This window comes from Paenibacillus sp. G2S3 (assembly GCF_030123105.1).
GTDB lineage: Bacteria > Bacillota > Bacilli > Paenibacillales > Paenibacillaceae > Paenibacillus_AQ.
In genome coordinates, this window is sequence record NZ_CP126095.1 from 1,038,084 (window position 1) to 1,268,769 (window position 230,686).

Sequence of the window (230,686 nt, forward strand, 5' to 3'; positions counted from 1 at the left end):
TATTTTGTCGCTGATGCTAATCGGTGCTGCACTTGGACTCGGTCTTGGTATTATGTTTGACAACCGCCATTTAGCAAAAAGCTTCGGGATTGGCGGTGTAATCTCAGGGTTGTTTGCAGGGCTTATTTTGGAATTTGGACTTAGCGGACACAATTTTACTGACGGACTTATTCGCCTCCTAGCTGTTCTTATATTGGCTGCAATCATCTCATTATTTACAGGCGTCATTCCGGTAGGAGAAGGACGTATTTACCGTAATAGAAGAAACAATACAACTCCTACTCCACCGTCAGAAAGCTTTCCTGATCGACGGAGAAATCGGAACAGCAAAGGATTCTAGTAGTTGAAAGGGGCTTACAGTAATGAGGTACGCCGAGGATAATGCTTCCGCTCTCGTAATAACGGATGTGACATCTCAAGTGGATGACCGGTTCTGTACGCTGAGATGGCGCTGGCCGGACGGTGTGCAGGCGGTGTACATCCACAAGACCTCCGCAGAAGAGGCTTCCAGGGGAACCGGGGATATTCCACCGGTCGGAATGAAGCTCTACACTCGTGAGGAATATAAATCTAACAATGGATACCGTGACCGATTGGATGAGATCGGCCTAGTCTCCTATACCATATTTGCTCGCCTTGCTGAGAACGGAGAGACTTTGCTGGTGAAGCAAAGTAACGGTGCCAACCATGTGGTGGTCAGTGCAGGCAAAGCCAGAATCTATTATTCCATTCAACAAAAAAGAGGGTTATTTGGAAAACAAAAGACCGTACATATGGCGATTACGGCAGAAGTTCCAGTGGCTCGAGATGTCCTCTGTTATGTCAAGAAACGGGGAGGACATCCGGCAGGGAAAGAGGATGGTATTCTCTTTCCCTTCGTACAGGATTTCGCCCCTGGACGCAACGTACTCCCGCCGATTGAGATCGGCAAGGAGGATTTTGTACGCATCTTTTTCACCGATGGTCCTAAGTATGGACTTTATTACGAGTTGGTGCCGGAGTAAGGTCAGTCTACGCGTGCAAGCGAGTGTTGGGCATTGCCTGTTCATAGCAAGATACGCAGATACAACTTTTGGGAGGATGAGTAGATGTCTTTTTTTAGCCGTTTTATGAAAAAGAATCAGCCGGAGCCAAGGCCACTTTTTTACGATATCGTGTGCCCTTATTGCTTCACCAAATTCTCTCCGGAGGATGTGGTCTTTCGGGCTATGCATAGCCGAGAGGACGATGAGAATTACGCGCTGGGCGAGGATGATGCCTTAAATAAATACCGTGAGCGCTTTGGGCTCGATACGGTGGATGACATAGAAGCGATCATTAATCCGGCGGATATACCGGAAGAATACCATCATTATACCGATCATGTGTTAACAGGGCTTACGGATCGTTATGGAGTGCTCACACGCAGACGGCTTTGTCCATCCTGCCATAACGAGCTGCCTGTGACTGCAGGTAAGGTTCCTAGCAACATTATCTCGATTATCGGAGCTTCCCAAGTCGGGAAGTCAGTGTACATGACTGCGCTGATTCACACCTTGCAGCATACGACAGCAGGTCATTTTGATGCTGCCTGTATGCCACTTAATGCGGAAATTAGCCGTAAGTTCCGTACGCTGTATGAAGAACCGCTTTTTGAGCGCGGGGATCTGCTGGCCTCTACACAAAAGGAAAAAATGCAGGAGCCGTTTATTTTTCAATTTGTCTTTAAGGATGAAGAGAAGCCGCCACTGACGCTTGTGTTCTTCGATGTAGCGGGTGAGGGCATGGTGGATCAAGATTATCTGGGACTGCACGGTCAGCATATCAAGAACTCTGCCGGTATTCTGTTTATGGTCGATCCGCTGCAAATCCGTTCAATCCGTGAGAAGATTCATATTAACATTGGCGATCGTCCGGGGGAATGGGTTTCGCAATATGACGAGCCACGTGATGTTGTACTGACGATGTTCGGTGATTTTATCGCCTATCAGGAAAAGAGCAAAACTGACATTCCAACAGCAGTCGTTCTTGCGAAAAGTGATATGCTGCATTCGCTGAAGGATGAGGATGGCGATTACATCAAGTCCAACAGCAATGTATTCAATAACTATGTTCATCGTAAAACGCTAAATATGGACGAGTTCCACAATATCGACGGAGAAATCCGCAGATTTATTGGCAAGGTGGACAGACCTTTTAAAGATACAATGGATGTGTACTTCTCGAATACGGGCTATTTTGCGGTATCTGCGTTGGGCAGTAACCCTCTGAATCAGAAGATTGAGGGTGTAGTCAGCCCTATTCGCGTAGACGAGCCGTTTATTTGGCTGCTGCATAAGCTGAAGTATATTGAGGGGAGCGACGGCCCGTGAATGTTTTCTCAGGGTCTAAGATCGCCCAACAAATGTACACCCGCGAACGCCGCGGATTGTTTCGTTCCACAGAAGGCTTTGATACAGTAGCGAAATCGGACAGTCTGGACAATAATTTTATCAAAAAAACACTGCATCCCTTCTGCCTCTACGATGCTCCAGCAGAGCTGGCTGCCCGTGGGGAGAAGGATGAGTCTCTATATCCTAGTTCGCTGCACCTGTTCCATGCAGAGAATGGCGACACCGTGATTGGGATGAGTAGTTATCAAGCGACTGATTTTACGGGCCAGCGCAGCGCCTTTTTTGCACATAACTTTGTAGTTCCAGCCTCACGTTCAGAGGAAATCATTCATAGCTACGGGGACTTTCTTCATGCTGATTTCGCAAAAAGTTATGAAGGAGAGCTGGGCGGAACCTTGCCGGAGCTGTCTGCTATTCCGGTTATACGTACAGATCGTCGCCCTGATCCTATAGCGGGCTTACGCTTGTTAGGGATTAATGAAGGGATATTTAAGGCATTGCTGCAGGCGGTAATGCTCTCTGTGGCAGGTAAGAAAAAAATCTATATCGCTCTAAATGTACCGATCACGGAGCTGTCTGCACGTGCGGTGGAGCTTACAGAGATTTTATATAGTGTGCTGCCGTATGAATTCCGCCGTAGATTAGGCGTGATTACGTATGCTAATGAACCGCAAAGCCGTAAATATATACATCTTAGCTTTGTGGAAAAAGGCTCACTCCGTCCCGGTGATCGCAGCATCGAGAAGGATTTCACATTCGATTTGGTTTCAGGACGGATGGGGAATGTAGATTTTGGTGAGTCTCGCCAGCCTTATGCTGATCTGGTTTGGAAGCTGATGCTTTTGAATCCAGGGGATCTCGACGATTTCGTGAGTTTTGCCGATCAGATCCTGCGTGGAGAAAGTCCTGAGCATAAACTATCGCCAGCTTTCTATAATCAGTTAGCCGTATTTTATGAGATTGAGCAGGGAAATGAGCATTTATATACGGAGAACAAGAGCGCGGTGCTGAGTGGATTGCTCTCTTATCTTAAAGCGGAGGGTGCTATTCATTCCAGGATCCGACTGAATGATATTTTCTTGGAGCGGTTCGACCGAGAATTTGATTTAGTTCGGCAAAGGAATGTCCCGGAGCCTGCTATTATGGAGTGCTTTAAGGATTATTTTGTGCTCAAGGGTCATAATTACAAAGTCAGAATCGTCGATTATTTCATTAATGGAATGCTTCATAGCGTGGAAGCGGGACGCAAAGATGTTCTCAATGCAGCATACGGTATCATTGAGAGTAATGATGAGCTAAGCGCTACTTTTTTTCAAAGGGTAATGTCTGAATCGTATTTCCGCAAGCAGCTATTAGAGCCTTATATGGAGTCAAGACTTGTTGCTGCATCTAAATCTGTGGACATTCTGAGTTTTGTACTTCATTGGGGTCGGTTTCTGCCGGCTGCGTTAGAGCAACCCTTTGCTCAGGATGCAGTAAGAGATTACTTGCTAGAAAAGCTACAACTGGAGACTGATCCGGTTGCTGCGGTAGCTGAAATTCATGGCATTGTAGATAAAGCGGAAAAAGATCGACGTAGAGGGACAAGCGTTTCTCCAAAAGTAATCTCGCTCATGCTGGAGCTTGCAGCATCTGCTGACAGATTCCTGCTGAACCGGCTATCCCTTACTGAAATGACGCAGGAAGACTTACTAGAGGTTGTTTTCTTACGTTATGGCAATGTCGTGGATTGGCAACCGCCACTAGATAGAATTAGCAAGCAGAAAGAAAATGCACTCCGCGCTGCTTATCGCTGGTTTGGTGAAGAGAAGCCGAATGAAGAGATTTTTGCAGGCTTGTCTCCTAAGGAATTGGACGATGTACAGCTGCTCGGTCGCCGTTTACTAAAGGAAGCTCGAGTGCTAGAGCCGTTTGAACGTCTTCCTCTAGCCTTCTACTACACCAGTGAGCGTGAGAGTGGTCCGCTGGATTATGACGCATTACTGGAGTTAGTTAAGTATAAAGCGGGTACCGATAAGGATGTTATCTATCGATTCTTTGCATGGTCCCAAGGGAATTCTTTATTTGCGATATCCAATAAAAAGCTTTATCCGGGTTACCGCCGGGCGATTCTGAAGTATTTCCAGAGCAGTGACCGCGAAGCCTTCAAGAATCGTGATTTCCGCAAAAGCTATGTCGCTACCGCTCGGCCTGCTCTACAAAATGTCTATAATGAAGCTCGCTCCCAGCTCGCTTCCCCGCTGGCGCGCTGGATCAGCCGCAGTCGATTTCGACTCCTGATCTCCGGTTCCATTACTGGTATTCTGGTGATTATTGCAATTATCGTATTCAGTATGCTACGTCCGGAAGATCATAAGACGGCCCTGCCTGGGACAACCCCTGAGCCGACACCTGTTCAGAGTCCAGGTAGTATGCTTCCTCCGGCTTCCGTTTACCTGAAGGATCTAGCTACAGAAGAAGATAAAGGAAGCAGTGTATTGGTGTTTACGTTTGCCAAAGCGGATGATTGTGTGCAATTTAATCCGACGGAAATTAGTCTGATGACTTCATCCAATGTGGTGGATAAGAGCTTTAAGGTCACTGCTAGCCATGGAACTTGTCCAGTTCCGTCAGCGGATGCCACAGGCACTACTGCTGAAACGGCTGAAGGTGCGGACGCTACTAACGCAGGAGCCGATGCCACACCGTCTCCAACGCCTTCATCTGATGCGGAGAATAACACAGTGGAGCCATCCGCAACAGCTGTCACAGAAGGGGGACAGCCATCCTATCAGGTGGAGGTTACCTTAGAACCGGGCGCGACCATCGTAGAGAAAAGTATGATCAAGGCGGGGAGATTTACATTGATTGTAGATCCCGCTCCAAAGGATACACCGGATGTTAACGCAAGTGCTGAACCTTCGCCAACTGCAAGTCCAGAAGGAACAGCTGAATAAAGGAATTTCTGATCAGCAGGCCGATACCGAAAGGTTTGGTTCTGCTGTTCTTTTTTTTGTTACTCATACAAAGCTTTTCTATAGACATGCTATGTATTAATAGATATGATTATGAAAATAAGGTAATACCGCCCTTCATAGGGCGGTCTTTATGTTGTGCGCTCTTATTTTATGTAGTATCCATTCCTTTTATAGAAAGAGGTTGAACAATGAAGAAAATAGTCACCTCCAAGTTTTTTGTACTTGGACTGGCCATATTCATGGTCATTTCAATTTTAGGAACATCTCTTGCTCCGGCAGGAACCATCTTCGCAGAGGCAGGTGTTAGCACCGGACTAGATGAATCTAGCGATGCAGCTGCTCAGGCGGAGCGAATTAATGTTGCGGATGCGACCTATACAGCTGCAGAATTTATTCTAAAGGGTGGCGTGCAGTCGGATTGGCAAGCGATTGGGCTAGCTCAAGCAGGATATAAACTGCCTGCGAGTTACAGCCTATCCCTTGAGAAAAAGGTGAAGGATGCAGAGGGGAATTTCGCAAACGTCACGGATTATGCGAGAATCGTACTCGCAGTAAGAGCAATTGGTGCTGATCCTACCAACTTTGCTGGAAGCGGAACAACGCCTGGTTATAACTTAATAGAGAAGATCTATAATCATGACAAAATCAGTGGACAGACACTTAATAATCCAGTATATGCTTTGCTCGCACTGGACTCAGGTAAATATAACATTCCATATAACGCGAAATGGACAGCGGATAAGCTCATTGCTGAGATTCTCTCCAAGCAAAATCAAGATGGTGGCTTTGCCTTAACGACAGGCGCTAGTGAACCTGATATGACAGCGATAGCTTTGACCGCTCTAGCGGCACATAAGCGTAATCCAGAAGCTTACACAGCAGGGCTACAAGCCGTATCTTGGCTATCTAATGCTCAGGATAGTCATGGAGGTTACGGAGATAGTGCTGAGAGCGCAGCGCAAGCTATTCTAGGTCTCACATCCTTCGGTGTAGATCCAAGTGGATTAGAATACACCAAGAATAAAGTAAATCTGATCGGTAACCTGCTGAGCTACCGTCTCGCTGACGGCAGTTTCGCTCATAGCCGTGGCGGAAGCAGCAATATTCTAGCTACAGAGCAAGGCCTTCAGGCGCTTGTAGCCTACAATCTACTCTATAAAGGCAGCAACAGCAAGTTGTACGATTTTTCTAAGTCATCCGTTCAGAATGCCTTAATCTATGCACCTGTCACTGTAGAGGGTCCTAAGAGTACTCTAGTAAAGGGATATGGATACGCCAGCAACGTGCTTGGTGCACTAGAGAAGTTGGCTCTTCAGACGAACCTGAAGATCACGAATCCTTCCGGTGCTTATGTCACAGGAATCGGAAACATTCCGGCCGGAAGCTACGGCGGCTATGACGGATGGATGTATGCCGTATCCCGTAACGGTCAATGGATCAATCCTGATGTTGGAATGAGTGATTTTGCGCTTAAAGATTCAGATCAGGTGCTGGTTTATTATGCTGGAGATGATACTAAACTTGTAGATTCGGTAACGGTGTCCAAACCAAGCCCTAAAGAGGGCGATTCTTTTACTATAGTAGTGACTAGTAAGACATGGAAATGGGACGCTGTAACGAATACGTCCTCCCCGGTTACCGCCAAAGCTTCTGGCGTTCAGGTCCAAATTGGAAATCGCATCGTAACAACGAATGCTAAAGGCGAGGCGTTATTCTCAGGGAATGTTCCAGCAGGTGATTATAAGCTGACTGTAACAGGCTATCGTGATGGAAAAGCGCCATCGATAGCTAAATATACTCAAGATCTAAAGGTGATTCCTAAGAATGTAACGGCTTCACTTACCGTTGAGGGTCCGCAACGACTGATCGGTGAGGGGACTTTAAAGGCTTCCAATGCGCTTGAAGCTTTGCAGCAATTGGGGTCTTCCAATGATTTTAAAGTAGATATCACGAAATCGTCGTATGGTAATTTTGTATCAGGCATTCATGGAATTACACAAGGTCTTTATGATGGCTGGTGGAGCTTCGTAGTATGGCGTAGCGGTGAATGGATCTATCCAAGTGTGGGTATGGACGCTTTTGAATTACAGGAATCCGACCGCGTTCTTGTATATTATGCCGGAGAAACCACGCAGGTTGTTGATACTGCGGTTGTCTCCTCTGCACAACCGAAGCCGGGTGAAGCTTTCACAGTAACTGTTTCTCAGAAAAAATGGGTGTGGAATAAGGATACCTTTACTTCCGATCCAGTGACTTCTCCAGCCGCTGGCGTGCAGGTCTCGATCGGGGATAAGAAGGCAATCACAAATGCTAAGGGTGTAGCTGCTTTTGACGAAGGTCTGCCAGCGAATACCTATACGATTGTTGTAACCGGGTATGCTAAAGATAGTGTGCCTAGTGTGGCGCGTTATACTCAGTCACTAAACATTGCTTCAGATGTTATTGCTCCCGCTAAAGCTACTGCTACCCTTTCGGTCATTGGGAATAGCAAGAAGGGCACGATTCTGAACAGTACAACCGTATCGCTAAAAGAAGGTGAAACGGCTTATAGCTTACTGAGCAGTCAATTGGGCGATAAGGTAGTAACATCCGGAAACGCTGGTAGTAAATACGTGAAATCTATAGATGGTTTAGCTGAATTTGATGGCGGACCTAGCAGTGGATGGAAGTATAAGACGAATAGAGATTCTGATCCAAGTATAAGTGCAGACAGCTACATTTTAGAGAACGGTGATACGGTATATTGGTACTATTCATCGGGTGAATAAGTACGATTGATTATTCGTAAGACGGGCACTGCGATTCGGAGTATTAGCGGATCGAGTGTCCGTTTTTATTTTCTTTCGTTGCAATATTTGACAAAAGAAACTTTTTTTCGACAATTTTATTCATAATTTTATTAAAAATCATCAAACAATTCACCTCTCTAACCGATAAAAATAGATAGTGAGTTAGATTATGTGAAGGCGGAATGCAGATGAAGAATATGAAAGTGAAGTACAAAATTGGAATTCTTTTGGTATTTTCTGTAGTCATGTTGAACATCGTGGGGGTAACTGGCTTTATCACCATGGACAAAATGACCCAAAAAACAAAAGAGACGTACAATGAAAACTTGTTGCCAATTTCTTACGTGGGGCAAATGCGTACAAATAATCGGGCCATTGAAGCCTTTCTTTTGGAGCGTTTGATTAGCGTTGATGCAAACAAGAACAAAGATTTGTTAGAGAGCATTAAGGGGAAAGTTCAGGAAAATAATGATCTATTGAACAAGCTGAAGACCGTCCAGTACAATGATAGTGCCATTTTGAGTAAAATAAAGGAATATGAGTCCTCCTTAACAGACTATCGTGCACAAAGGGACAGTATTATTCAGATTGCCGATAGCAAAGGTAGACAAGAGGCCTTTCAAGTATTCACGGGGGATTTTAGTATTTCTCGTGAGAAAATGATCAATATGCTTAAAGGAATAAGCGATTCGTTGCTAAAGGGAGCTGGAGATTATAATTTAGAGTCCACTGCTACCGCTGAAAGAATGAAGACTAAAAGTTTAGTGTTGATATCGTTCTCTTGGATCATTTGTATCGTGCTTAGTGTTGCAATCATTCGACTGATTACGAAACCTCTTAAGGAACTGCAAGGTTTAATGAAGCGGGCGGAAGATGGAGATTTAACCGTCACAGCAACGTATACCGCTAAGGATGAAATCGGCCAAATTAATAACTCATTTAACAATATGCTGGAGAGCTTACGGAAGATGATGCAAGGCATTGCGGAGAGTGCAGAGTTGTTATCAGCCTCATCGCAAGAGATGAGCGCTAGTGCTGAGCAGACCTCACTGGCTTCGCAAATGATCGCCGAATCTTCAGGTGAGATTGCAGCGGGGTTTGATGAACAGACGGAAAGCATTAATCGTACTTCTCAGTCTATACAAGCTATGACTAATAATATTTCGGCCGTAGAAAGTAGCAGTTTTGAAATGTCCGACCTTATGGGAGTCGCTTCTGGTTCAACAGATCGAGGGGTAATCGCCGTAGATAACATCATTGAACAGATGAAGGAAATCGACTCCGGCGTATCTCAGAGCCAAGAGATCATTAGTAACCTTGGGCAGCTGTCTCAGGATATAAATACAATTATTACTACAATTAACGGAATTGCAACACAGACAAACTTGCTAGCGCTTAATGCTTCTATCGAAGCAGCGAGAGCTGGAGAACATGGACGTGGCTTTGCTGTAGTTGCTGGAGAAATTCGGGGTCTTGCAGAAGCGACGCGAAACAGTTCACTGAAGGTAACAGATATTATTACGCATATTCAAAAGCAAACTGAAAAAGCAGTAGAATCAATGGCTTCAGGCTCTGAGCTAGTCTCTAACGGAGTAGCTCAAAGTCAGCTCGTATCTCAAGCGTTTCATGAGATTCAAAGTTCTATTAAAGAAGCAACACTGCAGACGGAAGAGATTAGAGAGGCGGTTGCGCATGTCTCCTTAGAGTCACAAGGTGTAGCGGCAGCAATGGAACAGGTCAATGCTATATCCAATAGAGGGGCAGTGGGTGTTCAGGACACTAGCGCAGCTAGTCAGCAGCAACTGTCTGCTATGGAGGAAATGTCCGCATCCGCTCAGTATTTAGCGGTGCTGGCGGAAGATTTACAGAAGACTTTAGCACGATTTAGATTATAACGCGAATTGAAAAAAAAGGACGTCCCAGAGCCATTTAGGCTTTGGAGACGTCCTTTTGTGTGTTATTAAATGGAATTAAGCATACCAGCCCCATACGAAGATGAAGAGCGTACCAAAGATCGTAACTAAGCCAACAAATAAGGCATAGGCGATATTGATATAAAGTTCTTTCTTGGTATCCGCTGATTCTCCAATATGCATGAACAGGAAGAGCTGCAAGGAAGCCTGAATGAGCGCTGTAACAAGCAGGATAGCCATGTTCGCAGTATTGGATAGATCAAGGTAGATTACAGCAAGTGCAGCCACAGAAAGGACAAGAGAGGCTAAGAAACCCATCACATGGCGAATTGGAAACAGTTGCTTCATCATGCTACATCAGTCCTTTCAGATAGACGAAGCTGAAAATAAAGATCCAGACAACGTCCAAGAAATGCCAGTACAGCGAGAAGATAAAGGATTTATTGGCCGTAGCCGGAGTAATACCTTGACGCTTCAACTGGATTAGAATAGCTGCACCCCAGAGGAACCCGAACGATACGTGAGCTCCGTGAGTTCCTAGCAGTACAAAGAGACTGGATAGGAAACCGCTGGTTTGAAGTGTAGCCCCTTCGTGAACATAAGTGACAAACTCCGTGATTTCAATACCAAGGAAGCCGAGACCCATTAATAGGGTTAGTCCGAAAAAGACCATCATGGCTTTTTGGTAGCCGTGCCGCATAGCATGGACTGCAAGACCAATCGTGAACGAGCTTGTTAGCAGCAGCAATGTTTCGATCATTACTGGACCAATTTCAAAAAGGTCCGGCCCGCTAGGGCCGCTGGCAAAACGGTCTACCATTACAAAGTAAACTGTGAACAACGTAGCGAATAGTGCAATCTCTGCTCCTAGAAAGACCCAGAAGCCAAAGATTTTATTACTATTCTCCTCTGTTGAGTATTCAAGCGGCTTAGACGCATCTATTTTCATACTGTCTCACCCCGCAATTTCTTTTCAGTAGCAATAACTTCTTCAGCAGGGATGTAGAATCCGTGATCCCGATCGAAGGACATAAAAGCTAGAACGATGAGGATACCTACTCCGGAGATAATTGCTGGAATCCATAGGCTGAATACCAGAGAGAATCCTGCGACGAAGAAGATAACGCCCAAAATAAATGGTTTGCCGGTGTTGCTAGGCATATGGATCTTAGTAATCTTGTCTTCAAAGAGTGGTACTTTGTCCATTTTAGAAGTCCAGAACGCATCGCGTGTTTTTACAGTTGGAACCACTGCGAAGTTGTAAGCTGGAATCGGGCTCTTGGTTGCCCACTCTAGTGTACGTGCATCCCATGGATCTCCATCGGTATCTCTTGGCTCGTAACGAGTACTCCAGTAAATGTTATAAACCAGAATTACAAATCCAATAGCGAGACCGATCGCACCTACGAATGAGACCATACTCAGCGGACCAAATCCGGTATCCGCAGAATAAGTGTATTGTCGACGGGTCATGCCCTTGAGTCCGAGAATAAACAGCGGGAAGAACGATACGTTAAAGGAAATGATAATCCACCAGAAAGCATGCTTACCAAGACGTTCATTAAGACGGAAGCCGAATACTTTAGGGAACCAGTAATGGAAACCTGCGATAACGGCGAATACAGCACCTGGAATAAGAACGTAGTGGAAATGCGCTACCAGGAACATCGTATTATGGTACTGGTAATCGGCACTGGCCATTGCCAGCATGACACCTGTAACCCCACCAATCGTAAAGATCGGAATAAAGGCCAGGGTATAAAGCATCGGTGTCGTAAAGGATATTCGCCCTTTTCGTAAGGTGAATAGCCAGTTAAATATTTTCACACCCGTTGGTACCGCAATGGCCATGGTTGTAATCGAGAAGAAGCTGTTAACCATAGCGCCTTGACCCATTGTATAGAAATGGTGAGCCCATACTAAGAAGGACAAGAGGGAAATGATCAACATACTAAAGACCATGGATGTGTAACCATACAGGTTCTTTTTGGAGAAGGTGGCGATAATTTCGCTATAAATACCGAATGCCGGTAAGACAACGATATATACCTCTGGATGTCCCCATACCCAGAAGAGGTTGGCCCATAACATATCCATACCGCCGTTGGCCATCGTGAAGAATTGAGAGCCGAACAACCGGTCGAACATCATCAAAGCGAGCGCTACCGTAAGCACTGGGAAAGCGAATACGATAATTATGTTCGTGATTAGCACGGACCATGTAAACATTGGCATTTTCATCAGCTTCATGCCAGGTGCACGCATCTTCAGAATCGTTACAATAAAGTTAACGCCTGTGAGGAGTGTACCGATACCTGATATTTGTAGAGCGAGCGAGTAGTAGTTGTTACCCACCGTTGGGCTGAACTCTATACTTGCTAGTGGGAAGTACGCAGACCAACCAGCATCTGGCGATCCCCCGATAACAAACGAAATGTTAAGCAGCATTGCTCCGAAGAAGAAGAGCCAGAAGCTGACGGCGTTAAGACGTGGGAAGGCAACGTCTCTGGCGCCGATTTGTAACGGAACGATAACGTTCATCAGACCGATAATAAACGGCATGGCCATAAAGAGAATCATGATCAAGCCGTGTGTTGTAAATACCTCGTTGTAATGCTGTGCGTCAAGAAATTTCATGTCTGGGGCTGCGGTTTGCAGCTTCATCATAATAGCGTCAACGCCGCCGCGGAAAAGCATTAGTAGCGCAGCAAGGATATACATAACCCCGATACGTTTGTGGTCAACGGTAGTTAACCATTCGCGCCATAAGTATCCCCATTTTTTAAAATAGGTCAGGCCGACGATAATCCCGATCGTAGCTAAAACAATACTTGCCATAGCCCCGTAAATCAGGGGTTCGCCGTGGACCTTAAATTTATCCCAATCCATTAGGAATCGCTCCTTTCAAGTTGCTCAATTAACATTGACTAATGTCCTTCATGTGAAGTGCTCTGTTCATCCAGTTCTGGATTAGGCTCACTGTTGAATTCGGTCTCGCTAGATGGTGCAGGAGTCGGGTGGATTTCTTTATTATCCTGGTGCTCCACAGTTCCATTATCCATATCCATTTCTTTACCATTATTACTCATATGGTCGCCATGATCTCCCGGAGGAGGGCTAAAGGATAAGTGAGTGTTGGTATACGTTTTACGTCCGACATATTCCATTTTCAAAAGACCTTTGAATTCGTCTTCGGTTAGTGGACCTGCTGTTTCTTTAACGTCTTTGACCCATTCTTGATAGTCCTTATCCGTCATCGCAAGGGCTTCAAATTCCATGTGGGCAAAACCCTTACCATTAAAGTTCGCATTTCTACCGGTATAAGAACCTACAGTATCCGCTGAAAGATGCAGTGTTGTAAGCATGTCACTCATCGCGTATTTCTGTCCTCCCAATTGTGGGATCCAGAGACTTGAGATCGTACCGAAAGAGTACAATCTGAACTCGACAGCGCGGTGAACTGGAATGTTCACATAGTTTACAGTTTCAATACCTTCCTCAGGATAGCTGAAATGCCATTTCCAGTTGGAGGAGGAAGCATAGATTACAAGCGGTTTCTGATCTTTATAATCCGCTGCAACGTTTTCTACATCTACTGTCGTTTTGACAGTGACCACAGAGAGGAACGCCACGATAATAATCGGAATGGTGATCCAGATGGCCTCCAACCATTTGTTTCCTTCCTCGTGAGGAGGAATATAATCTTCGTTACTTTTCTTAGCGCGGTATTTCAATAGTACGAAGACATATAAGATGTAGACAACTGCTAGAACACCGAGCATCACAACAATGGAGAGGATGATCGTGTCAGACAGCGTTCTCGCAGCCGGCCCCTTCGGATTCAGAACAGCGATTGAACTGCATCCTGGCAAGAGTAAAATTAGGCTGAGAAATAAAGCGTATAACGGTCCCTTTTTGTTCATGCTTAAGCTCCTTCCTTCAATACTTCTATTAATTAACCCTCATCATTACCTTCATCTATAGTAAGAACTAATGAGAAAGAAAGCAAAAGACTTATTTTTCCATCTAAGCCATAATAGGCCTTAATAATGGCGATCAAGTTAAATATGTGTGATCATTTTGTTACAAGTTCCTAATGATATGATAAAGATCACTGTAGCCGCGCTGTTTAATGGTTATTTTTTTCTGTTCAAACTTTGTTCAATAATTTACTAATGTTGCTAATTTGGACACATCTATTTTGTGCAAAAGGATTGGAATTTAACCATTTTTTGTTGGTATGACAGGATTTGGCCAGAATACATACCTTGATGAATTTTGTCGAAATATCTGCAAGCCTTAAAAAGGGTAACAAATTATTCTGTATTAAGTTACAATCTCTCAAATTTCTATCTATTAATCTATGATAATGTTATAGGTAAATATACGAGATGGGAGATTTTTTAAGATGTTTAAAAAGAAAGTGTGGCTATTATTTATAGTATTATTCGTATGTACTGGTTTGGTACGAGAGATAGATACAGTGAATGCAGCGGGTGCGGCAGGATCCCTGAAATTAGGGGTGAACGATAAATTAACTAAAATTGATGCAGTGTCGATAAAGGATACATATTATGTTTCACTGCGTGATTTGTCCCTAGAACTGAATCTTAATCTTACCCTTCAGGGTGTTGGAATTCATGTTCAAGGGAACAACGGTTCCATCGAACTGCTGAATGATCACGCAACAGCTCTTCTCCCTAATGGAAAGACTATTCCGCTGAAAACATTTGTGGAAAATGGTAGAACGATGGTTCCTGTGAAGATGACCTCTCATCTTGGATTTTCAATTTCGTTTAAGCCAGCTCAATCTTTATTAAGAGTGTATAATTCCGGGGCTAAATTAGACGATGCTGCATTCGTGAATCAACATAAAAAGGATTTGCAACAAAATGTAACTACAGGGACGACGGGCACAAATGGGAAGGTCTTATATCTTAGCTTTGATGATGGCCCATCCGCTACAACCTCTCAACTACTTGATATCTTGGCGAAGTATGATGTGAAGGCAACCTTCTTTATGCTAGGAAATAACATGAACGCACACGCGTCTCAAGTAAAACGCTTAGTGAAAGATGGACATGCACCTGCTTTACACGGCATGACACATGTGAAAGATAAATTTTATGCATCTCCGGCGTCGGCGTTGAAAGAGATGAATGATGATAATGCGATTCTGAAGAAGATTACAGGTCAAAGTACAACGCTGATTCGTACACCTTATGGTAGTAAACCTTATTTAACAAAAGCTTATAGAGATAAGATACTAACTCAAGGGTATCATCTGTGGGATTGGAATGTTGACTCTGAGGATTGGAGATATAAGAACGATAGTAATTCCATCTATAGTACGGTTATGAGAGAAGTTCATAGTCTGAAGAAGAGCAGCCCAGTAATTTTAATGCATGATCAAAAGGCTACACTTAAAGTTCTTCCACGCATCCTAGAGGCGCTGAAGAAAGAAGGCTATGCGTTTCATATTATTACTTCAGATATGGAGCCTAACAATTTTTGGAACGATAAGCGCTAAATCTGATAGTAAAATTAAATCATTCATATTGATGAGGCGGCAGATTTGATCTGTCGTCTTTTTTTGTTGTCTGAAATCTTTGTAGATTTGACACATGTAGGCCTCTCTAATCTATCGACGTAGTTAATTTGTCATGTTATCATGATACTCTGATAACGTATTAGCGAACTAAAGCACACAGCGCTGTGTCAACGATGGGGGATAAAAGAGATGAAGAAAAATGCACTTTTAGTTTTATTTATGATCATGGTTATTGCAGCTTTATCAGGCTGTTCGTCTTCTGGGAGCAAGGATGGAAAGCTGGTAATCGGAATCGATGATAAGTTCGCTCCAATGGGCTTTAGAGATGAGAACAATGAAATTGTTGGGTTTGATATCGACTATGCCAGAGCTGCAGCTGAGAAAATGGGTAAAGAAATCACTTTTCAGCCTATTGACTGGTCGGCTAAGGAGTCAGAACTGAATAGTGGGCGCATTGATATGATTTGGAATGGTTATACCATCACAGATGAACGTAAGGAAAAGGTGTTATTCACTAAGCCATATCTTGAAAATAGCCAGGTAGTAGTGGTATTAGCGGATTCCTCTATTTCGAAGCTTAATGATTTGGCTGGTAAAGAGGTAGGCCTTCAAAGTCTATCCTCCGCAGCCGATGCTTTAAATGCTAATCCGATTAAAGAACAAATTGCTAATGTATCGGAATTTCCGGATAACGTGCTAGCGCTCACAGATTTGAAGACTAAGCGCCTGGACGGTGTAGTCATTGATGAAGTGGTAGCCAGATATTATATGTCAAAAGAGCCTAATACCTTTAAACTGCTAGATGAATCGCTTGCTCCTGAGCAGTACGGTATTGGAATTAAGAAAGGTAATGAGGCACTGCTGGAAGAACTTCAAAAAGCTTTAGATGAAATGAACAGCGATGGAACGGCTGAGAAGATCTCCACGAAGTGGTTTGGTGAGAATAAGGTATTGAAATAGAAGGTCAATATACAGAATTTATTGGAGAAATGAAAATGGATTATATTATACAAATATCCGGGCCGATGTTAGAAGGCGCGCGTACAACAGTTTTATTGTTTCTTATTGTTATTTTGGTATCGATTCCGCTTGGGTTCCTAGTCACCTTGATGGCGAAGAGTGTGATTAAGCCCTTGGCATGGATTGCACATACCTACATCTATGTCATGCGGGGAACACCTCTTTTACTGCAATTGTTATTTTTTTGCTTTGGTTTGCCACAGATTCCGGTGATTGGACAATATCTGGTCATGGACCGTTTCGTTGCGGCGAGTCTAGGGTTTATTCTTAACTATGGGGCATATTTCGCAGAGATCTTTCGTGGTGGCATGCTCTCCATTGATAAAGGGCAGCATGAAGCAGCCAAAGTACTCGGACTGAGTAAATGGCAAACGCTGCGCAAGGTAATTCTAGCTCAAATGTTCAGGGTAGCTTTGCCCGCTGTGGCCAATGAATCGATTTCCTTGGTCAAAGATACGGCTCTACTATATGCCGTTGCTGTACCTGAGCTTCTGAACTATGCCAAAACAGCAGTAAATCGAGACTTTACTGTAACTCCCTTTGTAGTGGCGGGAGTGATTTATTTACTGATGACGCTGGTGCTAACTTTATTCTTCAAAGCACTGGAGAAACGTTTCAAATTCGAGTAAAGGGACTGTCCGATTATGAGTAGCATGATAGAAGTAAGTGATTTACAGAAATCCTTCGGCAATTTGGATGTGTTGAAGAAGGTTAGTTTCAATATTCAGGCGGGTGAAGCCGTCGCTGTTATCGGACCTTCCGGTTCAGGTAAGAGTACAATGCTGCGTAGTCTAGTTCATCTAGAGGAAGTTACGGGTGGAAGCATCTTGATCCAAGGTAAGCCACTCGTGGAGAATGGAAAATACGCTAGTGGTGCAAGTGTTCGTGAGATCACGGCATCCATGGGTATGGTGTTTCAACACTTTAATCTATTTCCACACCTGACGGTGCGAGGCAATCTAGAGCTAGCTCCAAGGATGTTAAAGCGGGAGAGTGTGAAGGAGATTATGGCTAGAAGCAAGGACTTGCTCTCTAAGGTAGGCCTTTCTGAAAAAGCGGATGTGTATCCTGCAAAGCTGTCCGGTGGACAGAAGCAGCGGGTTGCCATCGCGAGAGCGTTAATGCTGAATCCGGATATTTTATTGTTCGATGAACCCACCTCCGCGCTTGATCCCGAACTCACCGGTGAGGTGCTACGCGTCATCCGTCAACTTGCTGAGGAGAATATGACGATGATTGTTGTTACTCATGAGATGAATTTTGCTCGTGATGTTGCGGATCGTGTGATTTTTATGGACAACGGTGAGATCACGGAGTCTGGAACACCGGAGCAGATTTTTGATCATCCACAGCAGGAACGTACCCGGGTTTTTCTGAGTCAAGAGTCGAGAGTGTGAATACCTCAAGCTAATAAAGTGTCTAATTATGAGAACAATCCCCACGGTGGTTTTATAGCTGCGGGGATTTTTTGCGTTGACATATTGCTTAAACTGTATTAATAATAGTAGTACAGTTAATACACACTATAATGGATTTAATGCAAGATAGTGGAAGGAGGAAAGTTATGTTCGAATTGGATGTTCGTAGTCGGAAGCCGATTTATGAGCAGCTGACCGATAAGGTCAAGGAAATGATTCTGCATGGTATATTGCAGACGGATGAACAGCTACCTTCTGTAAGGATGTTATCCCAGCAGCTAACCGTGAATCCCAATACGATTCAGAAGGCTTACCGTGAATTGGAACGTGAGGGATATATCTATTCACTGCAGGGGAAAGGGAGTTTTGTAGCCCCGATGAAAAAAGAACAAAATGAGATCAAAAAAGCTGAAGTCCGGGATGAGCTGCTCAGACTGATGGCGGAAGCGGTATATCTTGGGTTCACCGCAGCTGAGATTAGTTCATTGTATGAGCAAGTGGAGAAGCAGAGAGAAGGAGGGAAGAGTAATGATTGAGATTCGAGGAGTCAGCAAGTTATTTCAAGGGGAAAAGGCCGTTGATGATATCTCTTTAACGGTACGTAAAGGGACGATTTATGGGCTGCTCGGGTCTAATGGAGCGGGTAAAACTACGTTGCTGAAGACCTTAGCAGGTATTTACTCTCCAGATAAGGGGACCGTGAAGGTGGATGGTGAAGTGGTATTCGAACACCCAACAACTAAGCAACGGGTTATTTTTATGCCGGATTCTCCTTACTTTTTTCCACAATCCACCATGCTGCAAATGGCAGCCTTCTATCGCTCGATCTATCCGAGCTGGAATCAGAAGCGTTTTGAAGATTTGGGGACCGTCTTTCAGCTCGATAAGAAGCGTAAGCTTAGTCGTTTCTCCAAAGGGATGCAGCGGCAAGCGTCCTTCTGGTTATGTTTAAGCTGTATGCCAGATGTGCTAATTATGGATGAGCCGATTGACGGGTTAGATCCAGTTATGCGACGTCAGATCAAAAACCTGCTATTTCAGGAGGTTGCTGAACGCGAGCTAACGGTAATCATTTCTTCGCATAATCTACGTGAGATCGAGGATCTTTGTGATCATGTCGGGATTATGCATGGTGGAAAAATGTTGATTGAGAAGGATCTGGATGATCTTAAGGCGGATACACATAAAATTCAAGTGGCCTTCCGAGATGAACGACATGAAATTCCTTTAGCTGCGAAGCTGCAAATTCTGCATCAAGAGCGCCGGGGAAGTGTGAATCTATACATTGTAAAAGGGGATCGTGAACGTATCAATGCGGCCTTTCAGGTGTACGAGCCATACGTATTCGATTTGCTTCCATTGACGTTAGAAGAGATCTTTATTTATGAAATGGGGGATGTCGGATATGACGCGCAGCCATTACTACTTTAATAGCAGTATTTTTCGCCAGAACTTCCGCCAGCATGGCTGGATTGGGATCATATATGCACTTGGCTTATTATTCGCACTTCCATTGCAGCTCTTCATGAGCAACAATCCGAATGCAAAACCGCAGGAAATTGATCATTTATTTCGCATAGCAGGTAGTGTGCAAGCCTTGTTTATCATTACGATCCCAGTTGCCGCAGGACTATTCTTATTCCGATACCTTCAGGCAAAATCACCCGCAGATCTTTGGCATGGCCTGCCTTTACGCAGAGAGCATTTATTTATAGCTCATCTGACGAGTGGACTTACCTTACTGTTGGTGCCGGTTTGGTTAACTGCTGGGGTGGTTGCGGTTGTTAAGCATTGGAGTGGTAATTTTTATATTTTTCAAGGCGCAGATATTTGGCAATGGTGTATCACGGTTAGTATTCTGACTTTGTTCCTCTTCTGCTTTAGTGTTTTTGTGGGAATATGCACGGGCCAATCTATTCTTCAGGGAATTATCATTTATATTTTGCTTATTCTTCCTGTTGTACTGATCTCATTAATCAATAGCCATTTCGCCATGTATCTTTATGGTTATGCAAATGCAAATGTAAACTTCCGTAATTCTAGTTTGCAGATGTGGTCTCCGTTTGTTCATATTGTGTATTATTTTACCGGCGAGCCATTCACCAATACAGAGTTATGGATTTATGGGGTATTGGCACTTCTATTTATTGGGTTGTCCTATCTGTTATACCGTAAACGTAATACTGAAAAAGCGGGTCAGGCTATCGCTTTTGGATATTTCAACCCGCTGTTTAAAGCAGGGGTTATGTTATGTACTATGCTTATTGCCGGTAATTATTTTGCGCAAATGAAGCAACAGCAGATCGGCTGGGTGATTAGTGGATATACCATCGGAGCCATTATCGGCTATGTTGCTGCGGAAATGATTATTCGGAAAACATGGCAGATTATGACGCGTAAAATGGTAGCTGAGTTTGCAGTTTATGCGGTAATGATGGGGTTAATTCTGTATATCCCAGTATCAAGTATTACCGGGTATGAAGCTAGAGTGCCTTCTAGTGATAAGATTAGTGGTGTATATATGGGAAGTAACTACCACATGTATACCAAAATGGATGATATGTACACTACACCTTTTATGGGGCAGGATCCTTTTTCCGATAATAAAGATTATATAGAGGTTGTCCGTAAACTTCATCAAGCGGTAGTTGCGGTACGTCCAGAACATACCTCACAACAATATGTTTATGAATATTTTACTCTGGCCTATCAATTGGAGAACGGCAACAAGCTAGTGAGGGAATACTGGATTCCTAACAAGGGATTCGAAGCAGAGCTTAAGGTGATTAAGGAGACCGAGGACTTCAAGTATGAAAAGTATAATTTAACTCTGTTAGACAAAGACCTGGATTATATGTGGATTACCAACAGAAATAAAAAAGTAGCCATCTCTGATACCGGGGAAATTTTAGAGCTAAAGGAGATTATCAAACGCGAAATTTTGAATATGTCCTACGAAGTACAGCTAGATAAGGACGGAAAACCTGATGTGGCTAATATCCAAACAGAATTAAAGGTAAAAGAGGAAAGTGATCGGCCATCTTCAAGTTACGGTTATTATTATCCTTGGAAATCATCTTTTCATGAGTTGGAGAAATGGATGACAGATAAAGGATATGCTGACAAAGTTCGGTCAACCGCTGAAGATATACAGTCCGCAGAGATAATAAAAGATGACTTTATGGATAAGCAAACACCTAAGAATCCTACTAGTCCTGAACAAAGAGTAGTGCTTGCACGTGAAAATAATCGTACAGTTGTTACAAAGGATAAGGCACTATTAACGGATATTTTGAATCATCGTTTCAATTATGGCGTTGAGAATGGCAACTACATAGTGAAGTTGCTATATAAGGAGGGTTATAGCGATTTCGTAATGTTAAAAGATTCGGATATGACGCCTGAATTGAAGGCAATACTGAAATAAGATAAGAATAAGGTAAGTGGAAGATTAAAGATAAACAGACTACTGGTTGACAAAAACTGGATAGTTGGATTATGCTTTTGGAGATATGTTAAGGATGAAATGGAACTGAATAAAGTATAATTTGACTTGGGGGTAAGGACAGATGAATAACAATATGAATAATCAGCTATCGTATAATGCTTATCCATATTTGCGTCTATCTGTTACCTTGGCTTACAGGTCAGCCTCAGAACCAGTATATTCGTTTCCGGCGAATCAACAACGTTGTATTAACTGGTAAGAGTTCTGTATTTAGGTGAAGCCCGGCCATGGACGATGGAGTCCATGGTCTTTTTTGCATATTTAGAGGTTCTAAGGGAGGAAATGAGATGACAGAAATACATCCATCGATCATTCAGCAGCTTCGGACTATTGAATCTGAAGAAGATGTTCGCATTTTGTATGCGTGTGAATCGGGGAGCCGGGCTTGGGGATTTCCATCCAAAGATAGTGATTATGATGTTAGATTCCTATACATACGGAGACCTGAGGCGTATTTATCTATTTTTGGGCACAGGGATGTAATAGAACGGCCGATCAGTGAGATGCTTGATATTAACGGTTGGGACTTGAAGAAGGGGCTTAATCTATTTCGGAAATCTAATCCGCCTCTGCTGGAATGGTTAGAATCACCGATTCGCTATGAAGAAAAATACGCTGTAGCCGAAAGTATCCGTGAACTCTCGCCACAAAGCTTTTCGCCAAAATCATGCATTTACCACTATTTGAACATGGCGCGAGGAAATTACCGGGATTATCTGCAAGGCAGTGAGGTTAAAATTAAGAAATATTTTTACGTATTAAGACCACTCTTAGCATGCGCTTGGATTGAAAAATACAACGAAGTGCCGCCGCTCGATTTTAATGTGCTTGTACAGGATTTGATTCCACAAGGTTCAGAATTACAGGAAGCTGTACAGAGCCTGTTATTTCGTAAAATGTCCGGTGATGAACTAAATCTGGAGCCGCGCTTGGATGTTATCAATATTTATTTGGAGGAGCGAATTGCTCATTATGAGGCGGTTGCTTCTGCTTTTGAACAGAGTGTTGGTGTTATGGATGAAGCGTTAGATGTCTTGTTCCGATCAGCACTAATAGAGGTCTGGGGAGAAACGGGGCAATGGAACTGGTAAGTTCGCAATTCAATAATTGTTAATTAAGGAGAGATGAAGCTTATGCATTTGATCATCAAGGCGACGGGGTCAGGAGCGGGGATGTTGTCTCAACTACTGGCCAAAAACCCGCATAATTTATATGACAGGAGCGACAAAGAAAAGCACGTGAGCTGATATCCTCCCAATATGCCTATGTGGCTGAAGCCGCTTTGCTGGATCGGGAGCATCTTTTGGAGAAGCTGCGTGAGGCTGAAAGATCAGGGCGAGATGTTGCCTCGTGGATCCTGGAAATGGAGGAGAAGCTTCAGAATGCTCTTCTTTTTAAGGAAGCCTTCCAAAAGTATTGCTGGGACGTAAGTGGATTGGACGGGATTAAGATTGCTCCCTTCCACACGCTTGCGCATAGCGGACAAACTTTCTTTGAACACAGTCATCTTTGGCATATGGAGCATAATCGTGAGCTAGCTGAGGCGTCACCTTTGTTTATGGAGACTGAATATCGCACGGTTTGTAACGAAGCTGACGAGGAGCAGGTGATCCGTTGGTGGGAGGAAATGACGGAGGACGGGCATGAAGGGATTGTTATCAAGCCGGAAACTTTTATAACAAGTAATGGTGATAAAATGGTTCAGCCTGCACTCAAGGTGAGAGGGCGCAAATATCTGCATATTATCTATGGGATAGATTATTTACAGCCGGACAATCTTGTACGCCTCAAGCAGCGCAAAACAAGCAAAAAAGAGCGTCATGCCTTGATGGAATGTGCGCTTGGTCGGGAATCGGTGGAACGTTTTATTCGTAAAGAGCCGATAGAACGCGTACATGAATGTGTGCTTGCTGCATTGTCGCTGGAGTCTGATCCGGTAGATCCACGGTTGTAGAAAGGAACTCCGCCATCTACGCTTTATCACGGAACTCATGCTGGCGTTCTTTCAGTTATTTTGGAAGAGGGACTCCAATCAATGGGACGTCAATATGTTCATTTGTCCGAAGGGACACATTTTGCTAGTTTGGCTGGAAGCCGCAGAGGGAAATTGATTCTGCTGACCGTTGATACGATTAGTGCTGGTCAAATGGGTGTAACCTTTTATTATGCGGGTAATGAGGTATGGCTGGCGGACCCAATTCCTGCTTCCTGTCTTAATGTGTATACCCCATTGTAGAATTAGAACATCGTTTGGTTAGGAGGCATAATCACATGGATGAAATTCCAGATCACCTAGATCACGGATTACAGATTGTATTTATTGGTTTTAACCCGAGTATTCGCTCAGGTGAGGTAGGGCATCACTACGCGAATCCACGGAATAATTTCTGGAGAATTTTACACAATTCAGGACTTACTCCTCGGTTGTACGACGCGTCTGAGGACGGGGAACTGCTTAAGCTGGGGTATGGTTTTACGAATATTGTTGCCAGGCCCACACGCGGAATCGACGATATTACCCGTGAGGAATATAATGAGGGCCGCGAATTGCTTCGCTCCAAGCTGGAATTGTATCGCCCACAGGTCGCCTGTTTTGTAGGAAAAGGTGTATATACAGAGTTTAGTCGTAGGACTAAAGCAAACTGGGGATTTCAAGGGGATATACCTCCGATGGTGGACGGTGTACGTGAATTCGTAGCTCCCTCTTCTAGTGGTCTGGTAAGAATGCCAATGGAGGAGATTGTAGGGATTTACCGTAGGTTAGCCGAGTTTGCGCAAGCGAGTGATGGGTAAGATGATGTGTTTGGTTATCCTGCGAGTGGAACTAACGGACTCAGGAGTCGTTATATGAAGAAAATCGCCTTTCTTGGAGTGCTATCGGACACCAATGCAGCTATTGGCTTGAAAACTGCTGAATATGAGTACATTTATGGGCAATAGCGTCTCTGGAGTCCGAAACTGCCGCAAAAAGCTCGGAAATCCACAAATAACGCCTCCAGGGTCCGAAGGCCGCGAAAGTTTCGTCAGATCCGCGCAGCTCACCCCAAACCCAGTAGAAGCGGCTCAGTAGATCAGCGTCGATCGCCGTAAACGCAGTAGATCCGCGCAGCTCACCGCAGCTCCACTTAGATCCCGAGGATCTTGATAATCCGGCTCTCCCTAATAGCGTTAAACAAGAAACGAGCAAGTCTCCATATTGGAAACTTGCTCGTTTTTATTACTTCAATGGACTAGCCGATGCGATTGCTCTTGTACGATACTAATCCGCAAACAATACATCAAGTCTCGATTAGCAGCAGAATGATTGAGGATAAAGATAAGCAGACGCTGATCAAGCATAACACGGCAACGACTTGCTTCTGGCTCAGACCTGCACGGAGCAGGCGGTAATGAGCCTGGGTAGCGTCGGCCTGATAAATGGACTTGCCTTGGATAAAGCGTTTGACGACGACAAAAATATTGTCGAAGATCGGAACGCCCAGCGCCAAAATCGGGATGAACAGCGACAGGGCCGTGGCTTGCTTAAACGCACCGTCGAGTGCGATTACCGCAAGGATGAAGCCGAGAAAGGTAGCTCCGGCGTCGCCCATAAAGATTTTGGCAGGCGGTTTGTTATAGCGCAGATAAGCAATGGTGACACCGACGAGCGCAATCGCCATAATCGCAGAAGAGGATTGCCCCTTAGTTAATGCGACAATAAATAGTGTTATGGCCGAAATAGCAGTTAATGCACCAGCCAACCCATCCATACCATCCGAGAAATTAATGACAGTAGTTACGCCGAAGATCCAGATAATCGTCAACAGAAACTGTAATACAACGGGTAGAACGATATAATCCCCTGAGAAGGGGTTGTAGAAGCCTGTAAATGCGTTGCCGGAAAGATAAACGAGAACAGCCGCACTAACCTGTACAATCATTTTGGGCAGTGCAGGGAAATCTTTACCCTTTGTTTTGTACCAATCATCTATGGTGCCTATGGTCAGCAGCAGTACGCCACCTGCAAACAGTGCGACGGTCTCCATGGAGAATTCACGGGCAAATACCAAATAAGTAATGAAGAATCCGATGAATATGGCGTAACTGGCCGTAAGCGGTATTGGCTCTCTATGAATTTTACGCTCAACGTCCTGACGAGGCTTGTCCACAAAATCGAGTCGGAAAGCTAGTCTGCCGAGCGGCGGAATTAGAAAGTAGACGATAGAAAAAGACATTAGAAACGATAAAACGTATAATATGACGCTCACCACCGTTTTCTTTTTAAAATAACACAATTCGCTTAAAACTACCTTAAAAAAGTAAATTTTTGTCGTCTGACTGATAAGTTGACTTGATTGTATCACTGTAGTACCTTTTTGAGAAAAGAGTTTTGGGGGATATTATGAAATACGACGTTATTTTATTCGATGCTGACGATACACTGTTTGATTACGGAATGGCAGAAAGTCACGCATTATCTAACGCATTTCTACATGTTGGGATGCCCACAGGTGCAGAGGATTATGCTGTCAGTTATCAGGAGATTAATCATGCGCTGTGGCGGGATTTGGAGCAAGGGAAGATTAGTTCGGCGGCATTACGCGTGGAACGGTTTAATCGGTTATTCGCTGCGAATGCGCTGGAGCTAGATCCTGAGGCGTTTAGTGAAGCGTATCTACGTTTCTTAGGCGAGGGAACCTTTCTGATCCAGGGAGCGATCGAGCTTTGTGAGGAACTTGCTGATTGTCGACTGGCAATCATTACGAACGGAATTAAGGAAGTGCAGACTTCCAGAATCCAAGGGTCACCGCTTAGTGAAACATTTGAGCAGATCATTATTTCAGAGGAAGCTGGCTGTCAGAAGCCGGAGACAGGAATTTTTGATTATGCTTTTGCCAAACTGGGGATTTCGGATAAGGAAAAAGTACTGATTGTTGGAGACTCCTTAACCTCTGATATTCAAGGCGGCATTAATTATGGGATTGATACCTGCTGGTTTAACCCGCTCGGTAAAGAGAATTCGTCGGGTGTTCAACCAGAATACGAAATTCGAGATCTGTCGGAGCTATTAGACATTGTAGGGAAGACAGCTAATCCTCAATAAAAAAATAAGGTTTGAGCGCATAAGCGACTCACACCTTTTATTAAATGAACCGAGGAATCTTACTGCCGAGTATCCAGCGGTTTAAGATAAGCTTCGATTTGCTCACGCTTGGATTCCAGAAAAGGCGGCAATGCAAGGGATTCACCTAAACTTTCCATCGGCTCATCAGTAGCAAATCCGGGTCCGTCAGTAGCTAGCTCAAAAAGAATGCCGTTAGGCTCACGGAAATAAAGGGAGCGGAAGTAGAAACGATCCACGAATCCGGAGTTAGGAAGCTGAGCTGTGCGAATATGCTCAATCCATTGCTTTAATTCTTCCTCGTTATCCACACGGAATGCGACATGGTGTACACCGCCTCGTCCCAAATGCTCCTGATCTAGATCATTACGTTCTTCCAAGTGAACCTCTGCGCCCGATCCGCCTTCTCCAGTCTCGAATACGATCACATCTGGTTGACCCACTACTGTTGAAGGATAAGAGCCTTTACGGCGGAAGCCAAGCAAGTGCTCCAGTACAACCGCCGTATGCTCTGCACTTTCAACGGTAAGATGTGCGGGACCTAGACCAACAATTCCATACTCAGCAGGTACCGGGCTTTTGGCCCAAGGCGTACCGCCGGCAACACCATGATCATTTTCGTCAGATACGAGGATGAAACGTTGTCTCTCGTGATCACGGAAGGATAATGTCTGGCGGCCACCGAGTGTTTGAATCGTTCCATGCTCTACGTTAAGCTCAGTGAAGCGCTGCTCCCAATAGGTAAGTGCGGCATCGCTTGGCACTCGAAGAGAGAGCGCGGAGATGCTGTTATTCCCTTCGCGAGTGCGACCCGCCATTGGGAGTTCGAAGAAAGTTAATTCAGTTCCGGGATTACCCTTCTCATCACCATAGAATAAATGATACACTGAAATATCATCCTGATTGACTGTCTTTTTAATGAGACGCAGTCCAAGTACTTCAGTATAGAACTTGAAGTTTTCCTGCGCTTTACCTGTAATCGCGGATACGTGGTGTAGTCCTTTTAATGTTAAAGTCATGTGTAATTACCTCCGTGTAAATGCTAAATGTGAGCAAGTTATATTGTGATCGATAGAATATTAGTGAGTATTATTAAGTTACTATAATTTTAATAGTTAAGTGCGATTTTTGCAAGTAGAGATTTATGTTTCGCACAATCTAATCCATACATAAGGAGAGCGTATAATGCATACAACAGCTAGTTTGATGAAACAACTACAGGAACTTAAGCTTGATCCACGGGGGACCATTCTGGTTCATTCCTCTTTAAAAAGTATTGGCGAAGTAGAGGGTGGCGCGGACACGGTGCTGGATGTGCTCAGTGAATATATGAAGGACGGGCTACTTGTACTGCCAACCCATACATGGGCTTATATTAATGCAGACAATCCACGGTTCTCTGTTCAAGATTCCCCATCTTGTGTAGGGATATTACCGGAGCTGTTCCGTAAACGTCCCGGTGTCATTCGCTCTTGGCATCCGACGCATTCTGTAGCGGCGTTGGGTGAAGATGCAGAACAATTTACCACAGGAGATGAACGCTGGGATACGCCATGCGCCCGTGGCTCAGCGTGGGGCAAGCTGCTTGATCGTAAGGCGGAAATTGTATTGCTGGGTGTTGATCTTCGGCGGAATACGTTCATTCACGGGATCGAAGAGTGGGTGGATATTCCAGGCAGAATGACAGATAGCCATGAGGAGCTATATACGATAACACCAGGTGGTGATGAAATCATGGTGCCTTCGCGCAGACACTGTGGTCTCTCGTGGTCGGAGCATTTTTGGAAGGTAGAGCGAGAGCTTGAGGAAGGCGGAGCCATGCGTAAGGGCAATTTTGGAGATGCACTGGTTAGAGTATGTGGAACGGTTGAAACGACGGATATTCTAAGTCAGATGCTGAAGGAAAACCCTGATCTTTTCTCAGATAATGAACCGCTACATGGTGAAACCAAGCCGGATCCGCTTCCGAAGACGAGGCGTGAGCAGCCTTAGAAGAGGTTGATAGAATTGCGATAAAGCATTTTTCAAACTGGACAATCTGGAAGCCGCTATCAATGTATGGTATATTAATCTCACTAAAACATAGTAAGGAGATTGGAAATGGAAAAAACTTTGGTTTTTGGACACAAAAATCCGGATACGGATACCATTTGTTCTGCAATTGCTTATGCTGCACTCAAAAAGGAATTGGGCTGGGATGCTGAGGCCGTTCGTCTGGGTGACGTTAGTGGTGAAACGCAATTTGCGCTTGATCATTTCGGAGTAGCAGCTCCTCGTCTGGTAGAGAACGTAGCTGGTGAAGCAACTCAGGTTATTCTTGTTGACCATAACGAACGCCAACAAAGTGCGAATGACATTGATCAAGTGCGTGTGGTTGAAGTTATCGACCATCACCGGATCGCAAACTTTGAGACTGCACATCCGTTATACTATCGTGCTGAGCCAGTTGGCTGTACAGCTACTATTCTTAACAAGCTGTATAAAGAAAACGGAGTTGCTATCCCTAAAGAAATCGCCGGATTGATGCTGTCTGCGATCATTTCTGATTCCTTGCTGTTTAAATCACCAACATGCACAGCGGAAGATGTAGCTGCAGCACGCGAGCTTGCTGAAATCGCTGGTGTAGATGCAGAAAGCTACGGTCTCGACATGCTGAAGGCTGGCGCTGATCTTAGCGACAAGAGTATCGCTCAACTGATTTCCTTGGATGCTAAGGAATTCAAAATGGGTGAATACAAAGTCGAAATCGCTCAAGTGAACGCGGTTGACGTTAATGATGTTCTTTCCAAACAAGCTGAACTGGAAACTGCACTTACTTCCATTATTGCTGAAAAAGGATTGGATTTGTTCCTGTTCGTAGTTACAGATATCCTCAATAACGATTCCGTAGGTCTGGCTCTGGGCCGTGTTGCAGGTGCAGTTGAACAGGCGTACAACGTGAAGCTTGATGATAATAAAGCACTTCTCAAAGGTGTAGTATCCCGCAAATCGCAAATCGTACCTGTTCTTACAGAAACAATTGCTAAGCTGTAACGCATTTTGACAATTGCACTCTATTCTGTACAGTAGCACTCATATAAGAGCCACGTCATTCATTAGAAGTTATGATGGTGATGTGGTTCTTTTTGTTTTACGACGCATTCTGCTACAATATTTTGTGTGGTAAGAGTAATAACCAACATGTGGAATATAACAAAGAGACAGGGGATATTGAGAATGGAATTATTTGCAGCATTGGAGCGGGACGATTACGAGGAACTGTTATTTTGTCAGGATAAAGCATCAGGATTAAAGGCCATCATCGCCATTCATGACACGACATTAGGGCCCGCACTGGGTGGAACACGGATGTGGACCTATGCTACAGAAGAGGATGCAATTGTTGACGCGCTTCGATTAGCAAAAGGGATGACATACAAAAATGCAGTATCCGGCCTAAATTTAGGCGGTGGAAAAACAGTGATCATAGGGGATCCCAAGAAGGATAAGAATGAAGCTATGTTCCGTGCTTTTGGAAGATACATACAGGGCTTGAATGGACGCTACATCACAGCCGAGGATGTTGGTACTACCGAAGAAGATATGAACATTATCTATCAAGAGACAGATTATGTTACAGGAACATCACCTACATACGGTTCCTCGGGCAATCCTTCACCAGCTACGGCTTACGGCGTATACCAAGGGATGAAGGCAGCGGCCAAAGCAGCGTTTGGCAGTGATTCGCTCGAAGGGAAGACTGTAGCCGTTCAAGGCGTTGGGAATGTGGCTTTTTCGCTGTGCAAGCATCTTCATGAAGAAGGCGCTCAGCTTATCGTAACCGATATTCATAAAGAAGCTGTGGGGCGCGCGGTAGAGGCTTATGGCGCTAAAGCAGTCGATCCTGCAGATATTATCAGTACAGACTGTGATATCTATGCTCCATGTGCACTCGGAGCAACGATCAATGATGAATCCCTGCGGGTAATTAAGGCAAAGGTGATCGCAGGTGCGGCCAACAATCAGTTAAAAGAGGCCTATCATGGCGAGACTCTTTACGAAATGGGCATTGTGTATGCTCCTGATTATGTGATTAATGCCGGTGGCGTTATTAATATCGCGGATGAGCTGAATGGCTATAATAAGGAGCGTGCGTTTAAGCAGGTTTCAAAAATTTACGATAACATCACCCGCGTCCTTGAAATCTCACGTTTAAACGGAATTCCTACTTCTGTCGCAGCAAATCAGCTTGCAGAGGAACGGATATCCTTATTAAGAAATACTCGTAGTACTTTCCTGCGTAACGGTCAACATGCTCTTAGCAGAAGATCACTACGGGGATAAGTCACATAGATTCATCCATTAGTTATCCTTAATAAAAAAACTCGGCAGTCCATCCGAATTCTTTCCGGTTGGGAGCTTGCCGAGTTTTTTAAATATAAGAATTTATAAGTTTCACGCTATATATTATCCTTATATTTCTCGCATAAACGCTTACCGTCCATTAAGGACGCCGAAGGCGTTTTTGCTTATTATTGTACCTTTTGTGGTTCTGGGTAAGTGACGCCCAGTGTGTCGACGGTTACTTTCTTCATCACTGGTGGCTCTTCCGGACGATCGGAACCATCTCTTTTCAAGCCAACAATGGATTTAACCACTTCCATACCCTCGGTAACTTTACCAAAAGCGGCATAGCTTCCATCTAGGCTAGGGTATGCTGCATCCATAATAAAGAACTGGGAACCAGCAGAATCTGGAGCCTGCGATCTTGCCATGGACAGAACCCCTTCCGTATGCAACAGGTTATTGGTGAACCCGTTTCCGGAGAATTCTCCAGCGATACTATATCCAGGGCCACCCATGCCTGTACCATCAGGGTCACCGCCCTGAATCATGAAGTCAGGGATAACTCTATGGAAAATGGTGCCGTCATAAAATCCTTTTTGAATCAGTGAGATGAAGTTGTTCACAGTATTAGGGGCAACTTCAGGATAAAGCTCGGCTTTGATAATGCCTCCGTTATCCATCTCAATGGTCACTATGGGGTGGCTTGCTGTAGCTGAAGGCAGTCCCTCGGTAGCCCCAGGATTTGTCTCATTACTACTTGTGTTATTTCCTGCTGCGCCACTGCTGCTTCCGTTATTACCACTGGCATTGTTATTGGTAGGCTTATTACCGCAACCTGCTGCAATAACCATCACCAGGCATAACATGACCATTAGGATAGCAGATCTTGCTCGTGTAGACTTCACTAATCAATCTCTCCTTTTTCTTCAATAATCTCGTAGGTACTTCTCATAATAACCTCTTTGTCCCTTTACATGCAAAGGTCAGTTGTGACATGTGGGATTGGCACATCCTCAAAAGAGGTTTACAATAATAGGAATGTTTCCGCGAGAACATCAAGAAGGGATGTGTAGATCATGCGCTTTTCATGGAAACGGAACTTAATCGTGCTTTGGGTAGGTGTCTTTTTTTGTAGTACGGCGTATTCGATTTCTATTCCGTTCTTATCCATTTTTTTGAGTGACGAGCTTGGGGTTACGAATCATTTGGAAATTTGGTCTGGGGTTAGTTTTGGCATAACCTTTCTAGCCAGCGCTTTAATTTCTCCCTACTGGGGTTCCCTCGCCGACAAATACGGTCGGAAGCCGATGCTTATTCGCTCGGGCTTTAGTTTGGCAGCCTTATATCTGATTAATTATTTCGTGCATGATCCTTACGTCTTTCTGATCGTGCGCGTCCTGCAAGGGTTACTTGCAGGATTTGTTCCCGCTGCAATTGCCATGGTGGCCACGAACACACCTGAGAATAGAACCGGTTATGCGCTGAGTATTATGTCTACAGCTGGAGCAACGGGCAGTATCATTGGTCCGTTGATCGGCGGTGTAGTGAGTTTTTATACTAGCAATCGGGTTGCTTTTTTATTCTCGGCAGGTATTGTACTTGTTTCGGCACTTATCGCTACTTTTTTTGCTAAAGAGGAGAACTTTGACCGATCTGCCCCGAGGTCACATGTGAGTGATGATATCAAAGAAGCGAGAAGTAATCGCGCATTTATGACTTTGCTATCGCTGGCGGGGATTAGCACCTTTTCTGTTATGATTCTGGAGCCGCTTATTCCGATACATCTGCTAGACATGGGGATCGCCAAAAGCAGCGCCTCGCTAAGCTCAGGCATTGTATTCTCCGCTGTGGGTATTGCTACTGTGCTAATGGCTCCACAGTGGGGTAGAATCGGGAGCAGGAAGGGCTTCGGGATGATCTTGTTCATTGGATTAATCGGCGGAGGTATCGGTAACATTCTGCAATTCTTTGTTACAGGGTATGTGGAATTCGCCGTTCTTCGTTTTGCCTACGGCTTGTTCTATGCAGGTGTGCTTCCATCTGTAAATGCAATGATTGTACAAGTGATTGAGCCCGGGTTTCGCGGACGTGCTTTTGGTCTCAACCAAGCGGCCTCTCAACTCGCGACAATGGCCGGGCCTATTATAGGGGGCTTACTTGGAGCATTTATCCAGATCCGCTGGGTGTTTGTGATCAATGGGGTGATGCTGCTTGTAGCAGCGGTGTTGGTTAAGACCCGTAAGCTGGATGCTCAAATCGCAGCAGCACGTTCAGTAGAATAACCGAGGTTAGTGCTCATAATGAAAAACAAATAAAGCCGCCGGATTCTGAAGTGCACCCTGTCAAGTAGACAGTCTAAAAAACAAAAAAAGAGTTAGTTTAGATACCTCAACTCGTATTACCAGAGCTGAGGTATCTTCGTTATGCAGCACGTCGGTATTCGTTAGGTGACAAGCCATCCAAACATTCTACGTAGCGGTAATTATTATAGTAGTAAATATATTGGCTAACCTCTGTGAGGACATCTTCATAGGTATCATACTTTGTAAGATAATAGCTTTCTGACTTGTATGTACCCCAAAAACGCTCAATAGGTTGGTTGTCCAAACATCGGCTTACACGAGACATGCTTTTCTTAAATCCGTATTTCACATGAAGTCGGTTGTACTCATGAGAAGTATACTGGAAGCCTCTGTCGCTTTGTAGAAGAGGACTTACGCCAGGGTTCTTCGCGTAAGCCCTCTTCAACGTATCCATCACGAGTTTATTGTTGTTGGAGGGGCTTAATACCCATGAGACAATGGAATTATCATATACATCAATAATAGCGCTCAAATAGGCTTTGCGCCCATTCCCGTATTTCAGTTCTGTCACATCTGTACACCATTTTGAATTAGGAGAATTGGCATCAAAGTTACGGTTCATTACATTTTCAGCTACATGGATCTCCGTAGCTTTCACATAACTCGCTCGTTTTCTACGAATGACTGCTTTAAGCCCAAGAGCACACATAATTCGGTAATAACGCTTTTTGTTATACGGCTTTTTGAGCTTTCGGTTTAATTGCGTGCGCATTTGACGGTAGCCAAGAATCCCTTTTCGCTTGTCATATCGTAGCTTTACTTCTTTCGCTAACGCACGAGTTTCAAGTTCTATGCAAGAGGGTTTCCATTTTAACCACTTGTAATAGGCAGATCGAGCAACCCCAGCTAACGCACACAACTTCGTAATTGCGTGACCTTTTTCTTTGTTCAGTTCTTGAATCGCTTGATACAAGTTTACTTGTCTAACAAGGGTTAGCGTGTATTTCGTCGCTTGATCTCCGCCAACTTTTTTGCGAAGTCATTCTCCATCTCTAGGTATTCATTTCGCGCTTCTAGCTCTTTAATCCGTAGCTTAAGACGTTCATGGTCCTCTAGTTCTTCTACAGGCTTTTTACGACCTCGATTGTCCTGAAGAGCTTCCTCACGGCCAGCTTGATATTTCCGAACCCATGCGTAAACTTGCTGATAAGATACACCGTACTTTTCAATCGCTTTCTGATAATCCAATTCATTAGCGATGGTATATTGTGCAATTTCAATACGTTCTTCGAAAGTTGTTTTACGCCCTTTGTTCATATGAGATAGTCCTTTTCCTTTATGTGTAGGTTTTAATTCTATCTCATTAGTATACTTGGTAATCCATTTAATCAAAACACTTCTACTTGAAATATGATGCTTGTTTGTCGCCTCTTCAACGGAGAAACGACCAGACAACACTTCGTTAACAGCAGCTAGTTTGAATTCCTTAGAGTATGTTTTCCATGTTCTCGATTCCTTTAACCCGTCCAAACCATCTGCTTTATATTTCCTAATCCATTCTCTAATCGTGTGCGAACTAAGACCTCGCTGTTTTGCCTCATAGTTTGGATTCGACTTGTGCTCAAGGCACAGCCGTACGACATGTAATTTTACTTCTAAAGATGCTGGACTTCTTTTAGACATTAGAAAAACTCCCTTCATTGTAGCAGTAGAAGTTTTTGTTTTTTCTACTGTCTACTATGAAGGGAGCATATCATTCTAGTCCGGCGGCTTTATTTGTTCTAATCTCCCTGTGATCCGTTTATGATGTCCGTTCCAGGCATACCATCCACAGGTGGTGAAGCCGGGTCGATGATGGATCCTGGATACACCTCATCTGCATCAGGAATGTCTTCCAGAGGCGCTTCCTCCTCTTCCATCTCTAGTAGCTCCTCGTCCTCAGCGTAATCGATATCGCTGCTTGTTAGTCCTGCCGTTTCAGCAGCCAGAATTGCATCGGATTCCAGTAAGTCATTTCTTTCGAGCATTTCCTCCGGTTGGTTTAAACCAATATCCGCCGCCAAATATTTATCGCCAACCAACGCGGGGTCGGCATCTTCATTGACGACATCCTCTGCATCAATATCGGCATGTATATAACGCTCATATGCAAAATCGGCTTCAGTTTTATTAGGTGTATCTTCCATAGCCGTTCACTCCCTCAGTTAGATAAGTTTTAGACTTCTTATATGTATCTTTACCCGAATGCCTATGATCGAATCGTCTTACAAATAATCAGGGGAATAACACTGATAAATAACGTCTTTTTTCGAGAAAATTTACAAGAATAGGCAGGAATAGTGCGAAGGTTGTCGAAATTAAGAAGCATATATGAACATTTAAACAACTAATGAATTTACTGAGGTGCTACGATGAAGTTGCCAAAACCAAAGATAGCGGCTACTTTGCTATTATTTCTATTGCTAACTGCAATAGTGCCTTACGGTGCGGCGATAGTGAGTGCTGGATCTTCAGACTCTGCGCTACCAAGTTGGGAGATTAGATTTGGAAATACAGAAGCAGAGACTGTCGAAGAAGCTGTAGCAGCTTCAGACGATGAATGGATTCGCGTAACGCCTCATGATAGCAAACCAGAGACTCCAAGAGGTACATCCTCAGCGTGGCTCCGGTTTTCTTTGCCGCAAATGAGTGAGAAATCAGCGTTATTCATTAATAAGGTATATGGAAATAGCGTCAAGGCTTATGTGAATAACGCGTTAGTATATGATTCTGAGAATAAATATAATTTCAACGGCAGCAAAATTTTAATTCCTCTATCCAAAGAAGATGGAGGACAAGAACTATATATATGGACCCAGGGAGGTAGCAAGGATTTAGGGATAGAAGGCGAAATAAGAGTAGATCGCTATAGTAAGCTGTTGTCCATTTATGTGAAGCAGGGCTTAATGGATATCATCTTTGGGACGACGTTTATCTTTATAGCTATTGTCTTGTTGATTTGCTCATTATTCTTGAGAAAAGGATTTTTTACGGACGGATTTTTGTTAGTGATCATTCTTTTATCCATTGGAATCATAGTGGTTACGTATTCTTCATTCTTGCCGATCATCCTCGGGGATTATGGGAAAATCGTGCTTATCTTCTTTGATTTAGCCTTGTATACCTTATTGCCAACCTTAACATTTTATTTTGAGAAAGTGTTCGGTTCAGGGAAGAAACAAATCGTCACTCGATTCCGCAAGTTTCAGATGCTGTATTCTATATTCTGTTTTTCACTAATGGTTATTAATATCCTTCTGTCGTACCAGCTGGAAGACTTTTATAGAATCATGACTGCTAACGTTTTAGGTATTCTTATGATTGTGCAATTTATATTATTGTTAAGCTTGGCGTTTATTCATACTTATCGGGGTAACGGGGATGCTATTGTTTTCACCGCAGGTTTTACTATATTTGCATTTGTATCTCTAGGCGAATTAGTCGTGTACTACATATCCAGAGAAACCTATCAATTATATTGGTGGAAGTGGGGGATGATGTTTTTCGTATTATCCTTAATCGTCATTCTGGGCAGAAGGTTTACGAGAAACCATGAACAACTCGTTGAATATTCTCGAAAGCTTGAGACGTTCAATAATGATTTGCAGCGTTCCGAGAAAATGGAAATTATAAGTGAATTAGCGGCTTCTGTGGCGCATGAGGTGCGCAATCCCTTGCAGGTAACCCGTGGTTTCCTTCAGATCCTAGGAGAACGGTCAGATCATAAGGAGAGAGAATATATGCACATGGCCATCGCAGAACTGGACAGAGCCACGGTTATTATCTCGGACTTCCTTACCTTTGCTAAGCCGGGGCTAGAGACCATTGAGAGGCTTGATGTATCCGAAGAGTTACGGCATGTGTCGGGTATTCTCTCTCCGCTTGCGAATTTGCAAGGGGGAGTCATTGAACTTGACCTGCAGTCGGAACTCTGTGTGATTGGATCGTCTGCCAAATTCAAGCAAGCATTTATTAATATTATAAAAAATAGCATCGAAGCCATACAGGATAATGGACTTATTAGAATTACAGCCTGGAAATCCGAAGGCCATGTAATGATCAGTGTACGTGATAATGGGGAAGGAATGAGTAGTAGTGAACTGGCCCGATTGGGTGAGCCTTATTACTCTAATAAAACAAAAGGAACAGGGCTTGGACTTATGGTAACCTTCCGAATTATTGAGGCGATGGAAGGGACAACAGAGTTTCAGAGTGAGAAGGGGGAAGGAACGGAGATTATTATTAAATTGCCAAAGTATAGAAAAAATTAGGAGAACTTAATGTTTATTCCGTTTTTTAGGAGGAAAGGGTAGTGTAGTGAGCGAAGTAGTACACACAGAATATTGTTTCTGAAACTTCCTTCTGAGGTGCCTATATGCGCTTGATGGTTAGAATACTCCACATTACAATCACCCTTTCTTTCCTCCTTCTAGGTTATGGCTCTATCATTGTATCGGCGGCGAACCCATATCCATCTCAAGAAATTACAAAGTGGCAAATGAAATGGGAGGCAGAAGCAGGAGACACGGGAAAAGAGATTCCGTGGAGTGAAGGCCAGCAAAACTGGATGAACGTAGATTCTAAGAAGGGACTCCCGGAGTTACCTTCAGGGTTATCCTCTTCTTGGACCCGTATTTCCTTACCCGATTTTGAATATGTGTCTCCTTCAGTGTATATCGATACTTTATATGCTCTTCATGTGAGAGTGTATGTGGAGGATCGTTTGATCTTCGAAGAGAATCGTAAATATATCAAGGATAACTATTCTTTGCTGTTGCCTTTAAGTAAAGAAGATAACGGGAAAACACTGTATATCTGGACAGCAACGATGCAAGACAGAATTGGAATTAAAGAAAGTGTAGTGATTGGTGAACACAGTCAATTAGTTAATGAGTATATTGAGAATGGACTAAGTGATGTGATTTTGGGCTGCGCTTTTTTTCTGGTGGCTATCGTTCTATTTATAAGTGCTCTATACATAAACAAAGATTATTTCTCTAGTATTGCTTCACTAGCGGTGGTTATAGCGGCTACCGGGATTCTTTCTATAACCTACTCCCCTTTCATCTATATCTTTTACAGTAAATTGGGGCCGATCAGTAATGTATGTTTGGATTTAGCTCTTTTTTCACTTCTACCAGCGCTTACTTTTTTATTTGAAAAATTATTCGGTAGTGGTAAGTTCGCTGTCATTCGAAAATTTCGTCAATTTCAAGTACTGTACTCCTCATTTTGTTTGTTATGTCTTTTAATCAATCTCCTATCGAATAATCGTTATATTGAGTTCTATTATTTTGTTTCTACCACCATCATAGGGTTCATCCTCATTCTTCAGTTCATCCTGTTGATCGCATGTGTGATCATGTTCTCTCTTAAAGGAAATAAAGATGCTATTGTTTTTTCCATTGGATTTGGAATCGCTGCGTTTACTGTAGTTGCAGAGCTACTATGGTATTACATCCAAAAAGGGAACTACGATTTGTTCTTATGGAAGTGGGGGCTGGTTGCTTTCATTATTTCCCTGATCGTAATTCTGGAACGAAAATTGACCTATAGCCATCAACAGGTTATTAATTATTCTAGAGAGCTAGAGCGTTTCAATAATGAATTGGAGCGTTCAGAAAAAATGGAGATCATTAGCGAGCTTGCTGCATCCGTAGCGCATGAAGTACGAAACCCACTACAGGTCACTCGGGGTTTTCTTCAGCTGCTTAGCGAAAAATCCCTTAACGAAGAACAAATTTATATGTCAATGGCCTTAAGCGAACTAGATCGCGCCTCTAATATTATTACTGACTTCTTGACCTTTGCTAAACCAGAATTTGAGACGATCTCTAGTCTGAATTTATATGACGAATTCAAGCATATTGAGAGTATTATGCAGCCCCTTTGTCACATCAATGGTGGGAAAATGATTCTGGATGTATCCGGCCAATTATGGGTAAAAGGAAATTCCTCGAAATTTAAGCAGGCGTTCATCAACATTATCAAGAACAGCATTGAATCATTCCGTGAGGAAGGGTTCATTTATATGTCAGTGTACGGTGAAGATGATAAGGTGATTGTTCACATTAAAGACAACGGGGAAGGCATGGACGCTGATGTTCTGCACCGACTCGGAGAACCATATTTCACTAAGAAAAATAAAGGGACAGGTTTAGGATTAATGGTCACTTTCCGCATTATTGAAGCTATGCAAGGCGAAGTGAGATTTACAAGCAAAAAAGGAGTAGGAACCGAATCCATTACCATACTGCCATTGGCAGAAGCTCCGGATGATTCCTACTCCCTATGAGGTTAATCTTGCTGTCTTACCAAGAACCGCGTGGTGCTGCGGTTGCTTTCAATACATCTGATGATGGACTTGGTGGAATTACAAGATAGAATTCATTTGAACCTTCTTCAACGGCTTTCAAAGTAACACTGTCAGGAATGATTACGCCTAGCGCTTCTTGGAGAGCTGCTTTTGGATCTGCTAGTAATCTTTGCTTGAAACTTGGATCTTCCCATGCCTTTTGAATGACTTGATTTCTAAGAACTGCTTCTGACATAATAATCACCCTTTCCAAAATGTATATATTTACCTTTAATAATATAACATAGCAATTGTGCTAATACTATTCTTTTTATTACAAAATAATAGAATTATTGTATATTTTTTGACAAAAAATAAAATAAGCCGCCACCTTGTAAAAGCTGCTTCTCTGCTTCGATGGAATCGGAGATCTGTTGTAAGTTAGTCACCAGCATGGAGTGGAACGCTAAGAGATGGGGGACATCCAAACTGGAAGCCATCACTTTGCGATGGGTATCCTGCGCTAATTCGGCATAGGTACGTAGTCCGTTTGCCGTAAACAGGAAGAATTCGACTTCTTTTGATGTGAGTGTGGTTGCTTTATCAGTGGATAGATAGCTTCGTGTGAGTGAGAGGAGACAATTATAATTATAACTGCCTTCTGATAAATCTTCGTTCCAGTCTTCATAGTCGTCAAGCATTTGCAGTGTAAGCAGAACAGAATCGATCATTTCCTCAGACTGCGGTACAAGAGAATCCTTACCTGATAGCAGAAGGGCAGCGGTACTGGATAGTTTGAGCGGACTGGCTTTATAAGAAATTTTAATCCGATCGTTAAGAAAATAGTCGCTGGCGGTTTCATTACTGACACTGTCTGCCCATTGAGTAATATAACGATTGAACGAGGTCCAGAAAGAGGAGTCATTCGGCAACAAACCTCTGTAGATATTCAAAAATTCAACATAGAGTAGGTTCGCCAAAGGTAGTCTTTCGTATGTAGAGGATTCTTTGCTGTCCATCAGGTCATCCTGTATGAAAAAATATAACATGAAGAAGACATTGCCCATCGACATTTGATGGGTAATTTCTGCTGAGAGTCCGCAGCCTTTCTGAAGCCAAAAGGGTAATAGATAACATATGTAATTTTTGTGGCTTTCCGCATTGAATACGTTAAAATGTTCAAGATAGGACATGCCTTGTGAATTTAGAGGCTCTGGAAATTCGGAGATGATCTTTCTGCTCTCTTGAAATACTAAGCGGAGTTCTTCTTCGTAATCATTTAGCCAATCCATTGCATCCCTCCTACAATTAAACTACAAAAAACTGGTTCTTTCGCCCTGATTATATCCTTCTCTTTATTCCATTACAACTAAAATTTAGGAGGTTTCAGGACAAATGGAGTGCTATACTTTTGGCCAAATGCTTATGAATATTCGAATGGGGCAAAAGGCTGAGACGCCAGACGGCCGCATTGTGATGCGTACCTCAGCAGGACTTATTTGGACAAGTGGGATTTTGAATGGGAAAACAGTAGAAATCAAAGATTATTTGTTCTCTGATCTGTGGCAAATCTATGAGGATGAGGAAAGTAAGAAAGAGGGAATTGGCAGAGAAAAGCATGAAAAACGGGAGCGGGAGATGCTTGAAAATCAATATGAAGAGCTGCGCTTAGCGAGTCGGAAACGCTGAATTCAGCGTTCGACTCGCCAATTGCAGCAAGGATGAGGAATTACTTCGATTTCAATGCTTCGTATTGACCTCTTAGTCGCACAAGTCTCCAGATACTTTGATCTAACCCACCGAGTCGGTTGCGCTCGGTCCACAATAGACGATATTGATGAAGAAGAACATTCAAATCATTGATTTGCTCCGTAATCAGATTAGGTTCAATGGAATCTGGTGCGGATGCCAGCTGCAATTTAATTCTGCCAAGCTGTACAGCATGCTTCACAAAATGGATTCCGTTACTCAGTTCCTTTAGGACAAGTTCAGCATCATCGCATTGAAGATCAAGTCCCGAGAGACGTGCCTCGATAGAAAGCATGTATTCTTCGAGATTGTTGAAATGTTCTTTGGTAAGTTTCTCTACAATTAACAAATTATCGAGATTGGTGCGAAGCAGCAGAGACATTTCCGTATCATTTGAACGAATAATCTCAGATTCAAGCTGATAGTAATTTCCCAGATCAAGGAGTAGTTGACCAATACCCTCGGAGCGATCCGCGAAGATGAATGTATTTAAATACTTTGCAGTGTTCACATCTAGATTGTTATCTACATTCCAGGCAAGCGCAGCACCGTAAACATATCCAGTATAGCTGATTGGGAGATGCTGCCAGTGCCCGTGATCACCCCAATCGGTAATGAGATAGCCGATGGCACCATTGTTCTTGCCATGAATAGCTGCGCTACGCAGATTGGCAAACATATTGTCGCTACGCCCAGTAATAGAGTTCCATGAGCTGGTGCCTGGGCAGACATAGAAAGGAATGCCTGCTTCACGGAATTTGAGGGTATCCGACTCGAAAGGATGTTCCGCACTGTAGCCCCATTCCATAGCAATAATATCTTTAGGCAGATGAGGGATTAGTTCAGGATGCTGGATAATAATATCGCCCCAGAATTGCATTGTTTTGCCACGTTTCGTAACGAGCTCATAAATCTTCTGAAGAAAAGATAAATAGATCTGACCTTTGCCTTGTGCTTCAGCTAGCGCTTTGCTTTTGCCAAGACCAAGCTCATACGTCTCGTCACAGCCAACATTAAATTGATTAGAGGAGAAGTAAGGAAGTAGATCGTCGAACATTTTTTCTAGCAGAGGGAGTACGGCAGGATCTTCGGTATCAAATGTGCCTGGATGCATAAATAGTCCTTCTGGATATACATCTCCCATGTACAATTCCTTAGGAAGCATAAATCCCTCTGGGATTTCGGCCAAAGCATTGAATTCAGGACGGGAAAGCCAGCCTTCCATATGTCCAAAGCTGTTCTGGTTCGGAACAAGCTCAATATAACGCGCCTTGCAGTAGGCATCCAGAAGCAAGATTTCCTCTCCAGTGATCGGTGTCTCAAGCTCCCACACTTGAGGGAAAGATTCATATGCGAATGGAGCACCTTCTATATATAGCTGAAGCTGGTTCATCTTTAGATCGGCCATAAGGTCAATGATTCGGTACAAGGTTTCTTGCTTCGGGATTTTATTGCGGCTGATATCAATGGTTATCCCTCTCGCACCAAAATCAGGTTCATCGTGAATATGTAGATGAGGAATAGATCTGCCGCTTTGTTCTATGATTTGTTTCAGGGTTGTCACTGCGTAGAAGGCTCCGACAGGTGAGCTATAGGAGACAACGATACCGCTCTGATCAATAACAATCTCATATGCCTGCTCAGATAATAATGGCACATAGCGAAAGGTACAAGCGGATACAACCGTTGGGCGTGTGCCAATGGATAAGGTCAAATGAAGATTTAGGGCTTGTTTAATCACAGTTTGCAGCTTTTGTGCAGCTGGCTTTGCACATTGTTCTCCTGTACTAGGAAGCACGATGCTTCCGCTTATTGGGAAACGGAAGGAGCCTTGTGACAATGTGATTTCACGCGGATTAGGTAGAAGCAGTAGTGTAGAATGATTAAGCATAGCGTGGACACCTCTTATTCATGTAGAATATGATCAACTTCACCATAACCTTATCACTACTAAACAAGGGGAGGAATACCTATAATGTCCAAGCACATGGATTATATGATCAGTCCATATCCAATACGAATTATTGATCCGAAGGTTGAGTCCTCCAAGCTGAAGCTTAAAAATATAAGAGTAGGACAAGCCGGCCATTTGCCAGGAAGAACGTTATTCCGTTCCGGTGTAGTTTTTGAACACTGGGCTATTGTTTACATAGTATCAGGTGGTGGCACCTATATGGAGACTTCGGGGAAAGAACAGCAGGTGCGTGAAGGAAGCTTATTCTTTTTTCGCCCAGGATACAGCTACAATTTCGGCCCACCACCTGGAGGGAGCTGGGATGAGTATTATATTAATTTTAATGGGACACGTGTATCCGAATGGTTGGAATCGGGTTTAATCGCAGGCGGAAATGTGTTCCAAGCGAAATCGATTATGGGTCTTTCGACCTTATTTGAAGAAGTGCTAGAACGGATGGAGAGTGGAGAACCTGCAGATGCAGATCGGGCCGCACTACTCGTTGAAAGAATGCTATTGGAGTGTTCTTTTATAATAGAAGAGAAAAGCTGGAATGCTCAGGCAGATTATATGCGTCAGATTCGGGAAGACCTAAATTTATGTATTTATGGTGAAATGGACCTAGAGCAAATTGCGGCTAAACATCATATCTCGATGTCTACCCTTCGTCGTCTTGTTCGGCGTAGTAGCGGGTATCCACTTCATGAATATATTCACCGTCTTAAAATGGCTGAGGCCAAAAAGCTGCTTCTAAACACCTCATTACAAGTGAAAGAAATATCGGGCATGCTTCATTATAATGATCCATTCTATTTTTCACGGTTATTTAAAAAATATATGGGGATTGCGCCACAGCTTTGTCGTAGTAACATTTAAATCGACATCATACTACTAGAGTCCCAATGTGAATTGTTATAATTGTATAATTGTTGTCGTTTTATAAGATATGTTGAAAATTATGGATTAATATTACATAAATACGTTAGTTCTTAATAACTATAGTGGATAAAATGACAAATTTTAGGTATAAAATCTTCTGAAAAAATAATAAATTTTTTGTAACTATTTTTCAAATGGAAGCGTAAACATGGGAAATGTCAACTTGTTATTGTGATTTTTCTCATGTATGATGCTTTTATCGAGCACAGTACAATCTCGCATTTTCCAAAAAAACTGGAGAATAGGGTGGTGGGATGAAAATCAAACCAACTGCAGAAGACAAACTGATTGAGTATTACAGGTACTTCTCTTTGTCCCTCACATCGCTCATGTATCTTCTAGATAAAACGGGACCTTCCGTAATTTATAAATGCCTTGTTATTGCCATACTTTTTCTGTTTGCACAAACGTTCTCATTTTTTTATCGGAGGTTACGAAGCAGGCCAAAGACTCTCGTCCTGGCTGTTAGTATAGAGATGGTGGGAATTATTGTATTGACTTTGTTTACCGGTGGGTACGAGAGTTCCTTTAGACTCTATGTGCTAAACCCTGTATTGATTGCTGCAGGCTCATTGTCTATTTATTTTGGATGGTCGCTGCTTTTAAGTTACATCAGTATTTTTGCGGTGTTCTGTTATTTTTTTATCAATTCTGCGAACAAAACTTTTCTCGAAGTTGTGTATGTAAATGGGAATCTGTTTCTAACGCTGGTACTTGCGGTTATAATAATGCAGAGCGTTAATCGGATGAAGCGTCAACGTGAGGAATCGATTGCTCGCACGAAAGAGACGATGGAGCATATCAAATCGTTATATCATATCGTGGAAACCTCAAGCCAACATGATTTCATGAATATCGGTCAAGTGATCACCGATTATGTTGTTAAGCTAACGAAGCTGGATAAGGCTTTGTTTTGGTTCGCTAAGAAAAGCGGAGAACCAGCGCCGCAGAGCAGGCAGACCGGCTGGCAGCAGGAAGAGGAACAGTTCTTATTTTCTGAACTGGGAAAACATGAGCATGAATGGAGATTGCAGCGAGAGCCTATTTTTAGAAGTCTTCCGGGATTAGGGGACTTCCTGCTGATGCCTGTACGGATGAGCACCCGTTTTGTAGGGGTAATTGGACTCAAGCTGGAGTCTACAGAGGGGCTGGAAGGCCGGAGATGGTATATCCAGCAATTGATATTCCTATCTGAGCTAAGTGCGAATATTCTTGAACGTCATGAGCTAGGTGTGATTGAGAACCGTCTGATCATCACGAATGAGCAGAACCGGATTGCAGATGAAATGCATGACAGTGTATCCCAGAGTCTTTTTGGGATCGTGTATGCTACCCATTCGCTGAAGGAAACGTGGAAGAAAATGAAGGATTCTGAGCTGGAGGAGCAAATCGAGCTTATTCATGATTCTGCTACTAAGGTAGCCAAAGAACTGCGGATTACGATTTACAGTCTTAGCTCTAAGAAGAGCGGCGGACCTACATGGCTCGGTATGGTAAGATCACATTTGCAGAGTTTATCCAGATTAAATGATGTTGATATTGAATTAAAAATAACGGGAGATGATTTCAGTCTCCCTTATCCTTACCACAAGGCGCTTTTTCGGATTATCTCTGAAGCCACTGGAAATGCCATCAGGCATGGCGCTGCCAGTCGAGTGGATGTAGAACTGTCTCTGAAGCCGACTTGGATCCGATTATTGATTTGTGACAATGGTGTTGGTTTTGATACTGATTTGTTATGGATTGAATCCGAAGATAGTGCAAGTGGGCTTGGCATGAAGAATATGCAATATTTGACGCAGTCGCTAGGTGGCGACTTCCAGCTGTCCAGTAATGAAAATATGGGAACGAGAATCTTGATTTCCATTCCTGTGGGTGTAGCTGAATTAAAGAATGCATAAACTTTAGAGCGGGAGGTCGTTTCTATGAAAATCGTCATTGTAGATGATCATCCTCTAGTTAGAAGAGGGCTGGCATCCGTTATTTCGATGCAACCGAATGTGAAGTTTGCTGGAGAGGCGACGAACGGCCAAGAAGCGCTACTTGTGATTGAGGAGACGCAGCCTGACCTTGTACTCATTGATCTTAAACTAGCGGATGAATCAGGACTTGATGTCATCAAGACAGCACGTGCTCGTGGTATCGTTAGTAAGTTTATTCTGCTGACATCATCTGCAAGCAGAGAGGATTTTCTGAAAGCTGAGGAAGTGCTGGTAGACGGATATGTACTGAAAGAGGCATTGCCAGAAGAGTTACTATTTGCTATCCAATTGGTCCATAAAGGAAGAAAGTATTATGATCCTGGTCTGATGGAAGATAAGATGCGAATGAGTGGAAGTAGTCCGACCGATGAATTGACCCCGAAAGAGAAGGAAGTCTTAATCGAACTAGGACAGGGCGCTTGCAACAGAGAAATTGCCTCACGTCTTTTTATTAGTGAATTTACAGTGAAAAAGCATGTCAGTCAGATTTTAGCGAAATTACAGGTGGCAGATCGTACACAGGCAGCGCTTTACGCAAATGCTGTCGGATTGACCAAATATGAAATGTCTTATGAGTGAAAGTTGAACTAATTTATAAGCATTGTACATAAACACGGACTGGATGTCCGTGTTTTTTTGTGCGTCAAAACTTAAATTAGCCCTAAATATGGCACTAAAGTATACCTCACCCCCCTCTTAAGGAGTACAACGTCTTACTCCAAAGTGAAGAGGAAAGTGATGGTATGAGCCATGTGGCGAATGGTGTGGATTGATAGAATTAAAGCAACAACTGAAACTTTCATGAATGCTTTCAGAATGTAATTTTAGCGGAAGGAGGGTTACTGTGGAAAAGACGATTCTGGATTACATTAACCTGATTAAAAAAAGGTTTTGGCTCATCATGGTGTTCGTTTTGATCTCCTGTGCTACGACTTACTACGTTAGTAAAAACTTCGTTGAACCCGTCTATTCCGCTTCCGGACAGCTGCTTGTCAACAATATTGCCAAGGCTCCCGAGAGCAACAATCTTAATGATTTGAGCTTTAGCCTGAATTTAATTGAGAGTTACAAGGAAATTATGAAATCACCGACCATCATGAAAAGCGTAATAGAAAATCACCCGGAGTTTGGTCTGACGGCTGATGAACTAAGTCAGAAGCTTGAGATTAAAACTTCAGAGAAGAGCCAGGTGATCAACCTCAATGTTCAGGATGAAAACTACACCAAAGCTGCCGGGATCGTAAATGCGGTTTCGCAGACATTCATTCGTGAATTGCCATCGCTGATGAGGGTAGACAATGTTACCTTGCTGACACCGGCCGATCCGACTGATGTTCCAGGGCCCTCGAACGGCGGGTTTGCGATGAATCTCATCATCAGCTTTGTTGTATCGCTTATGGCTGCCCTAGGAATTATTTTGCTGATGGAAACTCTTAACGGCACATTAAGGTCTGAAAAGGAAGCGGAATATGACCTTGGTCTTCCGGTAATTGCTTCGATCGCAACCATTCGTAAACGTGATTTGGGTAAGGCGGCAGGCGACACCAGAGTAAAGGAGGGTGCTTATGTTGCGGCTAAATAAGAGTCTGGTTACAGACGTTAATCCATCCTCGCATATCTCCGAATCGTTCCGATCGCTACGCACATATATACGCCAGCTTGGAATAGCGCAGGGTAGTGGAGGAAAAGTGCTACTCTTTACGTCAGCAGAAGCTGGAGCAGGCAAGACGACGATTTTGTCAAATCTAGCGGTGTCTTTCGTCCAGGATGGCAAGAAGGTAGCGGTGGTGGACTGCAATCTGCGACATCCCGGTCTTCATACCGTGTTTGAAGTAGAGGGGAGTGACGGACTTGCGGCTTATTTAAGTGGGCAAGAGGAAGCGGATAACATCGCTGTCCTCGGAAATTTGGCCAATCTTTCGGTCATCCCGGCGGGTAAAACGCATGTTAGTCCGCCTGATTTGCTAGGTAACCCTAAAATGACCGCTTTGCTCGAGGAACTAAAAGAAAACTACGATCTGATCCTGCTGGATTCTCCTTCGGCAGTCGACTTCAGTGATGCTCGGATATTGGCACCTCAAGCAGATGGCGTGATCCTGGTGGCCAGATACGGAAAGTCCAAACGGGAATCGATTCGCAAAGCGAAGACGCTGCTTGAACAAACCGGCTCCAATCTAATCGGAATTGCCATGAATCAGGCTAAGTAAACGTTTATGCTTTCGAAGTGAGTTTTGTACGAAGTCAAATCATTGAAGCTAATGCTCACAAAACTTTTAGGAGGTAAAGTGCGATGAAAAAGGTGAAAAAAGTAATCATACCCGCGGCAGGACTAGGTACGCGCTTTCTTCCTGCAACAAAAGCCATGCCTAAAGAAATGCTTCCGATTATCAATAAACCAACGATTCAATACATTGTGGAGGAAGCAATTGCTTCCGGTATTGAAGATATCATCATTGTTACTGGTAAAGGTAAAAGAGCCATCGAGGATCATTTTGACAATGCGTTTGAGCTGGAGTCTCGGCTTCTGGAAGATGGAAAACTGGATCTGCTTAAAGAGGTTCAGCGTTCAGCCAAGGTAGAGATTCACTATATTCGCCAGAAAGAACCAAAGGGTCTGGGGCATGCCGTATGGTGTGCAAGACGGTTTATCGGTGATGAGCCATTTGGTGTCATGTTAGGCGATGATATCGTCACAGGAGCCGTACCTTGCCTTAAGCAGCTGATCGATCAATATGAAGAAACACAAAACTCGGTTATCGGAGTTCAAGAGATTCCTGATGAATTCACGAATCGTTACGGTATTATTGAACCGGATTTACAGGACGGTAAATTGTATCGGGTTAACAATTTTGTAGAGAAGCCGCCATTAGGTACTGCGCCTTCCAATCTGGCAATCATGGGCCGTTATGTGTTTACTCCGAAGATCTTTAAGTATCTTGATTTGATGGAAGAAGGCGCTGGCGGAGAGATCCAATTGACAGATGCCATTCAGAAGCTGAATCAAAGCGAACGGGTATATGCCTATAATTTTGACGGAACAAGATATGATGTCGGCGAACGGCTTGGATATATTTTGACAACACTTGAATTTGCACTGCAGAGCGAAGATTTGCGCTATCCGGTGATGGATGCAATGTCGGAATGGCTGAATAAAATGGGACAAACCAGCTTGAGTAGTTAAGTTGAGTTCGCAAAATTTTAGATGAGGAGGATGAGCATGCAAAAACTGCCGGAAGACTACGAGGCGGTCCTGCCGAAACTTTACATGCTGCATACCGATGAGAGAAGGAAAGAAGCGGAGTCCTATTTGATAATGAAACGGATGATCGATATCTTTTTTTCCGCTCTTGGTCTTCTCGTGTTAATGCCATTATTTGTTGTCGTGGCGATTCTGATCAAGCTGGAGGATCCGAAAGGAAAGGTGTTCTTTCGGCAAAACCGGGTTGGGAAGAATGAAATGCAGTTCCCGATGTATAAGTTCAGATCCATGGTTAGTAACGCTGAAGAGTTAAAAGAAAACCTGATGGCCTATAACGAAGTGAGCGGTGCCATGTTCAAGATTAAGAACGATCCGCGGATCACACAGATAGGGAGATTCCTGCGCAAGACGAGCATCGATGAGCTGCCTCAGCTGTGGAATGTGCTGATAGGTCAAATGAGTCTAGTCGGTCCTCGTCCTCCACTGCCTGAAGAGGTGGCTCAGTATACGGAATATGACAAACAGCGTTTGACGGTTACACCAGGCTGTACCGGATATTGGCAAGTGAATGCCCGAAACAGTGTCGGCTTCGACGAAATGGTACAGCTGGACTTAACCTACATCCATATTCGGAGCACCATGCTGGATCTAAAAATCATTGCTAAAACCGGACTGATGTTACTCGGTTCAAAAGATGCTTATTAATAATGTGGAAATTAGGTGAATGCCGATGCGTGAATACGGAGACGTTCCTAAGCTTTCCATTATCATCTGTACCTACAACAGAGCACCTTTATTGATCAAGACGCTTCAGTCACTTTTAAAGCTGGATCACTTAGAGCAGGCGGAGATCATTGTTGTGGATAATTGTTCCAAGGATGATACAGAAGCTTGCGTCAAAAAGTTTATAGGAAAGCATGGAGCTGATATAGATCTCCGCTACATGATGGAACCTATGCAGGGGCTTTCAGCGGCTAGAAATACAGGAATTCTGGCTTCCAAATCGCCGCTGATTGCCTTTCTCGATGATGATGCGATACCTTGCCAGCGATGGATAACAACGATTGTCAGTACTTTCGAGAGTAAACCGGAGGTCATGGCTATGGGAGGCAAAATCGCTCCTATATTCGAAAGTAAACGTCCGGACTGGTTGATTAAACCCTTTGAGCTTCCGTACACGATTGTTGATTTAGGTAGCCGGATTAAGGAATATCCCAAGCAACTTCATCCTTGTGGGGCCAATATGGCGATGCGGAAGCTCGTATTCGACATCAGCCTTTTTCCCCTAGATTTAGGAAGAAAGGGTGATTCTCTACTCTCCGGTGAAGAGACCTGGTTATTCGGACAGATTCAAAAAGAAGGGCATTCCATCCTCTACCATCCGGAAATGGCGGTTGACCATTTCGTTCCGGCGGCCCGTTTGACGGAAGATTGGATTATGAGGCGCTATTATAGCCAAGGTATCTCTAACGCTATGAAAAGCGAAGGACTAAAAGGCAAGCTGCTTCTAGTGGGAAAGACAGCCGCTAAGCTCGTGTATATTCTGGCTGATTCTATCCTCTCAAGAAGTAAAGGAAGAAGGCTTTTGAACAAATGCAGGCTGGAGAGTATTCGTGGAACGCTTCATATGATTCTTAATCGGGAGAGGCATTCCGCAGCGGGGTGAGGGATTAACATGACAAATTTTGAGTGGGGCTCCAAATTAAATGTTTTGCCATACGGGATGCTCTATCTCATGTCGGCCCTGTTCTTTGGAACGGCGGTCATCTACCAGCCGGTGATTGCGATAGCTGCCGTGCTTCTGATTATTTTGCTAGGAATCTCGATTTCACGGCCTGAACTGATCAGTTATTTCGTTCTAATCACGACAGCAATATCGATTAACTTTTTATATGATGGCAGCATGTTCGGAATGGAGATACTATCCCTTTATAAATTGGTTATCGTGATGCTGCTTGTTCCTTGTATTCTGGTCAATGGTTTGCGGTTTCGTCTGAGTCACCCCTTGTGGGCAATGGTAGCGCTGCTGGTGATTACCTTTGGATCTTCGATTTGGCTGCCGGAAATGACCTCATCCATTGCTGTTAAAGCTTTTATCGGTCTATCCATTCCATTCGTATTTTTATTAATCAACTGGAAAAAGAATGTAGCCGAGCTGCAAATCAAAATTATCTGTATGCTTCCCCTTGTTAGTGTAGTGGTTGGTTTGTTGCTGCAGCTTGCGCATGTTCATAATTTTCTCAACATCGAGTATACAGGCGCTGTACGGATTCAGGGGGCTAATATTCCTGCGCATCTAGCGATGCTGGCCTTTATGGGAGTAGCGATTCCATTTATAGAGGTGAAGCGGAATCCGCAGCAAGCACGCTTTTTCTATATCATGTTAGTTCTAAATTTCTTTATCTTGATTGGAACAGGAACAAGAGGGCCTATATTGGCACTTGGACTTACCGTTCTCTATTACTTCTATGATATTCTTCGTCAATATTTGAAGGGCAGAACCTATCTGCTAATTCCGTTGTTGGGTGCATTTTTCCTAATTGTAGTCGCTGTCTTTTGGCAGCTCGATAATTTTGAGAAACGTTCCTTTGAGAGACAGACAGATACGGCTGTAGATTTATCAGGAAGGTCGGAGGCATGGGAGTATTTCTTGAACAAAGCTGCAGATTCTCCTTGGTCTGGTAGAGGGCTTGGTGCAGTTACGGTAGCAAATGATGGAACATTGTACAAAGGTTTTGTGGTTCCGCACAACGAGTATATCCGCTTTTACTTCGATGGGGGATATATTGGCGCTATTCTGTTGATGTTCTCTTTATTGGCTGTATTTATTCTGGTGTACAGAGCATTGGCTCCACCGATCAAACCTTATTATCTGTTATTTATTGCAGCGTTTTTAATCTACTCATTCTCTGATAACACGCTGTCGACGGTCCAATTTATTATTCCGTTCTGTTGGTACCTGAACTGCCTGTATCGATCTTCACAGCCAACCGATTCCCCACAAAAAGAAGTGATACGATGAATCAAGTGAATATGTTCGATGTCAATTTTGATAACTATGATTTCATGGATTTGCTTGATTACATTGATAAAACCATTCAGGAGAGGAATCAGTCTTATATCCTCACTTGCAATGTAGATCATGTGATCAAGCTTCGTAAGGATAAAGAATTTCAAACGGTATATTCGAAGGCAGGGGCAGTTGTTGCTGACGGAATGCCACTGATCTGGGCATCCAAAATGCTAGGCAAGCCGCTTAAGCAGAAGGTATCCGGCGCGGATCTATTTAATCGATTGGGCAACGCCTTTGAGCAAAGGAAGTACCGGCTGTTCTTCTTAGGCTCAGCTGAAGGTGTGGCGGAACGGGCAGCAATGAATCTGAAAACAGCACATCCCGGAATAAATGTGGTTGGCTGTTATTCTCCATCCTATGGATTCGAGCACAATGAGGAGGAGAATGAACGCATTATAGAGATGCTGACAGAGTGCCAGCCAGATATCGTGTTTGTTGGTGTAGGAGCGCCTAAGCAGGAAAAGTGGATTTATCGCCACTATACCTCTTATCAAGCTCCGATATCGATCGGAGTGGGAGCGACCTTTGATTTTATGTCAGGATCAGTGAAACGAGCACCCAGCTTCATGCAGAAAACAGGGTTCGAATGGTTCTGGCGGCTTAGCCAGGAGCCGGGCCGGCTCTGGAAAAGATATCTTGTGGACGATGCACAATTTCTACTTTTATTACTTAAGGAACTGCGTAAGCGGGATAAGGTGAAGGAAGGAGGCTTGGAATGAGTGTATTTACGCCCCCATCACTCAGGTTCATCAAGACGGCTGGATTAATAGGGGGGACTGCTGCTGTAGGTGTCTCTCTTCCGCTGATCATCGGCTTCTCCAGTGCGATGCTAAGTTCATCGAACAGTCTGCAGGGAGCCATTCTCTCAGCCATCCTATTCCCGGCTTTCTTACTAGCCATACTTAGACCGAAAATGCTGGTTGCTTATACCTTGCTAATCTGGGCAGTAGCTCCAGAGCTACGCCGCATTGCTGACTGGTCAGAAGGAGTGTATCACTCTGTATCCTTGCTGAGTTTAGCCCCCTTGTTAACCGGTGTAACCTTGATTATTCCGTTGCTGAAGGAGATTCACAATATTCAAAAATCCTCCACGCGGATCATGTTAATGTTCGCAGTAGCGCTGGGTTATGGTGCTTTAATCGGTTTGGCTAAGAATGGCATGGGCTCAGTTTATGACTTAGCGAGTTATATTGTGCCACTGCTGTTATTGCCGTACTTCGCCGTCACGAAGTTCAAGCCGAAGGATATCGACCGACTGCTTACCGCTTTTGCCAATATTGCTGTCCTAGTTGCCATTTACGGGATTGTCCAGTATTTGACGGTGCCACCTTGGGATGTGTTCTGGATGAAACATGCGGACATGATGTCCATCGGGAATCCATATCCATTGGAAATTCGAGTGTTCTCCACACTCAACTCGCCAGGTCCAGCTGCAACATTCTTAGCATTTGCTTTAGTTCCAATGATTCTGGAGAAAAAATGGCGGGGAACACTGCGCTGGATTGGTGTTCTGTTGGTGGTAATCTGCCTGCTGACCACTTTAGTCCGCGCGGCATGGCTGATTCTTCTGGTGATGCTGCTCATGTATATTGGAACCTCTCCCTCTAAGGGAAAGTGGAAAACCTTGATCCAGTTAGTTTTTGTGGCTGCTGCGTTGTTCTGGGTTGTGCCTAAATTGCCTGGTGCTGAAGGACTGGTCGCTAGGGTAGAGACACTTTCTTCTGTTCAGGAAGATCATTCTTATAATGAACGGTTAAGCTTATGGCAAAACATGCTGCCGATGGTCGCTGCCAATCCAGTAGGTCAGGGAATTGGCAGTGTCGGTCAAGGGACTAAGCTTGGCAACGGCGGCGAGCTTGGAGAGTACGGAATTATGGATAACGGAGTTATCGCCTTACTGCTTACCTTTGGTGTTCTGGGTGCTGTTTTCTTCTTCGGGGCTTTAGGCGCAGTTGTCAAACAGATATTCACTAGAGTAATCAGCAAGGACCAATTGCAGCCATACGCCCGACTCGCGCTAGCTACTTGGACCGGTGCGATAGTCAGTCTGGTGTCAGATAATGGGTTTCCCGGACTCAAGGGATACTTAATCTGGATGCTGATCGGTCTTGGCCTCAGCGCAAGGGAGATTACTCAAAGTAGAAGGAAGGGAACACCATATGCAGCAGTTGAATGCAAAGTCTCTCCCCACTAGAACAATCTGGTCATCTTTTAGACTGTTCGCAAAAAGTAAGGACAACAGCTCGGCAGCCGTAAAAACTATGTTTGTCAGTGTCATGATCCTACTGATTAACATGTTAACGGGTGTACTGACCGCCCGTTATCTTGGACCGGCAGGACGTGGGGAACAGACGGCAATGATTAACTGGTCACAGTTTCTGGCGTTTAGCATGAGTTTTGGGATTCCATCAGCTCTGATTTATAACGCTAAGAAAAACCCGGAGGATGCCGGAGTGCTTTATCGAATGGCATTGCTGCTCGGTATCATTTTTGGGGTCATAGCAATGATTATAGGCATAGTGGTCTTACCCTATTGGCTGAAATCCTTCAGTCCGGAGGTTGTGACCTTTGCCCAGTGGTCAATGATTCTGTGTCCGATTATAGTGATCTCTCAAATTAACAATGCAGCTTTTCAATTCAGAGGTGAATACAAGAGGTTTAATTGGATTCGTTATCTAGTTCCATTGCTAACCCTAACGATAATCGGGATATTGATCGCACTGGATCGGATGAATCCTTTTACAACTGCAATTGCCTATCTCCTTCCGGGAGCGCCGCTGTTTATCGGAATGGCGATTTCCTTGCTGCGCACCTATAAGGTGAAGATGAGAGGAGCCTTTCAGAATTTAAAAAGATTGTTCACTTACGGGCTAGGTTCCTACGGCAATGATTTGCTTGGCAATTTCTCTTATTATATCGATCAGATCGTGATTGCTGGCTTGCTAAGACCTGCTGATTTGGGGCTGTATGTAGTGGCAGTGAGTTTGTCGCGGATGGTTAATTTTTTCTCAAGCTCGATTACTATCGTACTGTTTCCCAAGGCCTCTGAGCTGTCAAAAGAACAGGCAGTTGAGTTAACATTCAAAGCCTTTCGAATTAGTACGACCTTCACCATGCTTGGAGGAGTAGTCCTGATGCTCTTAGCCCCTTTAGTGATTCCGCTGATGTACGGCAAAGATTTCAACGCGGCATTAACCGTGTTTCGCCTGCTGCTCCTTGAAGTGACCATTAGCGGAGGGACGATCATTCTGGCGCAGGCCTTTATGGCGTTAGGCAAGCCAAAAGTTGTTTCGATGCTTCAAGGTTTTGGCTTACTCTTGGTTATCCCAATGTTGTTCTTGCTCATCCCTAAATTTGGCTTACTCGGAGCAGGGATAGCGATGCTGTCATCAGCAATCCTGCGATTCTTCTTCATTGTTCTCAATATAAAGTACACCTTGAAAGTTAAACTTCCCCGGCTGCTCATTACCCGGGAGGACATCCAGTGGATGAAGACGACGATGAATTCTTACATTCGCAAGAAACCGATGGATATGAATGGATAATGCGAAAGACAAAGGAGGAAACCTTCATGGATTCAGTAAAAAGCGTGGTAGGCGGCCCAGGCAATTATCCAATATCGGCTGTCATCATCGCTCAGGATGACGAAGTTCGAATATCTAAGGCCATACAATCCTGCAGGTTATTCGCCGACGAGGTGGTTGTGATTGACGGAGGCAGCAAAGACGGGACAGTTCAGCTTTCCGAAAGCTTGAATTGTCGTGTATACGTCAACCCATGGCCCGGATATGCGAAACAGAGGGAGTTCGGAGTAGAACGCGCGGTTCATGATTGGGTCTTCCTTATTGATACTGACGAAGTGGTCAGCGACGAGTTGGCCGCAAGTATTCTTGAACTGAAACCGGGGCTTATGGATCAATCGGTGGCCTATTCTATCTACCGGATCGGTGATTTTATGGGCAGATGGCTGGATCGTGGCGAATACCTAGTGCGCCTTTACAACCGCAAAGCGTATGGAATTCGAAACAGCTTGGTGCACGAGATGCCCGAGGTCTCTGAAGAGCGAACCATACGTTTGACAGGAACCCTCTGGCATTATGGTTACCGCAGTATTAACGATCATGTGGCACGTTTCAATAAGTATACTGACTTGGAAGCTGAAAGTGCGTATGCCAAGGGCAAACGATTTCGGGTCAGTCATCTGCTGTTAAGACCGCCAGCCCGTTTCCTGCAAAAGTATTTCTTACACGGTTTGTTCAAGAAGGGAATGTCAGGTTTCGGTGTATCCGTATTCTGGGTCATGTATGAATTCATGGTCGGCTTCAAGCATTACGAATTAATTAGATCGGGAAAGCTGACTCAGCACAATGCGCAGACGAGTCAGACCGAGAAGGAGAATAAAGGAGAGAGAAGCTATGCCGTACAGTGACGGATTGAACATTATGACGACTGGCCTTAGCTGGCCGTCGCTACAGCCGGGTGGGCTTAACACGTATTTCAAATCCGTTTGCGAGCAACTCTCCTCACGTAATCGGGTGCATGCGCTGATTTGCAGTCAAGAAACGCCTGCTACCCCTGAGGAATTGATTATTCACAATGCCGGAGATCCAAAAGATGGGATCTGGAAACGTAAGGATGCTTTCCAGCGTAAGGCGGCCGATCTGATGGGAGAGGGTAGTGGCCGTATAGATATTTTATACACTCACTTTGCTCCTTATGGTATTGGTCCAGCACTGGAAGCAAAGAAACGTGGGATTCCTGTAGTGATGACTTTTCATGGCCCATGGAATGAAGAAATGAAAATCGAAGGCCAAGGTATTAAGCATCGGGTCAAAACAACCATTGCCAAATCCATTGAACATAGAGCCTATAAGCTAGCGGATAAGTTCATCGTGCTTAGTGAGACGTTCCGCGACATTCTCCATAAGCTGCACGGAGTGCCTCTACACAAAATTATAGTGATTCCAGGAGCAGCTAATGTGGAACGTTTTATTCCCGCTACGAATCGATTGGCGATTCGCCGAAGCTTAAATTTACCTGAGGGAGCAACAACCGTGCTGACTGTCCGGCGGTTGGTCAATCGGATGGGACTACTACAGCTGCTTGAAGCCTGGAAGCAAGTTGCGGAGCGTTTCCCGAATGCAATTCTGCTGATTGGTGGTAAAGGGCCGTTGCGAGGAGAACTGGAAGAAAAGATCGCCGATTATGGCTTAAGCAATAAGGTAAGACTGCTAGGCTACATTCCCGATCATGAGCTAGTCTCTTATTATCAGGCAGCGGATATGTTCGTGGTTCCCTCACAGGCATTGGAGGGCTTTGGTTTGATTACCGTTGAAGCTTTATCTTCAGGATTGCCAGTGATGGCTACACCGATTGGCGGCAATAAGGAAATTTTGCAAGGCTTCCGGCCGGAATTGCTATTTAAGAGTTCAAGTAGTGACCACATGGCCGAAGGTATGATCCATATGCTTAGCAATCGAAAGCTGCTTCCAAGCCGGGATGAATGTAGAGAGCATGTACTGGAGAGATATACCTGGGAGCATGTTACGGATCAAGTAGAATCCGTGTTCCTGCAAGCCTTAGGAGAGGAGGTGACCACGTAATGCTTAGAGTGGCCTATATAGATCACACTGCTAAATGGAGTGGTGGAGAAGTTGCCCTGTTTAACATCCTTACCCATATTGGAGAACAGATTGATCCGCTGGTAATCCTGGCTGAGGATGGTGCGCTGGCTGAACGGCTACGTGAAAATGGGATGGATGTCCGTATTATTGCGCTGGATGAGAGTATCAGAAGTCGGGGGAGAAATGCAGTCAACTTGGGAGCACCTGCTGCAGCCTTCAAGCTGTTGGCTTATGGCCGCAAGCTTGCGCCGCTCTTAAAAGCGGAGAAGGTAGATTGCGTGCACACCAATTCCCTGAAATCTGCATTATACGGAGCCATCGCTGCAAAAATAGCGGGCGTTCCATTGATCTGGCACATCCGGGATCATATTGGAGCTCCCTATTTAAAGCCTATCGTTGCCAAAGGCATTCGTTTGCTGTCGCGCCTGCTCCCCAATGGAGTCATCGCGAATTCACATTCTACGCTGAATGCTTTGGAGCTGCCTCGATCGAAAAAAACGCTGGTCGTATACTCCGCATTCGCTAAAGCGATTGGTAATGGGATCGGCATGCGGGACCAGAAGGATTTCAACGTATTGCTAGTTGGTCGATTGGCGCATTGGAAGGGTCAGCATATTGTGCTGGAAGCCGCAAAAAGCTTTAAGAACGAACCTCGTGTGAAGTTCTGGCTGGCCGGAGACGCTCTGTTTGGAGAAGAGGCTTATAAGCAGGAATTGCTTCAAAAGATAAAAAACGACGAGCTTACTAATGTAAGCATGCTAGGGCATGTGGATGATATTCAGGGCCTTATGAATACTGCTGATTTACTGATTCACACTTCGGTAACTCCTGAGCCTTTTGGCCAAGTTATCGTTGAAGGAATGGCAGCGGGATTGCCGGTGATCGCCTCCAATGAAGGCGGGCCGGTAGAAATTGTAGTTCAAGGTGAGACAGGGCTACTGATAGAGCCTGGTGACGCGGCGATACTAGCAGACTCCATTAAATGGATGCTGGATCACCCAGAGGAAAGACGGCGGATGGCGGACAATGGGATGAAACGAGTGAAAGAGCATTTTGTTATCGAGAATACGGTCAAGGACATCGTTGACTACTATAAAGGTTTGTTGGCGGGCACCTGACAGATGATATGACGCGGTAATTCTGAAGATGATGCTCCATAAAACTTTGAGGATGATTCACATGAAAATTGCGATAGCGCACGATTACTTAATCCAAATGGGCGGCGCGGAAAGAGTGGTGGAAGTCTTTCATCACATGTATCCCGAGGCTCCAATCTACACAACGGTTTTTAACGGAAGCCGCCTTACTGACAATCTCAAAGATGCGGATATCCGTGCCTCCTGGCTGCAAAAGATTCCGGGGGTAAAGACCAATTTTAAAGGGGTGCTGCCACTTTATCCAATGGCCATCCGTGATTTGGACTTTCGCGGTTTCGATATCGTCCTGAGTTCCAGCAGTGCTTTTATGAAAAGTATTCAAGTTCCTAAACATACGTTTCATCTTTGTTACTGCCATACGCCTATGCGCTTCGCATGGGATTATGACACCTACATGGAACGTCAGTCGAATTCCGGGTTGTTCAAGAAAATGCTTAAGGTATACATGCAGCAGCTCAAAACGTGGGACCAACGGACTTCCAAAAATGTGAATCAGTTCGTAGCCAATTCTTCAGTAGTGAAGACGAGGATTCAGAATTATTATCACCGGGATGCAGATGTCATATTTCCACCGATTAATACAGCCCGGTTTACAAGCTCTTCTACCATTGGTGACTATTATTTAATTGTCTCTCGGCTTGTTTCCTACAAGCGGATTGATCTGGCAGTAGAGGCTTTTAACCGTAACGGTCTTAAGCTTTATATCGTAGGGGATGGACCGGATCGCAAGCGTCTCGAAGGCATGGCTAAGGATAATGTATCGTTTCTGGGCCGGCTAGAAGATGAGCAAGTGACTGGAATGATGGCACAGTGTAGAGCATTTATTTTTCCAGGAGAAGAGGACTTTGGAATTACACCGCTGGAAGCGAACGCTGCGGGAAGACCAGTAATTGCTTATCAAGCAGGTGGAGCACTAGATACTATTATTCCTTATGTAAATGGTGTGTTTTTTCAGCATCAAGAAGTGGAGGATCTGCTTAAGGCTATTTATGAGGTAGAGTCCTACGCTTGGGATATCGATCAAATCATGGAGCATGCACGTAAATTCGATGAGCAGGCGTTTATGGTTAAGTTCAAGCAGTATGTTGAGCAGGCCTACGTCAATTTTCTAAAAGGAGGATGATTGTATGAAGCTGACAGTAATCGGTACTGGGTATGTGGGTCTTGTATCTGGGGTGTGCTTTGCACTTAGCGGACATCATATCATCTGTGTGGATAAGGACGAGGAAAAGATTAAGAAGCTGAAACAGATGGAATCGCCCATCTATGAGCCGGGAATCGAGGAACTGATTGAACTGAATCTTCGTGAGGAACGGTTATCTTTTTCTGCAGATCTTCAAGAGTCGGTGCGCCGTTCAGATATTATCATTCTTGCTGTAGGTACGCCATCGCTGCCTAATGGCGAAGCAGACTTAACCTACATTGAGGGTGCAGCTGCTGAAATCGCTAAAGCGATGGAAGGGCACAAAATTATTATGACTAAATCTACAGTTCCCGTAGGGACAAACGAGAAAATCTCCAAAATGCTCTCTAAGTTTACCCATCATTCTTTTGATATCGTGTCTGCTCCCGAGTTTTTACGTGAGGGGTCAGCGATTCGCGATACTCTCCATCCCGACAGAATTGTCATTGGTCTTGATAATCCAGAGCTGGAACCAACCATGCGCGAGCTTCATAAGGGTTTCACTGAAAATGTATTTGTAACAGATATACGCAGTGCTGAAATGATCAAATATGCTTCAAATGCATTTTTGGCCACGAAGATTTCCTTTATTAACGAGATCGCCAATATTTGCGAAAAAGTGGGAGCTGATGTAACTGAGGTAGCCGAAGGAATGGGTATGGACCAAAGAATTGGGTCATCCTTCCTGCAGGCTGGCATCGGTTATGGAGGCTCCTGTTTCCCGAAAGACACTAATGCGCTCATTCAAATTGCAGGCAACGTCGATTACGAATTCAAATTATTGAAATCTGTAGTCGAAGTGAACAAGGGACAACGGTTTATGATCATCTCCAAGCTGCATGAATCACTTGGCAGCCTGCGTGGTTCGACGATAGGGATATGGGGGCTTGCTTTCAAGCCTAATACTGATGATGTCCGCGAAGCTCCAGCCAGAGAGATTGTTGAGGCGCTGGTGGCTGAGGGGGCAACAGTCAAACTATATGATCCAATTGCAGCTACAAATTTCAGGCAGCAATACGATCATTCGCAGCTTCGCTGGTGCAATCTGCCAGAGGAAGCGGCTGAGGGCAGCGACGCCGTATGCCTCCTGACGGATTGGAGCCTACTTAAGGAGATTGATCTGCATCAGCTGGCGAAAAGCATGCGTAATGGGGTATTGATCGATGGACGCAACGTGTATTCCAAGGAGCAAATCGAGGGTACCGGCCTCGTTTATCATTCTGTCGGCCGCCCGCAGATGGGTGGATTGAGTGGTTATTCTGCTAGTGTGGCTGGAGCGGTTTAATCATTTCTGTTAAGTGTCAGTCGCAACTCCGGTGAATGTTTGGACTTCCAGCCGCTGTTGTTTCCAGATTTCTTGATTTATACCGCTTAATAGCGGATGAAATCCGGAAAAGCTTATGCTTACGAAGTGAGCTTTCCTACGGAAAGCTTTTAGGCGGACGCTATCGCTCCTACAGTTCCAAAATTCCCCTCCGTCACTCCGTTCCCTTATCATAAGTTTTAAGCAATTTATAAAGTTAGAGTACTCTGATTGTTTATCGCAGTAGCAGATAACCTTGTTGTTGTAGTAGTACTTGCGTTGGCTGCTGCCTCCATAGGAGCAGAAGCAAATCTTTAGAAAAACGTGCTGCCTTCCGGCTGGTACAGCCCGGTGCAGTACGGTTCAAGCATTTAGAGGAAGTTGGTTAGGTAAAGAACGGAAAGGGAATTTGGAACTGTAGAAACGGAGTGTTCGCCTTTATCCTCGGATTTCTACCGCGAGAAGCGGTTCAATCAGGAAATCTGAGGATAACAGCGATCGGAAGTCCAAAATCCCTTGGAGTGGTTTCTACCTAACAAATTTTTTTAATGCATCCGCTCGAATTAAGGCTAAGCGGAAGCTATACGTTTTGATAACAATTTAATTATGCTCGATTTCCATAAATTGAGGAGGGTTCATCTATGAAAATGGTACTTCTATCAGGCGGTTCAGGTAAACGGTTATGGCCGTTGTCCAACGACTCACGTTCAAAGCAATTTCTAAAGGTACTTGAAAGCCCTCAAGGTGAACCAGAATCCATGGTACAACGTGTCTGGAGACAGCTGGAGGAAGCGGGGATGGCAGAATCATCTTATCTGGCCACCGGCCGCGGCCAAGTAGAAATGATACAAAGCCAACTGGGAAGTCATGTGCCGATTATCGTTGAACCGGAGCGTCGGGATACTTTTCCGGCTATCGCCTTAACAGCTACCTATCTTTATTCAGTGGCAGGTGTTTCTCCAGCGGAGACGGTAGCAATATTGCCTGTTGACCCTTATGTAGAAGCATCCTTTTTTGATACCATAGCTATGCTTGAGGGGACCATGCTGGAAAGTGGAGCAAATCTGGCACTAATGGGTGTTGTTCCTGAACATGCCTCAGAGAAATACGGATATATTATTCCTACCACCGATGAGGCGGGGGGAAATGGTTTTATGAAGGTGAGTCACTTTCAAGAGAAACCAGACCGTATACAAGCAGAACAGCTCATCGAGCAAAATGCATTGTGGAATTGTGGAGTGTTTGCCTTCCGCTTAGGGTACTTGTTAGATATTTTGCAGCGTAAAGGGTTGCCTTTAGGATATGAAGAATTGCAGAAGCAGTATAAGCTATTGTCTTCCATCAGCTTTGATTATGAAGTGGTGGAGAAAGAAGAACATATTGTAGTACAGCCGTATGATGGATTCTGGAAGGATCTTGGAACGTGGAATACGCTGACAGAGGAAATGAGCAGCAAGCATGTAGGAAAAGGTTTTGTAACGGCGGATTCTGAGGGGACTTGCTTGATTAATGAGCTGGATATTCCGATTACGGTAATTGGTGCGAAGGATCTGATCATTGCGGCTAGCCCGGATGGGATTCTAGTTACCCATAAAGCTGAGAGCCCACGGATTAAAGAAGTGCTGAAGACCTTTGAACAAAGACCGATGTACGAGGAACGCCGCTGGGGCCATTACAAAGTTATTGATTATGTGAAATATGATGAAGGCAATGAAGTGCTGACCAAACGGATTTTTATATCCGAGGGGAATAATATCAGCTATCAATTACATCGCAAGCGTAGTGAAATTTGGACAATCGTTAGCGGCGAAGCAAGTATTGTGCTGAATGAGAAAAAACATAATGTGAAGGCTGGGGACGTGGTACGTATACCGGAAGGAACGAAGCACGCGATCCTTGCTTTGACGGATGTTGAGTTTATAGAGGTACAGACGGGGTCTGAATTAGTAGAAGAAGATAACATACGTATTACTTTAGACTGGAATGATATAGAACTACAACAATTCATTTCATAGGTCTAACCTATCTATTTAACCAATTCAAAATTTCTTGAAACAGGTAAATTGACTCAATTATCAAAAAAAGTCATAAAAACACTAAATATATCATTAATTGTCGTCGATACTTACGGTAAGAGAGATTATTTCTCTTAAATTGAAAAGGCAAACCTATCGAAAGGTAGGGACGCAAAGCTATAGGGCCTTCGAAAGAGTGGCAGCCTGGCTACCGAAAGGGAGATTATTTTGAAAGCTTACCGTACGTATCGATTATTTGGCGCATTTCTGTCACTCGTCTTGTTTCTGACTGCACTTCCGCTTACTGTTGGAATTTCGCCGTCTGTTGTCATAGCTGCTTCAAATTCTGGAGCACCAGTTACCCCAGGAGCCTCACCTGAAGCCGTAAAGCTGCTTAACTATTTTTACTCGATCTCAGGAAAAGGTATTATTGCTGGTCAACATGACTATTTAGAAAGTCCAGATGAAATTAACAATATGCTGAAGGGAACTAGCGGACAAAATGCCGCTCTTCACGGTTATGAACTGGGCGCGATCAGCGGTCAGTCAGAAGGAACCATGGCCTGGCAACGTCAAAATGTGGTGAACAGCGCCATCAACTGGAATAAAGCGGGCGGAATCGTAGCTATGACTTTTCATGCTAACCTGCCGGGCACCTCTTATGACTGGGATAATGTAAAAAAAACGCTTAGTCAAGGTGAGTTCGATAGTTACGTTACACCGGGTACCAAGCAATATAACAGTCTGATCGCTGAACTTGATAAGGTGGCAGTCTCCCTAAAAAGCTTGCGTGATGCCAACGTTCCGGTGCTTTGGAGACCCTATCATGAAATGAACGGGAACTGGTTCTGGTGGGGGAAGAAAAATAACTTTTCTAAACTTTGGAATATTATTTATGACCGTTTTGTTAACGTTCATAAATTAAATAATTTATTATGGGTATGGAGTCCGAATGCTCCCAATGTTTGGTCAGATCCTTATGCGTTGACTTATCCAGGAGCGGATAAAGTAGATATTCTGGCAGCAGATATATACGAAAATGATTATCAGCAAAAATACTATGACAGTTTGTTGAGTCTAGCCGCAGGCAAACCGATTGCGATCGGGGAGAATGGTGAAATGCCTAATCTGGAGAAGCTTCAGCAATCACAAAGTAAATGGACGTATATGATGAGCTGGGGAAAAATGCTTTACGAGAATAACAGTGCAGATACAATCAAAACATTTATGAATAGCAACTATACCCTAACTAGAGATAAATTAAATACTAGTCTGGTACCGACACCTAGCGCTGCACCAGCGCCGGCACCTCCCGAAGAAGAGGGTGAGGCAGCAATTCCTCTTGCGAAGGGGCTTACAGGAGAATATTACAACAACATACAGCTATCGGGAGCAGCAGCTCTTACTAGAACTGATGCAATGATCGATTTCAATTGGCGGCAAGGCTCGCCGGATGCCGCCCTCGGGATTGATCGTTTCTCCATACGTTGGAGCGGTAAAATTAAGCCATTATATGATGAGCAATATACATTTTACACTACCTCAGATGATGGCATCCGTGTGTGGGTGAATGGGCAATCCGTGATTGATAGTTGGACTAAGCAAAGTGGTACTGAGCGTAAGGGTAATATAACGCTGAAGGCTGGTCAGCTATACGATATTAAGGTGGAGTATTACGAAAATGAAGGTGATGCGAGAGTCCGCTTGATGTGGGAAAGTGCTAGTCAAGCTAAAGAGACAGTTCCAGCAAGTGCACTTTATCTTCCGGATGTCTCCTGATTGATGAAAATTAAAGGTCGATCCTTAGTGGCTCTGCGTTATTGCAGAGCTACTAAGCTATAGTCCTCATTAGGTCAGAAGACGATTGTCCGATAACAGGTATGTTTATTTAGCACCTGTGGAGGCAGTACAGCTACCGAAAGGAGGATTTATTTGCGTAAATATTATAAGCAAAACAGATTGTTGTTTACTATATTACCGGTGTTTATTATTTTTTCCTTGCTGCCTTGGGGAGAGGTTAAGAGTCTTCCGAAGGCTATGAGTGTTTCTTCCTCTCTTCCTCCGGCTATACCAAGCAATCCATCAGCTTCCGAAGAAGCCAAGCAGCTGCTGAGTAATTTGGTGAATCTACGTGGTAAAGGAATCCTGTCTGGCCAGCATGATTATCTAGAAAGTCCAGATGAACTGGTTCATAAGCTGAAGAATACATCGGGACAAAATGCCGTTCTACATGGTTATGAATTGGGTGCAATTAATAATCAACCCGAAGGGACGATCGCAGAACAGCGACAAGCTGTTATAGACAGTGCAATTGAGTGGCATCAAGAGGGTGGCATAGTAGCCATGACCTTCCATCAGAGTTTGCCGGGGACTTCTCCGGAATGGTCCAATGTAAACAGAAGTCTCAGTCAAGAGAAGTTTAATGCTTATGTTACGCCTGGGACGGCTCAGTATAAGAGTCTAATCTCTGATCTAGACGAGATCGCTGGCTATTTGGGACAGCTGCGTGATGCCGGAGTTCCAGTCTTATGGCGACCTTACCATGAAATGAACGGCGGTTGGTTTTGGTGGGGAAAAAAGGACAATTTTTCATCGCTTTGGAATATTGTCTATGATCGTTTTGTAAACACACATCAACTGAATAATCTACTGTGGGTATGGAATCCGAATGCGCCGAATGAATGGGCAGATCCTTATGCTGCATATTATCCCGGTGCGGATAAACTCGATGTTCTGGCTGCGGATATCTACAATAACGATTATAAGCAGTCCTACTATGAGGATCTGCTCGCACTTGCTGAAGGTAAACCTATCGGAATCGGGGAGAGTGGACAGCTGCCGAACCCGGAAGTATTAACCGAGAAACAAAATAAATGGGTCTATATGATGACCTGGGGAAAATTACTGACAGAAAATAATACGCTACAGTCAATTAAAAGCTTTATGAATGACTCGTTTATAGTTTCGAGAGAGGATTACGTTCTCACAACAGGAGGCCCTTCGATAGCACCGGTAATCCCGGTAACTCCAACGGGTTTAACAGGAGAGTACTATAACAATACTGATTTAGAGGGAGAAGCGGCACTTATCCGCGATGATCGTAAGATTGATTTTAATTGGCATGGCGGGTCACCTGCACAGGAGATAGATGAAGATCATTTTTCTGTTCGCTGGAAAGGGAAGCTCAAACCTAAATTCAGTGAAAAATATACGATTTCGGCATCCTCTGATGATGGAGTCCGTGTCTGGATTGACGGAAAGCTGATCATCGACAATTGGAAAAATCAAAGTGCAACCCTTCATAAAGGAAGTATCCCGCTCACAGCCGGAACGCTTTATGATATCCAAATTGAATATTATGAGAATGAAGGAGATGCCAATCTTCGCTTGCTGTGGGAGAGTTCCAGCCAGAAGCAGCAGGTGATTCCACAAGGGGCATTGTTCCTTCCTTAATCTAATGAAATGATAGGGTTATACATTCCGGAAGAAAGAGAGGACCTATGGATGGGAATAACGAGGAGAATATCTAATAGAAAAAATAGGATATTTGCAAACAAACCATTACTGTTTTTACTGAAATTCACCGCATTAACCGTCTTGTTTCTGTTGTCTGTCTCTGTTTTCGGAACGAATAAGACGAACGATTATAAGGTAGGTGCCAATATACCAAGATTAGCTACAGGAAGTGATGTTGCAGCAGAAATACCGGATGGTACTGTGATCTGGAATCTGGGACAACATGATGGCTCCGCAGCTGAATTCGCTGCGAGTGGCACTTCTGGCAGCAAGAAGGAATTTAATGTTACTTCTTCGGTGCTCAAATCATCGGCTCTGCAGAGCTTGCCTGCAGGCTTGAATGGAAAGACCCAGCCGGAATTAACGATCACCTATCAGCTAAATAAGATCCCGGAGAATGGGGTCTTATTTAGCGTAGGTATTCTGGATGCTTATAAATCCGTGCCGCAAATGAGTGTGTTCTCCAATCATCAATTGTCGGGGATCATTCAAATTGCGGGCGTTGCTGGCACAGAAAGTGAATATAACTTTCAAAAGACCTATGAATTATATATTCCCAAGGAGCAATTGAAGATAGGAACGAATGAATTGAAGCTGCAAACGGTTCGCTGTTTATATTGCAGTGACAAAGAAGACGAATATTCCTGGTGGACTTGGGATAATCTCCGTTTAGAATCTCTTAACGCTCCAATTTCTGAGCCTATCCATGGTAGCTATACACTGACGGGAACAGTAGTGAATAATAAACAATTTTATTTCGATGAAGGTGCAGTTACGCACTTGCCTTATGTTATCAAATGGCTAGGAATGGCTTATAGCGGGAATGTGATGCGTACTAGCTGTGCCAGTGATGTCGGGAGATCCTGCTCAGATATGCTGGAATATTACAAGGTATTGCAGGATTACAACATGCAGGCGGTTGCTCTGTATTTGCATACTGGTGATATTAAGCTTAAGGCAGATGGATCGTTGCCTGCTGACGCGGAGAAAAAGCTGACAGATTATTTTGAGCAATATAGCCCCTATTTTCAATATTATGAGGTAGATAATGAGCCGGGATTATTCAATCGTTCTAAGGCAGTGAACCTGGCAATTGCGGACTGGCTGAATAAAAAGGGCAAGCAAATCGCGCCCCATTTACAAACTGTTGCTCCGGGCTGGGCGTATTGGCCGAGCTACAGTGAGGATTCCTGTGGTAATCAGAGGGGAACTGGGAAGGAATGTGGAGATCCGGATGGCTGGGAACGTGATCCAGAGCAACGTATGGAGCTGGAGAAGGTTACGGATTTGACCAATGGACATTCCTACGGCGACTCTTATATTTTTAGTAATGGAGGAAGCTTTACTGAGAATCTGAAGACCTTCACTGGCGCAGACAATGGACTCGGCAAAAAAATGCTGACGACTGAATTTGGTACCTCGGACAGTCATGTGGATGCCTATCAATACGGGGCAACGGAGCGGACAGCGGCTGTATTCGACCGGATCATGCGTGCGCATATTGGTTATGCGGATATGTTTGTGCAGCATGCTGCTTTTTTTAAGGATTTCAGTTTATTCAAATACGGGTTTAATTTAGAAGAGCATGATCCGGCGACCACAGAGATTTATTATACAAAAGAAAATGAGGATTCACGTGTCAGCATCATGAGAAGGCTCAGTCTTGCCTATGCTACACATGGAGCTCCGCTAACTTATCAAATAGCCAACAAAGATGTGTTAGCCGATAAGCTGGTTTATGTTCGGGCCGTGGATACTTCTACATTGAAGCCTCTTGCGGGAAGTGGAGCGACCTCAAATAAGGTGCTGGTTAATTTCGTTAACTTTGAGTCTACTCCACAAGCTGTGAGTGTAAATGTGACTATGCCGAAAAACGGAGTGTATGAAGGGGAACGTTTTGGAAACGGGGATACGTATGAAAAAGCAAGAAGTTATGTAACAGGGAAAAAGGCTACTCCCACGTTAAGCTTTACGGAGACACTTGCTCCAGGAGAGGCTGTGCAGTATATTTTGCAGCCATCCTCTGAAGTAAAGCCGTTGGCACCTAAAGGATTCAAAGCCGCAGCGACAAAAGGTTTAGCTGTAAAATTAAATTGGTTGGAGGCACCAGGAGCAAGCTATGAGCTGCTTCGCGCTGAAGGTAGCGGCGGGGAAATGAAGGTGGTAGCCACCGATGTGAAGCTTACAGAATATACGAATCATAATTTACGTGAAGGGACGTTATATACCTATGCGGTAAGGGTATCCGGCTCTAACTTACTGTCCGATAAAGTTCAGATTACAGCCACCGGACTGGTTCCTCTGGATCGTACTAAATGGAAGGTATCCTCAAATGTGAATACGGCAGCATCAGCTCCGAGTCTGGCCATCGATGGGGATCGGCGCACGCGCTGGGATACGGGGAAACATCAGGCTTCCGGAGAGTATTTTCAGATTGATCTGGGTGAAGCACATGAAATTGAAAGAATAGATTTGGATAGCACGCTATCACCTTTTGATTATCCAAGAGACTATGTAGTCTATATTTCTGACGATGCTCAAAACTGGAACAAACTCACGTCTGGAAAAGGTGCGAAAGAGCTTACTAAGATATCCTTTTCTAAAGTGAAGACGAGGTATATCAAAATTGTACAGAATGGAGCTGGCGGGAATTATTGGTCTATTCAAGAGCTACAGGTGTATTCCAGAGAATAAGGGTATCATTTGAAATTATATAATCGTTTATAGCGCATACTAAATAACCTGCAAAATACACCAAGTAGCTCACGGCAGAGACACCATGCGGACTCAGGAGACCTTATTTCGAAGAATTGGGGTATTTATTCGAGTTATCGGACTCAGTTGCAGCTATTCACATAAATATGGCCCAATATCGAGCAAATCATGTGTAATAAGAGCTATGCAGTCCGAAACTGGCGCAAAATGGGCCGATAATCAAAAATAACTGCAATGGGGTCCGAAACGCTAAAAAGACAAGCAGTAGCTCACGGCAGAGACACCATGCGGAATTAGGAGCATCGTACAATAAACGGAAGCCGTCCTTTTAAGGACGGCTTCCGTTTATTCTTGTTTAAATCCGTTAAATGAAACGAAGTCCAGACATATACGGTAAAGGAATGGCGTTGAAATCCTCTGAACTCGCTGGATCAAAGAGCAGCGAGAGCAGCTCCTTGTCGTCCTGCACGGACGACAAGTCGAGACCCTTGCGGCAGCCTTCGGTCTGCCGCAATAGCGCTGCCCGGTCTGCGATGCAGACCGTTCCGCTGTTCGCGCCGCCGCTTAAAGAGGCGCCGGCGTCCCGCAGGAGCGCGAGCAGGCTGCGCTCCTGCCACGGCACAGGCACTTGCAGCGTGCCAACGCCGCCGCACAAGGCCGCCTTGGCCAGCAGCGCCGCTACCGCGCTCGGCTGGCCGGCCCATTCCACCGCCGTCGCCGTGCTCGGCGCTGGCACATCCGCCGCCGCTGGCACAGCGACCGCGGCGAACCCCTCGATGCTGCCGTCCCGAACGGCTACGAGTGTGCGTTGGGCCAAGCCCAATACGCTCGCGTAAGCCTCGGTCCCCAGCAGCAGCGCCAGCTCACCCGGACTATATACATGTCCGGCTTCACGTTCATTGAGCAGCCGGTAGACGGCGAAGAAGTCGCCCGGCTGCATTGGCCGCAGCGTCCATTCCTCTCCTGCTGCGGCTGCAAGTGCCTGAGCTGAGCTTGCGTTCAGCTCGGCAAATTGCGTACCTCCGAACGGTACGCACCCAGCTCGGGTGTATAGCGAACGATCACCCGAGACAAAAATCAGCGATGCGTCGGACTCCGCAGCGTGTGCCTGGCATAGCTGTAGAAGTTGGCCAGCCAGCCCTTGGCCACGAAAAGCGGGATCGGTGCAGACAGCACCTATGGAGAATACATTCAGAAAAGCATCTCCAGTCTTGATCGTAGAGGGTACGAGTCCCATGAAAGCTGCAACCTTTCCGTCCTCAGTAATAGCCGCGTAGGAATGACTGAGTCCAGGGCGGAAAATAAGCGGAAACAGTTCTTTCATTGAAGTGGCACCCGGTTTACGAAAGATGGAATCTGCGAGCAGAGCCGCCTGGTCCAGCTCCGCAGGTTTAATTAATCTTAATTGCATAACATTCAGCCTCCTATATGTATACACGATGGGGAGAAAGCATTTACATAAAGTATAAGGCCCGGGGAATGAAATCTCCAATCTTGTTTATATTATTCAATGTCTCAAAAGGTTGTGGAGAAGGGTAATAAAGTACATAAATAAGGAAGCTTCTAATATTTTCAAGCTAGAAGAGAAAGGGAAGTGAATAATCGGTGTCCCAACTTGCAGATAATATTATATTATTGCTGGCAGCGCTCCTGCTTGTAGGCGTATTTTCCACCAAGTTCTCCACTAAATTTGGAATGCCAGCTTTAGTGCTATTTCTTGCTGCGGGGATGGTGCTAAGCCAATTTGTTTTTTTTAACAATGCCTCCTTAACGCAAATGGCCGGAATCTTCGCATTGGTTGTCATATTATTCGAAGGTGGCATGCAGACGAATATTAAGGATATTAAGCCTGTTATTCGGCCAGCATTATCTTTATCAACGGTAGGCGTAATCATGACGACAGCCATTGTAGGGGTATTCGCTAAGCTGATCCTTGATGTGTCATGGCCAGAAAGCTTTTTGTTTGGAGCGATTGTTGGATCGACAGATGCGGCTGCAGTCTTCTCGGTACTCGGCGGAAAGAATATTGATAAACGTCTGACCTCGACGTTAGAAGCAGAATCAGGAAGCAACGATCCAATGGCGGTTTTCTTGACAGTCTCGCTAATCGAATGGATACAGCATCCGGATATGGCAATATGGGGGCTTCTGTTGTCTTTCATATGGGAGATGGGCATTGGCTTAGTACTGGGTTTTGTACTGGGGAAGATCGCAGTTTTCTGTATCAATCGAATTAACCTGGATTCTACAGGTCTTTATCCAGTAATGGCCATTGGCTTTGCTGTGCTAACCTATGGTTTATCTGCATGGGTACATAGTAGCGGTCTGCTGGCTGTTTATGTTATGGGCCTTACGCTTGGCAATTCTGAGCTAATGTATCACCGTACCATTATGAATTTTAGTCATGGCTTTGCATGGATGATGCAAATATTTATGTTCATTCTGCTTGGCTTATTAGTATTTCCACAGGAGCTGGCGGAAGTGGCTTGGCAAGGTATCTTGTTATCCGTCATTCTGATGGTTGTAGCTAGACCAATCGGTGTATTTATAAGCTTGCACTTTTCCAAATTTTCGATTCGAGAAAAGACATTGATTTCTTGGGCCGGACTTCGTGGAGCCGTTCCGATTGTGCTAGCGACTTATCCGCTGCTCGCTGATCTGCCTCACGGACGACTATTCTTTAATGTTGTATTCTTTGTCGTACTGACCTCAGCGGTGATTCAGGGAACTAGTATTTCCCCGCTAGCATCCCGATTGAAGCTTGTGGGGCAAGAAGATTCAGATCAGCCTTCCCTGATGGAGCTAGTCGCTCTTGGCAAGACAGACTCGGAGTTTAACCATATTGGAATTAATCCCTATATGTCGATTGCTGGACAGAAAATTTCAGAAATAGGTCTGCCGGACGATATCTTGTTTACGGCAATTATCCGCAATAAAAAGATTGTCACCCCGCATGGCAGTACTGTTATTGAGCCTGGGGATACGGTGTATGTCCTAAGTCCAAAGAGTAAGCGTGATGAGATGAGGGCTTTTTTCCGCAGCAGGAAAGGAAAGACCGCGGAGGAGGATGTTTCTTTAATCTAGAGAAGAGACTCTTTTACCAAAGTGTGACACACATAATAGGCTTCATAACATAAGTTGTGCTAGAATCGGCACAACATATAATCTCCAGAATAGTTGCAAAACACGAAAGAGTGTGTTAAATTGTATATAGATTTAGAACGAGTCTAAATACAATTATAATAAATGAACCATAGGAGGTTTTATTAATGACAACACAATTAAAGAACCATACTGAACTGCAAGCTGCATTGAACCGCCAAACTGCGAACTGGTTCCTGCTCGGGGTAAAGCTTCATCATTATCACTGGTATGTTAGCGGATCTCAATTCTTCACACTGCATGAGAAGTTTGAAGAGCTATACAATGAAGCTGCGGGTTATGCAGATGATTTGGCTGAGCGGTTGCTTTCTATTGGTGGACAACCAGCCTCAACAATGAAGCAATATCTTGAACTGTCCGACTTACAAGAAGCTCGCGGCGGCGAAGATGCTAAGGGGATGGTACTCGAGCTCGTTAGAGACTTTAAGACCGTTGCTAAAGAACTGCAAGATGCAATTGCTACTGCAGAAGAATTGAGTGATCAACCAACTGCGGATCTGCTGATTGGGATCAGAAGCAGCATTGAGAAACATGCTTGGATGCTGAATGCCTTTATCGGCTAAGACAACATCCTTATAAGGATAGAATATACAAAGAGCGCCTGCGTATTGTTTACGCATGGCGCTCTTTCTTTTGAACACTTCTATTTAATAAAAACACCGCCAAATGGCACGGCTTCGCGCAGAAATCGTTTAATAATTCCATCATCATTATTATCTCTTTCAAATCTACGATTCTGGCGTCCGGCCTGAAACAACACAGGGCCGTGGCCCGTCATCTTCCAGTGATAACTCATATGCTGGCTAGCTAAATGGTTGCCGTAAACGGTTAGCTCCAGCTTCGCATTTTCAGGATAGGCAATAATGCTGCCTGCATCCACATAAAGTGGATTGTAAGGGTGAAGCTCAGCTTCACAGACCGTACCCTCGGTCAGAATGCCAATGATGCCATTGCCGGTAAATTTCACCTTCACAATATCTCTTGTCACAAGCACATTCTTCATACTCAGCACTCGTGTTTCCATCGTAACGCCCTTGCTGTAGAAGAAGAGATGTTTAAAGTCGTACAACAAATCGCTCTTCCCATCAAGCTGCAGAATCTTTACCCGATAACCCGGTGGAAGGGCGGCGACAAAATGGCAAGGGCCAGACATATCCGAACGAATCAATTTTCGCTTGCGATAGATGCCCTTTACATCCATAAATCTATCTGCCCGTCCAGTGGCTGACCCTTGATAAGCGATAATTTGCTGTGGGTGCAGCACATGAACCTCTTCTTTCTCCCCAAGGGAGAAGGCTACGGCTTGTCCGCTCCCGCTGTCGCTTTCATCTTGGACATCGATGTTCATATTTCATCTCCCTCATGCTGTAGGCGTGATCTTTACGAATGTTCAAGATTAACGTAGACGGTCTCCTTTTCTAGAACGGTGAAGCATGCTGAAACGAACAATACGGATGAGTATAAAATACCCCAGAATCAGACCAATTCCCGTAAAAATAGTCACTTTGATTTTATGATAATATTCTGCGCGTGCTGTCCGGTCATTTTGCAACTCATCAACCATCTGCGTGAGCTGACGATTCTGCTCCTGCAGGGCTTCGTTCTGTGTCCGGTAGGCCTCCATTTCCTGCATGGTATTCGAAAGCTTATCTTTCGCCTGTTGTAGCTCTTCAGCTGTCTGCTGGAATCCCTCTTTCAATTCATTGACTTCATTCGGAAGCTCAGAGAAGCTTTTGAATCCATTATAGATATCACTGAATATATTGGCTTTTGCTACTGGGGCCGGAAGAGATACGGAAAGAGTCAGCAGAAGCAGGAGCGAACATAACAGCTGTAGATATTTACGGTATTTACGTTGTTTCATCTATATAATCACCACCCAATTTAGGCTTGTATTTCTTTTATTTTAACACAGCTTGACAGCTTCTGACAGCGTACGCTAAGCGCAGATAGGGCTTCATGGGTCAGTAATTTTTGCCTGTCTGAAGTGAGGTTACACGTCCTTGTAAAGAACGATCAGGCTGTGCTCTTCATGATTGAGAAGAGGGACTATTTATCGTATACTTTGGACGGGAAGGGGCTGCTACGGAATGAATAAATGGCTTAAGACAATGTTATTTTTGGTCGGATCTGCTTTTTTGACGAGGTTAATTCCATTCTCATCTTTGTTTCGGAATTTGGACACGATGATTCATGAATTTGGTCATGCACTGGTGACTTTACTGCTGTCTGGCAGTGTGCTGCGGATCGAACTATACGCGAATCATAGTGGTGTCACCTATTCAGCCATTCAAGATGGAGGCAGAGCGATACTGGTGTCGCTATCCGGTTATATGCTAGCTTCCTTATTCGCATTGCTGCTCTTCTATCTCTACAGTAAAGGACGGCATGATTGGGGACTTATTTTAGCTACTACAGTAGCATTGATTATGCTGGTATTGTACGTGCGGGGAAGTTTCGGAATGATGTGGTTAGGTGGGTTTATTGCGCTGAATGTATTAATGCTGGTGGTGTGGAAAAAGGCCAGCAAATATTATTATTTGTTATTAGCTTTTTTGACCTTGGAAGAGTCTGTAATGGGGAGCTTATTTCTTGTATATGCGGCCGTTGTATCCCCATCTCGGGCGGGAGATGCCAGTAATCTGGCCAGGATGACATCTGTGCCGGCTATATTCTGGGCTATCCTATTTTTTATGTTTTCTCTGCTTTGCGCCAAATGGGCACTGGGACTATTTTTTAAGCGGGAGCGAGTGCAGCCTAAACTTCAGAGCCGCTAAAGATCAAAAATATAATATTTTCGTCATAAACAGACAAAAGGGGCTGTTTTTGCGAGAGTCAGTCTACTTAGTATGTAGAATGGCTCTTTTTTTGTCGATAATATAGAACCGAACATACATTCCATGACATGGAGTTGTCCGCCATTATTGGTACATTAATAGAAGACCCAAAATAAGAAAGAGGTGGAAAATATGATAGAAAGTATTCATCCTATATTTACGTGGGGTCAAGATCGTATTTTTGCAGGTGGAAATCGGGATGTTGTTTTACTTGTCGAATGGAAAGGTAATAGGCCTTCAGAACATAGCCGACCCAGCAGCCATAAAGTGGTTGCACGTGATATTGAACTACGAGTTTGGCTTGAGCCACATGTAACTTTTAAGCGCTGTTATGGATGTGAAATGGAGGCTGGAGAAGGAAATTCACTCCTGCTTAAGCTTGGAAAAATAAAAACAGGACAACGTAAATTCATAGGACTGGAGTTCACTACCTCTAGTTCTGTAGCAGGAAAGTATGAAGCATTATCCCTACAGTGGAAGTATAAAAAACCAACCGTAGAGCGTATTCGTGAACTCCCCGTGAAGGTGCTTGAGCTAGAGTACGCGCATCATACAAGCATTCTGAGCGATACTTGCAGCTTTTATGTTGAGAAGCATCTGGAATTGTTGAAGACGGCGGAAACGGTGGAAGAAGCAGCGACATTACGAAATAATGGCCAACACAGTGAAGCGCACGAGATGCTTAATCGACATGCGGATAAGCTGCTATTGCTCGCGGTACGCTCTGGAGATCCTTTGCTGCTTAAAGAGGCTGAAATGTTATATAAACAGATCGGGTTTGAGCATCAGCAACGAAGTAAAGCCGTTGGTGGAATTTAATATAGGACTCACTGCATGATGATGCACATAAACGAAAAAAGACCTATACATAAATCGGATTTTTTAGCGGATTCGGCGGAAAATTATAAGAAGAATTGTAATATAAAATGTGGTAACATAGTAAAAAAGTTCTATCACAATTTTACTTTTTTTCATAAAATAATGGGTCTATTTAACCATAAATCAAGGGGAACTGAATATGACAGACCGATTAATCCGACTGATGCGCATTATTACACTGGTTCAAGCCAAGCCGGGGATATTAGCCCGTGAATTGGCGGAACGCTGCGGCAACAGCGAGAGAACAATATACCGGGACATGGATGCGCTTAGCGCCATGCACATTCCTATTACCCACCTTGGGCATGGAAAAGGTTATGCTTTTATTGGGAATTTTGCACTCTATCCCTTGGATTGGTCGGAAGAAGAAGCATCCGCATTTTCGCAATTACGCTATATTATGGAAGATATAAAACCAGCATTGCCCATAGATTTTGAAAGCGCGTATGAAAAAGTAGTCGCAGCTGAATATAAACGAAAGGCGGAGAGAGAAGAAACGATAGAACGTGCAAGAAGAGAAGTAGGGGTGGGGTGGGCGGAAAGAAACAGTTCGCAGATGGAGCAACACTCTTTTCTTACTCCGATTCTGGAGGCTTTATTAAAGCAAAAGAGCATTCAAGCGAATTATAGTGAAAATGCATTAGAGGAGAAAGGGATTACTATTGATCCTTATTGTCTTGTCCCGCTGGAAAGTCGTTTTCATCTCATTGGATTTTGTCATCGCCAAGGTGTTATTCGTACATATCATATCAATGACTTTTCAAATGTGAAGCCACTAAATCGGTTTTTTTCGAAGGAAGCTTTTGATGTACAAGCCTTTATGAAGCAGAAATGGTCACTCGATCGGGATAGTTTACAGGTAGAGTTCAAAGTGAAGTTCTCGGAACGGATAATGGAAGGGATTAAGAAGGACGAATTGCCTTTTAAGCCTAACAAAGTGGATCGTCAAGCGAGATGTTTTTATTTTAAGGTTGCTGTGGAACAAGATATCGGATTTGTCCGCTGGATTAAGAGATTTGAAGAGGAAGCGGAAATCATTGAACCGTACTATTATCGTGAAGTAATCAGGCAGCAGTTGGAAAAATGGAGTTCGCACTATAAATAGTGATATATTCATTTGACCTTCGTTCAATTTTGAAAGATGGGGTGCTTGAGCAACCATTTAAATGGTTGCCGGGGGCATCCTTTTTTTGCGAGTAAGACGAGAATATAATCATTTTTAACTATCTAATTATAACAATATATAACTAAACATATTCAAACACAACTGAATCTATAGAAAATCGAAAAAACGTATGCTAGAATAGCATCTACATATATACATATGAAAATGGGAGGAATGGAAATGTTTAAGAAATGGTCAATTAGGATCCTTAGCGTATTGGCAATTTTTTTGGTTGTGAATTTATCTGTGGGCGCAGTGGGGGATGTAGAGGCAGCCTCCAAGAAGACAGAGATTATAGTATCCGCTGCAGCCAGCTTACAGGATAGTTTAGATAAAATGGCTCTGCTCTATGAGAAGAAGCATCCCGATATAGATTTGGTCTTTAATTATGCTGCATCCGGCACATTACAGAAGCAGATTGAGCAAGGTGCTCCGGCTGATCTATTCTTCTCTGCTGGTGATAAACAGATGAATGCGTTAGTAGATGCTGGACTGATCTCTGACCATAAGGTTCTGCTTAAGAATCAGTTGGTTCTAGTCGTACCTTCGAATTCAAACGCTTCATTAACTACGATCACTCAACTTACGGATAAAGCCTTTAAGAAGATAGCGGTAGGACAGCCTGAATCTGTGCCCGCAGGACAATATGCACAGCAATCATTGACTGCGAAGAAGGTATGGGACACACTGCAAAACAAGCTTGTTTTTGCGAAGGATGTTCGTCAGGTTCTGTCTTACGTCGAAACGGGAAATGTTGATGCTGGCTTTGTTTACAAGACAGATGCGTTGACTTCAAAGAAGACGAAGATCGCCCTTACCGTGGGTCCGCATGTTCACAAAGCCATTAATTATCCGGCGGGTATCGTGAAGGACTCGAAGAATCAGAAGGAAGCTAAAGAATTTTACAATTATCTTCAAAGTAAAGAGGCTAGTGATATTTTTGCAAGCTATGGCTTCTTGCTTCCTTAATAAGAAATCATGAGTAGAAGCGGGGTGAATAAGGATGGAAATAAATTGGACTGATTTCTTCGCCCCGGTGTGGCTTTCCGTTAAAATTTCAGTAATTACCAGCATCATTGTATTTATTCTGGCAACGGCTGCGGCCAAGGCTATGGCAGGTCGGAAATTTCCTGGCTATAGCTTGGTTGAGACTGTAATGCTTCTTCCTCTCGTATTGCCGCCGACAGTTGTCGGATTTGTGTTGTTGGTCGTCTTAGGTCGTCGCAGCTGGATTGGCAGATGGTATGAACAGATGACGGAGCATACGATCCTTTTCACATGGGGAGCTGCGGTTATCGCCGCGGTTGTCGTAGCTTTTCCTCTCGTTTACCGTACGGTGAAGGCGGGCTTTGAAGGCGTAGAAGCGGATCTTGAAGATGCGGCGCGTGCGCAGGGAGCGAGTGAACTGCAGGTACTGCGTTATGTCACATTGCCCCTTGCAGGTCGGTCACTCGCTGCTGGGTATGTTCTAGGTTTTGCCCGCGGTTTAGGAGAATTTGGCGCAACGATCATGGTAGCTGGAAATATTCCTGGCCGCACGCAGACTGTACCTACAGCGATCTATGTCGCAGTGGATGGCGGCAACATGACCCTTGCTTGGATGTGGGTGTGCTCCATTATTGTTATGTCTGCTGTGATGTTGATGTTTGTGAACCGGCGTACTTAATTAAGCGCGAGAGAGATCGCTCCGCTGACTTCAGTGGAATGTCGATTGGAAATCTTGATAAATTAAAAAAACCTAGTCCATCCAGGAGTAACCTGGGATGGACTAGGTTTTTTTCTTTAGAAACGCACCGGTAAAACAAAACCCCTTTAATAAGAAGCAAGCCTGTGACTATCAGGTCTCGTAAATAATCGTCCCGGTTTCCGTGAGATCATATCCGTGAATGGACCCGAGCTCACTTTGAAAGGCTGGCGAGCGTAAAATATCAATCACGGTGGTGATCCACTGCTCATTCTCCGGTTTCTTGAGCATCACTAGATCATAACACTCCTGAATCAAGGGAATGAAATCAACGCCGTCGACAATCTGGGCAGCCTTCTCGGTACCGATGGCCACATCGGCTTCTCCTCGTGCCACTTTACCGGCGACTGCCAAATGGCTATTCTCCTCCTGCTCATATCCAGATAGGCTTGCGGCAGGAATGCCGTGCAATCGGAGTTGTTCATCCAATAACACACGTGCACCAGCGCCTCGTTCTCTATTGATCAGTGTAAGTCCATCCTGTTGCAGATGAGACCATTCATGAAGACCTTTAGGATTTCCCTTTTGAACATACAATCCTGCACTTCGGGTCAACAGACGAACTACAACATAAGAGAAGCCCACAAGGATTTTACGAATATAGGGAAGGTTATATTCTCCAGTATCCCCGTCGAGCAGGTGCGTGCTGACGATGTCCGATTCGCCTTGATACATGGCAATCAGACTATCTAAACTGCCAGCGTAAGAACGAAGGGGACGCTCAGTGGGAAGGCAACGCTCCAAATAGGTGGCTAGAATATCGAGTGACATATCCTGACCGGTAATCACAAGGCTATGTCCTGCAGCTTTACTATTATTATAGCCAGAATATGCGGCAACATGAGTTAGATTTGCTCCAGCAAAAGTCAGCGGCAATGTCGATGGGGTTATGCCACTTCGAGTGTTCTGTTTGTAGGTTTCTAAATCGGATTGATCCACTCGCATCTGTTTTCCTACGCGGTAGGAGGGGAGCTCCCCTTTTTTGATCAGGTCATATACTTTTAATTTCGAGATTTTTAGTAAGCGGGCAATTTCCTCAGTCGTATAGGATGTATTATCAGACATGACAAAAGCCTCCAGAACTTCATAATAGGACAAGACTACCTTATTTTGAAGTCCTGTGCAATTAGGCTATTGTGGTTTGCCCGCCTGCTGTGTATTGGATAATTTGATCAATTCTGAAACGGTAACAAATCGAAAACCTTGCCTTTCTAATTCCGGCAAAATAATTTTGAGTGCTTCTCTGGTTTGAGATTGTCCATGCACATGATCATGAAACAGAACGATGTCCCCATTATGTGCATTTCGAATAACCTTGTTCGCGATACTCTGCACGCCAGGGCGATTCCAGTCGCGTGTATCTTGATGCCAGGACCATAAAATAGGCTTTAGTCCCATATTGTTTGAAGTATCAACTAGTGTCTCATCATACATGCCACCCGGGGGTCTGAACAAAGCGCTATGCTTTCCAGAGACCTTTATGATTTCCTCTTCGGTTAAATTCAGCTCCCGCTCAAACTGGGCTTTGTTAATAGGTTTTCTAAAATAAACGTGATTGTAGGTATGGTTAGCTAATTCATGCCCTTCAGAAATGACTCGTTTCGCCACGTCTGGATAAGCTGCAATTCTTTTCCCTATAGCGAAAAAGGTGCATTTTGCATGATATTGACTCAATACCTTTAATATTTGATCGGTTTCAGAAGGGTCAGGACCGTCATCAAACGTCAATGCAATCACTTTTTGGTTAGTATGTACTTCCCAAATCATGTCTCCTCTTTTTTCGTAGTAGTCCCGATTTTTGCTTGGACTGCCTAAGGCGGAGTTCGTGAAGCATAACAAGAGAGAGAGGGTAGTTATCATAATTTTGCTGCTAGTTTTCATGAATTCACCTGTTTTTTTTATTTTAGAATGCTCCTTTGGAGGGTCGAAATATTCATAGTTTTAGTTTTGTAAAGACAATCAGCCTTTTTTCATGCTCTTTCTTCTTTCTGCTATATCTTCCGGTACAGGTAATAAGATTCATTCTGGCTTCAGTAGACTTTCCGAAGATTCGTTCTAAGGGCGCTTCAGCTGTGGTGAAAATTTCTACAGTCTCTACAATATAAGTTAGTTTTCGCCCGTCTGAATTAGAAACGGTAATTTCATCCCCGTGCTTAAGCTTTTTGAGGTTGAAAAAAATAGCTGGACCTATATAACTATCCACATGTCCATCTAAAATTACATTTCCCTTCGCACCTGGCAAAATTCCCGGGTACAAAATTCCTGCGATGTTAGTGTCCTTGGGGACGTCCATTTGTCCATCCGAAAGCAGCGTAACTGGCTCTATTTTGGCGCTTACTTTAATGGCTGGAATGCTAAGCTGAGTAGGCAGGATAGGTTTGGGTAATGCTGGTTTAATATCGTTCTTTAGAATAGCTTTAGTGGGAGTTATCATTTCTTGTTGCTGTGTTTGTAACGACTTCGTTTCTGGGCTGCTTTCCTGCGAGTGTGAGTCAGTACAACTGGTAGTGGTTATAGTGATGATGGTAAAGATGAATAAAGATATCCATTTTTTCATGTTTAAGAAAAGAAAGAGGGGATTCCCCCTCTTTCATCCTCCCTATTCAGTTTGTTCGCTAGCACCGCCGTGGCCTGTTTTTGGCATTTTGGTTGCTTTCATGTGAATGCTCTTAGTGTTAATGCTTTTAGCCTTCATGCTCTTTGCATGAATTCCTTTAGTGGAATGGCTCTTCATATGCATTTTCTTTTCATGCATTTTATGTTCTTTTTCTTTCTTCATTTTCTCAGCATGCATTTTTTTCTCATGTTTCGTTTCGGTTGGTGCAGCAGAAGCAGAAGCCGCAGAAGCAACAGATAGCATTAAGCAAGTCGATAAAAGAGCTACGGACAATTTCTTCATAATCATTTAGTGGATTCCTCCTAGATGTTTTTTCCCTACGAAGATTAATATCTCCATTTCAGTTGCTTTTAGATTGGTGGATTGCTTCCATTGCAGTTTGGGATTGGCATAGCGTTTGTATTTTGATGTGAAAATTGTTATGAAAATGCCTTATAATGAAGTTCAATATATAGACATTTGGTTAGGGGTGGGAATATGACACTTATTGAAAAAAGAGAACACCGGCAATATCCGGAGATTACCCGCCTAGAAACGTCGAGAGCTGCTTATGAGCGTGATTATTCACGTTTGATTCATTCGCCTACTTTTCGTAGGCTGCAAGGCAAATCTCAAGTGTTCGGGGCTGGCACGGGTGACTATTACCGGACGCGTCTAACTCATTCACTTGAAGTGGCTCAGATTGCTCGTGAGGCTGCGAAAAGTCTGCTTAGATCTTACCCAGAAGTGGAGACAAGTAAAGCGGACAATCCGGGACTTGTAATAGATCCAGAGGTCGTAGAATGCGCGGCCATTGCTCATGATTTTGGTCATCCTCCTTTCGGACATAAGGGGGAAGAGGTGCTTGATACCATTTTGGACCAGCTTATTGAAAAAAAGACGAATGAGGCTGCTCTGCAAGCTGGAGCAACAGGTGCAGATAAGCTACTCATTCATGAGCAGATGAAGCAGCGCTATGAGCATTTTGAAGGCAACGCTCATAATTATCGGCTGATTATGTTTCTGGAGAAGCGTGAGAATATTGATGGACTAAATCTTTCAGATGCAGTGCTACTCGGAATTAATAAATATCCGTTTCCCGGCACCTCGCTGAAAAAGGGAATGTACCTTCACGAATGGGCATATATTTCGGAGATTCGCAAAGAGTGGGGAATACCAGCAGGTAAGAAAACGTTGGAAGCTCAGCTGATGGACCTTTGCGACGATATCGCCTATTCTGCACATGATCTGGAGGACGGGATTAAGGCTGGAAAGATTGAAGTGCATGAACACTTTATGCATGATTCCTATATTCAGCGGCTAATCGTAGAGAAAATCACAACGTTAGAGGATTTTTTCTGGAAGGGTTGGGAAGAAGAAGGCATTCGCGCTAAGGTCGAAGAGGTGCTTAGTTCATTTCTTAGAGTATGGATGGAGAAGATGCCAACCTGCGAGAACGACTATTCCAGAACTCGGCGTGAAGTTAAGGCTTACTGGGTCAGCACCTTCGTTGCTAGCCTGGGTGTGATCCCTGATGGAGACTGGAAGAAGGTCACCTTTATAAAGGAAGGAAAAGAAGATGAGGATATGCTACGGACCGTAAGTGTGCTGAAAAGCTTCGCTTGGGTCACGATGATTCGTGATCTACGTGTGCAGCGGCTTCAGAAGCGTAGTGAATGGATTTTGCGCCGTTTATGGGGAGCTTTTCTTGATCCGCAAACGTCCAAAGCCATTATTCCATCGGACTGGCTGCAACGCTTCGAGAAGGATCAGAAACAAGCCAATCCCATCTGGACGTGGGAGCATATGGTGATTGATTATATCGCAGGGATGACGGATGCCTTTGCTGAGAAAATATACAATGAGCTATATGGATTGAAAGTCGGGTCGATCTATGACTTGGATTAGATAAACGAGAAGATTAAAGCCAGTCTCCAATATTGGAGATTGGTTTTTTTGTGTTTTATTGAAAAATAAATATTTTGTTAGTGTTTTGTTATCGTATATTTGATTGTATTGATGTGTATTTACGGTGTTATCCAGTATTTTTTATAACAAAAAAACTGATTTTAGAAATAAGTTATTGTTTGTGTGCTTATATAATGCTAATATAATAACTAAATTATTATTGGTAATAAATGGGGAGGTGATAAAGAAGTTGAGTCTTCTACTTGAGTAATAATGAAAACCTTTACAAAACGGGAGGGTAAAACGAATGAAGAGGTTCAAAAAAAGCTTTGCTTTATTTCTTACAGCAGTAATGCTCGTTACAATGGCTGTGCCTGCGCTAGCTAACGGAAAAACAAATGATAACCTCAAGACGCACTGGGCTGGAGAAAGTATAGAGAAGTGGCAAGGTAATGGTGTTGTTCAAGGTTATCCGGACGGCTCTTTTAAGCCGGATCATAAAGTAACGCGTGCTGAGCTTGTAAGTATCATTAATAAGCTATTTGGATTTAGCACTCTTTCGGAAATGTCATTCTCGGACGTGCCTGCTAAAGCTTGGTATGCAAGCGCTTTATCTATAGCGAAGCAAGCTGGCTATTACAAAGGTTTTCCTGATAATAAAGCGAAAGCGGATACTGAGGTAACTCGTCAAGATGCTGCAGCATTGCTCGCTTCTGTTTTTTCACTGGAGCCAAATACTAAAGCGAGTGACTTTACAGATCAAGCATCCATCAGCGCTTATGCTAAAGAGGCTATCGGGGCATTGAGTGGAGTTCTATCCGGTTATCCAGATGGTACATTTCGTCCGAGCGACCCAATTACAAGGGCAGAGGTAGTCACTATCGTTGACAAATTGGTTGGCGGCTACTACAACACAGCCGGTACATTCACTGGGGGAGATATCCAAGGGAATGTTGTCATTAATCGTAGTGGGGTTGAACTGAAGAATATAGCTGCATCAGGGAACCTTTATCTTACCTCCGGTATTGGTAATGGTGAGGGTATCTTGGAGGATGTAGCTGTACAAGGGAATGTATTTATATCTGGTGGTGGCGAGCATTCGATTCATTTAAAAAATTCTAAATTCGCTGCTGTAAAAGTGAATCGTCCTGAAGGGAAAGTTCGGGTCGTTATAGAGGGCCGTACGGCCATCACTCAGCTGATTATTGATAGCGCTTCTATAATAGAAGTAGGCTCAGACTCTACAATCGATCAGCTTGTGGTTGGTAGTGGTGCAACGGGAACATTGATTACAACTAAAGGTACCATTAGCAAGCTTGTAGTAAGTGCTTCCTCTGTAGTCTTAAATGGAGTGACTCTAGTAGCAGGAACATACACTGTGAAGGATGGAGTTCTTGTAGGCCAAGGAACAAGCACACCGGCTCCTGGTGGCTCAGGGGGAACTAGTGTAGAGCCTACAGCAACGCCAGTACCAACGGCTACTCCAGAACCTACCGCAACAGTTGCTCCAACGGCAACGCCGGAAGCTGGGGTTCATATCGTTGACGAAGATGCATCGGCTGCTACCAAATCGTTGTTTGCTTATCTGGACAGCAAGAGCGGCAAACAAGTCATGTTCGGTCATCAGCATGATACTACCGTCTCTTTTGCCGGAAAGGATAAGAACGGAAATGTTATTTCTGATGTATACAGCTCCACGGGTGATTATCCTGCGGTTTTTGGTTGGGATACCCTTAGTTTAGATGGATATGAGAATCCTCCTGGAGTTAGCGGAGATTATGAAGCGAGTAGATTAGGACTATCTGCTGCCATGAAGCAGGCCCATGATTTGGGTGGTATTGTTACGCTGAGTACACATCCGTACAATTTTGTAACGGGTGGAAGCTTTAACGATACAGGGAATTCCAAAGGAGCAACCCGCTCGGTAGTAGCACGTATTTTGCCGGGTGGAGATAAGAATGGAGAGTTTAATAAATATCTGGATCGCATCTCTGATTTTGCGAACAATCTTAAGGACGACGATGGCAACCTAATTCCAGTTCTGTTCCGTCCTTTCCACGAACAAAATGGAGGTTGGTTCTGGTGGGGTGCGGCTACAACGACAAAGAGTGAATACGCGGAACTTTACAGATATACAGTCGAATACCTGCGTGATGTTAAAGGCGTTCATAACTTCCTTTATGTATTCTCACCAAACGGATCTTTTAATGGAAATGAAAGTGAATATTTAACAACTTATCCAGGTGATCAATTTGTTGATATTCTTGGAATGGATCAGTATGACAACAAGGAGAATGCCGGTTCGGAAGCTTTCCTCAATGGTCTTGTTAAAGACCTTAAGATGATTTCTCAGCTTGCTCAAGACAAAGGTAAAATTGTTACCCTATCTGAGTATGGTTATAGTGCTGCTGGTATGAAAACAACAGGCAATAATGAGCTGGAATGGTTCACTAAAGTATTGAATGCGATCAAGGCTGATCCTGATGCAGCAAAAATATCGTATATGCTGACTTGGGCGAACTTCGGTGAAGGTAATAATCTGTATGTTCCTTATAAGAATGTTCCTAATAAAGCAGATCATGAGTTGCTTCCTGATTTTGTGAATTTCTATAAAGATGATTTCACGGCTTTTGCGAGTGATGTGAAAGGAGATAATAAGTACAATCTCGAAGTTGAAGTTGCAGCAAAGAGACCTTTCCTGCACATCGTAACTCCGAATAATATCAGTACAGTAACAGATGCCGTGACCGTCATTCGGGCCAAGGTGCTGAATACAGTGCCTAGCAAAGTGACCTATACTGTGGGTGATTCTGGAGTAGAAGTGGAAATGACGCTCGGTACGGACGGCTACTATAGCGCTTCTTGGCAGCCAGATGCTAGTCTGAATGGCAGTTCAACTGAGATTACAGTGAGAGCATACGGTACAGGAGATACTACACTTACGCAAACTAACTCCGTATTCTTGAAAATCAATGAAGCGCCAATAAAGGTAATTACTTTTGATACAGAGAAGGATTTGGAGCAAATCCAAAACAATGGTACTTGGTCGGGGCTCGCCAATAACGCAGAGACGATCAAGACTGTCTTGCAACATACATCACTTGAAGCTGACGGTAAGCTTGTTATTAACATTACTGAAGGGCTGACCGCTGAGGATACTTGGCAGGAATTGAAGCTGCAATTGAATGATCTGGCACTGGGTGGAGTGGATCTTTCCCAAGTTACACGTGTGAAGTTCTCGGTGTTAATTCCAGAGTCTGCACAGAATGAGGCTAACAATGCTGCGGTACGCAGTGTGATTCAGTTGCCACCAGATTGGGATACGAAGTATGGCATGGATTCATCCTATAAATCTTTGTCCGATCTAGAGACAGTTAACATAGGTGGATTACAATATTATAAATTCGATGTTTCGATTGATCTGGATAATGCCGCTAAATCAGCAGAAGCGACTGGATTAGCGATATCTATTGTTGGCAGTGGTTTGGAAGTTGAAGGTGAATTGCCAATCTACGTAGATAATATCGGGCTTTATAATACGTATACTGCACCTGTTGCTGATAAGGCGCTGGTGGATAATTTTGAAGCATATGGCTCCAGTAATGAAGCCTTGGCAGCTAAATATCCTAAGGCTGGCGGAGATGATGTGAGCGTATCTTTAAGCTCCGAGCATAAGGCATCCGGGGATTACGGGATGAAACTGCACTATACGATTAATAATGCAGGTTATACCGGAGTAGGTAAAAGTCTGGGTTCGCTGGACTGGTCCGACTATAATGCACTCAGTATGTGGGTAGCTTCTGATGGAGACAACGCTTATGCAGAGAAAGGTGAACCGCTTAAGCTAGTGGTGCAGCTTGTCATTGATGGAGGATATTTCGAAGCTTATCCGGTCATTAATCCAGACAAGAACGGTAAAATAGTATTAAGTTTGAAGAATTTGACGGAGATGAGCTGGGGGAAAGCCGGAGAGCTTACACAGGAAAGATTGAAGCAAGTTCAGAGCTTCAACTTGTATGTGAATGCTATGGATGGACAGAGCCATGAAGGTTCGCTCTACTTTGATGATATTCAAGCGGTCTATGACCGGACACTTCCGGATATGTCGGAAGAAGGAAATGGAGGTTCCCAGGGACATGAGCCTGGCGTGTTGTACGCCTTCACTACAGAAGCTGATATTGCAGGATGGGCTACAACAAACGGTTCGTCTGCCAACGCTCAACCTCCAACATTTGATGGCAATGAAGAAGCGGCAAGTGTACAATTTGATTTGATTAATACTGGCAATGATGCAAATGGCAGCTCCAAAGAATCCTTTGAACTTGCTATTAATCCTGAGAAGCTGAATATTACAGGGCTGGAAACGATCAGCGCTAAGGTTAAGCTCTCGAGTGGTGCAGCTAAAGCGCGTCTATTCATCAAGACAGGTGCGGACTGGAAATGGAGCGACAGCGGCGATTCTGTACCTGTAGATTCTAAGGGTTATACGACCTTATCTATTTCACTGCCGACTGCAGCAGCAGGGGTGGGCGTAGATTTGGCTGCTGTAAAGACGATTGGGATTAAAATTGAGGATATTTCCAATGATGGAGGAACTGCGAAGCTTTATTTGAAGGAAGTGTCTCTGGAGAAAGCTGTCCCGGATGTGCACTATGGCTTCGAGACGGGAAATGACGGGTGGTCCTTCAATTGGGGTACAGCCACAGTATCAACTGATGTATATGCTGAAGGCAAGCAATCTTTGAAGCTTGATTTCGCATGGAATGGAGAGGATAAGGATCCTTTTATAGCAGCATCAAAAGTAGCTGCCCTTGATCTGAGCTCATTCTCCAAGCTTACTGCTAAAGTTAGAATCGTCTCTGACCATCCAGACGTACAAGCAAAGCTGTTTCTTCAATTAGGTGGCTATGCAGTGTGGGTAGATTCGGGTGCGAAGATAGCTGCTCAAGATGGATTCAAAGAGTTCATGATTGATCTCAGCAACAATTCCAATCTATCGCCTGAGAATTTGAAAAAAGTGGACGCCATTGGCATTCAGTTTGTTACGCCTTCTACAGCTGGAACGGCTACAGCTTATATTGACGAGATCATAGCTTCTAAATAAGAGCGCTGCAATCTAAGTGTGAAATAAGAGTCCCTGCATGTCCATTAGGATTGTCTAATGGGTAGCAGGGACTATTTTGTATGATTAGTTTATAGTTGATGATTTGAATACCATTCAAGCGCTGTTCTTTCTAGTTCGGTGACAAATGCTTCTTTCCCATCCATATAAGCCTCAATGTCCTTCGGGAATTGATTCGCAAGATCCTCTTTTAAATTACCGTATTGTTCTGCTGCCTCTGGATAACCTCCATTTTGCTAACCTCTCTTTATGTGTGACTCATGGATTTTTTTATTATAGAACAAGTGTTCCTAATAATCAAATCCTAAATTTAATATTGGCGAGCATAATCAACGAGATTTAGGGATGGAGTGCCAGTAGATAAATAGGAATTCATATTTTCGGTAAAAATATTTACGATTCGATTAGCGTATTGATCCGTTACACCAGCAGAATGAGGAGTGATGACTACCTGCTCCATAGTCCAAAGCGGATGATCCTGCGGTAGGGGTTCGGTTTCGAATACATCTAATCCGGCACCGCGAAGCTGTCCACGATTCAGTGCATGGATTAGAGCTTCAGTATCGGTAGTCGCTCCACGTCCAACGTTAATGTAATAGGAGCCTTGTTTAAAGGCAGAGAAGATTGCAGTATTAAATAAATGCTTAGTTTCATTGGTGATAGGGAGTATATTGATGATGAAGTCGCCTTGGCTAACAGCTTCTGGCAGGTGGTCAGTGGTATACACTTGATCAAAATCAGCGAGAGGCTTACCTGAGCGACTTACTCCGATCGTCTTCATCCGGAAGGCTTTAGCGATTCTAGCTGTTTCGCTGCCGATGGCTCCGGTTCCAACAATAACGGCTGTCTTTCCGAACAATTCACTTTCACTGCCGTCAGAATTCCAGTAGCGGTTCATCTGATTACGAACGGCTGTATGCAAATTACGCGTGAAGAGAAGCATGAAGCCGAAGATTACCGCAGAAATAGGCTCGGCGTGCACTCCGCTCCCACTAGTCAACAGGATTCCACGCTCCTTTAAACGCTCAAGTGGAAGCTTCTCAATTCCAGCAGACCAGGATTGGACCCAGCGAAGGGGTGTATCTGGACGAAGAAGCGTATCGCCGATGCCTTTGGCCCAGCCGATTACGATTTCAGCATCAGCAAGTAGCTGTAAATCCGGATTTTTGCCGTCTCCTTGTGTGAATGTATACCCGGGGGCTGCTGCTTTGACCCTTTCTTGTTGCTCGGCTGTAAGTGGTTGTAAACATACAATGGACTTAGTCATGATGTATTCCTCCTGCTCTATGGTTTGATGAAAGTGGATAATGTTATAGGATAAGGATACCAAATCTATAGGAGAAGGTGAAATTGATATGGATGCTAACGTGTCGGATAGAGATTCAGAACGATTGTTTATTGCTGTGAAATTACCCTCAGAACTTCAACAAGTTGTGGCGGATGAGTGCTCTAGACTATCTCAAGAGTATCATTTCGCAAAATGGACTCATCCAGAGGATTATCATATTACCCTGCAATTTTTGGGAGACACCCCGAAGACGGAAATCCCGGATTTAATCTTGGCGTTGAAGCAAATGGCAGAGCAATGTCGCCCGTTCAAACTATCCTTGGACAATTGGAATACATTCGGTCTTCACGAGGCTCCAAGAGTATTATGGATAGGGGTTTCTGGCGAATTAGAGGAGCTGAATTCACTAGCTGCGAGAGTACACTCTGCGACAGCTCCTTTAGGTTTTCCAGCCGAATCCAGGGAGTACAAACCACATCTCACAGTGGCTAGAAAGTACCGGGGAAAAATTTCATTTGATGATAAATTGCTGGAAATCTTACTGAAATTGGATGATGAAAAAAGATCAGAAATCTTTCATAGAGACTGGACGATTGATAGTTTTGTGTTGTATGCTACCAGAATGTATGCCATTCCTATGTATGAAATGATTGAAAATATTACATTTTGAATCGATAGTTTAGTTTTCAAAGCTTCCGTTTTCGGTTACATACAATAGGAATGTGCCGTGAAATAGGAGGAATATCATGTTAATCTTTAAACAAAACCGCTGTATCGCGTTGCTTGTTGGCGTTATACTAGTGTGTTTCTCTGCCATAAGCTTAATGCAGCCTAATCAGGTTGCCGAGGGGAAAATAGATAATGTGCAGATGGATAAGCTGCAATCCACCAGCCGAGCATCGGTAATTAGTTATTTGCAAGAAGATTCAATATCTAGTAAGACGAGGGGCACTACTAAAGTTTCACAAACGAATAAGCTTTATAACACAGTTAACCTGTTCAGTTCCACTTGGAAACCAAAGCAGAATGTAGAATGGCTTAGTAAAAATAAAATAAAGCCACAAAATACATCGCAGGCTTCCATAGTTCGGGTAAAGGCTGATGTAGCACAATCTAATCCAGCTGCGCAGAAGGCGACAGCAAAAAAGAGCGCTCAGACTGTGGTTAAGACAGTCTCAGCATCTCAGAAAAATCCCCTCACAACATTGTACTTCTCTCGGACCGAGCTATTAAGCCAGGAGCAGCAAAGTAAAGCAACCCGGCGCTACGCAGTATCCGAAGAAGAACTGCTTCTGCTACAAAAAATTGTAATGGCAGAGGCGGAAGGTGAACCGTACCAGGGCAAGGTGGCAGTTGCCAACGTTGTTCTGAATAGGCTACGGTCAGCCAATTTCCCCGACACGATATATAAGGTCATTTATCAAAAGCACCAATTCAGTCCTGTGGCTAACGGGCGTCTTAAACGTGTGAATCCTAATGATGATAGTATTAAAGCGGTGAACGCTGCGCTCTCCGGAGTAAAGGAAGTTCCCGATAATACTTATTATTTCCTATCGCTTAAGCTTGCGCAGGATCTTACCGTGCATCATTCGCAGGAGTATGTAAAGACCATTGGTAATCATACTTTTTATAAATAATTGACCTAATCTGTGAACCTCAGCTATTTATAGGGTAAACTAGACTATATAACCCTGGAGGTGGAAGAATTGTCATGAAGATCACTTATTTCGGACACTCAGCACTGCTGGTAGAGACAGAGCAAGCGAAAGTTATTATTGACCCTTTTTTGTCAGGAAATCCGAACTCCGGCATTTCACCTGATGACATTACTGTAGATGCTGTGCTACTGACTCACGGTCACTCTGATCATTTAGGTGATGCTGTGCAAATTGCCAAGCAGAATGATTGTCCGATCTTTGCTGTTTTTGAGCTTGCAGAATACTGTCGAATGAAGGGTGCCAAGGTTAAACATATGAATATAGGTGGCACTCATATTTATGATGCCATTACCGTTAAATATACTCAGGCGTTTCATTCCTCATCGATTCAGGAAGGCGACGTTTGGATTTATGCTGGGCAGCCTGCTGGGATTTTATTGACGATAGAAGGGAAGACGGTATTCCATGCTGGGGACACCGCATTATTCAGCGATCTGCGTCTGATTGGTGAGAGAACTGCGATTGACTTGGCGGCTCTGCCCATAGGCGATATGCTGACCATGGGACCGGATGATGCGCTCCTTGCTGCGCGCTGGCTGCAAGCGGACAAGGTCATACCGCTTCATTACAATACTTTTCCGGATATTGCTCAGGATGCTGCGGGTTTCTGTGATCGTCTGCGCCAAGAGGAGATAGAGGGATTTCCGCTTAAAGCTGGCGAAAGTATAGAAATATAATAAATCCCGATCACATGTTAACACAAAAAAAAGCAGGTATCCGGGGATTTCCCTGGCTACCTGCTTTTCTTTATGGTGTAATGCACACAGGCTCTTCGCCTCGGGCTTGAGATCTTGCTCCTCTGATATCAGCTGTTTTGTCTGCGGGGTTGCCTAACATCTGAAGAACGGTAGTCGCGCAGCTTTGCGGTTGATGCTTATCAGGGGCGAGACGGCGTTTGCGCTGCTCTTCGAGAACAGAATACTCACGGAGCATCATAGAGAACCATTTGTTCACTACCTCACAGTCGAGCACCTCTGCTAGTCCTAGCTCTACGAAATATTGGCAGTTTTTCTCTTCCTGACCTGGAATAGCTTTATAGAAGAGCATTGGAATTCCCTTTGCCTGACCTTCCGTACAGGTCATACCGCCAGGCTTTGTGATTAGAAGGTCGGAGGCATCCATCAGTTTATTGATTTCACTGGTGTATCCAAGAATCCTGACGTTAGGATGATTAAGTCTTGGATTGGACTTCATTTTGGCTATAAGCTTCTCGTTACTGCCCATACAGAAGATGAGCTGGATGTTATCCATTCTGGCTGTGAGTGAATTCATAATCTCTTTGCCGAACATCAGTCCCCAGCCTCCACCCATGATGAGTACAGTAGGGATATCGGCTAGACCTAGTTCCTTGCGGAGCAGCGTCTTGTTGGACCGTTCCCAGAACTTCGGATGGACAGGTATGCCGGTGACCGTTACAAGCTCAGGAGCAATCCCTCGGCCTGTTAGAATAGATTTGACGCGTGGGGTAGAGACGAGATATCGGTTGACCTCGGAATTTACCCAGCTACCATGTGCATCATAATCTGTAATTAACGTATACAGCGGGACCTCCAATCCACGACGCTTTAGTCTGGAAATGACAGCGGCCGGAATGGGGTGTGTGCAAATAATCAAATCAGGCTTTAGCTGCTCGATTACTTGAGAGGCATGTGTATAAAAAATCCGGTGAAGTGCCATCTTAGTCAACGGGTTCAATGATTTATGATATTGTGTCTTATACATCATGCCGACCAGCTTAGGCTGGCTGCTAACTGTTTTTCGGTAAGCGGAAAGAATCCATGGGGCGACCATCGGGTTAAGAAATTTTCCTAGCTCGATGACTCGGCACTGGACATCCGGATTCAGCAGCTTTATTCCTTCGGCCAGAGCATAGGCTGCTCCTGTGTGGCCCGTACCGAAGCCTTCCGAAAACAGCAGTACTCTTTTCTTTCGCATAAGTTCACCTGCTACTTTCCTTTTCAATAGAAATGCGGAATTTCTTCTCAATTAGATTAGGGAAAATTGTTCTCTACTCACATTATACAAATAAGACGTAAATAGAAAGTTAAAACCCTGCAATAAATAAAAAAATAAAAGATTTTCTAAAGTATTGCAAACTGCAAAGCTACATGTTAAAGTAATGAATGACCAATTGACCGGATTAGTAAAGTGGTCAGAAAGTCAGCGGTAACGATATTTTCTGGAGAAAGGAAGTGGGCACAGGTGGCAGTGGTGGATCGAAGACAGCAGGTGCTTCAGGCCGCAGCAAAATCTTTTTCATTATTCGGCTATAAGGCGACTACCATGGATCAGGTTGCTAAGATCGCAAATGTTGGAAAAGGAACCATCTACACCTTTTTTACGAACAAGGAGCAATTGTTTGACGAGATCCTGCGCGATATGATGGTAGAAATGAAGATGATTGCTGATCGCGAGATCAGGCGAGACAGACCTTTCTTTGATAACCTGCATCGTGTGCTGGATGCCCTGCTGGAATTTCGAAGTGAGCAGGAGCTATTCATCAAGCTTTCCCAGGAGAGTCGCGAGTTCGGAACGCCGCAGGCAGGAGAAGGGCTCGAGAAGATCGAGAACTTAGTTTTAGAATATTTAGAACGGGAGGTGCAACAAGCGCTCCAAAAGGGAGAAATCAAACCTTGCGATCCTAAAATCGTATCTGTAGTCATGTTCAGGTTATATATTGTATTGACTGCTGAACTGAATAAAACACATACTCCCTTGGACAAGGAACAGATCAAGATGTATTTTCATTTGTTTCTCGCCGAAGGATTGGCACAGTAAGCGTTAATTCAGGATAGGGATGGCGTGATCAGATTCGCTTTCCCTTAACCATTTCCAAGCTGTTTTAGGCATTGAAGAAGAGCCGAGAGGCGTTTTTTTATCCCCTAAATTGACCAAATGGGGAAAATGGTCATCTAGTGTTACGCAATATTTCGCAAACAAAGCATTTTAAAGAGAGCATAAGCTCATAAGGAGAGAACCAGAATGAAATCATTATCCGTATTTACCAAGGATCTTGGCGCAGCCCTGAGAAATCCAAAGGTGCTGATTCCGATGATTGCCATCCTATTTATTCCGGTGATGTATAGCGGATTCTTCCTAAAGGCATTCTGGGATCCGTATGGCAAGATGAATGAGTTACCGGTTGCTGTGGTCAACCAAGACGTCGGTGCCAATTATGAAGGAAAACAACTTCAGGCCGGAGAGGATCTGGTTGAAGAGCTTAAGGTAACCGATGGCTTTCAATGGAACTTTGTTTCATTAGAAGAAGCGCAAGCAGGAATGAAGGACAATACCTATTATATGGCGATTATTGTTCCAGAAGACTTCTCTGCTAAAGCAACAACGCTTTTGGATGATGAACCCCAACCGGCAAAGATTATTTATGAGCCAAATGAAGGCTACAACTTCCTGGCCGGTCAAATCGGTGGAACGGCTGTAGCAGAAATTAAATCTAAAGTATCTGCTAAGGTAACAGAGGCTTATGTAGATTCCGTATTCAATCAGATTACTGATGTATCTAAAGGACTTGGTGAAGCGGGAGACGGAGCTAACAAGATCGCCGATGGTGCAGGCAAGCTGGATGACGGCGCACTGAAGCTGAAAGAGAATCTTCTTGTACTGACTGAAGGTACGGGCAAGCTTCAAAATGGTTTAGAACCACTTACAAAAGGTGTAACTGATTTGAATTCAGGTGCTACCGCAATTCAAACGGGTTCTAGCACTTTGGCAGGCGGTTTGCAACAATTGTCGGACGCTCATAAACAGCTTCAAGATGGCGTTAAACAAAGCGCTGCCGGCAATAAACAGCTTAGCGATGGCTTGAAGCAAGCTGTAACAGGTGCTACACAGCTTCAAGCAGGAACGAAGTCTGCTGTGGACGGTACTACTAAACTGCAAGCAGGAACACAATCTTTAGTTGACGGTAGCGCGAAGCTGGAAGCAGGTCTAACCTCTTCCGTTGATGGTAGCGCAAAGCTGGAAGCGGGCTTGCAGGCTTCTGCAGAAGGCAGCACAAAGGTTACTGAGGGCGCTAAAGCGGTCGCTCAAGGTTTGCAGCAATTGGCACAGGCTAGTCCTGAGTTGGCACAAAATCCAGCCGTACAGAAGCTCCTAGCAGCTAGTACAGCTGTTGCACAAGGTAGTGAACAACTGCAACAAAGTCAACAACAGTTGCTACAAGGAGCAAGCGCACTACACAGTGGGCAAGAGCAGCTTGCACAAGGTGCAACTCAGCTCCATGCTGGTTCGCAGCAGGTTGATGCTGGAGTAACCCAATTGCATGATGGAGCACAGCAATTAAATGCTGGTAGCACTCAGCTCTTGGCAGGACAACAAAAATTAGCACAAGGTGCATCTGCACTTGTAACGGGTGGCGATAAGCTGCAAGCAGGTATGCAACAGTTCGGCGCGAAGCTTAGTGAAGCAGCAGCTGGAGGCAGCAAGCTAGCTGAGGGTGGTAAAGCGCTTGGAGATGGTACATCTAAGTTACTCAGTGGTGTTGGTGAACTAGGTAGCGGTATTGGTGCTGTAGCTGACGGTTCGAAACAATTAGCTGATGGTGCAGGCGAGCTGAAGAATGGGATGGATGATCTGAAATCTGGATCAACAGAGCTCGCAACTAAGCTTGGTGAAGCTGCTGAACAAACAGGCAGCGTGAACAAGTCAGATAAAATGATGGAAATGTTCGCACAACCAGTTGTGGTTGAGGATCAAGTTGTAAATCATGTACCGAACTACGGCACAGGGTTTGCTCCGTACTTCTTATCTCTTGGGTTGTTCGTAGGTGCCCTGATTTCTACGATTGTTATTCCAATGCGTGAATCAACTGTATTAGGTGCTAGCCGCCTGAATCGTTTTATCAGCCGTACGCTTACTTTCTCAATCATGAGCTTTATCCAGTCTATGCTGGCTGCTGTGGTTGTATTGTATGGTCTTGGACTAGAGGTACAAAGTGTACCGCTGTTCTTCCTATTTACATTCTTGACTAGTTTAGTTTACACATGGGTAGTTCAGTCCATTGTTACTTGGCTCGATCAACCGGGACGTTTTGTTGTTATCGTTATTCTTATTTTCCAATTAACAACTAGTGCCGGAACATTCCCACTTGAATTGATCCCGAACTGGATGAAATTCTTTAACCCACTGCTTCCAATGACTTACACAGTTAGTGGTCTTAAATCAGTAATTTCTACAGGGGACTTCAGTGCAATGTGGAGTGACGTAGGTGTGCTTGCAATCTTCGGTCTTGGGTTCCTTGCTCTTACTTTCGCTTACTTCATGACCCGCAGTCGGGACAATGAAGCTGGAATGAAAAGTGAACAAGCTATGACTGTATAATTTGAAAAAAAACAATTAAAAAGCGTCTCCTCCGGGAGACGCTTTTTTTGAGTCCAAATCACGGAACCCTTTTTCTTGCAAACGTTCAAGGGCAATGAAAATCCTTGAAACGCTTTCATTGCATAAGTTCTTATGCGTCATTTGTGCATAATTATACATAGATGAGTTTTTTTAAACTTTTGTCCACTAAAGCTGTGTCGCAAAAAGAAATGTTAATCAGCATCATAAAAAAGTTTAAATTGCGCTGTTGTTACCTCGGGTGATAAAATAATAGCACTAATCTGGCTTGAATAATTATTAAAATTTTAATCTGAAAAATTTTCCAAAGATTACGCCATACTTTATAATAGAAAGGTTGCGTTCGATGAGACACACTGAACTGCCCGGAAAACAGGGCCTGTATGATCCCCAGTTCGAAAAAGATGCTTGCGGCATGGGATTTGTAGCCCATATTAAAGGCAAACCGTCCCATGATATTGTTAGAAACGCTTTAACAATGCTCTTTAATATGGAGCATCGTGGAGGACAAGGTAGTGAACCCAACTCTGGTGACGGAGCAGGTATTATGCTTCAAATTCCGCACCGTTTCTTTGCTAGTGAAGCCCAGAAGCTTGGCTTTGCTTTGCCGGAACAAGGCCATTATGGCGTAGGTATGATTTTTCTATCTCATAACGAGAAGGTTCGGGCGCAACATGAGGCTCTCTTAAGCAAAATTATTGCTGAAGAAGGTCAAGAATTACTCGGCTATCGTGATGTACCTACCTATGATGAAATGCTTGGCAAGACAGCAAAGGCTGCAAAGCCTTTTGTACGCCAAGTGTTTATCGGTCGCTCGGCCTCGGTTAAGAGCGAATTGTCTTTTGAGCGTAAGCTTTATGTCATCCGCAAACGTGCAGAGCTTGCGATTCGCTATGGTGGTGTAGAAGAGGCTGAAGCCTTCTATATCCCAAGCTTGTCATGTCGTAAGATCGTATACAAAGGCATGCTGACTACAGAACAAGTCGGACAATTCTACCTGGATTTGCAGAACGAAGAGCTGGAATCAGCGATCGCGTTAGTTCACTCCCGTTTCAGTACGAATACTTTCCCAAGCTGGGAACGTGCGCATCCATACCGCTTTATGATCCACAATGGTGAGATCAATACCTTGCGCGGTAACGTGAACTGGATGCATGCTCGCCAGTCGCTGTTCAAGAGTGAAGTGTTCGGCGAAGATCTGAGCAAGATCAAACCTGTTATAAACCCGGATGGATCGGACACTGCAATGTTCGATAATACCTTTGAGTTTCTTTACTTGAGCGGACGCTCCTTGACACAGGTAGCCATGATGATGGTTCCTGAACCATGGAGCAATCATGACAGTATGGACGCCGATAAGAAAGCTTTTTACGAATACCACAGCACTTTGATGGAGCCATGGGACGGACCTGCTGCAATGGGCTTTACAGATGGTGTGCAAATCGGCGCGATTCTAGACCGTAACGGCTTGCGACCTGCTCGTTATTATGTAACAAAGGACGACATGATTATTCTATCCTCCGAAGCGGGTGTACTGGACATTCCAGCAGAGGACATCTTATATAAAGACCGCCTGAAGCCTGGACGCATGCTGCTCGTGGATACGAAGGAAGGTCGCATTATCTCCGATGAGGAAGTCAAATCGGCTATCGCCACAGAGAAGCCTTACCGCCAGTGGCTGGATGAGCATTTGATCAGTCTCGAGGAGCTTCCAGATGCGCCTGAGCTACCAAATCCTAAGCATGACAATGTGCAGCAGCTGCAGCAAGCATTCGGCTACACTTTTGAAGACTTGCGCAAGGTGCTTGAACCAATGGCATCTACTGGTGCTGAAGCTGTAGGTTCCATGGGTTATGATGCACCGCTCGCTGTGCTTTCAGACCGTCCACAGCGTCTATATAACTATTTTAAACAAATGTTTGCTCAGGTAACGAATCCACCAATCGATGCTATTCGCGAAGAGCTGGTTACCTCTACTACGACTACGATTGGACCAGAGCGTAACTTGCTAAAACCAGAACCAGAAAGCTGTCGCCAAATCTCGCTGCACACACCGATTCTTTCAAATGAAGATTTTGCTAAGATTCGTCATGTTCGTCGTGCAGGCTTCAAGTCGATGTCTATTCCAATTCTTTTCCCAGCTGAGCTCGGGGCAGAAGGAATGCGGATCGCGCTTGAGCGTATGAATGAGGCTGCTGATCGCGTTATGGCTAAAGGTCATAACATTCTGATTCTGACGGACCGCGGTGTGGACCGTGAGAATGCTGCGATTCCAGCTCTACTTGCGGTATCAAGTCTGCATCACCATCTGATCCGTCAAGGGACACGGACAAAAGTTAGTATTTTGCTCGAATCTGGTGAACCTCGTGAAGTCCATCATTATGCACTTCTGCTCGGTTATGGTGTAAGTGCAGTCAATCCGTATCTGGCATTTGAAAGCTTGGATGATATGATCGGCCAAGGCTTACTGCGGGGAATCTCGCATGAGAAGGCTGTGAAGAACTATATTAAAGCTGCGACTAAGAGCGTAGTTAAGATTCTTTCCAAAATGGGGATTTCGACTATTCAATCCTACCGGGGTGCACAGATCTTTGAAGCTGTGGGTCTGAACTCGGAATTCGTGGATCGTTACTTTACTTGGACACCTTCCCGCATTGGCGGTATTGGTCTGGAGGAAGTAGCAACCGAGGCACTTATCCATCATAACCGTGCTTTTACGGAAAAAGACGGAAATGATAAGGTGCTTGATTCCGGTGGTGATTATCAATGGCGAAATGATGGGGAAGATCATTTATTCAACCCACAGACTATTCATCTGCTTCAGCACTCCGTGCGTAGTGGGGATTATAAGATGTACAAGAAATATGCTGCACTTGTTCAAGGTGAAAGTGAGAAGCATCTGACGATTCGTTCCTTATTGCAGTTCAAGTCCGCTTATGAACCGATTCCATTAGAAGAAGTAGAACCAGTAGAATCCATTATGAAACGGTTTAAGACGGGTGCGATGTCCTTTGGTTCCATTAGTAAGGAAGCACATGAGACCCTCGCTATTGCGATGAACCGGATCGGTGGTAAGAGTAATACTGGTGAGGGCGGAGAAGATCCAGCCCGCTATATCCCGGACAGCAACGGCGATTCCCGTCGCAGTGCGATTAAACAAGTAGCTTCTGGACGTTTTGGAGTTACATCTAACTACCTTGTTAATGCTGATGAGATCCAGATTAAGATGGCTCAGGGCGCTAAACCAGGGGAAGGCGGACAGCTTCCAGGACGTAAAGTTTATCCTTGGGTGGCTGAAGTGCGTGGTTCAACAGCTGGTGTGGGCTTGATCTCACCTCCACCGCATCATGATATTTATTCGATTGAGGATTTGGCAGAGCTGATCTACGATCTGAAAAATGCCAATCCACGTGCAAGCATTAATGTTAAGCTCGTATCAGAAGTCGGCGTAGGTACGATTGCTGCTGGCGTAGCCAAAGGGCGCGCTGATATTATCCTGGTAAGTGGCTATGACGGGGGTACAGGTGCATCACCGATGAACTCCATTCGTCATGCAGGTCTTCCATGGGAGCTTGGCTTGGCCGAAACGCACCAGACGTTGATGCTTAACAATCTGCGTGACCGCGTTGTACTGGAAACAGACGGAAAAATGCTTAGCGGACGCGATCTAGCTGTAGCTGTATTATTGGGTGCCGAAGAGTATGGCTTCGCCACTGCTCCGCTAGTCGCTGTGGGCTGTATCATGATGCGTGTCTGCCAAATGGATACTTGTCCGGTTGGTGTAGCGACACAGAATCCGGATCTTCGTAAGAACTTTACGGGTGATCCGCAGCATGTAGTTAACTTTATGACCTTCGTGGCGCAGGATTTACGCGAAATTATGGCGAGTCTTGGCTTCCGTACGATTGAAGAGATGGTAGGCCGTACAGATTGCCTAGACGCTGCTCAAGCTTCACAGCATTGGAAGAAGAAGGGCGTAGATTTGAGCAGTCTGCTGCATACACCGGAAATGCCAGAGGGAAGCACACGCTTCTGCAGTAAACGTCAGAATCATGGTCTGGAAGAGACGCTTGATGTTTCCAAGCTGTTGGATTTGGCTGCACCTGCACTTGAATCTGGTACGGCTGTAGAAGCATCGCTACCGATTACGAACGTCAATCGTGCCGTTGGAACCATCCTTGGTAGTGAGCTGACACGTAAATACGGGGCAGCCGGCTTGCCTGATGATACGATTCGTCTTCATTTCACCGGATCTGCTGGTCAAAGCTTGGGTGCATTCGTGCCTAAGGGGATCACGCTTACGGTGGAAGGCGACTCCAATGACTATGTTGGTAAAGGATTGTCAGGTGGTAAGATTATTATTAAGCCATCTCCAAAAGCTACCTTTGCTGCTGAGGACAATATCATTATCGGAAATACTGCATTCTACGGGGCAACAGGTGGAGAAGCTTATATCAACGGTATCGCTGGTGAACGCTTTGCCGTCCGTAACTCTGGAGCGAAGGTTGTTGTAGAAGGCGTGGGCGACCACGGTTGTGAATATATGACTGGCGGCCGTGTGGTTGTTCTTGGCGAAACAGGCCGTAACTTTGCGGCAGGGATGTCTGGTGGTATTGCATATGTCTATGATCCAGATAGATCCTTCGTAGGCCGCTGCAATCTCGAGATGGTACTGCTCGAAAGAGTGGAAGAGCCTGAAGAGATCGAAGAGCTGCGCGAGCTGATTAGCCGTCATGTAGAGCTTACGGGCAGTGAGGCTGGAGCGCGGGTTCTGGATCAGTGGGCAGATTGCTTGCCGAAGTTCGTTCGTGTCATTCCGAAGGATTATAAACGGATGATGGAGCAGATTCGCAAAGTAGAACAAACCGGGTTGACCGGAGAAGCTGCTTTGATGGCTGCATTTGAAGCGAATATGCGTGAGCTTACTCGTGTAGGTGGCTAAATAGTTGCCGTGAAATAACAAAATATTGAATGAAGTGATTTAAGGGACTTGGACTCTTCCGATTGCGGGAGGCCAGGTCCTTTTTGCTCAAATAGAATCGAATCCTCGGTCTAAAGAACGTTAGACTGTTTCTTTTTTGTAATTTTCTGAAAAAAACGGTATGGTAAACTTGTTTGTAAATGAAAGGAAGTGATACTGTGTCAAATACAGAAATGTTGTCTGAACCTGTTGCTCGTTTGCAGGGGGTTACCAAGAAAATAGGCTCTAAGACGCTGGTGAGCAATTTAACGCTAGATATCCCACCGGGTCAAATATTCGGTTTTTTGGGACCAAACGGAGCAGGGAAGACGACAACCATTCGGATGATGGTAGGATTAATTTCCATTAGCAGTGGGGACGTCCTGATTAGTGGTCATAGTATTAAAAATAATTATAAAGAGGCCATCGCGAGTGTTGGGGCTATTGTAGAAAATCCTGAAATGTACAAGTTTCTGTCCGGGTATCAGAATCTTAGGCAATTTGCACGGATGGTACCGGGAGTCAGTAAGCAACGGATTGATGAGGTTGTGGAGCTGGTCGGGCTTGGCCAAAGAATTCATGACAAGGTGAAAACTTATTCTCTAGGTATGCGGCAGAGACTTGGAGTGGCTCAGGCGCTACTAAACCGGCCGAAGCTGCTGGTTCTAGATGAGCCAACCAATGGGCTTGATCCACAAGGCATACGTGAGCTTCGTGACTATCTGCGCCTACTATGTCGTGAAGAGGGAACAACCGTATTTGTCTCTAGCCATTTACTTTCCGAAATGGAGCTCATGTGTGACAGTGTAGCGATTATTCAGAATGGGCAACTGCTCGAGGTAAAACAGCTAAAAGAGGTAGGCAATGTTACCATGCCTATCGGAGAAACCTTGTTTGAGGTTGGTGATGCCGAAGCTGCTCTTGCTCTCATTGGACAAGGCACATTAAAGAGCGGTGGGCTTGTAGTTGAGGCAGCACGTGAAGATATTGCTGAGTTCAATGCCAGACTAGTGGCTGGTGGGATCAAAGTGTACAGTATCAAATCACTTGCCCGTACGCTAGAGGATCAATTCTTAGAGGTTACAGGAGGTGAAGGAATTGAGTAATTTTACAGCGTTGATACATAATGAGAACATCAAGATATATAGCCGTGCTCGCACATGGATTATGCTGATTATTCTAGCCGTGTTTAGTGCGTTTCTTCCGGCTCTTATGTTTTTCACAATGGATAACCCCGCATCACGCTTGGGAGTTTGGGACAGCTTCCAAATGATAGTGAGTGTTGTATTCTTTCTGAACACGATCTTTGTTGTTGTTATAGCCGCTGACTCCGTAGCGGGCGAATTTACCTGGGGAACCATCAAAATGCTGCTGATTCGCCCGTGGAGCCGTTCCCAGATCTTGCTCTCGAAATACATTAGCATTGTGTTGTTTAGCTTGCTTTGTACTGCAGTATTGATTGTTTTTGGTTTAGCTTCATCGTTTATTTTTGCCTCACCAACTGGAGATAGTATGTCTTCGATTGCAGCTTGGAGCCCTGCTGAGTATTCCTTTATGGATCTCCTATGCCGCTATGTCACTCTTTTCTTGACGGTTACGCTTGCTTTTATGATCTCTTCTGTATTCCGAGCAAGTGGACTGGCGATTGGTTTATCTATGTTTATCATGTTTGCCCAAGGTATTTTCGCTGCTTTGCTTAATCCAGATGTGTTCGAATGGGCCAGATATTTAATTTTCACTCATATGGATCTAAGGGTCTACATGGGATCTGATGTTGGTCCAGGTGGTGCTACACTTGGCTTCTCCATTGCTGTGCTAGCAGTGTACTATGTCATATTTTTAGCTGTTTCCTGGTTTGTATTCCGTAAACGGGACGTTGCTGGATAGAAACGGGCTTAACCGGCTTCAAGCGTTCCTTCTGCTTTGGAGGAGTGTTTTGCTGCCTTGTCCTTTTTCGTATTACTTTTGAGCTCACCTGCTTGTTCAGAGGTGGGCTGTTCTTGCATGGCAATGGATCCGTTAAGCAGGCTGCCCTCCATAATACTGAGTGCTCCTGCCGAAATATTGCCATGTAGCTCTCCAGTGCCAGTCATAATGAGCCTGCGGTCTGCGGTAACATCTCCATATACTTTACCGGCGATAACGATCTCTTCTGCTCTAATACTGGAGCGCACTGTGCCTTCCTCACCTATAGTGACTACACCACTGCATATAATTTCACCGCTAAAGGTACCTTCAATCCGCAGGTTCGTATCGCAATGGACCTTACCCTCCAGTGTTCCTCCGTGTCCGATCAGAGAGTCAGTAGACTTGAAAGGGACGCGCTGCTGCCGCTTGTTCCACATGTATATATTCCTCCTGTTCATATAGTTCTGACATTCAGGCTTAGGGTTTAACATAATCCAACGGATCTACAGTTTTATTCTGCTTCACTACCTGAAAATGAAGATGAGGTCCTGTGCTTCGGCCAGTGTTTCCAAGTAAGCCTATCTTCTGACCTTTGTTAACCTTGTCTCCTGGAGATACAATCATTCCCTTCAGATGCATATACCAGGTTTCAAGCCCGTTCGAATGCTTAATCACGATATACTTGCCTCTCGCGCCCATCTGCTCGGCGGTAACGACCTCTCCATCTAAGGCGGCATAAACAGGATCGCCTAAGTTCCCGGCAATATCGACACCCGAATGGAACGCGGATAAACCCTTGAAGGGATCTGTACGATAGCCGAAGCTTGAGGAGATGACCCTGGAATCGGTAGGCCAGAGCACTGCTGCATTTAGTCTGGCTTTTTCAGCTTGAGCCTTTTTTGCTTGTTGATTTGCTTGTACGTTATTGGCATGCTCTGCCAGAGTGATGGTCTGAGTAATACTTTCCACCATTTCATCAAGCATACCGTGGATCTCTTCGAAGTCGTCTTTTGTTTCCTCCACTAGATTCAGCGATTCGTTCTGATAAGCCGCGATATATTCCCCGCCTACCTGTGATGTGATTGTACCTTTAAAGGATGTCTCATTAGGGATTGGCACAGCGTTACGGCTTGATAAGCCTAAGGTTGAGTTTGAAGCGGTTGATCCCGTTTTTGATTCTTTTGTTTCAGCGGCGGAGCCTTTGCTTTTGTTAATCAATGACTGCAACTCCTGTTCCAACGCATTTACACTCTTCAGCTTGTCTTTAATATGATCTGCCTCTTCTGATAGCTCGCTGACTTGAGTACGAAGCTGCATTAGATCCTTATCCTTATCAGCGACCTTCATTTCCATGCGGAGATTGGTTAGTGATAGTGCGGCTGCCTCAGCTTCCAGTTGTGAGATCGACTGTGAGGCATGGAAATGCATAGAGGTGACCAGACTGGAGAGGGACAGGGCTGCTGCTGCCGGCAGGGCGAACGCAAGTGGCTTGGAGATATGGAGTTGTTTGACTGGGCGTCCGGCATCCCTTACGACGAGCAGCGTAATCCGGTTATGATCTGGCTGACTCTTCATGGCTTCTCCTTTCTGCGGCATATGGCAGCCGCCTTACGATACCCGAAGCTAACGACCTTACTTTGATTAGGCTCATCCCGAATTGTCTTACTACTCTATGTATTCCATATCTTTCGGGAACATGACAACGGTTTGTTTGAATAAAGAAAGAGAGTTACGGCAAAACCTGTACTAGAGTCGTCGCAGCGAGTCTATTGCAACTGTTTTATTAATGGAGGGGGTAGGGAATTGAAGACCTTTGCGATAATTCTAAGTCTTTTTATTGTACAGCTCGCAGTTATTGTATTTATGGAGTTCCGTCGGCCGCAAAGGGCTATGGCGTGGTTGTTCATTTCATTCTGTTGTCCGCCGCTGGGTCTGGCATTCTATTATTTTCTGGGCCGTGATTATAGACAGAATCGAAAATTAAACAAAAGATGTACTTCACTCTTTCGTGAAATTCGTTCGCATGTCTCTGGCAATATTAAGGTAGTAAAGGATGTTACTGAGAGTGGAAACGCTCAGTTTGAGAATAATAAAGGTCTATTGGATTTACTCTCGAAAATCGCAGAAGGACCTATTACTGGTCACAACAAGAGCAGGGTATTATCAACTGCTAGAGAAGCGTATGATGCTATGCTGGAAGCTATGGAAGAGGCGAAAGAGCATATACACATGGAATTCTATATTTATCGTGATGATGAGATTGGAGAGCAATTTCAAGATGTTATGATTCGGAAGGCGCGACAGGGCGTTAAGGTACGCTTGCTTTGTGATGGTCTGGGCAGTCATAAATTAAGTCGCAGGTTTATTCGAACGATGAGAAATGCTGGGGTGGAGTTCCACTTTTTTTTACCTCCGATTAGTTCTCTGTTGGACCGTCGTTTTAATTTCCGTAATCATCGGAAGATCCTGGTGGTGGATGGTCTCGTTGGCTTCACGGGTGGAATGAATATAGGGAATGATTATTTGGGGAAGGATCTCAAAATGGGATACTGGCGTGATACCCATCTGCGTCTCGAAGGAGACTCAGTATATTATATTCAGTATGTCTTCTTAAAGGATTGGAGACTGGCCTCTGGCGAAAGTACAAGCCATCCGCGTCTGTTCCCAAAACATAATTGTGAGTCACAAGAAGCCGTGCAGATTGTTGGGAGTGGTCCGGATGCTGCAATGGACGCCTCTCAAGAGATGTATTTTGCCGCCTTATGTGCAGCTAAACAGCGGATTTGGATTACTTCACCATATTTTATTCCTGATCCTGCCATCTGCCGGGCCTTGAAAAGTGCAGTACTTCGCGGAGTGGATGTAAGAATTATCATTCCGGCGAAGCCTGATAATGTGCTTGTCTATCATGCTTCTTTGTCTTATTTAGAAAATTTACAAGATGCAGGAGTGAAATTCTACCGCTATACGAAAGGATTTATGCATGCCAAAATCATGATTATCGATGATCTGCTCGCTACAGTGGGGAGTGCAAATCTGGATATGCGCAGCTTTTATTCTAACTTTGAATTGACTGCTGTACTGCTACATCCTGATGCTATATCCCCACTAGTCACAGGGTTTGAGAAGGATCAAAAGCACAGTGAATTTATAGATCCTGTAAAGTTTAAGGAGAGAGGGAGAGTTGTCAAACTCGGTGAAGGGCTGTGTCAGTTGTTATCTCCGCTATTATGACCGGAAAGAGGACTAAATCTGAACTTTTCGAAGGATATAACGTGTTCCATTCATTATTAGAGCTTATTTTGTGATATAATAATTGTATAAGAAGAAATGTAAGAAAGTATAGATTTTAATTATACTTCCGAATGTTTCAAAACTATACTGTTAAATTGTAGGGGGAGTTCTATGAATGTGAGTCCACAAATGATTGCCAAAGAGGAAAAGAACAAGCTGCAGAAGACCGGAACGCATAAAATGGCTAAGTTCGCGCAGCGAATGATCATGTTGTCCATAGGGGCAGCAATGATGGCTGTTGCACTTGAGATATTCCTCGTACCGAATCAAATGATTGATGGTGGGATTACCGGTATCTCCATTATTTTATCGCATCTATTCGACATTCCTCTGGGGATTTTATTGACGCTGTTAAACCTTCCGTTCTTGTTAATTGGTTATAAGCAAATCGGTAAGACCTTTGCCTTATCTACCTTATATGCTATCGTGCTTATGTCTATTGGTACTTCGATGTTGCATCATGTGAATGCCTTTACGGTTGAGCCTATGCTTGCTGCCGTTTTTGGGGGGATCATTCTTGGTGTAGGTGTAGGGTTAGTAGTACGTTTTGGCGGATCTCTAGATGGTACAGAAATTGTTGCTATTCTAGTAGCCAAGAAGCTTCCCTTCTCTGTAGGTGAAGTTGTTATGTTCTTCAACCTGTTCATCTTATCCGGAGCTGGATTTGTGTTCGGTTGGAATAATGCGATGTTCTCACTAATTGCGTATTACATTGCATTCAAGGTAATTGATATTACACTTGAGGGTCTAGATCAGTCGAAATCGGTATGGATTATTAGTGATAAATTCCGTGATATCGGTGAAGCCTTGACGGAGCGTCTTGGACGTGGTGTTACTTATTTAGATGGAGAAGGCGGATTTTCCGGGGAGAATAAGAAAGTGATCTTCGTGGTTATCACCCGTTTGGAAGAAGCCAAGCTTAAATCCATTGTTGAGGATTGGGATACTGGTGCATTCATCGCAATAGGTAACATTCATGATGTTAAAGGTGGCCGTTTCAAGAAGAAAGCAATTCATTAGAGTATTATTAACTGAAAGAAGGTATTTTTACGAATAATGGAGCAATAAATACGGTGAGCAAGACTCAATATGCCGTATTCTTAAACAATATACCTTCTGTCCTTGAGTGGGACGCCTGATAAGCCCGAAGCATGAATTGATGCTGCGGGCTTATTGCTGTTTTAGGAGCTTTTTATCTATAGCAATATGCAACTATGGAAGCTTAGCGATGACCTGTTCGACGGGCTGTGGTGGCACTTTTTCTAGAAGGTCACCCATGCGTTGCAGGCGTTCTTCAATATTAAGCAGATGAAAATCAGCAGGAGATACGTTCTGTTGAACCTCTGCCCAGAGCAATGGTGTGGATACCGTAGCAAGCGGCCTGGCACGTGGGGTGTAAGGTGCAGCTAATGTTTTACCACTATAATGCTGGAGATAGTCAAAATAGATTTTATCTCCGCGATTCTTCTTCAGACGCTCCAAGGTGAATAAATCGGGGTGCTTCTCGGTAACATACCGGCCGACAAAGTGTCCGATTTTTCGCAATCCATCAAAAGTAACGCCAGTCCCGATAGGAACGATGATTTGCACCCCAGTAGCGCCGGAGGTTTTGGGCACAGAGGATAATCCAAGGGAGGTTAGGACCGTCCCTACGATTGCAGTTGCTTCCATGATACGGGGCTCGACCTCACGTGACGGGTCTAGATCAATCATCCATTCACAAGGCAGATCGCTGCCTACATAATGCAAAGAAGGATGGAACTCCAAAGCAGCCAGATTTCCCAGCCAGATCAGCTCAGGTAAACCTTGCAGCTTGATATAGTTAATATTCTCGTGAACAGCGGTTTGAACAAAGGTTGGAAGAGGATCAGGTGCATTTTTCTGATAAAAGGACATCCCAGAGATCCCGTGCGGATAACGAATAACGGTAAGCAGCCGATCTCGACAATAACGCAGCAGGTAGGGGGAGAGAGCGGCAAGCTTTTCCAGATAGATCCGCTTCGTAATCCCGCAATCAGGCCATAGTAGCTTCTCTGGGTTGGTAATGGTGATCTCTTGGCCTTCTACGGTAATTGTACCTTTGATGGCTGCTGGCATCCTGAACCTCCTCTTTGTTATAGGAATGAGGGTATTATGTGCCAGTCTGTTTCTTTTCATGAAAAAAATATTTCCAAAGTGTCCCTTTTGAATGATCATAAGAGTTATAGAGTTATACGGTTATGTGAAAGGGGAGTTTGCTGATTTTGGACGGGATCGAACACACCGTCGTTCGGGTGCAGGCAGGCGAGGTAGAGTCCTATGCCCTTATCGTCGAAGCTTATCAAAAGCCGATTTACCGCTATTGCAGCCGGCTGCTTGGGAGCCGTACGGAAGCGGAGGATGCGGTGCAGGATATTCTGGTGAAGGCATATCAGCATATAGGCACATATCGTCCTATCGCGAGCTTTTCTTCCTGGTTATATAAAATTGCTTATCATCATTGCCTCAGCCTGATCCGCAAACGTCAAAGACATTTGAAGATTATGGCGCTTTTTCAACCAGATCCGCCTGCAGAAAGCCCGGAACAGTTGATGGACCGTTACATATTTAATGAACATCTGACTTTTGCCCTCGCGAAGCTGAAGACAGAGGAGCGAAACTTGTTAGTGCTGCGAATCTTTGAGGAACAGAGCTTCCCGGAAATTGCGGAGATCCTCGATAAGAATACTGATGCTGTGAAGAAGAAATACAGGCGTACAATTACGAAGCTTGGCAAAATGATGAATGCTCAGAAAGGGGGGACGGAATGGTGGGGCAACGAAGCTGTGTTGAAGAGAAAATGATAAAGAAAATGGACGCATTGGGGAACTGTGATGAACTAGATGTAAAAGCAGCAGTTATGAAGCGGGTAAGGGTAATTCATGATCAACAGAAAACGATGGGCGGGGAAATGACGAATCTCAGAGACGAGCTGGAGTCATTCTCAGAGCCGGGAGATCCCGTTATGCAGAAGCAAGCGAAGATACTCCCACATCCATCTAAATTTAGAAAAAGACTTCTCTCAGGGGTCTCCGCAGCTGTATTGCTGGGGATGATCGGATTTGGAGCCCTTCAGCTGTCTGGACTTGGAGGTTTAACGGAACATGGTAGCCAGTCTACAATTGATATCACCAAGCCTCCGGATGGAGCTATTACATTAGTGAACAGCGGAGGGAAGGCTGTTGTACAGACGGTGCACTATAATACCCCTGTTCCTTCGACCTCTCCTGCGATAGAGAAGTATCTGAGTTTATTAGCGACTTATAAAGAGCAGGTGGTTGCTCACTTGAATGCTGGAGAAATGGCTGCTTATTATGTGAATGATACTGAGTTTACTAAGTTGGCCAAAGGCTTAGGCTATGGAAATGAGTTGCAGTTCGCTTTCAGTTCTCCGGTGTATTCTAAATATCAAGATTTCGTAAAAGAATTAAAAGGGACTGGTGATTTCTGGCCCGAGCTGCCTTCCATACTTGCTAATGGTTATGAATTTGAGCAAGCCACTTTTAAAGCCGCCTCTCCTTACATGTCGATAAGCACGGAATATAAAGAAATGCTTGAACAACTTCAAAAGAAAGCTAAGGACAATAAAACAGGCCAAAAGCTGTTTATGGAGAAGATCGCTGTGAATGCCATAGAGAGTGCTGAGGTTACCTACCATAAGGGGGATCAAAGAATTACACTATCCTTAATGCAGAGTGCTTCTAGGGGTTATCCAACGCAAGTGTCTATCTTGGAAGGTCAGACTGCCGAAAAATGGTCTATGACAGGTACTGGTAAAGAAGCAGTTTTTATCGCAGCGAGTACAGAAAAGGGGGAGCAGACTTGGTCTTCCCGGAATCTTTTGTATTGGTATGATGAAGCCAGCCAGACGCTTCGTAGTCTAAATGATGGACTGAATGACAGCTTGACCCGTGAACAATGGCAAGTGATTGCCAATAGTTTTATTCGCTAGCTACAGCTGTTCTAGCTGTACATTATGAGAAGCTGTCTCAAAAGTAGTGAAATCTACTTAGGAGGCAGCTTTTTTTATAGAATAGGAAAAGTAATGGATTTTACTGTGCCATGTGACGATATGCCACGCGTAGTGTTCTATGCTACTGGTTGGGGCGATGTGCTATGTGCTATGTGTGATTTACTTGCGGCTTGCAGTAGATGATTTGTGGAATTAGTGGTATATGTGACGGTGGACTATGGGCGATACGTTCTGTGTTTGTGCAATGTATAGAATGCTTTAAACTAATTAGGGAAAAACTCCCTAAAAATAACCGATATTCGCTCTAAATGAACGAAATCAGGGAATTCCTCCCTAATAATCATAGGAATTTCTTTATTCGTTGCCGAATAGGCCAAATTTCAGGGAAGTTTTCCCTAATTATAAGTCCGATGAACAGAAATCTCTGAATTTTAGGGAGAAATTCCCTAATTACTCTATAGGTGTTTCACATATTGCATCACTTGGCGCGTCACTTGTAATGTTAAGAACAAAAAAAGAGGCTGTCCCAAAAGCCATGATGGTTGCTTGGGGCGGCCTCTTTTTTTGTAAGAAAAAGTCCCTTTTTCGCATGCTGGAGTGTTATAGAAGTGTAGTTAGAAGGAGGTGATTTAGAAATTGAAGCTAAATGATGAACTCAAAAAAACACTGATCGCGCTCTCAGCAGCAACCTTGTTAGGAACAGGAGTAGTTATGAGTGGGGTTGCGCCTGGCTTCTCCCTTTCGGTCGCCGCTGCCTCTGGACAGCAGACTGCAGTTCCAACCGATCAGAAGCTCCAGAAGGAACTGCAGGCCCTGGTAGCGGGATTGAAGGAAGGTACGTACTTGGCCTATTACGTACGTGATAAAGTCTCCAACCCTCAGGATACGATCAGCTTCTCTGGCAAAGGGTTTGTTTTTAAAGACTACAAATCCTTTGCAGCTAAATTCAAAGGGTTGAAGGGCCCAGCTACTCCACAGCCCGGAAATCTTCCTAAAGGCTTCGCTCTGGCGACAGCCATCATTTATCCACCGTCTGTAGCAAACGATTCAGAGCTGTATTTACAATTAGAGCAGGAACTAAAGGCAGCAGCGGCAGCAGGTGATCCCAACAAACAGTTGTTTAGCAAGATCATTAGTTGGAACCAGACGAATTTGTCTATGCAGCTGTATGCCAAAGGAAAAGCCAATTTTAGTATTGTAACTGGAGCACCGCCCGCCAAACTCCCCGAAGGAGCTGTGCCTTTTGTACGAGCTTCGGAAACTAAGAAAGAACTGAAGGTCAACGGTAGGAAAGTAATTCTTACTACCGATTCCGCTAAAGATGCAAGCTTCAACACTAAGCTAGTGTGGCTGGATAAATCAGGCGCGATACAATATACCCTTTCAGACAATCGGGTCAGTAAGCTGACGACAAATGAAATGTTGGCTGTAGCTAAAAGCATGATCAAATAACCAAGGGTTAAAGGAGGATATTATAATGATTATTAAAAAAAGTGCGGCCATCACGGCTTTGAGCCTGATAGTGTTAATGAGCGCGGTAAGTGGAACAGCAGGCGCAGTGCCTGCGGGGAGCAATAATAAAAGCAAAGGTACGGTTCCGGTTGAGCAGAAATCACCACCGGTATCGCCAACGATTAAGGATTTGATTGCCAAAGAATATGCTGTTCCCCTACAAGCGGGAGAAATTAAGGCTCTCTATGTTAATGACAAAAAATCTAATCCAGAGGAAGATTTGAGTGTAAGCTATATGCCATACAGATTCAGCTCTATAAACGAAGCAGCACAGAAGCTATCTTCATTAACTGGGAATTCACTCCTGATACCCGCTGCTCTACCAGACGAATATAAGTTGCAGGATGTCGTTTTAAATCCAGTGCTTCCGAAGTTTTTCAGTACAGAGTATAAAACCCTCAGAGATCAGGTGAAAGCTAAAGCACAAGCTGCTGGTAAAAAAGTGATTTCACAAAGCTTAAAATGGAGCGATACAGAAACCTCTATCACTTATCTGCGAAATGGGGAGAGATTGAATCTAAAATCAGCTCCAGCGTATACACTTCCGGAAGGAGTTACTTTAGCGCAGCTGCCTGGTGACCAGGATGAAAATTTGACCATCAACGGGATTGAAGCAGTCTACACGGTGTTTGGTCCTCACCATGGAGATCTAAAAGTCCAGCTTGTATGGTCCAGTGCGGATGGAAGTATTGATTATACGCTGACGAATACGAGAAATACTGCGCAGACAAAAGCAGAGCTGGAGGCTATTGTAACGAGCCAATAAGAAACGTCCTCTCGATAAATTCGGGAGGACGTTTTTTTGGAAAGAGTTTATCCTTTTTGCTCCATAGTGCATGATTCCGGGGGAAGATCTACCCTAGCTTGAGTAACAGGCTGGCGCAGAGTGCCTGAGGTATTCCATTCCAGAAAATGAACTTTGAAGACAAGCTTCGGTTTTATCCAAAAAGCACCCTTCCCTCGCTGGGGATCAGCTGTAAAGGGCATTTGATCTATTTTTAAATGCTGTACCTCTGCAGTTAAGTCGCGTTTATCCTGTACAGTCAATTTTCCTGGCCCGGCGTGTCCGATATAATGCAAATTCCCTTTATCATCATACAGCCCAAGAAGGAGCGCATTGACGATGCCGTCACGGAAGGTTACACCCCCGGCTACTGCCGTAATATCCGAAATGATTTTGCGTTTCTGCCAGCGCTTATCTTTTCCACCCGGAGCATAAGTACTGTTGATGTCCTTGCAGACGATACCCTCCAAGCTCTGACCCTGAGCGGCGGCGAACAGTTCAGTAGGATCTGTATAACTGGGTACGGCCTGTACGTGGGGATGCGGCAGCAGAATATCGCTTAGCAGCTGCTGCCGCAAGAATAAAGGCTGATCCATCGTCGATTGGCCATTGTAGAACAGAATATCAAAAATCATATAAATGACAGGAACCTGATACCTAACGACGGAAATGGTGGAGCCATTCTTTAAGCTGTCCCTCCGCATCACCTCGTGAAATGAGGGCTTGCCTTCCTTGAGTGCGATGATCTCACCATCAAGAATAGCGGAATCAGCCTTGCAGTAAGCAGATACATCAGTAAGCTCAGGGTATTGCGCTGTACGGTGATTGCCACGTCTGTTAATAAGCTGAGTATTGCTTCCGTCGTAATAGGACAACATGCGAACGCCATCCCATTTAATTTGTGCAATCCACTGGTTGCCTGCAGGAAGCTGCCCAGCCAGTATGGGTTCAAAAGGAATAATAGGCTGAAGCTTCATCAGCAGAGCCTCCTAAGATACGGTTGTTTTACTTTTTGGGCTGCGGCGTTTCGGTTTTGGTGCGATGACAGGAATAGGTCCAGAAGCCTCGTTCTGTTGCTCGGCAGGCTCGGCTGCTGCTGCTTTGGTCTTGGATGTTTTTCTTTTGGCAGCCGGAGTTGCTTTAGTCTTGGTCTTCTTAGTCCCTGATAATGAAGGACCAGGATCTGTAGGAATATGCTGTACAGCCTGAATACTGGCCTGTAATGCAGCCATTAGATCAATCACATTGCTCTCCTGCTTGGCGGGAGCGATATGAAATTCTTCGCCTGCAATTTTATGGGAGATCAGATCAAGCATACGCTGGCGATAATCATCGGTATATTTTGCCGGATCAAAAGGCGTAGACAGCTGGGAAATTAGCAGCTTGGCCATATCCAGCTCTTTATCATTTACCGTTCCTGCTTCGGGCAGGCCAGGCACTTGCGAGACCGGTCGCACTTCATCAGGATAAAAAATAGTCTCGATGGCGAGGCAATCCTCCAGCACACGAATCGCAGCCAGACTGCTTTTCGAGCGAATCGAAATTTTGGCGATGCCAATTTTACCTGTCTGCCGCATGGCCTCCATTAGAAGCCGATATGCATTTGAACCTGCCTGATCCGGGGATAAGTAATAGGTCTTTTGAAAATAAATCGGATCAATCTCTGTCAGGTCAACAAAATCGAGAATGGTAATGCTTTTGCTGCTTTCGTCGGTCAACTGATCCAGTTCTTCTTTTTCGAAGAGAACAAATTTCCCTTTTTCATATTCATAACCTTTACCGATTTCTTCCCACGCTACCTCTTTGTCACACACTGGACATTTTCGCACATACGACAGTGGGCTGCCGCATTCCTTATGGATATAACGCAGAGAAATGTCTTTATCTTCCGTAGCGGAGAACATTTTAACCGGAACATGCACTAGCCCGAAGCTGATGGCTCCTTTCCAAACGGTATGCATGAGAAACGCCTCCTGATCTAAGTTATTTGCTTTGGGTTAGTATGAGGCAGGACAGGCTTTTCTAGCCGGGTGCATTTTTTGAGAAGCATGGGAAAATATATAATCAGGCCTATAAAGCTGAGGAGGAGAATGCAAAGGAATGGAACCAAGAGGTAACGATTGGAGCGATGCACTAAGCGAGCAGGATATTCCAGCAACAGTTGTGGATTGGGATAGCATTATTGCTCCCCCGGAGGCTAGTCAGGTATCCGATTCGGAGAAGCTGGATGCAGAACGAACCCTCGAAGATACATCACCCTTAGAATCGTAAACTTTGGGAACAATAAAGGAGGAGAACAGTTGTGGATGTCAAACGAGCACAGGATATTTATGCTTCTAAAGAGACAGTGAGTGTACATTTGGATGGAGAACCGGTGTGGATTGAGCATGTGGATGCACAGAACGGAATGGCTACGGTGCAAGTAGGTTCAAGACCAACCAATACGCATACAGTAGGCGTGGAACGGTTAGAGGAGAAAGAGCATTAACAGTTGTCTACTCGTAGCGTATGAAAAAGCAGGATCAACCCTTCATAAAAGAGACTCTTTATGCTTACTTTTGCGTAGAGGTCTCTTTTTCTATTGTTGGAATACTGGCATGCAAGAATGAATAGGGACAGTTGTTGCGGTGGATGGAGCATACCGATATAATTAAATGTAATGGTTTTCGACAGGTATATTGTAAAAGGTGGTAGTTGTAGTTGGACAATACAGACGAAACGGTGTTTACATACCGTTCTTATAGCCTGCAGGATACGGAGCTACTCGCAAGTACCATAGCTGCTGCTTCTACCGCAGGGATGGTTATTGGTTTGGATGGTGATTTAGGCGCAGGAAAAACGGCATTCTCGCAAGGGTATGCTCGGCATCTCGGTGTAAAGGGGATCGTAAACAGTCCTACTTTTACAATTATTAAAGAGTACGAGGGCCGTCTGCCGCTTTATCATATGGATGTATATCGGATTTCGCTTCAGGAAGCGGACGAGCTAGGACTAGATGAGTATTTCTACGGGCAAGGTGTCTGCTTAGTGGAATGGAGCAGTATTATTACGGATTTAATGCCGCCGCGGCATATGCATATATACATGGAAACAGTGGGGCCAGATGAAAGAATGATTACGGTGACCGGAATCGGGGAGCCATATGGTGAGCTTTGCCGGCAGCTGATCCAGAAGTGGGGTTAAGGAAGATGACGAATCAGAATACAGAGCCGCGCAAGCGGCTTTTAGCGCTGGATACATCAACTGCAGTATTAGGCGTGGCAGTTACTGAGAATGGGGAACTACTGCATGAAATAAATGCTTCCGGAGAACGGAATCATTCGGTGCATTTACTGCCGATCATAGAGCAGGCGCTGCAAGCTACCGGAACTACTGCGGACATGCTGGGCGGGATTTCTGTTGGTGTGGGTCCTGGATCGTATACGGGAACGCGAATCGCAGTTACCGCTGCCAAAACACTCGCCTGGGCTTGGAATGTTCCTGTAGTTGGCATTTCGAGTCTACATGCAGTGGCATGGGGCGGATATCAAACAGCCCTCAAGAATAAGATGCAAGAAGAAGTAGGACAGGTCAATGCGATTAGTGGCTACGGGCCTGATTGGATCATTCCACTAATGGATGCACGTCGGGGACAGGTGTATACAGGACTGTTCGCAGCTGAGGGAAATAATGCTCCTAGCCGTCTTGAGCCTGATGCTATTCGCCTAATGGCAGATTGGGTGGAGTACTTAGGTGAACGTTTAGAACAGGCGGCAGTCGAGGGGAATAAGCCGGCTGTCCTATGGTTTGTCGGAGAGACTGCTGTACATGGCAGTGAGGAATCGCTTCGTCCACTAACGGATCTTGGTATTTCTATAGCAGTTCCTTATGAAATGGAAGGCCGCTGGACTGGATTTCTTGGAGAAGCGCGGCTGCAGGTAGGGAATGATGATATCCATAGTTTGATCCCTAACTATACTCAGATTTCAGAAGCGGAGGCCAATCTGCGGTTAAGCAGAGAAGGGGGCTTAAAGAAACCATGACGGAAGCGGAATCAATGAGAGCTCAGGAGGCTGAACTTGTTTTTCGTTTAATGAAGCTTACGGATATTCCTGACATTCTTATCATTGAACGGGAAGCCTTTACGATGCCTTGGACAGAGGAAGCTTTTCGCAACGAGCTGACGCATAATCATTTTGCAAAATATATGGTTATGGAGCTGGCAGGTCATATTATCGGTTATGCCGGTATGTGGGCCATCGTGGATGAGGCGCATGTGACGAATATAGCCTTGCTCGAAGCCTATCGTGGACGTAAATGGGGAGAGCGCCTGCTGGAAGAGCTTATGAAGACGGCGTCTTATGTGGGGATGAAATCCATCACACTTGAAGTACGAGTATCGAACGAGGTAGCACAGAATTTATATCGTAAAAAAGGCTTTCGTTCTGCCGGCACACGCAAAGGATACTATTCCGATAATCGCGAGGATGCGCTCATTATGTGGGCGGATCTGCCAGAGTACGAGGAGCATGGCAATATGGAAGGAAGCGTGGAATTGAAATGAAGACAGAAACGGGCGCAACTCAGCCTGTACTAATACTTGCTATTGAGACGAGTTGTGATGAAACGTCGGTGGCTGTAGTCAAGGATGGCTCTGAAGTGTTATCCAATATCATCTCGAGTCAGATTGAGACACATCGCGCCTTCGGGGGTGTGGTACCAGAAGTGGCTTCCCGTAAGCATGTGGAAGTAATTACACTGGTGATAGAAGAGGCACTCGCTACAGCAGGGGTTACACCAGACCAACTGTCGGCGGTGGCGGTTACGCAAGGCCCAGGTCTGGTGGGGGCTTTACTTGTCGGGGTAGTAGCTGCCAAGAGTCTTGCCCTCGCATGGGGTAAGCCGTTAATTGGCACACATCATATTGCAGGACATATTTATGCTAACCGTTTAGTGGCAGAGCTGCAGTATCCATGTATGACACTAGTGGTATCCGGCGGACATACTGAACTGGTTCATATGGAGCGGGAGGGTGAATTTCGAATTATCGGACGTACCCGTGATGATGCCGTAGGTGAAGCATATGATAAAGTGGCACGAGCACTAGGATTCCCTTATCCCGGTGGACCTCATGTGGATCGTCTGGCCCGCGAGGCGACTGAGGTTGTACCGTTACCAAGGGTATGGCTGGAGCCGGGTTCTTATGATTTTAGCTTCAGTGGCTTAAAGTCGGCTGTGCTGAACGTTGTGAATCAGAGCAAGATGAAGGGTCTCACACCAGATGTGGCAGGCATCGCCCGTGGGTTCCAAGAATCTGTGGTTGAGGTGCTGGTGGAGAAAGCGGTACGTGCTGTTAAAGCTACTAGCTCCAAGCAGTTGTTGCTGTGTGGAGGTGTAGCTGCTAATGCTGGACTGCGCTCGGCATTGATCTCGCGCTGTGAAGCGGAAGGTATTGAGCTTATTATTCCACCTCCGGTATACTGCACGGATAATGCAGCTATGATTGGCGCTGCTGCATACGTGAAGTGGCAGCATGATGGCGGTACGCCTCTGGATATGGTTGCAGACCCTGGGTTCTCACTGGAACAATGGTCTGTATCCGCCTATTGACATCATTTGGGGCTACGGGTATAATCAGTTCAATTATACAAGGAAACGCGATGAGCGGAAGTAGTAAGGATACTCTGGGATAAGAGAGCTGCGGGTAGGTGCGACGCAGTCGAAGGAGACCTGAACTCGTCTGGGAGCGGAACGGTGGAAGCATTACCGGCAATTGTCGCCGGAACGTTCGTACACCGTCTACGGGTAACCTCCGTGAAAGGGTGGTCGAGTATCTAACATACTGGACCGTAGAGTGGATGTTCAATTGGAATCGGCAGTAATTTAACCGGTACAGAGCATCAACAAGAGTGGTACCGCGAAGGTTAACAGCCTGTCGTCTCTTGAATGAGATGGCAGGCTTTTTTGTATGGATTTTGAGTAGTGAGTAATGTATATGATACACGCTAAGAACGGGAGTAATAGAGATTAACGGTGATCAGAGAGCTGCGGGGTGGTGCGACGCAGTCACCGGATGTCTTGAATCTCGCCCGGGAGCGGAGCGGCGGAAAGAAGAGTACGCTGCCTACGGCTGTCCCCGTTATCGGACCTTCCCGGTCCTATCCTGATATCCTCAGGATGGACTGGGAAGAGGAGCTGGACGCAGCTTAATGGCTTGATTATACTTATAGCCTATGCGTCAAAAAGAGTGGTACCGCGGAGGGGTAACCCGCCGTCTCTTTATTAGAGACGGCGGGTTTTTGCGTTCTTATAGGAGCGATTCGGGTTACGGACTCAGCGCTACATAAGACGCCAAGAGTGAACCCCCTGCACATTCCAAATGTGCAGAGGATTCATTCGTATCAGCTGCCGGCAGCAGTGGGTGGGGAATTTAGCAGGATCACAAGTCGACGTGTGGCTCTGCGCTGAAGCATAGGCTAGAGGTAAGGAATCCAATAAGAGGAAAACAGGAGGAATTCAGATGATTATTCCAGTAAAGAAACGTATACAAATTTTTGATACGACTCTGCGAGACGGTGAACAGGCTCCGGGTGCAAGTCTGACCCCAGAGCAAAAAATACTTCTGGCCTATAAGCTCGCAGATCTGGGTGTTGATGTGATGGAGCCTGGATTTCCGATCTCGAGCCCTGGTGATTTTGCAGCAGTACAGACGATTTCGCGTAAAGTACGAAATGTGGAAATTTGCGGTTTTGCACGGGCGGTTAAAGGGGATATTGACGCGGCAGTCCGGGCAACCCAAGATGCTGAACGCCGGCGGATTCACCTGTTCATCTCCTCTTCTGATATTCATTTGCAGCATCAATTGCGTATGAGCAGAGCTGAAGTCGTAGCTAAAGCCCGCGAGATGACGGCTTATGCGCGTCAATTCTCTGATGTCGTTGAATTCACGGCGATGGATGCTGCGCGAACAGGAATCGATGATCTGATTGAAATGATTGAAGCTGTTATTGAGGAAGGCGCTTCTATTATCAATCTGCCCGATACGGTCGGTTACGCATTGCCGCATGAATATGGGGAAATGTTCCGACGCGTGCGGCTTGGAGCAAGAGGTGGAGACACGGTAAGCTATAGTGCCCATTGTCACAATGATTTGGGGCTGGCTGTAGCTAACAGTCTGGCCGCCATTGATGGAGGCGCGACACAGATCGAAGTCACTGTAAATGGAGTAGGCGAGCGTACCGGGAACTGCGCGCTAGAAGAGCTTGTAATGGCGCTCGAAACTCGCGGGGATGCGATTGGAGCAGAAACAGGCATCGTGCTGGGTAAACTGTATGATACTTCGCGGCTGATTAGCGGAGCGATGCATTTTCCAATCGCCTATAACAAGCCAGTCGTCGGAAGAAATGCCTTCCAGCATGAGTCTGGAATTCATCAGGATGGCCTGCTCAAGGATCGTAGCACCTATGAGATTATGGATCCGGAGCGGCTGGGCATCCCACGTAGCATGATCATTCTTGGCAAGCATTCTGGCAGACATGCACTGAAGGACCGGGCGGCGAAGTATGGTATTACACTGGAGCCTGCGGAGCTGGATGCACTTTATGAATCATTTAAAGAGACCGCTGACCGTCAAAAGGTAGTCAGTGATGACCAGTTGCTGCAAATGGTGAGCAGTACTACCGGACAGCAAGCTCAGGTCTATGAACTGGGAGAGGTTCAAGTATTGGCAGGTAGTGCCCAGCGCCGGGTGGCCGCAGTTACGGTTCGCCATTTGAAGTCTGGACAGGAAACTTCTCATACTAGTACAGGGGATGGTCCGCTTGAGGCTATTATCGCTGCTATTGGGCAAGGGATCTCAGAGGACATCGATTTTGCGGGACTTGAGCTGCATTCACTCGGAAGTGGAGAGAACGCCCAAGCAGAAGCGGCTGTGATGGTAGAGTGGGAAGGTCTTAAATTCAGAGGCACAGCTACGCATCAAGATATTATCATGGCAGCGGGGATTGCCTATATTGCAGCTTGTAACGCTGCGCTGCTCTCTACACAGATCGTTTAATATATGAGGGACCCGCTGTCTGATTTAGTGATAGCGGGTTCTTTTTTAGCAGATAATGAGGGGTTCTTGGAGCGATTACGTCTTTTGTCAAGTTGTGGACAACGTTATCCACATATTCTGTCTGAGTTGTGTAAAAAGTGAGTAAAATCAGCAATGTCAGCTGTTTTTAAAATGCCCTTATAACCATTTTTGTTAGCAATGAAACCTTGTGGGAATTGTGGATAATGTGGATAATTCGGTGGATAATAATTCCTGTACTCCGAAAATACCGATTTAACGCATAAAAAAAGCCCCTTAGGGGCTTTTTTAGTAGGGAGTTATGCACGAAACCTGTGTATAGAGCTGTGGATAACTATTTATGAACAAATTGAGAAATGTGAAAAAATATTTATGAAGTGGTTTTTACATTATTCGTCAGCAAGGATTTCCCATTCGTTAAATAAATCTGTAAGTTGAGTTTTTTTGTTCTTCAGGTCCTCTTCATGACCTTGAAGTGCTAAATAATCCTGATAAACTTCAGGTTTAGTCATTTCATTCTCTATAAAAGCGATCGACTCTTCTAGTGAAGCAATGCCTTCCTCTAGCTCAGTGATGCGCCGCTTCCGGTTACGCTCTTCACGCTTGGCTTGCTTGTCCGCTTCGAAGGAGGAAACAGCGCTTTTTTCAGGAACTGCAGCATCCTTGTTGACGTTCTTGGAGGCTAACTCGGCGGCATCTTTCGCGATCTCTTCCAATTCTCGCTTTTTCTCGATATAGTCATCGTAGTTGCCAAGGTATTGGTCGATCCCCTCGGGATGAAGCTCCAGCACCCGTTCAGCCATTTTGTTAAGGAAATAACGGTCATGAGAAATGAAGAGCAATGTACCTTCGAAATCAATTAAAGCGGACTCTAGAACCTCACGACTGACCAAATCCAAATGGTTGGTTGGCTCATCGAGAATGAGCATATTTGCACCGCGCAACATAAGCTTCGATAATGCAACGCGTGCTTTTTCCCCACCGCTCAGCGCAGATATCTTCTTAAGAACATCTTCACCGCTGAAGAGGAAGTTGCCAAGGATCGTACGGATTCTGGCTTCCTCAATCATTGGATATTCACTCCATAGCTCTTCCATTACTGTGTTCTTTGGATTGAGGCGGGTCTGTTCCTGATCATAATAAGCGACCTTTACTTTAGTACCCCAATTCACGGTTCCTGATGAAGGCTCGCGGGTTCCGGTCATACACTGCAGCATTGTAGATTTGCCAATACCATTGGGACCGATGAGTGCAGCAGTTTCTCCCCGGCGCAGTTCGAAAGAAGCGTCCTTGAACAAAGGTGGGCCATCATTAAAGGCCACTGCAACATTACGAACTTGCAGCACTTCTTTACCAGACATGAAGTCGGGCTCGAAGGAGAAGCTGGCCTTTTTCAGATCGCCCATCGGCCGATCAATGCGGTCCATTTTCTCAAGTGCTTTGCGTCTGCTCTGCGCACGTTTCGTAGTAGATGCTCGAACAATATTTTTCTGAACGAAATCTTCCATCTTTGAAATTTCATCCTGCTGTTTCTCATACTGCTTCATCCGCGCTTCATATTCGGCAGCCTTCAAATCTACATATCTGCTGTAATTGCCTGTATAACGTCGAGATTGATGACGCTCGATCTCTACAATAGTAGTTACAAGCCGATCAAGGAAATAACGGTCATGAGATACAACCAGAATTCCGCCAGCATAACTGCGAAGATAATCCTCCAGCCAAGTTAAAGTTTCGATATCCAGATGGTTCGTCGGCTCATCCAGCATTAGAAGATCGGGCGCCTGAAGCAAAATGCGGGCTAATGCAAGACGAGTCTTCTGGCCACCACTAAGTGTGGAGATAGGTGTATCCGGTGGGAACTCACCGAAGCCCATACCGTGCAGGACACTGCGAATTCGCGTATTCATTTCGTAACCACCGTGATCCTTGAACCAATCAGATCGGCGGGCATATCGTTCGAGCAGTTCTTCGTACCGTTTTGGGTCTTCTGCCAGCTTAGGATCGGCAATACTTACTTCCATCTCTCTTAGCTCAGCCTCGGCTTCGATCAATGGAGCGAAAACGGCCATCATTTCTTCATGAATGGTTTTGTCGGATTGAAGTCCGCTATTTTGAGCTAAGTACCCGATAGTAGTTTCTTTTGATTTATGAATTTGACCGCTGTCATAGGACATTTCCCCAGCCAGAATTTGCAGAAAAGTTGATTTGCCGGCACCATTAACACCCACGAGTCCGACACGTTCCTTTTCATTCACCTGGAGGCTTATGCCGTCTAGTACGTTCTGTATACCATATGATTTTGTAATTCCTGTCGCTTGAAGAAGCATAACGATGAAACCTCCACCCTTGCATATTTCGCCTTGGTATTTATACCTCAGCCGTATGAACAACTTATTCTATAGTTTACATGAAAAGCGTTTCCCAAGCGAGAGCTCGATATATCGGAAGTAGGGATTAACGACCTGACCCAGAAACACAGTCCTATCCACCTTGGCGAACCGGGGAGAAGAGTGGTAAACTGGATTTACAAACAAGGATAAGCTTGGGATAAATATAGGGGGGTGGCCGACGATGTCAAGCAAGGAGTCGGTGATCTCCAAAGCAAAGCAACAACTAAGAACTGAGAAGACCATTGCCCGAAACGAGCTCTCCTCGGATCAGAGAAGGGAATTGTCTTTTCTGGTCTGCAAGCATGCATCAGAGTGGCTGAAGACGAAAGACATAGCCTCACTGATGGCCTATGTATCTTTCCGTTCTGAACTCGATACCAACGCGCTACTTTCACAGGCGTGGAAGGACCAGCGTAGGGTACTGCTGCCGCGTGTCATTCCGGCAAGTGGTGCGATGAGTGTCCATATGGTGAACGCGTGGAGTGAGCTTGAGCCGGGGGCGTATGGTATCCATGAACCTATTGTATCCGGCAAAGATTCACAAGAAATTGAAGTTGTTACACTACCGGAGGTTGTGTTTGTTCCGGGGCTGGCTTTTGATCTTCAGGGAGGTAGGCTTGGTTACGGCCGAGGATACTATGATCGACTGCGTGCGTCATGGGAGACGGAAGAGTATACCGCTGCGAAGCCCCCTGTCTGGATTGGGCTAGCCTTTGGTATGCAACTGGTTCCGAAAGTGCCCATGGATGAGCATGATGCCTTTATGGACATGCTGATTACTGAAAATGGCATAGTGCACTGCCGAAAAGGAGAGTGAGCCGTGGAATTGACCCATTTTAACGAGCAGGGAAGAGCTCGTATGGTGGATGTGAGTGAAAAGGAGATTACGAAGCGGACAGCTGTCGCGCGGAGTAAGATCAAGATGGCAACGGAGACGCTTAGTGCCATCAAGGAAGGTAAGATCAGTAAAGGAGACGTACTTGCCGTTGCGCAGATCGCTGGAATTATGGCGGCCAAGAAGACGTCTGACTGGATTCCGATGTGCCATCCGCTCCCACTTACCGGTATTGACATCCGCTTCTCCGATAACAGCGAAGATGAACTTTATATAGAAGCAACAGTCCATATTACCGGAAAGACCGGAGTTGAAATGGAGGCATTGACCGCTGTTTCTGCCTCAGCACTTACGGTCTACGACATGTGCAAGGCTCTTCAGAAGGACATGATTATCGGACCAACGCTCTTATTGTCTAAAAGTGGGGGCAAGAATGGAGATTACGCGCTTGAACCATGATCAGTGCTAACGTTCGATGCGCTGAAGCAATTGGGCTGCACTGTACAGCCAATTATACATAGAGAGGGAGGACAAACCTATGGCGTGGAAAACAGCAATCCTAACGGCCAGCGATAAAGGGGCCAGGGGCGAACGGGAAGACACGAGCGCCCAGGTTATTCGGGAGCTGGTGGAAGAGGAACTTGGGGGCGAGATCGTTGAATATCGAATCGTACCCGATGAACAAGATGAGATTATCGCAGCTTTGATAGAACTGACAGATTATTTTCAAGCAGATCTGGTATTGACTACCGGAGGTACGGATTTAGCGATACGCGATGTGACACCGGAGGCTACCCGGCGAGTAATCGAACGGGAAGTGCCTGGACTTTCAGAAGCGATGCGAAGTACGGTGATGCAAAAAAACCGTGCAGTGATGCTGTTCCGCGGGATATGCGGTATTCGTGGACGCACGTTGATTGTCAACTTACCAGGTACACCGAAGGGTGTCCATGAGAATTTGGCAGCCATTATGGATCAATTGCCGGAAGCATTACTCATGGTAACGGGCCAATACCGCCAATAACATTGTCATATTCTTGTCACGTCACAAGGATAAACTATTTATAGAAGATAGTGGATGTAACTGTGACATAAGTTATGGTATTATTAGTTTATCGTAAACGATACCATGCTCGGATAGACGGACAAGGAGGAATAATAATGTTTAGTGGAATTGGTACTCCTGGTATTATTTTGTTGGTTATACTGGCACTGCTCCTCTTTGGCCCGAATAAACTGCCAGAGTTAGGCCGCGCAGTTGGACGAACCTTCCGTGAATTTAAGGAAGGCGCACGTGAAATCATCGGTGATGGTGATCCGGTGAAGAAGAGCGAAGCTCCTGTGCCGACGGCCCCGCAGACGGTCGCTGCAGATATTCCTCAGGACAAACGCCTGCCGGAATAATAAAAGGTTTAACAATGGGGCAATCTCTCAAGTCTAATAGACTTAGGAGATGCCCCTTTTTCAATTTGCTTGTTGCTTTCTGCAGAAACGTACACAGCTTTACACAAAGTCGGTGTAACGCTTCTACTCTTGTCATGGGATGGTGTCAGGATGTCTCTCGAATCGGAAGAAATGTCGGTGGTGGATCATCTCACCGAGCTGCGTAAACGGATTATTTATGTGCTGATTGTATTTATTTTAGGATTGGTAGGGGGGCTGTTCTGTGCCAAACCAATCTACGATTATTTAATTAGTACAGATCTAGCACAAGGCTTTGTTCTGCATGCGTTCTCATTCTGGGATGGTATCGGAATGTATATGAAGATCGCGATGGCGGTTTCGCTAGTCATTTCAATCCCTTTTATTGCTTACCAATTGTGGGCGTTTATTAGTCCGGGTCTTCGACCGGAAGAGCGTAGTGCAACACTACGTTATGTTCCCTATGTTTTTGTTCTCTTTCTAATCGGCCTTTCTTTTGCTTATTATGTTGTATTTCCAATGGCACTTTCGTTCACGATCTCTATCACCCGGAGTATGGGACTGGAAGAGACCTACGGAATTGCGCAATATTTCAACTTCATGTTCAGTCTGGTGCTACCATTAGCACTGTTGTTTGAGCTGCCGCTACTGGTGATGTTTCTGACCAAACTGAGGGTTCTTAACCCGATACGCTTGCGTAAAATGCGTAGATACGCCTATTTCACGCTTGTCTTTATTGCTGTAGTCATTACTCCCCCGGATTTCATCTCGGACTTTCTGGTGACGATTCCACTGCTCATTTTGTATGAGTTCAGTGTATTCTTGTCTGCATTTGTCTATCGCAAGCAGCTTGCTGATGATGCGGCACGGGAGGCTCAGTACACTAAGCATGAGGAATGATGATAAGAGGGCTGTCACTAAGTAGATTTTTCTACGAAAGAGGCAGCTTTTTTGTTGTAAATCTTCGTCTTTTTGAAATGTTCGGGCGTAGGTGGTACAGTTGAGTCTACTGGAAGTCATACGCATATTTTAAGACCCTGTGGATAGAATGTATAGAGTGTGTGCTTAGGACAACCAGTGAAACGTTATTTTTTACGAAAACAAATGCGAATTTGTGTAAAAGGACTTGAAATTCGGGCTCAAGTTGAGTATCATAAAAATTGTTGTTAGCACTACAGACCGTCGAGTGCTAACGCTTATGAAAAATATGAGATGGACCAGAAATTCATAGCGTCCAATTGATATTTTTCATAAACACCAGAGAGTTAGAAGCAAGACCGTAAGTTCTAAACTATGTTTTGAAGCAAAATAACATAATTTTAAAGGAGGCTATTTTTTCATGATCAAACCTTTAGGTGAACGCGTATTGGTGCTACCGAGCGAGCAGGAGGAAACCACTTCATTCGGGATTGTGCTTCCAGACTCCTCGAAAGAAAAGCCACAAGAAGGAACAATTATTGCAGTAGGTAGCGGAGCTTTGAAAGATGGAGTACGTGTAGCGCTCGAAGTAAAAGAAGGCGACCGTGTTCTTTTCTCTAAATATGCAGGAACAGAAATCAAATACGAAGGTAAAGAATATTTGATTATGAAAGAAAGCGACATTCACGCGATTCTTGACTAAGCGAGAGTCGATCATAAGCTAAATCTAAACTACTTAAAGTAACGTGATATACAAAAAATTCTAGGAGGTAATTACACAATGGCTAAAGAAATTAAATTTAGTGAAGAAGCACGCCGCTCTATGCTGCGCGGTGTAGATGCTTTGGCAAATGCGGTAAAAGTTACACTTGGACCAAAAGGTCGCAACGTGGTACTTGAGAAGAAATTTGGTAGCCCGCTTATCACTAACGATGGTGTAACTATCGCTAAAGAAATTGAACTTGAAGATGCATTCGAGAACATGGGTGCTCAACTGGTTAAAGAAGTTGCTACTAAGACTAACGATGTAGCCGGTGACGGTACTACAACTGCAACGGTTCTGGCACAAGCTATGATCCGTGAAGGTCTGAAGAACGTAACTGCAGGCGCTAACCCAATGGTTATTCGCAAAGGGATCGACAAAGCAGTTCGTGCAGCAGTTGAAGAATTGCAAAAAATCGCTAAGCCAATCGAAGATTCCCAAGCTATCGCTCAAGTAGCTGCTATCTCTGCTGCTGACGAAGAAGTGGGCCAATTGATTGCTGAAGCTATGGAAAAAGTAGGTAAAGACGGTGTTATCACTGTTGAAGAATCCCGTGGATTCGCTACTGAACTTGAAGTTGTAGAAGGTATGCAGTTCGACCGTGGTTACATTTCCCCGTACATGATTACTGATACGGATAAAATGGAAGCTGTTCTGGAGAACCCATACATCTTGATCACTGATAAAAAAATCAGCAGCACTCAAGAAATCCTTCCATTGCTTGAAAAAATCGTTCAACAAGCTAGACCGCTTGTTATCATCGCTGAAGATATCGAAGGCGAAGCACAAGCTATGTTGATCGTGAACAAACTGCGTGGAACATTCAACGCTGTTGCTGTTAAAGCTCCTGGCTTTGGCGACCGCCGCGAAGCTATGCTGCAAGATATTGCTGCCCTGACTGGTGGCCAAGTGATCACTGAGAAGCTCGGTCTTGATCTGAAGAGCACTTCCATTGAACAACTGGGTAACGCACGTCAAGTACGCGTAACTAAAGAAAACACAACAATCGTAGACGGAAGCGGCGACAAAGCGGACATCAATGCTCGCGTAAGCCAAATTCGTGCTCAACTGGAAGAAACAACTTCCGAGTTCGACAAAGAAAAATTGCAAGAGCGTTTGGCTAAATTGGCTGGCGGCGTAGCCGTTGTCAAAGTTGGCGCTGCAACTGAAACTGAATTGAAAGAGCGTAAACTTCGCATCGAAGACGCCCTGAACGCAACTCGCGCTGCGGTTGAAGAAGGTATCGTTTCCGGTGGTGGTACTGCTCTTGTGAACGTATATAATGCTGTTGCTGCTGTAGATGTAACTGGCGACGAGAAAACAGGCGTTAACATCGTGCTTCGCGCGCTCGAAGAGCCAGTTCGTACCATTGCAGCTAACGCTGGTCAAGAAGGTTCCGTTATCGTGGATCGCTTGAAAAAAGAAGCTATCGGCATCGGCTACAACGCTGCTACTGGCGAGTGGGTGAACATGTTCGAAGCGGGTATCGTTGACCCTGCTAAAGTAACTCGTTCCGCGCTTCAAAATGCTGCATCCGTAGCGGCTATGTTCTTGACTACTGAAGCAGTAATTGCTGACAAGCCAGAACCAGAAAAACCAGGTATGCCTGATATGGGCGGCATGGGTGGAATGGGCGGCATGATGTAATAAGGCTGAATAAGCCTTGAAATAGGATTGATTAGAAGCCTCTCATGAGTTCATTGAACTCATGAGAGGCTTCTTTTGTGGCGTACCCAGATGCACGCACTAGTTGGTGATATGAAGATAGAGAACAGATTAATTTAAGGAAGTTAAATAAGTATACTTGAACGTTCAATACAGTGAATATATAATGAATTCAAGAGGTCAGTGCTGACCTTAATTTTTTGATTAATTATTTAACTTAATTTATTAATTATATTAATAATATAACGAGGAGGATATATGAAATCATTTTTGCCCAATGATATTAAAGATGAGAATAGAAAAATAGTCTTCGATATTTTGCTTCAATATCCTGAACTGGCGAAAGTCGAGATTACAGAAAAAACGGCAATGAGTTTTGTTACTGTAAGCAAGATTGTTACCTTTTTTGAACAGATTGGCTTATTGACTGTCACTGGTGAAAGTCGAGAAGGATCTGGCGGCTTGGGAAGAAAGCGTACGGTTTACAGATTTAATGAAAACAGCTATACGACAATCGGGATACAGATTATTGGCAACACGATTACAGCGGTACTTATTAATCTGTACGGCAAGGTCATAGATTCGTATTCGATTGAAATAGATATTCCGTTCTATAGCCAGCAGTTCACTTCGATATTTATAGAGATTGTGGAACATTTGAAGAGTAAAGCGAAGGAAACGGATAGTGTTGTATTGGGGATTGGTATTGGCGTTGATGGTGCGATCAATACAAGAAAGAAAACGATCCGGATGAGAACGCATCACAATAAAGAAAACGACTTTAAGTATGAAACGATTATTGAAACGCTCAAGAGCGAAATGAACTTGCCCATTCTTCTGGAGAATGATGTGAACGCAGCGACTGTGGCGGAATTTCGGAATCTTGAAAACTCAGATCAAGCACTGACGAGTCTCGTTCATGTTGCTGCAGGTGATGGGGTCGGAGGCGGCTTGATTATTAACAAAGAGCTTCACCGCGGCGTTAATGCAAGCGCGGGTGAGCTGGAGTATATGTGCTTTGATTCAGAATATAAACGGACTCCATCTTCAGTCGGTTGGCTGGAAAGCAAATTAGCCATTAAGTATTTGTTAAGCACATATGATTTGAATTCAACGAATGACGTAGAAGCTTGCATTGATTATGTTTCGAAGAATCTGGCATTAACGATTACCAATATGATCAGCATTTTGGATATCAACCAGGTCATTATTAGCGGTAAAACGGTAGCGTTGTTTCCGGAGCGAATATTGGACCGCACGAAAAGCTATGTCAAGCAATATACGGAGTGGACTCCTCAAATTTCGGTGAGTAAGTTGCATCAATCAACAGCAATCGGAGCAGCTATACTTATTCTCCAGCAAGAGATGATTAATGTCATTTCGGAGTAAACAAGAAGGAAGTGAACAACATGATCAAAATCTTTGAGAATGAAGAGGAAGTAGCAAACGAAATTGCTAGAGAGATGAGAGATCATTTATTTACTGATCAGCATCCCGTGTTCTGCCTGGCCTCAGGGAGTACTCCACAAAAAAGCTATCAGAAATTTTCCAATGATGCGGACCTCCGATTGAAAATCAAGAGGCTTAACATCGTTAGCTTGGATGAGTGGGTTGGCATTGACAAAAGCTCTGAAGGAAGCTGCTATCAGATGTTGAATCAAGATCTGTTCTCGCAGATTTCACTGGAAAGCAGACAGATTGTGTTTTTTGATGGAACATCGCCGGATATGAAGCAGGAATGCTTGCGAATTGATCGCTTTATCGAGCAACACCCAATTACATTCAGCTTGATGGGCGTAGGTATGAATGGACATATCGGATTAAATGAACCTGGTAGCCCAGTATTAAATTACAGCAGTGTTGTGGAGCTGTCGGAAACAACAAAGACTGTCGCTCAAAAGTATTTTCATGAGCAGACTGAATTAAAGCAAGGCATTACATTAGGTTTGGAACAGATTGTAAGTAGTAAAAGAGTGGTTATCGTCATAACTGGAGAGCGCAAAGCTGATATCGTGAAGGAGATCTTCACAAGCTCTGATGCACAGCTGCCTGCTCAGCAATTGCTCGGCTATGATCATATAGATTTCTTTTTAGATGCTGCAGCCGCCAAATATATTGATCAGTCATCATAGTTGAAGCGTAATATGAAAAGGAGCTTGAAGACAATGAAAAAGTTGAAGGTTATGTTAATCGGAGCAGGAAGTGTTTCCTTTGACCGAAATGTTCACGGCATTTTCTCATCTTGCGAAGATTTGGCAAACGACGAATTTGGAAGATGCATTAAGAGATGCTGACTTCTCCATCGTTGCGATTGAGGTAGAGAGGTATCACTACTGGTCACAAGATTTCCATATCCCACGGCGTTACGGCAGCAAGCAGCTATATGGTGAGAACGGCGGCCCAGGATCAATGTTCCACACTTTGAGAAATCTAGGTCCGATGTTGGAAATTGCAAAGACAATGGAGAAGGTGTGTCCAAATGCCTGGCTGATTAACTACACGAATCCAGAAGCGAAATTGGTGGAGGCGATCTCCAAATTAACTTCAATCAAAGTGGTAGGCTTGTGCCATGGTTTAGACATCGGTATTCATCAGCTAGCTGAATTTCTGGAGATGGATGGTAAAGATATCGCTGTTGAAGGCGGCGGATTGAACCACTTTGGCTTCTTCACGAAGATCTGGAACAAGAATACGGGAGAGGATTTATACCCTCGACTCCATGAAAAAGAAAAGCTAGCTAACCGTTTGGCACAATTCGATCATGTTGGATTATCCAGAACGTTGTACCGTACGTATGGCTACTTCCCTTACCCGGGTACTCACCATTGCGGCGAGTATATTTCTTGGGCAGAAGATTTCTATGCTGGACTACCTCTGCAGTTCCGTTACGATCCAATAAGTGAGCAGCTGTGGAAGAAAGACTCCAGAACACCTGACTTTGTATACTGTGCAAGCGGCAGTACTTTAGATAAAGGCTTGTCCGAGAAAACAATGAACCAAGAGCTCTGGATAGAGCAAGCTTATACGTTCGATAAAGAAAAGGTTCAAATTAGTAATGAATATGCAGTGCCAATTATTGAAGCGATCTTCTTCGATGATGAAACCGAGTTGAATGCTGTTAATATGCAAAACAATGGCGCTATTAAAGGACTTCCAGATGATATGGTCGTTGAAACATAAGCGATCGTTAACAAAAGTGGTATCAAATTTAAGCCAATGACGGTTGAACTGCCAACTGCCATTATCGGAACGATCCATATTCAAGGTACAATCCATAAGCTGTTACTTGAGGCGTTTGTTGAAGAGTCGAGAACAAAATTGCTGCAAGCGATTCTGCTTGATCCGCAAGCTCCAACATATTATCAAGCTTGTGCGATGATCGATGAAATGTGTGAACTGCAAAAAGATGTGCTGCCAAAGCTTGAGTGGAAATAAGTCTTTAAAAAATGGCCTCAGTCTGATGAAATTCAGGACTGAGGCCGTTAAACTTTTTATATTTGAGATGTCTTACTTAATTTCTAAATCCAAAAAAAGGTTGCACCAATCGCCGCACCTCATCGGTTGAATTCGTCTCCATCAATTGATTTTTTAGTTCGTCGGCACCATCAAATCCACGAATATAGATTTTGAAGAAGCTCCGAAGTGGATTAAATAGACGTGGTTCATGTTCTTTTGAATATTTATCGTGAAGATCTAGATGGAAAAGTAGTAGATTAAGAAGTTCCTCCACGCTATGTTCTTTAGGCTCTAGTTCGAAAGCGTATGGATTCTTGAAAATACCTCGGCCAATCATGACACCATCCACGCCGTATTGTTCGACTAATTTTAAGCCTGTTGCACGGTCAGGAATATCTCCGTTAATCGTTAACAACGTATTTGGAGCAATTTCATCGCGTAATTGTTTGATTTCAGGGATAAGCTCCCAGTGTGCATCTACTTTACTCATTTCTTTTTTGGTACGAAGGTGAATGGAAAGATTCGCAATATCTTGTTTGAATATATGTGTCAACCAATCGCGCCACTCGTCAATTTCGCTATAACCTAATCTTGTTTTCACACTAACCGGCAATCCACCAACTTTTGCTGCATGGATAATTTCTGCCGCTACTTTAGGATGTCGAATTAATCCAGCACCTTTTCCATTGGTTGCGACGTTTTTTACTGGGCATCCCATGTTAATATCGATACCACGAAAACCAAGCTTTTTCATATCCATGCACATCTGTTCAAAATACTCCGGTTTATTACCCCAAATATGAGCGACCATCGGTTGTTCATCTTCTGTGAACTTTAATCGACTAAGTACACTTTCTTTTACTTTTACTTTAGGGTGACAGTAATATTCTGTATTTGCGAATTCCGTGAAAAATACATCCGGTTTTGCAGCTGCACTAACCACGTGACGAAATACAACATCTGTGACATCTTCCATAGGTGCCAATATAAAAAACGGCTTTGGTAAATCAAGCCAAAAATTTTGTTCGTTACTCATTAAGTTCTCCTTCTTTTACAACATTTTGCCCATCATACATAGTATCATTTTTTTTCGCTTGCTGCACAAAATTGTAGAGGGTCTCTTTTTTTTCTATAATCGCTCGGGGTTATACCAGTACTGTTCTACAAACACAAACAGCTACGATTACGCCATTGCTTGCCAATCATGATTCTAAAGAAACTTGTTTATTGTATTACATAGAAAAGGATGAAAAAGCCATTTTCTATGGTCACGACAGCGGTTGGTTTCCCAAACAGACTTGGGACTGGTTGAAAGTAAAAAAACTGGATCTTGCTATTCTAGAATGTACGACTGGGAATGCCCCAAATTGTGAAGTTCACATGAATGTTGAGGATACTCTAAAAACACGGGAATGGTTAATCGAGAATTGTGTTATGAAAGCAGAAGGGCGAATCGTAGTCACTCATTTCTCTCATAATGCTCATCTGTTGCATGAAGATTTGGTTCATATTTTTGAGCCGAATGGGATTACAGTAGCATTTGATGGGATGCAACTGGACATATGAGTTAGCGTATAAGTGAAATGATCATAGTAGGGCTCTTTATTATTAGTGGAATCGTTAATCGTCATGCAAATCAAGGGAATTCGGCTCATTCCCATAGCCATTCTTTATGCAATTGTAGTAGGGATATGTGTTGCGGGGTATACATTAATGGATAAACTGATTGTCCAGCAATTATCTCCACTATCAACGCTTCTTCTTATTTTATGTTTTTGATGGCGATGAAGCTTGCTCCCTTAGCTTCAATTGCACCAATACGAGAAATTGGAACGGTTGTTGGTACGATTCTTGGCATACTTGTACTAAAAGAGAAGCAAGGAGTGCGAAGAATTATCATGTCGGCTGTGATTACCTGTGGGATCATCTCCATTGCCATATGGGGATAAGTTGGGATTAGCATTTGACCATATAGTATTAAAGGCCTCTCGTAGTAATACGAGAAGCCTTTTTTGTACTGTATACTTGGCAGGGTGCAATTCAGAGGAGGGTGTGCCTCATTCTAATTCTTGATCTAAAATCGGTTTTACTAAGCGACGTACTTCATCTGTTGACCTGGTGTCCATTAATTGGTTTCTTAGTTCGCCTGCGCCTCTAAATCCACGAACATAGATTTTGAAAAAGCGAAGAAGTGGTTTAAATGGACGTGGTTCGTTTTCTTTTGAATATTTATCGTGAAGATCCAACTGTAATAGAAGTAAATTGAGAAAATCCTTCGCACTATGCTCTTTAGGTTCTTTTTCAAAAGCAAATGGATTGGTGAAAATGCCGCGGCCAATCATGACGCCATCAACGCCATATTGTTCTACTAATTTTAATCCTGTTGCGCGGTCAGGAATATCTCCATTAATAGTTAACAACGTATTTGGAGCAATTTCATCGCGTAATTTTTTTATTTCAGGGATTAGTTCCCAGTGTGCATCTACTTTACTCATCTCTTTTTTTGTACGAAGGTGAATGGAAAGGTTCGCAATATCTTGTTTCAATATATGTCCTAGCCAATCGCGCCACTCGTCAATATCAGAGTAACCCAACCTTGTTTTAACACTAACCGGCAATCCACCGGCTTTTGCTGCTTGAATAATTTCTGCTGCAACCTCGGGATGTAGTATTAAACCAGCACCTTTACCATTGGATGCGACGTTTTGTGCGGGGCATCCCATGTTTAAATCGATACCGCGAAAACCAAGTTTTTTCATATCAATACTCATCTGTTCAAAAAATACAGGTTTATCACCCCAAATATGAGCGACAATCGGTTGCTCATCTTCTGTGAACGTTAATCGACCACGTACACTGTCTTTTCCTACAGGGTGACAATAGCTTTCTGTATTAGTGAATTCTGTGAAAAACACGTCGGGTTTGGCAGCTTCACTAATGACGTGACGAAATACAACATCTGTGACATCTTCCATGGGTGCTAATATAAAAAACGGCTTCGGTAAATCAAGCCAAAAGTTTTGTTCGTTACTCATATTATCTCCTCTTGTTGTAATATATAAAAACGATATAGGCTATAGCAAAGTCTTTTACCCATCATACATAGTATCATTTTTTTCGTTTGATGCACAGAATCAATGATGTGAGCGACAGCCATGTTTGTGGTGGTAGTATCCACCATTAAATAAGGCCATGGCCTATTTGTTTATAATCTGTTTATTGATACTTGTTATAATCCTGTAGATGAAAAGTTTGTAATTTAAAGTCGAATCATGTTAACGAATCGATTATAGACAAACGACATAACGCATCCAATGAACAGGGGGACAAGCAAGTGAACAAAAAGCAATGGATAAGCTCTATATTGGCTGCTGCTGTATTATCAAGTCCTATCATTATGCCGACCAAAGGATCGGCTGCAGCTTCATTTATTGATATTGATGGCTCATATGCAAAGAAAGCGATTGTTGAGCTATTCGATCAGGGGATAGTGACCGGTGTTGAAGAGAGTAAGTTCTATCCTGCGTCGAATATTACACGGCAGGATTTTGCAATTATTTTAGCAAAAACATTGAAGCTGGATGTCTCGAACCCTCCTGCGATGCCAACCTTTCTGGACGTTCCCAGAAGCAACTACGCATACAGCTATGTGGAGGCAGCTGTCAAAGCCGGATTGATTAAAGGTACAGGCAATAATCTTTTCGGTGCGGGGCAAAATATATCACGTCAGGATATGGTCGTCATGTTCGTGAGAGCACTGGGAGTCGATCCTACCGGTAAAGCTGGAGCTTTACAATTTGTTGATAGTAGCCAAATTGCTGATTATTCCAAAGATTTTATAGCTACCGCTGTGGAATATGGATTGATTACTGGATATAATAATTTTTTTAATCCTGCTGCCAAAGTAGATCGTCAGGCTGTAGCTCTAGTAGCCTCCAAGTTTTTGAAGTTTAAGGAGAACGGGAATACTGAGCAGCCAAGCTCCACCCCAACTCCTCAGCCGGGTAAAGAAGTGGTAACAGTACCTACTCCTGTTGTTGGAGGTTCCTCCTCTTCACAAAGTGGGCATAGCAGCAATTCAGATATTAATGCACCTATGGTTGATAGCACCAAGTTCGAGGCGATCGACAACTACAACGGGACACAAGATCAGCTTCACGGGTTAGCGGGAGCCATTGGCGAGCAAGGAGCAGCAGTACAAGCCTACCTGTGGACGGATACGAATGAGAACGGTGTAGTAGATGCCGATGAATTAGGAACAGCCATCACATTAGGTACCAGTGAAGCAGACGGATCTGTGAGTGCAACCAATATCGGTGATTTGCGCGCAGGAACGTATCGTTTCGTGATTACGGCTAAGGATGTATCCAATAATGAATCAGCGAAGGATGCTGCACATGCCGTTACGGTGACCTTGGACAAAAATGAAGTTCCGGATACGACTGCACCGGTAGTGGATGCAACCAAGTTCGAGGCAATCGACAACTACAACGGGACACAAGATCAGCTTCACGGGTTAGCAGGAGCAATAGGCGAGCAAGGAGCAGCAGTACAAGCCTACCTGTGGACGGATGCGAATGAGAACGGTGTAGTAGATGCCGATGAATTAGGAACAGCCATCGCATTAGGTACCAGTGAAGCAGATGGATCTGTGAGTGCAGCCAATGTTGGTGATCTGAACGCAGGAACGTATCGTTTTGTGATTACCGCTAAGGATTCATCCAATAATGAATCGGCGAAGGACGCTGCACATGCCGTTACGGTAACCTTGAGCAAGAACGAAGTTCCGGATACGACTGCACCGGTAGTGGATGCAACCAAGTTCGAGGCGATCGATAACTACAACGGGACACAAGATCAGCTTCACGGGTTAGCGGGAGCCATTGGCGAGCAAGGAGCAGCAGTACAAGCCTACCTGTGGACGGATGCGAATGAGAACGGTGTAGTAGATGCCGATGAATTAGGAACAGCCATCGTATTAGGCACCAGTGAAGCAGACGGATCTGTGAGTGCAGCCAATATCGGTGATCTGAACGCAGGAACGTATCGTTTCGTGATTACCGCTAAGGATTCATCCAATAATGAATCGGCGAAGGACGCAGCACATGCCGTTGCGATTGAGCTTGTTAGAGGTGTTCTGACCACACCTACGGTTACTAGCTCCATTTATGGCTTTGACGGAGGTATTTCAAAAACAAAACAGCTGATAATGGGTTCTAGGCAATCGCTCATTCGCTTTGACTTTTTTTCCGGAGAATCCTTTACGAATGCTGAAATTCAGGTAACGCTAGAAGGCATGACCTTTAACACAAACGACTATTACAGCATTAGCGGATGGACAAGTCCGACGAGTGATCAAATTAGTAATAATGGGCATACACTGACTTTCACAGGAAGCAACAGAGGTGTTTCGGATATTGCGTTTGAACTTCACGATAAAGTGATGCCGGCACCCGGGACCTATCTCATTAAGTTCAAAGCAGATGCAGATGGACCAGGAACAGCTAGATCTTACTCCGAGGAACAAGTTATTACCTTAATTATTTTGCCTCCGGCCTAAAAAAGAAGCTTCTCATGAGTTCTTTGAACTTGTGTGAAGCTTCTTTTTTTATGAAAAAGAGGATTGCTCAATATAGTCTAAATGAGTATTATGAGTAGGTATGTTCTTATAAAAATAGAGATAAATAGGATGGAGAGCACCATGAAAACATCACGACAGAACGCATTGATTTTCTCGTTTACTTTTATGGCGTTTATTCTGGGTACGACGGAGTATATTATCGTTGGTTTACTCTCGGAAATATCCTCGAGCCTCGGAGTAACGCTAGCGACAGCCGGGGGTTTGGTATCTGGTTTCGCGATCGCTTATGCCATTGGAACACCCATTATGATGTCCTTGTTCAGCCGTATCCCGAAACGGATTACCATTCTTGTGTCGCTTGTATTGATTCTGCTACTGAATTTGTGGAGCGCTATAACTGGAACCTACAGTATGCTGCTGGTGACTAGAATAGTTACTGCCGTACTATGTGGTTTTGTCCTTTCTGTAGCCATTACAGTAGCGAATGAAGCGGTTGACCGGGAGAAAAGAGGCAAAGCGATCGCTACAATTTTGAGCGGCTTCGCTGTTGCGAATGTATTTGGTGTACCGATCGGCACTTTTGTAGGACAGTATTTCAACTGGCCTGCAGCATTTGTTCTGAATGGGGTATTAGCTGGAATTGCCATAGCGCTAAATTATGCCTATATTCCACGCAAACTACCGAAGCCTGTGCCTAGCTCACTCAAGGATCAGATCGAACTGCTTACAAATGGACGCATTATTCTTGCATTTCTCATTCCAGTTACGGCAGTGGGAGCGGTTTTTGTGATGTACACTTACATTACACCATTGCTGGAGCAAGTCATGAATATTCCTAAGAGCTCGGTTAGTGGCGTGCTGTTTGTATACGGGATTGCCACGATTGTCAGCAACTGGATTGGAGGCAAGGTTGCGACCGGAAATGCGGTAAGTAAGCTTAGATTCGTATTTCTTATACAAGCTGTGGTCTATATCGTCTTTAGTATGACCGCATCGATTTCGATTCTAGGAATGATCGTACTAATGATGCTAGCCGTAATGTCGAGTATTGTAAGCGCACCAGCCCAGCTTTATTTGATAGATTTGGCCAAGCAGTTCTCACCACGATCGAAGGACCTTGCTGCATCGTTGAATCCAGTAGCTTCTAACCTGGGAATCGCAGGAGGATCCGCGATTGGGGGAGTGGTTGCCCAGCATGGAGGATTAATCTCCCTTCCTATAGCTGCTTCTATCCTGGCGATTTCGGCATGTGCGATTGCTTTGATATGCTATAAGTTGGATCAGCATACGCAAGAAGCGGTTATCTCAACATCATAACTTAACCTAAGCGTGTAGATGTACGTGGTGTAATGGAGGCGAAGGATATAGGAAGCTTCTCATAAGTTCACTGAACTTTTGAGAGGCTTCTTTTTTTATCTAATAATTCGTTCGTAATTAATTTTAATTGACTATAACTTTAATAATGTTATAATTCAAACATATGTTATTAATATAACATTGTGTATTGACAATATAACAAATGAAATACTATGAAAGAACTAGTTATTTGTAGTGCAATAACAATTGTTAGAATAGTTACATTTTAATCGATTTATAATTAATTATTAAGGGAGAAGTGAATAGAATGGATGTTAAAGATATATTAGGAAAAGTAGATCATACCTTGCTTGATGTTACTGCTACATGGGATGATATAAAGAATTTATGTGATGATGCGATGAAATACCAGACGGCCAGTGTTTGCATCCCAAGTGCTTATGTTAGAGAAGCTGCAAATTATGTAGAAGGCAAAATAGCAATATGCACAGTTATCGGATTTCCGAACGGTTATAGCACCCAAGCCGTTAAAGTATTTGAAGCAACGGATGCAATTACAAATGGAGCATCGGAAATTGATATGGTGATCAATGTGGGCTTCTTAAAAAGTGGACGTTATGAGGAAGTTTACGAAGAAATACAGGCCATTAAAAACGCATGTGGAAGTAAAATATTAAAGGTAATCGTTGAAACATGTTTGCTCACGCAAGAGGAAAAAGTGAAGGTTTGTGAGCTTGTTACAAAAGCTGGAGCGGATTATATCAAAACATCCACTGGATTTTCAAAAGCTGGAGCAACTAAAGAGGATGTCAGTCTGTTTGCACAGAACATAGGTCAGAACGTGAAGATTAAAGCAGCTGGAGGTATTCGCTCTTTAGATGATGCTAAAGCATTTATTGAACTAGGCGCAGACCGTTTAGGAACTAGTGCCATAGTTAAGATTGTAAAAGGGCAGGAAGTATTGGGTTATTAGATATGGTATAATTCTGATAATTATACTTTATTATTAGTAGTTAGGATGAACCGGTATGGATAAGCAAGAGAGAGTAAATACAATTGTATCAATCCTAAAAAATAAAAGTGGCGCATCTATCAAAGAGCTTTCACATCAACTTGATGTCACAGAAATGACTGTTCGCCGAGATATTAAATATCTAAAAGAAAATAAAATCGTGCAAGTTGTTTCAGGTGCGGTTATTTATAATGGTTCTGACCCAAATGAGAATAAACAAGATGAATATGATTTGACAACGCAAAAAAATAATCGAGCATCAGAAAAATATAATATAGGTAAGTTAGCAGCTTCATTAATCGAGCCTAACGATATTATTTTTATTGATATTGGTACAACAGCCGCTCAAATCATCGAACATATTCCGTCAAATCGTTCGGTAGAAATTGTTTGCTGCTCTATGAACGCATTAATTGAGATTCATAAAAAGGGATTTAAGGATTTTATTCTTATTGGTGGTCATTACCGTCCAGAACTTCAAATGTTTGAAAGCAGAGAAGGGTTGGATTTAATAAGTAGAACACGAACAACAAAAGCATTTATTTCTGCTGCTGGAGTTAATGCTAAACTAGGCATTACTTGCACGAACAGTTGTGAAGTAGACACAAAAAATGCGGCAATTCATTGTGCCCTTGAGAAAATTTTAGTGATTGATTCCTCAAAGTTTGATACGGTTAAATCCACCTACTTTGCTTCGTTAAATGATTTTGACGCTATTGTAACGGATAGAGGCTTATCAGAAGAATGGATTGAGAAAATCAAACAATTAAATATTTCTCTATATCTAGCTTAGAAATTCAGCGCGTGCCGATACTTAATCGGTGCGCGCTGTTTGCTTTTACACTTTTAAACTCGGTTCTTATATGTTATAACTAATGCTACATTCTGAAGATCAATTGGCATTTGATTAGTGGAGGGGAGATTTAGTTTTTGCATTCACCACAGACACAAGACAACAAGAAATCGTTATATATTATTTTACTCATTACGGGGATTGTTCTGGTAGCCTTTAATTTAAGACCCGCCATTACATCGGTAGGTCCATTAGTGGGCATTATTCAGGAAGATGTAGGGCTTGCACATTGGAGTGCAGGTTTATTAATGAGTATACCTTTGATCTCCTTCGCTGTTATGTCGTCTCTCGTTCCTAGAATCGCAGCTCGTTTGTCCAACGAGAAGACGCTATTGTTAGGTTTGATTGTTCTTTTGGTCGGTATCTGCATTCGTTCCATTTCAATGACGTTCTTTATTTTCTTTGGAACGCTATTAATTGGAGTAGGTATTGCCATCGGGAATGTTTTATTGCCTGTAGTTGTGAAGGAGAAATTCCCACAAAAGTTCGGTCTAATGACAAGTATCTATTCCACTTCAATGGGACTGTTCGCATCGTTAGCATCAGGTATTAGTATTCCTCTAGCCCATGATTTGAAGCTTGGGTGGGACGGAGCCTTAATTGTATGGGGAATTCCGACAATCATAGCGATCGTGGTATGGATCCTTCTAATTAGGTTAAATCCAGCCAAAGGTAATGTAGTAAAAAGTGTAAGAATCAGCGCGAAGCAAATCTGGCGTTCACCACTCGCTTGGAAAATAGCGCTATTCATGGGATTTCAGTCTTCATTATTTTATATAACGATGTCTTGGTTACCTGAAATCTTATATAACTATGGCATAAGTAGGGGTACAGCAGGCTGGTTATTATCCTTCACACAGATCGTTGGCGTACCTGTTAGTTTTCTTGTTCCTATTCTTGCAGGACGACTACGCTCTCAAGTATGGATTGCATTCGCATTAGGCATGTGCTCCATTGTTGGTTACGGTGGACTATGGATGGGCTCATCTTACCCCATAATGATCCTAAGTATTATCTTGATTGGTATCGCTTTGGGAGGGAATTTTCCACTGGCGCTTAGTTATATCGGAATTCGTGCCCGAAATGGAAATCAAGCTGCAGAATTATCTGGAATGGCTCAATCCACGGGATATATGCTTGCAGCCATAGGGCCTATATTGATCGGGTATTTATACGATATGACCCAAGTGTGGACGATTCCACTTATCACACTGATCGTTATCTCTGGAATAGTTACGACGTTTGGAATGTTGTCTGGCCGAGATAAGTATGTATAAAAAACTCCCCATGTAGTAGACAGGTGTAACAATGAACCCTGCTGCTGTATGGGGAGTTTTTTTAAATCGTTTTATTTAAAATGCTAAATATCTTTAAAGCTAATTGAATACGCAGCAACTCTTCTGAATGCTTTAAGTCCAGATTTAGGATTTCCTTTATTTTCTCAATGCGATAGATAAGTGTGTTTCTGTGTAAAAACATAGCCTTTGAAGTCTCGGTGACATTCAAATTGTTAATAAAGTAATTTTCTAAAGTTAACATATAACTTGTACCATGTAATTGATCATGATCATACACTTTACCTAGACACTTTCGGAAAAATTCTTCTAATGCAACGACTTTGATATTTGCTTCCAACAGATGGTAAACCGAATAATCTTCGAAATGTGAGACCTTGTTTTGAAGGTTTTTTTGTTGCATCAATTTAATCATTTCGTTCGCCTCAGAAAAGCTATTATGCAGCGAGCTGATTGTACTGTATTGCTGACCAATGCCCATTAAGAGTGTTTCCTTCGTTCTTTGAACAAGTATCTCAAGCAGATCATTTGCATATAGTTTGGCATCACTAATCGAAACAGGAGGTCTTTCTTCATTTTGCCCTACTAGAATGATGACTCTATTATTTCTATAAAAGCACTTGATTTCTCCAGTCGCTTGATGCGATAAGTCATAAATGATATCCAAACATTTTTTTGCAATGGACTCCATTTTGTACTTTCCAATAATCATATCTTCAAACTTGTCTGCTTCATTCATTTCAATATTTATCACCATACTGTAATACATATAGCTCGGATTTAATCCATGTAAATAACATAAGGTTTGCAGGGCTTCATGGGAGGATATTTTCCCCGAAAGTAAATCATCAATGGAGTCCTGCTTAATTCGTAATTCAAGTTCGCTAATTTCCTTTGCTTTGATCAGCTCGAGTGCCATGATGGTGGAGGCTTGCTGCAAAATAATGTAATCAAATTCAGATAGCTCTTGCACCGTCTGCCAAATCACAATGTAGCCATAAATATAGTTAGAAGCAGCGACAGGAATCACTCGACATTTTATTTCTGCACCTTCTGAATGATAGGTCCTCTTAATAGACTTCTTCATTTCATTTAGATTGGTAGGAATAGTATCGATGAACGCTTTATTAAACACAGGCTGTCGATTTGAAAAATCAAGATAATACTCAAGAGGACTGTTGTTCTTCGAATGTTCTGTGTGATGCAATAATCGCCAATCCTTGTCTACGATAATAATAGGATTACTAATCGTTTCGGATAACATGGAAGTTATTTTGGCAATACCACCGCCTTCGAGGGTGATTTTGAAGAACAAGTTATGTATATCTAAAGTCTTTCTATTGAGCAAATCATATCTTCCGGAAACCTTCTCATTAATGATCGAGATCATGTTAGAGAGTGTGTATTCAAAGGGCAGTTCTAGAAGGGGCAACCCATACTTATTAGCTTCATCAATCATGTTCTGAGGGAGCTTGTCAAAGTACCGCTTCATTTTCACAACCAATCCTGAACAGTTAAGCTCTGCAAGTTCCTTAATAATTCGATTTTGTAATTCTGCATTATTTTTAAAGATATAGCCTGTTGATAAGAGTAGTTCGTTAGGTGAAAGCCAGTCAAAGGCATCAGGATTCTCAATAATGTTAACGATAGATATGGATTTATCAATTCCTGTTTCACCAGCCACAATCTTTATCCCCTCTATAGCCTTGATCTTCATTAAGTCTTTAACGGTTAGCAATTTTCGGCACGCTCCTCAGACACACTTTTAACACATTCGCTTGTATAACATGCACAAATAGGATGCACTCTTTTTGGTTCGCTTAAACGATGACGATCCCTACCAGTATATTATATATTAAGTGCGTAAGGTAGTTACTCTCGTAGTTACCTTTGTACGATGTAACCAAATGAAATTATTTAATGTATTCATCCATCTGTAGAAGTGAAAAGGAGGTCAATCACCTTTTTGAAATATAAGGAATTAAAACAGAGGTGACTCTAGTGAGATTTGCAAAATCCGGTGATGGAGATTTTATTCAACGAATCATTCATCATAAGTTTCATGGTTTTGTTCATAGCACGTTTAATCGCACACTCAATATTCAATGTTTGGATAGTGGAGACTTGTATTCTATTGCGTGTAAGGGAATCGATAATGCTCCTAATACACTTATTATTGACTTAGAACACTTTGAAGAAGCAGATATCAGGGTGAATGATGTTGTAAGTTCGGATCATGCCATTTTATCGATTTCTAACAAGATGTTTATTCCAATGGATGGTATTAAGAAATGGAATTGTGAACTGCCTAAATATCCTTCAGAAGCTGATGTCTTAATAATGAATGTGTCCACCATGAAGCAATATATCAAACTTCACGGAAATAGCAGCAGAATTGAAAGGGCTTTCAAAGGTGGGAATCCTTTTGACGATGAAATGTCTAGAATGCTTCATGAACGGACGCAGTTACTTGTATTGGAATTGCAAAACAAGCGAATGTCTACTGCAATCAAACATGCAACTTCACTCATAGGCCTTGGACCAGGCTTAACGCCAGCCGGCGATGATTTCTTGGTGGGATTGTTTACCGTCTTTAACATCGAGAATCATCGATACTTTTCACACCAATCGTTTTGTGAAGAAGTCGTCTTACATGCAAAGACTTTAACCAATGATATCAGCTATATGGCATTAGCTAAAGCAGCCGTTGGCCAGGTTAGAGAGTCTATAAGTGCCTTAATGGAAGCTTTATTTAGAGGTAGTGAAGAGGAATTACTATTGGCTTTAGGCAGGGTATTAGCTATAGGATCTACTTCGGGTACAGATATAGCCCTTGGAATTGTTGCGGGGCTGGAAATGAACATGTAAATGGGAGGTACAAGTATGACTGTTCAAGTTTTAGTAAAACCAAACACTTATATCGATTCCGTATCTTTGATGTCACTCTCAACAAAAGCGAATCAGATCGAAATCGTAGAACAAGCCATTATTGCAATGGGTACTGAAATGAATAAAGAGGTCATTAGAAATGTGGGCTTGATGACACCTGAAGTGGAAAGTGCCAAGACGAGTGACTTAGTGATTATTGTGAAGGCTGCCTCTGAAGAGCTGTGTGAGGGCGCTTTCGAAAGCATCAATGAATTGTTAACGAAAAAGAAAGATTCCTCTAAAGGAAAGAGTGAGGTTAAATACTCAACAATTACCTCAGCTGTAAACGGTACTCCTGAAGCTAACTTAGCGATTATTGCCGTGAATGGGAGCTACGCTCCTAGAGAAGCAAGAAAAGCTCTTGAAAATAATCTTCACGTCATGCTGTTTAGCGACAATGTAAGTATTGAAGATGAAATTGAATTAAAGACTTTAGCCCAAGAAAAAGGCTTGCTAATGATGGGGCCAGACTGTGGTACTGCAATTATTGGTAATGTCGCTTTGTGCTTTGCCAATGCCGTGAGAAAAGGCAATATCGGGATCGTTGGCGCATCAGGAACAGGTAGCCAAGAGGTAACGGTTCGTATTCATGAATTTGGCGGTGGAATCACACAATTGATCGGTACAGGCGGTAGAGATCTAAGTGAAGAGGTTGGCGGCATTATGATGCTGGCCGGAATTAAAGCGTTAGAAGAGGACGATGCAACAAAGGTTATTGTTCTCGTATCTAAACCACCAGCACCGAGTGTAGAAGAGAAAGTACTAGCACAAATTAAACAATGTAAGAAACCAGTTGTGGTTTGGTTTGTGGGTGGGAATGAAGAAAAGGTCACCCAAGCTGGCGGTCACTTTGCAAAAATGTCAAAAGAAGCGGCACTTAAAGCGGTACTTTTAGCTGGAGCAGACGAATCGAAGCTTAACAAACGTACGTTAAATCTTCCGCTTATTGAAGAAGTGCGTGCGAAGTTAAAGCCTCAGCAAAAATATATCCGTGGACTATTCAGTGGCGGTACGCTCTGTGATGAAGCGATGCACATTGCTATGGAGAAATTCGATAATGTCTACAGTAACATTCAGAGGGAGCCTGAATATCGCTTAAAAGATGTTAGAGTAAGCCAAGATCATACCTTTATTGACTTCGGAGACGACCAATTTACACAAGGTAAGCCACATCCAATGATAGATCCATCCACTCGGATTGAAAGATTTATTCAAGAAGCGAAAGATCCTTCTGTCGGTGTTATTGTGATGGACTTTGTTCTAGGCTTCGGAGCGCACGAGGATCCTGTAGGCGCAATGCTTCCAGCGATTATCGAAGCGAAGCAAGCAGCCGAAGATGAAGGAAGACATCTAGAGATTATTGGATACATTCTTGGAACCGAGCTAGATAGTCAAAATATTGAAGGTCAAATTAATAAATTGTTAGCTTCTGGTGCTACACATGCTAGCAGCAGTCAGAACGCAGGTCTACTAGCAAGAGAATTCGTAGTGAAAGGAGAATAGTCATGAGTAAAATCAATGAACTTTTTACGAATAAACTAAATGTCATAAATGTAGGCATTGAGAACTTTAGAGATGATTTGTTAAAACAAAACGCGAATGTAACTCACTTGGAGTGGACGCCGCCAGGCAGAGGGAATCCAGAATTAATTGCTGCGCTGGATAAGCTTGAAGACCCAAGTGTTACAGATAAGATTGAAGCTGCTAACAAAGAGGCTGTTGAGCGAATTATTAACTCGCAACCGGTACTGATTGGCTTTGACCAAGCGATCAATGTGGTTCCTGGTATGACGAAAAATACGATTTTACATGCTGGCCCGCCAATCACTTGGGAACGAATGAATGGTCCGATGAAAGGTGCGGTAACAGGGGCTATTGTATTTGAAGGACTTGCCCCCAATATTGAAGAAGCAGCTGTACTAGCTGCGTCTGGAGAGATTGTTTTCTCGCCATGTCATGAACATAACTGTGTTGGTTCCATGGCTGGTGTAACATCGGCTTCCATGTTTATGCATATTGTTGAGAATAAAACGTATGGGAATATTGCCTATACAAATTTAAGTGAACAAATGTCCAAAATCCTTCGGATGGGTGCGAATGACGAGAGTGTTATCCAGCGTTTGATTTGGATGCGTGATGTATTGGGTCCTATTTTGAGAGATGCGATGAAGCTAAATCCAAATGGCATTGACTTGCGCTTAATGTTGTCACAAGCCCTTCATATGGGCGACGAATGTCATAACCGAAATGTAGCTGGAACAACCCTGCTCATCCAAGCGCTAACGCCTTATATTATCCAAACCAATTTCACCGTTGAACAGAAAAAAGAAGTGTTTGAATTCGTTAGCAGCAGCGACTATTTCTCAGGTCCGACATGGATGGCGCTTTGTAAATGTGCCCTTGATGCTGCGCATGGCATTGAGAATAGTACCATTGTTACCACAATGGCTCGCAACGGAGTGGAATTCGGTATTCGCGTGAGTGGAATCGCTGGAAACGTGTGGTTTACAGGTCCTGCACAACAAGTAATTGGACCTATGTTTGCTGGTTATAAACCAGAAGATTCTGGTCTTGATATTGGAGACAGTGCGATTACGGAGACCTATGGAATTGGCGGATTTGCTATGGCAACTGCACCGGCCATTGTTTCGCTTGTAGGTGGTACCGTTGATGATGCAATCAGCTACACCACAAAAATGGCAGAAATCACAACCACTGAAAATCCTAACGTGACGATTCCAATGCTTGACTTTATAGGGATTCCAACAGGTATTGATATTCAAAAAGTTATTCAAACAGGAATTATGCCGATTATTAATACAGCCATTGCACATAAAGATGCGGGGATTGGAATGATTGGTGCGGGTATCGTTAATCCTCCAATCGAAGCTTTTGAACAAGCATTACTTGCATTAAGTGAAAATATTAAATAAGAAGAGGGCTAACTTGCTTAGCCCATGATTCTTATTTCGAACTAGATGAACACACGTGCTAGGTTGTGAAGGAGTGAACAAATTTGGATAATCTATCCTTGAATACAAAACTTATTGAGGCGAGTGAACAGGGAGAACTGGCTTCTGTTGAGACACTATTAAATGAAGGTGCCAGTGTTGATTATAAAGATGCTGCAGGGCGAACAGCGTTAATGGCGGCAACTCAAAACAATCAAATCGCGATTGCTAAAAGATTAATAGAAGCAGGAAGTGACGTAAACACTAGAGATATTACACAGCTCTCACCGTTTATTTGCTCAGCAGCAAATGGCTTTTATGAAATCCTGCGTCTCATGATTGCTGGTGGAGCTGATCTGAAGAGCGTGAATCGATTTGGTGGAACAGCGCTGTTACCATCGAGCGAAAAGGGTTACTTAAAAACCGTAGAAGTGTGTATTGATGCTGGGGTTCCAGTGAATCATGTCAACAACTTAGGCTGGTCAGCCCTCCTCGAAGCAGTCATATTGGGAAATGGCGGACGACTATATTCTGACATTATTGAAGCGCTAGTTCATGCGGGGGCAGATGTGCATTTGCCTGATCGAGATGGGCTCTCATCCCTACAACGTGCCGAAGAGAATGGTCAGCATAAAGTCGTGAAGATTCTAGAACAAAGCTTCCCAGAAACTAACGAATATGTGAAGCAGGCAAAGGCTCTTGCTAACAACGATCAATATGAAGAAGCTATATCTGTCATAAGCAGGGCGCTGGAAGTGGATGCTGATAACCTGGATTTCATCTATTATAAAGGTTATTTCTTGCAGGAATTAAAGAGATACGAAGAGGCACTTCAATGCTATGAAAGCGTTTTATCTATGGATCCTGCTAATTTAGAATTTTATTTCTACACAGCGAATTGTTTAAGACTGTGGAAAAAACCGGAGGAAGCTCTTCAGGAATATGATAAAGCCTGTCAGTTAGCGCCTAATGAAACGTTCTATCGCTACCACAAATCTAATTATTTAAGAGAACTTGGGCGACACGAAGAAGCAGTTATCGAGATGGATAAGCTGCTAGCGCTTCAGCCGAATAGATATGACTTCTCCTTCCATAAGGCGAACAGTCTAAGATCGCTTGGTAAGCATAAAGAAGCTATTGAGGCTATCGAGAACGCAATTAAGAATGATCCAACGAATCCGTTATACCACTCACACAAAAAGCAATCTCTTGAATTACTCGATTAGAGCATGAGAATTGCAGCATAGGAGGCATCAGATGAAAGAAACTGTGATCGTTGCTATTGGCGGAAACTCATTGGTCAAGGAAAATGGCCTGGATTCAATTCATGACCAATCTGAAGCAGTAAAAGAAGTTGTCGTTAATATTGTTGATATGGTGCAAGAGGGCTACAATGTCGTCGTTACACACGGTAATGGACCGCAGGTAGGATTTGGGCTAAGAAGATCTGAAATTGCACATGAAATTGCCGGCATGTCTCCTGTTCCACTAGTAAATTGTGGGGCCGATACACAAGGGGGAATCGGTTATTTAATTCAACAAGCTTTAATTAATGAATTCGCAGTTAGAGGGATCCATAAGAATGTGGCTACGGTTATTACGCAAGTTGAAGTAAGCTCAGAAGATCCTAACTTCAAGAATCCGACGAAGCCGGTAGGATCTTTCTTTTCCCAAGAACAAGCGGAAGAAATGAAAAAAGAACATCCGGAATGGAGCTTTGTAGAAGACTCTGGTAGAGGATACCGTAGAGTAGTTCCATCCCCAAGACCTATAGATATTGTAGAGAAAGATGCGATTAAGTCATTAATCGATGGGGGCTTTGTCGTAGTTGCTGCAGGCGGTGGAGGTATTGCAGTCGTGAAGTCTGATGATAACACGTACAAAGGTATCGATGCAGTCATCGATAAGGATTTTGCTACGAGTCTTTTAGCAGAACAGATCCATGCGGAGACATTAATTATTACAACGGGAGTGTCTAGAGTTTGCATCAACTATGGTAAGCCGAATCAAAAGGAACTTTCCAAAATGACGATTGATGAGACTAAACAATATGTGCTAGAAAATCACTTTCCAGCAGGAAGCATGCTGCCTAAAATTGAGGCGAGTTTAAGCTTCTTAGAGAAAAGCGGAACGCGAGTTATTATTACGAATCCGGAAAGCTTGAAGGATGCGATTAATGAACAGGCAGGCACTCATATCGTGAAGTAGTTTAAGCGAGGGGAAGTGTAGATATGGATCAAGCAAAATTGGAACAAAATTATGATAGGTACAAATCATACGGTTACGGTGAGGAATTACTGCCCAAAAAGCCTGAGCAAAGAGACTGGGGGATGTCCAACTATATAACCCTCTGGATGGGCGCTGTTCATAATATTATGTCGTATATGACAGTAGCAGGTTTCTTCGTCCTAGGGCTGGATACAACACAGGTGCTCTTTGCCGTTATGCTTTCAGCCATTATTGTCTCCGCATTTTATGCTTTAAATGGGTATTCTGCCTCTAAATATGGGCTGCCATTCGCGATGTTGCTTCGTGATTCATTTGGGGTAAAGGGAGCCATTATACCTGCATTAATACGAGGACTTGTTGCCGGATTAGTATTCTTTGGAACCACAACCGTTGTAGGTGCAGAATCATTAAATGTTATATTTGCTAGATTTATTCCAAATTATATGGAGTTAGGCGGTGGCTTCACACTCTTCGGCTTAGCATTCCCGACAATGATCTCCTATGCAATTCTTTGGACAGCAACGGTTTTATTGTTCTTAGGTGGAATGAAAACATTAGGTAAGTTCGGTAACTGGTCATCCCCAGTAGTGTATGTGTTTATTATTGGTGCTGCTGTTTGGGCGATCAAGATTGCTGGTGGGTTTGGGCCAATTTTAGAGTATGTACCAGCGAACCCAAGTTCAAGTCCACTAGTCTTTATTGCTTGCGTGAGTGCATTGGTATCTAACTGGGCGGGTCCTGTTGTGAATATGTCGGACTTCACGCATCGTGCGAAATCACCAAGAGCGGCAATGATTGGATTACCAGTAGGGTTTATCCTGTCTTATATTCTTTTCGCCATCACTTGTGTGGCTTTAATCGCGGGGACTGAAATTGCGTTTGGTGAACCGATCTTCAATATCGTACATGCCATTGATAAAATTGAAAACACTTTCGCGGTTGTTGTATTGATTCTAGCGCTAAACGTAGGAGCTATCGCCTTCGTAGTGTTTGCAAACTTATTACCAGCTGGATTGCAAATGTCATCCCTTTTCCCGAAAAAATTCACTGTAAAGACTGCGGGTGTATTGACAGCTGTTGTTGGTACTTTGATTTTGCCATGGAAGCTTGTAGAAGGTACGACGACCTTATTTTTCTTTTATAGCTTTATTGGGTCCATCTTTGGTCCAATTGCGGGCATTATGCTTTCAAGCTTTTTTATTCATCGGAAAAGAGTATTAAATCTTGATAATATCTATGTCCCAGCAGGCAGCAATGGTGAATATAAGAATGGTTACAATCCTGTTGCGATGGCTGTTCTAGCAGTCAGCTTCATTCTTCCTATGTCAGGTGCATTTCTTAAGGGTGTCCCCTTCCTAGTTAGGATGAATGATTTTGCTTTCTTTAGTGGCTTAATTGTTTCGTTTGTTCTATACACCATCTTTAGCAAAACACTAAAATCATCCCATTTAAACTAGAGGAGGAATTTTGAAATGGATTACATGAAATTGGCCGTAGATGCAACGATCGAGGGTATGAATAAGAAATTTGGTGGCCCGTTTGGTGCAACGATTGTTCGAGGTGATGAAGTGATTGCAGCGGTTAGCAATACAATGATGAGAGACACGGATCCTTCTGCACATGCAGAAATGGTAGCTATCCGAGAAGCTTGCAAAAAGCTAGACACGATGGACTTATCGGATTGCGTAATTTATGCCACCTGTGAGCCGTGTCCAATGTGTATGGGTGCTATCATTTGGTCAGGGGTTAAGGAAGTTCATTATTGCAGCACTAGAGATGATGCGAAAGAGCATGGCTTCTCAGACATTCACCTTCGCGAATATTTTGTGGGTCATGATGAGAGTGTTGTTAATATGATTAAAGTGGAAGCTAGAGAGGATTGCGATCATTTATGGACGCATTTCCACGAATTAAACAAGAAATAATTCAGGCTGTCTCCTATATTTTCCGGCACTATTTTAGTGCCGGATTTTCCTGTTCTTTTACAGACCTACTCGGCAAGATGAAGCTGAAGAAAATCAATTACCTGATGAAGAGCTTTTTGCACAACAGGGTTATCGAAATCTTTTTCAAATACATGTTCTCCGTTAGGAATAGTAATGAGCTTTGCCGGTACGCCTTCTTTTACTAGCGCAGCTCTCATGAATACGGATTGTTCATACGGCACATCTACATCGTTCGTTCCGTGCAATAACAATGTAGGGGGGAAGTCTTTAGTTACATGATGAATAGGACAGAATTTGAGGAGTTCTTCCTTATGTAATGAAGGATTTAAGCCTGTGACTTCTTGGATCCATTGACCGGATTGTCTAGCATATAAATAGAGAAGAAAACGCTCGTCAACGCTTGCGTTCGTAATGATTTGATCGGACACTGTACTTTTTGCAATCTCTTTGGAGACGATATCTTTTTCACAATAGAATTTACTTGGTTCGAGTGCCCATGGTGCACTAATATCGCCATATCCATAGAAGGAAACAATCGCACGAGGCTTAAGGGTAAACGTTCCTGTACATAGTGCAAGGAATCCACCTGCCGAGCTTCCCACCACAGCAATCCTTGAGGGATCAATGGAGAATTGTTCAGGTCCTTCATTCGCTAACCAAAGAAGGCTATCTTGGACATCTTCAAGAATGTCAGAAAGTGTTGATCTAGGAGCTAATCTATAATCAATTGAAAATAGCGCAAAGCCATTATTGGTGTAAAGCTGTATCATTTCCTCGGAAAGATCTTCTCGATCACCCCAAAGTAGGCCGCCTCCGTGAATATATACAATAGCAGGGGCATGGGTACGGTTTGTTTCATAAAAATCAGCTTTAATTGTAAATTGATCATTTTCTTTAAAAATAATAGTCTTTTTCATAGCTATCCATTACACCTCATCAAGTAAGTAGTTTTTAAAGACTAGCACTACCTCTATTGTATATCATTCACGAATTTTGATGAAACCATAATCATGAATACCCAGGATTGGAGATACTGGCATGGATAGAAAGAGAAGATATCAGGCATTATTTGATAATATTAATCAATATAACTCGGGTGAGAAGGGCATCACTAGAATTGCCTATACAAATGAAGAGCAGACATGTACGAGTGCTTTTATGCGGATGTGTAAGGCTGAAAATTTAGATATCCGGATGGATCATTGCGGAAATGTGATTGCTAGAAGAAATGGGAAGATAGAAGGGCTCCCACCCGTTGTAATGGGCTCTCACTTGGATACGGTATATCAAGGTGGGAAGTACGATGGTGTAGTAGGTGTAACGGCTGCCTTGGAAGTGATCAAACGTCTAAACGAAAAAGGGATTGAAACGGATCATCCGATCGAAATTATTTCATTTGCCTGTGAAGAATCCTCACGGTTTGGTATTTCAACAGTAGGCAGCAAAGTAATGGCAGGGTTATTTCAGAAGGAGAAATACAAAGATTTAAAGGACAAAGATGGGGTTACCATGGAAAAGGCATTTTCGCTATGCGCATTAGATTACAACAGTATTGATCAGGCGAGTAGAAGGAATGAGGAATTAAAAGCGTTTTTTGAATTACACATCGAGCAAGGCCCTGTACTTATAAACAATAATAATAGAATTGGAATTGTGACTGGAATTGCTGCACCTGTGAGACTGTATATTCAAATATCAGGGAAAGCATCCCACTCCGGGACGACACCTATGAATATGAGAAAAGATGCTTTTCTGGGTGCTTCAGAAATAGCACTAGAGCTTGAGAAAGCAGCCAAACTGGAACAAGAATTTGGAACGGTTGCGACCCTCGGGGTGATAGAGATCTTGAATGGCGCTATGAACGTGGTTCCGGGAGAGGTAGAAATTAAAATTGATATCAGATCTACTTCCGTGGCATCCAGGCAACGTGTGTTAGACCATTTATATCAAACGATCTCCTCAGTACAAGAAAGCAGACAACTTGAAATTGTGAGTACGGAAATCATCTCCGAGGAACCTGTCCTATTATCGGATGAGATCAGTCATGTTCTAGAGTCCATTTGTGAAGAGAGGGGGATATCCAATCAACGTATGATCAGTGGGGCAGGGCATGATGCCATGAACATGAACAAACTTTGCCCAGTAGGACTTATCTTTGTGCCCTCCGTTGATGGACTTAGTCATCACCCCAATGAGTATACGGATTTAGATGATATTATTATGGGGATTGATATTCTAGAAGAAGCAGTTCTTCGTTATGCGTGCATTAGATAACCTTTTTTTGTAAAAAACAAAGCCTTTTCAAACATAAAAATAACATCTACTGCACTTTCTGCAATCAAACTATTTGGAAATGCGCTAATTAAATAGCGTTTTTATAGATTGATTGTACAGAATACAACAGAACTATAATTCAGCACGATTTTTTAAATTTCTGTTGCACAATGCAACGACCCAACCAGAACGGAGCATTAAGGACCACTTGGTCATGTGTAACGGACTCAGACACAGCTATTTTCACATTTTGAGGCTTTTGGGGAGAGTTGCGGACTCGGGTGACGTTAATCGTCAAATTCAGGGGCGATATTGTGTGTTTTCAGTCCAATAAAGTCTCTGGAGTCCGAACGCATTGCTGGTCAGGTAATAGATGAACATAAGGATAAGGTAGAAGCATTCTGGAAAATAACGGCGTAGTAGCAAAGAGCTACTCCGTTATTTCTGCATTTACAGATCAGCCTTCAACGGAAAGCAGTTTGTTCTTTATTGCGGCTGGTTGACAATAGTATGGGGTCTGTGTTAAATTTATCTTAAGTTAAAGATATTTAACATAAAGGTAATTTACAGAAGGATGTTGTGATTGTCATCAGAACGAAGCTTTTAAGGAATTTTTATTTAAGGGTTGTGTCACTGACTATTTTTTTAACTGATATCTTAACATTAAGATAATTCAATTATTCTTTCTTAAACTAGGGAATTATATTACAAAATCAAACTAAACTTTAGGAGTGTATAATCATGAGAAATTTAAAAGGGATTCACCACGTTACAGCCATCACAAGCAGCGCAGAGAAAAACTACGAGTTCTTTACTTACGTATTGGGAATGCGTTTAGTGAAGAAGACCGTCAATCAAGACGATATACAAACGTATCACTTGTTTTTTGCAGATGATAAGGGCAGTGCCGGAACGGATATGACGTTTTTTGACTTCCCTAACATCCCTAAAGGTGTACACGGAACCAATGAGATCGCCAAGACATCCTTCCGGGTACCAACTGATGCTGCATTAGACTACTGGGTAAAGCGTTTTGATCGTCTGGATGTGAAGCATACCGGAATTAAAGAGCAGTTTGGCAAAAAGACTTTATCCTTCGTAGATTTTGATGATCAACAATATCAGCTTATCTCCGATGAATTTAATGAAGGGGTCGCATCAGGTACACCATGGCAAAAAGGACCGATTCCTTTAGAGTTTGCGATAACTGGTTTGGGACCGATCTTTGTACGTATAGCTGACTTCAGCTATTTTAAAGAAATGTTGGAAAGAGTCATGTTGTTTAAAGAAATCGGTCAGGAAGAGGCTTATCATTTATTTGAAGTCGGCGAAGGCGGAAACGGTGCGCAAATAATTGTAGAGCATAACGAGGACTTACCGAATTCGCGTCAAGGTTTTGGAACTGTTCACCATGCGGCTTTCCGAGTAGAGGATCGTGCCATGCTAGATGAGTGGACTAAGCATTTTGAAGACTTTGGATTCCGTACCTCAGGTTATGTGGATCGTCATTTCTTCGAGTCGCTGTATACACGTGTTGCTCCACAAATCCTGTTTGAGCTTGCGACAGATGGACCTGGATTTATGGGCGATGAGGAATATGAAACGGTTGGAGAAAAGCTTTCATTGCCACCATTCTTGGAACTTAAACGTGAGCAAATCGAGAAATTAGTACGCCCTATTGATACCGTTAGAAGCACGATTGATTTCGTGAAAGAGTGAAGAAGGAGCTGGGGAGATTGATTTCGATTGATCCGAAGCAAAATAGTGAGCGGGAAAATTATAAATTATTAATTGGTACTGTAATTCCTAGGCCCATTGCTTTTGTTACTACACAATCAGAAGATGGCATTTTGAATGGTGCGCCCTTTAGCTATTTTAATATCGTCTCGTCTAATCCTCCAATGGTTTCACTGTCTATTCAAAGACCAGCGGGGCGATTAAAAGATACAGCCCGTAATATCTATAACAATCATCAGTTTGTTGTGCATATTGTAGATGATGAGAATGTTGGGAAAATCAATCAAACCGCTGCTTCATTGCCAAGAGCAGAAAGTGAAATTGAACTTGCCAATCTTACACCGGTCAAAAGTAAAAATATAGCTGTACCTGGTGTATTGGAAGCAAAGGTTCGAATGGAATGTAAGCTTGTACAAGCGATACCTCTAGGAGCAGAAGAACCTGGGAGTGATTTATTCATTGGCGAAATTGTTCAGTTTCATATCGATGAATCGATTTACCAGGAGGGGCGGATTGACCCTAGAGCCTTAAATGCAGTAAGTCGTTTAGCGGGAGCTAATTACGCTACGATTGGTGAGATTTTTGAAATTGAAAGACCCAAATAATAAACTAAGACCTGTTCGTAAGCGATGAAGCCTACCGAGCAGGTCTTTTTGTGGGCTAATTATAGTTCATCAGCTATGCCAAGCAAAACGTAAGGTTTTCTCTCGAAGTTTATCTGGACTGATCGTTCCAAATATGTTATATTGCCATTACGGGAGGTGTTACTCATGGCAAGGACAAGAGAGTTTAACGAGGATCAAGCACTACATCAAGCGATGCTGTTGTTTTGGAAAAAGGGTTATGAGGCAACAAGCATACCGGACTTGCTGCAGGTTATGGGCATTAGCCGATCTAGTCTTTACGATACTTTTTCTGACAAGCAAACGTTGTACATTGCCGCACTGGAACATTACAAAAAGGTTAGCTTCAATAGACAGGTCATTCTTGAACGGGCGTCAAGCGTTAGAGCAGGGATTCAACAATTTTTTGAGCAACATATTACTTCAGCGTACGATACGAGTCTACCCGGCGGGTGTTTTGTAACGAATGCAGCTACAACACTAGAGTCGCGGGATGAAAAAATAAATGAATTGATAAAGACTAGTTTTTTGAATTTAGAACAGGCTTTTTGCGAGCTTTTGGAAAAAGGCCGACAATCAGGCGAAATTGATAAAACTACTGATGTCAAAGCGTGGTCTTATTTATTGCTGAATTTACATCAAAGCATAAATATTATGGCAAAAGCAGATCAAGATCAGCAACGTGCCAAAGAGATGATAAGCTTTGTAATTGCAGGAATATAATTTTTTTTGGTTATTCTGGAACGATCGTTCCGTTATTCTAAATCATCCTTAATGCGGAGAAGAGACTTATGAAAATATCGTTTATCGGGCTTGGGAAAATGGGCTTTCCAATGGCCCAAAATTTGTTGGAAGCTGGTAATGAATTAATCGTTTTTAATCGTACTCGTGAAAAAGCGCAACCCCTAATAGATCAGGGAGCGCATTATTCCGAGACACCGTTGGAGGCAGCACAAAAGAGCGATATGGTCATAACCATGCTTTCTGACGATGCCGCTTTGAAGGAGATTGTTGAGGGTCCGAATGGAATTTTGAATGGATTATCAGAAAAAGGAATTCACATATCTGCCAGTACGATCAGTGTAGAGCTGGCTCGGAAATTATCCGCGGCGCATGCGGAGAGAAAGCAATACTTTGTGTCTGCCACAGTGCTGGGGCGTCCGGATGCCGCTAAAGCAGCTAAATTACGCATCATTTTGGCAGGTCCGGAGCAAGCCAGACAACAGTTAATTCCTGTTTTAGAACAATTAGGTCAGGAAATATTCGAGATTGGGGATTATAGCGAAGAAGGAAATGTTGTGAAAATAGGCGTAAACTTTTTAATTGCTTCTATGCTGGAAGCTTTATCAGAAACGCAGCTGATGGTAGAAAAGTATGGCATAGAGTCAGCCCGTTTTATGGATGTGGTGAATGCTCTTTTTCAATCTCCCTTATATCGGAACTATGGGGCGATAATGACAGAACAGCGGTTTGAACCAGCTGGTTTTAAAATGATGCTAGGGCTGAAGGATGTTGCACTGGCTATAGAGGCAGCGCAGTCCGTCCAAGCTCCTCTACCTTTGGGCCAACTTATTCATCATCATTTATCTGAAGGAATAGCCCATGGTTATGGTGAGATGGATTGGACAGCTTTAATCCGTTATCTAGAGCATTCTTCTTAAAAAATAGGGTTTCCCCAAATCTCTGTTGGTCGTAGTGCAGGAGAAAAATTAAAAGAGGTGTGATAAATCATGGAAATAGGTGTTACTTCGTTCGTAGAAACAAAGCCTGATATTGAGACTGGAATTGTGATGAGTCACGCACAGCGATTACGAGAAGTAGTCGAAGAAATCGTCCTTGCGGATCGGGTAGGACTTGATGTTTTTGGTATTGGTGAGCATCATCGTGAAGATTATGCAGCTTCTTCACCAGCAATCGTGTTGTCCGCTGCTGCGTCCTTAACTAAACGGATTCGCCTGACTAGTGCTGTGACGGTCCTTTCATCTGCTGATCCTGTACGTGTGTTTCAGGATTTTGCTATGCTTGACGGCATCTCCAATGGACGTGCCGAGATTATAGCGGGCCGGGGTTCATTCGTTGAATCCTTTCCGTTGTTTGGTTATGGCTTACATGACTATGATGAGCTATTTAATGAAAATATCGAACTGCTTATGAAAATACGGGAATCCGAGAAAGTAACATGGAAGGGAGGCCATCGGCCAGCCATTCATAATTTGGGCGTGTACCCGCGGCCCGTCCAGAACTCTTTACCTATATGGATTGGCAGCGGAGGTACGCAAAGCTCCACCGTGCGTGCAGGACTTTTGGGTCTGCCATTGATGTTGGCGATCATTGGCGGGAATCCAATGAATTTTGCGCCGCTTGTAGAGCTGTACAAGAAGGCGGCGGCCCGCGCTGGACATGATGTATCGAAGCTTCAGGTGGGATCTCATTCGATTGGTTTCGTCGCAGAAGATACGGAACGGGCAGCAGATATCTTTTTTCCATCTACCCAGTACGGCATGAACAAGCTCGGCAAAGAGCGAGGATGGTCGTATTACGACCGCTCCAGCTATGATGCGGCCCGAAGCTTTGAGGGCGCATTGTACGTTGGAGATCCGGAAACAGTTGCTCAGAAGATCATTCATCTACGGAAGCATGTAGGTATAACACGCTTTATGATGTATGTTCCACTAAGCACGATGCCGCATGAACTTGTGTTGCGGGCTATAGAACTGCTCGGAACGGAGGTTGCTCCACGAGTACGAGAGGAAATTGCCAAGTGGGAAGCTGAGAAGGAATAAGGATTATACAAGCAATCATTATTGTATTGGAGGGATTTTCATGAGTATCGATAAACGTATACTACCAGAATTAATAGAGGCATATTCACAATTTCCAGGGTTTCAATTGGAAGAGAATTTAGAGTGGAGCAGAAGTTTAGTGTCGGGTCCGCCAGTGAAGAGGTCAGAGCATGTAAACACAACCAGTCGAAAAATTCCGGGTGTTGCAGGGGAGATGCTGGTAAAAATTTATGAACCTGCTGGGCGAAATGCTGACAAGCTTCCAGCAATGTTGTGGATTCACGGGGGCGGATACGTGTTAGGACATCCTGATATGGACGACGAGTTGTGTGAACGCTTTGTTCAGACGGCTAGATGTGTTGTCGTGTCGGTTGATTATAGGCTGGCCCCCGAGCACCCCTATCCAGCTGCAATCGAAGATTGTTATGCTGGCTTGGTATGGATGACGGAGGAGGCGGAATCGCTTGGCATTGATGAGAATCGGGTTGCGATTGCTGGTGCAAGCGGTGGCGGCGGGCTGACAGCAGCACTTGCGCTGATGGCACGAGATAAAGGTGGACCATCCATTATCTTTCAGATGCCGTTGTACCCGATGCTCGACAACCGTAACATTACGCCATCAAGCCATGAGATTACGGAAGAAGGCGCAATCTGGAACCGGACGGACAACTTAACGGCTTGGAACATGTACCTGGGCGAGGAGAACGATGGCAGTGGGATATCTTCCTATGCGGTACCATCGAGAGCGGAGAACTTAGCAGGACTGCCACCAACCTATACATGTGTAGGCCAGCTTGATCTATTCCGAGATGAGACGATCGAATATGTAACACGACTTGCGCAAGCAGGTGTAGATGTCGAATTTCACCTGTATCCCGGATGCTTTCACCTTTTCGAAATATTCGTTCCAGAAGCGGAAGTGAGTCAGCGCGCCGTTCAGAGCTATATGGATGCGATGGCCCGGGCACTTCATCCCAAAAACTACCCCTCCACAAGCGAAGGCTATTAATAATGCAAACACAAACCACATGATCATTGCTCCTTGTTGTAAGGTGGTCATTTCATCACACGAAAAATACACCCCCTAGAATCGACCGGACAAACCATAGGTTTATCCAATGTCTATTCCAGGAGGTGTATTTCATAGTATTAAAGCGGGTTAATCTTAACGCAATGTTTTGAGCGCGCCACTCCAAGCCAATACTTGATCAAGCATGCCATTTACATTGGTAAGGTGCAGGTCTGCTGGTTTGAATACAGAACCGTTCTCGAAATCAGTGAACAGGGATAGGGCAGGATGTACACGTACGTCTGCTACAGACAGTTCTCCCAAAATTCCACGTAAATGCTCAGCTGCACGAGCGCCACCTACAGAACCATAACTCACGATACCCGCTGCTTTGTTGTTCCAAGCTTCACGTGCATAATCGAGTGCATTTTTCAGTGATGCGGAAATACTGTGATTGTATTCTTGAACGATAAATACGAAACCGTCTAACGTAGCAAGCTTTGTATTCCAAGCAGTTGCTTGCTCAGTAGCATCTACTTCTCCCATTAGTGGAAGTTTGAAGTCCGCGATATCCACGATCTCATAATTAGCATCTCCACGTGCATCTGCTACCTTTTTAACCCATTCTCCTACTTGTGGGCTTAAACGACCTTGACGAGTACTTCCCAGAATAATTCCGATGTTTAATTTAGACATTGTATGTTCCTCCTCGATTTTTGTTCTACCAAATAGTTTGGCTAGAAATCCCATGAATTACACAACCTTCAGATAAATAATATTAAGCGTGTTACGCTCTAGTTGTCTTTAAGTTAAGTATCTTTAACATGAGATAATAATATCGTGTTTAGTTTACTTTGTCAAGCAACTTAATAATAGTTAGTTTATAATTTTGTCTCACCTTTACAAATTTAGTTGTTTGGAATATAATTGTCTAAGCAACTATTTAAAATGAAGATGAAAAGAGAAGAGGGCTGATCATGACGACAACGCATAACCAATCCGAACTTACGTTAGGGTTTATGATGGGAACGACTTATCGTAAATTAAGCGCGTTATTCCAAAATGGGCTAAAAGAATATGATATAACACCTGAGCAATGGTCAGTGCTTTTTCAAGTCGACAGAACGGAAGGGCTGATTCAGAAGGATATAGCGAAGCGTTCCGGTAAGGATAAACCAACTACGACGCGAATTCTGGATCACTTGGAGGGAAAAAGCCTGGTCTATAAAAGAACAGGGGAGAATGATCGGCGTTCTTTTAAGGTTTATATTACGGAAAAAGGAAGAGCTTTGATTAAGGAGACCTTTCCTATTGAATATCAGGTTACAGATGAGATTATGAACTGTATTTCCAGTGATGAATATGAGCTGCTCATGGGGTTGCTGCTAAGAATAAACAATCATATTGATCAAATAAATGATGGAGAGTAGGAACGTAACTTATGCCAGAACAACAAGAACTACGTACGAAGCTTTGGACCAAATCTTTTATTGCTTTAACAATTAGTGCTTTATTTTTATTTATGAATTTACAGATGCTGCTATCTTCATTTCCGTCTTATGTAAAAAGTGAATTTCAAGCCGGAGATATTATGGTCAGCTTGGTTACAAGTGTGTTTGCACTAACAGCGATTGCTTCACGTTTTATGACTGCTTTTCTGATGCGGAGGGTTAGCCGCAATGTTCTATTATATATTGGCTTAGCCATCGCGGCCGCCATAACGGGTCTCTATGTGGCAGCAGACTCAATCGGGTCACTACTGTTGATGCGTGTAGGTTATGGGATTGGATTCGGGATTGCCAGCACGATTATCCCCACGATTGTCTCCCAGATTATCCCCAGCAAAAGAATGGGCGAAGGGATCGGCTATTTTGGTTTATCTACCAGTCTTGCGATGTCGATTGGTCCTATGATTGGCTTGAACGTAATGAAGCAATCGGGATTTGGAACACTGGCGATGATCGGAACATTCACCTTGCTCCTTGCCTTTCCAGTCCTATTTTTCTCACGTTCGCTTCCAGCTGTACCGAAAAAACAGCCTATTGAGCGATCCATTGTACCATCCAAACCACTCAAGGTTCCTTTTAATACAAAGTTAGTATTACCTGCAATACTGAATGTCCTGATCGCGATCACTTACGGGGGATTGCTTAGCTTTATCGCTTTGTTCGGTGAATCGGTGCATTTAGAGCAAGTGGGGTTGTTCTTCTTATTTAACGCGATTACGATCATCATTATTAGACCTATCTCCGGCAGATTATTTGATAAAAGAGGTCCCGCTGCTGTTCTGATTCCCGCAGCGGTTTGTGTCGTCGCGAGCTTAACGGTGCTCTCGTATACAACATCCATGCCAATGCTCATTGTATCCGCATTGCTCTATGGACTCGGCTTTGGAGCTATTCAGCCAACTATACAGGCATGGATGCTTCGGACATCTACACCTGCACAGTATGGTATGGCAAACAGTATGTTTTATAACTCAACAGATTTAGGGGTAGCGAGTGGGGCCATCATTCTTGGGGCGATCTCGGCAGCATCCAATTATGGGATGATGTACCGTTATTCTGCTGGGTTCATGGTGCTGTTCCTAATTATTTATATTGGGATTCAGATTACTAAGGCCAGAAATAACCCTTCAGCTTTAAGTCAATAAGGGATGATTTCAGATTAAGCTAATCTTTAGGTACTATTCATATCGTTTTAAGCTAAGGGGGTTATAGTAATTACATAACCCCCTTAAATATAGACCTTGACCCTGCCGGACGTTGGCAGGGTCCTTTTTTTGTTGATTAAGAGGGTAGAGATCGTTAGATTAAGCCAATCTTTATCTACTATTCATATTCTTTTAAGCTAAGAGGGTTATAGTAATCACATAACCCCCTTATAATATAGACCTTGACCCTGCCATACGTTGGCAGGGTCCTTTTTTTATGTTCTTGCGCATCCCGAAAACATAGGTAGTATACAGATTTTATCCACTAAGGACGGTATAATGAAGAAATCAGGGATGGCCAAAGAAGTAGAGGAGAGGTTCACGAATGAATATGACATGGAATCTGGATAGCTTATATCCTTCCTTTGAGTCGGAGAAGTTAAGACGGGATCGCGAGCTACTCGGTCAAATTATTATAGATTTAAAAGCCTGGGCTGAGGGCAATCTAAAGCATGAGGGTGTTTCCGTCGCAGCGATCGAGGACTTTCTAAGGCTCTACAACGATTATAAAAGCGTATATATATGTTTATTAGCCTATGCAGAGTTAACGCTTAGTGCAGACAGCAGTTCTGAGGAAGCCATGAATCTTGCTGATGATATTGAACATGTAAGCTCAGAGATTGCTGGGGTAGTTGCAGGTTTTAAACGTTGGATTAGTACTTGTGATCAAATAGATGAGCTTATCGTTAGCTCAACTTATCTTCTGAAACATCAATTTTATTTGAAGGAGCTTCTTCTGCAATCCCGTTATGTGTTAAATGAGGAAGTGGAAGTTGCGATTGCCAGAATGCAGAGCACGGGTTCCAAAGCGTGGGGAAGGCTCTACATGGAGAGCGTATCGAGTACACTAGCAGGTGTGATGGTACAAGGGGAAACTAAGAAAGTAACGCTTGCGGAACTAAGGGGCATGGCCTATGAGAATAACGCTAAATTAAGAAAAGCAGCTTATGAAGCCGAGGCTGAAGCTTGTGGTCATATTGCTGGGGTTTGTGCAGCTTGCATGAATGGAATAAGTGGTGAAGCGCTAACGATTTATGGTATGCGTGGATATCAATCTTCTCTGGATAAGGTGTTAGTGGCTTCGAGAATGGACAATGAAACTTTATCAGCTATGCTCGCCGCTCTTCGGGAGAGTTTGCCAGCCTTTCATACCTATTATCAAAAGAAAGCCGAACTGCTGGGACATTCCACAAAGCTGCCTTTTTACGATATTTTCGCACCGATTGGCGAAGAAGGTGTGAAAATTTCTTATGAAGACGCTCAAAAAACAATCGTATCGAGCTTTGCAACTTTTAGCAACGAATTGGCCAATTTAGCTCAAAGGGCTTTTGATCAGCAATGGATTGATGCAGAACCAAGAGCGGGCAAGGGTGGTTATGGGCTCTGCTTAGATATTTTTCCGATAGGCGAGAGCAGAATCATGACACAGTTCACTGGAAATGCTATAGATATTAGTATCCTTGCCCATGAGCTCGGCCATGCATATCATAGCTCCTGTCTGGGAAATGAAACGATGCTTAACACAGATTATCCGATACCGATTGCCGAAACGGCTTCGATCTTTTGTGAGACGATCGTAAATCAGGCACTACTTACTAATTCGACCAAGAAGGAAGCGCAGCTTCTATTGGAGAGAAGTATTTCCGATGCTGGGTATTATCTTGTAGACTTCTATGCCCGTTATTTATTTGAGCTTGAATTATATGAGAGAAGAGCATTCGGTCCGTTGCCTGTTCAAGAGCTAAATGACTTGATGATTGCTTGTATGATGGAAGCTTATGGTGAGGGCATTGATCCTGACACAATCCATCCGTACATGTGGATGAACAAGGCCGGATATTTTATGGCTGGTTATGAATTTATGAACTTCCCGTATTCTTTCGGACTGTTATTCGCTAAAGGACTCTACTCAGAATATTTAAAAAAGGGCGAGGAGTTCGTCGCCCGATATGGTCAGTTTCTTAGTGCTACCAGCAAGCATAATATTGCAGATATAGCGAAGTTTATGGATATTGATGTGCACTCCATTGATTTTTGGAGAGGTGCTTTAAAGCTGATTGAAACTGATATTGAGGCATTCATCAGCACAACCTAAACAACTCTCCAGTTGTGATTACAGGTAGCTTCAATTTGGCCGCGTTTTTCAATGTAATTCGTGACAATTTCAGACATGTCGATCAGTACTTCTTTGACAATCGGCTTGCCTTTATACATCTCATAATCTCCGCCACCGCTTGCTCTATAGTTGTTCATAACAACATCATATTCCTTAGAGTCCTCTACAGGCTGTCCACGATACAGCAGATGGAGGACTCTTTTGCCTACAGGTTTATTGATATGAAGCTCGTATTGTATACCTTCCCACATATCATAATTGTAATGTTGCGATTTAGGTTCTACATAAGCAGGGTTAATAATTACATTTCCCTCAATATCCTTTTGAAAATAGTTGGCGGTTTGTTCCAGTGCCTCTTTTATATCTTGTCCGGTCAGTCTTAGTACAGTTAGCGTGTTAGGATAAATGAAGTTGGAAAGAATGTCTCTCCGTGTAATGGTGTTACCGAAACCCTTGCAATCGTTACTGAGTAAAGCGGCTGTCGAGATCTCTACACCTGTAGCCTCCATTTGTACCTTATTCATGAATTCTATAAAGGGATGGTCAGCCAATCGGCATTCATCCGCACTAGAAATAGAAAGGTCACCGATAACTGTACCTATTCGCTCATCCAACCAGGCTTCTGTTTCTGATTCAAGCGTGCTGCTAAGCTCTAGAATTGTATCGTCTACAGGGGTCTTTTCGTCCACAGCAAGAAGCTCGGCTTGTTTACTCTTAATCTTCCAACGTTCGTTTTCTTTTTGAAAGACTACTGAAAGCTTACCGAGGGACTGTCCATTACAACCAGGCTGTATGATCGTCACACCATTTAGCTCGCTAGCTATGAAGCGATGCTGATGTCCGGTAATTAACACATCTAAGCCTTCAACCTCTGTGCACATTGCATAGGCCTGATTCTCTCCAGTTAGTCTCTCTACAGGTTCACCACTAAGGAGGTCGCGCTCGAATCCGCCATGATAAGCTACAACGAGTAAATCGGGCTGTTCTTCTTCTCTTATAGTTGCACACCAAAGCTTTACAGTCTCTAACGAATCCTTAAATTGAAGTCCTTCTATATAGACAGGATTCTCCCAGTGGGGAATGTAATGTGTGGTAACTCCTAGAATGGCTACTTTGATTTTTTTGTCTACCCATTTGATGATATAGGGTTTACCAAATGCAGGTTTACATGTTGCACTATCTATAATTCCAGCAGATAACCAAGGAAATTTGGAATCTTGAATAGCTTTATTTAGCAGTGGCTTACCAAAATTAAATTCATGGTTGCCAATAATTGCAGCGTCATATTTCAATTCGTTTAGTAGAGCTATGCCTGGATTTAATTCGTCACTGTACTGTGTGGCTGCATAATAAGCTAGCGGTGTACCTTGAATAAGATCACCGTTATCGAGAAGTATTAGCTCCGGACAATGGGATCTTTCTTGTTTAATAAGGCTAGCGATTGTTGCTAAGCCTTTTTGTCGTTTCTCACCCGTGCGGTAATCAATGGGCCCTAAATGCCCATGTAGATCACTTGTTATGAGGATTTCGCAGGTTAAGATGTTGTCTTTATTCATGGGTAGCCTCCTACGGATAATAAGTTCAGACCTCATTCTATCAGATAATTTGGAAATTTTAAGAGATTAAAATAAATTTTACATATATTTAATAGTTAGATGCCTTAGATTTAATACAAAATATTTATAGTCTAGAAGTACTAAAAAAAGAGAACAGTGGAGGTCTTTCGTTTGAGAAAAATAAGTAAATTCGTATTGCCGCTAATGATGTCTATTACTTTGCTTAGTGGTTGTGGTGCTAATAACACTACTAATACTGCAAACCAAGGATCGACGGATGGAGCAAATGCACCGAAAGAAACGGCAGCTCCTGTAGCAGAGGGTTATGTTCCAGAGAAGCTTACCGTACAATTTGTCCCTTCCCAAAATGCGGATACGCTCGAAGCTAAGGCGAAACCTCTTGAAAAATTACTGGGTGACAAACTCGGGATTCCTGTAGAAGTAAGTGTCTCTACTGATTACAACACTGTTATCGAAGCTATGGCTTCCAAAAAAGTGGATTTAGGTTTCCTTACTCCAACAGCTTACGTATTGGCAAAAGAAAAAGGAGCTGCTGAAGTTATTCTTCAAGCTCAACGTTTTGGTGTAAATGATGAAACGGGTGCTCCGACAGATGAATTGGCTGACTTCTATAAATCTATGATTATCGTTAAGAAAGATTCTGCGATCCAATCCGTTGCCGATTTGAAAGGCAAAAAAATCGCTTATCAAAATGTTACATCCTCAGCAGGGTTTGTATGGCCGGCTGCAACACTAATGGATGCAGGACTTGATCCGTTGAAGGATGTACAAGCTATCACGGTTAAGGGACATGACCAAGGCGTACTTGCTGTACTGAACGGTGATGTAGATGCCGCAGCTATTTTCCAAGATGCTCGTAATATAGTCGTTAAGGATTATCCGAAAGTATTTGAAGATACTCGTGTTCTCGCCTTTACTGATAAAATCCCTAACGACACGATTTCGGTCCGTTCAGATATGAACAAGGAATGGATTGAGAAAATTCAGCAGGCGTTCATTGATATCGCTGCTGACAAAGAAGGACATGAGATTATCAAAGATATCTACTCTCATGAAGGTTATTTGAAGTCACAAGATAGCAACTTTGACATTGTTCGTGAATACAACAATAAAGTAAAAACAGAGTAGTTCAGGCCGTTCAAGGATACAACGATGTTGGTGTATAACAGGAACTAAGGATAGCCAGCTCCGGATTCCCCCCCGGACCTGGCTATCTCTTTTATACGAATATACGAAAACACAAAAAGGAATGATTTGCATGATAGAGCTTCGTAATGTATCAAAGATGTATCCAAACGGAACCAAAGGCTTAAACAACATTAATCTGACCATCCCAGCCGGAGAATTTGTAGCTATTGTTGGTCTTTCAGGAGCGGGGAAGTCAACCCTACTACGATCCATTAACCGGCTTCATGATATCTCAGAGGGTGATATTCTAATAAATAGGCAGTCCATCACGAAGGCAAAGGGAAGCCAGCTACGAATGATCCGTAGAAGTATCGGAATGATCTTCCAAAGCTTTAACTTAGTGAAACGTACAACTGTGCTACGTAACGTTTTGGCAGGGCGGGTGGGCTATCATTCCACATTGCGGACCATACTGGGCAAATTTCCGAAAAAGGACATCAATTTAGCCTTCGAGTCGCTTGATCGGGTCAATATTGCTGAAAAGGCATATACACGTGCAGATCAGCTATCTGGAGGTCAACAGCAGCGGGTGGCCATTGCTCGTGTTCTTGCGCAGGAGGCGCAAATTATCCTCGCAGATGAACCTGTCGCTTCACTAGATCCGCTCACGACTAAGCAGGTTATGGATGATTTGAAAAAGATTAATGTGGAGCTTGGAATTACGACCATCGTGAATTTGCATTTTATCGACCTCGCTAGAGAATATGCCACCCGGATTATTGGGCTCCGGGCAGGAGAAGTGGTCTTCGATGGTCCTGTATCCGAGGCCACCGATGAGAAATTTGCTGAGATTTACGGCAGACCGATTCATCAGGATGAGTTGTTAGGTGAGCCTGTAAGCGGAGGCATGTGATATGAGTGCGAATGCAGAGAAGCTACATCCCAAACCGCCAAGGAAGATAAAGCATTATTTTACAGCCATTATATTAGTAGTATTACTGTGGAGAAGTGCAGTTTTGACCGATTCATCCATTGGTGAGCTGTTCTCTGGTCTGCCGAATATGCTGGATCTGCTTAAGGAAATGTTCCCTCCAAACTGGAGGTATTTTGACAATATTATAGATGCGATGCTGGAGACGATCCGGATGGCCTTGGTCGGTACAACATTTGGTGCCATTCTCGCGGTTCCCATTGCACTGCTGTGTGCAAGCAATATTACGCAAAGCCGATGGCTTCATTACCCGGTGCGTATGGTGCTGAATTTGATCCGCACAATTCCCGATCTGCTGTTGGCTTCTATCTTTGTCGCCATTTTTGGACTTGGTGCGCTTCCGGGAATATTTGCTTTGACGGTATTTTCGCTGGGGCTGATCGCCAAGCTTACCTATGAATCGTTGGAGACGATTGAACAGGGACCTTTGGAAGCAATGACTTCAGTCGGAGCGAATAAGGCTCAACGAATTATGTTCGGAGTCATTCCGCAGGTACAGGCTCATTTCATGTCTTATGTGCTATATGCCTTTGAGATCAATGTCCGTGCTGCAGCCGTTTTGGGTTTGGTAGGAGCGGGTGGAATCGGCCATTACTATGAAGTGACATTAGGCTTTTTGGAATACGATAAGACTTGCACCATCATCTTGTTCACATTAGCAGTAGTATTGATTATTGATTATGTAAGCACTAAGCTGCGGGAGAAATTAATATGAGTAAATCATGGAATACCCTAGTCCCCAAACCTCGTAAAAATCGTTTCCGTTGGCTGATTTATGTAGCATTAGCGGCAGTATACATTTGGGCTTTTTCGGGAGTGCCGTTTAATGGATTTAAAGAAACCGCCGGGATCATTACTAAGGCAATCTTTGCCGGGATATTCTCACCTGACTGGGCCTTCGTTTATTTACCAGATGGGGAGGATCTGCTTCGAGGCTTGCTTGAGACGTTAGCTATTTCAATTTTAGGGACTTTTATCTCGACCTTCATATGTATCCCATTTGCTTTTTGGGCTGCGGTCAACATGAGCAAGAGAAAGGCGATCTCGGGATCCGGCAAGCTAATGTTAAGCTTTATACGGACATTTCCTGAGATCATTATGGCTTTGCTGTTCATCAAGGCTGTTGGGCCGGGTTCATTTGCGGGTGTACTGGCTCTAGGACTGCATTCCGTCGGCATGCTCGGCAAATTGTTTGCGGATGAGATTGAGAATATTGATAACGGTCCACTAGAAGCCTTAATTTCTTCTGGCGCCAGCCGCATGCAGGTGTTATGGTTTGCTGTTGTGCCGCAGGTATTGCCAGGCTTTCTATCCTACACTTTATACAGGTTCGAAATTAACGTTCGCTCAGCTACGATTCTGGGTGTGATTGGAGCAGGTGGGATTGGTACACCGTTAATCTTCGCACTCAGTTCACGGAATTGGGACCGTGTCGGGATTATACTACTAGGCATCATTGCGATGATTACGATTATTGATCTGATTTCCGGCATGATTCGGAAGAAGCTAGTGTAACTGAGTCGCATAATTACATGTTAAGCAAAGACCTCCTTAGGGTATGAATCGAGCCTATGGGGGTCTTTTTATGATTAGCGCATCATCCGGAAAAGCTATATAGAAGTAATAATACTATTTGTGTTAACATATGTTGGTCTATCCGAACTTGTACCAAAGGAGTTGAAAGCTTGGAAACAGCGCTTATTGGCAGCTTTGTATCAGCAATGGCTACGGTGCTTGGAGCATTTCCGATCCTGTTCGTGAAGAGGTTATCTGAGAAATGGAAGGACGTTCTCGTTGCTTTTACAGCAGGTATTATGGTATCGGCTTCTACATTTGGACTCATGCCGCAAGCGATTAAAGAATCGGGGATTATCGCATTAACCTTGGGCCTGATTACAGGAGTGCTGCTGCTTGATTTAATTGAAAAAAACATCCCGCATATCGACGTGGAGAATAAACCCGGATATACCAATATGGATTCGAAGGCGCTGCTCGTTATGATCGCGCTGTTCATTCATAACATACCGGAGGGACTTAGTACGGGATTCAGTTATGCCAGTGAACAGGCGAGTCTAGGTCCTACCGTGGCCATAGCAATTGGTGCGCAAAATATGCCAGAAGGATTGATTCTCGCAGTCTTTTTGATGAATTCTAGAACAAGTAAGCTAAAAGCCTTGGGAATCGTTACACTTACCGGTTTAATGGAGATGGTGTCTGCGGTAATTGGGTATTTTACGGCAAGTTACCTACAGAATGTAGTGGGTTATGGTCTCGCTTTTGCAGCCGGGGCTATGCTATTCATCGTGTATAAGGAGCTTATTCCGGAGAGCCATGGTCATGGTTATGAACGGCCTTCGACGTATTCGTTTATCTTTGGATTATTGATTATGGTGTATATTACGCAGATATTTGGGTGAGTAGGGTAGAAGGAATTCCAGTGAATCCTGTCGAACAAGAATAGTTATGATGACAACACATAAACTTGAAAAGCTACCTTTTTACACCTTACTTATTTTTATCGTTGCTGGATCTATAGGAGCGGGGTATTTTTATACCCGTTCCTTTTTGGCGTTGTCTGCTGTGCTCTATGGAGTAACGGCCCTGTATATTTTTAATGCTAAAAAGCTTACGTTTCTACCGATTCATGGCTTCTTACTAGCATTCATTCTGTTGTATTGGCTCGCTGTAGGAAGTGCTGTTGATCAAGAACAGGCTGTGCTGGAAGCGATCAAGGTCTCCTTGCTCTTGCCCGTATCCTTATTATTCTCAAGTCTCTCTGGGAAAAGGCGTGATCAGATCTGGGTGACTTGGGTCTGGAGTGGCGCAGGGTTAACGCTTTGGGGGCTGGTCTTTGGTTTATTTCGGGAGGGACGGCTGGAATCGACGCTGGGATATGCGAATGTTTTTGCTGTGATTGTTGCGGCGGGAATGGCAGCGGGCTGGCGTGCTTTTATGCGCTCAAATCAAAAAAAGTATGTTGTGCTGTGTTTAATACAGCTATGTGGATTATTATTGTCGGGCTCTAGAGCGGTACTGATCCTGGTTGTGATGGGGGCCATCGCCTTTGTATGCATAAATAGGAAGAACAAACCAGGGCTGTTAGGCGGTGGAGTACTAATCGTTCTAATCCTGGTGATTGTTGCGGGAATGATCATGAACAGCGGTGGAAGCGTCCGAGAAATGACTTGGAATGCTTCAGAGTTTGAGTTACGCCGTATTTATTGGTTAGATGCCTTTCATTTATGGAAAGAGCATTGGCTGGCAGGTATTGGCGGTGGCGGTTTTGCGATTCTATACCCGTCTGTGTATGTGAAATATGTACATCAACAATTTTTGCAGGTTGCATTGGATGCTGGAGTGTTCGGGGTATTGGTGTTCTTCGCTATGATTGGTTCTGCGTTAAATGCGGCAAGGCGTCAAGGACGAAAAGGTATTGTGGTAATCCTAGCATTGTTACTATTCTGTGCCCATCTGGCATTCGATATTGATCTGGCATATCCTCTCGTATTCGGGTTGTTTATTATGCTGCTGACCAGTATGGAGATGGAGGGATATTCAAGCTGCGATAGGACTATTAATAAGCCAGTTCGAGTTGTAATGTTATCTCTGGGGATGATTATTGTAGTTATTTGTAGCTGGTTTACAGCAGGATATATCTTTAAGGGGCTTGGAGAACATGCAACGGCTCAGCAGGATTGGGAAGTAGGTAAACGTTGGTTGAAAAAAGCACAGGTATCTATTCCGTGGTCGAGTGAAGTTCACTACAAACAGGCTTTTCTCTACTCTTCCTGGGCACAAGCAGAACAGAATCAGTATTTTATGGACAAAGCAATTGAAGAAATGAGAATGGCAGCCGAAATGGTACCGTTAAGTAGAGAATACTCAAGGATGTTGAAGAAAGTCGGAGAATAAGTAGAATAGGGCTATTTTCATAGAAAAATCATTGTTATTTTATTCATCCCCAACTATTATAGAGGAGGTAATTTGTAAAAAAATTCTAATATAGGGGGGATAGTTCTGAAAACATTAATGCGTAAGATTAGTGCATCTGTGGCTCTAGTGATGTTATTGATATTAACTGCTCCGGTATTAACTTATGCGGCAAGTATACTAGATGTTTACTATGACGCTGCTACCGGACGGATCTCAGGAGTGATTTACTCCGACAAAAGAGATATTTCATTAAGTTTGGACAATGGGAGAGAAGAGTACCCAGTTTCACCAGAAGTGTTGGGAGAAGTGCAATATTCCGATACTGCCCACGTTTTTTGGGCTGAGGTTAACGGTCAGCTGGCTGCTGGACTTAATCCTGGAATTCTTAAGATAAGAGCAGGGGATGAGAAACAAGTTCCAGTAAGGGTGACGGATACTGTATATAGTTTCAATACTCCATTCTCATTACGTGCTCCCGTTTTTTATAATGATTTATTAGCCTATAATATTGTAAAGGACAAACATAAAAGTGATATCGATGTTGATTGGTATTCAATGGATGACTATGAAATGGTATTTGGTCGTTCTCACTACAACGTATACATAGATGGTGTTTTTTACAAATCTACAATGAAGCGTTATATACAGTTAACTGATTTACCGTATCATTCTCAGCACAATGTACAAGTAACTGCGGTGGATTGGTTTGGCAACGAGTCGGAGAAATCCTCGCTGTTCTTGCCACATGCTCCAGGATATATGGATGATGTGAAAGTGCTGTTTAGTGGTAGGAAGGGCGGAACTGCGCTTCAACCATTAGACGGACTTGTATCCTTTAGACCTTATTCCGAATCGTTATCTATTAACAATCAGGGATATCGTCTACAGCTATATTTAACGGATGCTTTCACCTATGACTATGTACGCGCTCCATATACAATTAATGAATCACAGTTATCCGCAAGCGATTTCGAGCTTGTAAAGGACGACGGAACAGTCATCCCAGTACAATCTTTTAGGGCTTGGAAAGGTACCACAATAACTTTTGAATTTTCTGATGTTTTGGACAGCGATGCATACTACACGTTGAGACTTTCAGCCACAGCCACTGGGGATGAGATTGCCCTCCCATTGGTAAATACGAGACAAGTAAATGTTTCTCTGTTTCTGACAACCAATGATGGCGATGAAGGACGCTACTTTTTTCATTTTAATGATGATATTAGCATCGGAACCTTCCCGAACACACCTACTAATCTAGCAGCATCAGGTGATGGCAAATTTAATGTCACCTGGGATAGCAACAAGGAAGTAGATCTGGTTGGATACTTGGTTTGGCTTGATGGTAAATTATTGACCGAATCGCCTATTCAGAAGACTAATTACTCCATAGAAGGGTTAACCAATGGGAAGAAATATCATGTTAATGTAGCCGCTGTTAATAAAGATGGTGGCCGCTCTTTACAAGCCTACATCTTCCCAGTTCCGTTGGCTTCCACGGGAACTAGTAATCCTGGCCCTGGCGGAGGTGGCGGTGGAGCTCCAGCAGTAACCGATACCACCACTACAGCTCCTGTCCTAAGTGTGGTCGACAAAGCTGGAGTCACAAAGTCTCTCAACACTGTATTAAAGAGTGAGAACAACATGGTGACAGTTTCCGTTGCAACTGACGTTAAGCAATTACTGCTACCTGTTGCAACAGATGTAATTAATAAAGACAATGCTTTAATCGTAACAAAAGATGATGTATCACTCCAAATTCCGGGTTCGGTTTTGGAACAGCTGAAGGGTTCCATTTCAGCAGACCAATTGAAGAATGCGAGAATCTCAGTAGGATTCACTCCGATAAGTACTGAAGATATCGCCAAGATTACAGGGAAATCAGCGAATACTATAATTACAGTAGCTGGTGTAGCCTATGACTTTACGTTGTCACTCCTTACGGCAGACGGTAAAGAGACAAAGCTTACTCAGTTTAATGCTCCAATTACCCTGAAGTTGAAAGTGAACGAAGGTAGTAACTCGAAATTGACGGGTGTCTATTACTTGAGTGAAAAAGGGGAACTACAATATATTGGTGGTCAGCTGGATAATGGCTATTTAACAGTAGTTATTAGTCACTTCAGCAAATATGCCGTACTGCAATATGATAAATCGTTTAGTGATGTTCCTTCTACACATTGGGCATCTCAAGCGATCAAATCTATGGTAGCACAGCAGGTGGTAACTGGAACAAGCGATACTACCTTCTCACCGAATCAGCAGGTTACACGCGCTGAATTTGCAGCTTTTATTGCTCGTAAATTGAACTTGAAAGCCACTGGAGCAAGTCGGTTTGCTGATGTAGCTTCTTCCAAGTGGTATGCGGATGAAGTAGCAGCAGTAACTGAAGCGGGAATTGTTAGCGGCCAGTCAGAGGCGAAGTTTGCGCCTGAGCGTACGATTTCCCGTCAGGAAATGGTTGTGATGTTGATGAAGGCTTATGTCTACAAGAACAACACGACTTTGAATGCAGGAGAGTCTGATCGTCCGTTTGCTGATGGTTCGGATATCGCAGGGTGGGCTAAGCCTTATGCTACTGCCGCACAGAAGCTTGGTTTCTTGCAAGGAAGCAGCGGTAATAAGCTCGAGCCTCATAAGAATGCTACCCGTGCTGAAGCGGTACAATTGATTTCTAAACTCTAATCTAAAAGGTTTTAAAAAAACGGCCAATGAAGTGCCAGAGCAGCTTAAGCTGCCTGACCTCATTGGCCTTCTTTATGGTTTAATCTATAATTATCCTCGCAAAATCGTCTCAATTTGTTCCAGCTCTTCTGCGCTTAGCTCCGGTGCATTCAAGGAAGCGACTGCATCTTCAATCTGGCTCACCTTACTTGCGCCGATCAAAGCTGAAGTGACTTTACCTCCGCGGAGTACCCAAGATAACGCTAGCTGAGACATTTTTTGACCACGTGCTGCAGCAATCTCGTTCAGTTTACGAACTTTTCCGATTGCCTCTTCAGTAATGGCATTCTCAGACAGGAATACACTTGGTCCAGCAGCACGGGAATCAGGAGCGATTCCATTCAGATAACGGTCGGTCAGAATGCCTCCTTGTAGTGGGGAGAACACAATCGAACCGATGCCTTCCTCAGCCAATACATCCTGCAAGCCATCTTCAATCCAGCGGGACATCATGGAGTAGTTAGGTTGATGAATCAGGCATGGCGTTCCAAGTCGGCGCAAAATCTGTGCCGCTTCACGTGTCTGTTCAGGGTTGTAATTCGAAATCCCAACATACAGCGCTTTACCTTGACGTACAATAAGATCCAGCGCAGCCATAGTTTCTTCCAGTGGTGTATTCGGATCTGGACGGTGATGGTAGAAAATATCTACATAATCAAGGCCCATACGTTTCAAGCTTTGGTCTAGACTGGAGACGAGATATTTCTTGGAGCCCCATTCGCCATAAGGACCGGCCCACATATAATATCCGGCTTTAGTCGAGATGACCATTTCATCACGATAAGGAGCAAGATCCTTCTTAAGGATTTGACCAAAGCTTTCTTCTGCGGAGCCAGCTGGAGGACCATAGTTATTAGCGAGATCAAAATGAGTGATTCCAAGATCGAAAGCTCTTCTTGCCATAGCGCGACCATTCTCGAATAAGTCGTTGCCGCCAAAATTATGCCATAATCCTAGCGAGATCGCCGGAAGGAGTAGACCGCTTTTACCAGTACGGTTATATTTCATATTGTCATATCTGGTAGCGCTTGCGTTATACATCATTATTTCCTCCTAAAAAGACTTTTTTCTGATTACATTACGTCCTTATTGTAGCGAAAGATCCCGGACAAACGTATGTCAGCAAGGAAGAAGTTTATAGCACAATGTCATTTTCGAGATGACGGACACGGTATTCTTTTGGAGAACAGCCTTTCACCTTCTTGAACATCCGCGAAAAGAGTAAGGGGTCCTGATAGCCGACAGAACGCGAAATCTCACCGATAGTACAAAGGGTCTCTGTCAGAAGCTCGCATGCTTTGGCGACTCGGTAATTCAATAAATACTGCTGCGGTGGCATGCCAATGGTTCGTTTGAACAAGGAAGATAAATATTTGCGATCCAGCTTGAGAGAAGAAGACAGCATTTCCACCGAAATGTTCTCGCAATAATGTGTATGCAAAAAGTGCAGACTTTGCTCGACGTAAATACTCTTTTGACGCGGTAAAGGAAGTACATCCGGAACAGCTGGCACTGCTTGAAGCAAGAGGGAGAAAAAATCATACATAATCGCTTTTAGCGGCAGGTCCAGACAATCCGAAGTGTCGGCTGCTTCTGTCAGGCGTTCGTAGAGATTAGGCATAAGCTGTTCATCCATCGGGAAGATTGGCTGCTCAGGTGACAAGGATGTTTTGGATAAAATATATGATACCTGTTCTCCGGTAAAGGCTACCCAGGAATAGATCCAGGGATTGTTCGGGTCCGCTGCATAAGAAGTAACGATATGAGGGTAGGTAAGAAAAGCTTGTCCCGCTTGCAGGATATGGGTCTGTTCACCCACAGATACCTTTCCTGTTCCCTCATGAATGAAATGTATTTTGTAAACATCACGAACCCCGGGTCCGAAAAAATGTCCGGGAAGACACTGTTCCTGCCCCCAGTAATGGAGATGAAGATCGGGATTGCTCCTATGGGGACGCTCAGAATTGTAATTGAAAATCGCCATGAATGCTTCAGTCACTTTCTTTTATAGAGTTAACCAAGGGTAATTTTGCCGCTTTCTTTTATTATACAGCATATTTAACAAGGAACATTAACTCTGAATGGTCAGCGAATTCAAAGATCGTAGTTTATCCCTGTCCAGTTTGGTTAAGTAAGCTATGAAGCTAAACGTATGAGCTAACTACAAAAATAGGAGGTTATGGAGATGAATAAGAGAATAGTGGGTGTCTTTGCCGCTGAACATGAGGCTTCGAGAGCTATAGAAGAATTGAAACGTCAAGGCTGCAGGACAGAGGACATATCGATTATCGCGAGAAATGCAGAGAGTGAGAATACGCTTAGAGATGAATCAGGTACCCAAGCACCGGAAGGTATGGCTACTGGTGCGGCTACTGGTGGTCTGCTAGGCGGATTGACAGGGCTTTTGATGGGGATAGGCGCTTTGGCTATTCCAGGCATCGGGCCGATTATTGCAGCCGGACCGCTTGCGGCAACACTTGCTGGAGCGGCAATAGGAGCAGGTAGCGGTGGGTTAGTCGGCGGTCTTATTGGACTCGGCATTCCTGAAGAAGAAGCCAAGCGTTACGATAACTACGTAGGTGAAGGCCATATTCTTGTAATGGTGGATGTGGAGGGCGAGCAGAGGGAGGAAGAAGTGAAGCGGATCTTCGTACAGCACAATAGTCTGAACGCGGACCGTATTGAAGATATTGCAAATATAAATACAGCTGAGAATCGAAATTATGATGGCAGTGTAAAGGAGAGCGATGCGCTCCGGGCAGCTGATCAACAAGAGGCGAGAAATTTAGCTCAAGCTACCGGAACCATGGATGCTATGGATACCTTAGCGAGTGAGCGCATTAGAAATAAATAATTAAAGAGTAGCCATATCGTAAAAGAACAGGCTATCTCACTAGCCAAGGGTGAGCTGGTGAGATAGCCTGTTCTTTGTGATTTTATAAAGAGGCAACATTCTGTCTAACGGTTAGTCCATCCGGTATTTCTTTGCCAGGCAGGAAATGAATGCTACGGATGTAGCGGATCGTTCGACTCTGTGCCCGCATGATGACTGAATGCGTCTCGGCGCGCTCTTTGCCGATAAAACGGACACCATTTAGGAACTCACCTGAGGTTACACCAGTGGCGGCAAAGAGTACGTCGCCCGTGCCAACCATGTCCTCCATGTATAACACTCGCGTAGGATTGGAAATCCCCATACGCACACAGCGCTGCTGCTCCAGAGGTCCATCGGGAAGCAATCGGCCCTGCATTTCCCCGCCAAGACATTTCAGCGCTGCTGCGGCAAGGACTCCTTCAGGTGCTCCGCCCGAGCCCATGTACAAATCGACATCGCTATCTGGTAGAGCTGCCGCAATAGCGCCAGCTACATCTCCGTGTCCTAGTAGTTTAATCCGTACACCGGCTTCACGAAGGCTATGAATAAGCTGCTCATGCCGTTTGCGGTCAAGTACCATGACGGTTAGCTCGGAGAGGGACTTGCCGCTGAAGTGGCATGCTTTCTGGAGAGTGACCTCTACAGGGTCTTCCAGACTAAGCTTTCCAGCAAGTTCAGGTCCGCAAGCGAGTTTCTCCATATAAATGTCTGGAGCATGCAGAAGACTGCCTTTATCTGCTATCGCAATTACAGATTGAGCATTGTGTAGACCACAGGCTACCACCTCAGTGCCTTCCAGAGGATCGACGGCTACATCGACAGAAGGACCCTTTTGATTCCCGACTTTCTCGCCAATATAGAGCATTGGAGCATCATCCATCTCTCCTTCACCAATGACGACCGTTCCGTCGATGGAGACCGAATCAAACATGGAGCGGATGGCAGTCGTAGCTGCATCATCGGCCGCATTTTTATCTCCTCGCCCGATCCAGCGGGCCGAGGATAATGCACCTAGTTCAGTTACCCGTACAATCTCAAGAGCCAGTTCGCGATCCATTCTAATTCCCTCCAGTGCATCCCATAAATTTTAATCTGAATGTTAGATATAACCCATAATAATGCCAGCGGTTTCTTCAATAGCTTTGTCGGAAATATCAATTACAGGACAGCCTAACTTATTGAACAGAGAAGAGGCATATTCCATTTCCTCTGTGATCCGTTCCAGACTTGCATATTGGGAGCCAGTCGGTAACCCCAGCACCTTCAGTCGTTCGGAGCGAATCTTCAGCATATACTCCGGCTTCATAGTTAGTCCGATCAGTCGGTTCGGCGGCAAGCTTAACAGCTCTTGCGGAGGAGCGATTTCCGGAATAATCGGATAGTTAACGACCTTCTTCCCCCTATGAGCCAAAAAGATACTTAGCGGTGTCTTCGAGGTACGGGACATTCCTAACAGAACGATATCGGCTTTCAGCATAGCCCCGAGATCGCGGCCATCATCACAGGCAACTGTGAATTCGATAGCCTCCATACGGCGGAAGTAGTTCTCATCAAGCTGGTGCAACAGCCCCGGTCGCTGCTGAGGAGCGTCGTCAAACGTATCAATGAAAGCTTGCATCATTGGGCCCATGATATCGACGATCCGAAGGTCAAGCCGTACAGCCTCTTCTTTAATCATTTCTCTTAGCTCCGGCTGGACTAGCGTATAGACGACAAAACCTTGATGCTGCGCGGCTTCTTCCATAAGCTTCCGGAGCTCATCTTCATGTCTAATGTTCCCGTATCTTTTGATGGTGATCTGCTGATTCTGGAATTGATGAATGACGGCCTGCACGACAGCTTCCGCCGTATCTCCTATAGAATCTGAGCAGATCGTTATTAGGTTGGAAGATTGCTCGATGCTCATGAATTCCTCCTGTTATCCTTTGGCTTCAAGTTCGAGGAGAAGTTTTACGATAGCAGTTTTCGTCAAACGTCCTACGACATCCAGTTTCGTACCACTGTCTTCAGTGGCGCTGGGTACAACTACCGGTAAACTATCTACCTCGTGGAAAATCATTTTATGTGCGGCATCAAGCACCGTCTCATCTGGTGAAGTTGTGACTACTTTGGGCTGTCGTGTCATGACCATGCTTACGGGCATGGAGACAGCACCCGGATTGCCAAGGGTTACCTTTAGAAAATCTTTGCGTGACGCAACACCGGTGAGCTTGCCCTCTTCGTCACAAATAATAAGGGTGCCAACATCCTGTAGAAATAGCGTAACTACAGCATCTTGAACCGTAGTAGTCTCACGGATAATAATAGGCACACTTTGAATCTCTTTTACCTTTGTCTCTTGCAATAAATAATTGCTTCCCAGACGATTGGATGATTTGAGTCCCGGGAAGTAACCGACTTTAGGTTTAGCATCGATATATTTGAGCATAACCAGAACAGAGAGATCGGAGCGAATCGTTGGCCGTGTTAAATTCAGACATTCGGCAATCTGTTCGCCGGTAATCGGAGCTCTTTTGTTCACAATATCAATGATTTCTAGTTGACGTGATGTCAGTTCGATCGCAATTCCCTCCACTTCACATAAAAAGGCATTCCTCTTTAGAAAAGAAGCGCCGTTAAGCGAATCCTCCTTTCATATATGAGTCATATATAGATGTATTTAATTTAACTTGGTTATATAATACGCAATAGTGGTCATAAATGCAATATATAGTACGTCATATATTCATTTTTTTTGACGCAGATGTACGGACCCTACGCTTTAGCATTAATTGCTTTAAGGCATCAGCGTTCACCAGGATGGTCCCAGCAATGATGGTGAATACACCGAGGATCGTAACCCAATTCACGGACTCATTGTAAAAGAAAAAGCCAACCCCTACCGCAATCGGCGGAGAGATATAGAGCCAGGTAGAAGGAAACACAGGATTTGTCTTAGCGACGAGCCAGTAGAACAACGAATGACCGACCATCGAGCCGATTACGATCAGATAGAGCAGTGAACCTGCGGTATCGTAAGAAAGAAGAAACTCAGGATGTACATTTTCGGTGGCAAAGGAAAGAAGGAATAACAACACGCCGCCATACATCATTTGGGCTGCATTTAGAGCGATCGGAGAGACCTCGGGCATGCTATTGATTACTTTTTTAGAATAAATCGCACCTACCGCGTAACAGCATTCCCCAATGAGGACGGCTGCGCAGCCGATGAGCCATAGCGGTGAAATATCAACGACAAGATTTGGAAGAACGAGCAGCAGTACGCCAGTCAATCCGATGATACAACCATATAGGGAGATGGCAGGTGCTTTTTGACGAAGAATTGAGGTTTGGAGCAACAGAATCATAATTGGACCCGTGGCAGAGAGTACAGCTGCAAGCCCAGAAGATACATATTGTTCAGCCCAGTAGAGACCTGCAAAGGTACCAAAGGTTAACGCAGATCCGGTGATGAGCATTTCTTTACGTAGGAGTAGAGAGAAGCTTGCCTTTCGTTTCCAGACCATCCATAAAAATAGAACAGCGCCCGCAACAAAAAATCGCAAGCCTGCTGAAAAGAAGGGTGGCGCACCGGCATCCACACCGATTTTGATAGCTAGAAAGGTCGTGCCGAAGATCAGACATACAAGTGCATAAGCGAATAAGATCATTTTGAAAGTCCCCTTTAGTGTGTTTATATAGCGATCCTTGAACTAGTCCGTTAATCATATAGGGGAGAACACAGAACAGTTTATGAAGAGTAGAACAGATGACTTCGAAAATCGTGTACAATACTTTAAATAGAAGTTGTTCGGAGAGGAGTTGATGTGAGGTGAAAAAGTCAGCGATCGTGGAGCATAATCATCCCTTGTTTCGGCAGGTATATGAATTTCTAGTGAATCGCATGGAGCGAGGGGAGTGGGGTGCACATGATAAGCTTCCTTCTATACGGCTGCTGGCGGAGGAATTAAAGGTACATCGACTGACGGTATTCAAAGCGTATAGACGGCTGACGGAGGATGGAAAGGTTTATGTAAAAGATAAATCAGGTTATTATGTATCACCAGAAAGCTTGCTTCCTATTGTAGAAGAAGGCGCAGCTGTGTCTGCCTATGCACTCACTAATCCTCTTTCGGATATACAGAGAATGCCAGCTAAGTATCAGTTCTCGCAGGCGCTGATTGATCCGGGGCTTTTGCCAAACCTTTTTCTATCGGACTATGTTAAAAAAGTGTTCGATTTATATCCCAAGGTGATGGGGACATACTCTTCGGTTCAGGGGGATGAAGAGCTACGGGAGACGCTAAGTCGTCATTTTCGGAAGAAGCATCGGCTACAGTTATCCTCGGAAGAGCTGCTTATTACTTCAGGTGCGCAGCAGGCGATCAATCTGATTGCACGAATTGTGCTCGGACCTATGGACACGGTGCTTGTGGAGCGACCAACCTACAGTGTGGCCATGGATATTTTTCGCCGGGAGGGGGCAAGGCTGGTTCCGGTGGAGATCACTCCGATGGGCTATGACTTGGAGGAAGTTGAAGCTCTGATGAAAAAGCATAGACCGCGCATGTTCTATATCAATCCAACTCATCATAATCCAACTGGATATACGGTGCCAGCGCAGCAACGTAAACTGTTGGTCGAGCTTGCCGAGCGTTATCGCTGTCTGTTAGTCGAAGATGATCCGTTCCGCGATATGTGTTTTGAAGAGGAGCCACCGCCACCTTTTTTTGCTTATGATACGGAGGGCTGGGTGATTTATATCAGCAGCTTCAGTAAATATGTAGCTCCAGGCTTACGGATCTGCGCGGTGGCTTGCCGCTATCCATTTATGGAGCGCTTGATTACAGCCAAATCACTTGCGGACAATGGGACTCCGCTGCTTAACCAAAAAATATTCCTGCACTACTATACTTCAGCACGCTTGCAACAGCACCTCGGTAAGCTACGTATTGCGCTTCAGGTGCATAAGGAAATTGTAGAGGAGGAGCTGGCTGCGACTGGGTGGGAGTGGACACCTCCGCAAGGGGGCTTAAATCTATGGGTGAAGCTGCCGGACCATCTTTCGGTGGATCGACTGTTTACCTCGAGTATGGTGGAGTCCATCGCCTTCGTTCCAGGGGGATTGTTTGATCCGCTTGGTGAGATGAAGTCGAGGATTCGAATAAGCTACTCCTTTGCAAGCGAAGGGGTGCTACGTGAGGGGATTCAGCGGTTGATTGCAATTGCTCGAGGGTTATGAGTAGGTACAGTAGACATGAGGGACTTATGAAGGCCAATTAGTGCGGAATTGACTAGACTTGTATAACTTGTTTGGAAATTGTTGTAACACTTTCTTCTTCTGTTCCGTCTGTAGAATAAAGAAGGAGGTTATTATGATGTTTAAGGCCAAGTTCCGCAGTCCACTTATGATGTTCCTAAGTATAACGTTAATATTTATGGCCTTGCTGACGGTGCGTCCCTCCGTTACTTATGCGTGTTCCTGTGTTGTACCTGCGGAGCCACTTGAGGCGCTGGAGTCAAGTTCAGCCGTCTTTACTGGGAAAGTAGTGGACAAAAAGGAGCCAAAGGGGACTATAATCTCATCTGCGGATTCAGTAAAAGTAACCTTTGAAGTCGATTCCAGCTGGAAAGGAGTTAAGGGGAATAAAGTTACCTTGACCACTGCTTTATCGTCTGCCAGCTGTGGGTTTGAATTCGTGGAAGGGGAAAGTTATATCGTCTATGCTTATGCTAATGACGAAGAGGATTCAGGTAAATTAGTGGCCAGCTTATGCAGTCGAACAAAGCTGCTTGCCTCGGCATCGGAGGATTTGAAGGAGCTTGGATCTAGTATATCGACGGGGACGCCAACAGCTTCTCCGGAGGTGACATCGAATCATTCCCCGGAACCCGAAGCTGGGAATAATGGGCCGACTGATGTTGAAGGAAAAACAGCTGCGGACAGTGACTCTTTTCCACTTGTTAATGTAGGGATCAGTGGAGTCATTATCGTTTTGATAGCGATAGCTGGCGCTGTACTCTACCGTCGTAGAGATGGTGGAACGCGTAAGAAATAAAATGTTGTTGTGATGAAGCGGTCGCCCGGGGGTTATTCGGGCGACCGCTTATTTGTTTGAGCTGACCTCAACAGTAACTAATATTTAGGGAATTCCTCCCCAAATTTATCGTGTTTTACTCGATATTATCGATAATCAGGGAGGATTTCCCTAAACTTAAGTCATACCCACCCAAACAATCGAGCAAGCTGAGCGACGGCAAACGTAACACCAATGGCGATGCCGAGCGGGATCACAGCTGAGAGTACAGCCCACTTCATACTTTTCGTTTCCTTGTAGATGTTCACGAGTGTGGTACCACAAGGATAGTGGAGCAGGGAGAACAGCATCATGTTAAGTGCGGTCAGCCAGGTCCAGCCATGTGATAAAAAGACATCTTTGATGCTGCCCAAGCTGTCAATATCGACCATAGCTCCAGAGGACATATAGCCCATAAGCAGGATCGGCAGTACGATTTCATTCGCGGGAAGTCCAAGAATAAAAGCCATGATGATAAAGCCATCCATGCCGAGCATGTGTGCAAAAGGATCGAAGAATGCAGCCATATGATTCAGGACAGAATCTCCGCCAATAAATAGGTTACCTAAGATCCAAGTGATAATTCCAGCAGGGGCAGCTACCACGATTGCCCGAGTAAGTACGTTAAGGGACTTATCTTTGGAGGAAATAAGTATGGTCTTCCAAATTTGTGGCCGGCGATAGGGAGGGAGCTCCAGTGTGTAATGTGTAGGGACACCGCGTAGCGCAGTTTTGGACATGACCCAGGAAACCGTGAGGGTAACGATGATGCCGATTAGCACCATCCCCATAAGTACGGAGGCGGTTGTGAGGGTGCGGAGTGCGCCTGTCGTAGCCGCTCCTGCCATGAATAAGGAAGACAATAGAATCAATGTCGGCCAGCGGCCGTTACATGGAACGAAATTGTTGGTCAAAATCGCGAGCATCCGTTCACGCGGTGATTCTATGATTCTGGTGGAGAGGATCGCGGCAGCATTACAGCCGAATCCCATAGACATGGTCAAAGCCTGTTTGCCGTGACCACCTGATTTCTTGAACAACCGGTCCATGTTAAAAGCAACCCTCGGCAGATACCCGAAATTTTCAAGCAACGCGAAGACTGGGAAAAATATCATCATTGGCGGCAGCATGACGCTGATGACCCATGAAGTTCCTCGATATAATCCAAGAACAAGCACACCGTGCAGCCAAGCTGGGGCATGAATCGCCTCGAATCCGGCAGTGAGATACCCTTCGATGAAGCCGAAGAAAGTAGCAAGCCAGCTTGAAGGATAGTTGGCGCCGGCAATCGTAATCCAGAACACGATACCGAGGATGGCGAGCATAATGGGGAATCCCCATATTTTTGAAGTTACGATATTATCAAGCTTATAAGTGCTGTTCAGCTTTTTCTTATCCCTATAGGTGACTGCATCCCCACAGATGCCTGCGGATACGCCATAAATGCCGCTGACAATCTCATCCCGTATCGCTCCACCGTCAGCAAGCTTTTTCGCTGTGGAGAGCAGGGAATCTAGAGGATCTAATCCCTTAGTGATATGCGGTAACTCCATGACCGATGACCTCCTTTGCTTCAGGTAAGTCTTTATTCTTCATATTCTCTTTAAGCGAAGTTAGCAGGCTTTCATCACCATCGAGCAGGCGCAGTGCAATCCAGCGACCCGGATATTTGCTGCCAATAGTTTGCTCTACCAGTGGTGTAAGCTCAGCAATTCCACGTTCAATCTCCTCGTTGTACGTAATACGCAGTGGCTGTGCAGTGCATGCGCCTGTAGCCACGCGTTCCACCTGATCCAATAACGCCTCAATACCAATTTTATTGCGAGCCGATATCGCAACTACAGGCACGCCGAGACGTTTGGAAATGCGCTTCAGATTGATGTCGATACCCAGTTTACGGGCTTCATCGATGAGGTTGATGCAGACAACAGCCCGACCGGTAATCTCCAGTACTTGCAAGGCAAGGTTGAGATTTCGTTCTAGCGAGGTAGCGTCAAGCACGACTAGTGTCACATCGGGCTGTTCAAAAATAATATAATCTCTAGCCGCTTCTTCATCAGCGGAATTGGAGTACAGCGAATACGTACCAGGAAGATCTACAGCGAGGTACGTATGGTCTTTATGCTTAAACTCACCTTCAGCAGTAATGACGGTTTTACCTGCCCAGTTTCCAGTATGCTGACGCATGCCGGTCAACAGATTGAAAAGCGTGCTTTTTCCAGTATTAGGATTGCCTGCAAAAGCGACTGTGAAATGACTCATGCTTCTACACCTCCGATGATTTCTCCAAATATTAAAGAGCTTTCTTCTCTACGCAATGCAATGGTCGTGTTGCTTACCCGAAAAGCTATAGGATCACCTAAGGGACTGCGCCGTAACACCTCAACGGCATTACCGACTACAAACCCGAGATCCAGCAATCTTCTTCTAAGTACACCCTGAACTTCAATACCGTTGATACGCAGCGTGCTGCCTTTAGCCGCTTCTGATAATGGAATAATAGTTCCAGTCATTAGATCGCCTTCTTTCATTTATGATATATTTGTATTTTTATGGTTATTATTTTGTGCAATGGAATTTTTCTTGTAGTATGACACAATAGTAGTATATGTGAACAACTTTGTCCCTGCAACAAGAATGTTTCCCTGAGGAAAGATTATTTTTGGCACAAAAAAAACCCTGACGGAAAGAAGGCTTGCGCTCCATCCGAGGGGCTAAGGTTAAATCTTCATAAGCTTGTCTTTAATTGAAACAGTCGTATTCAACTATAATTTGCCGTAAAGTTATGTCCAGCTTCCAAAATCAAGCGTGCGTCCAGTCTCTACTAAAGTCTTGGTATTACTTAGAACCTGCCACCAAGCGCTGATGCTGCCAGCATACGAAGGATCTTCAGGATGCCATTCATCGTGAATAAGCGTGAGCTTAGTAGTTCCGCCCACCGGTTCAAGCAGCCAAGAAATACGCGATTCATATCTTTCATGTCCTTTATGATAGGAAGGTCCTACCTTATGCGTGAAACGCAATGCTTTTTGCGGAGTGAACTCCAGCAGAGTCCCATAGACATGCAGCGTTTCATCTCCATCTGCACCGGGTCCGATGTATTCCAGTAATTCTCCTTCTTTGAAGGTTGAACGAATAACGCTGCCGTAATAAATCTGCTTCGTACCTTCCGGTGAGATCAATGTTTCCCATACCTGCTCTGGTGTTCCGTCAATATAAAATTCATAATGTAGTTCCTTCATTTGTTATTCCTCCTTGATGTATATTTTCATTTATTCCCTCAGACTCATTTACACTATACAAAAAGATCACTGACAACTACGGTCAGTGATCCTAAAGAATAATTTATGTCTTATAATGAGCTGCTAAATTAATGGCTATGTCCGCTAGTCTTTCTTTCAGGGAAGAAGGCTCCATGATGCGTAATGTGGTTCCATAAGGCAACAAGAAGTAGGGTACATAAGTCAGTAAAGAAGTTTCGTCCACTTGAAAGCGGGCTTGTCCTTCCATGCGCTGTACCAGCGTATGTCCGAACAACCAATGACTGCATAGATCATTCAAGACTCCCTCGTCGGATGCGATGACTACTGTAACTAGTTTCTCTTCAGTATTGCGTGCAGGCAGTAAGCTCTTTAACAAAAAATCACGTGCAGAGAAGTCAGCAGGACGAGCAAATACAGCTTCTGTTCGGTTCAGTTCAATGATTCTATCGAGCCGGAAACTGCGAATTTCTTGTCGCTCGTGGCAGTAAGCTACGGTGTACCATTGGCCCTTCCAGAGTACAAGTCCGTAAGGATCAATGGCACGAGATGATTTGGTTTCTCCATTACCCTTACGATATTCCATTTGCAGGGTGTATCCGTTCGCTGCCCCCAATTCCAATTCTTGAATCAGATGGCTAAGCGACGGGGAAGGAGAATGGATCGTCTCAATGCCATTCTCATGGCGCTCCATTTGTTCTAATTGCTGGGCATTACTATATCTTTTTAGCTTGGATAGGGCTCGGTCCAGAGCTTCAACATAAGGATATCCGGTCCCCCTGGCAAAAGAAGAAGCTTGTAGAAGGGCACGCTGCTCTTCGGAGTCAAAGAATAATGGAGCCTCAATAAAATGCTCTGGTAAGCTGTAACCGCCACCAGGCCCGCTATCCGCAATAACGGGTACACCACTGATGCATAACGCATCGATGTATCTGTACACAGACCGAACACTGATCTCTAACGCTTCCGCTAGTTCTCCGGCGGTTCTTCCCCGCTGCTTGAGCATCCAAAGAATGGATAACATATAATCAGCCTTGGACATAAATTCGGAACCTCCTTGCTAGGTTTATTGAATAATATAGCAAGTGTAACGTGAGAGTCACTGTTCCGCCAACTGAAGAGAAGTCTTTTATACCATTATTTTTTTGAGACTATGAATGTAACGAGATCGAGCAATAATGAAATAGAGGGTCTGCACAGCAAGGAATGTACCGGATGTAATTAGTACGGGAAGAGTTACATCGGTGATATTCATTTGCTTCAGTATGGGACGAATTACGACAAGGGTCTGAATGGTGGCAATCACAATCGGAATATAAAAGAGCACAGAAATTTGTTTGGTAGCAGAAGCTGACATTTCTTTGGTGCTTAAACCGATTTTGGATAAAGCATTGTACATTTGTTTGTCCGTGTTCAGCTCGGTATGAAGCTTAAAAAAGAGAAAGCTGGCCGATGAAAGCGAGAAAATCAGCGCGATAAAAATGCCAATAAAACTAAATATGGCTGTTCCCTGTTTGGTTGATAGATAGCTGTCTGCTCGTGCTGTCATTAAGGAGCTATATTGATTGTTAGAAATGTTGGATGCTTTACTCCACTGGATGAGCTCTTTAGTGATGACAGCTTCAGGTGAGCTGGCATTAGGAGTAGGACCGTCCCATGCAGGGATTTTATATAGGTATCTCACATATGGCCTGGTGTGTTTCTCTGCTGAAGAAAACTTCTCATAGAAGCCGTCATCTACGATTAAGAGTGAGCTTGCCATGGGGTCCATTGGATGTATCTTGGGCGTTCGCAGTTCTTTTAGCAGCAGCTCTTCATCTTTCTGATTTTTCAAAAGAACCGTTTGATTAGCAGCATAATTCTGTGTCTGGATATGAGGGCTCAGCAGTAATACAGCTTCTTTCTCAGATAAGGGTCCCACTTCGGGCACATTCATTTGAGGAGCCAATTGATTGAACTCTGACCGTGAAATGATATCAATGTTAAGTATGGTTTCTTTATCGATTCCTTGAATGGAAGCGGAGATTAGATCAACTTTATTCTCTGTATACTCGACCTTGGCATTCTGTAATTTGTTATGGATGTGTCCTAAATCAGGCATCTCTCCCTTTGGATTATAATTTGAATAATTCATTGCGAAGGAGGTTTTTTTATAGTGCTCCGTGTTCGCTTGATTAATGGACAAAAGAAATCCTGAAGCCATACAAGCAATCGAGGTAACTACCGTAACAAGGAATAACATTCTTGCATTGTCTTTGATCTTGTAGCTCATCTCGGAAATCCACAGCAGATTGGTTCCACGCCAAAGCCGTTTTCTGCTTAGCTTAAGCAATCGTATCCCTAGTACGGACAACTGAGAGTAGAAAAAATAGGTTCCCGCAATACCTGTGACAGCAGCGACTAGGAGTGAGCTGGGAGACAATTGCTTCCGTATAGCGAGAGCGCCGATGGTCAACAGTAGAAATCCGAAAAGCGAGAACAAGAAGGAGACATGAGGCTCTTTTTTAGGCTTAACATTTCCCTTAAGCAGTTCAAGGACTTGATGCTTGCGAATGAACAATAATGTGAAGATCGAAATGACCAGAAATAATGAAATGAAAGAGATAGAAGTAATTATTAATGCCTTCATTGGCCAATAAAATGGCAGTGGCTCCATGCCCATAATTGTCGTGCTTAGCAGCAAGAACAGCTTGGATAAAAGCATGCCGAAAGACATACCTGTTACTATAGAGAGCAGTCCGATCAGCATATTTTCTATAAGAATCAGCTTGTTGATCTGGCCAGGGCGTGCGCCTAAAATCATCAGTATGCCGAACTCCAGATTACGCATTTTCAGAAATGCACTAATCGAGTATAGAACGAAAAAGAACGCAAAGATAAACACGATATAAGAAGCAATTTGCATGCCGGAGGCTGAATTCGCACCCAGCGCGATGTTCGTAATACTAGGGTGGTAAATAAAGACTGAATAAGAGAAAAAGATCATGACCATAAAAGCACTGCTTAAGAAAAAGGCAAAATAAGCCCGTGAATTGCGCCGCACATTGTTAAACGCGAATTGAGGAAAGTTCATGACTATTCCCTCCCCAGAATGAAAGTGTATCGATAATCTTTTGGAAGAAGGCCTGACGGTTATCTCCCCGGTGAATTTCTGCCGCCAGTTTGCCGTCTTTTATAAAGACGATTCGATTACAGTAGCTCGCTGCCAGTGGATCATGCGTTACAAGCATTAGCGTCGTGCCCTCTATGTGGTTAATATTCTCCAGCGATTCCATTACCGTCCGTGAAGAGTTGGAGTCAAGCGCACCTGTAGGCTCATCGGCTAATATAATCGAAGGGGAGGTGATGATTGCCCGGGCAATTGCGGTCCGCTGACGTTGTCCCCCTGAAATTTCATAGGTGCGTTTACTAAGAATATCGGTAATGTTTAAGCGTTCTGCGACGCTTTGAAGCAAGATCTCCATCTGCGAGAGTTTACGGTTATCCAGCGTTAGGGGCAGTACAATATTCTCGGCGACGGTTAATGTCTCAAGCAGGTTAAAGTCCTGAAACACAAAGCCTAGTTGTTTGCGGCGAAAATGGGCGAGCTCTTTTTTATTCAAAAGGTAAGGGTTGCTGCTATTGATAATCACCTCACCAGAGGAGGGCTGGTCGATCGTGGACACCATGTTCAGCAATGTTGTTTTACCGCTACCAGAGGGTCCCATGATACCTACAAATTCACCTTTTTCAATATTGAGATGGATATCGGTGAGGGCTTGGGTCGCTATTTTGCCGGGGTATACCTTATGAAGTCCTTTGACTTCTACAACATTCATATCCTTCATTCCTTTCGCTACAAAAGTGATTTTATCCGTCACGAAGCAGGGACGGGTTATGTATATAATTTATAAGATCGGGTGATAAGCTGCTATGGATTTACCTTAACGTTATCTTACAATGTGCTTAAGGTTATGTTCGTATCTTACAAGGGTAGGGTATCTGCAAAAAAAAGAGGGACTACACAGCCATAAGTATGACTAGAAGTACCCCCAGGGCTTATTTCTGTAGATGATTACTGTTGCTGAATATAAGTCGCACACGGGTTCCTTCTCCGAGTCGGGATTGAATTTCCACCTTATGTTCGAGCCTGCTGCAAATCTCTCTTACGAGGTAAAGTCCCATACCTGTCGATTCATGATAATGTCGTCCACGATCACCCGTAAAGTAGGGATTAAAAACCCGCTTCAAATCCTCAGGAGAAATACCGATGCCTTGGTCGGTAATATCCAGAATCGTGTCGGTGCCTGCACGCTGAGCTGAGAGGGTAACAGTTTTAGCGGTACCGGAGGTGGAGGTATAATTTACGGCATTGGTTAAGATTTGGGTCAGCATAAACATCAACCATTTCGCATCGCTATATATCGCAAGATTGGTATCCACCTGTACATCTACTTTAATGCCTCGGCGTATGAAGAGTCTGCGATTCTCGGCTACCGCTTCACTAACTGTTTTGCGTAGAAGTAACGGTTCAACCTGGAAATCATCTTCAAACCGATCAAGCCTCGCTGTGTAAATAACCATCTCTAGCCCTCCGCGTAGACGTTCCAATTCCTCCTGAATACTTGTAGCGGCTTCCTCTTCAAGATCCTTTAGCGTGAGCTGAATTACAGAGAGTGGAGTTTTCATCTGATGAACCCAGCGGTTCATGAATACGATATGCTGATCCATTTGGCGGACATGCCCATTTACCTGCTCCTGATACTGGCGGTCAATAAGCTGTAATAACTCATGGATCGCTTCGGCAAGTGGAGTGTCTCCTAAGGATACGAGATGCTTTTGGAGCGTGTCCATAGGATCAGTTAATGCTGCATACAATCTCCGGTGCTGAACATATCGGTAGCCTAAAAATAATAAAAGAACTACGGTGCTCAGAGCGATTCCATAGAGCATGATAGAGATCGGTCTGTTCTCACCAGACAGCCAATATAGCAAGGGAATAAGTAGCATTTGAAACAGATAGAAAAGGATTAGCGAAATCTGGTCTCTCCAAAATAGCTTCATGGCAAATCCTTAGTGACATTAAGCCGATAGCCAGCGCCTCTTATGGTTTCCACAATATCGCCAAGACCGAGATCCTTAAGCTTTTTGCGGACACGGGTTATGTACACATTTAAAGTATTGTCATCTATAAAATGCTGATCCTTCCACATGAGATCCAGCAGACGCTCCCGGTTAACCACTCGACCTTCTTTTAGCAATAAGGCTTCCAGCAGAACCGCTTCTTTCTGTGTTAGCTCGCTCGTATGTCCATCATATAGGATTACATACCGCTCAGGATAAAGAATTAATTCTCCGGACTGGAGCTTCCGTTCCTCTTGAATCTGTGAGTAAGAGCCGTAAGCTCTGCGTAAATGGCTGCGGATTTTGGCAAGTACGACTTCATAATGAAAAGGCTTGGTGATGTAATCATCCCCGCCATTTTCAAGTGCCATCACCTGATCCATTCCACTATCTCGCGCGGATATAAATAGAATGGGGCAGAGTGAGGTGGTGCGAATCTGGCGACACCAGTAGAACCCATCATATTTAGGCAGGTTGACGTCCAGCAGGACAAGGTCGGGATTGGTGTGATTAAAAATCTCCAGTACCCTGTTGAAATCCTCTACTATCACCGTACGAAATTCATATTTAGATAGATACGTGCTTAGAAGGCTCGCGAGCTTAGCATCGTCCTCTATGATTAGAATAGTCTCCATAGTTGTGCTCCTTTGATCAAATATCAGAATGGGATGGTTCACACGGTTATACAGTAACACGGACTAGGAAAATTATGCAAAAAGGACGTCTAGCTGCCGAAAAATAATATGAGGAATAGTTGCACTTTGTACAATAGATTCTATCAAAAAGAAGATGGAACTTGATTCTATTGCACATTCTGCAACCCATGGATATCACAACGTCTCATTATTACAAGTGGGCCTTATTCTAATGTACACAGTACAACAGAATCCTATTTTCCTATTAAAAAAGGATGCTTCTATTGCACAAACTGCAATAGAAGCATCCAAAAGTATTCTTAGAAGCCGAAGCACGAAGTCTAGCAAAACGCTCGTACATAGCTCCTTGCTAGATCATTCTACTGATACTTAACCACAATCGCATTGCTAATCTGACGCCCAGGGGTCGTGAGATATTTGCCATTGTAGTAAAGTCCGCTCGATGCGCCGCCATCCAGATTCATGGCTTGATACGCTCCAGCCTGCTTCATCATTTCTGCCAGCTGTGGAATAGTAGCTCCACCAGTGGTCAGTAGAATCAGCTTGTGGTCGCGAGTGAGGCCGAGTGCGCTGCGGGCTCCGCCGCCTGTTAAGATTTTGGCATCCTTGAAGCCTTCTGCCGCAACATTAAGAGATACCTTACCGTTCACTAGTAGACGCGGTCCGGCTTGGAGCGCCCCTTCCATAGATCCGGAAGCGAAATGGTTCGTAAACTCTAGTCCGGGAATAAGCGAGGCTAGGTGATTGCTGTCATAGGTGAAAATCGTGCGGCGATCTCCAGAGCTATTTTTGAGCATTTTTCCACCACTGACCATGTAACCGTAAGGAGCTTTGTATGCCCCTTTGGTGTAGGCATCAAAGAACGTACCATTAATAGCCACTACGGCATTATTACGCTTGGCTAGACTGCTCAGTTCCTCCACTTTTCCCACCGTATTTCCTGCTAGTACAACGTCGAGCTTCACTTTAGGATGCAGTAGGGATATTGTGACCGTCTGGGCTTTGAAGGATCTGCCGCCCACCTTGAAAGTTTTACTAGCACTGACAACGGGGGAGGAATCTGCTTTGATAAGTGCGCCAGTCAGTACAGGTAGCGTTGATGAAATCCCGTTATTAGTAAGGGTTACAGAAGAGGCTTCCTGATTCCACTCTAATTGAAAGCCCAGCGTTTTGCTGATAAAAGACAAAGGGATATATACCGTACCGTTATCACTAAAAGCGGAGTCGGTTAGTGTAACTGGTTTGTCGTTGACGAGCGCAGTTGCTTGTCCTACAGTAAGTGTAATCTTAGTGTCTGCGTTCGTAATGGCTATACGTTTGTCACTAGCATTCCATTCAGCATGTATACCGGTGAAATTATTTAAGAGACGCAGCGGGATGTACGAGTGATTATTCTTGGTCACATACACGGTGTTTTTCGGAACTGGAGCAGCACCAGCAGTGGAGGTGCAAATTGTGTAAACCGGAACTAAACATAGTACAAATGCAAGAAAGAACGGGAACAATAACTTTTTCATATTAACCAAAATCTCCTTATCCATTAGCTGATGTAAAAAGCGATAAGGTTTATTATACCTCATGTTCTAAAACATGGATAACCTCATTTTTCAAATACGCATGGAAAGAATCTGATAGAATATAGATACCATTAAAAAAATAGCACTAGAACTCAACAACTAAAGGGAGATCTTTATGACTACAATAGGTTTAATTCGCCATGGAAGTACCGCGTGGAATAAGGAAGGCAGAGCGCAAGGGCATACGGATAATCCATTGGATGCTGAGGGTGTGCAGCAGGCGGTTCTTCTTGCCGAACGGCTCAGCACAGAACATTGGGACTATTTATATTCAAGTGATCTGCTTAGAGCGCGACAAACAGCAGAGGTAATTGCTACAAGGCTTGGTATGAAGATCGCCGGTTTAGTACCAGGTATCCGCGAGATGAACGCAGGGCAGATTGAAGGTACTACGGAACAAGATCGCGTTGAACGCTGGGGAAGTGAGTGGAAGAAGTTAGATTTGGGACTGGAAAGTCCAGAGGCCAGTGAGATCAGAGGCAGTCAGGCCATCGAAGATATCGCGGAGAAACATCCGGGCAGTCGTATATTGGTCGTTAGCCATGGTGCGATTTTACGGAGTAGTCTTAGAAGACTTTTTCCAGAACTGAATGTAACTGCTTTGCTGAGTAATACGTCTATCACCCAGATTATTAAATCCGATTCGACTTGGAATTGCGAGCTTTATAATTGTGCACGGCATTTGAAGGTATAATTAGTGTTCAGAAAATGTTCAGAGCATTTTAATATAGTAATTGCTCAGAAAGCAAATCATTTTTATAGTCAAAAGGATGTGCGAATTTAAGGTGGAAGAGGTCCAGATCTACTTACAAACGTTATTATCCCTTCTCATCGCAGCAGCGGCCGGTTATGCAGTACTAAGGATTTACCGGGATATTTCATCTAAAACGCCTCAAAAAAGAGCGATTCATACTGGTCTTTCCGCGATCATTATCGTCGCCTCCCTATGGATCATGCACCTGCTAGGTGTAAAAACCTTACTGGGAAATGAAGTAGCCGATGATGGGATTATCATACCGCTGTTGGTCTATGGTCTTTCGATAGCGCTAATCATGTTTTTACTTACACGAATGAACCTGGTACTGGCTGAACGAGAGCAATTGAAAGAACTGGCGTATAAGGATGCTTTAACCGGGCTATTGAATAAGAATGGAATGGATCATTTTTGGGATCGATGCAAAGTAAATGAGCAGCTTGCCGTTTTGTTTCTGGATCTGAATCGTTTCAAATCGATCAATGACAGCTTGGGGCATCATGTGGGGGACTTACTGCTGCAAGAAGTGGGTAAGAATTTAATTCAATTTTCCAGCAAAAGAAAACGTCATATTTTCCGCGTGGGCGGGGATGAATTTGTGATTGTCGCGAAAGGTAGCACCCAGAAGGAAGCGGAGCAGCTTGCTGTGCGGATTCTGGAGAAGACGACTAAGAGTTACCAGCTTGGCGAGCATAACTTGTTCGTATCCATGAGTATAGGGATCAGCATTAGTCATGGTAAGGTGGATCATTTTAGGCTGCTAAATGAAGCTGATACAGCGATGTACGCTGCCAAACAGCTTGGTACGGGGCGTTACTCCGTCTATAAGAATTAGAATTAAAATACAAGCGGCAGCCATGGACCTCTACAATAGGTCCTAGACTGCCGCTATTTTTATTGGACTAACTATTCCCTTTGAAATGAAATTATGCGCCAGGCGAATGAATGCTGTTAGTCACATCCTTGCGGCCTTTCATGAGGAACAAGCAGACAAGAGCAACGCCCATACTAATCGCCGCTACGTAGAACAGAATCGAGTAGTCAAAGATATCAATCATGAGTCCCAGTAGTGGAGGCGAACTGATGGCGGCAAGGGAAGAGACGAGATAATACATCCCTGTTCGTGTACCAATACTTTCTTCCGTCCCTGTTGCCACAACATAAGGATAGGAATTGATATTAATACAAGCCCAGAAGACTCCACCTAGCAACAGTAACCCTCGAAGGAGCAACAAGTCCTTTGCAAAACCGACGAGAGCAAAAATGGTCATTAGTCCGCATACGCCGATGATGATCATTTTTTTCTTCCCGAATCTTCCGCCTAGCCAGCCGCTAGGTATGGCGAACAGCACAAAAGCCAAAGAGAAGAAGGTGAGCGAGAAAGAGGCCGCCTGTTCGCTTAGGCCGAGATGATGTTTGCCATATAAGGTAAACAGGGTCTCAACGCCTTGATACGCTACGAACCAGAAGAAAATAGCTGCGAGCAGAAAGACTGTCGTGCGGTCAAGCTGACTTCGAAAGGAAATACGAGAGGGCTTGGTGGCAGCATCTGCTTCTGTAGGAAGCTTCATTTGCACGTTTACGCCGTCCCGATTTTCTTTAATGAAGCGAGATACGATAAACAGACATAACAAGGTAATTAGTCCAGCAACGATAAACGGTAGCGCTGGGTTTGATTTATACAGGATAGAACCTACACCGAAAGCGAGAATAGAACCGAACCCACCCATGAAATTAATCAGCCCGTTTGCCTTTGTACGCTGCTCTTCAGGCGTAATATCCGGCATAAGGGCGACGGTTGGTGAACGGTATAAGCTCATGGCCAGATTCATCAGCATCATAAATAACAGAAGTGTAAATAGTCCGGTATGAAACGGAATCAGCATGGTTAGCACGGCAGCGAAAGGCATACCGATCATAAGATAAGGCATTCTGCGTCCAAAACGCGAGGTCGTGCGGTCACTACGGTTGCCGATCCAAGGCTGCAGGAATAAGGCAAAGTAATTATCAATCGTCATCAAGAAGCTGATAAGCGCCACACTATGTACGTATTTTTCTAGAAAAAAGGGTACGAATGCGTTATACAGACTCCACGTAATGCTTATGCTGAAAAAGCCGAATCCGAGCAACCAGACTTTTTTCACACATTCACACTCCCTTATTAGCTAGAAGTCCAGCTAGGACATCCGGATGATCGGTAATTATACCCGACACTCCAGCTTCGATTAAAGCCTTCATCCGCTCTGGGTCATTAACCGTCCAAGGATTGTAGGCGATGCCATGCTTAGTTGCTTCTTCAACGAATTCAGGCAGTACCGCTTGATGATAAGCATGTAGTGCGTTTGCGCCAAGTGTAGCTGCATAATCCCAAGGACGATACAGACCTTCCCCGTATAGAATTCCTGTCTTGATCTCAGGTGCGATCGTTTTACTGTGAGCTAATGAATAATGGTTAAAGCTTGAAAAAATCACGCGATCGCTCATCTTGAACTCCCGTACAGCCGCGATAACCTTTTCCTCCATACCCGGGTAAAAGAAAGTACCATTTTTAAACTCGATGTTCAGTACTGTATCTCGACCTCGCAGCAGATCTAACAAATCTTCTAGCAAGGGGAGTTTCTCGCCTTTGAACTCAGGACTGAACCAAGAGCCCGCGTCCACTTCCAGAATTTCTGCAAGGGTTTTATCCTTCACATAGCCACTTCCGCTTGTCGTACGGTTTAGGGTTTCATCATGAATAAGAACAAGTCCGCCATCCTTGGTCATTTGTACATCGGTTTCAATCCCGGTTGCACCTAACGCAAGACCTTTGCGGAACGCTGCCATAGTATTTTCCGGACACACTGCCGATGCGCCGCGATGCGCAAAATTAATAATGTTTTTCATCAGCTATTCATCCCTCCAACTTAGTGTTTGCTGTCGCCCCTGTAGACGAGGGCTATTGTTCATATTCCACACAGAGTAAAGAAACCCTGTCTAGAAATTCTGACAGGGCTCTATTTCTTGAAATTTAACACACAGTTAACCTTACAGTAGTTTTCGGTTCAATAGTCCATAGCTCCATAAGGGATTCGTTCCAGCAGACCTGATCCATAGATGTCTTGCAGCTTCAGCTCTGGCATATGAATATAGCCGATATAACAGTCGCACACCTTCATTCGGCAGCTTCTTATAGCGGATAGACCCTCCAAACCATCACGGTATAGATTGCCAATAACACCTCTGTCCTTATAGCAGCGTTTCACCAGTCCAGCGCCTTGTACATAAAAGACTTCATTTCCAGCATTGCAGGTTTGACCCAGGCTTTCGTAATCCATAGCATTCACAGCAAAATGCGGATCAATCTTGCTAAGAATGGAAAGATCCTCGGCAGTATAGTAATCCGGTTTATCTTTATAAGCATTGACCCATAGATATACACTCTCTGGTAATGCTGCACGAAGCGAGGCTATAGCAGGAAAGGCGCTGCGGATCCCAACGCTCCCTACACTGAAAGGCACATCATTCTCGTACAAGGTCATGCATTGCGTTAGAAACTTATCCTCGCTCACCTGTCCGGGGTGGTAAGTAGCCCAAAAGGCAGCCTTGTTTCGATTCAGCTTATGAATGAAGTCAAGATTTGCTGAAAGGTTCGTCTGAATCGCTACCTTCTCCACATGCTCCATATTGGAGAGCGAGATCATCGCTTCTTTGTACCAGCGATGAATCAGCCCTTCGCCATAAGGATTGAAAAAGATAGATAGCCGATGGCCCCCTGCTCCTTGCAGAGAGGCCCACTCGACAAAGGTCTCCAGTCCTTGCCGATCCTTCGCGAGAGTGGCTGCGCTGTCTCTTGTTTTGCCGAAAGGACAGTAGGGGCAGTCATAGTTGCAGGAGGTGAGAGACCCACGGTAGTAGAGGACCGCTTTCATGGCAATACGAACCTTTCCATCTGCTCTCGGATCTCCCCTGAAATAAACCAATCACCGATGGAATCGGAGTAACCTAAACCTTCGGTAGTGAGGCGTAATACGCCATCTGCTTCTTTCCCTAAGCCGGTATGAAGCAGGTTAGACAGTTCAGGATAATCACTCCAGAGTGAGTTGCCGAAGCGTAGACTATAATCTTCAAGCTTCAGACCCTCACTATGTAAAATCGCCTTTAGAATAAAGCGGCGTTTCTGTTCTTCCAGATTTAGCACCATTCCGTAATCTGCCGTATCGTAACGATCCGTACTGACGTAATCGGCAATAATGCTCTCGGTTGCTTTACGGCTAACCCCATAACGGGAAGCGTAATGCACGTTGCGAGTATAGGATCTAGCCCCGCAGCCTAGCCCGACCATTCCTTCTTCCTGACAGCTATAGTCAAGAATGCGTTTATCTGTTCCTGCGGTTTCTTTGGCGAAACGACGCATGGAATATTGGCGATAACCTCTGGCTTTAAGCAGTTGACCAGCGGCCTTGTAGCAGTCTAGGCGAATATCCTCCTGACGCTGGATATCCCCTGGCTTTACGATGGTATGCTCACGGGTGTAGAGCGGATAAATAAAGATTTCTTCAGGATCATAGCTAAGCGTTTGATTTAGAGAATACAGCCAAGAGTCGACAGTTTGCCCCGGAAGACCATAGATCAAATCCAAATTTAGAATTGGAAAATCATATTTTCCCAGCAGCTCCAGTGCGCGATACACCTCATCCGGATTCTGCGGGCGATAGATGGCCGCTGATTCAGCCGCGACAAAGCTTTGGATGCCCATGCTGACCCGATCTACTGTATATTCTTTTAGAATATTCAGCTTTTCTGCGGTAAGGGTCTCTGGGGAGGTTTCCGCCGAGATGGAGGCTGAACTCGTCTCCAGTCCCATTGTATCAACGGCAATGTGGAACAAACGGCGCAGTTGATCTGCCGCCAGTAATGTAGGCGTACCCCCGCCAATCGCGAAACGAGCATACGGTTTATGTCTAGTGAACTCGGCCCACTGCTTGGCTTGACGTTCTAGCGCGTCTACGTATGTAGCGTGAACATTCGCGCGTTTATCAGGCAAGGTGAACAGGTTGCAGAATCCACAGCGAGCACCGCAAAACGGAATATGCATATATAGAAAAAAGGATTCAGCAGGCTCATCTCGCCATAAGGATTCTAGTGGAATCGGAGGCTGTAGATCCCTGTAAGCCGTTTTGTGTGGATAGGAATACAGATAAGATCGGTAAGGGTAAGCAGTAATATTGTCTTTCCATTGATGAAGCTCTTCTAAAGAGAAGGACGATAACGTCATAACAGTTCTCCATCCTTTCCTTTTCCTTTTATAAAATAAATTCCCGATAAGGGACGTTCCATACGGTATTGTGAGCCAGGCGATGCCCCTGATAGCCATCTTCGCCAAAAGCGGTTCCATGATCAGAAAACGCTAGACAGAAGGTAGGATTACCGCGTTCCCGGAAGGTATCGAATAATCGGCCCAGTTCACCATCCACATATCGGAGTGCGGCGCGCTGGCTGTCTACGGAGTCTTTTTTAGCGCCGGGTATAAAATAATGGTTCGGCCCGTGGATGGCAGAGACATTGAGGAACATGAACAATCTTTGCTCGCGCGGAGTATCCTTCAGCAGCTTCAAGGCATGATTTACCTGATGCTCTGTGGAACGCGGGTTGGTGACCCCAAACGTCATCCGCCAGTAGCTGTGCTGGAAATAGCTTGGTAACACACGAGCGAGTGGATTTTTTTTGGTGAAAAAAATAACGCCCCCAATACAAATCGTCCGGTAGCCCTCGGCAGCAAGTCCGGATACGATATCGGGTGTATCGAACAGCCAGGTATGCGGATGCGTCTTCATTCCGGTGTTTCGGGAATGGAACATGCGGATATGCTCTGTCTTATCCGTTGTGGCTGGAGTAGGCAAGAAACCGCCGAAGAAGGCGTGATGGGCCGCATAGGTGAAGCTGCCAGGGGTATGTCTTTTCTCCCATGATCCTGTTCCGCATAAGTTCGGACAGTTTGCTTCTTCCATAACAGCAGCATCATAACGTAGCGTATCGAGTGTGATCATAAGAATGTCATGCGTGCCGACGATGGTGTTCATATCCATTTAAGATAATCCTTCCTTTATAAGCGGTGTGGAGGGAGGCGTGATATAGTCTCTAGCCGACAATACCTTCATTTCCCATTCGTAGGTGCTGGAGCCACGGTATTTCACATCGTACAGCAAGTCGCCAAATGGATTGACATCCGCGACAAAACATTGCTGTGAACCCCCGGATACCAGTACATCGATTCCGGCTACCCCGGAACGGGGAAAAGCAGCCAGTGCTTGCACAGCGGTATTCCGCACCTGCTCCTGTACGGGTTCAGACAGACCGGCTTCCGAAAGAGACATCCGCTGGTTGCGTAAATGCAGATTCGTAATTGGTGTAGGACTGACCCGGGCAACCGCGTGGCAGGCCTCGCGGAGAACGACTAGCTGGCGAATATCGAATGCTTTTCCCTTAAGCCCGGCTTTAGGGATCCATTGCTCAGCATAAGCCCCGTGCTGGTAGATCCAGTTCACAATTCCCGAGATCGTGGCGGTATCCGTGTACCGTTGCAGTTTACCGGAATTATAGTAAATGGGTGGTCGAGTGATGTAATTCTCGACCCCCACTGTTGTTAAGGCAATTTCGGCACCCGTCACGGGATGGATCTGATAGGCGACCACCCCAGAAGCCGCAGAGCCGAAGGCCAGCTTAATGAATACCCGGTGCATGCGCCGGGATAACATCATCTCCCGGAGAGAGGCATAATCCGTAGGCTGCTGATCTTCGCCTACTGGGCGAGGGATTGGAATCCCTGCCTCGCTCAGAATCTGTTGTGTCTGGCGTTTATCGGTCATGGCCGCAATGTCAGTAGGGTCATTTAACCATAGCGAACCTGGACATGCGGTTTTGGCCTCGCGCTGTAGTCTAGCCAGCATTCGGCAGTAGCCGCGGAACCATTGGGATGGATGATGCAGTACACCTTGCATTTCCGTCAATTGACAGGCTAATTTCACGCGGAGTGGTCGCGGATCAGGTCTATCGGCGTAGGGATGAAGCGAATCGTCCATATCATCCGAATCCGGTGCACCCAGAGCGATTAAGGCCCGTTCTACCTCGAAGCTGCTGCCAGGTGATTCTAGCCTCAGTAGCGGTGGAGCTGCACTGAGATCTACTCCGTTGTAAACGGAGGACTGATGGGGTAATTGCTTCTTCTGCTCTTCCATAAGATCACCTAATGATCTACCTTGCAGAAACTCAGCGTAAGATAAAATAATGGCAGGGGGCATTCCTAGATCGGAACGCGCTTGCTGGATGCCGCTAGTCCGTTTATCACCGGGAATACCGATAACGATCATCGGCCTCATGAGAGGCTCACTCTGTGATGGAAGGATAACGCCAGTCTTCCTCATCATCGCTTTCCTGCTTGTCGCTAACATCAACAGGCAATCCACTTTGCTTCCAGCGGCTAATCATCTCGTCAGACATATAATGATGGCTTAGGTTTAATGCTTTTAATTTTTTGATTCTGTCGCTGGCTAGAAGCAATTCTGCCCCCTCATCGCTTAGGGTACCAAGCGACAGGTCAAGCGTGTCCAGTTGATCCAGAATAGGAGCATTTGCTAGTGCACCTGCGATCTCATCTTGGATCTGGCTATTTTTTAAACCAAGATAAGTAAGCTTAGGGAACTTTCCTACTTCTATAAGAGGAAGAAGATCTGCTAAGCTGCCGTCAAATCCGTAGTTATCTACGCCGAGATATAGCTCCAGCTTGCGCAAATTCGGCAATTGGCTTGCTGCAATATGTTCAAGAATGGCTTTACCTAAGCCTCCACTTATAATAATCAGTTCTTCTAGCTTGTCGTGTTTTAGTTCTGAGAGGCTTAGCTCATTCCCACCTTGAATCGTGAGTGACTGTAGCTCTGGAAAAGCGGGGAGCAGCGGCGATAGATCGCTTTGGGTAATCCAAGAAATCTCGCATTCCTCATAGCCCATCTCGCCTATGAAAAGCTTGCGCAAAGCAGGGAAGCTAGCACTATGCGTAACCAGTGACTCTACAACTTCTTCTGAACTATTTTCGTAGGCTTGCCCCCAATCACCGATAATTAGACTTGTCAGCGAAGAACTTTCAGGGCTGCTACTAAGTTTCTCAATTTCAGTGCCAATTCTTTGGCCTTCTTCGAATTCATCGTATCCGATACTAAGCTTTACTTCCGTCATGGGCATTCCCTCCCGGAAAAATTTAACTTCGAAAATACCCTATCATCTGTAGCCGAGGGAGTCAAATCACAGGTTTAAATAATTATAGTCAAATTCGTCATGTCCTTGAGCTAATCATTTATGGTAGGTTTATGCTAGGGAGAATTACATAATTTTGAAATATAAGAAAGTACGTTTCACACTATACTTTATCCTTATATTTCTCGCTAAACGCTTACCGTCCTTATAAGGACGCCGAAGGCGATTATACTTGAAGGAGCTGCTCTGATGAAGATCAAATTTCAGGAATGGATAATAGAAGCGGATATTGCAAAGCTGCAAGCGGCTATGGAAGCAGGCGTAGTCAGCTCAGAAGATTTGGTAGTAGCCTATTTGGAACGGATTCATAAGTACGATATAGACATAAACGCCATCTTAGAAATCAATCCAGAGGCTAAAGACATCGCGAGAGCACTGGATATTGAACGTAGGGAACAAGGAAGTCGGGGAAGTCTGCACGGTATTCCTATATTGTTGAAGGATAATATAGATACTGCGGATAAGATGCATACGAGTGCTGGGTCAGTAGCTTTAGCAGGATCATTTGCGGCAAAAGATTCCTTCGTAGCTGCGAAGCTTCGGTCGGCAGGAGCTGTTTTGCTTGGAAAGGCGAATATGTCGGAGTGGTCTAACTTTATGTCTAGTTCAATGCCGGCTGGGTATAGCTCACGAGGTGGTCTAGTACTTAATCCATATGGGCCAGGGAATGTATTTGTCAGTGGTTCAAGTTCTGGACCAGCGGCAGCTATTGCGGCAAATTTGGCAGCAGCATCGATCGGAACGGAAACCGCGGGATCAATTGTTGGGCCAGCCTGTCAGCATGCTCTCGTCGGGATCAAACCAACAGTTGGATTGGTCAGTCGTACTGGAGTGATTCCTATTTCAGTTAGCCAAGACACTCCTGGACCTATCGCTAGAACGGTCACGGATGCGGCGATTATTTTGGGGGCATTAACGGGAGTGGATGACAAGGATGAAGCAACATTATTGAGCGAGAAGCATGCTTTTACGGACTATACTCCTTTTTTAGATAAAAGCTTTATACGGCAAGCAAGAATAGGTGTTCCACGGGCTTATTATAAACATTTAGATGCAGAGCGACTTTCAATTATGGAAGCAGCTATCCAGACTTTGAAGAATGAAGGGGCTACGATTATAGATCCAGTTACGCTTTATGTTGAACAACAAAACTGGAATAATGATGTGATCTGTTATGAATTTAAAAAGGGGCTCAATGCATATTTATCTCAAGTAGATGATTCCGTTCCGGTTCACTCTTTGCAACAATTGATAGCGTATAATGAAAGGCATGCTGAAATCGCATTACAATATGGGCAAGACACATTAACTAGGTCAGAGGAAGTAACTTTAACCGAAGAAGAATATCAGCAAAAGAAACAAGAATACAGAGAGTTAGCACTTGAGAAAGGTATAGATTATGTGTTGGAGCAGTATAGCTTGGATGCATTATTGCTGCCTGGTGATGTAGATGGTATGTATATTGCGGCACGCTTGGGGTATCCGTTAATTACTGTTCCGGCAGGGTATGTAGCACAGGGCATTATTGATGCTGATGGTGATCCTACTCGGGGGCCCTTTGGGGTAGTTTTTTCCGGAAAAGCCTATAGTGAGCCTACGCTCCTATCCATAGCCTACGGGTTTGAACAAGCTACGCAGCATCGTATTCCTCCTCAACTGGAATAGGTATTAACTACTTTATTATAGAAGGAAGAGAACAGCTTGAAATATTGCCTAGAATGTGGAACAGCGTTAGTAATGAAAGAAAGCGATGGGGAAGGGCAGGTACCTTATTGTAATGCATGCGAAATGTTCCGATTTCCTATTTTCAGCACAGCGATCAGTACAGCGGTATTAAATCGGGATATGAATAAGATTCTATTGATCCAGCAGTATAACCGACCAGATTATATTTTGCTTGCAGGGTACGTGAATAAAGGTGAAGATGCGGAAACCACACTTATTCGTGAGGTAAAAGAAGAGGTAGGAATTGATATTGTAGCCTATGAATATATGCGCAGCTTGTATTTCGCACCTTCTAATACGCTGATGCTGAATTTTATAGGTGTTGCAGATACGGAGGAATTAAGTCAGGTGAGTGCTGAGGTAGATCATGCAGAATGGTTTACCTTGGAAGAGGCCGCCAGTGCTATTAAAAAGAATAGTCTAGCCGAAACCTTCCTGTTGGCGATTATTGAAAAATTGCATGCAGATCAGGTACAGGTAAATCCAGTATCGGTAGGAGGAACAGTGTAAGATGATAGTATATAGCTTTGCCAAAGAAGTCGGTAAATCGATTGATGCATTCGGCAGCCAGCAGCTTTATATGTCCAGAATACTGACAGAGGCGGTTTCTCCGCAAGTGGGTTGTATGCACTTGGGCGTGAATGGACTTGTTGGCTGGCATCAGGCTCCGATTCCACAGCTGTTTCTGGTCGTTAGCGGAGAAGGCTGGGTCAGAGCAGGGGAAGAAGTAGAGATTTCAGTTAGCGCTGGCTCTGCCGTATATTGGGATAAGGGCGAGTTTCATGAGACACGCACGGGGACAGGACTAACAGCGATAGTGATCGAAGCTGAGAATATGAGTTTGGCGATGCCGATGGTGCAAGAGATTTTTGAGCGGAGGTAAAACAATGTTTAATCAAGAGAAAAGAACAATGACGACCGAAAGATTGATTTTGAGACCCTTTGAATTATCTGATGCAAAACGTGTCTCTGACCTCTGCAATAATTATAATATCTACAAAAGTACGTTGACCCTACCTTATCCATACACTATCGAATGTGCAATATCATGGATTGAAGCTCATGAAGAGAATTTTATCAATAATATGTATTATGAGTTTGCGATTACTGATAAAAGTACAAACGAGCTTTATGGAGCTATAGGACTGACCAATAAGAAAGCACACAGAAATGGTGAAGTTGGATATTGGATCGGTGAGGAATATTGGGGTAAAGGATACGCGACTGAAGCAACAAAAGCGATCATTGCGTTTGCTTTTTCAGAAAAGCATTATCATAAAGTGTTTGCAAGACACCTTGCTTCAAATCCAAGCTCTGGGCGAGTGATGCAAAAATGTGGAATGGTGAAGGAAGGCATTTTATTACAGCATATTTATAAAGAAAATAAATATGATGACCTTATTCATTATGGAATTATTAACACGGAAGGCTAAGCTACATAAAGTGAATTTTAAAATTTTTACAAGCAAATAGATAAGAAAAAAGGAGCCGAGAGGCTCCTTTTTATAGTTCTACCATTGACCATTGCTGACAAATCCGATGGATTTTATTAGCTAAGCTTATACACACGAGCTTCATAAGGACGAAGCTGAATGGTGTTTAGTTCTTCTTCTGGATTTACTTCATAGTTAGCAATGAGCAGTTCCTTCGCTTGGAATTTCACAGTAGAAGGAAGTTCGAAGGTCGCAGGCTCTCCGAAGAAATTCAATACAACTAGTAGCTGTTCTTCTCCAAGAGTACGCAGATAAGCATATACCTGCTCATTCTCCTCAGCCAAAATTGTATAATTTCCGTATACGATAATCTCATGCTGCTTACGTAGCTCAATTAGCTTCTTATAGTAGTGAAAAATAGAATCGGGATCAGCCAGTGCCTTCTCCACGTTGATATCTTTGTAGTTAGGGTTCACAGCCAGCCACGGAGTGCCGGTGGTGAAGCCTGCTTGCGGCTCCGAGTTCCATTGCATCGGCGTACGGCCATTGTCCCGACCTTTGATATAGATGGAATTCATGATTTTTTCTTCCGAGTGTCCGGCAGCCAAGTATTCCTTATACATATTTAGAATTTCAATATCCTTGTAGTCATCGATGGAAGCAAACTGTACATTTGTCATGCCGATTTCTTCACCTTGATAGATGTAAGGTGTACCTTGGAGCGTGTGAAGCAGTGTTGCCAGCATTTTGCCAGACTCTTTCGGGAACAGCTTATCATCTCCAAATCGGGATAGCATACGCGGCTGATCATGGTTGTTCATATACAAGCTGTTCCAACCCTTGCCGTCGAGTGCGACTTGCCACTTGGAAATAATGGACTTAATGTCCGCCAGCTTCCAAGGCTGTACATTCCATTTACCTCCAGGTCCGGAATCGACGTCCATGAGCTCGAAATGGAATACCATGTTCAGCTCGTTACGATCCTCGGAAACATACAGTGAAGCTTCTTCTGGAGTGACATTAACGGCTTCACCCACTGTCATGATATCGTACTTGGATAGTACCTCACGGTTCATTTCCTGCATATACTCATGTACGCGTGGACCGTTAACGAAATAGTCTCCACCGAAGTGGTACGTAGGCTGTTCTCCGTTACTTTCCCCAGAAACGCTAGGTAATTCCGGTACTTTGGAGATCAGGTTGATTACGTCCATGCGGAATCCGTCAATTCCTTTATCCAGCCACCAGGTCATCATATCGTAGATTTCCTTGCGGAGCTTTGGATTGTCCCAATTTAGGTCCGGTTGTTTACGGGAGAAGAGATGGAGGTAATATTCCTCCGACTTCTCATCGTATTCCCAAGCTGATCCACTGAAGAAGGAGCCCCAGTCGTTCGGCGGCTGGCCGTCCTTTCCAGGACGCCAAATATAATAATCACGATAAGGATTATCCTGCGATTTGCGGGATTCCACGAACCAAGCATGCTCATCTGAGGAATGGTTGACCACAAGGTCCATAATCAGCTTCATGCCACGGCTGTGAAGACCAGCGAGCAGTTCTTCCCAATCGGAGAGCGTTCCGAAATCATCCATAATACTTTGATAATTACTGATATCATAACCGTTATCGTCATTAGGCGACTGGTACACTGGGCACAGCCACACCACGTCGACACCAAGATGATTTAAATAATCAAGTTTCGAGATAATCCCTTGCAGATCACCAATACCATCCCCATTACTGTCTTTAAAGCTGCGGGGGTAAATTTGATACACTACGCTTTCTTTCCACCATTTTTTATCCAAGGTTGTAATCTCCTATCTCTATATAGATCTTGCAATTTTATTTAATGGACCCTGATGTAAGTCCGCTGATAATCCATTTTTGTGCGAACAAATAGACGATGAGCATCGGGGTTAATGCGAGCAGATATGAAGCGAAAGCTAAGTTGAAATCTGTACTGAACTGCCCCTGGAATACATATTGTACCAGCGGAAGTGTGTAGGAATCCTGATCGCCGAGCAGAACCAGCGGTAGCATAAAGTCATTCCAAGTGGACAGACAAGACAGGATACCGATCGTTGCACTAACAGGAGCAAGAAGTGGAAAAATAATCTTCCAGAACGTTCCGAAGGTCGATGCGCCGTCTACTGTTGCCGCTTCTTCCAGTTCATACGGAATGGAACGGATATAACCGGTGTAAACAAACACGTTAAAGGCCAGACCATAAACAACGTAAAGAATAATAATTCCCACAATGTTGTTCATGTGCAGGTCCGTAGTCACTTTGACCACAGGCAGCATAATAATCTGGAAAGGGATAAACATTGCGCTGATAAAATAGAAGTAAAGCACTTTGAAAAATCTTCGTTTCATATTACGTGCAATAGCATAGGCTACCATGGAGTTGGTAAGCAATATGAACACGACTGTTGTAACTGTAATCACGGTACTATTTCCTAATGCATTGAAGAAATTCGTTGCCTTAATCGCATTGGTGAAGTTCTCAAAATGCAGGCCAGTCGGAAGCGAAAAGATAGATTGAGCCATTTCCTCGGGATTTTTGAGTGCGATGGCAATGGTCATGTACAGCGGAAACAGGATCAGTAGTGAGCCTAGGGCAATAAGAATCGTTACAGGCCAGTTGGTTGGTTTTTTGATCATAAGTCCATCTCCCGTTTCTGCAGAAATTTAAGCTGAAGGGCGGAGATAACGACGATCACGATAAAGTAAATCACGGCGTTCGCCGATTGGTAGGCAAATTCTCCGCCTTGGAAGCCGCCTGTGTAGATTAAGTGGGCAATGGATTGCGTTGAACGACCTGGACCCCCGCCTGTCAAGGCAACGATTTGGTCGAATACCATCAGACCGCCCTTCATCGCGAGTACCATATTGATGGTGAAGAAGGAAGCAAGCATTGGGAACGTAATGCTCCAGAATTCTCTCCAACGGCTAGCACCGTCCAGATTGGAAGCTTCGTAAAGATCTTGAGGAATGGTCTGAAGACCCGCCAGATAGAGAATCGTGTTATAAGCAATTCCCTGCCAAACGGCTACAATGACGATACCGATCCAAGCCCAGTCCGAGTTACCGAGAATGTTTTGTGATAGGAATTCGCTGCCGATCTTCGCACCCCAGATTGGGAATACATTAGCGAACAAGTAGTTAAAAATAAAGCCAACAATCAGCACACTCAGGATATTCGGCAAGAAATATACGCCACGGAAAAAGTTTTTAGCTTTAATTTTGGCGTTAAGTCCTAGCGCAATCAACAAGCTGATGACGTTGATAAGAATAGTTGTAAGGATGGCATATTTAAAAGTGAACACATATGAATTCAGCACATTTTCGTCTTGAAAAATGTTAATAAAGTTCTTAAATCCTACGTAATCAAAGCTGTCACTAAAGCCGTCCCAGTTTGTGAACGAATAATAAATCCCCTGCAGTGCAGGGAAGGTATGAAAGGCAAAGAAAAGAAGTAATGCCGGTATAGTCATCAGATAAAAGGCGACTCGGCGTTTGGCCATCATGTAATCCTCCTCATTGTAAAAGCGAAAGAGAAAGGGGAAGCCCCGTTCTCTTTCGCGGTTCATGTTTGTCTGATCTGGTTATTTCCGGTCAGCTACTTTATCCCATTCTGTATCAAGCTGTTTTAGGTAAGCATTAATGTCTTTCTTTTGCAAGAAGGCTTGGTTGATGGTTTCCACTTTCATTGCACTTGGGATGTAGTGGTCAGCAAAGTCAGCTAATTTGCCTTCGGCAAAGGATGCTTTGAAGCCGTCCATCGTTGGATCATCTTGCGTTACACCTTGTACAGCTGGGAATGCTTTTTGCTCGTTGATATAAAGGGTGACATTCTCAGGTTGAAGCAGGAAGTCAATGAATTTTTTAGCTTCTTCTTTATGTTTAGTGTTCTTGGAAACAGTCAGCAATGTGTCTACACCAGAAATGACCTTATTATCGGCAGCATCATTTGTCGCTGGGAATGGGAACACACCAAGTTCAATGGATGGATTGGCTTTTACGATTTCTGGGATCGCCCATACGCCTTGCAGGTACATTGCGGATTCGCCTTTAGCGAATGCTGTGTTGCCGTCATTGTAATTTTTTCCGAAGATATCTTTTTGTCCATATTCGGTCAGCTTAAGCAGCTTTTCAGCAACCTCGTTAAAGCTGTCTGAGAAGGTTACAGTGCCTGCCGTACGCTCCTTGAAGAAATCATTCCCTTTTATAATGGTCGTGAGGGAATTGAAAGGTGTAAGTGTTGTCCATGCATCCTTAAATGTCAGATAGAAAGCATTCTTACCGCTGTCTTTAAATTTTTGAGCGACGGCCATGAACTCATCCCAGGTAGTTGGTACGGTAACGCCAGCTTCAGCGAACATCGCTTTATTGTAAATGACACCACTTGCGTTGGAAGAGAACGGAAGTGCGTTCAGTGTGTCAGTACCCGTCAGGTCTTTCATCATTTGCACATATGCAGGTTGAATATTTTTAGCTAGCGGATCAGCAGTAAAGTCTTCAAACAGACCGCTTGCAGATAAAGTCTTATAAGTATCGGTGGCACCCATACCGACCACGTCAGGAATGTCTTTCTTAGCCGCACGAGTCTTCAGTACAGTTTCAGCATCCGGTGGGTTCACTTGGGAAACTACAATGTTCGGATTGGCTTCATTAAATTTCGCAACCAGCTTGTCGAAAGTGGCTTTGGCTTCGGACTTACCTTGGAAGAATTCAATTTTTACTTTTTCACCAGAGGCATTTCCACCACTATTCGTGTTACCAGCCGCATTGTTGCTACTATTGCTACCACAGGCACTAAGTACGGACATAGCCAGTACACTAACCACTACGGGTTTGATTGTTTTTTTCATGATTAAATCCTCCTAATAATTTGTTGGTATTATGAACATGTAAGAGATTAAACATGTACGTAAATGAAAACTAATTGATATTCTGCTACTTATAGGCGGCAGATATGCATTACCAGTAGAGAGAGTAAACGTTTACGTAAAAGGGGTAAAAAGACTCAGGTAAGTGATCTTACCGTTTGTCTTTCCACGATTAAGTGATCGACAATTTTGCTATCCACTGTCTCGCCTGTTTCAATCATCTGAATAAGCTTCTCTACGGCAATCTTACCAATATCGTACAGCGGTTGACGCACTGTAGTTAACGGAGGAATAATCATTTTTGCCATTCCAAGATCGTCATAACCCATAATGGATATATCGTCGGGAACACTTAAACCATATTTGATGACCGTGGAAAGAGCACCAATCGCCATTTCATCACTAGCGGCAAAGACAGCAGTGACATCAGGTGCTTGCTCCAAAAGAGCTTCCATTGCAATGCTCCCGCTTTCATACAGAAAGTCTCCATAAGTGAGATAGCGGCTGTCGAAAGGAATTCCACTTGCTTCAAGCGCTTTACGATATCCCTCGGCTCTGGGTGCACCAGCGATAGCATCGCTTGGATTTCCGCTGATCATGGCGATTTTGCTATGACCTTTGGAAATTAAGTAGAGGGTAGCATCATAAGCAGCCTGGTAATCGTCTACTTTCACGTAAGGTACACTGGCAAATTCCGTTTGGGAAGAAACCAACACAACTGGGATCTTCATGGTTTCCAGCACATCGTAATACTCTTTCTTCAAGACCTCACTAGAGTAAATAATGCCATCGACCTGCTTCTCCCTTAGGAGCTGCAAGTACTTTAACGTCCGTTTACCATCCTGGTCGGTGTTACAGACCATTACACTGTAATTGCGGTCATTGGCCAATTCCTCAATGCCTTTTAGCAGATCTGAGGAGAAAGCTCCAGAAACACTCGGGAACATTACACCAATGGTCTGCGTACGCTTATTGATTAGGCCACGAGCAATCGCGTTAGGTTGATAGCCGAGTTCTTTGATAGCCTCATTTACCTTTTGTTTCGTCTTGTCGGAGTACCCACTTAAATTGTTTAGCACGCGAGAGACTGTTGCAATGGAAACGTTCGCTTTTTGTGCAACATCTTTAATTGTTGGGTTCATTCATACGTGCTCCTTAAATTACGGTTAGCCTTAGATTAAACGTTTACGCTTCGAAAATCAAATTGCTTTAAAAAGAATTACGTAAACGCTTACCCTGAATATAAATCCTGGTAGGTATGCTTGTCAACTCCACTTAAATAATATCTGGATGATAAGAACGATGAAAGGTAATTATTTTTTAATAGAATGAAACCGATTAAATTACCAGAAAATCTCTATTGAAGCGTTGTGTAAGAGGGAGAAATGTAGTTGGAGCAGGATATTAAGAATACAGAGACCCAGAATTGACAAAAGAATATTAGAGGACTAACATTTAGACGGTAAACGCTTACGTGAAATCGGATTGACATGTTCATCGTTTGGTCTAATGTGTAACCGGATAAGGAGCTGCGCTTATGAATATTTATCTCGAAATTCCAGATGTGGATAAGCATTTTCCTTTTAGAAGTTTACTATGTGGAGGAGATACGCTGTGCTATCCGCATTGGCATAAAGAAATTGAAATTATATATGTAACTAAAGGAAGTCTAAATCTGGGAATAAATGATACCCCTATTCACATGGAGCAGGGTGAGGTTCAATTTATCAACGGTGGGGATGTCCATTATTTTCTCGCCTCACCTGAAAGCGAACGGGTAGTAATTCAATTCGATCTTAACCTGTTTCAGGAAGTCGCAGCTTTGAGCGGAAATGATTATTCGCTTCGTGAGGTTTTTACGCTTATGGAGCATTCTAGTTCAAAATGGCCCGAGGCAACCGCCGTGAAGATCAAAGGGCTGATTGAGAGTATTTATGAGGAAGACGTGCAGCGAAGAGATGGGTACGCTTACTTAATCAAAGCTAGATTGTTTGAACTATTGACCGTTATTTTACGGGAAGTGCCGAAGAGTGCACTCAATAAACAGCCTAAGTTCTCGGAAGATACGCTGAACCAGTCTAGAGAAACACTGGAAAGATTAGAGCGGATTTTTATCTATGTAGAGCAGCATTACCAGGAAGCCATTACGCTGAATGAGGTAGCTAGCTATATGGGCTTTAGTCCGTATTATTTTACCAAGCTATTCAAGAAGAATACTGGCATGACCTTTATAGCTTTCTTAAACGAATATCGGCTTAACAAAGCTAAATGGATCTTAATTAATGAAGATTTGCCGATGTCTGCTGTAGCGGAAGCCGCCGGGTTTGGCAGCGTGAAGACCTTCCATCATTTTTTCAAAGATGCCACGGGGATATCCCCCCTAAAATACCATAAGACAATATTCGGGAATAATACAGCAAGAATGCAGGAAGAAAGCAGACCCCGAGCTTTGTATGATAGAGATATCAAAACAGGAACAAGTGGAGGTTAGAACAAAAATGACATTAACAGTAGGAATTATCGGCTGCGGAGGCATTGCAAACGGCAAACATATGCCAGCGCTATCAAAAGTGGAAGGTGCTCGAATGGTTGCTTTTTGCGATATCGTTCCAGAGCGTGCTGAGAAGGCAAAAGCGGAGTTTGGGGATGAGGGCTCCGTGGTTTACACAGATTATAAAGAGCTTCTTAAAGATGCAAGTATAGATGTAATTCATGTATGTACACCAAACATTTCCCATGCAGAGATTTCCATTGCAGCTATGGAGGCAGGCAAGCATGTAATGTGTGAAAAGCCGATGGCTAAGACCACAGCAGAAGCACAAGCGATGATCGATGCCTCAAAACGAACTGGGAAGAAGCTGACCATCGGTTACCAAAACCGTTTCAGACCAGATTCAACTTATCTGCATACGGTATGCGAGAATAACGGTCTTGGAGAGATTTATTATGCTAAAGCTAAGGCGATCCGTCGTCGCGCCGTTCCAACGTGGGGCGTGTTTCTGGACGAGGAAGCGCAAGGCGGAGGTCCATTGATTGATATCGGTACTCATGCCCTTGATTTGACTCTTTGGATGATGGATAACTACAAACCAAAATATGTTGTCGGTAACGCTTATCATAAGCTGTCCGGTCGTAAAAACGCTGCGAACGCTTGGGGCCCGTGGGATCCAGAGAAATTTACAGTTGAGGATTCCGCTATTGGATTCATTACTATGGAGAATGGAGCTAGCATCGTTCTCGAAGCAAGCTGGGCGTTGAATACCCTTGATGTTGGTGAAGCTAAGACTGTGCTTTGCGGTACTGAAGGTGGAGCGGATATGGAGAACGGTCTGCGCATTAACGGAGAAGAATACGGCAAAACATTCGAGAAGCATATCAGCTTGGAAGCCGGTGGCGTTGACTTTTATGATGGCGCGGGAGATGATCCTGCATTGACGGAGGCTACTCAGTGGATCGAAAGCATCGTCAATGACACCGAGCCTGTAGTGAAGCCAGAGCAGGCGCTCGTTGTTACCCGCATCTTGGAGGCTATTTATAAATCCTCTGAGACTGGCATGCCTGTATTTTTTGAAAAGTAAGAAAGTATAAGTTCCACGTTATACTTAATCCTTACTTTTCTACGAGAAACGTTTGTCATCTTCTAAGGATGACAACGGCGTTTCTTCTTGAATAAACAGTCAAGTTTAACGACATAGATAACTATGAACTAGGAGTGTGTCCAAAGTGACCAGAGTAACGGTATGGAATGAATTCCGCCATGAACGGCAGGAAGAGAGAATTCTCAAGGTCTATCCGCAAGGGATTCACGGACAATTGGCAAGCTTCCTTCAGGAAGCTGGACTGGACGCTCAGACAGCTACGCTGGATGAACCGGAGCATGGACTGACACAAGAAGTGCTGGATAACACGGATGTACTGATTTGGTGGGGACATGTCGCCCATCAAGAAGTTAGTGATGAGATTGTAAATCGTGTACATGCACGAGTGCTGCAAGGTATGGGACTTGTGGTGCTTCATTCGGGTCATATGTCCAAAATATTCATGAAGTTGATGGGCACCAGCTGTGATCTAAAGTGGCGTGAAGCAGGGGAGAAGGAGCGCCTCTGGGTCATGGACCCAAGTCACCCGATTGCTGAGGGCATTGGCGAATATATTGATCTGGAGCAAGAAGAAATGTACGGAGCACATTTTGATGTGCCAGCACCAGAGAGTCTTATTTTTGTCGGCTGGTTCGAAGGCGGCAATGTGTTCCCAAGCGGATCGACCTATACTCGTGGGAACGGGAAGATCTTTTACTTCCAGCCCGGTCATGAATCTTACCCAACCTATTACAACAAAGAAATTCAAAGAGTCATCATCAATGGCGTGAACTGGTGTGCACCAACGAAGCGTGATTATCCAGTTTACGGACATTCTGAAGCTTTGGAGCCAATCAAAGAAAAGGTGGTATTATAAATGAAATTAGGCGTATTTGATCCTGTATTTGGAAGTTTAACTCTCGAAGAGATGCTTGATAAAATTGCTGCTGCTGGTTTGAATGCGGTAGAGATCGGTTCAGGAGGCAATCCCGGGAATGCCCACTGTCCAACGGATGAGCTGCTTGCCAGCGAATCAGCACGTAAGGAATATCTGGAGAAGTTCACGAAACGTGGCATTATGATTAGTGCGTTCAGTTGCCATAATAACCCGATTTCGCCGGATAAAGAAGAAGCTCGTGAAGGCGACGAAATTCTGCGTAAGTCGATCAAGCTAGCTTCGCTAATGGGCGTTAAGGTAGTGAACACTTTCTCTGGAACCGCGGGTGATAGTGACGAGGCAAAAGCACCGAACTGGCCAGTTACACCTTGGCCTACCGTGTACAGTGACATCAAAACCTGGCAGTGGGAGCATAAACTGATCCCTTACTGGAAGGAAATCGGTAAGCTAGCCGAGGAGCATGGCGTTAAGATCGGTATCGAGCTTCATGGTGGATTCCTCTGCCATACTCCATATACGATTCTGAAGCTTAGAGAAGCGACTTGCGATGCGATCGGCGCGAACCTAGACCCGAGCCATCTGTGGTGGCAGGGCATCGATCCTGTGGGCGCGATCAAGATTCTTGGTAAAGCTGGTGCGATCCATCATTTCCATGCCAAGGATACGTACCTGGATCAAGACAATATCAATATGTATGGTCTGACAGATATGCAGCCTTATGGTGATGTTCAGACCCGCGCGTGGACCTTCCGCTCCGTTGGCTGTGGACACAGCATATCTGAATGGTCGGATATCATGAGTGCGCTGCGTACTTACGGTTATGATTATGTGGTCAGCATCGAGCATGAAGACCCTCTTATGACGGTAGACGAAGGCTTCCATCGTGCAGTGACCAATTTGCAATCCATTCTTATTCGCGATCAGCCACAAGGTATGTGGTGGGCGTAAGGATAGTTTAAGAACGAAAGGTCTTGATTCTATAGTTTCTGTAGAGGATCAAGACCTTTTTTTGCGTGTTTATTTGGATGAGGGAGCTACTTAGCGCAGATTAGATTTTTGGTTAGCGCACAGTTATCTTAACCTATTGAATTCGGACTTTGTGCTGGTGTTCATAAGTGATCAATGACTCCTGACTCCTGGCGAATGGCGAATAGCGAAAACCAAATGCCGAATGCCGAATAGCGAATAGCGAATAGTACTGACTACTGACTACTGACTGATTACTTCGTGCCGGCTCGTGTTTAACGGACCCAGATGCAGCTATTTGCGCATTTTAGGCCTTTTGGAGCGAGTTTCGGACCGGAGAGACGTTATTCATTAAAAAAGCAAGAATTTCGAGGTGTTTAGAGCAAATAACTGCGCTGGAGTCCGATAGCATTCCAAAACAACGGAATTGTTGCAAATAAGGGCTCTGGAGTCCGCTGCTCACGCGATGGCCGTATTTCGGTGGCTAACACGTAGAGTCTGGTGGCTAAACGTAGAGTTCGGTGGCTAACACGAGTAGTTTGGGGGTAGTTCGTGTCGACCTTTCAAGGAATTTCCTACGATTCGTAGGAAAGAATAGCAGATAGCAAGGTTCTGAGATGATGAAGGAGAGACAACAATGCTACTAGAAGTTATTGCAACAACATTAAGTGATGCAGTGCTGGCCGAGCGTTATGGTGCGGATCGAATTGAACTGATCACAGCGATTAGTGAAGGGGGATTAACGCCCAGTCTGGGTCTGATAGAAAAAGTCCGCGACGCCGTCTCGATCCCAGTTAGAGTAATGGTTAGACCTCATGCCAGATCCTTTTTTTATGATCAGGATGATATAGAAACCATGGAGCAGGATATTCAGCATATCGCATCTATCGGCGGGTTATCTGTCGTAATGGGCATGTTACGCCCTGGTGGAACAATTGACGAAGAGTCACTTCAAAGACTGCTTCATACTGCAAAAGGTTTGGAGGTGACATTCCATCGTGCTTTTGATGAAGTGAAAGATCAGTTCGAGGCACTCAAAGTATTGACCCGTTATCCTCAAATTACTGACATTCTAACATCAGGAGCCGAGAATACAGCGCCAAAAGGTGCGGAACGTATTGCTGCGCTTGAGCAGCTGACTTCGGGGCGATCTATCTCCATTTTGGCGGGGAGTGGGTTAACGGTGGAAGGAATAAGCGGCTTTATACATCAAACGGGTGTGCGACGAGTGCATTTCGGTTCAGCCGTTAGAGAAAATGGAGATGCTTTGAAGCCGATAGACCCTCTTCGTTTGCAGTCTGTTCGAAACATTCTGGATCAAAAAGCAGATCGCTAGCCTCATCGATAAATATTGATTCTATTCCTCGATAGGCTTGTCAGCAGATTTCGGTTTAATTTCCGTAAATTGGATGATATTATAAAATCGGAATATTAAATTTACGGATATAGAACAAGCCAATTATTACAATCGGAGGATGATCCACAGTGAGTAAGGTACAGTTTTCGGTTCAAGTAAGGCTGGTAACTAATCTGGAGCAATCAAAGGAATTTTACGCTACAGTGTTAGACTGTGAAGTGACAGATTGGTGGGCGGTGCGCGATGAATTTGCACTGGGATTCAAGCTAATACAAGCAGCCCGTATTGAAGATGTACTACCCAATGCAGTAGGACAAGGTCAGATCATTCCGTGGGACACCTATGCTTATGTGGAAACTCATCAAGAGCTCGATGATCTATATGAAGAGCTCAAGGGTAAGGGAGCAGAATTTGTTCAACAGCCTGATCTTCAGGAAGCGGACTGGGGGAGCTGGAAGGATTTTGCGATTAAAGATCCGGATGGGTACGTGATTGCATTTGGTTCAGGGAAGAAACTGTAGTCGCTGATCATATAATACTGTGCTATAAAATAACAAGCTGATCATTGGTTATCCAAAGGTCGGCTTGTTTGTCGTGTGTTCACTTGGTTACAGTATTGCAATCTCTGCGTCAAATGCGGAGGACGAGTTGAAAAGAATAGGTACAGGCTGGCATGCAACTAAATTGAAATGATTTCGTCTTTATATATGGAGGTGGAGAAAATTGGGATTTTTTGTTTCGGGTAGCCGGTTTGAATCTTTATTACAGCGGAACGTGAAGCTGATGCTTGTATTTGGGCTTCTGTTCGCTGCATGTTTTACAGGTGTGGGAAAGGCGGAAGCTGCTGCTGGATCCGATCTGATTATCGTAAATAAAAAAACAAACAAACTCGCGTACTTCAGTGACGGCAAGCTAGTGAAGACTTTTCCAGTCGCAACTGGAAAGTCGAAGGAACTGACACCCGAAGGTAGCTTCAAAATGGTAGTTAAAGTAAAGAACAGACCCTATTACAAGGAGAAAATACCCGGGGGTGATCCGGCCAATCCACTTGGCGACCGCTGGCTAGGACTAGAAGTGAACGGAACTTATGGAACAACGTATGCAATTCATGGCAATAACAATGAGTCATCCATAGGAAAGTATGTTAGCGCTGGATGTATCCGAATGCATAATGATGACATCCACTGGCTGTACCCAAAAATAGCTAAAAATACAAGGGTCATCATTACAACAAGTACACTGGCTATGGAGAGCATTGCGACTAAGAATGGCTATTCCGTGGGAAGTAAGATGTTTGCTGGAGCTTTTGAGATAGATGGAGTCACGACAAAGCTGATAGATCCTTTTTTAATGGATAATTCCCGTGTATTTGTTCCGCTGAGAGAATCTGTAGCCTTATTAGGTGGATCATTACAGAGCGAAGCTGGAACGGGTGCACTGCTAATTACGATAGGCGATCGCACGGTGACACATAAGCCGTTATCTGATCAGGCTATTGTGAATGGAAAAAAACTTACGATACCAGCATCCCGCAATGAAAATGGTCGGTTGCTGATTCCGCTGAGTATCTTGCCCGAATTATTTGGTATTCAGGTGCAATGGAGTTCGCAGTCTCAGTCGGTAAAGATTATTTTATAACTATTCTTGAACTTTTAATTCTGGCTTAAATGGGTATATACTATATTCATTCAAACCAATTCGGACAATGACGGAGGACCACCGACTGATGAATAACTAACACGTTTCCTAGAAGTAGACCACTCAAGCTTGTGAAGTAAATATGCACAAGTCACGGAGCACCCATGCAGGGTGATAACGGTCAGGGATACGTGTGTCGGTCGGGAACCTTACGTTGCTTTTATATGGATAGATCTATTGTTGAGTTGCCTCTGTTTACAGCAGGTGATCACGGCCGTAGTTTATTCATGTTATGGCATATTCCCCCCATCATACGCTATTTGACCGCAGACCGCTGGCTGCGGTTTTTTATTTGCAATACAATTGGAGGAATGGAATATGACCCTAATAAAAGTAAAAAATTTACGTAAAGAATGGAACGGGAACCTGTTATTCGAGAAGGTGTCCTTTGAGATAGCAGAAGGAGAGCGTGTGATCTTGTTCGGTCGTAATGGAATCGGCAAAACCACATTGCTTAAAGGACTAATCGGTCGCCTCACCTTTGAAGAGGGAAGTATTTATCATGGCTTGCCACGTGAGGAATGGGGAGTGCTGGATCAGCAGCTAGAAGTATCAGAAGAAGTAACTGCCTTGGATTACGTTCTCGCCGGATCGCCAGAGCTTCCCCAATTGAAGCGCCGACTTGAATCCCTAAGTCAGAGGTTACAGGAGCAGAACGACGAGAGCGAAGTGGGATTGGCAGAATACGCCGAAGTGTACGATCAGTACCTGCGGCTTAATGGATATGACTGGGAGGCTAAAGCGGAAAAATGCTTGAAGCAGCTCAAGCTAGAGCGTTCGGTTTGGGATTTGCCATATCCATCGCTAAGCGGAGGGCAGAAGACACGTGTACAATTAGCAGCTTTACTAGCCCAGCAGCCGAAGCTGTTGATTCTAGATGAGCCGACGAATCACTTAGATGGAGAAACGATGGAATGGTTGGAACAATGGGTGTACACCTACCCCGGAACTGTGTTTTATGTTTCGCATGATCGTACGTTTATCGACCGAACGGCAACGGCTTTACTGGAACTAAGTACAGAAGGGTGTCGTCGGTATTCGGGTGGATATACACACTATCGGGAGCAGAAGGCGGTCGAGGCACGAACACTGGAGGGACAATATAAAAAGCAGGAACAGGAAAAGGAGAAAATACTGGAGAGCATCAGAAGGTATTCCGAATGGTTCCAGCAGGCACACCATGCGGCCGGACAGCATGATTTCCTCCGTGCGAAAGCTAAGAAGAACGTATCTCGTCTGCATGCGAAGGAAGCTGCACTCGAACGTTTAAATAAGAACCGTGTGGAATTGCCACGCGAGACAAGCAAGCTGAAGATGAAGCTGGAGAGTGAAGCATTTATGGCGGACACTTTGCTCTCTCTCCGTGAGATTGATTTTGCCTATGAGGGTAGTTTACCTGTATTAAAAGATTTCAGTTTGTCTCTGAATCGAGGAGATCGTCTCGCTATTCTGGGTCCTAATGGTGTCGGTAAGTCTTCTTTGTTGAAGCTGATTGCTGGTATTCATCAACCAACCCAAGGCGAAGTGCGACTGCATCCGCGGACGAAGATTGGTTATTTTGCGCAAGAGCTCGATAATTTAGCGGTGTCATCCACTATTCTGGATAGTTTACTTGAACTGCCAGGTATGACCCAAACGGAGGCGCGAACGATTCTAGGTTGCTTTTTATTTTCGCGGGAGGATGTCTTTAAACGAATTGGTGATTTAAGCCTAGGAGAGAAATGTCGTGTAGCTTTCCTTAAACTGTACTTTGGAAAAGCTAACCTACTGGTACTGGATGAACCCACCAATTATCTGGACATTGACACTAGGGAGCGGGTAGAAGAAGCGCTTATGGTTTATCCGGGGGGACTTGTGATGGTCTCACATGACCGCTATCTTCACACTAAAGTAGCTAATCGTTTGGTAATCTTGGCACCGACTCAGACACCGAATTTTTTCCAAGGCTCCTATGATGAATATTTTTCGAAAGATAGAAGTCGTGTGCTTAACCATAAGGAACAAGCTCGGGAGGATGATCTTGCTCTTTTGGAGCTACGTCTGAATCAATTGATTCAGAGCGGAAGTATGGATACGGAGGAGGAGAACGGGGCCCTAATGGCGGAAATCATTAATCTGAGGGCGCATATTCAGGAACTTGAGGGTAAGGAAGACGCTACACACTCATAGGGAGAAACCAACACAACCCTAGCTCAGGATAGAAGGTATCTTGGGCGGGGTTGTTTTTCGAATATCCGATAGGAGTCATCATAGGTAAGGTGTATAATTGGATGAATATGGATGTCAAGTGAACAGAAAATCTCGAAGGGAAGGCTGTAATAATGACAAAACTAGGCTCTTTTATATTGGAATTACTTCGATTGTGTGTATTGCTCGTGTTGACCTTGTTTATTTTAGGCGGGGTAGAGAGATTTGTATATCAATCTATATTTGGTCAGCCCTTATATAACTGGAGTATGGCGCTCGGTAATTTATTGATATTTTTCATGCTGTATCGGAATCATTTTCAGTTTAAAGGCTGGTACAAATCAGAAAAGAATATCAAGCTAACGATCCTCACTACGAGAATCATAACGGTTGTATCGCTAGGACTTATCATCCTGCCGATCGGGCTCGGCTAAGCCTATGAAGATTAGAATTGCTAGAGAGTTGTCGAAAAAGTATGGTGTGGATTATTACGAAATAGATAATTTGGTATGGGATAGAAGTGGTGAGAACCTACGTTATTCCATTGAAGCAAGGGACGCGCAATTGGAGGAGATTCTTGATCAACCCTCATGGATTCTCGAAGGCGTGCATTATAAGTGGGGGCAAGAAAGTTTTGAAAAAGCAGATTTAATCGTTATTCTGAGACCTAATCGAGTATTTAGGGATTCGAGCAAGCCAATTATAAGCAATCGTTTAAGAATCTGTATGTGATGATTTGAAGAGCGGATAATCAAGATGAATGAATAAAGTAAGCATAGAGAGTGAGGCACTAATATGGATAACAATAAAGTTGAGCGTTTAGAACACGAGGATTTCATAGGCTTTTGGAAAAGAGTTCTCGCTACTATTCTTGATCTCCTTATCATTCTGATACCTGCGGTTATTGTATACTGGATATTCAATTCATTAGCTGTATCCTTGCATTCGGAGATTCCCATCATCCTTGAGTATATTTTCTTCGTTGTATTTGATGTTTTTATGATCGTTAGATTTGGCGGATCGCCTGGAAAACTGGTTTTAAAGATGAAAATTGTCAATCAGCAAGGGAATATCCCAACGTTGAAGGAAGCTTTAATTCGAAATATTTTCCGAATCATTAGTACGATTTTTTCAATGATTGTTGGTGTAAGCCTCTACGATCTTACTGTGATTTCCACCACTCTTAATTTATGGGCACCTTTAGCTACTGACCTCAGTAAAATACTTGGCCCCATCATGCTTGTAGATTATCTATTTGTCGCATTTTCTCCCCGTAAACGTGCGCTTCACGATATGATGGCTGGTACTTATGTTGTTGATAAAACTGCGATTTAAAGGATGCTTTCAGAAGCATCCTTTTTTTACTATTAAATAGTTTATAGTTAAAAAGTTTACTATTAAATATTTTAGTGTTAAAATATATGTAGAAGTAGCCAATGATTATGAACATCTAAGGAGGATGTCTTGGAAAACCCAGATATTTTTAGACTCATACATGCAGTTGAATTATTCACGAATGAAATTATTGTTCGATGGATGAATGCTTTTGACCACAATATTGGAATATCTCCTGTTCTCGTATTGGGAGAATTGAATAAAAGGGGTCCGCAGAAGCAAACTACTTTGGCTAAGAAGCTAGGTTATACGCCGGGAGCGATGACGAACATTGCCAATCGTTTAATTAAGCAGGAAATGGCCGAGCGCAAATATAACGAGGATGATCGCCGAAATGTACTGCTGTCTATCACGGACAAAGGTAAAGATGTATTGAAGGAAGCACAGCTAAAAGGGCAGGAGCTCCGAGTTGAAATGTTTCAGAAGCTCAATGAAGAAGAACTGCAGCAATTCTTGAAAATCTATGAGAAGTTGTTAACGAGCTTTGATAGCTCTGAAACATAAATGAAGTCATCTAAGAATCTTAATCACATTATAAAGGGGTATGGATATGGGAAGAGTTCAAGGTAAGGTTGCATTAGTAACTGGAGGCGCTTCAGGTATTGGCTTATCCGCCGCTACTTTATTGGCTAGAGAAGGAGCCAAAGTTGTCATCGCCGATTTTAATGTAGAGGCTGCGAAAGAAGCAGCGGCTAAGATTAAAAGTGAGGGTGGAGAGGCGGAAGGTCTTTTCTTGGATGCATCCCAAGCGGATTCGATCAAGGAAGCTGTTGATTTCACAGTCACTCAGTATGGCACAATTACAGTTTTGTTCAACAACGTGGGTCTAACTAATCTGCAAAAAGACCTAGATGTCGTCAACATAGATTTGGAAGAATGGGATCGCTTGATGAACGTGAACACCAAAAGTGTTCTGTTAGGCAGTCGGTTTGCCATTCCACATATGATTAAAGCGGGCGGAGGCTCGATCATTAACACAGCTTCGATGTCAGCATTTGCAGGAGATTCATTGCGTACGGCGTATGGCTCCTCTAAGGCAGCTGTTGTGAACCTTACTCGTTACATCGCCACGCAATATGGTAAGGATAAGATTCGTTGTAACGGAGTGGCCCCGGGCCTGATCCTAACACCTGCGGCTGCAAGAAATATGCCACCAGCTGTTCTGGATATCTTCCAGAAGTTCAACGCTCTGCCTTACCACGGTGAAGCGGATGACATCGGAAACACAGTTTTGTTCCTGGCATCGGATGAATCTAAATTCATTACTGGCCAAACGATTGAAGTAGAGGGTGGTCACTATATGTCCAACCCAAGCATTACGGACTTCCAAAACTACATGATGGAAGCTAAAGGTAAATAAATTCATGCGTAATTAAAAATCCGGTCCATGCTCGTGTTAATCGAGAGGGACCGGATTTTTATTTGTTTCAATCGGTTAGCTTACCTCTTGAACAGCTTGCATAAAGGTCTTCAATGCGGAGGACTTTGCCCCTTTGATCCATTGCTTCAATGTATCCGACTGACCATTCACATACCATCCGAGTTTTTCCTTCAACTCCTGGTCAAAGTTATTAGGCTGTTTCGTTCGTTCGGTTATGAGCTGATCAACCATTTGTGGCCAACGATACCCACTAAGACCAAAGCTGTGTTCAGGGTAACGTTCAGCCAGTGTCAGTACAGAAGAGAGTGACTCACCAGCGTATAATTCTGCCGCCAAATAGCTGCCAATAAAGCGATGGCTGTTATCATGATCTAAGGCGATAGCAAATTGTTCCCGAGTTTCTTTCAGCTTGCCTTGATGCATGAGAGCTACGGCGTTTATAGAGCGTACATAACTGTTTAATTCGATTTGGTTTAACTCGTTGTAGCGGGAATGAAATTCGTTATATGATTTCCAGTCCTTATGGTCAAAATAGTACTGCGTCAACGTGAAGGCATAATTAGAATAAGGATGTAACTGTATGAGCTTTTGGAGTGTAGGAATCGCCTGATCTTCTAATGAGTCATCCTTCGTGATGGACGATTTGGCGAGCAACAGCTTTACAAGCATGTGCAGGGCATGAGCATCCTCTGGATCATCTGCGACATTCTGTTGATACATTTCAAGGGCTTGATCAGGTTTCTTATTCAGTAAGAGTTGATCAGCCGTGGTCAGTTCTCGTTCCTTGAGATAAAAGAAAGGAAGATTGCCGACGGTGTCTTCGTTCAACCTGTAGCCATTACTGCGGGTAATCAGGCGTCCATCCGTATCAAATGCCTCGATATTCCAAGAAAAGCGTGCTTCCGGATTCATGAACACAAGAAAAGATAGAGGATCAATCGATTCAAAGCCTTCTCCGCCGCTACCGTAGGAGAAACCACTGTTGTAGTAGAGTTCATCTACTGGAATGGAGACTTGATTATCTGTGATATGGTCCCGAATCTGCGAACTGAAGGAGCTCCCCACCGTCGAGACCCCTCCGCTTAAACGATAGTAAGCCGCACCATCAACAGCCTTCCAGTGAAAATCTACAGACTGACCTGTTATCGTCTCCTGATTAATAGGAGATTGAAGCTCAAGCAGAGGTTGCAGAACAATGCTCTCATTCAACCTATCACCCGGTTTAACTTCAATCCAATCATCATACTGTACAGGCCAAGTCCAGCCGTCGATCTGATCATAGCTAAGTCCAAGCTGCAATTGATAGAAGCCCGGTATTACACCGTGAAATTCGAAACGCCCTTTATCGTCAGTAACGATTCGGTACGGTTCAGCAGCAGTGATGCTGTGATGAACCTCGCTTTCAGCGCGGAGAAAAATACCTGCACGCGAGATTGGAGTCCCATCGCTTCGGGTTAGGGTTCCGGATAAAACAGCTGTTGAGGTACTTTCCATATCTACAGCTGACTGAATGGCGGATCTTAGCGCTTCCAGCTGCATTTCGGTTTCTGAAGTACCTATCGCTGGTGCTGAACTTGATGATGAGCCTGCTGCACCACTGTCTGCAGTTGCTTTATCCGAATTGCTAGTGACAAGACTCATTTGGTTATGAATATCCTGCCAGTATTTTTTGTAGCTCTCCAGGCCACTGGTTACTACGGCAAGGGCTTCTGGCGCTTTGCCTTTCGTGAAGAGCAGACGCCCGGTAAGCCATACTTTTTGCGCTTCTAGATCTTTCTGATTCTCGTATGGAAATGTGATTTGTTCAAGAATAGCTTCAGCGGCTGTTGTATCCCCACGATTCAGAGCACGTTCTGCACGAAGGAATGCCAGCTCTTTTGCCACGCTAGAATTGCTGTCTAACTGTTTCGCGGCGGTGTTTAGCGCTTGATCTCCGTCGTCCCTACGACCAAGAGCATCATATTCGTAGGCAAGCAGCTTAGCCGCAAATATACGTGTATTATTCGCTGGCCCATCTAGGATGTATTCCTCTAGTAAAGCGATTTTATCCTCCGGCAGCAAATCGGAAGTACTCGGTTCATCATGATTCCACTGACTCATAGAGGGACCAATATTAACATCATATCTATAGGGATCGTAGCCGTGCTCCTTATCAATGATATTGGTTTGAATAAGCTCCATACGTTTACTACCAGTTGTAGACTCTAGCTTTTTCAGAAGCTCTGTACGGGCCAGGTTAGATTGAACGGCTGGGAGTTCCTCTATTTGTGCCCTTGAGGAGGGTAAGAAGTTAAATAGAAGAATGAGCAGGGAGGCTGGGAGCAGCACAAATGACACCAGATGTTTGATCTTGATCTTAATTCTCATGTTTCTTCACCGCCTGCTCATAGATATCCTTCCAGTACGTATTGCCTCCGGCCTCAATGAGTTCCCGGTTCTTGTGCTGCTGAACGTTTTGTTGTGGCTGATGTTTAACCTCTGGTTGATGCAGGGTCAGCGAAACAACTAAAATAATGGCGCCGACTGCGCCTAAAGGTTTGACGGGGATCTCGATTTCTTTATTCCAGTAAGCCAAGAGACGGGCTCCAAAGGTTGGAGGGTGGGTCATTTTCAGGACTCGTTTGTGTCCTTCGAAGTGGATGGGTTGTAGTTCTTTCTCTAGTTGTTGCTTGATAGCTTCGCGTTCCGTATTCTCCGTGTTCATTAGAAATGTCCCTCCTTCTCCAAAATCTTTTTTAAGAGCGTCCGTCCTCTAGCGAGCCGGGATTTAATCGTATTCTCAGGTGTATTCAATTGCTCGGAAATTTCACGGATGCTCATCTCATGAAAGTAATATAACGTCAGACATTCGCGATATACATAATCGAGATTCCTGATGGAATCGGCCAGTCTAACATTATGCCATTCCACCATAAAAAGCTCTTCTGCCCCGGCAGTGAAGCCCGCATCATCGCTGGCTTGTAGCTCTGCTCCACCCGAGGGGAAAATATTACGCCAGCTCCAAGTCCGCTGCTTCATGCGGCAGCGGTTGACTACGATGCGAATGAGCCAAGCCTTTAACCGTTCCGGATCCTGTAACTGACTCATTTTGGCATACGCTTGAATAAAAGTATCTTGTACCGCTTCTTCGGCACTGTGTCGATCTTTGAGCAGTAAG

Annotated in this window: 201 protein-coding genes, 4 pseudogenes, 1 riboswitch and 1 other annotated feature (2 of these 207 only partly in view); of the genes and pseudogenes, 139 read left to right on the forward strand and 66 right to left on the reverse strand. The window is 44.1% G+C overall.

The window, feature by feature from the left end; translation table 11 throughout:
• The 6 genes from QNH28_RS04545 to QNH28_RS04570 form a co-directional block, all read left to right on the forward strand.
• Positions 1-340, forward strand: the 3' portion of a protein-coding gene (locus tag QNH28_RS04545) for a vWA domain-containing protein (protein WP_283910349.1). It extends 932 nt beyond the left edge of the window; only the last 340 of its 1,272 coding nucleotides appear in the window; its start codon lies off the left edge, out of view; it ends in the stop codon at positions 338-340.
• Between the two features lie 22 nt (positions 341-362).
• Entirely contained in the window at positions 363-1,004 is a 642-nt protein-coding gene (locus tag QNH28_RS04550) for a beta-mannanase (RefSeq protein ID WP_283910350.1), read from the forward strand.
• Between the two features lie 84 nt (positions 1,005-1,088).
• Positions 1,089-2,351 carry a TRAFAC clade GTPase domain-containing protein gene (locus QNH28_RS04555; RefSeq protein ID WP_283910351.1) on the forward strand — a complete coding sequence of 421 codons (1,263 nt, stop codon included), beginning with the start codon at positions 1,089-1,091 and terminating at the stop codon, positions 2,349-2,351.
• Positions 2,348-5,308: a GAP1-N2 domain-containing protein gene (locus QNH28_RS04560; protein WP_283910352.1), complete on the forward strand. Its 2,961-nt coding sequence runs from the start codon at positions 2,348-2,350 to the stop codon at positions 5,306-5,308. Before QNH28_RS04555 ends, QNH28_RS04560 begins: the two co-directional genes overlap by 4 nt.
• A gap of 209 nt (positions 5,309-5,517) precedes the next feature.
• Complete coding sequence (locus QNH28_RS04565) at positions 5,518-8,097, forward strand: DUF4430 domain-containing protein (protein ID WP_283910353.1); 2,580 nt, start codon at positions 5,518-5,520, stop codon at positions 8,095-8,097.
• A 209-nt stretch (positions 8,098-8,306) separates the two neighbouring features.
• A complete protein-coding gene (locus QNH28_RS04570) occupies positions 8,307-10,013 on the forward strand; it encodes a methyl-accepting chemotaxis protein (RefSeq protein WP_283910354.1) in 1,707 nt (568 codons plus the stop codon).
• Positions 10,014-10,088: 75 nt separating this feature from the next.
• Here QNH28_RS04570 and qoxD read toward each other — a convergent pair whose 3' ends face one another.
• From qoxD to qoxA, 4 genes are read right to left on the reverse strand one after another with little or no spacing between them, the layout of a single operon-like run.
• The gene (qoxD, locus tag QNH28_RS04575) at positions 10,089-10,379 is read right to left on the reverse strand and encodes a cytochrome aa3 quinol oxidase subunit IV (RefSeq protein WP_036680878.1); all 291 of its coding nucleotides are present in this window, start codon (positions 10,377-10,379) and stop codon (positions 10,089-10,091) included.
• 4 nt (positions 10,380-10,383) lie between these two features.
• The gene (gene qoxC, locus QNH28_RS04580; RefSeq protein WP_094871514.1) at positions 10,384-10,980 is read right to left on the reverse strand and encodes a cytochrome aa3 quinol oxidase subunit III; all 597 of its coding nucleotides are present in this window, start codon (positions 10,978-10,980) and stop codon (positions 10,384-10,386) included.
• Positions 10,977-12,920 carry a cytochrome aa3 quinol oxidase subunit I gene (qoxB, locus tag QNH28_RS04585; RefSeq protein ID WP_283910355.1) on the reverse strand — a complete coding sequence of 648 codons (1,944 nt, stop codon included), beginning with the start codon at positions 12,918-12,920 and terminating at the stop codon, positions 10,977-10,979. The genes qoxC and qoxB overlap by 4 nt, the downstream gene beginning before the upstream one ends.
• A 38-nt stretch (positions 12,921-12,958) precedes the next feature.
• A complete protein-coding gene (gene qoxA, locus QNH28_RS04590) occupies positions 12,959-13,954 on the reverse strand; it encodes a cytochrome aa3 quinol oxidase subunit II (RefSeq protein WP_283910356.1) in 996 nt (331 codons plus the stop codon).
• Positions 13,955-14,439: 485 nt separating this feature from the next.
• Here qoxA and QNH28_RS04595 point away from each other — a divergent pair, with 485 nt between their 5' ends.
• The 11 genes and pseudogenes from QNH28_RS04595 to QNH28_RS04645 all read left to right on the forward strand — a co-directional run bounded on the left by QNH28_RS04595 (position 14,440) and on the right by QNH28_RS04645 (position 24,321).
• On the forward strand, positions 14,440-15,561 hold the full coding sequence (locus QNH28_RS04595; protein ID WP_283910357.1) for a polysaccharide deacetylase family protein: 1,122 nt from the start codon (positions 14,440-14,442) through the stop codon (positions 15,559-15,561).
• A gap of 210 nt (positions 15,562-15,771) precedes the next feature.
• Positions 15,772-16,542 carry an amino acid ABC transporter substrate-binding protein gene (locus tag QNH28_RS04600; protein ID WP_283910358.1) on the forward strand — a complete coding sequence of 257 codons (771 nt, stop codon included), beginning with the start codon at positions 15,772-15,774 and terminating at the stop codon, positions 16,540-16,542.
• Between the two features lie 29 nt (positions 16,543-16,571).
• Positions 16,572-17,231, forward strand: a complete 660-nt coding sequence (locus QNH28_RS04605) for an amino acid ABC transporter permease (protein WP_042124383.1) — start codon at positions 16,572-16,574, stop codon at positions 17,229-17,231.
• Positions 17,232-17,246: 15 nt separating this feature from the next.
• On the forward strand, positions 17,247-17,999 hold the full coding sequence (locus QNH28_RS04610; protein ID WP_481858356.1) for an amino acid ABC transporter ATP-binding protein: 753 nt from the start codon (positions 17,247-17,249) through the stop codon (positions 17,997-17,999).
• Positions 18,000-18,166: 167 nt separating this feature from the next.
• Positions 18,167-18,556 (forward strand): GntR family transcriptional regulator, encoded by a 390-nt coding sequence (locus QNH28_RS04615; RefSeq protein WP_283910359.1) that lies wholly within the window; start codon positions 18,167-18,169, stop codon positions 18,554-18,556.
• Entirely contained in the window at positions 18,549-19,451 is a 903-nt protein-coding gene (locus QNH28_RS04620) for an ABC transporter ATP-binding protein (protein ID WP_283910360.1), read from the forward strand. Before QNH28_RS04615 ends, QNH28_RS04620 begins: the two co-directional genes overlap by 8 nt.
• Entirely contained in the window at positions 19,426-21,447 is a 2,022-nt protein-coding gene (locus QNH28_RS04625) for a hypothetical protein (protein WP_283910361.1), read from the forward strand. The genes QNH28_RS04620 and QNH28_RS04625 overlap by 26 nt, the downstream gene beginning before the upstream one ends.
• A 368-nt stretch (positions 21,448-21,815) precedes the next feature.
• Positions 21,816-22,619 carry a nucleotidyltransferase domain-containing protein gene (locus QNH28_RS04630; protein WP_283910362.1) on the forward strand — a complete coding sequence of 268 codons (804 nt, stop codon included), beginning with the start codon at positions 21,816-21,818 and terminating at the stop codon, positions 22,617-22,619.
• 149 nt (positions 22,620-22,768) lie between these two features.
• A pseudogene (locus QNH28_RS04635) lies at positions 22,769-23,482 on the forward strand (polynucleotide kinase-phosphatase); the annotation flags it as partial.
• A 3-nt stretch (positions 23,483-23,485) separates the two neighbouring features.
• A pseudogene (locus tag QNH28_RS04640) lies at positions 23,486-23,764 on the forward strand (RNA 2'-phosphotransferase); the annotation flags it as partial.
• A gap of 35 nt (positions 23,765-23,799) precedes the next feature.
• Positions 23,800-24,321: a mismatch-specific DNA-glycosylase gene (locus QNH28_RS04645; protein WP_283910364.1), complete on the forward strand. Its 522-nt coding sequence runs from the start codon at positions 23,800-23,802 to the stop codon at positions 24,319-24,321.
• Positions 24,322-24,806: 485 nt separating this feature from the next.
• Here QNH28_RS04645 and QNH28_RS04650 read toward each other — a convergent pair whose 3' ends face one another.
• Entirely contained in the window at positions 24,807-25,742 is a 936-nt protein-coding gene (locus QNH28_RS04650) for an MraY family glycosyltransferase (protein ID WP_042124401.1), read from the reverse strand.
• 167 nt (positions 25,743-25,909) lie between these two features.
• On the opposite strand from QNH28_RS04650, the gene QNH28_RS04655 reads away from it, so the two are divergent.
• Positions 25,910-26,611 carry a YjjG family noncanonical pyrimidine nucleotidase gene (locus QNH28_RS04655; RefSeq protein WP_283910365.1) on the forward strand — a complete coding sequence of 234 codons (702 nt, stop codon included), beginning with the start codon at positions 25,910-25,912 and terminating at the stop codon, positions 26,609-26,611.
• Between the two features lie 59 nt (positions 26,612-26,670).
• On the opposite strand, the gene QNH28_RS04660 is transcribed toward QNH28_RS04655, so the two are convergent.
• Positions 26,671-27,648, reverse strand: a complete 978-nt coding sequence (locus QNH28_RS04660) for a ring-cleaving dioxygenase (RefSeq protein WP_283910366.1) — start codon at positions 27,646-27,648, stop codon at positions 26,671-26,673.
• A 166-nt stretch (positions 27,649-27,814) separates the two neighbouring features.
• Here QNH28_RS04660 and QNH28_RS04665 point away from each other — a divergent pair, with 166 nt between their 5' ends.
• The 3 genes from QNH28_RS04665 to QNH28_RS04675 all read left to right on the forward strand — a co-directional run bounded on the left by QNH28_RS04665 (position 27,815) and on the right by QNH28_RS04675 (position 30,952).
• A complete protein-coding gene (locus QNH28_RS04665) occupies positions 27,815-28,621 on the forward strand; it encodes an AAC(3) family N-acetyltransferase (protein ID WP_283910367.1) in 807 nt (268 codons plus the stop codon).
• A 108-nt stretch (positions 28,622-28,729) separates the two neighbouring features.
• A complete protein-coding gene (locus QNH28_RS04670) occupies positions 28,730-29,662 on the forward strand; it encodes a manganese-dependent inorganic pyrophosphatase (protein WP_283910368.1) in 933 nt (310 codons plus the stop codon).
• Positions 29,663-29,845: 183 nt separating this feature from the next.
• Positions 29,846-30,952 carry a Glu/Leu/Phe/Val family dehydrogenase gene (locus QNH28_RS04675; RefSeq protein ID WP_283910369.1) on the forward strand — a complete coding sequence of 369 codons (1,107 nt, stop codon included), beginning with the start codon at positions 29,846-29,848 and terminating at the stop codon, positions 30,950-30,952.
• Positions 30,953-31,140: 188 nt separating this feature from the next.
• Here QNH28_RS04675 and QNH28_RS04680 read toward each other — a convergent pair whose 3' ends face one another.
• Complete coding sequence (locus QNH28_RS04680) at positions 31,141-31,827, reverse strand: peptidylprolyl isomerase (RefSeq protein WP_283912050.1); 687 nt, start codon at positions 31,825-31,827, stop codon at positions 31,141-31,143.
• A 204-nt stretch (positions 31,828-32,031) separates the two neighbouring features.
• Between QNH28_RS04680 and QNH28_RS04685 the strand changes: the two genes are divergently transcribed.
• Positions 32,032-33,237 (forward strand): MFS transporter, encoded by a 1,206-nt coding sequence (locus QNH28_RS04685; RefSeq protein WP_283910370.1) that lies wholly within the window; start codon positions 32,032-32,034, stop codon positions 33,235-33,237.
• 139 nt (positions 33,238-33,376) lie between these two features.
• Here QNH28_RS04685 and QNH28_RS04690 read toward each other — a convergent pair whose 3' ends face one another.
• The 3 genes from QNH28_RS04690 to QNH28_RS04700 form a co-directional block, all read right to left on the reverse strand.
• Entirely contained in the window at positions 33,377-34,231 is an 855-nt protein-coding gene (locus QNH28_RS04690; protein ID WP_283910371.1) for an IS3 family transposase, read from the reverse strand.
• A gap of 20 nt (positions 34,232-34,251) precedes the next feature.
• Entirely contained in the window at positions 34,252-34,941 is a 690-nt protein-coding gene (locus QNH28_RS04695) for a helix-turn-helix domain-containing protein (RefSeq protein WP_283910372.1), read from the reverse strand.
• Between the two features lie 98 nt (positions 34,942-35,039).
• Positions 35,040-35,444: a hypothetical protein gene (locus QNH28_RS04700; protein ID WP_283910373.1), complete on the reverse strand. Its 405-nt coding sequence runs from the start codon at positions 35,442-35,444 to the stop codon at positions 35,040-35,042.
• A 225-nt stretch (positions 35,445-35,669) separates the two neighbouring features.
• Here QNH28_RS04700 and QNH28_RS04705 point away from each other — a divergent pair, with 225 nt between their 5' ends.
• Together QNH28_RS04705 and QNH28_RS04710 are read left to right on the forward strand one after the other, a co-directional pair.
• A complete protein-coding gene (locus tag QNH28_RS04705; protein ID WP_283910374.1) occupies positions 35,670-37,568 on the forward strand; it encodes a sensor histidine kinase in 1,899 nt (632 codons plus the stop codon).
• 113 nt (positions 37,569-37,681) lie between these two features.
• Positions 37,682-39,592 (forward strand): sensor histidine kinase, encoded by a 1,911-nt coding sequence (locus tag QNH28_RS04710; protein WP_283912051.1) that lies wholly within the window; start codon positions 37,682-37,684, stop codon positions 39,590-39,592.
• Between the two features lie 16 nt (positions 39,593-39,608).
• Here QNH28_RS04710 and QNH28_RS04715 read toward each other — a convergent pair whose 3' ends face one another.
• Both QNH28_RS04715 and QNH28_RS04720 read right to left on the reverse strand, forming a co-directional pair.
• Positions 39,609-39,848 carry an NHLP leader peptide family RiPP precursor gene (locus tag QNH28_RS04715; RefSeq protein WP_170880314.1) on the reverse strand — a complete coding sequence of 80 codons (240 nt, stop codon included), beginning with the start codon at positions 39,846-39,848 and terminating at the stop codon, positions 39,609-39,611.
• A gap of 94 nt (positions 39,849-39,942) precedes the next feature.
• Entirely contained in the window at positions 39,943-40,884 is a 942-nt protein-coding gene (locus QNH28_RS04720) for a hypothetical protein (protein ID WP_283910375.1), read from the reverse strand.
• A 103-nt stretch (positions 40,885-40,987) separates the two neighbouring features.
• On the opposite strand from QNH28_RS04720, the gene QNH28_RS04725 reads away from it, so the two are divergent.
• Positions 40,988-41,281: a hypothetical protein gene (locus QNH28_RS04725; RefSeq protein WP_283910376.1), complete on the forward strand. Its 294-nt coding sequence runs from the start codon at positions 40,988-40,990 to the stop codon at positions 41,279-41,281.
• 40 nt (positions 41,282-41,321) lie between these two features.
• On the opposite strand, the gene QNH28_RS04730 is transcribed toward QNH28_RS04725, so the two are convergent.
• Positions 41,322-43,232 (reverse strand): beta-N-acetylhexosaminidase, encoded by a 1,911-nt coding sequence (locus QNH28_RS04730; RefSeq protein ID WP_283910377.1) that lies wholly within the window; start codon positions 43,230-43,232, stop codon positions 41,322-41,324.
• Positions 43,233-43,316: 84 nt separating this feature from the next.
• On the opposite strand from QNH28_RS04730, the gene QNH28_RS04735 reads away from it, so the two are divergent.
• The 21 genes from QNH28_RS04735 (at position 43,317) to QNH28_RS04835 (ending at position 69,980) form a co-directional block, all read left to right on the forward strand.
• A complete protein-coding gene (locus QNH28_RS04735) occupies positions 43,317-44,171 on the forward strand; it encodes an AraC family transcriptional regulator (protein WP_283910378.1) in 855 nt (284 codons plus the stop codon).
• A 539-nt stretch (positions 44,172-44,710) separates the two neighbouring features.
• Entirely contained in the window at positions 44,711-46,135 is a 1,425-nt protein-coding gene (locus tag QNH28_RS04740) for a sensor histidine kinase (protein WP_283910379.1), read from the forward strand.
• 24 nt (positions 46,136-46,159) lie between these two features.
• Positions 46,160-46,795, forward strand: a complete 636-nt coding sequence (locus QNH28_RS04745; protein ID WP_283910380.1) for a response regulator — start codon at positions 46,160-46,162, stop codon at positions 46,793-46,795.
• 265 nt (positions 46,796-47,060) lie between these two features.
• Complete coding sequence (locus QNH28_RS04750; protein ID WP_283910381.1) at positions 47,061-47,798, forward strand: YveK family protein; 738 nt, start codon at positions 47,061-47,063, stop codon at positions 47,796-47,798.
• Positions 47,782-48,423, forward strand: a complete 642-nt coding sequence (locus tag QNH28_RS04755; protein WP_042185169.1) for a CpsD/CapB family tyrosine-protein kinase — start codon at positions 47,782-47,784, stop codon at positions 48,421-48,423. Before QNH28_RS04750 ends, QNH28_RS04755 begins: the two co-directional genes overlap by 17 nt.
• An 83-nt stretch (positions 48,424-48,506) precedes the next feature.
• The gene (galU, locus tag QNH28_RS04760) at positions 48,507-49,397 is read left to right on the forward strand and encodes a UTP--glucose-1-phosphate uridylyltransferase GalU (protein WP_036676615.1); all 891 of its coding nucleotides are present in this window, start codon (positions 48,507-48,509) and stop codon (positions 49,395-49,397) included.
• A gap of 30 nt (positions 49,398-49,427) precedes the next feature.
• Entirely contained in the window at positions 49,428-50,120 is a 693-nt protein-coding gene (locus tag QNH28_RS04765; protein ID WP_283910382.1) for a sugar transferase, read from the forward strand.
• Positions 50,121-50,145: 25 nt separating this feature from the next.
• The gene (locus QNH28_RS04770) at positions 50,146-51,081 is read left to right on the forward strand and encodes a glycosyltransferase (RefSeq protein WP_283910383.1); all 936 of its coding nucleotides are present in this window, start codon (positions 50,146-50,148) and stop codon (positions 51,079-51,081) included.
• Between the two features lie 9 nt (positions 51,082-51,090).
• Positions 51,091-52,437, forward strand: a complete 1,347-nt coding sequence (locus QNH28_RS04775; RefSeq protein ID WP_283910384.1) for an O-antigen ligase family protein — start codon at positions 51,091-51,093, stop codon at positions 52,435-52,437.
• On the forward strand, positions 52,434-53,207 hold the full coding sequence (locus tag QNH28_RS04780) for a WecB/TagA/CpsF family glycosyltransferase (protein WP_283910385.1): 774 nt from the start codon (positions 52,434-52,436) through the stop codon (positions 53,205-53,207). Before QNH28_RS04775 ends, QNH28_RS04780 begins: the two co-directional genes overlap by 4 nt.
• Entirely contained in the window at positions 53,204-54,682 is a 1,479-nt protein-coding gene (locus QNH28_RS04785; RefSeq protein ID WP_283910386.1) for an O-antigen ligase family protein, read from the forward strand. Before QNH28_RS04780 ends, QNH28_RS04785 begins: the two co-directional genes overlap by 4 nt.
• Entirely contained in the window at positions 54,648-56,033 is a 1,386-nt protein-coding gene (locus tag QNH28_RS04790) for an oligosaccharide flippase family protein (RefSeq protein ID WP_283910387.1), read from the forward strand. The genes QNH28_RS04785 and QNH28_RS04790 overlap by 35 nt, the downstream gene beginning before the upstream one ends.
• 26 nt (positions 56,034-56,059) lie before the next feature.
• Positions 56,060-56,917, forward strand: coding sequence for a glycosyltransferase family 2 protein (locus QNH28_RS04795; RefSeq protein ID WP_283910388.1), 858 nt, complete (start codon positions 56,060-56,062; stop codon positions 56,915-56,917).
• Entirely contained in the window at positions 56,904-58,091 is a 1,188-nt protein-coding gene (locus QNH28_RS04800) for a glycosyltransferase family 4 protein (RefSeq protein ID WP_283910389.1), read from the forward strand. The genes QNH28_RS04795 and QNH28_RS04800 overlap by 14 nt, the downstream gene beginning before the upstream one ends.
• Entirely contained in the window at positions 58,091-59,230 is a 1,140-nt protein-coding gene (locus QNH28_RS04805; RefSeq protein ID WP_283910390.1) for a glycosyltransferase family 4 protein, read from the forward strand. Before QNH28_RS04800 ends, QNH28_RS04805 begins: the two co-directional genes overlap by 1 nt.
• A gap of 61 nt (positions 59,231-59,291) precedes the next feature.
• The gene (locus QNH28_RS04810; protein WP_036676592.1) at positions 59,292-60,392 is read left to right on the forward strand and encodes a glycosyltransferase; all 1,101 of its coding nucleotides are present in this window, start codon (positions 59,292-59,294) and stop codon (positions 60,390-60,392) included.
• Positions 60,393-60,396: 4 nt separating this feature from the next.
• On the forward strand, positions 60,397-61,737 hold the full coding sequence (locus tag QNH28_RS04815; RefSeq protein WP_283910391.1) for a UDP-glucose dehydrogenase family protein: 1,341 nt from the start codon (positions 60,397-60,399) through the stop codon (positions 61,735-61,737).
• A gap of 659 nt (positions 61,738-62,396) precedes the next feature.
• Entirely contained in the window at positions 62,397-63,770 is a 1,374-nt protein-coding gene (locus QNH28_RS04820) for a sugar phosphate nucleotidyltransferase (protein ID WP_283910392.1), read from the forward strand.
• 136 nt (positions 63,771-63,906) lie between these two features.
• Positions 63,907-63,986: riboswitch (cyclic di-GMP riboswitch) on the forward strand.
• 12 nt (positions 63,987-63,998) lie between these two features.
• Positions 63,999-65,549, forward strand: coding sequence for a glycosyl hydrolase (locus QNH28_RS04825; protein ID WP_283910393.1), 1,551 nt, complete (start codon positions 63,999-64,001; stop codon positions 65,547-65,549).
• 153 nt (positions 65,550-65,702) lie between these two features.
• Positions 65,703-67,223, forward strand: a complete 1,521-nt coding sequence (locus QNH28_RS04830) for a glycosyl hydrolase (RefSeq protein ID WP_283910394.1) — start codon at positions 65,703-65,705, stop codon at positions 67,221-67,223.
• Between the two features lie 51 nt (positions 67,224-67,274).
• Complete coding sequence (locus QNH28_RS04835) at positions 67,275-69,980, forward strand: discoidin domain-containing protein (protein ID WP_283910395.1); 2,706 nt, start codon at positions 67,275-67,277, stop codon at positions 69,978-69,980.
• Positions 69,981-70,365: 385 nt separating this feature from the next.
• Here the strand turns inward: QNH28_RS04835 and QNH28_RS04840 are convergent, their stop codons facing one another.
• Complete coding sequence (locus QNH28_RS04840) at positions 70,366-71,412, reverse strand: GNAT family N-acetyltransferase (protein ID WP_283910396.1); 1,047 nt, start codon at positions 71,410-71,412, stop codon at positions 70,366-70,368.
• Positions 71,413-71,606: 194 nt separating this feature from the next.
• Between QNH28_RS04840 and QNH28_RS04845 the strand changes: the two genes are divergently transcribed.
• The gene (locus tag QNH28_RS04845) at positions 71,607-73,085 is read left to right on the forward strand and encodes a potassium/proton antiporter (RefSeq protein WP_283910397.1); all 1,479 of its coding nucleotides are present in this window, start codon (positions 71,607-71,609) and stop codon (positions 73,083-73,085) included.
• A 185-nt stretch (positions 73,086-73,270) separates the two neighbouring features.
• Positions 73,271-73,726 carry a Dps family protein gene (locus tag QNH28_RS04850; RefSeq protein WP_042185198.1) on the forward strand — a complete coding sequence of 152 codons (456 nt, stop codon included), beginning with the start codon at positions 73,271-73,273 and terminating at the stop codon, positions 73,724-73,726.
• Between the two features lie 80 nt (positions 73,727-73,806).
• Here the strand turns inward: QNH28_RS04850 and QNH28_RS04855 are convergent, their stop codons facing one another.
• Positions 73,807-74,511, reverse strand: a complete 705-nt coding sequence (locus QNH28_RS04855) for an AIM24 family protein (RefSeq protein ID WP_283910398.1) — start codon at positions 74,509-74,511, stop codon at positions 73,807-73,809.
• A 48-nt stretch (positions 74,512-74,559) separates the two neighbouring features.
• Positions 74,560-75,027 (reverse strand): DUF3450 domain-containing protein, encoded by a 468-nt coding sequence (locus QNH28_RS04860; protein WP_283910399.1) that lies wholly within the window; start codon positions 75,025-75,027, stop codon positions 74,560-74,562.
• Positions 75,028-75,253: 226 nt separating this feature from the next.
• Here QNH28_RS04860 and QNH28_RS04865 point away from each other — a divergent pair, with 226 nt between their 5' ends.
• The 5 genes from QNH28_RS04865 (at position 75,254) to modB (ending at position 79,710) form a co-directional block, all read left to right on the forward strand.
• Positions 75,254-75,940 carry a M50 family metallopeptidase gene (locus tag QNH28_RS04865; RefSeq protein ID WP_283910400.1) on the forward strand — a complete coding sequence of 229 codons (687 nt, stop codon included), beginning with the start codon at positions 75,254-75,256 and terminating at the stop codon, positions 75,938-75,940.
• 192 nt (positions 75,941-76,132) lie between these two features.
• Entirely contained in the window at positions 76,133-76,819 is a 687-nt protein-coding gene (locus QNH28_RS04870; protein WP_283910401.1) for a hypothetical protein, read from the forward strand.
• 199 nt (positions 76,820-77,018) lie between these two features.
• On the forward strand, positions 77,019-77,984 hold the full coding sequence (locus QNH28_RS04875) for a helix-turn-helix transcriptional regulator (RefSeq protein WP_283910402.1): 966 nt from the start codon (positions 77,019-77,021) through the stop codon (positions 77,982-77,984).
• A gap of 240 nt (positions 77,985-78,224) precedes the next feature.
• Positions 78,225-79,013 (forward strand): molybdate ABC transporter substrate-binding protein, encoded by a 789-nt coding sequence (gene modA, locus QNH28_RS04880; RefSeq protein WP_283910403.1) that lies wholly within the window; start codon positions 78,225-78,227, stop codon positions 79,011-79,013.
• A 34-nt stretch (positions 79,014-79,047) separates the two neighbouring features.
• Entirely contained in the window at positions 79,048-79,710 is a 663-nt protein-coding gene (modB, locus tag QNH28_RS04885; RefSeq protein ID WP_042185211.1) for a molybdate ABC transporter permease subunit, read from the forward strand.
• Positions 79,711-79,881: 171 nt separating this feature from the next.
• Here modB and QNH28_RS04890 read toward each other — a convergent pair whose 3' ends face one another.
• From QNH28_RS04890 to QNH28_RS04905, 4 genes are all read right to left on the reverse strand, one after another.
• A complete protein-coding gene (locus tag QNH28_RS04890; RefSeq protein WP_283910404.1) occupies positions 79,882-80,853 on the reverse strand; it encodes a helix-turn-helix transcriptional regulator in 972 nt (323 codons plus the stop codon).
• 66 nt (positions 80,854-80,919) lie between these two features.
• Complete coding sequence (locus QNH28_RS04895; protein WP_481858357.1) at positions 80,920-81,669, reverse strand: polysaccharide deacetylase family protein; 750 nt, start codon at positions 81,667-81,669, stop codon at positions 80,920-80,922.
• Between the two features lie 52 nt (positions 81,670-81,721).
• On the reverse strand, positions 81,722-82,345 hold the full coding sequence (locus QNH28_RS04900; protein ID WP_283910406.1) for a class F sortase: 624 nt from the start codon (positions 82,343-82,345) through the stop codon (positions 81,722-81,724).
• A gap of 42 nt (positions 82,346-82,387) precedes the next feature.
• Positions 82,388-82,693 carry a hypothetical protein gene (locus tag QNH28_RS04905; protein WP_283910407.1) on the reverse strand — a complete coding sequence of 102 codons (306 nt, stop codon included), beginning with the start codon at positions 82,691-82,693 and terminating at the stop codon, positions 82,388-82,390.
• Between the two features lie 189 nt (positions 82,694-82,882).
• Here QNH28_RS04905 and QNH28_RS04910 point away from each other — a divergent pair, with 189 nt between their 5' ends.
• Both QNH28_RS04910 and QNH28_RS04915 read left to right on the forward strand, forming a co-directional pair.
• Positions 82,883-84,292, forward strand: a complete 1,410-nt coding sequence (locus tag QNH28_RS04910; RefSeq protein WP_283910408.1) for a deoxyguanosinetriphosphate triphosphohydrolase family protein — start codon at positions 82,883-82,885, stop codon at positions 84,290-84,292.
• Positions 84,293-84,599: 307 nt separating this feature from the next.
• A complete protein-coding gene (locus QNH28_RS04915) occupies positions 84,600-89,396 on the forward strand; it encodes a glycosyl hydrolase (protein WP_283910409.1) in 4,797 nt (1,598 codons plus the stop codon).
• A gap of 89 nt (positions 89,397-89,485) precedes the next feature.
• On the opposite strand, the pseudogene QNH28_RS04920 reads toward QNH28_RS04915, so the two are convergent.
• Both QNH28_RS04920 and QNH28_RS04925 read right to left on the reverse strand, forming a co-directional pair.
• Positions 89,486-89,623: pseudogene (locus QNH28_RS04920) on the reverse strand (GrpB family protein); the annotation flags it as partial.
• 101 nt (positions 89,624-89,724) lie between these two features.
• Complete coding sequence (locus QNH28_RS04925; RefSeq protein ID WP_283910410.1) at positions 89,725-90,681, reverse strand: D-2-hydroxyacid dehydrogenase; 957 nt, start codon at positions 90,679-90,681, stop codon at positions 89,725-89,727.
• An 88-nt stretch (positions 90,682-90,769) separates the two neighbouring features.
• On the opposite strand from QNH28_RS04925, the gene thpR reads away from it, so the two are divergent.
• From thpR to QNH28_RS04940, 3 genes are all read left to right on the forward strand, one after another.
• Positions 90,770-91,372 carry an RNA 2',3'-cyclic phosphodiesterase gene (thpR, locus tag QNH28_RS04930; protein WP_283910411.1) on the forward strand — a complete coding sequence of 201 codons (603 nt, stop codon included), beginning with the start codon at positions 90,770-90,772 and terminating at the stop codon, positions 91,370-91,372.
• Positions 91,373-91,448: 76 nt separating this feature from the next.
• Positions 91,449-92,339, forward strand: coding sequence for a cell wall hydrolase (locus QNH28_RS04935; protein WP_283910412.1), 891 nt, complete (start codon positions 91,449-91,451; stop codon positions 92,337-92,339).
• A gap of 74 nt (positions 92,340-92,413) precedes the next feature.
• Positions 92,414-93,097, forward strand: coding sequence for a metal-dependent hydrolase (locus tag QNH28_RS04940; RefSeq protein WP_283910413.1), 684 nt, complete (start codon positions 92,414-92,416; stop codon positions 93,095-93,097).
• 70 nt (positions 93,098-93,167) lie between these two features.
• Here QNH28_RS04940 and QNH28_RS04945 read toward each other — a convergent pair whose 3' ends face one another.
• Positions 93,168-94,355 carry an MGDG synthase family glycosyltransferase gene (locus tag QNH28_RS04945; RefSeq protein WP_076299152.1) on the reverse strand — a complete coding sequence of 396 codons (1,188 nt, stop codon included), beginning with the start codon at positions 94,353-94,355 and terminating at the stop codon, positions 93,168-93,170.
• 267 nt (positions 94,356-94,622) lie between these two features.
• Here QNH28_RS04945 and QNH28_RS04950 point away from each other — a divergent pair, with 267 nt between their 5' ends.
• The 5 genes from QNH28_RS04950 (at position 94,623) to QNH28_RS04970 (ending at position 104,622) form a co-directional block, all read left to right on the forward strand.
• A complete protein-coding gene (locus tag QNH28_RS04950; RefSeq protein ID WP_094871433.1) occupies positions 94,623-95,198 on the forward strand; it encodes a TetR/AcrR family transcriptional regulator in 576 nt (191 codons plus the stop codon).
• A gap of 204 nt (positions 95,199-95,402) precedes the next feature.
• On the forward strand, positions 95,403-97,757 hold the full coding sequence (locus QNH28_RS04955) for a YhgE/Pip domain-containing protein (RefSeq protein ID WP_283910414.1): 2,355 nt from the start codon (positions 95,403-95,405) through the stop codon (positions 97,755-97,757).
• Positions 97,758-98,121: 364 nt separating this feature from the next.
• Positions 98,122-102,717 (forward strand): glutamate synthase large subunit, encoded by a 4,596-nt coding sequence (gene gltB / locus QNH28_RS04960; protein WP_283910415.1) that lies wholly within the window; start codon positions 98,122-98,124, stop codon positions 102,715-102,717.
• A 212-nt stretch (positions 102,718-102,929) separates the two neighbouring features.
• Positions 102,930-103,841, forward strand: coding sequence for an ABC transporter ATP-binding protein (locus tag QNH28_RS04965; RefSeq protein ID WP_283912052.1), 912 nt, complete (start codon positions 102,930-102,932; stop codon positions 103,839-103,841).
• Positions 103,834-104,622, forward strand: a complete 789-nt coding sequence (locus tag QNH28_RS04970) for an ABC transporter permease (protein ID WP_283910416.1) — start codon at positions 103,834-103,836, stop codon at positions 104,620-104,622. The genes QNH28_RS04965 and QNH28_RS04970 overlap by 8 nt, the downstream gene beginning before the upstream one ends.
• 8 nt (positions 104,623-104,630) lie before the next feature.
• Here QNH28_RS04970 and QNH28_RS04975 read toward each other — a convergent pair whose 3' ends face one another.
• Together QNH28_RS04975 and QNH28_RS04980 are read right to left on the reverse strand one after the other, a co-directional pair.
• Positions 104,631-105,080 carry a bactofilin family protein gene (locus QNH28_RS04975; protein WP_283910417.1) on the reverse strand — a complete coding sequence of 150 codons (450 nt, stop codon included), beginning with the start codon at positions 105,078-105,080 and terminating at the stop codon, positions 104,631-104,633.
• 40 nt (positions 105,081-105,120) lie between these two features.
• Complete coding sequence (locus tag QNH28_RS04980; protein WP_283910418.1) at positions 105,121-106,239, reverse strand: M23 family metallopeptidase; 1,119 nt, start codon at positions 106,237-106,239, stop codon at positions 105,121-105,123.
• A 207-nt stretch (positions 106,240-106,446) separates the two neighbouring features.
• Between QNH28_RS04980 and cls the strand changes: the two genes are divergently transcribed.
• Positions 106,447-107,877: a cardiolipin synthase gene (gene cls / locus QNH28_RS04985; protein ID WP_349655034.1), complete on the forward strand. Its 1,431-nt coding sequence runs from the start codon at positions 106,447-106,449 to the stop codon at positions 107,875-107,877.
• A gap of 240 nt (positions 107,878-108,117) precedes the next feature.
• The gene (locus QNH28_RS04990) at positions 108,118-108,957 is read left to right on the forward strand and encodes a YitT family protein (protein WP_231573468.1); all 840 of its coding nucleotides are present in this window, start codon (positions 108,118-108,120) and stop codon (positions 108,955-108,957) included.
• Between the two features lie 192 nt (positions 108,958-109,149).
• Here the strand turns inward: QNH28_RS04990 and ligD are convergent, their stop codons facing one another.
• On the reverse strand, positions 109,150-110,034 hold the full coding sequence (gene ligD / locus QNH28_RS04995) for a non-homologous end-joining DNA ligase (RefSeq protein ID WP_283910419.1): 885 nt from the start codon (positions 110,032-110,034) through the stop codon (positions 109,150-109,152).
• A gap of 146 nt (positions 110,035-110,180) precedes the next feature.
• Here ligD and QNH28_RS05000 point away from each other — a divergent pair, with 146 nt between their 5' ends.
• The 4 genes from QNH28_RS05000 to QNH28_RS05015 all read left to right on the forward strand — a co-directional run bounded on the left by QNH28_RS05000 (position 110,181) and on the right by QNH28_RS05015 (position 114,206).
• The gene (locus QNH28_RS05000; protein WP_283910420.1) at positions 110,181-110,759 is read left to right on the forward strand and encodes an RNA polymerase sigma factor; all 579 of its coding nucleotides are present in this window, start codon (positions 110,181-110,183) and stop codon (positions 110,757-110,759) included.
• Positions 110,723-111,907, forward strand: a complete 1,185-nt coding sequence (locus tag QNH28_RS05005) for a hypothetical protein (protein WP_283910421.1) — start codon at positions 110,723-110,725, stop codon at positions 111,905-111,907. Before QNH28_RS05000 ends, QNH28_RS05005 begins: the two co-directional genes overlap by 37 nt.
• A gap of 657 nt (positions 111,908-112,564) precedes the next feature.
• Positions 112,565-113,380 (forward strand): hypothetical protein, encoded by an 816-nt coding sequence (locus QNH28_RS05010; RefSeq protein ID WP_283910422.1) that lies wholly within the window; start codon positions 112,565-112,567, stop codon positions 113,378-113,380.
• 25 nt (positions 113,381-113,405) lie between these two features.
• Positions 113,406-114,206 (forward strand): hypothetical protein, encoded by an 801-nt coding sequence (locus tag QNH28_RS05015; protein ID WP_283910423.1) that lies wholly within the window; start codon positions 113,406-113,408, stop codon positions 114,204-114,206.
• Between the two features lie 47 nt (positions 114,207-114,253).
• On the opposite strand, the gene QNH28_RS05020 is transcribed toward QNH28_RS05015, so the two are convergent.
• Positions 114,254-115,201, reverse strand: a complete 948-nt coding sequence (locus QNH28_RS05020) for an ATP-dependent DNA ligase (protein WP_283910424.1) — start codon at positions 115,199-115,201, stop codon at positions 114,254-114,256.
• Between the two features lie 12 nt (positions 115,202-115,213).
• The gene (gene ku / locus QNH28_RS05025; RefSeq protein ID WP_283910425.1) at positions 115,214-116,185 is read right to left on the reverse strand and encodes a non-homologous end joining protein Ku; all 972 of its coding nucleotides are present in this window, start codon (positions 116,183-116,185) and stop codon (positions 115,214-115,216) included.
• Positions 116,186-116,324: 139 nt separating this feature from the next.
• On the opposite strand from ku, the gene QNH28_RS05030 reads away from it, so the two are divergent.
• The 7 genes from QNH28_RS05030 (at position 116,325) to QNH28_RS05060 (ending at position 122,259) form a co-directional block, all read left to right on the forward strand.
• Entirely contained in the window at positions 116,325-116,495 is a 171-nt protein-coding gene (locus tag QNH28_RS05030) for a hypothetical protein (protein WP_283910426.1), read from the forward strand.
• Positions 116,496-116,526: 31 nt separating this feature from the next.
• Entirely contained in the window at positions 116,527-116,712 is a 186-nt protein-coding gene (locus QNH28_RS05035) for an H-type small acid-soluble spore protein (protein WP_283910427.1), read from the forward strand.
• Positions 116,713-116,924: 212 nt separating this feature from the next.
• Positions 116,925-117,407, forward strand: a complete 483-nt coding sequence (tsaE, locus tag QNH28_RS05040) for a tRNA (adenosine(37)-N6)-threonylcarbamoyltransferase complex ATPase subunit type 1 TsaE (protein WP_481858358.1) — start codon at positions 116,925-116,927, stop codon at positions 117,405-117,407.
• A gap of 5 nt (positions 117,408-117,412) precedes the next feature.
• Positions 117,413-118,246 (forward strand): tRNA (adenosine(37)-N6)-threonylcarbamoyltransferase complex dimerization subunit type 1 TsaB, encoded by an 834-nt coding sequence (gene tsaB / locus QNH28_RS05045; protein ID WP_283910428.1) that lies wholly within the window; start codon positions 117,413-117,415, stop codon positions 118,244-118,246.
• Positions 118,243-118,767 carry a ribosomal protein S18-alanine N-acetyltransferase gene (gene rimI / locus QNH28_RS05050; RefSeq protein ID WP_283910429.1) on the forward strand — a complete coding sequence of 175 codons (525 nt, stop codon included), beginning with the start codon at positions 118,243-118,245 and terminating at the stop codon, positions 118,765-118,767. Before tsaB ends, rimI begins: the two co-directional genes overlap by 4 nt.
• Entirely contained in the window at positions 118,764-119,813 is a 1,050-nt protein-coding gene (tsaD, locus tag QNH28_RS05055; RefSeq protein ID WP_283910430.1) for a tRNA (adenosine(37)-N6)-threonylcarbamoyltransferase complex transferase subunit TsaD, read from the forward strand. The genes rimI and tsaD overlap by 4 nt, the downstream gene beginning before the upstream one ends.
• A 388-nt stretch (positions 119,814-120,201) precedes the next feature.
• Positions 120,202-120,485, forward strand: a binding site (T-box leader).
• A 238-nt stretch (positions 120,486-120,723) separates the two neighbouring features.
• The gene (locus QNH28_RS05060; RefSeq protein ID WP_283910431.1) at positions 120,724-122,259 is read left to right on the forward strand and encodes a 2-isopropylmalate synthase; all 1,536 of its coding nucleotides are present in this window, start codon (positions 120,724-120,726) and stop codon (positions 122,257-122,259) included.
• A gap of 407 nt (positions 122,260-122,666) precedes the next feature.
• Here the strand turns inward: QNH28_RS05060 and QNH28_RS05065 are convergent, their stop codons facing one another.
• On the reverse strand, positions 122,667-124,607 hold the full coding sequence (locus tag QNH28_RS05065; RefSeq protein WP_283910432.1) for an ABC-F family ATP-binding cassette domain-containing protein: 1,941 nt from the start codon (positions 124,605-124,607) through the stop codon (positions 122,667-122,669).
• 244 nt (positions 124,608-124,851) lie between these two features.
• On the opposite strand from QNH28_RS05065, the gene QNH28_RS05070 reads away from it, so the two are divergent.
• From QNH28_RS05070 to QNH28_RS05115, 10 genes and pseudogenes are all read left to right on the forward strand, one after another.
• Positions 124,852-125,487 (forward strand): 5-formyltetrahydrofolate cyclo-ligase, encoded by a 636-nt coding sequence (locus QNH28_RS05070; RefSeq protein WP_283910433.1) that lies wholly within the window; start codon positions 124,852-124,854, stop codon positions 125,485-125,487.
• Between the two features lie 3 nt (positions 125,488-125,490).
• Positions 125,491-125,964, forward strand: a complete 474-nt coding sequence (gene moaC / locus QNH28_RS05075) for a cyclic pyranopterin monophosphate synthase MoaC (RefSeq protein ID WP_283910434.1) — start codon at positions 125,491-125,493, stop codon at positions 125,962-125,964.
• A gap of 79 nt (positions 125,965-126,043) precedes the next feature.
• Complete coding sequence (locus tag QNH28_RS05080; RefSeq protein ID WP_020429419.1) at positions 126,044-126,529, forward strand: MogA/MoaB family molybdenum cofactor biosynthesis protein; 486 nt, start codon at positions 126,044-126,046, stop codon at positions 126,527-126,529.
• A 137-nt stretch (positions 126,530-126,666) separates the two neighbouring features.
• Positions 126,667-126,909 carry a twin-arginine translocase TatA/TatE family subunit gene (locus QNH28_RS05085; protein ID WP_042185275.1) on the forward strand — a complete coding sequence of 81 codons (243 nt, stop codon included), beginning with the start codon at positions 126,667-126,669 and terminating at the stop codon, positions 126,907-126,909.
• A 150-nt stretch (positions 126,910-127,059) separates the two neighbouring features.
• Positions 127,060-127,827 (forward strand): twin-arginine translocase subunit TatC, encoded by a 768-nt coding sequence (gene tatC, locus QNH28_RS05090; protein ID WP_283910435.1) that lies wholly within the window; start codon positions 127,060-127,062, stop codon positions 127,825-127,827.
• Positions 127,828-128,266: 439 nt separating this feature from the next.
• The gene (groES, locus tag QNH28_RS05095; protein WP_036676506.1) at positions 128,267-128,548 is read left to right on the forward strand and encodes a co-chaperone GroES; all 282 of its coding nucleotides are present in this window, start codon (positions 128,267-128,269) and stop codon (positions 128,546-128,548) included.
• 78 nt (positions 128,549-128,626) lie between these two features.
• Entirely contained in the window at positions 128,627-130,255 is a 1,629-nt protein-coding gene (gene groL / locus QNH28_RS05100) for a chaperonin GroEL (protein WP_042185277.1), read from the forward strand.
• Positions 130,256-130,531: 276 nt separating this feature from the next.
• The gene (locus QNH28_RS05105; protein ID WP_283910436.1) at positions 130,532-131,662 is read left to right on the forward strand and encodes an ROK family protein; all 1,131 of its coding nucleotides are present in this window, start codon (positions 130,532-130,534) and stop codon (positions 131,660-131,662) included.
• Positions 131,663-131,682: 20 nt separating this feature from the next.
• Positions 131,683-132,405 (forward strand): 6-phosphogluconolactonase, encoded by a 723-nt coding sequence (locus QNH28_RS05110; RefSeq protein WP_283910437.1) that lies wholly within the window; start codon positions 131,683-131,685, stop codon positions 132,403-132,405.
• 88 nt (positions 132,406-132,493) lie between these two features.
• Positions 132,494-133,708: pseudogene (locus QNH28_RS05115) on the forward strand (family 4 glycosyl hydrolase).
• Between the two features lie 76 nt (positions 133,709-133,784).
• Here QNH28_RS05115 and QNH28_RS05120 read toward each other — a convergent pair.
• Complete coding sequence (locus tag QNH28_RS05120) at positions 133,785-134,765, reverse strand: tRNA dihydrouridine synthase (protein ID WP_283910438.1); 981 nt, start codon at positions 134,763-134,765, stop codon at positions 133,785-133,787.
• Between the two features lie 98 nt (positions 134,766-134,863).
• Between QNH28_RS05120 and QNH28_RS05125 the strand changes: the two genes are divergently transcribed.
• Positions 134,864-135,295, forward strand: a complete 432-nt coding sequence (locus QNH28_RS05125; protein ID WP_481858376.1) for an MBL fold metallo-hydrolase — start codon at positions 134,864-134,866, stop codon at positions 135,293-135,295.
• A 209-nt stretch (positions 135,296-135,504) separates the two neighbouring features.
• Entirely contained in the window at positions 135,505-135,678 is a 174-nt protein-coding gene (locus tag QNH28_RS05130; protein ID WP_283910439.1) for a hypothetical protein, read from the forward strand.
• A 108-nt stretch (positions 135,679-135,786) separates the two neighbouring features.
• On the opposite strand, the gene QNH28_RS05135 is transcribed toward QNH28_RS05130, so the two are convergent.
• A complete protein-coding gene (locus tag QNH28_RS05135) occupies positions 135,787-136,764 on the reverse strand; it encodes a tRNA dihydrouridine synthase (protein ID WP_283910440.1) in 978 nt (325 codons plus the stop codon).
• A 299-nt stretch (positions 136,765-137,063) separates the two neighbouring features.
• On the opposite strand from QNH28_RS05135, the gene QNH28_RS05140 reads away from it, so the two are divergent.
• The 5 genes from QNH28_RS05140 (at position 137,064) to QNH28_RS05160 (ending at position 143,769) form a co-directional block, all read left to right on the forward strand.
• Positions 137,064-139,289, forward strand: a complete 2,226-nt coding sequence (locus QNH28_RS05140; protein ID WP_283910441.1) for an S-layer homology domain-containing protein — start codon at positions 137,064-137,066, stop codon at positions 139,287-139,289.
• 141 nt (positions 139,290-139,430) lie between these two features.
• Positions 139,431-140,627 carry an MFS transporter gene (locus tag QNH28_RS05145; RefSeq protein WP_283910442.1) on the forward strand — a complete coding sequence of 399 codons (1,197 nt, stop codon included), beginning with the start codon at positions 139,431-139,433 and terminating at the stop codon, positions 140,625-140,627.
• Positions 140,628-140,934: 307 nt separating this feature from the next.
• Positions 140,935-141,600 carry a deoxyribose-phosphate aldolase gene (gene deoC, locus QNH28_RS05150; RefSeq protein WP_283910443.1) on the forward strand — a complete coding sequence of 222 codons (666 nt, stop codon included), beginning with the start codon at positions 140,935-140,937 and terminating at the stop codon, positions 141,598-141,600.
• Positions 141,601-141,655: 55 nt separating this feature from the next.
• The gene (locus QNH28_RS05155; protein WP_283910444.1) at positions 141,656-142,432 is read left to right on the forward strand and encodes a DeoR/GlpR family DNA-binding transcription regulator; all 777 of its coding nucleotides are present in this window, start codon (positions 141,656-141,658) and stop codon (positions 142,430-142,432) included.
• Between the two features lie 137 nt (positions 142,433-142,569).
• Positions 142,570-143,769, forward strand: a complete 1,200-nt coding sequence (locus tag QNH28_RS05160; RefSeq protein WP_283910445.1) for a CynX/NimT family MFS transporter — start codon at positions 142,570-142,572, stop codon at positions 143,767-143,769.
• Between the two features lie 61 nt (positions 143,770-143,830).
• Here the strand turns inward: QNH28_RS05160 and QNH28_RS05165 are convergent, their stop codons facing one another.
• Complete coding sequence (locus tag QNH28_RS05165) at positions 143,831-145,504, reverse strand: PucR family transcriptional regulator (protein ID WP_283910446.1); 1,674 nt, start codon at positions 145,502-145,504, stop codon at positions 143,831-143,833.
• A 284-nt stretch (positions 145,505-145,788) separates the two neighbouring features.
• Here QNH28_RS05165 and QNH28_RS05170 point away from each other — a divergent pair, with 284 nt between their 5' ends.
• From QNH28_RS05170 to QNH28_RS05200, 7 genes are all read left to right on the forward strand, one after another.
• A complete protein-coding gene (locus tag QNH28_RS05170; protein ID WP_283910447.1) occupies positions 145,789-146,655 on the forward strand; it encodes an oxamate carbamoyltransferase subunit AllH family protein in 867 nt (288 codons plus the stop codon).
• A 15-nt stretch (positions 146,656-146,670) separates the two neighbouring features.
• Entirely contained in the window at positions 146,671-148,218 is a 1,548-nt protein-coding gene (fdrA, locus tag QNH28_RS05175; protein ID WP_283910448.1) for an acyl-CoA synthetase FdrA, read from the forward strand.
• Between the two features lie 2 nt (positions 148,219-148,220).
• The gene (locus tag QNH28_RS05180) at positions 148,221-149,648 is read left to right on the forward strand and encodes a YlbE family protein (RefSeq protein ID WP_283910449.1); all 1,428 of its coding nucleotides are present in this window, start codon (positions 148,221-148,223) and stop codon (positions 149,646-149,648) included.
• A gap of 98 nt (positions 149,649-149,746) precedes the next feature.
• Positions 149,747-150,892 (forward strand): ankyrin repeat domain-containing protein, encoded by a 1,146-nt coding sequence (locus QNH28_RS05185; protein ID WP_283910450.1) that lies wholly within the window; start codon positions 149,747-149,749, stop codon positions 150,890-150,892.
• A gap of 31 nt (positions 150,893-150,923) precedes the next feature.
• Positions 150,924-151,874, forward strand: a complete 951-nt coding sequence (arcC, locus tag QNH28_RS05190; RefSeq protein ID WP_283910451.1) for a carbamate kinase — start codon at positions 150,924-150,926, stop codon at positions 151,872-151,874.
• A 23-nt stretch (positions 151,875-151,897) separates the two neighbouring features.
• The gene (locus QNH28_RS05195) at positions 151,898-153,352 is read left to right on the forward strand and encodes a cytosine permease (protein ID WP_283910452.1); all 1,455 of its coding nucleotides are present in this window, start codon (positions 151,898-151,900) and stop codon (positions 153,350-153,352) included.
• Between the two features lie 15 nt (positions 153,353-153,367).
• Positions 153,368-153,820, forward strand: a complete 453-nt coding sequence (locus tag QNH28_RS05200) for a nucleoside deaminase (protein ID WP_042124600.1) — start codon at positions 153,368-153,370, stop codon at positions 153,818-153,820.
• A 65-nt stretch (positions 153,821-153,885) separates the two neighbouring features.
• Here QNH28_RS05200 and QNH28_RS05205 read toward each other — a convergent pair whose 3' ends face one another.
• Positions 153,886-154,758, reverse strand: a complete 873-nt coding sequence (locus QNH28_RS05205) for an alpha/beta hydrolase (RefSeq protein WP_283910453.1) — start codon at positions 154,756-154,758, stop codon at positions 153,886-153,888.
• A gap of 121 nt (positions 154,759-154,879) precedes the next feature.
• On the opposite strand from QNH28_RS05205, the gene QNH28_RS05210 reads away from it, so the two are divergent.
• From QNH28_RS05210 to QNH28_RS05240, 7 genes are all read left to right on the forward strand, one after another.
• Entirely contained in the window at positions 154,880-156,115 is a 1,236-nt protein-coding gene (locus QNH28_RS05210) for a Zn-dependent hydrolase (protein WP_283910454.1), read from the forward strand.
• A 741-nt stretch (positions 156,116-156,856) separates the two neighbouring features.
• Positions 156,857-157,834 (forward strand): ring-cleaving dioxygenase, encoded by a 978-nt coding sequence (locus tag QNH28_RS05215; protein ID WP_283910455.1) that lies wholly within the window; start codon positions 156,857-156,859, stop codon positions 157,832-157,834.
• Between the two features lie 17 nt (positions 157,835-157,851).
• On the forward strand, positions 157,852-158,457 hold the full coding sequence (locus QNH28_RS05220; RefSeq protein WP_283910456.1) for a flavin reductase family protein: 606 nt from the start codon (positions 157,852-157,854) through the stop codon (positions 158,455-158,457).
• A gap of 165 nt (positions 158,458-158,622) precedes the next feature.
• Positions 158,623-159,198, forward strand: a complete 576-nt coding sequence (locus QNH28_RS05225; protein WP_143812169.1) for a TetR/AcrR family transcriptional regulator — start codon at positions 158,623-158,625, stop codon at positions 159,196-159,198.
• Positions 159,199-159,266: 68 nt separating this feature from the next.
• Positions 159,267-160,136, forward strand: a complete 870-nt coding sequence (locus QNH28_RS05230) for an NAD(P)-dependent oxidoreductase (RefSeq protein ID WP_283910457.1) — start codon at positions 159,267-159,269, stop codon at positions 160,134-160,136.
• A gap of 69 nt (positions 160,137-160,205) precedes the next feature.
• Positions 160,206-161,258, forward strand: coding sequence for an LLM class flavin-dependent oxidoreductase (locus QNH28_RS05235; protein WP_283910458.1), 1,053 nt, complete (start codon positions 160,206-160,208; stop codon positions 161,256-161,258).
• Between the two features lie 40 nt (positions 161,259-161,298).
• On the forward strand, positions 161,299-162,267 hold the full coding sequence (locus QNH28_RS05240) for an alpha/beta hydrolase (RefSeq protein WP_283910459.1): 969 nt from the start codon (positions 161,299-161,301) through the stop codon (positions 162,265-162,267).
• Between the two features lie 156 nt (positions 162,268-162,423).
• Here the strand turns inward: QNH28_RS05240 and QNH28_RS05245 are convergent, their stop codons facing one another.
• Positions 162,424-162,963: an NADPH-dependent FMN reductase gene (locus tag QNH28_RS05245; RefSeq protein WP_042124617.1), complete on the reverse strand. Its 540-nt coding sequence runs from the start codon at positions 162,961-162,963 to the stop codon at positions 162,424-162,426.
• 281 nt (positions 162,964-163,244) lie between these two features.
• Here QNH28_RS05245 and QNH28_RS05250 point away from each other — a divergent pair, with 281 nt between their 5' ends.
• The 3 genes from QNH28_RS05250 to QNH28_RS05260 all read left to right on the forward strand — a co-directional run bounded on the left by QNH28_RS05250 (position 163,245) and on the right by QNH28_RS05260 (position 167,075).
• Entirely contained in the window at positions 163,245-163,697 is a 453-nt protein-coding gene (locus QNH28_RS05250) for a MarR family winged helix-turn-helix transcriptional regulator (RefSeq protein ID WP_283910460.1), read from the forward strand.
• 11 nt (positions 163,698-163,708) lie between these two features.
• Complete coding sequence (locus QNH28_RS05255; protein WP_283910461.1) at positions 163,709-164,920, forward strand: MFS transporter; 1,212 nt, start codon at positions 163,709-163,711, stop codon at positions 164,918-164,920.
• 385 nt (positions 164,921-165,305) lie between these two features.
• Positions 165,306-167,075, forward strand: coding sequence for a M3 family oligoendopeptidase (locus tag QNH28_RS05260; RefSeq protein ID WP_283910462.1), 1,770 nt, complete (start codon positions 165,306-165,308; stop codon positions 167,073-167,075).
• Here QNH28_RS05260 and QNH28_RS05265 read toward each other — a convergent pair.
• Positions 167,072-168,652 (reverse strand): bifunctional metallophosphatase/5'-nucleotidase, encoded by a 1,581-nt coding sequence (locus QNH28_RS05265; protein WP_283910463.1) that lies wholly within the window; start codon positions 168,650-168,652, stop codon positions 167,072-167,074. The two genes, QNH28_RS05260 and QNH28_RS05265, sit on opposite strands and share 4 nt — an antisense overlap.
• Positions 168,653-168,823: 171 nt before the next feature.
• Between QNH28_RS05265 and QNH28_RS05270 the strand changes: the two genes are divergently transcribed.
• The 7 genes from QNH28_RS05270 (at position 168,824) to QNH28_RS05300 (ending at position 177,410) form a co-directional block, all read left to right on the forward strand.
• Positions 168,824-169,801 (forward strand): phosphate/phosphite/phosphonate ABC transporter substrate-binding protein, encoded by a 978-nt coding sequence (locus QNH28_RS05270; RefSeq protein ID WP_283910464.1) that lies wholly within the window; start codon positions 168,824-168,826, stop codon positions 169,799-169,801.
• A 130-nt stretch (positions 169,802-169,931) separates the two neighbouring features.
• Positions 169,932-170,714, forward strand: coding sequence for a phosphonate ABC transporter ATP-binding protein (gene phnC, locus QNH28_RS05275; protein ID WP_283910465.1), 783 nt, complete (start codon positions 169,932-169,934; stop codon positions 170,712-170,714).
• Position 170,715: 1 nt separating this feature from the next.
• Positions 170,716-171,507 carry a phosphonate ABC transporter, permease protein PhnE gene (phnE, locus tag QNH28_RS05280; protein ID WP_283910466.1) on the forward strand — a complete coding sequence of 264 codons (792 nt, stop codon included), beginning with the start codon at positions 170,716-170,718 and terminating at the stop codon, positions 171,505-171,507.
• Positions 171,504-172,307: a phosphonate ABC transporter, permease protein PhnE gene (gene phnE, locus QNH28_RS05285; protein ID WP_283910467.1), complete on the forward strand. Its 804-nt coding sequence runs from the start codon at positions 171,504-171,506 to the stop codon at positions 172,305-172,307. Before phnE (QNH28_RS05280) ends, phnE (QNH28_RS05285) begins: the two co-directional genes overlap by 4 nt.
• Positions 172,308-172,477: 170 nt before the next feature.
• On the forward strand, positions 172,478-173,209 hold the full coding sequence (locus tag QNH28_RS05290) for a ZIP family metal transporter (RefSeq protein ID WP_283910468.1): 732 nt from the start codon (positions 172,478-172,480) through the stop codon (positions 173,207-173,209).
• A gap of 46 nt (positions 173,210-173,255) precedes the next feature.
• Positions 173,256-174,704 carry an O-antigen ligase family protein gene (locus QNH28_RS05295; protein ID WP_283910469.1) on the forward strand — a complete coding sequence of 483 codons (1,449 nt, stop codon included), beginning with the start codon at positions 173,256-173,258 and terminating at the stop codon, positions 174,702-174,704.
• A 117-nt stretch (positions 174,705-174,821) separates the two neighbouring features.
• Positions 174,822-177,410 carry an S-layer homology domain-containing protein gene (locus tag QNH28_RS05300; RefSeq protein ID WP_283910470.1) on the forward strand — a complete coding sequence of 863 codons (2,589 nt, stop codon included), beginning with the start codon at positions 174,822-174,824 and terminating at the stop codon, positions 177,408-177,410.
• Between the two features lie 90 nt (positions 177,411-177,500).
• Here the strand turns inward: QNH28_RS05300 and QNH28_RS05305 are convergent, their stop codons facing one another.
• Positions 177,501-178,490 carry an aldo/keto reductase gene (locus QNH28_RS05305; protein ID WP_373455840.1) on the reverse strand — a complete coding sequence of 330 codons (990 nt, stop codon included), beginning with the start codon at positions 178,488-178,490 and terminating at the stop codon, positions 177,501-177,503.
• Between the two features lie 94 nt (positions 178,491-178,584).
• Complete coding sequence (locus tag QNH28_RS05310; RefSeq protein ID WP_283910471.1) at positions 178,585-179,448, reverse strand: AraC family ligand binding domain-containing protein; 864 nt, start codon at positions 179,446-179,448, stop codon at positions 178,585-178,587.
• A 186-nt stretch (positions 179,449-179,634) separates the two neighbouring features.
• On the opposite strand from QNH28_RS05310, the gene QNH28_RS05315 reads away from it, so the two are divergent.
• Positions 179,635-180,303, forward strand: coding sequence for a general stress protein (locus QNH28_RS05315; protein ID WP_283910472.1), 669 nt, complete (start codon positions 179,635-179,637; stop codon positions 180,301-180,303).
• An 82-nt stretch (positions 180,304-180,385) separates the two neighbouring features.
• Here the strand turns inward: QNH28_RS05315 and glpX are convergent, their stop codons facing one another.
• From glpX to QNH28_RS05335, 4 genes are all read right to left on the reverse strand, one after another.
• Positions 180,386-181,381, reverse strand: coding sequence for a class II fructose-bisphosphatase (gene glpX, locus QNH28_RS05320; protein WP_283910473.1), 996 nt, complete (start codon positions 181,379-181,381; stop codon positions 180,386-180,388).
• 42 nt (positions 181,382-181,423) lie between these two features.
• Positions 181,424-182,230 (reverse strand): pyruvate, water dikinase regulatory protein, encoded by an 807-nt coding sequence (locus QNH28_RS05325; protein ID WP_481858359.1) that lies wholly within the window; start codon positions 182,228-182,230, stop codon positions 181,424-181,426.
• A gap of 12 nt (positions 182,231-182,242) precedes the next feature.
• Positions 182,243-182,899: a helix-turn-helix transcriptional regulator gene (locus QNH28_RS05330; protein WP_283910474.1), complete on the reverse strand. Its 657-nt coding sequence runs from the start codon at positions 182,897-182,899 to the stop codon at positions 182,243-182,245.
• A 142-nt stretch (positions 182,900-183,041) separates the two neighbouring features.
• Complete coding sequence (locus QNH28_RS05335) at positions 183,042-183,974, reverse strand: DMT family transporter (RefSeq protein WP_283910475.1); 933 nt, start codon at positions 183,972-183,974, stop codon at positions 183,042-183,044.
• Between the two features lie 161 nt (positions 183,975-184,135).
• Here QNH28_RS05335 and QNH28_RS05340 point away from each other — a divergent pair, with 161 nt between their 5' ends.
• Entirely contained in the window at positions 184,136-185,545 is a 1,410-nt protein-coding gene (locus tag QNH28_RS05340; protein WP_283910476.1) for an aminotransferase-like domain-containing protein, read from the forward strand.
• 133 nt (positions 185,546-185,678) lie between these two features.
• A complete protein-coding gene (locus QNH28_RS05345) occupies positions 185,679-186,362 on the forward strand; it encodes a hypothetical protein (RefSeq protein WP_283910477.1) in 684 nt (227 codons plus the stop codon).
• 161 nt (positions 186,363-186,523) lie between these two features.
• Here the strand turns inward: QNH28_RS05345 and QNH28_RS05350 are convergent, their stop codons facing one another.
• The 10 genes from QNH28_RS05350 to QNH28_RS05395 all read right to left on the reverse strand — a co-directional run bounded on the left by QNH28_RS05350 (position 186,524) and on the right by QNH28_RS05395 (position 196,916).
• Complete coding sequence (locus QNH28_RS05350) at positions 186,524-187,933, reverse strand: nucleoside recognition domain-containing protein (RefSeq protein WP_283910478.1); 1,410 nt, start codon at positions 187,931-187,933, stop codon at positions 186,524-186,526.
• Positions 187,911-188,642, reverse strand: coding sequence for a FeoB small GTPase domain-containing protein (locus QNH28_RS05355; protein ID WP_283910479.1), 732 nt, complete (start codon positions 188,640-188,642; stop codon positions 187,911-187,913). The genes QNH28_RS05350 and QNH28_RS05355 overlap by 23 nt, the downstream gene beginning before the upstream one ends.
• Complete coding sequence (locus QNH28_RS05360; protein WP_283910480.1) at positions 188,639-188,893, reverse strand: FeoA family protein; 255 nt, start codon at positions 188,891-188,893, stop codon at positions 188,639-188,641. Before QNH28_RS05360 ends, QNH28_RS05355 begins: the two co-directional genes overlap by 4 nt.
• 270 nt (positions 188,894-189,163) lie before the next feature.
• Positions 189,164-189,622: an SRPBCC domain-containing protein gene (locus QNH28_RS05365; protein WP_060621665.1), complete on the reverse strand. Its 459-nt coding sequence runs from the start codon at positions 189,620-189,622 to the stop codon at positions 189,164-189,166.
• 103 nt (positions 189,623-189,725) lie between these two features.
• The gene (locus QNH28_RS05370; RefSeq protein WP_283910481.1) at positions 189,726-190,682 is read right to left on the reverse strand and encodes a helix-turn-helix transcriptional regulator; all 957 of its coding nucleotides are present in this window, start codon (positions 190,680-190,682) and stop codon (positions 189,726-189,728) included.
• 87 nt (positions 190,683-190,769) lie between these two features.
• Positions 190,770-192,713, reverse strand: coding sequence for an FtsX-like permease family protein (locus tag QNH28_RS05375; RefSeq protein WP_283910482.1), 1,944 nt, complete (start codon positions 192,711-192,713; stop codon positions 190,770-190,772).
• Positions 192,688-193,458, reverse strand: a complete 771-nt coding sequence (locus tag QNH28_RS05380; RefSeq protein ID WP_283912057.1) for an ABC transporter ATP-binding protein — start codon at positions 193,456-193,458, stop codon at positions 192,688-192,690. Before QNH28_RS05380 ends, QNH28_RS05375 begins: the two co-directional genes overlap by 26 nt.
• A 220-nt stretch (positions 193,459-193,678) precedes the next feature.
• Entirely contained in the window at positions 193,679-194,683 is a 1,005-nt protein-coding gene (locus QNH28_RS05385) for a sensor histidine kinase (protein ID WP_283910483.1), read from the reverse strand.
• On the reverse strand, positions 194,680-195,378 hold the full coding sequence (locus QNH28_RS05390) for a response regulator transcription factor (RefSeq protein ID WP_283910484.1): 699 nt from the start codon (positions 195,376-195,378) through the stop codon (positions 194,680-194,682). Before QNH28_RS05390 ends, QNH28_RS05385 begins: the two co-directional genes overlap by 4 nt.
• 380 nt (positions 195,379-195,758) lie before the next feature.
• Complete coding sequence (locus QNH28_RS05395) at positions 195,759-196,916, reverse strand: phosphodiester glycosidase family protein (RefSeq protein WP_283910485.1); 1,158 nt, start codon at positions 196,914-196,916, stop codon at positions 195,759-195,761.
• 175 nt (positions 196,917-197,091) lie between these two features.
• Here QNH28_RS05395 and QNH28_RS05400 point away from each other — a divergent pair, with 175 nt between their 5' ends.
• Complete coding sequence (locus QNH28_RS05400) at positions 197,092-197,670, forward strand: histidine phosphatase family protein (protein ID WP_283910486.1); 579 nt, start codon at positions 197,092-197,094, stop codon at positions 197,668-197,670.
• A gap of 76 nt (positions 197,671-197,746) precedes the next feature.
• Positions 197,747-198,565 carry a GGDEF domain-containing protein gene (locus QNH28_RS05405; protein WP_283910487.1) on the forward strand — a complete coding sequence of 273 codons (819 nt, stop codon included), beginning with the start codon at positions 197,747-197,749 and terminating at the stop codon, positions 198,563-198,565.
• A gap of 91 nt (positions 198,566-198,656) precedes the next feature.
• On the opposite strand, the gene QNH28_RS05410 is transcribed toward QNH28_RS05405, so the two are convergent.
• The 7 genes from QNH28_RS05410 to QNH28_RS05440 all read right to left on the reverse strand — a co-directional run bounded on the left by QNH28_RS05410 (position 198,657) and on the right by QNH28_RS05440 (position 205,941).
• Positions 198,657-199,874, reverse strand: coding sequence for an SLC45 family MFS transporter (locus tag QNH28_RS05410; protein WP_283910488.1), 1,218 nt, complete (start codon positions 199,872-199,874; stop codon positions 198,657-198,659).
• 4 nt (positions 199,875-199,878) lie between these two features.
• A complete protein-coding gene (locus tag QNH28_RS05415; RefSeq protein WP_283910489.1) occupies positions 199,879-200,616 on the reverse strand; it encodes a glycerophosphodiester phosphodiesterase in 738 nt (245 codons plus the stop codon).
• Between the two features lie 158 nt (positions 200,617-200,774).
• Complete coding sequence (locus tag QNH28_RS05420) at positions 200,775-201,641, reverse strand: STM4011 family radical SAM protein (protein ID WP_283910490.1); 867 nt, start codon at positions 201,639-201,641, stop codon at positions 200,775-200,777.
• A complete protein-coding gene (locus QNH28_RS05425; RefSeq protein ID WP_283910491.1) occupies positions 201,638-202,987 on the reverse strand; it encodes an STM4012 family radical SAM protein in 1,350 nt (449 codons plus the stop codon). The genes QNH28_RS05420 and QNH28_RS05425 overlap by 4 nt, the downstream gene beginning before the upstream one ends.
• Positions 202,988-203,015: 28 nt before the next feature.
• Complete coding sequence (locus tag QNH28_RS05430) at positions 203,016-203,798, reverse strand: STM4013/SEN3800 family hydrolase (RefSeq protein ID WP_283910492.1); 783 nt, start codon at positions 203,796-203,798, stop codon at positions 203,016-203,018.
• Positions 203,799-205,136, reverse strand: a complete 1,338-nt coding sequence (locus tag QNH28_RS05435) for an STM4014 family protein (RefSeq protein ID WP_283910493.1) — start codon at positions 205,134-205,136, stop codon at positions 203,799-203,801.
• Positions 205,096-205,941, reverse strand: coding sequence for an STM4015 family protein (locus QNH28_RS05440; protein WP_283910494.1), 846 nt, complete (start codon positions 205,939-205,941; stop codon positions 205,096-205,098). The genes QNH28_RS05435 and QNH28_RS05440 overlap by 41 nt, the downstream gene beginning before the upstream one ends.
• A gap of 267 nt (positions 205,942-206,208) precedes the next feature.
• On the opposite strand from QNH28_RS05440, the gene QNH28_RS05445 reads away from it, so the two are divergent.
• The 4 genes from QNH28_RS05445 to QNH28_RS05460 are packed head-to-tail and all read left to right on the forward strand — an operon-like array spanning position 206,209 to position 209,177.
• On the forward strand, positions 206,209-207,684 hold the full coding sequence (locus tag QNH28_RS05445; protein ID WP_283910495.1) for an amidase family protein: 1,476 nt from the start codon (positions 206,209-206,211) through the stop codon (positions 207,682-207,684).
• A 36-nt stretch (positions 207,685-207,720) separates the two neighbouring features.
• On the forward strand, positions 207,721-208,254 hold the full coding sequence (locus QNH28_RS05450) for an NAD(+) diphosphatase (protein WP_283910496.1): 534 nt from the start codon (positions 207,721-207,723) through the stop codon (positions 208,252-208,254).
• A 1-nt stretch (position 208,255) separates the two neighbouring features.
• Positions 208,256-208,627, forward strand: a complete 372-nt coding sequence (locus tag QNH28_RS05455; protein WP_283910497.1) for a cupin domain-containing protein — start codon at positions 208,256-208,258, stop codon at positions 208,625-208,627.
• 4 nt (positions 208,628-208,631) lie between these two features.
• A complete protein-coding gene (locus QNH28_RS05460) occupies positions 208,632-209,177 on the forward strand; it encodes a GNAT family N-acetyltransferase (protein ID WP_283910498.1) in 546 nt (181 codons plus the stop codon).
• A gap of 116 nt (positions 209,178-209,293) precedes the next feature.
• On the opposite strand, the gene QNH28_RS05465 is transcribed toward QNH28_RS05460, so the two are convergent.
• The 5 genes from QNH28_RS05465 to QNH28_RS05485 form a co-directional block, all read right to left on the reverse strand.
• Entirely contained in the window at positions 209,294-210,982 is a 1,689-nt protein-coding gene (locus tag QNH28_RS05465; RefSeq protein WP_283910499.1) for a glycoside hydrolase family 13 protein, read from the reverse strand.
• A gap of 37 nt (positions 210,983-211,019) precedes the next feature.
• Positions 211,020-211,841, reverse strand: a complete 822-nt coding sequence (locus tag QNH28_RS05470; RefSeq protein WP_481858360.1) for a carbohydrate ABC transporter permease — start codon at positions 211,839-211,841, stop codon at positions 211,020-211,022.
• Complete coding sequence (locus tag QNH28_RS05475) at positions 211,838-212,704, reverse strand: carbohydrate ABC transporter permease (RefSeq protein ID WP_283912059.1); 867 nt, start codon at positions 212,702-212,704, stop codon at positions 211,838-211,840. Before QNH28_RS05475 ends, QNH28_RS05470 begins: the two co-directional genes overlap by 4 nt.
• 81 nt (positions 212,705-212,785) lie before the next feature.
• On the reverse strand, positions 212,786-214,051 hold the full coding sequence (locus QNH28_RS05480) for an ABC transporter substrate-binding protein (RefSeq protein ID WP_283910500.1): 1,266 nt from the start codon (positions 214,049-214,051) through the stop codon (positions 212,786-212,788).
• Between the two features lie 155 nt (positions 214,052-214,206).
• Positions 214,207-215,211, reverse strand: a complete 1,005-nt coding sequence (locus QNH28_RS05485; protein ID WP_283910501.1) for a LacI family DNA-binding transcriptional regulator — start codon at positions 215,209-215,211, stop codon at positions 214,207-214,209.
• Positions 215,212-215,606: 395 nt separating this feature from the next.
• On the opposite strand from QNH28_RS05485, the gene QNH28_RS05490 reads away from it, so the two are divergent.
• The 13 genes from QNH28_RS05490 (at position 215,607) to QNH28_RS05550 (ending at position 227,508) form a co-directional block, all read left to right on the forward strand.
• A complete protein-coding gene (locus tag QNH28_RS05490) occupies positions 215,607-216,560 on the forward strand; it encodes an AraC family transcriptional regulator (protein WP_283910502.1) in 954 nt (317 codons plus the stop codon).
• A 7-nt stretch (positions 216,561-216,567) separates the two neighbouring features.
• Entirely contained in the window at positions 216,568-217,647 is a 1,080-nt protein-coding gene (locus QNH28_RS05495) for a Gfo/Idh/MocA family protein (RefSeq protein ID WP_283910503.1), read from the forward strand.
• 145 nt (positions 217,648-217,792) lie between these two features.
• A complete protein-coding gene (locus tag QNH28_RS05500) occupies positions 217,793-218,524 on the forward strand; it encodes a ThuA domain-containing protein (RefSeq protein WP_283910504.1) in 732 nt (243 codons plus the stop codon).
• The gene (locus QNH28_RS05505; RefSeq protein ID WP_283910505.1) at positions 218,525-219,493 is read left to right on the forward strand and encodes a sugar phosphate isomerase/epimerase family protein; all 969 of its coding nucleotides are present in this window, start codon (positions 218,525-218,527) and stop codon (positions 219,491-219,493) included. It begins immediately after the preceding gene.
• Positions 219,494-220,148: 655 nt separating this feature from the next.
• Positions 220,149-220,847, forward strand: a complete 699-nt coding sequence (locus QNH28_RS05510; protein WP_283910506.1) for a copper homeostasis protein CutC — start codon at positions 220,149-220,151, stop codon at positions 220,845-220,847.
• A 149-nt stretch (positions 220,848-220,996) separates the two neighbouring features.
• Complete coding sequence (locus QNH28_RS05515) at positions 220,997-221,389, forward strand: VOC family protein (protein WP_283910507.1); 393 nt, start codon at positions 220,997-220,999, stop codon at positions 221,387-221,389.
• Between the two features lie 202 nt (positions 221,390-221,591).
• Complete coding sequence (locus QNH28_RS05520; protein WP_283910508.1) at positions 221,592-222,506, forward strand: L,D-transpeptidase family protein; 915 nt, start codon at positions 221,592-221,594, stop codon at positions 222,504-222,506.
• 378 nt (positions 222,507-222,884) lie between these two features.
• Positions 222,885-224,735 (forward strand): ribosomal protection-like ABC-F family protein, encoded by a 1,851-nt coding sequence (abc-f, locus tag QNH28_RS05525; protein ID WP_283910509.1) that lies wholly within the window; start codon positions 222,885-222,887, stop codon positions 224,733-224,735.
• A 152-nt stretch (positions 224,736-224,887) separates the two neighbouring features.
• A complete protein-coding gene (locus QNH28_RS05530) occupies positions 224,888-225,187 on the forward strand; it encodes a hypothetical protein (RefSeq protein ID WP_283910510.1) in 300 nt (99 codons plus the stop codon).
• A 4-nt stretch (positions 225,188-225,191) separates the two neighbouring features.
• Positions 225,192-225,485 (forward strand): P-loop NTPase family protein, encoded by a 294-nt coding sequence (locus tag QNH28_RS05535; RefSeq protein ID WP_283910511.1) that lies wholly within the window; start codon positions 225,192-225,194, stop codon positions 225,483-225,485.
• A gap of 63 nt (positions 225,486-225,548) precedes the next feature.
• Positions 225,549-226,088 (forward strand): RDD family protein, encoded by a 540-nt coding sequence (locus QNH28_RS05540; protein WP_283910512.1) that lies wholly within the window; start codon positions 225,549-225,551, stop codon positions 226,086-226,088.
• Positions 226,089-226,217: 129 nt separating this feature from the next.
• On the forward strand, positions 226,218-226,652 hold the full coding sequence (locus tag QNH28_RS05545) for a MarR family winged helix-turn-helix transcriptional regulator (RefSeq protein WP_283910513.1): 435 nt from the start codon (positions 226,218-226,220) through the stop codon (positions 226,650-226,652).
• Positions 226,653-226,698: 46 nt separating this feature from the next.
• Positions 226,699-227,508 (forward strand): SDR family NAD(P)-dependent oxidoreductase, encoded by an 810-nt coding sequence (locus QNH28_RS05550; RefSeq protein ID WP_283910514.1) that lies wholly within the window; start codon positions 226,699-226,701, stop codon positions 227,506-227,508.
• A 75-nt stretch (positions 227,509-227,583) separates the two neighbouring features.
• Here the strand turns inward: QNH28_RS05550 and QNH28_RS05555 are convergent, their stop codons facing one another.
• The 3 genes in view from QNH28_RS05555 to QNH28_RS05565 are tightly spaced (each overlapping or abutting the next) and all read right to left on the reverse strand, a layout consistent with a single transcriptional unit that may run on beyond the window.
• Positions 227,584-229,896, reverse strand: coding sequence for a carboxypeptidase-like regulatory domain-containing protein (locus tag QNH28_RS05555; protein WP_283910515.1), 2,313 nt, complete (start codon positions 229,894-229,896; stop codon positions 227,584-227,586).
• The gene (locus QNH28_RS05560) at positions 229,886-230,233 is read right to left on the reverse strand and encodes a hypothetical protein (protein WP_283910516.1); all 348 of its coding nucleotides are present in this window, start codon (positions 230,231-230,233) and stop codon (positions 229,886-229,888) included. The genes QNH28_RS05555 and QNH28_RS05560 overlap by 11 nt, the downstream gene beginning before the upstream one ends.
• Positions 230,233-230,686 carry the 3' portion of an RNA polymerase sigma factor gene (locus QNH28_RS05565; protein ID WP_283910517.1) on the reverse strand. The gene runs 224 nt beyond the window's last position, so 454 of the gene's 678 nt are visible here — the last part of the coding sequence; its start codon lies beyond the right edge, outside the window; the stop codon is at positions 230,233-230,235. Before QNH28_RS05565 ends, QNH28_RS05560 begins: the two co-directional genes overlap by 1 nt.

Excerpts from the sequence above, each read along its gene's own strand:
- QNH28_RS04550 (WP_283910350.1), top strand. The coding sequence starts at position 363 with ATGAGGTACGCCGAGGATAATGCTTCCGCTCTCGTAATAACGGATGTG.
- QNH28_RS04555 (WP_283910351.1), top strand. The coding sequence starts at position 1,089 with ATGTCTTTTTTTAGCCGTTTTATGAAAAAGAATCAGCCGGAGCCAAGG.
- QNH28_RS04565 (WP_283910353.1), top strand. The coding sequence starts at position 5,518 with ATGAAGAAAATAGTCACCTCCAAGTTTTTTGTACTTGGACTGGCCATA.
- QNH28_RS04570 (WP_283910354.1), top strand. The coding sequence starts at position 8,307 with ATGAAGAATATGAAAGTGAAGTACAAAATTGGAATTCTTTTGGTATTT.
- qoxD (WP_036680878.1), bottom strand. The coding sequence starts at position 10,379 with ATGAAGCAACTGTTTCCAATTCGCCATGTGATGGGTTTCTTAGCCTCT.
- qoxC (WP_094871514.1), bottom strand. The coding sequence starts at position 10,980 with ATGAAAATAGATGCGTCTAAGCCGCTTGAATACTCAACAGAGGAGAAT.
- qoxB (WP_283910355.1), bottom strand. The coding sequence starts at position 12,920 with ATGGATTGGGATAAATTTAAGGTCCACGGCGAACCCCTGATTTACGGG.
- qoxA (WP_283910356.1), bottom strand. The coding sequence starts at position 13,954 with ATGAACAAAAAGGGACCGTTATACGCTTTATTTCTCAGCCTAATTTTA.
- QNH28_RS04595 (WP_283910357.1), top strand. The coding sequence starts at position 14,440 with ATGTTTAAAAAGAAAGTGTGGCTATTATTTATAGTATTATTCGTATGT.
- QNH28_RS04600 (WP_283910358.1), top strand. The coding sequence starts at position 15,772 with ATGAAGAAAAATGCACTTTTAGTTTTATTTATGATCATGGTTATTGCA.
- QNH28_RS04605 (WP_042124383.1), top strand. The coding sequence starts at position 16,572 with ATGAAAATGGATTATATTATACAAATATCCGGGCCGATGTTAGAAGGC.
- QNH28_RS04610 (WP_481858356.1), top strand. The coding sequence starts at position 17,247 with ATGAGTAGCATGATAGAAGTAAGTGATTTACAGAAATCCTTCGGCAAT.
- QNH28_RS04615 (WP_283910359.1), top strand. The coding sequence starts at position 18,167 with ATGTTCGAATTGGATGTTCGTAGTCGGAAGCCGATTTATGAGCAGCTG.
- QNH28_RS04620 (WP_283910360.1), top strand. The coding sequence starts at position 18,549 with ATGATTGAGATTCGAGGAGTCAGCAAGTTATTTCAAGGGGAAAAGGCC.
- QNH28_RS04625 (WP_283910361.1), top strand. The coding sequence starts at position 19,426 with ATGACGCGCAGCCATTACTACTTTAATAGCAGTATTTTTCGCCAGAAC.
- QNH28_RS04630 (WP_283910362.1), top strand. The coding sequence starts at position 21,816 with ATGACAGAAATACATCCATCGATCATTCAGCAGCTTCGGACTATTGAA.
- QNH28_RS04645 (WP_283910364.1), top strand. The coding sequence starts at position 23,800 with ATGGATGAAATTCCAGATCACCTAGATCACGGATTACAGATTGTATTT.
- QNH28_RS04650 (WP_042124401.1), bottom strand. The coding sequence starts at position 25,742 with ATGTCTTTTTCTATCGTCTACTTTCTAATTCCGCCGCTCGGCAGACTA.
- QNH28_RS04655 (WP_283910365.1), top strand. The coding sequence starts at position 25,910 with ATGAAATACGACGTTATTTTATTCGATGCTGACGATACACTGTTTGAT.
- QNH28_RS04660 (WP_283910366.1), bottom strand. The coding sequence starts at position 27,648 with ATGACTTTAACATTAAAAGGACTACACCACGTATCCGCGATTACAGGT.
- QNH28_RS04665 (WP_283910367.1), top strand. The coding sequence starts at position 27,815 with ATGCATACAACAGCTAGTTTGATGAAACAACTACAGGAACTTAAGCTT.
- QNH28_RS04670 (WP_283910368.1), top strand. The coding sequence starts at position 28,730 with ATGGAAAAAACTTTGGTTTTTGGACACAAAAATCCGGATACGGATACC.
- QNH28_RS04675 (WP_283910369.1), top strand. The coding sequence starts at position 29,846 with ATGGAATTATTTGCAGCATTGGAGCGGGACGATTACGAGGAACTGTTA.
- QNH28_RS04680 (WP_283912050.1), bottom strand. The coding sequence starts at position 31,827 with ATGGTCATGTTATGCCTGGTGATGGTTATTGCAGCAGGTTGCGGTAAT.
- QNH28_RS04685 (WP_283910370.1), top strand. The coding sequence starts at position 32,032 with ATGCGCTTTTCATGGAAACGGAACTTAATCGTGCTTTGGGTAGGTGTC.
- QNH28_RS04695 (WP_283910372.1), bottom strand. The coding sequence starts at position 34,941 with ATGTCTAAAAGAAGTCCAGCATCTTTAGAAGTAAAATTACATGTCGTA.
- QNH28_RS04700 (WP_283910373.1), bottom strand. The coding sequence starts at position 35,444 with ATGGAAGATACACCTAATAAAACTGAAGCCGATTTTGCATATGAGCGT.
- QNH28_RS04705 (WP_283910374.1), top strand. The coding sequence starts at position 35,670 with ATGAAGTTGCCAAAACCAAAGATAGCGGCTACTTTGCTATTATTTCTA.
- QNH28_RS04710 (WP_283912051.1), top strand. The coding sequence starts at position 37,682 with ATGGTTAGAATACTCCACATTACAATCACCCTTTCTTTCCTCCTTCTA.
- QNH28_RS04715 (WP_170880314.1), bottom strand. The coding sequence starts at position 39,848 with ATGTCAGAAGCAGTTCTTAGAAATCAAGTCATTCAAAAGGCATGGGAA.
- QNH28_RS04720 (WP_283910375.1), bottom strand. The coding sequence starts at position 40,884 with ATGGATTGGCTAAATGATTACGAAGAAGAACTCCGCTTAGTATTTCAA.
- QNH28_RS04725 (WP_283910376.1), top strand. The coding sequence starts at position 40,988 with ATGGAGTGCTATACTTTTGGCCAAATGCTTATGAATATTCGAATGGGG.
- QNH28_RS04730 (WP_283910377.1), bottom strand. The coding sequence starts at position 43,232 with ATGCTTAATCATTCTACACTACTGCTTCTACCTAATCCGCGTGAAATC.
- QNH28_RS04735 (WP_283910378.1), top strand. The coding sequence starts at position 43,317 with ATGTCCAAGCACATGGATTATATGATCAGTCCATATCCAATACGAATT.
- QNH28_RS04740 (WP_283910379.1), top strand. The coding sequence starts at position 44,711 with ATGGTGGGAATTATTGTATTGACTTTGTTTACCGGTGGGTACGAGAGT.
- QNH28_RS04745 (WP_283910380.1), top strand. The coding sequence starts at position 46,160 with ATGAAAATCGTCATTGTAGATGATCATCCTCTAGTTAGAAGAGGGCTG.
- QNH28_RS04755 (WP_042185169.1), top strand. The coding sequence starts at position 47,782 with ATGTTGCGGCTAAATAAGAGTCTGGTTACAGACGTTAATCCATCCTCG.
- galU (WP_036676615.1), top strand. The coding sequence starts at position 48,507 with ATGAAAAAGGTGAAAAAAGTAATCATACCCGCGGCAGGACTAGGTACG.
- QNH28_RS04765 (WP_283910382.1), top strand. The coding sequence starts at position 49,428 with ATGAGCATGCAAAAACTGCCGGAAGACTACGAGGCGGTCCTGCCGAAA.
- QNH28_RS04770 (WP_283910383.1), top strand. The coding sequence starts at position 50,146 with ATGCGTGAATACGGAGACGTTCCTAAGCTTTCCATTATCATCTGTACC.
- QNH28_RS04775 (WP_283910384.1), top strand. The coding sequence starts at position 51,091 with ATGACAAATTTTGAGTGGGGCTCCAAATTAAATGTTTTGCCATACGGG.
- QNH28_RS04780 (WP_283910385.1), top strand. The coding sequence starts at position 52,434 with ATGAATCAAGTGAATATGTTCGATGTCAATTTTGATAACTATGATTTC.
- QNH28_RS04785 (WP_283910386.1), top strand. The coding sequence starts at position 53,204 with ATGAGTGTATTTACGCCCCCATCACTCAGGTTCATCAAGACGGCTGGA.
- QNH28_RS04790 (WP_283910387.1), top strand. The coding sequence starts at position 54,648 with ATGCAGCAGTTGAATGCAAAGTCTCTCCCCACTAGAACAATCTGGTCA.
- QNH28_RS04795 (WP_283910388.1), top strand. The coding sequence starts at position 56,060 with ATGGATTCAGTAAAAAGCGTGGTAGGCGGCCCAGGCAATTATCCAATA.
- QNH28_RS04800 (WP_283910389.1), top strand. The coding sequence starts at position 56,904 with ATGCCGTACAGTGACGGATTGAACATTATGACGACTGGCCTTAGCTGG.
- QNH28_RS04805 (WP_283910390.1), top strand. The coding sequence starts at position 58,091 with ATGCTTAGAGTGGCCTATATAGATCACACTGCTAAATGGAGTGGTGGA.
- QNH28_RS04810 (WP_036676592.1), top strand. The coding sequence starts at position 59,292 with ATGAAAATTGCGATAGCGCACGATTACTTAATCCAAATGGGCGGCGCG.
- QNH28_RS04815 (WP_283910391.1), top strand. The coding sequence starts at position 60,397 with ATGAAGCTGACAGTAATCGGTACTGGGTATGTGGGTCTTGTATCTGGG.
- QNH28_RS04820 (WP_283910392.1), top strand. The coding sequence starts at position 62,397 with ATGAAAATGGTACTTCTATCAGGCGGTTCAGGTAAACGGTTATGGCCG.
- QNH28_RS04835 (WP_283910395.1), top strand. The coding sequence starts at position 67,275 with ATGGGAATAACGAGGAGAATATCTAATAGAAAAAATAGGATATTTGCA.
- QNH28_RS04840 (WP_283910396.1), bottom strand. The coding sequence starts at position 71,412 with ATGCAATTAAGATTAATTAAACCTGCGGAGCTGGACCAGGCGGCTCTG.
- QNH28_RS04850 (WP_042185198.1), top strand. The coding sequence starts at position 73,271 with ATGACAACACAATTAAAGAACCATACTGAACTGCAAGCTGCATTGAAC.
- QNH28_RS04855 (WP_283910398.1), bottom strand. The coding sequence starts at position 74,511 with ATGAACATCGATGTCCAAGATGAAAGCGACAGCGGGAGCGGACAAGCC.
- QNH28_RS04860 (WP_283910399.1), bottom strand. The coding sequence starts at position 75,027 with ATGAAACAACGTAAATACCGTAAATATCTACAGCTGTTATGTTCGCTC.
- QNH28_RS04865 (WP_283910400.1), top strand. The coding sequence starts at position 75,254 with ATGAATAAATGGCTTAAGACAATGTTATTTTTGGTCGGATCTGCTTTT.
- QNH28_RS04870 (WP_283910401.1), top strand. The coding sequence starts at position 76,133 with ATGATAGAAAGTATTCATCCTATATTTACGTGGGGTCAAGATCGTATT.
- QNH28_RS04875 (WP_283910402.1), top strand. The coding sequence starts at position 77,019 with ATGACAGACCGATTAATCCGACTGATGCGCATTATTACACTGGTTCAA.
- modA (WP_283910403.1), top strand. The coding sequence starts at position 78,225 with ATGTTTAAGAAATGGTCAATTAGGATCCTTAGCGTATTGGCAATTTTT.
- modB (WP_042185211.1), top strand. The coding sequence starts at position 79,048 with ATGGAAATAAATTGGACTGATTTCTTCGCCCCGGTGTGGCTTTCCGTT.
- QNH28_RS04890 (WP_283910404.1), bottom strand. The coding sequence starts at position 80,853 with ATGTCTGATAATACATCCTATACGACTGAGGAAATTGCCCGCTTACTA.
- QNH28_RS04895 (WP_481858357.1), bottom strand. The coding sequence starts at position 81,669 with ATGAAAACTAGCAGCAAAATTATGATAACTACCCTCTCTCTCTTGTTA.
- QNH28_RS04900 (WP_283910406.1), bottom strand. The coding sequence starts at position 82,345 with ATGAAAAAATGGATATCTTTATTCATCTTTACCATCATCACTATAACC.
- QNH28_RS04905 (WP_283910407.1), bottom strand. The coding sequence starts at position 82,693 with ATGATTATGAAGAAATTGTCCGTAGCTCTTTTATCGACTTGCTTAATG.
- QNH28_RS04910 (WP_283910408.1), top strand. The coding sequence starts at position 82,883 with ATGACACTTATTGAAAAAAGAGAACACCGGCAATATCCGGAGATTACC.
- QNH28_RS04915 (WP_283910409.1), top strand. The coding sequence starts at position 84,600 with ATGAAGAGGTTCAAAAAAAGCTTTGCTTTATTTCTTACAGCAGTAATG.
- QNH28_RS04925 (WP_283910410.1), bottom strand. The coding sequence starts at position 90,681 with ATGACTAAGTCCATTGTATGTTTACAACCACTTACAGCCGAGCAACAA.
- thpR (WP_283910411.1), top strand. The coding sequence starts at position 90,770 with ATGGATGCTAACGTGTCGGATAGAGATTCAGAACGATTGTTTATTGCT.
- QNH28_RS04935 (WP_283910412.1), top strand. The coding sequence starts at position 91,449 with ATGTTAATCTTTAAACAAAACCGCTGTATCGCGTTGCTTGTTGGCGTT.
- QNH28_RS04940 (WP_283910413.1), top strand. The coding sequence starts at position 92,414 with ATGAAGATCACTTATTTCGGACACTCAGCACTGCTGGTAGAGACAGAG.
- QNH28_RS04945 (WP_076299152.1), bottom strand. The coding sequence starts at position 94,355 with ATGCGAAAGAAAAGAGTACTGCTGTTTTCGGAAGGCTTCGGTACGGGC.
- QNH28_RS04955 (WP_283910414.1), top strand. The coding sequence starts at position 95,403 with ATGAAATCATTATCCGTATTTACCAAGGATCTTGGCGCAGCCCTGAGA.
- gltB (WP_283910415.1), top strand. The coding sequence starts at position 98,122 with ATGAGACACACTGAACTGCCCGGAAAACAGGGCCTGTATGATCCCCAG.
- QNH28_RS04965 (WP_283912052.1), top strand. The coding sequence starts at position 102,930 with ATGTTGTCTGAACCTGTTGCTCGTTTGCAGGGGGTTACCAAGAAAATA.
- QNH28_RS04975 (WP_283910417.1), bottom strand. The coding sequence starts at position 105,080 with ATGTGGAACAAGCGGCAGCAGCGCGTCCCTTTCAAGTCTACTGACTCT.
- QNH28_RS04980 (WP_283910418.1), bottom strand. The coding sequence starts at position 106,239 with ATGCCGCAGAAAGGAGAAGCCATGAAGAGTCAGCCAGATCATAACCGG.
- QNH28_RS04990 (WP_231573468.1), top strand. The coding sequence starts at position 108,118 with ATGGCTAAGTTCGCGCAGCGAATGATCATGTTGTCCATAGGGGCAGCA.
- ligD (WP_283910419.1), bottom strand. The coding sequence starts at position 110,034 with ATGCCAGCAGCCATCAAAGGTACAATTACCGTAGAAGGCCAAGAGATC.
- QNH28_RS05005 (WP_283910421.1), top strand. The coding sequence starts at position 110,723 with ATGGTGGGGCAACGAAGCTGTGTTGAAGAGAAAATGATAAAGAAAATG.
- QNH28_RS05015 (WP_283910423.1), top strand. The coding sequence starts at position 113,406 with ATGATTATTAAAAAAAGTGCGGCCATCACGGCTTTGAGCCTGATAGTG.
- QNH28_RS05020 (WP_283910424.1), bottom strand. The coding sequence starts at position 115,201 with ATGAAGCTTCAGCCTATTATTCCTTTTGAACCCATACTGGCTGGGCAG.
- ku (WP_283910425.1), bottom strand. The coding sequence starts at position 116,185 with ATGCATACCGTTTGGAAAGGAGCCATCAGCTTCGGGCTAGTGCATGTT.
- QNH28_RS05030 (WP_283910426.1), top strand. The coding sequence starts at position 116,325 with ATGGAACCAAGAGGTAACGATTGGAGCGATGCACTAAGCGAGCAGGAT.
- tsaB (WP_283910428.1), top strand. The coding sequence starts at position 117,413 with ATGACGAATCAGAATACAGAGCCGCGCAAGCGGCTTTTAGCGCTGGAT.
- rimI (WP_283910429.1), top strand. The coding sequence starts at position 118,243 with ATGACGGAAGCGGAATCAATGAGAGCTCAGGAGGCTGAACTTGTTTTT.
- tsaD (WP_283910430.1), top strand. The coding sequence starts at position 118,764 with ATGAAGACAGAAACGGGCGCAACTCAGCCTGTACTAATACTTGCTATT.
- QNH28_RS05060 (WP_283910431.1), top strand. The coding sequence starts at position 120,724 with ATGATTATTCCAGTAAAGAAACGTATACAAATTTTTGATACGACTCTG.
- QNH28_RS05065 (WP_283910432.1), bottom strand. The coding sequence starts at position 124,607 with ATGCTTCTTCAAGCGACAGGAATTACAAAATCATATGGTATACAGAAC.
- QNH28_RS05070 (WP_283910433.1), top strand. The coding sequence starts at position 124,852 with ATGTCAAGCAAGGAGTCGGTGATCTCCAAAGCAAAGCAACAACTAAGA.
- QNH28_RS05080 (WP_020429419.1), top strand. The coding sequence starts at position 126,044 with ATGGCGTGGAAAACAGCAATCCTAACGGCCAGCGATAAAGGGGCCAGG.
- QNH28_RS05085 (WP_042185275.1), top strand. The coding sequence starts at position 126,667 with ATGTTTAGTGGAATTGGTACTCCTGGTATTATTTTGTTGGTTATACTG.
- tatC (WP_283910435.1), top strand. The coding sequence starts at position 127,060 with ATGTCTCTCGAATCGGAAGAAATGTCGGTGGTGGATCATCTCACCGAG.
- groES (WP_036676506.1), top strand. The coding sequence starts at position 128,267 with ATGATCAAACCTTTAGGTGAACGCGTATTGGTGCTACCGAGCGAGCAG.
- groL (WP_042185277.1), top strand. The coding sequence starts at position 128,627 with ATGGCTAAAGAAATTAAATTTAGTGAAGAAGCACGCCGCTCTATGCTG.
- QNH28_RS05105 (WP_283910436.1), top strand. The coding sequence starts at position 130,532 with ATGAAATCATTTTTGCCCAATGATATTAAAGATGAGAATAGAAAAATA.
- QNH28_RS05110 (WP_283910437.1), top strand. The coding sequence starts at position 131,683 with ATGATCAAAATCTTTGAGAATGAAGAGGAAGTAGCAAACGAAATTGCT.
- QNH28_RS05120 (WP_283910438.1), bottom strand. The coding sequence starts at position 134,765 with ATGAGTAACGAACAAAATTTTTGGCTTGATTTACCAAAGCCGTTTTTT.
- QNH28_RS05135 (WP_283910440.1), bottom strand. The coding sequence starts at position 136,764 with ATGAGTAACGAACAAAACTTTTGGCTTGATTTACCGAAGCCGTTTTTT.
- QNH28_RS05145 (WP_283910442.1), top strand. The coding sequence starts at position 139,431 with ATGAAAACATCACGACAGAACGCATTGATTTTCTCGTTTACTTTTATG.
- deoC (WP_283910443.1), top strand. The coding sequence starts at position 140,935 with ATGGATGTTAAAGATATATTAGGAAAAGTAGATCATACCTTGCTTGAT.
- QNH28_RS05155 (WP_283910444.1), top strand. The coding sequence starts at position 141,656 with ATGGATAAGCAAGAGAGAGTAAATACAATTGTATCAATCCTAAAAAAT.
- QNH28_RS05165 (WP_283910446.1), bottom strand. The coding sequence starts at position 145,504 with ATGAAGATCAAGGCTATAGAGGGGATAAAGATTGTGGCTGGTGAAACA.
- fdrA (WP_283910448.1), top strand. The coding sequence starts at position 146,671 with ATGACTGTTCAAGTTTTAGTAAAACCAAACACTTATATCGATTCCGTA.
- QNH28_RS05180 (WP_283910449.1), top strand. The coding sequence starts at position 148,221 with ATGAGTAAAATCAATGAACTTTTTACGAATAAACTAAATGTCATAAAT.
- arcC (WP_283910451.1), top strand. The coding sequence starts at position 150,924 with ATGAAAGAAACTGTGATCGTTGCTATTGGCGGAAACTCATTGGTCAAG.
- QNH28_RS05195 (WP_283910452.1), top strand. The coding sequence starts at position 151,898 with ATGGATCAAGCAAAATTGGAACAAAATTATGATAGGTACAAATCATAC.
- QNH28_RS05200 (WP_042124600.1), top strand. The coding sequence starts at position 153,368 with ATGGATTACATGAAATTGGCCGTAGATGCAACGATCGAGGGTATGAAT.
- QNH28_RS05205 (WP_283910453.1), bottom strand. The coding sequence starts at position 154,758 with ATGAAAAAGACTATTATTTTTAAAGAAAATGATCAATTTACAATTAAA.
- QNH28_RS05210 (WP_283910454.1), top strand. The coding sequence starts at position 154,880 with ATGGATAGAAAGAGAAGATATCAGGCATTATTTGATAATATTAATCAA.
- QNH28_RS05215 (WP_283910455.1), top strand. The coding sequence starts at position 156,857 with ATGAGAAATTTAAAAGGGATTCACCACGTTACAGCCATCACAAGCAGC.
- QNH28_RS05225 (WP_143812169.1), top strand. The coding sequence starts at position 158,623 with ATGGCAAGGACAAGAGAGTTTAACGAGGATCAAGCACTACATCAAGCG.
- QNH28_RS05230 (WP_283910457.1), top strand. The coding sequence starts at position 159,267 with ATGAAAATATCGTTTATCGGGCTTGGGAAAATGGGCTTTCCAATGGCC.
- QNH28_RS05235 (WP_283910458.1), top strand. The coding sequence starts at position 160,206 with ATGGAAATAGGTGTTACTTCGTTCGTAGAAACAAAGCCTGATATTGAG.
- QNH28_RS05240 (WP_283910459.1), top strand. The coding sequence starts at position 161,299 with ATGAGTATCGATAAACGTATACTACCAGAATTAATAGAGGCATATTCA.
- QNH28_RS05245 (WP_042124617.1), bottom strand. The coding sequence starts at position 162,963 with ATGTCTAAATTAAACATCGGAATTATTCTGGGAAGTACTCGTCAAGGT.
- QNH28_RS05250 (WP_283910460.1), top strand. The coding sequence starts at position 163,245 with ATGACGACAACGCATAACCAATCCGAACTTACGTTAGGGTTTATGATG.
- QNH28_RS05255 (WP_283910461.1), top strand. The coding sequence starts at position 163,709 with ATGCCAGAACAACAAGAACTACGTACGAAGCTTTGGACCAAATCTTTT.
- QNH28_RS05260 (WP_283910462.1), top strand. The coding sequence starts at position 165,306 with ATGAATATGACATGGAATCTGGATAGCTTATATCCTTCCTTTGAGTCG.
- QNH28_RS05265 (WP_283910463.1), bottom strand. The coding sequence starts at position 168,652 with ATGAATAAAGACAACATCTTAACCTGCGAAATCCTCATAACAAGTGAT.
- phnC (WP_283910465.1), top strand. The coding sequence starts at position 169,932 with ATGATAGAGCTTCGTAATGTATCAAAGATGTATCCAAACGGAACCAAA.
- phnE (WP_283910466.1), top strand. The coding sequence starts at position 170,716 with ATGAGTGCGAATGCAGAGAAGCTACATCCCAAACCGCCAAGGAAGATA.
- phnE (WP_283910467.1), top strand. The coding sequence starts at position 171,504 with ATGAGTAAATCATGGAATACCCTAGTCCCCAAACCTCGTAAAAATCGT.
- QNH28_RS05295 (WP_283910469.1), top strand. The coding sequence starts at position 173,256 with ATGATGACAACACATAAACTTGAAAAGCTACCTTTTTACACCTTACTT.
- QNH28_RS05300 (WP_283910470.1), top strand. The coding sequence starts at position 174,822 with ATGCGTAAGATTAGTGCATCTGTGGCTCTAGTGATGTTATTGATATTA.
- QNH28_RS05305 (WP_373455840.1), bottom strand. The coding sequence starts at position 178,490 with ATGTATAACGCAAGCGCTACCAGATATGACAATATGAAATATAACCGT.
- QNH28_RS05315 (WP_283910472.1), top strand. The coding sequence starts at position 179,635 with ATGAATAAGAGAATAGTGGGTGTCTTTGCCGCTGAACATGAGGCTTCG.
- glpX (WP_283910473.1), bottom strand. The coding sequence starts at position 181,381 with ATGGATCGCGAACTGGCTCTTGAGATTGTACGGGTAACTGAACTAGGT.
- QNH28_RS05325 (WP_481858359.1), bottom strand. The coding sequence starts at position 182,230 with ATGAGCATCGAGCAATCTTCCAACCTAATAACGATCTGCTCAGATTCT.
- QNH28_RS05335 (WP_283910475.1), bottom strand. The coding sequence starts at position 183,974 with ATGATCTTATTCGCTTATGCACTTGTATGTCTGATCTTCGGCACGACC.
- QNH28_RS05345 (WP_283910477.1), top strand. The coding sequence starts at position 185,679 with ATGATGTTTAAGGCCAAGTTCCGCAGTCCACTTATGATGTTCCTAAGT.
- QNH28_RS05350 (WP_283910478.1), bottom strand. The coding sequence starts at position 187,933 with ATGGAGTTACCGCATATCACTAAGGGATTAGATCCTCTAGATTCCCTG.
- QNH28_RS05355 (WP_283910479.1), bottom strand. The coding sequence starts at position 188,642 with ATGAGTCATTTCACAGTCGCTTTTGCAGGCAATCCTAATACTGGAAAA.
- QNH28_RS05360 (WP_283910480.1), bottom strand. The coding sequence starts at position 188,893 with ATGACTGGAACTATTATTCCATTATCAGAAGCGGCTAAAGGCAGCACG.
- QNH28_RS05365 (WP_060621665.1), bottom strand. The coding sequence starts at position 189,622 with ATGAAGGAACTACATTATGAATTTTATATTGACGGAACACCAGAGCAG.
- QNH28_RS05370 (WP_283910481.1), bottom strand. The coding sequence starts at position 190,682 with ATGTCCAAGGCTGATTATATGTTATCCATTCTTTGGATGCTCAAGCAG.
- QNH28_RS05375 (WP_283910482.1), bottom strand. The coding sequence starts at position 192,713 with ATGAACTTTCCTCAATTCGCGTTTAACAATGTGCGGCGCAATTCACGG.
- QNH28_RS05380 (WP_283912057.1), bottom strand. The coding sequence starts at position 193,458 with ATGAATGTTGTAGAAGTCAAAGGACTTCATAAGGTATACCCCGGCAAA.
- QNH28_RS05385 (WP_283910483.1), bottom strand. The coding sequence starts at position 194,683 with ATGAAGCTATTTTGGAGAGACCAGATTTCGCTAATCCTTTTCTATCTG.
- QNH28_RS05390 (WP_283910484.1), bottom strand. The coding sequence starts at position 195,378 with ATGGAGACTATTCTAATCATAGAGGACGATGCTAAGCTCGCGAGCCTT.
- QNH28_RS05395 (WP_283910485.1), bottom strand. The coding sequence starts at position 196,916 with ATGAAAAAGTTATTGTTCCCGTTCTTTCTTGCATTTGTACTATGTTTA.
- QNH28_RS05400 (WP_283910486.1), top strand. The coding sequence starts at position 197,092 with ATGACTACAATAGGTTTAATTCGCCATGGAAGTACCGCGTGGAATAAG.
- QNH28_RS05405 (WP_283910487.1), top strand. The coding sequence starts at position 197,747 with ATGTGCGAATTTAAGGTGGAAGAGGTCCAGATCTACTTACAAACGTTA.
- QNH28_RS05415 (WP_283910489.1), bottom strand. The coding sequence starts at position 200,616 with ATGAAAAACATTATTAATTTTGCGCATCGCGGCGCATCGGCAGTGTGT.
- QNH28_RS05420 (WP_283910490.1), bottom strand. The coding sequence starts at position 201,641 with ATGAAAGCGGTCCTCTACTACCGTGGGTCTCTCACCTCCTGCAACTAT.
- QNH28_RS05425 (WP_283910491.1), bottom strand. The coding sequence starts at position 202,987 with ATGACGTTATCGTCCTTCTCTTTAGAAGAGCTTCATCAATGGAAAGAC.
- QNH28_RS05430 (WP_283910492.1), bottom strand. The coding sequence starts at position 203,798 with ATGGATATGAACACCATCGTCGGCACGCATGACATTCTTATGATCACA.
- QNH28_RS05435 (WP_283910493.1), bottom strand. The coding sequence starts at position 205,136 with ATGATGAGGAAGACTGGCGTTATCCTTCCATCACAGAGTGAGCCTCTC.
- QNH28_RS05440 (WP_283910494.1), bottom strand. The coding sequence starts at position 205,941 with ATGACGGAAGTAAAGCTTAGTATCGGATACGATGAATTCGAAGAAGGC.
- QNH28_RS05445 (WP_283910495.1), top strand. The coding sequence starts at position 206,209 with ATGAAGATCAAATTTCAGGAATGGATAATAGAAGCGGATATTGCAAAG.
- QNH28_RS05455 (WP_283910497.1), top strand. The coding sequence starts at position 208,256 with ATGATAGTATATAGCTTTGCCAAAGAAGTCGGTAAATCGATTGATGCA.
- QNH28_RS05460 (WP_283910498.1), top strand. The coding sequence starts at position 208,632 with ATGTTTAATCAAGAGAAAAGAACAATGACGACCGAAAGATTGATTTTG.
- QNH28_RS05470 (WP_481858360.1), bottom strand. The coding sequence starts at position 211,841 with ATGATCAAAAAACCAACCAACTGGCCTGTAACGATTCTTATTGCCCTA.
- QNH28_RS05475 (WP_283912059.1), bottom strand. The coding sequence starts at position 212,704 with ATGGCCAAACGCCGAGTCGCCTTTTATCTGATGACTATACCGGCATTA.
- QNH28_RS05480 (WP_283910500.1), bottom strand. The coding sequence starts at position 214,051 with ATGAAAAAAACAATCAAACCCGTAGTGGTTAGTGTACTGGCTATGTCC.
- QNH28_RS05485 (WP_283910501.1), bottom strand. The coding sequence starts at position 215,211 with ATGAACCCAACAATTAAAGATGTTGCACAAAAAGCGAACGTTTCCATT.
- QNH28_RS05490 (WP_283910502.1), top strand. The coding sequence starts at position 215,607 with ATGAATATTTATCTCGAAATTCCAGATGTGGATAAGCATTTTCCTTTT.
- QNH28_RS05495 (WP_283910503.1), top strand. The coding sequence starts at position 216,568 with ATGACATTAACAGTAGGAATTATCGGCTGCGGAGGCATTGCAAACGGC.
- QNH28_RS05505 (WP_283910505.1), top strand. The coding sequence starts at position 218,525 with ATGAAATTAGGCGTATTTGATCCTGTATTTGGAAGTTTAACTCTCGAA.
- QNH28_RS05510 (WP_283910506.1), top strand. The coding sequence starts at position 220,149 with ATGCTACTAGAAGTTATTGCAACAACATTAAGTGATGCAGTGCTGGCC.
- abc-f (WP_283910509.1), top strand. The coding sequence starts at position 222,885 with ATGACCCTAATAAAAGTAAAAAATTTACGTAAAGAATGGAACGGGAAC.
- QNH28_RS05530 (WP_283910510.1), top strand. The coding sequence starts at position 224,888 with ATGACAAAACTAGGCTCTTTTATATTGGAATTACTTCGATTGTGTGTA.
- QNH28_RS05535 (WP_283910511.1), top strand. The coding sequence starts at position 225,192 with ATGAAGATTAGAATTGCTAGAGAGTTGTCGAAAAAGTATGGTGTGGAT.
- QNH28_RS05540 (WP_283910512.1), top strand. The coding sequence starts at position 225,549 with ATGGATAACAATAAAGTTGAGCGTTTAGAACACGAGGATTTCATAGGC.
- QNH28_RS05550 (WP_283910514.1), top strand. The coding sequence starts at position 226,699 with ATGGGAAGAGTTCAAGGTAAGGTTGCATTAGTAACTGGAGGCGCTTCA.
- QNH28_RS05555 (WP_283910515.1), bottom strand. The coding sequence starts at position 229,896 with ATGAGAATTAAGATCAAGATCAAACATCTGGTGTCATTTGTGCTGCTC.
- QNH28_RS05560 (WP_283910516.1), bottom strand. The coding sequence starts at position 230,233 with ATGAACACGGAGAATACGGAACGCGAAGCTATCAAGCAACAACTAGAG.